231 protein-coding genes, 1 tRNA gene, 1 other RNA gene, 2 pseudogenes and 3 other annotated features (2 of these 238 running past the window's edge) are annotated in these 230,686 nt (G+C 44.2%); of the genes and pseudogenes, 37 read left to right on the plus strand and 198 right to left on the minus strand.

Annotated elements, in window-relative coordinates:
• Window positions 1-176, minus strand: the 5' portion of a protein-coding gene (locus tag AS034_RS05330; RefSeq protein WP_058297772.1) for a helix-turn-helix transcriptional regulator. Its footprint begins 55 nt before the window's first position; only the first 176 of its 231 coding nucleotides appear in the window; its start codon is at window positions 174-176; its stop codon lies off the left edge, out of view.
• A gap of 181 nt (window positions 177-357) precedes the next feature.
• Here AS034_RS05330 and AS034_RS05335 point away from each other — a divergent pair, with 181 nt between their 5' ends.
• A complete protein-coding gene (locus AS034_RS05335) occupies window positions 358-753 on the plus strand; it encodes a helix-turn-helix domain-containing protein (RefSeq protein ID WP_058297773.1) in 396 nt (131 codons plus the stop codon).
• Window positions 754-876: 123 nt separating this feature from the next.
• A complete protein-coding gene (locus tag AS034_RS05340; RefSeq protein ID WP_058297774.1) occupies window positions 877-1,299 on the plus strand; it encodes a DUF3888 domain-containing protein in 423 nt (140 codons plus the stop codon).
• Window positions 1,300-1,680: 381 nt separating this feature from the next.
• On the opposite strand, the gene AS034_RS05350 is transcribed toward AS034_RS05340, so the two are convergent.
• The 6 genes from AS034_RS05350 to AS034_RS05375 form a co-directional block, all read right to left on the minus strand.
• Window positions 1,681-2,253, minus strand: a complete 573-nt coding sequence (locus AS034_RS05350; protein ID WP_058297776.1) for a YcxB family protein — start codon at window positions 2,251-2,253, stop codon at window positions 1,681-1,683.
• A gap of 148 nt (window positions 2,254-2,401) precedes the next feature.
• Window positions 2,402-2,848: a chemotaxis protein CheX gene (locus AS034_RS05355; RefSeq protein WP_058297777.1), complete on the minus strand. Its 447-nt coding sequence runs from the start codon at window positions 2,846-2,848 to the stop codon at window positions 2,402-2,404.
• Window positions 2,849-3,128: 280 nt separating this feature from the next.
• Window positions 3,129-4,196: a hypothetical protein gene (locus AS034_RS05360; protein ID WP_058297778.1), complete on the minus strand. Its 1,068-nt coding sequence runs from the start codon at window positions 4,194-4,196 to the stop codon at window positions 3,129-3,131.
• 96 nt (window positions 4,197-4,292) lie between these two features.
• Window positions 4,293-5,000: an HNH endonuclease gene (locus AS034_RS05365; protein ID WP_058297779.1), complete on the minus strand. Its 708-nt coding sequence runs from the start codon at window positions 4,998-5,000 to the stop codon at window positions 4,293-4,295.
• Window positions 4,997-6,559, minus strand: coding sequence for an AAA family ATPase (locus AS034_RS05370; protein ID WP_058297780.1), 1,563 nt, complete (start codon window positions 6,557-6,559; stop codon window positions 4,997-4,999). Before AS034_RS05370 ends, AS034_RS05365 begins: the two co-directional genes overlap by 4 nt.
• Before the next feature lie 207 nt (window positions 6,560-6,766).
• On the minus strand, window positions 6,767-10,063 hold the full coding sequence (locus tag AS034_RS05375; protein ID WP_058297781.1) for an EAL domain-containing protein: 3,297 nt from the start codon (window positions 10,061-10,063) through the stop codon (window positions 6,767-6,769).
• Window positions 10,064-10,294: 231 nt separating this feature from the next.
• Here AS034_RS05375 and AS034_RS05380 point away from each other — a divergent pair, with 231 nt between their 5' ends.
• Both AS034_RS05380 and AS034_RS05385 read left to right on the plus strand, forming a co-directional pair.
• Window positions 10,295-10,786 carry an ImmA/IrrE family metallo-endopeptidase gene (locus tag AS034_RS05380; protein WP_244888126.1) on the plus strand — a complete coding sequence of 164 codons (492 nt, stop codon included), beginning with the start codon at window positions 10,295-10,297 and terminating at the stop codon, window positions 10,784-10,786.
• Between the two features lie 54 nt (window positions 10,787-10,840).
• Complete coding sequence (locus AS034_RS05385; RefSeq protein ID WP_058297782.1) at window positions 10,841-12,304, plus strand: recombinase family protein; 1,464 nt, start codon at window positions 10,841-10,843, stop codon at window positions 12,302-12,304.
• A 62-nt stretch (window positions 12,305-12,366) separates the two neighbouring features.
• Here the strand turns inward: AS034_RS05385 and comGA are convergent.
• Window positions 12,367-13,077, minus strand: a pseudogene (gene comGA, locus AS034_RS05390) (competence type IV pilus ATPase ComGA); the annotation flags it as partial.
• A gap of 537 nt (window positions 13,078-13,614) precedes the next feature.
• Between comGA and AS034_RS05395 the strand changes: the two are divergent.
• Window positions 13,615-13,686 (plus strand) — tRNA-Gln (locus AS034_RS05395).
• 234 nt (window positions 13,687-13,920) lie between these two features.
• Here AS034_RS05395 and AS034_RS05400 read toward each other — a convergent pair.
• Window positions 13,921-14,301 (minus strand): Spx/MgsR family RNA polymerase-binding regulatory protein, encoded by a 381-nt coding sequence (locus tag AS034_RS05400; protein WP_032087679.1) that lies wholly within the window; start codon window positions 14,299-14,301, stop codon window positions 13,921-13,923.
• A 294-nt stretch (window positions 14,302-14,595) separates the two neighbouring features.
• Here AS034_RS05400 and AS034_RS05405 point away from each other — a divergent pair, with 294 nt between their 5' ends.
• Complete coding sequence (locus tag AS034_RS05405) at window positions 14,596-14,841, plus strand: DUF2626 domain-containing protein (protein WP_032087678.1); 246 nt, start codon at window positions 14,596-14,598, stop codon at window positions 14,839-14,841.
• A gap of 47 nt (window positions 14,842-14,888) precedes the next feature.
• Here AS034_RS05405 and AS034_RS05410 read toward each other — a convergent pair whose 3' ends face one another.
• A complete protein-coding gene (locus tag AS034_RS05410) occupies window positions 14,889-15,521 on the minus strand; it encodes an MBL fold metallo-hydrolase (RefSeq protein WP_058297784.1) in 633 nt (210 codons plus the stop codon).
• Window positions 15,522-15,739: 218 nt separating this feature from the next.
• Between AS034_RS05410 and AS034_RS22250 the strand changes: the two genes are divergently transcribed.
• Entirely contained in the window at window positions 15,740-15,913 is a 174-nt protein-coding gene (locus tag AS034_RS22250; protein WP_032087676.1) for a DUF2759 domain-containing protein, read from the plus strand.
• Between the two features lie 67 nt (window positions 15,914-15,980).
• Here the strand turns inward: AS034_RS22250 and AS034_RS05415 are convergent, their stop codons facing one another.
• The 7 genes from AS034_RS05415 to AS034_RS05445 all read right to left on the minus strand — a co-directional run bounded on the left by AS034_RS05415 (window position 15,981) and on the right by AS034_RS05445 (window position 24,227).
• A complete protein-coding gene (locus tag AS034_RS05415) occupies window positions 15,981-16,292 on the minus strand; it encodes an MTH1187 family thiamine-binding protein (protein WP_058297785.1) in 312 nt (103 codons plus the stop codon).
• A gap of 5 nt (window positions 16,293-16,297) precedes the next feature.
• Window positions 16,298-17,398, minus strand: a complete 1,101-nt coding sequence (locus tag AS034_RS05420; protein ID WP_058297786.1) for a YqgU-like beta propeller domain-containing protein — start codon at window positions 17,396-17,398, stop codon at window positions 16,298-16,300.
• A gap of 314 nt (window positions 17,399-17,712) precedes the next feature.
• Window positions 17,713-18,906, minus strand: a complete 1,194-nt coding sequence (locus AS034_RS05425; protein WP_032087673.1) for a M14 family metallopeptidase — start codon at window positions 18,904-18,906, stop codon at window positions 17,713-17,715.
• 104 nt (window positions 18,907-19,010) lie between these two features.
• Window positions 19,011-20,885, minus strand: a complete 1,875-nt coding sequence (locus AS034_RS05430; RefSeq protein ID WP_032087672.1) for an LTA synthase family protein — start codon at window positions 20,883-20,885, stop codon at window positions 19,011-19,013.
• 377 nt (window positions 20,886-21,262) lie between these two features.
• On the minus strand, window positions 21,263-22,231 hold the full coding sequence (locus AS034_RS05435; protein ID WP_032087671.1) for an ROK family glucokinase: 969 nt from the start codon (window positions 22,229-22,231) through the stop codon (window positions 21,263-21,265).
• Window positions 22,232-22,241: 10 nt separating this feature from the next.
• Window positions 22,242-22,448 carry a YqgQ family protein gene (locus tag AS034_RS05440; RefSeq protein ID WP_032087922.1) on the minus strand — a complete coding sequence of 69 codons (207 nt, stop codon included), beginning with the start codon at window positions 22,446-22,448 and terminating at the stop codon, window positions 22,242-22,244.
• A gap of 327 nt (window positions 22,449-22,775) precedes the next feature.
• Window positions 22,776-24,227 (minus strand): spore germination protein, encoded by a 1,452-nt coding sequence (locus tag AS034_RS05445; protein ID WP_032087921.1) that lies wholly within the window; start codon window positions 24,225-24,227, stop codon window positions 22,776-22,778.
• Window positions 24,228-24,375: 148 nt separating this feature from the next.
• Between AS034_RS05445 and AS034_RS05450 the strand changes: the two genes are divergently transcribed.
• Window positions 24,376-25,260 (plus strand): hypothetical protein, encoded by an 885-nt coding sequence (locus AS034_RS05450; protein WP_058297787.1) that lies wholly within the window; start codon window positions 24,376-24,378, stop codon window positions 25,258-25,260.
• On the opposite strand, the gene AS034_RS05455 is transcribed toward AS034_RS05450, so the two are convergent.
• The 9 genes from AS034_RS05455 to AS034_RS05490 all read right to left on the minus strand — a co-directional run bounded on the left by AS034_RS05455 (window position 25,257) and on the right by AS034_RS05490 (window position 33,857).
• Window positions 25,257-26,780, minus strand: a complete 1,524-nt coding sequence (locus AS034_RS05455) for a rhomboid family protein (protein ID WP_074439977.1) — start codon at window positions 26,778-26,780, stop codon at window positions 25,257-25,259. The genes AS034_RS05450 and AS034_RS05455 overlap by 4 nt on opposite strands.
• A gap of 605 nt (window positions 26,781-27,385) precedes the next feature.
• Complete coding sequence (locus AS034_RS22935) at window positions 27,386-27,562, minus strand: hypothetical protein (RefSeq protein WP_169792801.1); 177 nt, start codon at window positions 27,560-27,562, stop codon at window positions 27,386-27,388.
• 42 nt (window positions 27,563-27,604) lie between these two features.
• The gene (locus AS034_RS05465; protein ID WP_058297790.1) at window positions 27,605-28,399 is read right to left on the minus strand and encodes a DUF92 domain-containing protein; all 795 of its coding nucleotides are present in this window, start codon (window positions 28,397-28,399) and stop codon (window positions 27,605-27,607) included.
• A complete protein-coding gene (locus AS034_RS05470; RefSeq protein ID WP_058297791.1) occupies window positions 28,392-28,955 on the minus strand; it encodes a 5-formyltetrahydrofolate cyclo-ligase in 564 nt (187 codons plus the stop codon). The genes AS034_RS05465 and AS034_RS05470 overlap by 8 nt, the downstream gene beginning before the upstream one ends.
• Before the next feature lie 92 nt (window positions 28,956-29,047).
• A complete protein-coding gene (gene rpmG / locus AS034_RS22255; protein WP_064091498.1) occupies window positions 29,048-29,197 on the minus strand; it encodes a 50S ribosomal protein L33 in 150 nt (49 codons plus the stop codon).
• Window positions 29,198-29,254: 57 nt separating this feature from the next.
• The gene (locus tag AS034_RS05475; RefSeq protein WP_032087649.1) at window positions 29,255-29,833 is read right to left on the minus strand and encodes a hypothetical protein; all 579 of its coding nucleotides are present in this window, start codon (window positions 29,831-29,833) and stop codon (window positions 29,255-29,257) included.
• A gap of 6 nt (window positions 29,834-29,839) precedes the next feature.
• Window positions 29,840-30,850 (minus strand): nucleotidyltransferase family protein, encoded by a 1,011-nt coding sequence (locus AS034_RS05480; protein ID WP_058297792.1) that lies wholly within the window; start codon window positions 30,848-30,850, stop codon window positions 29,840-29,842.
• Window positions 30,850-33,153, minus strand: a complete 2,304-nt coding sequence (locus AS034_RS05485; protein WP_058297793.1) for a glycosyltransferase family 4 protein — start codon at window positions 33,151-33,153, stop codon at window positions 30,850-30,852. Before AS034_RS05485 ends, AS034_RS05480 begins: the two co-directional genes overlap by 1 nt.
• Window positions 33,150-33,857, minus strand: coding sequence for a DUF4912 domain-containing protein (locus AS034_RS05490; RefSeq protein WP_032087647.1), 708 nt, complete (start codon window positions 33,855-33,857; stop codon window positions 33,150-33,152). The genes AS034_RS05485 and AS034_RS05490 overlap by 4 nt, the downstream gene beginning before the upstream one ends.
• Window positions 33,858-34,218: 361 nt before the next feature.
• Between AS034_RS05490 and AS034_RS05495 the strand changes: the two genes are divergently transcribed.
• Both AS034_RS05495 and AS034_RS05500 read left to right on the plus strand, forming a co-directional pair.
• Window positions 34,219-34,566, plus strand: coding sequence for a helix-turn-helix domain-containing protein (locus AS034_RS05495; RefSeq protein ID WP_032087646.1), 348 nt, complete (start codon window positions 34,219-34,221; stop codon window positions 34,564-34,566).
• Window positions 34,567-34,578: 12 nt separating this feature from the next.
• Window positions 34,579-35,028 carry a hypothetical protein gene (locus tag AS034_RS05500; RefSeq protein WP_058297794.1) on the plus strand — a complete coding sequence of 150 codons (450 nt, stop codon included), beginning with the start codon at window positions 34,579-34,581 and terminating at the stop codon, window positions 35,026-35,028.
• A gap of 59 nt (window positions 35,029-35,087) precedes the next feature.
• On the opposite strand, the gene AS034_RS05505 is transcribed toward AS034_RS05500, so the two are convergent.
• From AS034_RS05505 to AS034_RS05570, 14 genes and pseudogenes are all read right to left on the minus strand, one after another.
• Window positions 35,088-35,741, minus strand: coding sequence for a methyl-accepting chemotaxis protein (locus AS034_RS05505; protein ID WP_058297795.1), 654 nt, complete (start codon window positions 35,739-35,741; stop codon window positions 35,088-35,090).
• A gap of 239 nt (window positions 35,742-35,980) precedes the next feature.
• Window positions 35,981-36,838 carry a methyl-accepting chemotaxis protein gene (locus AS034_RS05510; protein ID WP_058297796.1) on the minus strand — a complete coding sequence of 286 codons (858 nt, stop codon included), beginning with the start codon at window positions 36,836-36,838 and terminating at the stop codon, window positions 35,981-35,983.
• Window positions 36,839-37,008: 170 nt separating this feature from the next.
• Window positions 37,009-37,668: a phosphate signaling complex protein PhoU gene (gene phoU / locus AS034_RS05515; RefSeq protein ID WP_032087644.1), complete on the minus strand. Its 660-nt coding sequence runs from the start codon at window positions 37,666-37,668 to the stop codon at window positions 37,009-37,011.
• A gap of 37 nt (window positions 37,669-37,705) precedes the next feature.
• Window positions 37,706-38,479, minus strand: coding sequence for a phosphate ABC transporter ATP-binding protein PstB (pstB, locus tag AS034_RS05520; RefSeq protein WP_032087643.1), 774 nt, complete (start codon window positions 38,477-38,479; stop codon window positions 37,706-37,708).
• A 25-nt stretch (window positions 38,480-38,504) separates the two neighbouring features.
• Window positions 38,505-39,314 (minus strand): phosphate ABC transporter ATP-binding protein PstB, encoded by an 810-nt coding sequence (gene pstB, locus AS034_RS05525; RefSeq protein WP_032087669.1) that lies wholly within the window; start codon window positions 39,312-39,314, stop codon window positions 38,505-38,507.
• A gap of 18 nt (window positions 39,315-39,332) precedes the next feature.
• Window positions 39,333-40,220: a phosphate ABC transporter permease PstA gene (gene pstA / locus AS034_RS05530; RefSeq protein WP_032087642.1), complete on the minus strand. Its 888-nt coding sequence runs from the start codon at window positions 40,218-40,220 to the stop codon at window positions 39,333-39,335.
• On the minus strand, window positions 40,220-41,125 hold the full coding sequence (pstC, locus tag AS034_RS05535) for a phosphate ABC transporter permease subunit PstC (protein ID WP_411159964.1): 906 nt from the start codon (window positions 41,123-41,125) through the stop codon (window positions 40,220-40,222). The genes pstA and pstC overlap by 1 nt, the downstream gene beginning before the upstream one ends.
• A 92-nt stretch (window positions 41,126-41,217) precedes the next feature.
• Entirely contained in the window at window positions 41,218-42,120 is a 903-nt protein-coding gene (locus AS034_RS05540; protein WP_032087640.1) for a phosphate ABC transporter substrate-binding protein, read from the minus strand.
• Between the two features lie 560 nt (window positions 42,121-42,680).
• Window positions 42,681-44,879: a peptidoglycan D,D-transpeptidase FtsI family protein gene (locus AS034_RS05545; protein ID WP_419184975.1), complete on the minus strand. Its 2,199-nt coding sequence runs from the start codon at window positions 44,877-44,879 to the stop codon at window positions 42,681-42,683.
• 132 nt (window positions 44,880-45,011) lie between these two features.
• Window positions 45,012-46,229 carry an MFS transporter gene (locus tag AS034_RS05550; RefSeq protein ID WP_032087667.1) on the minus strand — a complete coding sequence of 406 codons (1,218 nt, stop codon included), beginning with the start codon at window positions 46,227-46,229 and terminating at the stop codon, window positions 45,012-45,014.
• 107 nt (window positions 46,230-46,336) lie between these two features.
• Window positions 46,337-46,945 (minus strand): superoxide dismutase SodA, encoded by a 609-nt coding sequence (gene sodA / locus AS034_RS05555; RefSeq protein WP_032087639.1) that lies wholly within the window; start codon window positions 46,943-46,945, stop codon window positions 46,337-46,339.
• A 441-nt stretch (window positions 46,946-47,386) separates the two neighbouring features.
• A pseudogene (locus AS034_RS23470) lies at window positions 47,387-47,865 on the minus strand (DUF456 domain-containing protein).
• A gap of 74 nt (window positions 47,866-47,939) precedes the next feature.
• Window positions 47,940-49,568 (minus strand): Na/Pi cotransporter family protein, encoded by a 1,629-nt coding sequence (locus tag AS034_RS05565; protein WP_032087637.1) that lies wholly within the window; start codon window positions 49,566-49,568, stop codon window positions 47,940-47,942.
• Window positions 49,569-49,771: 203 nt separating this feature from the next.
• Window positions 49,772-50,977 (minus strand): MFS transporter, encoded by a 1,206-nt coding sequence (locus AS034_RS05570; RefSeq protein WP_058297798.1) that lies wholly within the window; start codon window positions 50,975-50,977, stop codon window positions 49,772-49,774.
• A gap of 44 nt (window positions 50,978-51,021) precedes the next feature.
• Here AS034_RS05570 and AS034_RS05575 point away from each other — a divergent pair, with 44 nt between their 5' ends.
• Both AS034_RS05575 and ispG read left to right on the plus strand, forming a co-directional pair.
• Window positions 51,022-51,390, plus strand: coding sequence for a hypothetical protein (locus AS034_RS05575; RefSeq protein ID WP_058297799.1), 369 nt, complete (start codon window positions 51,022-51,024; stop codon window positions 51,388-51,390).
• A gap of 123 nt (window positions 51,391-51,513) precedes the next feature.
• The gene (gene ispG / locus AS034_RS05580) at window positions 51,514-52,623 is read left to right on the plus strand and encodes a flavodoxin-dependent (E)-4-hydroxy-3-methylbut-2-enyl-diphosphate synthase (RefSeq protein ID WP_176716082.1); all 1,110 of its coding nucleotides are present in this window, start codon (window positions 51,514-51,516) and stop codon (window positions 52,621-52,623) included.
• A gap of 133 nt (window positions 52,624-52,756) precedes the next feature.
• Here ispG and AS034_RS05585 read toward each other — a convergent pair whose 3' ends face one another.
• On the minus strand, window positions 52,757-53,122 hold the full coding sequence (locus tag AS034_RS05585) for a DUF4190 domain-containing protein (RefSeq protein ID WP_032087633.1): 366 nt from the start codon (window positions 53,120-53,122) through the stop codon (window positions 52,757-52,759).
• Window positions 53,123-53,308: 186 nt separating this feature from the next.
• Here AS034_RS05585 and AS034_RS05590 point away from each other — a divergent pair, with 186 nt between their 5' ends.
• Entirely contained in the window at window positions 53,309-53,878 is a 570-nt protein-coding gene (locus AS034_RS05590) for a hypothetical protein (protein ID WP_058297800.1), read from the plus strand.
• A 53-nt stretch (window positions 53,879-53,931) separates the two neighbouring features.
• Here AS034_RS05590 and AS034_RS05595 read toward each other — a convergent pair whose 3' ends face one another.
• The 3 genes from AS034_RS05595 to AS034_RS05605 are packed head-to-tail and all read right to left on the minus strand — an operon-like array spanning window position 53,932 to window position 55,992.
• Window positions 53,932-54,348 carry a Fur family transcriptional regulator gene (locus AS034_RS05595; protein WP_032087631.1) on the minus strand — a complete coding sequence of 139 codons (417 nt, stop codon included), beginning with the start codon at window positions 54,346-54,348 and terminating at the stop codon, window positions 53,932-53,934.
• Window positions 54,349-54,351: 3 nt separating this feature from the next.
• Window positions 54,352-55,209 (minus strand): metal ABC transporter permease, encoded by an 858-nt coding sequence (locus tag AS034_RS05600; RefSeq protein WP_032087630.1) that lies wholly within the window; start codon window positions 55,207-55,209, stop codon window positions 54,352-54,354.
• A 15-nt stretch (window positions 55,210-55,224) separates the two neighbouring features.
• Window positions 55,225-55,992 (minus strand): metal ABC transporter ATP-binding protein, encoded by a 768-nt coding sequence (locus AS034_RS05605; protein WP_058297801.1) that lies wholly within the window; start codon window positions 55,990-55,992, stop codon window positions 55,225-55,227.
• 171 nt (window positions 55,993-56,163) lie between these two features.
• On the opposite strand from AS034_RS05605, the gene AS034_RS05610 reads away from it, so the two are divergent.
• Window positions 56,164-56,418 (plus strand): DUF2624 domain-containing protein, encoded by a 255-nt coding sequence (locus AS034_RS05610; protein ID WP_058297802.1) that lies wholly within the window; start codon window positions 56,164-56,166, stop codon window positions 56,416-56,418.
• A gap of 47 nt (window positions 56,419-56,465) precedes the next feature.
• Here the strand turns inward: AS034_RS05610 and AS034_RS05615 are convergent, their stop codons facing one another.
• Together AS034_RS05615 and AS034_RS05620 are read right to left on the minus strand one after the other, a co-directional pair.
• Window positions 56,466-57,359 carry a deoxyribonuclease IV gene (locus tag AS034_RS05615; RefSeq protein ID WP_058297803.1) on the minus strand — a complete coding sequence of 298 codons (894 nt, stop codon included), beginning with the start codon at window positions 57,357-57,359 and terminating at the stop codon, window positions 56,466-56,468.
• A 71-nt stretch (window positions 57,360-57,430) separates the two neighbouring features.
• Window positions 57,431-58,738, minus strand: coding sequence for a DEAD/DEAH box helicase (locus AS034_RS05620; protein ID WP_032087626.1), 1,308 nt, complete (start codon window positions 58,736-58,738; stop codon window positions 57,431-57,433).
• 211 nt (window positions 58,739-58,949) lie between these two features.
• Between AS034_RS05620 and vrrA the strand changes: the two genes are divergently transcribed.
• On the plus strand, window positions 58,950-59,747 hold the full coding sequence (vrrA, locus tag AS034_RS05625) for a VrrA/YqfQ family protein (RefSeq protein ID WP_082641632.1): 798 nt from the start codon (window positions 58,950-58,952) through the stop codon (window positions 59,745-59,747).
• Between the two features lie 140 nt (window positions 59,748-59,887).
• Complete coding sequence (locus AS034_RS05630; RefSeq protein ID WP_058297805.1) at window positions 59,888-60,838, plus strand: 4-hydroxy-3-methylbut-2-enyl diphosphate reductase; 951 nt, start codon at window positions 59,888-59,890, stop codon at window positions 60,836-60,838.
• Between the two features lie 49 nt (window positions 60,839-60,887).
• On the opposite strand, the gene AS034_RS05635 is transcribed toward AS034_RS05630, so the two are convergent.
• The 10 genes from AS034_RS05635 to AS034_RS05680 form a co-directional block, all read right to left on the minus strand.
• The gene (locus AS034_RS05635; RefSeq protein ID WP_058297806.1) at window positions 60,888-62,006 is read right to left on the minus strand and encodes a Nif3-like dinuclear metal center hexameric protein; all 1,119 of its coding nucleotides are present in this window, start codon (window positions 62,004-62,006) and stop codon (window positions 60,888-60,890) included.
• Window positions 62,003-62,716, minus strand: a complete 714-nt coding sequence (locus AS034_RS05640; protein ID WP_058297807.1) for a tRNA (adenine(22)-N(1))-methyltransferase — start codon at window positions 62,714-62,716, stop codon at window positions 62,003-62,005. Before AS034_RS05640 ends, AS034_RS05635 begins: the two co-directional genes overlap by 4 nt.
• A 118-nt stretch (window positions 62,717-62,834) precedes the next feature.
• On the minus strand, window positions 62,835-63,209 hold the full coding sequence (gene cccA / locus AS034_RS05645) for a cytochrome c550 (RefSeq protein WP_032087622.1): 375 nt from the start codon (window positions 63,207-63,209) through the stop codon (window positions 62,835-62,837).
• Window positions 63,210-63,681: 472 nt separating this feature from the next.
• The gene (locus tag AS034_RS05650; RefSeq protein WP_032087621.1) at window positions 63,682-64,827 is read right to left on the minus strand and encodes an acyl-CoA dehydrogenase family protein; all 1,146 of its coding nucleotides are present in this window, start codon (window positions 64,825-64,827) and stop codon (window positions 63,682-63,684) included.
• Between the two features lie 160 nt (window positions 64,828-64,987).
• The gene (locus AS034_RS05655; protein ID WP_058297808.1) at window positions 64,988-65,530 is read right to left on the minus strand and encodes a hypothetical protein; all 543 of its coding nucleotides are present in this window, start codon (window positions 65,528-65,530) and stop codon (window positions 64,988-64,990) included.
• 112 nt (window positions 65,531-65,642) lie between these two features.
• Window positions 65,643-66,773: an RNA polymerase sigma factor RpoD gene (rpoD, locus tag AS034_RS05660; RefSeq protein ID WP_032087619.1), complete on the minus strand. Its 1,131-nt coding sequence runs from the start codon at window positions 66,771-66,773 to the stop codon at window positions 65,643-65,645.
• A gap of 35 nt (window positions 66,774-66,808) precedes the next feature.
• Window positions 66,809-68,620, minus strand: a complete 1,812-nt coding sequence (gene dnaG / locus AS034_RS05665; RefSeq protein WP_032087618.1) for a DNA primase — start codon at window positions 68,618-68,620, stop codon at window positions 66,809-66,811.
• Between the two features lie 50 nt (window positions 68,621-68,670).
• Window positions 68,671-69,141 carry a YaiI/YqxD family protein gene (locus tag AS034_RS05670; RefSeq protein ID WP_074439956.1) on the minus strand — a complete coding sequence of 157 codons (471 nt, stop codon included), beginning with the start codon at window positions 69,139-69,141 and terminating at the stop codon, window positions 68,671-68,673.
• A gap of 278 nt (window positions 69,142-69,419) precedes the next feature.
• Window positions 69,420-70,232, minus strand: a complete 813-nt coding sequence (locus AS034_RS05675) for a pyruvate, water dikinase regulatory protein (protein WP_032087616.1) — start codon at window positions 70,230-70,232, stop codon at window positions 69,420-69,422.
• A 13-nt stretch (window positions 70,233-70,245) separates the two neighbouring features.
• Window positions 70,246-70,872, minus strand: coding sequence for a transcriptional regulator CcpN (locus AS034_RS05680; protein WP_032087615.1), 627 nt, complete (start codon window positions 70,870-70,872; stop codon window positions 70,246-70,248).
• Between the two features lie 470 nt (window positions 70,873-71,342).
• Between AS034_RS05680 and AS034_RS05685 the strand changes: the two genes are divergently transcribed.
• On the plus strand, window positions 71,343-72,716 hold the full coding sequence (locus AS034_RS05685) for a glycine--tRNA ligase (RefSeq protein ID WP_032087614.1): 1,374 nt from the start codon (window positions 71,343-71,345) through the stop codon (window positions 72,714-72,716).
• A gap of 322 nt (window positions 72,717-73,038) precedes the next feature.
• On the opposite strand, the gene recO is transcribed toward AS034_RS05685, so the two are convergent.
• From recO to rpsU, 15 genes are all read right to left on the minus strand, one after another.
• Window positions 73,039-73,791, minus strand: a complete 753-nt coding sequence (gene recO / locus AS034_RS05690; RefSeq protein WP_032087665.1) for a DNA repair protein RecO — start codon at window positions 73,789-73,791, stop codon at window positions 73,039-73,041.
• A gap of 42 nt (window positions 73,792-73,833) precedes the next feature.
• Window positions 73,834-73,977 carry a YqzL family protein gene (locus AS034_RS22260; RefSeq protein ID WP_064564275.1) on the minus strand — a complete coding sequence of 48 codons (144 nt, stop codon included), beginning with the start codon at window positions 73,975-73,977 and terminating at the stop codon, window positions 73,834-73,836.
• A gap of 135 nt (window positions 73,978-74,112) precedes the next feature.
• Window positions 74,113-75,030, minus strand: coding sequence for a GTPase Era (era, locus tag AS034_RS05695; protein WP_058297809.1), 918 nt, complete (start codon window positions 75,028-75,030; stop codon window positions 74,113-74,115).
• Window positions 75,023-75,457, minus strand: coding sequence for a cytidine deaminase (locus AS034_RS05700; RefSeq protein ID WP_074439957.1), 435 nt, complete (start codon window positions 75,455-75,457; stop codon window positions 75,023-75,025). The genes era and AS034_RS05700 overlap by 8 nt, the downstream gene beginning before the upstream one ends.
• A 200-nt stretch (window positions 75,458-75,657) precedes the next feature.
• A complete protein-coding gene (locus AS034_RS05705) occupies window positions 75,658-76,041 on the minus strand; it encodes a diacylglycerol kinase family protein (protein ID WP_032087611.1) in 384 nt (127 codons plus the stop codon).
• Window positions 76,016-76,489 (minus strand): rRNA maturation RNase YbeY, encoded by a 474-nt coding sequence (gene ybeY, locus AS034_RS05710; RefSeq protein WP_058297810.1) that lies wholly within the window; start codon window positions 76,487-76,489, stop codon window positions 76,016-76,018. The genes AS034_RS05705 and ybeY overlap by 26 nt, the downstream gene beginning before the upstream one ends.
• A 3-nt stretch (window positions 76,490-76,492) precedes the next feature.
• Window positions 76,493-78,652, minus strand: coding sequence for an HD family phosphohydrolase (locus tag AS034_RS05715; RefSeq protein ID WP_058297811.1), 2,160 nt, complete (start codon window positions 78,650-78,652; stop codon window positions 76,493-76,495).
• Between the two features lie 181 nt (window positions 78,653-78,833).
• Window positions 78,834-79,790, minus strand: a complete 957-nt coding sequence (locus AS034_RS05720; protein ID WP_058297812.1) for a PhoH family protein — start codon at window positions 79,788-79,790, stop codon at window positions 78,834-78,836.
• Window positions 79,791-79,793: 3 nt separating this feature from the next.
• Window positions 79,794-80,981: a sporulation protein YqfD gene (gene yqfD, locus AS034_RS05725; protein WP_058297813.1), complete on the minus strand. Its 1,188-nt coding sequence runs from the start codon at window positions 80,979-80,981 to the stop codon at window positions 79,794-79,796.
• Between the two features lie 11 nt (window positions 80,982-80,992).
• Window positions 80,993-81,277, minus strand: coding sequence for a sporulation protein YqfC (gene yqfC, locus AS034_RS05730; RefSeq protein WP_032087606.1), 285 nt, complete (start codon window positions 81,275-81,277; stop codon window positions 80,993-80,995).
• Window positions 81,278-81,334: 57 nt separating this feature from the next.
• Complete coding sequence (locus AS034_RS05735; RefSeq protein WP_058297814.1) at window positions 81,335-81,766, minus strand: hypothetical protein; 432 nt, start codon at window positions 81,764-81,766, stop codon at window positions 81,335-81,337.
• Window positions 81,767-81,795: 29 nt separating this feature from the next.
• Complete coding sequence (gene floA, locus AS034_RS05740) at window positions 81,796-82,803, minus strand: flotillin-like protein FloA (protein WP_232353888.1); 1,008 nt, start codon at window positions 82,801-82,803, stop codon at window positions 81,796-81,798.
• A 97-nt stretch (window positions 82,804-82,900) separates the two neighbouring features.
• Complete coding sequence (locus AS034_RS05745; protein ID WP_032087604.1) at window positions 82,901-84,211, minus strand: NfeD family protein; 1,311 nt, start codon at window positions 84,209-84,211, stop codon at window positions 82,901-82,903.
• Window positions 84,212-84,381: 170 nt separating this feature from the next.
• Window positions 84,382-84,828 (minus strand): GatB/YqeY domain-containing protein, encoded by a 447-nt coding sequence (locus tag AS034_RS05750; RefSeq protein ID WP_032087603.1) that lies wholly within the window; start codon window positions 84,826-84,828, stop codon window positions 84,382-84,384.
• A gap of 14 nt (window positions 84,829-84,842) precedes the next feature.
• On the minus strand, window positions 84,843-85,016 hold the full coding sequence (rpsU, locus tag AS034_RS05755) for a 30S ribosomal protein S21 (protein ID WP_032087602.1): 174 nt from the start codon (window positions 85,014-85,016) through the stop codon (window positions 84,843-84,845).
• Between the two features lie 330 nt (window positions 85,017-85,346).
• Here rpsU and AS034_RS05760 point away from each other — a divergent pair, with 330 nt between their 5' ends.
• Window positions 85,347-86,270 (plus strand): Na/Pi symporter, encoded by a 924-nt coding sequence (locus AS034_RS05760; protein WP_032087601.1) that lies wholly within the window; start codon window positions 85,347-85,349, stop codon window positions 86,268-86,270.
• An 84-nt stretch (window positions 86,271-86,354) separates the two neighbouring features.
• Here AS034_RS05760 and deoC read toward each other — a convergent pair whose 3' ends face one another.
• The 14 genes from deoC to gpr all read right to left on the minus strand — a co-directional run bounded on the left by deoC (window position 86,355) and on the right by gpr (window position 103,779).
• On the minus strand, window positions 86,355-87,026 hold the full coding sequence (gene deoC / locus AS034_RS05765; RefSeq protein WP_032087600.1) for a deoxyribose-phosphate aldolase: 672 nt from the start codon (window positions 87,024-87,026) through the stop codon (window positions 86,355-86,357).
• Window positions 87,027-87,216: 190 nt separating this feature from the next.
• Window positions 87,217-88,878 (minus strand): glycoside hydrolase family 13 protein, encoded by a 1,662-nt coding sequence (locus tag AS034_RS05770; RefSeq protein ID WP_058297815.1) that lies wholly within the window; start codon window positions 88,876-88,878, stop codon window positions 87,217-87,219.
• A 480-nt stretch (window positions 88,879-89,358) separates the two neighbouring features.
• On the minus strand, window positions 89,359-90,705 hold the full coding sequence (gene mtaB / locus AS034_RS05775) for a tRNA (N(6)-L-threonylcarbamoyladenosine(37)-C(2))-methylthiotransferase MtaB (RefSeq protein ID WP_058297816.1): 1,347 nt from the start codon (window positions 90,703-90,705) through the stop codon (window positions 89,359-89,361).
• Window positions 90,706-90,710: 5 nt separating this feature from the next.
• The gene (locus AS034_RS05780; RefSeq protein WP_058297817.1) at window positions 90,711-91,463 is read right to left on the minus strand and encodes a 16S rRNA (uracil(1498)-N(3))-methyltransferase; all 753 of its coding nucleotides are present in this window, start codon (window positions 91,461-91,463) and stop codon (window positions 90,711-90,713) included.
• Between the two features lie 6 nt (window positions 91,464-91,469).
• Window positions 91,470-92,417, minus strand: coding sequence for a 50S ribosomal protein L11 methyltransferase (gene prmA / locus AS034_RS05785; protein WP_058297818.1), 948 nt, complete (start codon window positions 92,415-92,417; stop codon window positions 91,470-91,472).
• 23 nt (window positions 92,418-92,440) lie between these two features.
• Entirely contained in the window at window positions 92,441-93,568 is a 1,128-nt protein-coding gene (gene dnaJ / locus AS034_RS05790; protein WP_032087595.1) for a molecular chaperone DnaJ, read from the minus strand.
• Window positions 93,569-93,725: 157 nt separating this feature from the next.
• Window positions 93,726-95,555 carry a molecular chaperone DnaK gene (gene dnaK / locus AS034_RS05795; protein ID WP_058297819.1) on the minus strand — a complete coding sequence of 610 codons (1,830 nt, stop codon included), beginning with the start codon at window positions 95,553-95,555 and terminating at the stop codon, window positions 93,726-93,728.
• 36 nt (window positions 95,556-95,591) lie between these two features.
• A complete protein-coding gene (gene grpE, locus AS034_RS05800; RefSeq protein WP_032087593.1) occupies window positions 95,592-96,152 on the minus strand; it encodes a nucleotide exchange factor GrpE in 561 nt (186 codons plus the stop codon).
• A gap of 98 nt (window positions 96,153-96,250) precedes the next feature.
• Window positions 96,251-97,285: a heat-inducible transcriptional repressor HrcA gene (hrcA, locus tag AS034_RS05805; protein ID WP_032087592.1), complete on the minus strand. Its 1,035-nt coding sequence runs from the start codon at window positions 97,283-97,285 to the stop codon at window positions 96,251-96,253.
• Between the two features lie 348 nt (window positions 97,286-97,633).
• Entirely contained in the window at window positions 97,634-98,764 is a 1,131-nt protein-coding gene (hemW, locus tag AS034_RS05815; RefSeq protein WP_032087590.1) for a radical SAM family heme chaperone HemW, read from the minus strand.
• Window positions 98,765-98,855: 91 nt separating this feature from the next.
• A complete protein-coding gene (gene lepA / locus AS034_RS05820) occupies window positions 98,856-100,688 on the minus strand; it encodes a translation elongation factor 4 (protein WP_032087589.1) in 1,833 nt (610 codons plus the stop codon).
• A gap of 178 nt (window positions 100,689-100,866) precedes the next feature.
• A complete protein-coding gene (locus AS034_RS05825) occupies window positions 100,867-101,202 on the minus strand; it encodes a DUF3679 domain-containing protein (RefSeq protein WP_058297820.1) in 336 nt (111 codons plus the stop codon).
• Window positions 101,203-101,220: 18 nt separating this feature from the next.
• On the minus strand, window positions 101,221-102,420 hold the full coding sequence (gene spoIIP, locus AS034_RS05830) for a stage II sporulation protein P (RefSeq protein ID WP_032087587.1): 1,200 nt from the start codon (window positions 102,418-102,420) through the stop codon (window positions 101,221-101,223).
• Window positions 102,421-102,627: 207 nt separating this feature from the next.
• Entirely contained in the window at window positions 102,628-103,779 is a 1,152-nt protein-coding gene (gene gpr / locus AS034_RS05835) for a GPR endopeptidase (RefSeq protein WP_058297821.1), read from the minus strand.
• 200 nt (window positions 103,780-103,979) lie between these two features.
• Here gpr and rpsT point away from each other — a divergent pair, with 200 nt between their 5' ends.
• Window positions 103,980-104,231, plus strand: a complete 252-nt coding sequence (gene rpsT / locus AS034_RS05840) for a 30S ribosomal protein S20 (RefSeq protein WP_032087585.1) — start codon at window positions 103,980-103,982, stop codon at window positions 104,229-104,231.
• A 414-nt stretch (window positions 104,232-104,645) separates the two neighbouring features.
• Here the strand turns inward: rpsT and holA are convergent, their stop codons facing one another.
• Window positions 104,646-105,665: a DNA polymerase III subunit delta gene (holA, locus tag AS034_RS05845; RefSeq protein WP_058297822.1), complete on the minus strand. Its 1,020-nt coding sequence runs from the start codon at window positions 105,663-105,665 to the stop codon at window positions 104,646-104,648.
• Between the two features lie 295 nt (window positions 105,666-105,960).
• Here holA and AS034_RS22265 point away from each other — a divergent pair, with 295 nt between their 5' ends.
• Window positions 105,961-106,095 (plus strand): YqzM family protein, encoded by a 135-nt coding sequence (locus tag AS034_RS22265; RefSeq protein ID WP_032087583.1) that lies wholly within the window; start codon window positions 105,961-105,963, stop codon window positions 106,093-106,095.
• 159 nt (window positions 106,096-106,254) lie between these two features.
• On the opposite strand, the gene AS034_RS05850 is transcribed toward AS034_RS22265, so the two are convergent.
• The 3 genes from AS034_RS05850 to AS034_RS05860 form a co-directional block, all read right to left on the minus strand.
• Window positions 106,255-108,555, minus strand: a complete 2,301-nt coding sequence (locus tag AS034_RS05850) for a DNA internalization-related competence protein ComEC/Rec2 (protein WP_058297823.1) — start codon at window positions 108,553-108,555, stop codon at window positions 106,255-106,257.
• Window positions 108,548-109,111: a ComE operon protein 2 gene (locus AS034_RS05855; protein ID WP_058297824.1), complete on the minus strand. Its 564-nt coding sequence runs from the start codon at window positions 109,109-109,111 to the stop codon at window positions 108,548-108,550. The genes AS034_RS05850 and AS034_RS05855 overlap by 8 nt, the downstream gene beginning before the upstream one ends.
• Window positions 109,112-109,179: 68 nt before the next feature.
• Window positions 109,180-109,815, minus strand: coding sequence for a helix-hairpin-helix domain-containing protein (locus tag AS034_RS05860; protein ID WP_058297825.1), 636 nt, complete (start codon window positions 109,813-109,815; stop codon window positions 109,180-109,182).
• A 137-nt stretch (window positions 109,816-109,952) separates the two neighbouring features.
• Here AS034_RS05860 and comER point away from each other — a divergent pair, with 137 nt between their 5' ends.
• Window positions 109,953-110,771 carry a late competence protein ComER gene (comER, locus tag AS034_RS05865; protein WP_058297826.1) on the plus strand — a complete coding sequence of 273 codons (819 nt, stop codon included), beginning with the start codon at window positions 109,953-109,955 and terminating at the stop codon, window positions 110,769-110,771.
• A gap of 89 nt (window positions 110,772-110,860) precedes the next feature.
• Here the strand turns inward: comER and AS034_RS05870 are convergent, their stop codons facing one another.
• Genes AS034_RS05870 through AS034_RS05905 form a run of 8 tightly spaced genes read right to left on the minus strand, consistent with a single transcriptional unit; the run spans window position 110,861 to window position 115,859 of the window.
• Window positions 110,861-111,607, minus strand: a complete 747-nt coding sequence (locus AS034_RS05870) for a class I SAM-dependent DNA methyltransferase (RefSeq protein WP_058297827.1) — start codon at window positions 111,605-111,607, stop codon at window positions 110,861-110,863.
• Window positions 111,607-111,957, minus strand: a complete 351-nt coding sequence (gene rsfS, locus AS034_RS05875) for a ribosome silencing factor (RefSeq protein WP_058297828.1) — start codon at window positions 111,955-111,957, stop codon at window positions 111,607-111,609. Before rsfS ends, AS034_RS05870 begins: the two co-directional genes overlap by 1 nt.
• A 1-nt stretch (window position 111,958) precedes the next feature.
• Window positions 111,959-112,525 carry a bis(5'-nucleosyl)-tetraphosphatase (symmetrical) YqeK gene (yqeK, locus tag AS034_RS05880; protein WP_058297829.1) on the minus strand — a complete coding sequence of 189 codons (567 nt, stop codon included), beginning with the start codon at window positions 112,523-112,525 and terminating at the stop codon, window positions 111,959-111,961.
• Window positions 112,518-113,087 carry a nicotinate-nucleotide adenylyltransferase gene (locus AS034_RS05885; protein WP_058297830.1) on the minus strand — a complete coding sequence of 190 codons (570 nt, stop codon included), beginning with the start codon at window positions 113,085-113,087 and terminating at the stop codon, window positions 112,518-112,520. The genes yqeK and AS034_RS05885 overlap by 8 nt, the downstream gene beginning before the upstream one ends.
• A 13-nt stretch (window positions 113,088-113,100) precedes the next feature.
• Entirely contained in the window at window positions 113,101-113,394 is a 294-nt protein-coding gene (gene yhbY, locus AS034_RS05890) for a ribosome assembly RNA-binding protein YhbY (protein ID WP_032087574.1), read from the minus strand.
• Window positions 113,388-114,230: a shikimate dehydrogenase gene (gene aroE / locus AS034_RS05895; protein WP_058297831.1), complete on the minus strand. Its 843-nt coding sequence runs from the start codon at window positions 114,228-114,230 to the stop codon at window positions 113,388-113,390. The genes yhbY and aroE overlap by 7 nt, the downstream gene beginning before the upstream one ends.
• 10 nt (window positions 114,231-114,240) lie before the next feature.
• The gene (gene yqeH / locus AS034_RS05900) at window positions 114,241-115,341 is read right to left on the minus strand and encodes a ribosome biogenesis GTPase YqeH (RefSeq protein ID WP_032087572.1); all 1,101 of its coding nucleotides are present in this window, start codon (window positions 115,339-115,341) and stop codon (window positions 114,241-114,243) included.
• A complete protein-coding gene (locus AS034_RS05905) occupies window positions 115,338-115,859 on the minus strand; it encodes a YqeG family HAD IIIA-type phosphatase (protein ID WP_032087571.1) in 522 nt (173 codons plus the stop codon). Before AS034_RS05905 ends, yqeH begins: the two co-directional genes overlap by 4 nt.
• Before the next feature lie 384 nt (window positions 115,860-116,243).
• Between AS034_RS05905 and AS034_RS22270 the strand changes: the two genes are divergently transcribed.
• On the plus strand, window positions 116,244-116,384 hold the full coding sequence (locus AS034_RS22270; protein ID WP_071618992.1) for a sporulation histidine kinase inhibitor Sda: 141 nt from the start codon (window positions 116,244-116,246) through the stop codon (window positions 116,382-116,384).
• A 62-nt stretch (window positions 116,385-116,446) separates the two neighbouring features.
• Here AS034_RS22270 and AS034_RS05910 read toward each other — a convergent pair whose 3' ends face one another.
• Window positions 116,447-117,229, minus strand: a complete 783-nt coding sequence (locus tag AS034_RS05910) for a phosphatidylserine decarboxylase (RefSeq protein ID WP_032087570.1) — start codon at window positions 117,227-117,229, stop codon at window positions 116,447-116,449.
• Window positions 117,230-117,396: 167 nt separating this feature from the next.
• Here AS034_RS05910 and pssA point away from each other — a divergent pair, with 167 nt between their 5' ends.
• Window positions 117,397-117,936, plus strand: a complete 540-nt coding sequence (gene pssA, locus AS034_RS05915) for a CDP-diacylglycerol--serine O-phosphatidyltransferase (RefSeq protein WP_058297832.1) — start codon at window positions 117,397-117,399, stop codon at window positions 117,934-117,936.
• Window positions 117,937-117,983: 47 nt separating this feature from the next.
• Here the strand turns inward: pssA and AS034_RS22940 are convergent, their stop codons facing one another.
• Complete coding sequence (locus AS034_RS22940) at window positions 117,984-118,121, minus strand: hypothetical protein (RefSeq protein ID WP_169792802.1); 138 nt, start codon at window positions 118,119-118,121, stop codon at window positions 117,984-117,986.
• 171 nt (window positions 118,122-118,292) lie between these two features.
• Between AS034_RS22940 and sigK the strand changes: the two genes are divergently transcribed.
• Complete coding sequence (gene sigK / locus AS034_RS05920; protein WP_032087568.1) at window positions 118,293-119,006, plus strand: RNA polymerase sporulation sigma factor SigK; 714 nt, start codon at window positions 118,293-118,295, stop codon at window positions 119,004-119,006.
• A gap of 115 nt (window positions 119,007-119,121) precedes the next feature.
• Here sigK and AS034_RS23310 read toward each other — a convergent pair whose 3' ends face one another.
• Complete coding sequence (locus tag AS034_RS23310) at window positions 119,122-119,256, minus strand: hypothetical protein (RefSeq protein ID WP_272867396.1); 135 nt, start codon at window positions 119,254-119,256, stop codon at window positions 119,122-119,124.
• Window positions 119,257-119,524: 268 nt separating this feature from the next.
• On the opposite strand from AS034_RS23310, the gene AS034_RS05925 reads away from it, so the two are divergent.
• Both AS034_RS05925 and AS034_RS05930 read left to right on the plus strand, forming a co-directional pair.
• Window positions 119,525-119,848, plus strand: a complete 324-nt coding sequence (locus tag AS034_RS05925) for an ArsR/SmtB family transcription factor (RefSeq protein WP_032087567.1) — start codon at window positions 119,525-119,527, stop codon at window positions 119,846-119,848.
• A 98-nt stretch (window positions 119,849-119,946) separates the two neighbouring features.
• Window positions 119,947-120,813, plus strand: coding sequence for a permease (locus AS034_RS05930; RefSeq protein WP_058297833.1), 867 nt, complete (start codon window positions 119,947-119,949; stop codon window positions 120,811-120,813).
• Between the two features lie 86 nt (window positions 120,814-120,899).
• On the opposite strand, the gene arsC is transcribed toward AS034_RS05930, so the two are convergent.
• From arsC to AS034_RS05945, 3 genes are read right to left on the minus strand one after another with little or no spacing between them, the layout of a single operon-like run.
• Window positions 120,900-121,319, minus strand: coding sequence for an arsenate reductase (thioredoxin) (gene arsC / locus AS034_RS05935; protein WP_058297834.1), 420 nt, complete (start codon window positions 121,317-121,319; stop codon window positions 120,900-120,902).
• 24 nt (window positions 121,320-121,343) lie between these two features.
• A complete protein-coding gene (locus tag AS034_RS05940; protein WP_058297835.1) occupies window positions 121,344-122,633 on the minus strand; it encodes an arsenical efflux pump membrane protein ArsB in 1,290 nt (429 codons plus the stop codon).
• A gap of 19 nt (window positions 122,634-122,652) precedes the next feature.
• Window positions 122,653-122,997: an ArsR/SmtB family transcription factor gene (locus AS034_RS05945; RefSeq protein ID WP_032087563.1), complete on the minus strand. Its 345-nt coding sequence runs from the start codon at window positions 122,995-122,997 to the stop codon at window positions 122,653-122,655.
• Window positions 122,998-123,176: 179 nt separating this feature from the next.
• On the opposite strand from AS034_RS05945, the gene AS034_RS05950 reads away from it, so the two are divergent.
• Complete coding sequence (locus AS034_RS05950) at window positions 123,177-123,653, plus strand: GNAT family N-acetyltransferase (protein WP_249922574.1); 477 nt, start codon at window positions 123,177-123,179, stop codon at window positions 123,651-123,653.
• Window positions 123,654-123,991: 338 nt separating this feature from the next.
• On the opposite strand, the gene AS034_RS22670 is transcribed toward AS034_RS05950, so the two are convergent.
• The 7 genes from AS034_RS22670 to AS034_RS05975 form a co-directional block, all read right to left on the minus strand.
• On the minus strand, window positions 123,992-124,147 hold the full coding sequence (locus AS034_RS22670) for a hypothetical protein (RefSeq protein WP_156416137.1): 156 nt from the start codon (window positions 124,145-124,147) through the stop codon (window positions 123,992-123,994).
• A 33-nt stretch (window positions 124,148-124,180) separates the two neighbouring features.
• Complete coding sequence (locus tag AS034_RS22275) at window positions 124,181-124,321, minus strand: YrzI family small protein (protein ID WP_081941084.1); 141 nt, start codon at window positions 124,319-124,321, stop codon at window positions 124,181-124,183.
• 540 nt (window positions 124,322-124,861) lie between these two features.
• A complete protein-coding gene (locus AS034_RS05955) occupies window positions 124,862-125,104 on the minus strand; it encodes a YrhC family protein (RefSeq protein ID WP_032087562.1) in 243 nt (80 codons plus the stop codon).
• 102 nt (window positions 125,105-125,206) lie between these two features.
• Complete coding sequence (locus AS034_RS05960) at window positions 125,207-126,343, minus strand: bifunctional cystathionine gamma-lyase/homocysteine desulfhydrase (RefSeq protein ID WP_032087561.1); 1,137 nt, start codon at window positions 126,341-126,343, stop codon at window positions 125,207-125,209.
• 2 nt (window positions 126,344-126,345) lie between these two features.
• Entirely contained in the window at window positions 126,346-127,269 is a 924-nt protein-coding gene (locus AS034_RS05965) for a PLP-dependent cysteine synthase family protein (RefSeq protein WP_058297837.1), read from the minus strand.
• Between the two features lie 145 nt (window positions 127,270-127,414).
• Window positions 127,415-128,107 (minus strand): 5'-methylthioadenosine/S-adenosylhomocysteine nucleosidase, encoded by a 693-nt coding sequence (mtnN, locus tag AS034_RS05970; RefSeq protein ID WP_032087559.1) that lies wholly within the window; start codon window positions 128,105-128,107, stop codon window positions 127,415-127,417.
• 14 nt (window positions 128,108-128,121) lie between these two features.
• Window positions 128,122-128,760: a class I SAM-dependent DNA methyltransferase gene (locus tag AS034_RS05975; RefSeq protein WP_032087558.1), complete on the minus strand. Its 639-nt coding sequence runs from the start codon at window positions 128,758-128,760 to the stop codon at window positions 128,122-128,124.
• Between the two features lie 187 nt (window positions 128,761-128,947).
• Between AS034_RS05975 and AS034_RS05980 the strand changes: the two genes are divergently transcribed.
• Window positions 128,948-129,154, plus strand: coding sequence for a DUF2536 family protein (locus AS034_RS05980; protein WP_058297838.1), 207 nt, complete (start codon window positions 128,948-128,950; stop codon window positions 129,152-129,154).
• A gap of 354 nt (window positions 129,155-129,508) precedes the next feature.
• On the opposite strand, the gene AS034_RS05985 is transcribed toward AS034_RS05980, so the two are convergent.
• From AS034_RS05985 to cymR, 22 genes are all read right to left on the minus strand, one after another.
• Complete coding sequence (locus AS034_RS05985; protein WP_058297839.1) at window positions 129,509-130,237, minus strand: YrrS family protein; 729 nt, start codon at window positions 130,235-130,237, stop codon at window positions 129,509-129,511.
• 131 nt (window positions 130,238-130,368) lie between these two features.
• Window positions 130,369-132,111, minus strand: a complete 1,743-nt coding sequence (locus AS034_RS05990; protein ID WP_058297840.1) for a peptidoglycan D,D-transpeptidase FtsI family protein — start codon at window positions 132,109-132,111, stop codon at window positions 130,369-130,371.
• A gap of 500 nt (window positions 132,112-132,611) precedes the next feature.
• Window positions 132,612-133,088, minus strand: a complete 477-nt coding sequence (greA, locus tag AS034_RS05995) for a transcription elongation factor GreA (RefSeq protein ID WP_032087554.1) — start codon at window positions 133,086-133,088, stop codon at window positions 132,612-132,614.
• Window positions 133,089-133,261: 173 nt separating this feature from the next.
• Window positions 133,262-133,897 (minus strand): uridine kinase, encoded by a 636-nt coding sequence (udk, locus tag AS034_RS06000; RefSeq protein WP_058297841.1) that lies wholly within the window; start codon window positions 133,895-133,897, stop codon window positions 133,262-133,264.
• A 5-nt stretch (window positions 133,898-133,902) separates the two neighbouring features.
• On the minus strand, window positions 133,903-135,174 hold the full coding sequence (locus AS034_RS06005) for a peptidase U32 family protein (protein ID WP_058297842.1): 1,272 nt from the start codon (window positions 135,172-135,174) through the stop codon (window positions 133,903-133,905).
• A gap of 44 nt (window positions 135,175-135,218) precedes the next feature.
• On the minus strand, window positions 135,219-136,148 hold the full coding sequence (locus tag AS034_RS06010; RefSeq protein WP_058297843.1) for a peptidase U32 family protein: 930 nt from the start codon (window positions 136,146-136,148) through the stop codon (window positions 135,219-135,221).
• Entirely contained in the window at window positions 136,145-136,795 is a 651-nt protein-coding gene (locus AS034_RS06015) for an O-methyltransferase (protein ID WP_058297844.1), read from the minus strand. The genes AS034_RS06010 and AS034_RS06015 overlap by 4 nt, the downstream gene beginning before the upstream one ends.
• 225 nt (window positions 136,796-137,020) lie before the next feature.
• The gene (mltG, locus tag AS034_RS06020) at window positions 137,021-138,154 is read right to left on the minus strand and encodes an endolytic transglycosylase MltG (RefSeq protein ID WP_058297845.1); all 1,134 of its coding nucleotides are present in this window, start codon (window positions 138,152-138,154) and stop codon (window positions 137,021-137,023) included.
• Between the two features lie 171 nt (window positions 138,155-138,325).
• Window positions 138,326-138,613: a DUF1292 domain-containing protein gene (locus AS034_RS06025; protein ID WP_032087548.1), complete on the minus strand. Its 288-nt coding sequence runs from the start codon at window positions 138,611-138,613 to the stop codon at window positions 138,326-138,328.
• A 15-nt stretch (window positions 138,614-138,628) separates the two neighbouring features.
• Window positions 138,629-139,045: a Holliday junction resolvase RuvX gene (ruvX, locus tag AS034_RS06030; RefSeq protein WP_058297846.1), complete on the minus strand. Its 417-nt coding sequence runs from the start codon at window positions 139,043-139,045 to the stop codon at window positions 138,629-138,631.
• 3 nt (window positions 139,046-139,048) lie between these two features.
• Window positions 139,049-139,315 carry an IreB family regulatory phosphoprotein gene (locus AS034_RS06035; protein WP_032087546.1) on the minus strand — a complete coding sequence of 89 codons (267 nt, stop codon included), beginning with the start codon at window positions 139,313-139,315 and terminating at the stop codon, window positions 139,049-139,051.
• A gap of 83 nt (window positions 139,316-139,398) precedes the next feature.
• Entirely contained in the window at window positions 139,399-142,032 is a 2,634-nt protein-coding gene (gene alaS / locus AS034_RS06040; protein WP_058297847.1) for an alanine--tRNA ligase, read from the minus strand.
• A gap of 352 nt (window positions 142,033-142,384) precedes the next feature.
• On the minus strand, window positions 142,385-143,455 hold the full coding sequence (locus AS034_RS06045; protein ID WP_058297848.1) for an AI-2E family transporter: 1,071 nt from the start codon (window positions 143,453-143,455) through the stop codon (window positions 142,385-142,387).
• Window positions 143,456-143,562: 107 nt separating this feature from the next.
• The gene (locus AS034_RS22280) at window positions 143,563-143,694 is read right to left on the minus strand and encodes a YrzQ family protein (RefSeq protein WP_071619021.1); all 132 of its coding nucleotides are present in this window, start codon (window positions 143,692-143,694) and stop codon (window positions 143,563-143,565) included.
• A 15-nt stretch (window positions 143,695-143,709) separates the two neighbouring features.
• Window positions 143,710-143,895, minus strand: a complete 186-nt coding sequence (locus tag AS034_RS06050) for a hypothetical protein (RefSeq protein WP_032087543.1) — start codon at window positions 143,893-143,895, stop codon at window positions 143,710-143,712.
• An 833-nt stretch (window positions 143,896-144,728) separates the two neighbouring features.
• Entirely contained in the window at window positions 144,729-145,733 is a 1,005-nt protein-coding gene (gene bioB / locus AS034_RS06055; RefSeq protein ID WP_058297849.1) for a biotin synthase BioB, read from the minus strand.
• A gap of 22 nt (window positions 145,734-145,755) precedes the next feature.
• Window positions 145,756-146,352: a biotin transporter BioY gene (locus AS034_RS06060; RefSeq protein WP_058297850.1), complete on the minus strand. Its 597-nt coding sequence runs from the start codon at window positions 146,350-146,352 to the stop codon at window positions 145,756-145,758.
• Between the two features lie 163 nt (window positions 146,353-146,515).
• Window positions 146,516-148,909, minus strand: a complete 2,394-nt coding sequence (recD2, locus tag AS034_RS06065) for an SF1B family DNA helicase RecD2 (protein WP_058297851.1) — start codon at window positions 148,907-148,909, stop codon at window positions 146,516-146,518.
• An 18-nt stretch (window positions 148,910-148,927) separates the two neighbouring features.
• Complete coding sequence (locus tag AS034_RS06070; RefSeq protein ID WP_058297852.1) at window positions 148,928-149,590, minus strand: tetratricopeptide repeat protein; 663 nt, start codon at window positions 149,588-149,590, stop codon at window positions 148,928-148,930.
• Window positions 149,591-149,762: 172 nt separating this feature from the next.
• Window positions 149,763-150,878 (minus strand): tRNA 2-thiouridine(34) synthase MnmA, encoded by a 1,116-nt coding sequence (mnmA, locus tag AS034_RS06075; protein WP_058297853.1) that lies wholly within the window; start codon window positions 150,876-150,878, stop codon window positions 149,763-149,765.
• Between the two features lie 47 nt (window positions 150,879-150,925).
• Window positions 150,926-152,068: a cysteine desulfurase family protein gene (locus AS034_RS06080; RefSeq protein WP_032087537.1), complete on the minus strand. Its 1,143-nt coding sequence runs from the start codon at window positions 152,066-152,068 to the stop codon at window positions 150,926-150,928.
• 13 nt (window positions 152,069-152,081) lie between these two features.
• Window positions 152,082-152,501, minus strand: a complete 420-nt coding sequence (gene cymR, locus AS034_RS06085) for a cysteine metabolism transcriptional regulator CymR (protein ID WP_032087536.1) — start codon at window positions 152,499-152,501, stop codon at window positions 152,082-152,084.
• Between the two features lie 211 nt (window positions 152,502-152,712).
• On the opposite strand from cymR, the gene AS034_RS06090 reads away from it, so the two are divergent.
• Both AS034_RS06090 and AS034_RS06095 read left to right on the plus strand, forming a co-directional pair.
• Window positions 152,713-153,987: a replication-associated recombination protein A gene (locus AS034_RS06090; protein WP_032087535.1), complete on the plus strand. Its 1,275-nt coding sequence runs from the start codon at window positions 152,713-152,715 to the stop codon at window positions 153,985-153,987.
• A 96-nt stretch (window positions 153,988-154,083) separates the two neighbouring features.
• Window positions 154,084-154,803, plus strand: a complete 720-nt coding sequence (locus tag AS034_RS06095; protein ID WP_058297854.1) for a hypothetical protein — start codon at window positions 154,084-154,086, stop codon at window positions 154,801-154,803.
• 83 nt (window positions 154,804-154,886) lie between these two features.
• Here AS034_RS06095 and AS034_RS06100 read toward each other — a convergent pair whose 3' ends face one another.
• The 5 genes from AS034_RS06100 to AS034_RS06120 are packed head-to-tail and all read right to left on the minus strand — an operon-like array spanning window position 154,887 to window position 158,608.
• The gene (locus AS034_RS06100; protein WP_032087534.1) at window positions 154,887-155,834 is read right to left on the minus strand and encodes an ABC transporter permease; all 948 of its coding nucleotides are present in this window, start codon (window positions 155,832-155,834) and stop codon (window positions 154,887-154,889) included.
• A complete protein-coding gene (locus AS034_RS06105) occupies window positions 155,827-156,753 on the minus strand; it encodes an ABC transporter ATP-binding protein (protein WP_058297855.1) in 927 nt (308 codons plus the stop codon). The genes AS034_RS06100 and AS034_RS06105 overlap by 8 nt, the downstream gene beginning before the upstream one ends.
• A complete protein-coding gene (locus AS034_RS06110; RefSeq protein WP_058297856.1) occupies window positions 156,750-157,457 on the minus strand; it encodes an ABC transporter ATP-binding protein in 708 nt (235 codons plus the stop codon). Before AS034_RS06110 ends, AS034_RS06105 begins: the two co-directional genes overlap by 4 nt.
• Window positions 157,458-157,459: 2 nt before the next feature.
• Entirely contained in the window at window positions 157,460-157,825 is a 366-nt protein-coding gene (locus AS034_RS06115; protein ID WP_032087531.1) for a GntR family transcriptional regulator, read from the minus strand.
• Window positions 157,826-157,828: 3 nt separating this feature from the next.
• Window positions 157,829-158,608, minus strand: coding sequence for a hypothetical protein (locus tag AS034_RS06120; RefSeq protein WP_058297857.1), 780 nt, complete (start codon window positions 158,606-158,608; stop codon window positions 157,829-157,831).
• A 146-nt stretch (window positions 158,609-158,754) separates the two neighbouring features.
• Between AS034_RS06120 and AS034_RS06125 the strand changes: the two genes are divergently transcribed.
• Entirely contained in the window at window positions 158,755-159,189 is a 435-nt protein-coding gene (locus AS034_RS06125; protein WP_058297858.1) for a hypothetical protein, read from the plus strand.
• Between the two features lie 428 nt (window positions 159,190-159,617).
• On the opposite strand, the gene AS034_RS06130 is transcribed toward AS034_RS06125, so the two are convergent.
• The 5 genes from AS034_RS06130 to AS034_RS06145 form a co-directional block, all read right to left on the minus strand.
• Complete coding sequence (locus AS034_RS06130; protein ID WP_058297859.1) at window positions 159,618-160,382, minus strand: tRNA threonylcarbamoyladenosine dehydratase; 765 nt, start codon at window positions 160,380-160,382, stop codon at window positions 159,618-159,620.
• Window positions 160,383-160,885: 503 nt separating this feature from the next.
• Window positions 160,886-161,073, minus strand: a non-coding RNA gene (gene ssrS, locus AS034_RS22285) — 6S RNA.
• A 62-nt stretch (window positions 161,074-161,135) separates the two neighbouring features.
• Window positions 161,136-162,908, minus strand: coding sequence for an aspartate--tRNA ligase (gene aspS / locus AS034_RS06135; RefSeq protein ID WP_058297860.1), 1,773 nt, complete (start codon window positions 162,906-162,908; stop codon window positions 161,136-161,138).
• 34 nt (window positions 162,909-162,942) lie between these two features.
• Window positions 162,943-164,214: a histidine--tRNA ligase gene (gene hisS / locus AS034_RS06140; RefSeq protein WP_058297861.1), complete on the minus strand. Its 1,272-nt coding sequence runs from the start codon at window positions 164,212-164,214 to the stop codon at window positions 162,943-162,945.
• Between the two features lie 69 nt (window positions 164,215-164,283).
• Window positions 164,284-164,513 (minus strand) — a binding site (T-box leader).
• A 72-nt stretch (window positions 164,514-164,585) separates the two neighbouring features.
• Window positions 164,586-164,762, minus strand: coding sequence for a hypothetical protein (locus AS034_RS06145; protein WP_032087525.1), 177 nt, complete (start codon window positions 164,760-164,762; stop codon window positions 164,586-164,588).
• 184 nt (window positions 164,763-164,946) lie between these two features.
• On the opposite strand from AS034_RS06145, the gene AS034_RS06150 reads away from it, so the two are divergent.
• The gene (locus AS034_RS06150) at window positions 164,947-166,482 is read left to right on the plus strand and encodes an N-acetylmuramoyl-L-alanine amidase family protein (RefSeq protein WP_074439980.1); all 1,536 of its coding nucleotides are present in this window, start codon (window positions 164,947-164,949) and stop codon (window positions 166,480-166,482) included.
• Window positions 166,483-166,826: 344 nt separating this feature from the next.
• Here the strand turns inward: AS034_RS06150 and dtd are convergent, their stop codons facing one another.
• The 8 genes from dtd to AS034_RS06195 form a co-directional block, all read right to left on the minus strand.
• Window positions 166,827-167,267 carry a D-aminoacyl-tRNA deacylase gene (gene dtd, locus AS034_RS06155; RefSeq protein ID WP_058297863.1) on the minus strand — a complete coding sequence of 147 codons (441 nt, stop codon included), beginning with the start codon at window positions 167,265-167,267 and terminating at the stop codon, window positions 166,827-166,829.
• A gap of 12 nt (window positions 167,268-167,279) precedes the next feature.
• Window positions 167,280-169,469, minus strand: a complete 2,190-nt coding sequence (locus AS034_RS06160; protein ID WP_058297864.1) for a RelA/SpoT family protein — start codon at window positions 169,467-169,469, stop codon at window positions 167,280-167,282.
• A gap of 701 nt (window positions 169,470-170,170) precedes the next feature.
• The gene (locus AS034_RS06170; RefSeq protein WP_032087521.1) at window positions 170,171-170,683 is read right to left on the minus strand and encodes an adenine phosphoribosyltransferase; all 513 of its coding nucleotides are present in this window, start codon (window positions 170,681-170,683) and stop codon (window positions 170,171-170,173) included.
• The gene (gene recJ, locus AS034_RS06175) at window positions 170,674-173,040 is read right to left on the minus strand and encodes a single-stranded-DNA-specific exonuclease RecJ (protein ID WP_058297866.1); all 2,367 of its coding nucleotides are present in this window, start codon (window positions 173,038-173,040) and stop codon (window positions 170,674-170,676) included. Before recJ ends, AS034_RS06170 begins: the two co-directional genes overlap by 10 nt.
• A 108-nt stretch (window positions 173,041-173,148) precedes the next feature.
• A complete protein-coding gene (locus AS034_RS06180) occupies window positions 173,149-173,484 on the minus strand; it encodes a LapA family protein (RefSeq protein WP_032087519.1) in 336 nt (111 codons plus the stop codon).
• A gap of 13 nt (window positions 173,485-173,497) precedes the next feature.
• Window positions 173,498-174,424 carry a cation diffusion facilitator family transporter gene (locus AS034_RS06185; RefSeq protein ID WP_032087518.1) on the minus strand — a complete coding sequence of 309 codons (927 nt, stop codon included), beginning with the start codon at window positions 174,422-174,424 and terminating at the stop codon, window positions 173,498-173,500.
• A 130-nt stretch (window positions 174,425-174,554) separates the two neighbouring features.
• The gene (gene secDF, locus AS034_RS06190) at window positions 174,555-176,819 is read right to left on the minus strand and encodes a protein translocase subunit SecDF (RefSeq protein WP_058297867.1); all 2,265 of its coding nucleotides are present in this window, start codon (window positions 176,817-176,819) and stop codon (window positions 174,555-174,557) included.
• Between the two features lie 116 nt (window positions 176,820-176,935).
• The gene (locus tag AS034_RS06195; protein ID WP_058297868.1) at window positions 176,936-177,253 is read right to left on the minus strand and encodes a post-transcriptional regulator; all 318 of its coding nucleotides are present in this window, start codon (window positions 177,251-177,253) and stop codon (window positions 176,936-176,938) included.
• A 131-nt stretch (window positions 177,254-177,384) separates the two neighbouring features.
• Here AS034_RS06195 and spoVB point away from each other — a divergent pair, with 131 nt between their 5' ends.
• A complete protein-coding gene (gene spoVB, locus AS034_RS06200; RefSeq protein WP_058297869.1) occupies window positions 177,385-178,932 on the plus strand; it encodes a stage V sporulation protein B in 1,548 nt (515 codons plus the stop codon).
• 45 nt (window positions 178,933-178,977) lie between these two features.
• On the opposite strand, the gene AS034_RS06205 is transcribed toward spoVB, so the two are convergent.
• A complete protein-coding gene (locus tag AS034_RS06205) occupies window positions 178,978-179,622 on the minus strand; it encodes a DUF421 domain-containing protein (protein ID WP_058297870.1) in 645 nt (214 codons plus the stop codon).
• 71 nt (window positions 179,623-179,693) lie between these two features.
• Complete coding sequence (locus tag AS034_RS06210; RefSeq protein ID WP_058297871.1) at window positions 179,694-180,989, minus strand: ArsB/NhaD family transporter; 1,296 nt, start codon at window positions 180,987-180,989, stop codon at window positions 179,694-179,696.
• A gap of 42 nt (window positions 180,990-181,031) precedes the next feature.
• On the opposite strand from AS034_RS06210, the gene AS034_RS06215 reads away from it, so the two are divergent.
• Window positions 181,032-181,529: a TIGR04086 family membrane protein gene (locus tag AS034_RS06215; protein ID WP_318293559.1), complete on the plus strand. Its 498-nt coding sequence runs from the start codon at window positions 181,032-181,034 to the stop codon at window positions 181,527-181,529.
• Window positions 181,530-181,591: 62 nt separating this feature from the next.
• On the opposite strand, the gene yajC is transcribed toward AS034_RS06215, so the two are convergent.
• From yajC to nadB, 13 genes are all read right to left on the minus strand, one after another.
• Window positions 181,592-181,852: a preprotein translocase subunit YajC gene (gene yajC, locus AS034_RS06220; RefSeq protein ID WP_032087512.1), complete on the minus strand. Its 261-nt coding sequence runs from the start codon at window positions 181,850-181,852 to the stop codon at window positions 181,592-181,594.
• 45 nt (window positions 181,853-181,897) lie between these two features.
• Window positions 181,898-183,037, minus strand: a complete 1,140-nt coding sequence (gene tgt, locus AS034_RS06225; RefSeq protein WP_032087511.1) for a tRNA guanosine(34) transglycosylase Tgt — start codon at window positions 183,035-183,037, stop codon at window positions 181,898-181,900.
• A 38-nt stretch (window positions 183,038-183,075) separates the two neighbouring features.
• Entirely contained in the window at window positions 183,076-184,101 is a 1,026-nt protein-coding gene (gene queA / locus AS034_RS06230; RefSeq protein ID WP_058297872.1) for a tRNA preQ1(34) S-adenosylmethionine ribosyltransferase-isomerase QueA, read from the minus strand.
• A gap of 37 nt (window positions 184,102-184,138) precedes the next feature.
• Window positions 184,139-184,345 (minus strand): DUF2905 domain-containing protein, encoded by a 207-nt coding sequence (locus AS034_RS06235; protein WP_058297873.1) that lies wholly within the window; start codon window positions 184,343-184,345, stop codon window positions 184,139-184,141.
• Complete coding sequence (gene ruvB / locus AS034_RS06240; protein ID WP_058297874.1) at window positions 184,342-185,343, minus strand: Holliday junction branch migration DNA helicase RuvB; 1,002 nt, start codon at window positions 185,341-185,343, stop codon at window positions 184,342-184,344. Before ruvB ends, AS034_RS06235 begins: the two co-directional genes overlap by 4 nt.
• A 27-nt stretch (window positions 185,344-185,370) precedes the next feature.
• Window positions 185,371-185,985 (minus strand): Holliday junction branch migration protein RuvA, encoded by a 615-nt coding sequence (ruvA, locus tag AS034_RS06245; RefSeq protein WP_032087507.1) that lies wholly within the window; start codon window positions 185,983-185,985, stop codon window positions 185,371-185,373.
• A 626-nt stretch (window positions 185,986-186,611) separates the two neighbouring features.
• Window positions 186,612-187,157: an intercompartmental signaling factor BofC gene (locus AS034_RS06250; RefSeq protein ID WP_098151194.1), complete on the minus strand. Its 546-nt coding sequence runs from the start codon at window positions 187,155-187,157 to the stop codon at window positions 186,612-186,614.
• Window positions 187,158-187,305: 148 nt separating this feature from the next.
• The gene (locus AS034_RS06255) at window positions 187,306-188,046 is read right to left on the minus strand and encodes a YhcN/YlaJ family sporulation lipoprotein (RefSeq protein WP_058297875.1); all 741 of its coding nucleotides are present in this window, start codon (window positions 188,044-188,046) and stop codon (window positions 187,306-187,308) included.
• A gap of 108 nt (window positions 188,047-188,154) precedes the next feature.
• Window positions 188,155-189,138: a phosphotransferase gene (locus AS034_RS06260; RefSeq protein ID WP_058297876.1), complete on the minus strand. Its 984-nt coding sequence runs from the start codon at window positions 189,136-189,138 to the stop codon at window positions 188,155-188,157.
• Window positions 189,128-190,954: a SafA/ExsA family spore coat assembly protein gene (gene safA / locus AS034_RS23045; RefSeq protein WP_058297877.1), complete on the minus strand. Its 1,827-nt coding sequence runs from the start codon at window positions 190,952-190,954 to the stop codon at window positions 189,128-189,130. Before safA ends, AS034_RS06260 begins: the two co-directional genes overlap by 11 nt.
• A gap of 216 nt (window positions 190,955-191,170) precedes the next feature.
• Window positions 191,171-192,277, minus strand: a complete 1,107-nt coding sequence (gene nadA / locus AS034_RS06270) for a quinolinate synthase NadA (protein ID WP_058297878.1) — start codon at window positions 192,275-192,277, stop codon at window positions 191,171-191,173.
• On the minus strand, window positions 192,277-193,125 hold the full coding sequence (nadC, locus tag AS034_RS06275; RefSeq protein ID WP_058297879.1) for a carboxylating nicotinate-nucleotide diphosphorylase: 849 nt from the start codon (window positions 193,123-193,125) through the stop codon (window positions 192,277-192,279). Before nadC ends, nadA begins: the two co-directional genes overlap by 1 nt.
• A complete protein-coding gene (gene nadB, locus AS034_RS06280; protein WP_058297880.1) occupies window positions 193,094-194,680 on the minus strand; it encodes an L-aspartate oxidase in 1,587 nt (528 codons plus the stop codon). Before nadB ends, nadC begins: the two co-directional genes overlap by 32 nt.
• Window positions 194,681-194,808: 128 nt before the next feature.
• On the opposite strand from nadB, the gene AS034_RS06285 reads away from it, so the two are divergent.
• Window positions 194,809-195,945 (plus strand): IscS subfamily cysteine desulfurase, encoded by a 1,137-nt coding sequence (locus AS034_RS06285; RefSeq protein WP_058297881.1) that lies wholly within the window; start codon window positions 194,809-194,811, stop codon window positions 195,943-195,945.
• A gap of 50 nt (window positions 195,946-195,995) precedes the next feature.
• A complete protein-coding gene (locus AS034_RS06290) occupies window positions 195,996-196,538 on the plus strand; it encodes a transcription repressor NadR (protein ID WP_058297882.1) in 543 nt (180 codons plus the stop codon).
• Between the two features lie 308 nt (window positions 196,539-196,846).
• Here the strand turns inward: AS034_RS06290 and pheA are convergent, their stop codons facing one another.
• From pheA to AS034_RS06445, 31 genes are all read right to left on the minus strand, one after another.
• Window positions 196,847-197,698, minus strand: coding sequence for a prephenate dehydratase (gene pheA, locus AS034_RS06295; RefSeq protein ID WP_058297883.1), 852 nt, complete (start codon window positions 197,696-197,698; stop codon window positions 196,847-196,849).
• 260 nt (window positions 197,699-197,958) lie between these two features.
• A complete protein-coding gene (locus AS034_RS06300) occupies window positions 197,959-198,414 on the minus strand; it encodes an ACT domain-containing protein (protein ID WP_058297884.1) in 456 nt (151 codons plus the stop codon).
• Between the two features lie 26 nt (window positions 198,415-198,440).
• Window positions 198,441-199,727 (minus strand): GTPase ObgE, encoded by a 1,287-nt coding sequence (gene obgE, locus AS034_RS06305; RefSeq protein WP_058297885.1) that lies wholly within the window; start codon window positions 199,725-199,727, stop codon window positions 198,441-198,443.
• A 50-nt stretch (window positions 199,728-199,777) separates the two neighbouring features.
• Window positions 199,778-200,311, minus strand: coding sequence for a Spo0B C-terminal domain-containing protein (locus AS034_RS06310; protein ID WP_058297886.1), 534 nt, complete (start codon window positions 200,309-200,311; stop codon window positions 199,778-199,780).
• 647 nt (window positions 200,312-200,958) lie between these two features.
• On the minus strand, window positions 200,959-201,249 hold the full coding sequence (gene rpmA, locus AS034_RS06315; protein ID WP_032087495.1) for a 50S ribosomal protein L27: 291 nt from the start codon (window positions 201,247-201,249) through the stop codon (window positions 200,959-200,961).
• A gap of 12 nt (window positions 201,250-201,261) precedes the next feature.
• A complete protein-coding gene (locus AS034_RS06320) occupies window positions 201,262-201,594 on the minus strand; it encodes a ribosomal-processing cysteine protease Prp (protein WP_032087494.1) in 333 nt (110 codons plus the stop codon).
• 11 nt (window positions 201,595-201,605) lie between these two features.
• Window positions 201,606-201,914, minus strand: a complete 309-nt coding sequence (rplU, locus tag AS034_RS06325; RefSeq protein WP_032087493.1) for a 50S ribosomal protein L21 — start codon at window positions 201,912-201,914, stop codon at window positions 201,606-201,608.
• A gap of 13 nt (window positions 201,915-201,927) precedes the next feature.
• Window positions 201,928-202,006: a sequence feature (ribosomal protein L21 leader region), on the minus strand.
• Between the two features lie 67 nt (window positions 202,007-202,073).
• The gene (locus AS034_RS06330; protein ID WP_162266021.1) at window positions 202,074-203,519 is read right to left on the minus strand and encodes an Rne/Rng family ribonuclease; all 1,446 of its coding nucleotides are present in this window, start codon (window positions 203,517-203,519) and stop codon (window positions 202,074-202,076) included.
• A 117-nt stretch (window positions 203,520-203,636) separates the two neighbouring features.
• The gene (locus AS034_RS06335; RefSeq protein ID WP_141687667.1) at window positions 203,637-204,503 is read right to left on the minus strand and encodes a M50 family metallopeptidase; all 867 of its coding nucleotides are present in this window, start codon (window positions 204,501-204,503) and stop codon (window positions 203,637-203,639) included.
• The gene (locus AS034_RS06340; RefSeq protein ID WP_032087491.1) at window positions 204,496-205,290 is read right to left on the minus strand and encodes a M23 family metallopeptidase; all 795 of its coding nucleotides are present in this window, start codon (window positions 205,288-205,290) and stop codon (window positions 204,496-204,498) included. The genes AS034_RS06335 and AS034_RS06340 overlap by 8 nt, the downstream gene beginning before the upstream one ends.
• A gap of 342 nt (window positions 205,291-205,632) precedes the next feature.
• A complete protein-coding gene (minD, locus tag AS034_RS06345) occupies window positions 205,633-206,436 on the minus strand; it encodes a septum site-determining protein MinD (protein WP_058297887.1) in 804 nt (267 codons plus the stop codon).
• Between the two features lies 1 nt (window position 206,437).
• Window positions 206,438-207,118, minus strand: coding sequence for a septum site-determining protein MinC (gene minC, locus AS034_RS06350; RefSeq protein WP_032087489.1), 681 nt, complete (start codon window positions 207,116-207,118; stop codon window positions 206,438-206,440).
• 114 nt (window positions 207,119-207,232) lie between these two features.
• Entirely contained in the window at window positions 207,233-207,754 is a 522-nt protein-coding gene (gene mreD / locus AS034_RS06355) for a rod shape-determining protein MreD (protein ID WP_058297888.1), read from the minus strand.
• Window positions 207,751-208,635, minus strand: a complete 885-nt coding sequence (gene mreC, locus AS034_RS06360; protein ID WP_058297889.1) for a rod shape-determining protein MreC — start codon at window positions 208,633-208,635, stop codon at window positions 207,751-207,753. Before mreC ends, mreD begins: the two co-directional genes overlap by 4 nt.
• Before the next feature lie 480 nt (window positions 208,636-209,115).
• Window positions 209,116-210,123 carry a rod shape-determining protein gene (locus tag AS034_RS06365; RefSeq protein WP_032087487.1) on the minus strand — a complete coding sequence of 336 codons (1,008 nt, stop codon included), beginning with the start codon at window positions 210,121-210,123 and terminating at the stop codon, window positions 209,116-209,118.
• A gap of 230 nt (window positions 210,124-210,353) precedes the next feature.
• Window positions 210,354-211,058 carry a RadC family protein gene (gene radC / locus AS034_RS06370; protein ID WP_032087486.1) on the minus strand — a complete coding sequence of 235 codons (705 nt, stop codon included), beginning with the start codon at window positions 211,056-211,058 and terminating at the stop codon, window positions 210,354-210,356.
• 32 nt (window positions 211,059-211,090) lie between these two features.
• Entirely contained in the window at window positions 211,091-211,657 is a 567-nt protein-coding gene (locus AS034_RS06375) for a Maf family protein (protein WP_032087485.1), read from the minus strand.
• Between the two features lie 146 nt (window positions 211,658-211,803).
• Complete coding sequence (locus AS034_RS06380) at window positions 211,804-212,787, minus strand: hypothetical protein (RefSeq protein ID WP_058297890.1); 984 nt, start codon at window positions 212,785-212,787, stop codon at window positions 211,804-211,806.
• A gap of 295 nt (window positions 212,788-213,082) precedes the next feature.
• Entirely contained in the window at window positions 213,083-213,802 is a 720-nt protein-coding gene (locus AS034_RS06385) for a hypothetical protein (RefSeq protein WP_058297891.1), read from the minus strand.
• Window positions 213,799-214,392: a PilN domain-containing protein gene (locus AS034_RS06390; protein WP_058297892.1), complete on the minus strand. Its 594-nt coding sequence runs from the start codon at window positions 214,390-214,392 to the stop codon at window positions 213,799-213,801. The genes AS034_RS06385 and AS034_RS06390 overlap by 4 nt, the downstream gene beginning before the upstream one ends.
• On the minus strand, window positions 214,379-215,350 hold the full coding sequence (gene pilM / locus AS034_RS06395) for a type IV pilus biogenesis protein PilM (protein WP_064564401.1): 972 nt from the start codon (window positions 215,348-215,350) through the stop codon (window positions 214,379-214,381). Before pilM ends, AS034_RS06390 begins: the two co-directional genes overlap by 14 nt.
• 25 nt (window positions 215,351-215,375) lie before the next feature.
• The gene (locus AS034_RS06400) at window positions 215,376-216,119 is read right to left on the minus strand and encodes a prepilin peptidase (protein WP_141687668.1); all 744 of its coding nucleotides are present in this window, start codon (window positions 216,117-216,119) and stop codon (window positions 215,376-215,378) included.
• Window positions 216,120-216,121: 2 nt separating this feature from the next.
• Window positions 216,122-216,580 carry a type II secretion system protein gene (locus tag AS034_RS06405; protein ID WP_058297895.1) on the minus strand — a complete coding sequence of 153 codons (459 nt, stop codon included), beginning with the start codon at window positions 216,578-216,580 and terminating at the stop codon, window positions 216,122-216,124.
• A 117-nt stretch (window positions 216,581-216,697) separates the two neighbouring features.
• A complete protein-coding gene (locus tag AS034_RS06410; protein WP_058297896.1) occupies window positions 216,698-217,909 on the minus strand; it encodes a type II secretion system F family protein in 1,212 nt (403 codons plus the stop codon).
• Window positions 217,906-218,949 carry a type IV pilus twitching motility protein PilT gene (locus AS034_RS06415; RefSeq protein WP_058297897.1) on the minus strand — a complete coding sequence of 348 codons (1,044 nt, stop codon included), beginning with the start codon at window positions 218,947-218,949 and terminating at the stop codon, window positions 217,906-217,908. The genes AS034_RS06410 and AS034_RS06415 overlap by 4 nt, the downstream gene beginning before the upstream one ends.
• Window positions 218,950-218,963: 14 nt before the next feature.
• Window positions 218,964-220,622, minus strand: a complete 1,659-nt coding sequence (locus tag AS034_RS06420) for a GspE/PulE family protein (RefSeq protein WP_032087477.1) — start codon at window positions 220,620-220,622, stop codon at window positions 218,964-218,966.
• Between the two features lie 27 nt (window positions 220,623-220,649).
• Window positions 220,650-221,762, minus strand: a complete 1,113-nt coding sequence (locus AS034_RS06425; protein WP_058297898.1) for a VanW family protein — start codon at window positions 221,760-221,762, stop codon at window positions 220,650-220,652.
• Between the two features lie 19 nt (window positions 221,763-221,781).
• On the minus strand, window positions 221,782-222,384 hold the full coding sequence (locus tag AS034_RS06430) for a hypothetical protein (RefSeq protein ID WP_058297899.1): 603 nt from the start codon (window positions 222,382-222,384) through the stop codon (window positions 221,782-221,784).
• A gap of 175 nt (window positions 222,385-222,559) precedes the next feature.
• Window positions 222,560-224,272, minus strand: a complete 1,713-nt coding sequence (locus AS034_RS06435; RefSeq protein WP_082641636.1) for a sensor domain-containing diguanylate cyclase — start codon at window positions 224,270-224,272, stop codon at window positions 222,560-222,562.
• 90 nt (window positions 224,273-224,362) lie between these two features.
• Window positions 224,363-225,679: a bifunctional folylpolyglutamate synthase/dihydrofolate synthase gene (locus AS034_RS06440; protein ID WP_058297900.1), complete on the minus strand. Its 1,317-nt coding sequence runs from the start codon at window positions 225,677-225,679 to the stop codon at window positions 224,363-224,365.
• Between the two features lie 102 nt (window positions 225,680-225,781).
• Window positions 225,782-228,433 (minus strand): valine--tRNA ligase, encoded by a 2,652-nt coding sequence (locus AS034_RS06445; RefSeq protein WP_058297901.1) that lies wholly within the window; start codon window positions 228,431-228,433, stop codon window positions 225,782-225,784.
• 70 nt (window positions 228,434-228,503) lie between these two features.
• Window positions 228,504-228,731: a binding site (T-box leader), on the minus strand.
• A gap of 162 nt (window positions 228,732-228,893) precedes the next feature.
• On the opposite strand from AS034_RS06445, the gene AS034_RS06450 reads away from it, so the two are divergent.
• A complete protein-coding gene (locus AS034_RS06450) occupies window positions 228,894-229,082 on the plus strand; it encodes a hypothetical protein (RefSeq protein WP_032087449.1) in 189 nt (62 codons plus the stop codon).
• Between the two features lie 36 nt (window positions 229,083-229,118).
• Here AS034_RS06450 and ysxE read toward each other — a convergent pair whose 3' ends face one another.
• A complete protein-coding gene (gene ysxE, locus AS034_RS06455; protein WP_058297902.1) occupies window positions 229,119-230,156 on the minus strand; it encodes a spore coat protein YsxE in 1,038 nt (345 codons plus the stop codon).
• Window positions 230,157-230,299: 143 nt separating this feature from the next.
• On the minus strand, window positions 230,300-230,686 hold the end of the coding sequence (spoVID, locus tag AS034_RS06460; RefSeq protein ID WP_058297903.1) for a stage VI sporulation protein D. 864 nt of this gene lie beyond the right edge of the window; 387 of the gene's 1,251 nt are visible here — the last part of the coding sequence; the start codon falls outside the window, past its right edge — the gene reads right to left on this strand; its stop codon occupies window positions 230,300-230,302.

A 230,686-nucleotide genomic window follows, 5' to 3' on the forward strand; every position in this document is an offset into this window, starting at 1 on the left:
TCGGTTAACTCATATTGATAAAACTGCTGAAATTTCACCATTGTTTCTCTACCAGGATTGGAATCTCCTTTTTCAATTTTTCTTACGTATACTTCAGAAATCCCTAATGACTCAGCCACTTGTCTTTGAGTTAGATTCCTTTGTTTTCGTAACTCAATTAGTTTTCTTCTTTTCATCTCTTCACCTCCTATATTGATACGTTTTGTATCAATAACTATATATTAATCGATATTTTTTGTATCGTCAACTATTTTTGATACATTTTTTATCATTTATTTATTCCGATAAAATTTGTATCTATAATAAAGTTAATACGTGAATTCACGTACATAGATCCGTACTAAGGAAGGGTTGCTTATGCTAACAAAAAGGCTGAAAAATTTAAGAGGTAAAACAACCCAGGAAGAAGTCGCAGGACGAATTGGTATCTCGAGAGCGCGCTACTCCCATTACGAAAATGGACGAAGTGAACCTGATACTGAAACCCTAAATAAATTAGCTGATTATTACGATGTGAGTGTTGACTACTTACTTGGAAGAACTGATGATCCAAATGAAACCCTTAATAATAAAGGTAGTAACTCCAGTTCTCTCGATGAAATAAACAACCTCGTTAAAGAATACGGCATAGAACAATTTGGTTTCTTTGATATTGAGAAGTGGAAAGATCTTTCCCAGGAGGATATTGAAGAAATTAAGAAGCATTTTGAATATGTGGTGTTCCAGGCGAAACAGAGGAATAAAGATAATTAAACACCAAAAAAGCTCAGAGAAGATTCTCCGAGCTTTTTTGATTCCATTATTGCCTTGTAAGAAGAATGAATAATGCATAAAGTAGGATATTCTACACAATCTAACCAAAAGGAGTGAACATAATTGAAAAGAATATTGGCTTTAGTTACAATCACCGTACTATTAACCAGTTTAGTTTACACATCCGTTAGTGCTGAAAAACTTAGCCAACACGATTCGGAGCAGGTTACTGACTATTTTATACTTTCAGCGTTTCAAAACCAGATTGGCAAAGCAGTGAGCGACTATTATAAAAATGATTCAGTTACAGTGACTTATTTGCATCCTTCTCAGAAAGATCTCGTTCAAGTGTTCCAAAGCGAAAAAGGAACCGACTTAGGATACCCCTATGTTGTAAAAGTCACTGTTAATTCATCTGATGGAACCAAGAGGCTGGGGACGGATACAATCACATTCGGTACATCTACACCACTTGAGAATAAGGATGTAAATGTAGCAGCTATTACGACTAAGGTGATTGATTTTAAACACAACGCACCAAAATGAAAAAGTAAATGGTTGACGGGTTCTCCTCACGAAGATTAATTTGTAACTTCTAACGAAATTGACAAAAAGCTCAGAGATGATTTCTCGGAGCTTTTTGAATTCCATTAAAACCACCTTAGCAGGAGATGGTACTAGAAGTTAACTAGAATAAACAAAAGAATAAAAAGGGATAGTCCCAAACAAACAATAGCTACTATTTTTGACTGTACAGCAACACGCTTATCACCTTCATGTAAGCTTTCAATAAAATTAAGAGTAAAGGAAAAACATAAAATGAATAGCGAAATTGAAATAAAACTTAACCCGCCTAAACTCATATACCTCATCCTCCATCTACTCCGTTAACCTGCCCGTTCGTATAAGTCCTATAATTAATTTACTTCAGCTATTCCCCGTTATTTTATTCTTTTCAGCAGTAACATTCTCGTTTATCATTTTTTTAAATAGCTTTATCTTTTCATCGGATTCGAAAAATCTTTTGGGGATTACCATGGCTTTATTTCTTGATACATATATAAGAAACATCGGAGCGAATTCTTTAATAGAAACAATTTCATTCCAATCAATTGCGCTTATCGATCTCCCTCTTTTTTGAATTATTCCAGTATCACTAAATGTATAGATTAGTTCATTCTTTATCAATTGGTCACTCTTATATTCTCGAGTTGCTTTCACTCGAATAATTACTTTTGCATAAAGAAAAATTAAAGCTGTTATACAAACTGAAACTGTTGAACTAATCAAAAGAATTGCTGCCATGTCTCCAAAATTAAAGATATCCCCTGGATTATATTGAATGTATATTAACCCTAGAAAGAGTACTATATAAGTAGATATCGTTATCCACAGTATCCATCTACTAGTATGAAAGGATGAAAACTTTTTATATTCTTTTGCTGTTAAAGTACCGCGAACAGACAGTTCTCTGCTGGTATCTATATCTTTGTTGCTCATTGACACTCCCCCTTTTATTCAAATTTAATATGTCTTCCCTAATCTAATACCAATTATTTCAATAAATTCTTAATTACTCAAGGGTAAATTCACTATTATGAGATACTTAATGTAAACAAAAACCCCCAAATCAAGGGGGGTTTTCTAATTAGTGGATAGTTAAAATGACATCCATCTCTCCAATATCCAAAATACTCGCAGATAATTTAAGAGCAACCTTATGACCGTTGGTTGTGACTTTCCCCTCCACTACAGTAGGCGGGGTAATATCAATTTCAACGTCTTCACTATAAATAATTCTACTGATGTTCCCTGAGATCATGTTTCCAAATTCTCCTTGGAAGGACGTGAGCATATCCCCTTCCACACTGACTCCATACATTTTTTCAGCTATGCTGCTGCTTGTATGCTTCTTCGTCATCAGGTACATGGTTCCCTTTATATCTCCTGTAATTCCAATTACAACACCTAATTCGGTCTTGATATCCTTATCTCTGAAGAGAGTTGGTTTTTCCATTTGTACCTCAAATGGAACTACTGACTTAATTGCTGTTGTTGTTGAATTTAGTAGATGCGTTACTAGTTGACTGGACATACCAACACTCCTTAGTTTTACTCACTTTTATATCGGTTGGCTTGTCCAAGGATTTTACTATTCTAATTTAATATTTTATTATGTTCTAGAGGCTTACTCCCCTACCATTCCGTCTCCAAATTTTTACTGTTACCTAGGATAATATCGGTATATGGCCAGAAGTATTTTACTATCAATCTTATCTTTCACTAAGTAAATTTCTATTTCATCAACCAGAACTAATAAATCTTAGTTTTATATTAACAAGTATTTCTTCCACTTACCTCTTTATATATTTCATTTAATTTGTTGGTTTTAATACTAATTGGGAAAGTTCAGGATACTTTTTCTTTATTTTTTCAGAATGAAATAAATCAGTAAGGTAATTGTTTAAAGTATTCACAGCATCAAGACATTTTTCAGTTTTTTCGAAGTCAGGTAAATACCCCTCGTGTACAACATTATTTCTTAATAAATATGTATTTTCCCACCAATTTCCTACTGGTGAATCAATATCATCTACATTGAAGTCCCCACCAAGCCTTTTGTGAAAATGATCTATAACCATGCTTTTGAATCTCATCTCATTACTTTTCTTATCAATTTCGCTTTTTGAGAACCCTTCTTTTTTTAGTAAATATTTATACAAGGCAGTTAAGAAAATTTCCACAGAAGTTTGAGAATCAATTACAGCTCTAGTGTAATCACCATTGCTAAGGCTTCTTTTTGATCCATAGAATAATTCAGCTGCACGAAAAAATGGATTATTAGGCAATAAATCAATACCTTCCATCACTCTTTTAGTATTTATATCAGTGAGATATCCTCCGCCCTGCTCAAGCTTATTGAAGTTTAATTGGAATAAACCTTCTGATTTTAAAGTATAATTCTTAGGGTCTATTATTGAATATAAAATTGTAGGATCTAATACTTCTCTAGTAATTTTAGAAACATAAGGGTCTTTAGTCAGTACGATAATGGAAGAAACCAATTGATTTAACCCACCCACCAACAAATCAAATTTTTCTGATAGAAATTCTTCTAACTTATCTAATGAAGGCTTATCCTTAGAAATATAGACCATTTCAACTCTTGTGCACTTTTTAGGAAGATTAAGAGGTTCTTCATTATAGGCACCAGTATAAACATTTACTTTGTTTTCTATAGTATGAAAACGATAATGGCATAACTCATTTTTGTTAACATGGTATGTTAAATGATTTTGATTCTTTAATGGGATAAAAAACGGGACAATAATACCAAATATCAACAACTGTTTAGCCTTAAAATATTTTTCGATTTCTGGTTTTAACTTCAGTATGTAATTTTCTTTATTGTAGTAAAAATTTCTACCATTCATATCAGTCAACTAACAACCTTTCTTAGATAGAATATTCAAAAACGGAAACTTTTTTCACTTTTTTCAAAGAATCAGGACCCTTATCTATGATAGGGTCCTTAATTTTCATATTGTTTTCGTATCACTTTCTTGTTCTAGGAACAAGGAGCCAAATTCTATGGTTAAAGATTCGTTTGCTTTTATTATCCATCTCTTAAAACCTGTATATGCAGAACTATTTCTTAAATGTCTGGAAATTTGCTTCTTTATATTATTAATTTCTTCTAAGTCATCTTCATGGTCATGTTCTAGCTCATCATACTCAAACAGGAGAGACTGGAAAGCCAAAATTTCTTTTAATAAATTTTTTTTGATAGTTTCTGCTTCTTCAGTTTTTAATATAGTAGTACCGTTATAAACTTTATTTAATAACTCGACAGTTTTTTCAACTCTTTCATCATTCTTTAATGCAGTCACTTCTACACTAGATTTTGGATAAGGATCTACTTTTAATTTGATACTATTTTCTATATCATCCTCTACCATAGTACAATTTAAAATATTATCATAATGATGTAATTTAATATTATTGCAGTGGGAACAAGACAAAAACAAGTTCTCCCAACTGAACTTTTTATCTATATCTTCTCTATGAGAAACTAGATGTTCAACATTAATAGAGATTAAAGCTTTATTTTCACAAATATAGCATTTATTCTTAAAATCTTGTTTTAACTGGCTAATTACATCTGCTTTTAGGTAAGTACCATTATTTTTGTGTTTTTCAATTTCCAAACTTGGAGGAGCCGGCAAAGATTTTTCAAAATAGATCAAGATCTCATCTTCTCCTTTCTTAGTTGTTCAAGCCTATAAAACTCTAATTTCACTTCTTGAGCGAACTTATCCGGGACACTCTTTAAATATTGTTTTAGTTGAAAAAGTTCATCAATATCTTCTTCAGTAATGTTTTCGATACCTACTATTAATTCTCTATATCTTTCTAACTTTTTCTTTACTGCTACTGAATACTTATCAATGCCAAAGTACGCTTCAACAATGCCTTCATAAGAATAGGGAGATAAGTCTTCGATACGTAATTTGTGTTCCAAGTCATAAACAACGGAATTCTCAGCAGAGCTAAGTACAAAAGGAGAATGAGTCGTCACTATAAACTGTATTCTCGGAAAAAGGGCACACAAAAAAGGAAAAATTTTCTTTTGTAGACTTACATGTAAATGAGTTTCTATTTCATCTATTAATACAATTCCTTCAAGATTATAAATACCACTTTCATTATTCTTATTTTCCATTCTCATTAAGATATCAGATACAATATTAATTACAGATGCGTAACCATCAGAGAGGTGCTGAAAAGAATACTTTGTTTTGTTTTTTTCTTTAATAAAAAAATTTAATTCTTTGAAATCAAACTCAAGTTTAAAATCTTCACTCTCGAATAACTCTCTAAATGCTATTTCTAAATTATTAAACCATTTATCAATTTTTTTCACTAAAGCCTTATCATTAGATTGATTTGCAAAAGCTTGTTCCGCTTTCATATTAACTAAATATTGTATGAAAATATTACTTGGACGATCATCTGCACGATATTTTAAGTGTAATTTAATTTTGCTTATAGAATCAGGCACTATCATATTTGTTGTTCTTTTAGAATCAAAGTATGCAATGATGAAGTTTCCATTATCATAAGAAGACTGTAATTCGTACACTTCTGAAAACGTTGGATTTATTTCTCCATATCTTCTCATGGATTCTTTAATGCTTTTAATATTACTTGTAATTCTCTCTCGTTCTGAATTCTCTACATTAGAGTTATTTATCCTTTCTTTTAAATTTACTATGGTTTCCTTCCATTCTTTAAGATGACGGAAGTTGCCATCCTCAAAAGACAATAAATAATTCTTCAACTCTAATAGAAAAGATGTTTTCCCACTTCCATTTTTCCCAGTTAATATTAAATGCTTTTTCTTTTTACTACCTAAATCTATTTGTAAATTTTTGAAATTTCGGAAGTTATTTATTTCTAACTTCTGGATGAAATATTTTGAGGAAGAAAGATCATTTTTTATTCTTTCCAAAAAATCTTTAAATAGGTGATTATGTACTTCTAGAAACACACCGTCATTAAATTTATAAACACTATTTATTTTCCCGGGTGAATATATATACCATTTCCAATAATCAGGAGGACCTATTTTATCAATATTCATATAGTTCAAAATTCTTTGTTGATTTTCATTTAAGTCAATGCCATTAATTAAGGAAGTCGTATTGGGATCCCATAAATCTAAAACATGAATTATTCTATTTATATAGTCTATTTCAACTTCCACCCTGAATGGATTATCATATCCCTCTAATTTTAATATCATGTATTAACCTCCAGTAAAACTAAAAATTGCATACTATTCATAAACTTTTTTATTAAACTAACCACATAATTAATATAGCATAAAATTACTATTAATCTAATATTACCCTGTTAAAATATAGGATATTTATTAAGACTCAATAAAAAACCTCCCAATAAGGGAGGCATTAAAGGTTGTTAATTAAATTCAAATTTTCGTATTTTTTAATCACCTTTTGGAAAAGTATTCTTTGGGACCAACCTTAAGAAACTTTCTATCAGTGATTACTTTCTTAGTCTTTAAATCTAGCTGCAGCTGATTAATCAACTTAGAAAGAGAACTCGTTTCTTGCTCTGATAAGATAAATTGCATTCCATATTGATTAACATTTTCAATATAGTCATTTTTCCATACCACATTCCCATGTAAGATTACTGGTTGGTTCAATAACTCCGCTTCAATAATAAGAATGATATCGTCTCTTACTGGCAAGTTAATTTGAGATAAGAATCTCACTCCTCCTAGCCCAATATCCTCTATTAATACTTCTGTTGTACCAAGTTTCACTTTTTTTCCCTTTATTTCAGAGATAGTCAAATCCGCTAAGAGTGGAAAAGTAAAATTGATTCTAAAGTATTTTCTTCTATTCTCAAAGTTACTTCTTTTTGACATTTGTATTGGTTTTATGAATTGCTTTTTCAGGAGCCTTTCCAATTCATTTGGTAGTACAGGCTTACTGAATAAATACCCTTGAATATAGTCGCATCCTTTTTGTCTTAAAAAGTTTAATTGGTCTTGATCCTCTACTCCCTCAGCTACAATTGTTAATCCTAACCCATGAGCCATTTGAATTAAGCTTGTAATTATAATCTGATCCTCTTCTTTATCCATAATGTTATCAATAAATGACTTATCAATTTTCAAAGTATTTAATTTAAAGTTTTTCAAATGTGTAATGGACGAATAACCTACACCGAAGTCATCCAGTGCAATTTTTATCCCCATTCCCCTAATTTGTTCTATGGTAGATAATACTATCTCAGATGGTTCAATGAGAGTTGATTCGGTTAATTCGAATTCAATTAACCCTGGATCGACTTGATATGTGTGTAATAACCCTCTAACTAGACCAGTTAAATTCTTTTTTAGTAATTGCTTCGGTGACAGATTGACAGAAATTGGTACTGGGGTGAGATTCTTAGAGTTCCATTCTTTGATCTGCTCAAATACTTTCTTAATTACCCATTCACCTATCTCACAAATTAAATCACTTTCCTCAGCAATTGGGATGAACTCACTTGGTGACACTTTGCCCCATTCAGGATGCTGCCATCTAATTAATGCTTCTGCACCAATAATCTCCCCGGTTTCAGTCTTAACTTTTGTTTGGTACTCAATGAAAAAATCATTATTTAGAAGAGCTTGTCTCATATCTCTCTCTAGATGGTAAATTTTATAGGACTCAATATCCATTGATGGAGTGTAGATTTTATATGTGTCCCTACCCAAGTGTTTTGCATTATACAATGCAGTATCTGCGGTTTTTAATATAGATTTAGCGGTCACATCTTCCCCATCTTCGAAAGGGTAAACACTAATACCAATGCTAGTAGTAATATGAAGGTCAAATTCTCCTATGGTATATACTTTTCTCACTTCAGAAGTGATAAGATTTGATATTCTAATTGCCTCTTCTACTTGTACATCATAAAGAATAACCGCAAACTCGTCTCCGCCCATTCGAGCAACTAGGTGCTTGTCAGCCACACATTCCTTTAATCTTTTAGAAACAGCAATTAATAACTCGTCGCCTATTTCATGACCCAACATATCATTAACATGTTTAAACCTATCAAGGTCCAACAGTAAAACAGAAAAATTATTCGCCATATTATCGTTTAGTAATTCTTGAACTGATTCATCAAACATCCTTCTATTTGGTAAGTCCGTCAAATAATCATGGTAAGCAGAATGCTGAATTTTTTCTTCAGCAACCTTTTCTTCGGTTATATCCCACATTATTCCATCAATTCTTATCAGTTCACCATTTTCATTTAATACTGGGAAGCACTTTGTGTCCGCCCATCTTGTATCGCCTGAGCTATGAATAAACCTATGTTTAATAAGTACTTTTTCACCCACAAATAAACCTTTTATAGATTTCATTATTTTTTCTTTATCTTTTGGATGAAGCACATTTTCCCAAAAGCTAGGAGAACTAATCACACTCTCTAAAGAATATCCGTAAATCTCCTCAAATCCATTTGAGCAAAACAGTACTTTTTTTGATTTTACATCTATTGACCATATAACCTCTTCAAGATTGTTATATATAGTTTCTATTTGCTTTTCTTTTTCTTCAAGTTTTTCTTTCACTTCCAAGAAATCGGTCATGTCATAGAATGTACCAATAATTTTCTCGACGCTATCTTCCACTCCATAAACAGGTCTTCCTGTTACCTGAACTATCCGTTGAGTCCCATCCTTCCGAATAATCCTTGAATAATGTGAAAACCTTTTTCCTTTCTGTATAGTTTCTGACATTACATTCACACATTCTTCTACATCTTCTGGATGCAACATGTTTAGATATCCTTGAAAAGTGGGCGGAGTATCAGTCTCCGGATCCATACCGAAAATACGAAATAACTGTTTGGACCAATATCCTTCATCTCTAGTGAAATCGTATTCCCAGCTTCCAATATTGGCTATTTCCTGGGCATCATTAAGATTTCTCTGTACATTATGAATATTTGCCTCGTATTCTTTTAACAGTGAAATATCCTTAACTATAACGGTTAAGCTTTCAACTTTATCTTCATGAAGGTTGGGGATTAGGGTGATGCAAGTTTTAAGTACTTCGTTTTGCTTAGTGGAGATGAATGCTTGGTATTGCACCAAATCTCCTGAGAAAGCAGCTTTGAGGTTTAAGTCAAACTCTCTTACATGTTCTTCTGGAAAAAAATCGAGGTACGAATCGATATCATTTTTATTAAATCCTGTTAATTTATACAGTGATTCATTAATTGCTTTTATCTCTCGATCAGGAGTTAGGCTAAATACTCCTTCCGGATACTGATTGAATAATTCCTTACTTAATTCAATTGATTGTTTAAGTTTTCTTTCATTTGTAACGTCTTTGGCAATCACCAATATGCCACAGACTTTTTTGTCTTTATAACAAGGTGATGCAGCCACATGTAGTTTAAAGTTTTGTGATTTTTTGTTTTTCAAATCAATTGTAGTTACTTGAGGCTTACCTTTTATGGTTTTATTAAATCTTTTCATCATTTCTTCTAAAAAAATCTTATCAATATATGGGATGAACGATTTACCCAATACTTCTTTTTCACTTACACATAATAACTTTTCTCCAGACTTATTGATTGCTAGAAAGTTTCCTTCTACATCGAGTAAAAATGTTGCATCTATATTGACTTTAAATGCTTCTATAAGATAGTCGTTAATATCTATGTTTATGTTTGAATCTTTACCTTTTTTCCATAATGATTTAAATGTGTTCAAGTGTTTCACCTTTCTCTTTAGATAATGAAAATTTTAAAAATCAATTCTTAATATACCATAATATTACTTTATACCTAATAAATCACTGGGAATATATGAAAGTTGAGTGTGATTCTATTTTATATTTGTTTGTACATTTTCAAATTCCATTTAGAAACCAAAATTTGTAACTAACTATAGAATCTTGAAAATACGAACATATGTTTGTATAATGTTTCCGAGGTGAGCAAATTGTACCAAGAATATTATCAAACCACTGAACTTGAAGACTGGGTCTCTAACATGTATAGAAAAATTGGGATCTCCACCCCCTCCCTCATTAACGAACAAAAAATTTCACGTTACTTTGGTATTTACCTAAAAAAGAAACCCATGCACAGCAGCTTTCATATTTTGGGCAGATATAGGGATATCGTTATTGACGATCGTGAGCCTAAAGAGAAGCACAGAGAAATATTCTTTCATGAACTATGTCATATCCTAAGGCACTCTGGAATTCAAAGTATGATGCCCACTGCATTTAGAGAACTCCAAGAATGGGATGCCCAGCATTTTACTCAATATGCAGCTATCCCCCATCACATGCTTAAGTATATTCCCTTTCATGAACATGACGTAGTTAATCAAATGTCCATCATGTTTCAAGTCTCACCCGAGCTCTGTGAAATGAGATTGGAACAGGTTAAAAGAAGATTGCAAATATCTAGTAATATTACCTATTAAGCTATTTTTTTGTTCTGAGTGAGTGTATATCGTTAAACAAAAGGAAGTGATCATATGAAGGCAGCAATATACGTACGAGTAAGTACAGCTGAACAAGCAGCTGAAGGTTATTCCATTCGGGCTCAAACTGACCGATTAAAAGCCTACTGTGTGTCCCAGGGATGGGAGATATTAGAATTCTATGTAGATGATGGCTACAGTGCTAAAGACACGAACAGGCCGAATCTGAAGCGAATGATGAAGCATATAGAGGAAGGTTTGATTGATTGTGTGTTGGTATATCGTTTAGATCGACTAACACGCTCTGTCAGAGACCTTTATACGATCTTAGAAACCTTTGATAAGTATGATTGCAAGTTCAAGTCCGCCACGGAAGTTTATGATACGACCACTGCAATGGGAAGAATGTTCATAACCATTGTGGCTGCACTTGCTCAGTGGGAACGTGAGAACACCGGTGAGCGTATTCGCATGGGGATGGAACAAAAAGCCCGGGAAGGAAATTGGGTTATTAACCAAGCTCCTTACGGATATGAGATTGATAAGGAGAATAAAACACTTATCATTAATGACCGAGAAGCAATGTTGGTAAAAAGAATTTATGATGATTATCTCAGTGGGAAGACCATGAGGAATATTGCTATCGATTTCAACAAATCTAACATAACCACTAAATCCGGTGCTATATGGAATGACTTTAAGATTAAGTACATACTTTCAAACCCTCTTTATATCGGTACAATGCGATATAACTATCGAACAAATAAAGAAAATTATTTTGAGGTTGAAGATGCACATCCAGCAATCATTTCAAAAGAGACATTTGAGAATGTACAAAAAATCAAAGAAAGTCGCAGAATCGTTCATCCCCGTTCAGCGACCAGCAAATTTATTTTCTCTGGTATTGCAAAATGTGCCCGCTGCGGATCTCCCCTGGCTGGAAAGTATGGTTATTATAAGAGTAAAACTAAAAAGGATCATATTTCTCGGCCCAGAAGTTATTACTGTACAAAAAGACGGTTAGGGAAATGCGATCTGCCTAACATTGGGGAAAATCATTTAGAAGTGCAATTTCTGAACTACTTGAACACCTTCAAAATAGATCCAGACATCATTGAAGATGTTAGCCATGAAAAAGAAGATAATGCAAATGAACAACAAAAGAAGGCTCTTCAAAAAGAATTAAAAGAAATTGATAACCGTCGGAAGAAATGGCAGTATGCTTGGGTAAATGAAATGATTAGCGATGAAGATTTCTCTAATAGGATTGAAGAGGAAAATAGCAAAGAGAATGATATCAAAAATCAACTAACATCATTGGAGCCTCGAGGTGAAAAAATGAATACAGAAGATTTGTATGGAATCCTTCTTGATATAAAATCTAACTGGAACCAGCTTGAGGCACTGGAGAAGAAAACGCTGCTTCAAATGTTCATGAAAAAGATAGTCGTTAACAGAGATAAAAAATCTTCAGGAGATCCAAATTCAATTAGTATTCTCGATGTTGAATTTTATTGATTTATACAAGACGATCAAGTTTAATTTTTGGTTGTCTTTATTTTATTGAGTCCTATTATATTTACTGGGTGGCCGGTAAGCGCTGCCCTTATTGCAGTCTCAGCAGTTTCCCTGTCCCTGATCTCGCCGACCATGATAATGTCGGGATCATGCCTCAATATGGCTTTTAATCCCGCAGAATAAGTGATTCCAGCTTTTTCATTCACTTGAATCTGCACCATATCTTCATGATCTTTCTCAATGGGATCTTCCAACGTGATGACATTTCGGTTGAGAGCGGACGAGCAATGATGGACGAGCGAATATAAGGTCGTGGTTTTCCCGCTGCCAGTAGGGCCTGTGAAAATGATGAGTCCATGGGAATACATGAGAAGGGCTAGAAGTTTTTTTGCTGAAGAAGGGTAAAGGGACATTTTTTCGAGCGGGACCTGAAACTCCTGCGGAAGGATCCGGATGACCAGGCTTTCTTTGAGATGATTGGTAGGCAGTGTGGAGATCCTGAGGGAAACCGGGGAGTCTTTGATCATCGTGTTGAAGGATCCGCTTTGAGGTTTCCGTTTTTCCCCGATATCCATCTGCGCCATGAATTTCAGATGGGCGATGAGTCTTTCACCTTGTTCGTGGGGGATCGATTGAAATGGGGACAGCACCCCCGTCTTGCGGAACTGGATGTGGTAATCATTGAGTCTGGGGATAAAGTGAATATCGGATGCATCATTGGTAATGGCATCCTTGAGCATGATCTCTGAAAGAGCTTCTACTGATTGATATATCGTTGTGGCACCACCTTTCTTTTTCCATAACTACTATATACGACAAAAGTTTACAAAATCCTTTATTTTTCTGAGTTGAGATGGAAAGTTTTTCAAAGGGGCGTTAACTATAGCTTTGCTTTTGTCTTTGCAGTGGTTCCAGCTTGGTTTTTGTTGAAGATGCGGACAATAGGATAAAAATATATCCATTTTCAAAGGATTTTTTTACCTTTTTTATAAATTTTTTAAGTTTTTGATGAATAATGACCGGAATGCATCGCTGAAATTCCGGAGCGATCATGATTTATGATCCATTTTCAGGTTTTATGATCCATTCGACAAAAAATACGCGCCAAATTAAGAATTTATGATCCTAAACTGAAAAATATGATCCTAATTTGAATTTTATGATCTTACAAGAATAATTCTAATCTAGACTCCTTTTCTAAGCTTCTGTATCAACCTTTGCCTCTTATTAAATAATCTATCTAAAAAAACTTTAAACACACTGTATATTTTCCACCCAACCTTCTCATACTATCTCTTGTAACATCCCATTGGGCTATAGCCAAGCGGTAAGGCATCGCACTTTGACTGCGACATGCGTTGGTTCGAATCCAGCTAGCCCAGTTAGAAAAGCGGAGGCGGCTCGTTTAGGAGCGACAAGCATAAGATGAACTTACCGGAAAGGCGTTCTTTGCCTTTTTGGTAAGTTCATCTTATGACCTCGAGTCTCTAGCCGCCGGAGCTGGAAAACCGAAAAACGGAGGCGGCCCAATCACGATCAACATTATAAACACAGCCTCCCTCAAAAACAGAAGAGGCAGCCATCCAAAAAAAGATGGCTGCCTCTTCTATTTCTCTCTAACTGCTCTTCTTCAAACTGCTCTTTTTACCGGAAAAGCTCTTAAGGCCGTCAGGATTGTATCCGACGACGAGCTTTTTTCCGTCGGTCAATAACGGGCGGCGAAGGAGTTTCGGTTCCTGGACGATCAGGTCGATCACTTTGGATAAAGGCAGGTCATTTACATCCGTCCCAAGCTGTTTGAATGTCTGGCTTCGGGTGGCCAGGATTTCATCGAGCCCTTCAGTAGTTAATGAGAGTAATTGGACGAGCTCATCATGGGTCGGTGTATCCCGGAAAAGATGGCGTTCATCAAAGGCAATTGAATTTGCATTGAGCCATTTTTTTGCTTTTCTACAAGAGGTGCAGCTTGGATAAGTAAAAAACGTTAAGTTTTCCATTTGAATTCCTCCTTTAATTGTATAAATAAGCAAGTTACCTTATTAGTTAAATACATTGTATACTTTTTGTATAACTTTTGTACAGTAATTACACTCGGTAATTTATGAATTTTTTTCAAACGCTTCAAAACCTTGCTAATAGCAGGGTGAAGGCGGTTTCGGAATACGTTTTCAGCTTCTGGGAGTAGAAATCACGTAATCGTCACAAACTATCATCAAACAGATATTTACTTTTGCAGTATGATTCATTTATAATATTGAATGATGGACTTAGGGTGCAAAGGAGGGTTACATATGGATCGTATGTACAGAGTTCTTGGATTCTGGACTGGAATTTTTGCTGTAATGTTTTATCTTGGCGATATGACAACGACATCATTAATCTTTTTAGGCCAAACAGGATTCTTCATTATGTTAAGCTACTTAAAACTTTCCGAACGTATGTATATTTATATTTTCGGTGCCTATCTGACTGTGTTCTTCGCTGGGTTTACTTACTGGACGACCTTTATGATGACTCCGGGTGCAGGAGGACACTAAAAAAATTCCCTTTAGCTTAAATGCTAAAGGGAATTTTTTTCTTTCTCTTAAAATCCATTCAAGAAAGGATTGCCGTCCATTTCATTTCCCACCGAAGTTGCCGGACCGTGGCCTGGAAGGACTTCTGTTTCTTCCGGAAGAGTGAGCAGATGATCATGGATGCTTGACAGGAGCTCTTGATGATCGCCTCCGGGCAGGTCACTCCGGCCGATGCTTCCCATAAAAAGTGTATCTCCTGCAAATACTATTCCTTCACTTTGCGCATAATAGGAAAGACTTCCCGGAGAGTGGCCGGGTGTCTTGAACACCTGAAGTGTAAAATCATCAATGGTAAGGGTATGTTCAGATGTGATGATTCTGTCGGCAGGTGCCGCTTGAATCTTACCCATTCCGAATAAACCGGAACCATTCAGGCCGGGATCAGTCAGCCATTCCGATTCTTTCTCATCGATATATACCGGAATATTATATGTATGCCTGACTGTATCGACTGCTCCAATATGATCAAAATGGGCATGCGTCAATAAAATGGCAAGGGGCTTAAGGTTATGTTCATTCAGCCAGCTTACAAGTTTCTCACCTTCTGCACCCGGATCTACGATTAGACAGTTTTTCTGATCGTTCCAAAGGATATAACAGTTTGTCTGCAGCGGTCCTAAGGGCATTTGTTTCCATTTCATTCATTTACCTCCTTTATGGTATCGGGATATAATTATTGTAGCAGATGCAGGGATCAGAAAAAAACAAATTCGGTGCCATAGAAGTGTCAAACTTTTAGACCTCGACAAATAGAGGAAAAAAATATAAAATGTTAATGAGTGCATTTATGTACATACGATTATATGTATTTTGTAAGCGTTGTTAGGAAAACGTATTTTCAATGAAAGGGGTCATATAAATGGGTCTTGTAATTATTACAGCATTGGTCACACTATTGGCTTTATTCGCAGTGGTAAGCACATTCAAAAACAAGAATGGTCTTGGAATCGTGTTTTCATTGGCAACTCTAGGTGTTTTTGGCTGGTTTACAATTATGACTGTCCTTCACTCCGGATACCCGGGTGGCCACTAGAATCAAAAAGAAAAAAACCCTCCGTCATGGAGGGTTTTTTCTTTTTGAGAGATACAGTCTATATTTCTTACTCCATATGGGCCTTAACGGAAGCAAGTTTGCCTTCCATTGTCCCCTTTTTATCTCTCCGATCATCGATTCTGATATTTGTGGCCACACGCTTGATCCCTTTTTGGAAAGGGGCCTCGTGAATTTCCTGTATCACTCCGAGCAAGGTGGAAAGTTCCCCTTCTATGATTGTATTCATCGGTGTAAGCTGATACCGGATATTCCCTTCATCTTCATGCTTCTGCAGGATTTTCTGAAGATCAGCAACATACGAACTCACACTTGGTGTTTCAGTCCCAATAGGAATAACAGTTACGTCTACGATTGCCATACTATCTACCCTTCCTCTTTTACTAATTCAATGATGGATGCATCATTGGTATCAATGATTTTTTCAAGTTGATTACCATACAAACAATGAGTCCCGGCTGGAGAGCATTGGAGTGGTTCAGCAGCAAGACCTGTCATCAGTGTCTCCTCACTCCCATCAGTCACATTCCATTTTTCCAAAGAAAACGTACCGGAATATGTATCATAAGAGCCTGCCTCATTTGCTTTAAAGGTAATCAGTTCATCATTATTATCTATCATATCATAGAAAGGAATGAACCAATCGGAATACCGGCTCAGTAATGTCGCCTGGAACTCAGAGAGGATTTCTCCATTTTCATTGATGAATTGGTACATGAAACGATCATCCTTATTTTCATTATCATGGACAGAAAGGAGGGAATGAGGGAAGCGTTCAAAATGGACACTTGCCGTATCAATCGTTTCTTTTTTTCCATCCAGAATATTTTGGGCCATCAAAGGGGCTGATATACTGATTTCCTCACTGTTCCAGTCCTGATAAAGGACCGATACTTCGGAATTCCATTTCAAGAAGGGCTCTTCCACATCCAATAATCGTAACTTAGAGGAATTCAGGTCCAGTTCAAATACTTCAAAGCTCCAATCTTCTGCAAAACTCGTAATCAGAAGTTTGTCTGTATTGAACGCATTCCAAACGTATGTTAGTTCTGAAGACGGAATTTCACTCCTGTATATCTCTTTTCCATCGAGGTCGATGATCGTGATCATCGCTGAGTAAGTAGCAGGTGCTGAATGGATGAGGATCTTGCTTTTATCGGGAGAAACCATGGAGCGGACATAGGAAGAAGGTATTTCAGCAAGCTTTTCCTTGTCCCCTTTAAAGACGTCTGTAATATATAAGGCCGCTGCCCCCTTTTCTTCGATTACAGTCAAGATTTCGCGATCGGATAGCCAATCGATGTTTTCGATAAATGTATCGGATGATATGCTTTTCCCTATTACTTTCAACGGTTCTTGTTTTTGCGGGTTCTGTTCACCGGTCTGGGGAGCATCAGTGATTTTAGATTGGCAGCCAGCCAACATTATCAAACTGCCCAATAATAATATAAAGACTAGTTTTTTCACTAAGACACTCCCCCTTTTTATTTTCACCGAAAAATTCGCCTATATGAATTAGTACGTATTACAGACCAAAATGTTTCAATAATATGATAAAAACATTACAAAAATTCAAAAAATGATGACCAATTGATTCTGCTCCATCCAGCATCGACAAAGGTCACCACTCTTTTATTCATTTCATGTTGGTTTCATTATAGGAACGATATCACAATAATAAAGCTGATGATTCATTTTACTCCTCTTTCACTTAAAAATCTACTATGATATTTTTAATTTCAACAGGTAAAAAAGACTATTTTTTTACTTGACCCATTAAATTAGTACCATCTATATATTGAAACAAGAAAGATCCCCAATGTATCTCTATATATCTCGTCAAATTGCGAGAGGGGAAGGGGGTTGATCCCTTTACCAAGTTCCAGAGTAAATGCCGGTTTTCTATATTCTTTTATATACCAGTCCTTATATCCCGCATAACTGTCAATGTACCTTACAGATCTGTAGCCGCTGACCCGTTCGAAATCTTCGGCAAGCCTTTCAGCTTCAGGAGGTTCCAGTCCCTCATATCCCCAGTAAAATTCCTTGCCCTGTGTGTGTAAAGCAAGCATCCGATCGAACAATTCTTCCTGTGCAAGCTCTGCCATTGCAATCGTCTCTGGCTCAGAAAGGGGCTTATCACCTGGGAAATCCCGGGGGGCCGGGGACTTTACTTCTTTCCTTTCTTTTTCAAGTTCCCATTTCGCAGGAAACTGATTATTAAGATCCACGCCGCGTATATTTGCCTTCCATCCCGTAAAATCAGAGCTCCCATTATTTATGTTCAACAATTGATCCTTCATCGCTGAAGGAGGCCCCTTCAGGACAAGATCCACCCCATCTGGATTCACCATGGGAACAATCGAGAGTGTCACCGCCTTATAGACGGACAATGTCTCTACTCCCCTTATAGGCATCATATTCGTCAACGAAAGTAAAAAATCATTCAGGAATGTCATTAAGACCGAAGTCGTGATCCATTCATTTGCATGAAAAGATGCGTTCATGTGGACTTTTTTGGAACCGTCCCCTATTTTTATTTCATAAAGCGGTTTCCCCAATACACTCTCGCCAATCGAACGCAATCTGATGAATGGATATATTTCTTTCAGTCTTGTTAAATCCCTTTGTAATATTTCAAAACTGTACCCCTGTCTTCCATTGACAATAGGTGTAGTGACCCTTGAAGGCAAAATGATGGCCGAACCGATCTTCAAGGCATCGGGATTTATATTACCATTCAAAAGCAGCAGACCGTCAACATGGATATTCCGCTGCTCCGCGAGCTTCCAGAATGTATCTCCTTGTTTAATTGTATAACTTTCTTTGATGAACCCCGGTATTTCCACTTCTGACCCGATTTTCAAGGCGTTCGGATCCAGAGATGGATTTGAATCGATGATCAGTCCTGCCGGTATAAAAAACAGCTGACTGTAGTACCAGAATGTATCCCCGCTCCTAACACTGATTTTCATCATGAGACCTCCCTGCTATACATCCATACTTACTCATATGATTCGCTCATTATTTCATGACAAAAAAAGAGCTTGCGAATCTTATTCGCAAGCTCTGCAATCAATTATTGTTCTTCATCCCGATACTCTGTTTCTTCATAGAAGCGGAGCAGGTCTCCATAGATGACCTTATCGGAATAGTCGAGTTCTTCTGTGACACGCTCTTGATATGGTTTACAGAATTTCATGTCGGTTTTTTCTTCTGTCTCCTTATCCCAGCATTTCTCACCTGCATACACATAATCCTTTGTAATGAAGCGTCCGTCTCTCAGGATGGTGAAATCTTCATGCTGGTCAGAGAAGATGTCCCCTCCGAATTGGATATCTTTTTTCGTATCGATTCCCAACAGGTTCAAGATTGTAGGTCTCAAATCGATTTGTCCTGCGACTTTGGAAATCGTCTTACCTTCTTGTCCGGGCACATGGATGATGAGCGGGACTCTCTGCAGTTGAGTACTCACAAACGGAGTGACTTCTTTCCCGAGATACTGACTCATTGCCGTATTATGATTTTCAGAGATGCCGTAGTGATCACCGTACATGACGATGACGGAATTCTCGTAAAGTCCTGATTCTTTCAGATCGTTGATGAAGTTCTTCAACGCCTCATCCATGTAACGGACTGTCTGGAAATAACGGTTTACAGTACCGTCCTTAGAAGTATACGGCTCGATTAACTTATCTTCTTCATCCAGTGTGAACGGGTAATGATTTGTCAGTGTGATCATTTTGGTACTGAATGGCTTTGGCATTTCTTTCATGTGCTGCACTGATTGTTCGAAGAACGGGATATCTTTCATTCCCCAGTTAACGGAATTATCTTCGGTCACTTCATAATCAGGTAAAGAATAGAAGCGCTCATACCCGAGGGAATCATACATGATATCACGATTCCAGAAGCTCTTATTATTGGCGTGCATTGCCGTTGTGTAATAGCCGTTTGCATCGAGCTTTTCTGTCATGGAGTCGAATTCGTTGCCTGAATGTGTGAAGAAAACGGCCCCTCGGTTCAACGGGTAAAGGGAATTATCCAAGATGAATTCGGAATCCGACGTTTTCCCCTGCTGCGTTTGATGATAGAAGTTATCAAAGTAATAGCTTTCTCCGATGAAATCATTTAAGAAAGGAGTAACTTCTTCGCCGTTCACTTTACTGTTGATGACAAAATTCTGGAGTGATTCCATGGAAACGATGATCAGATTCTTGTCTTTTGCGATGCCCGTCATCTCTTTATCGGGCTCAATGTAATTTGCTCTTACGTAATTATCAATATCCGCCAGCTCGCTGCCGTCCGCCAATGCTCTTTGGGCGGAAGATTTCGATTGCAGGAAAATATCATAAATATGGTAATTGTAAGTCCCGATGTTCTTTACGAGCATTTCACGGTCGAAGGTTCTCGTGAGAAGCTGCGGCCTTTCGGATTCAGCCAGTCCAAGATTGAAGAAGACAAGTGCTGTCGCAACGAGGAAATAAGCCCTCCTGCTTGCCCGGCTGTAATTTTTAAGAGAAAACCATGAAGGCAAGAATTTGATTAACGCAATCAGGACGAAGACATCCACGAAGTAAAACATATCTTTCCAACTCATGATGGCACTGGCGCTGCCCCCTAAATCGGAGAAGTTGCTTGTCTGGAATAATACAGGGAGCGTCAGGAAGTCATCGAAGAATCGATAGAAGACTACATTCCCATAAAGGATGAAAGACAACACGAAACTTGTGATGATCATATAGCGGGTGCGGGATTTATCTTTTTTCATTAAGAGCCCGATTCCAAATATGAACAGCAGGAACCCTAATGGATTCATGAAAAGGATGATTTCCTGGATCGTGTTTTCTATTTTTATATCAAAACTAGTTTTATAGACGATATATGTTTTTATCCAAAGGAGCAGCGCTGCAATGAGGACTAATGGTACCTTTGGAATCTTATTTATCTTCATTTTGTAACCTCCTTGCTACTTACGTGTTCGTTCGTATGTAACATAAAATGTAATTTTTTAACTGGTAAAATAAGTAAATTTTAAATTAGAACCATGTGTTATCTTAATACTTTTTTTACAAAACGTCAAACCCAATATCATACAACCCGTGTAAAATAGTATTTTACACCTTATTCTCCTACCCTTACTATTAGACGTTTAAAACAACTAAAAGTTTCATATTCTCCTTTTTTATTCAAAATGAACCCATAGACCCAGGAAACACTGTGTCTCCATAAGAGCCTTGCAGGTCATGAGTCCCTCGGCGGCTGGCGGAACAGTAGATTTTCCCCATCAAAAAAAAGCCCCCTTTATGGGAGCTCAGGTCTTTGCGAAAATCAGATCTTATTTTTCACAAGCCATGCCGCACCTATCACACCTGCGTCATTACCCAATGTCGCGATGCTCAGGCCGGTCGATGTCCTGACAGTCGGAAAAGAGAATTGTTCAAAGCAGCTTAGTACTGGTTTCAATAATATATCCCCTGCTTGTGACACGCCTCCTCCGATCACGATTTTTTCTGGATTCAAAACATTCCCTAAATTCGCCAATGCGAGACCAAGATAGAAAGCAAGTTGTCCGACAACGCTTACAGCCAATTCATCATTGCTCCTTGCCGCATCAAATACATCCTTGGCACTGACCTTCCCTTTTTCATTTCGGATATCCCTCAATGTTGAGTGATCGGAAGTCGAATCCAGCTTTTCATTTGCGAGGCGCACAACTCCAGTGGCGGAAGCAACCGTTTCAAGGCACCCTGTCTTCCCGCAATTGCATTGAAAACCACCTTCGGGAACGACTGTTATATGTCCAATTTCTCCGCCGGCGCCTTTTACCCCGTGTACGATGTCTCCGTTGGTGATGACTCCTCCGCCTACACCTGTTCCGAGTGTGACACAGACGAGATCCTTTGCACCGTCCCCTGCACCTTTCCACATTTCACCGAGTGCAGCACAGTTTGCATCGTTGTCAATGACAGCCGGAAGGCCGGTTTCCACTTCAAGCAGATCTTTCAAAGGGGTATTTGTATCCCATCCGAGATTGACTGCTTCATATATAATGCCTTTTGCCATATCCACCGGCCCTGGTGCACCCATGCCGATCCCGACCAGCTTTGCCTTGCTCTGTCCGAGTTCCTCGAGTTTCCGGTCGATCGCTTTTGCTATGTTGACGATGATGTTTTTTCCGTTTTCGGATTTATCCGTAGGGATTTCCCATTTATGTAGCAACTCTCCGTATTTACTTAGAAATGCTATTTTTGTCGTCGTGCCGCCTAAGTCGACTCCGACCAGCCATTGTTCTGTCATCTAATCACCCTTATTTTTCTTGTTTTTCTTTTTCCATTGCAATTTCCTGCCTTAATATCAAGAGAGCTGTCTGAAACTCCCTCATTTCAATCAGCTGGGATTTGTAAAGCTCCTTCAGTTCGTCTTCAATGAGCTGCAGGTCTGAAAGACGGTGTCCGGTATAAATGATGGTTCCATAGCTTTTCAAAAACTGCTGAATGTCATAGATCGTTCTCATTCTTACACCTGCTTTCTCTCTTCCCACTAAAGTATATGACAAATCCCGGGTGTTCTCAATTCTTTCTTCATAAAAGTGGTTTATCAACGCAGTTGATTTCTGTAAGCTCTTTTTGACTTCTCAACTTTTTTGATTCCACTCATCGCCGCTATTGATTTCCGTGCTAAACTTCGCTTTTCTTATCAGCTACTCTTCCCCCAGGAGTCTTCATCTTGCACTCCAATCCACTTCTGATGCCCTCTGGAACAGACCTTTAATCTTTAGCAAAGTTCAAAAAAGACTACCTTCCAGGTTTAACACCAAAGGTAGTCTTCAAACTATTTATTCCTAGCGGTCCGGGTCTTTTGGATGCAGGAAGCGCGGCCTTCTGTTTTTGAGGGGCATCGGCGAGCGCAGGAATACGTCTCTGAAAGCCCGGAAATTGAATGGTATGAACGGCCACATATAAGGGATGTCGAATGATTTCATTCTTGATAGTGCAATGATCCAGGCCATGACACCGATGACGAAACCGTAAACGCCGAATAGTGCAGTGGCAGCGAGCAGAAAGATCCGCACGAGCCGGTTTGCCAGGCTGAGTTCATAACTCGGGGTGGAAAATGTCCCGATTGCAGCGATTGCAAGGTACAGGATCACTTCGTTTACAAACAGGCCGACTTCAACGGCAACCTGACCGATCATCAACGCAGCTACAAGGCCCAGTGCTGTGGCGAGCGATGAAGGTGTGTGGATTGCGGCCATCCTCAATATATCGATCCCTATCTCGATCAGCAGGAACTGAAGGAATAAGGGAACTTCTCCCGTTTCATTCGGTCCGACATAGCTGAATTGTTCCGGCAGGAGGTCTGGCTGCACGGCAAATAAATAGTAGAGAGGAAGCAGGAAGATGGAACTCCACACTGCTATAAATCTTACAAAACGCAGATAAGCCCCAACCGATGGCTTGTTACGGTATTCTTCTGCATGCTGCAAATGATGCCAAAAGGTCGTAGGAGTGATCAATACACTCGGTGACCCGTCTACCATGATGATGACATGCCCTTCGTATAAATGGGCTGCGGCAGTATCCGGCCTCTCCGTATACCTCACCATCGGATATGGGTTCCAGTGCCTTCCCGATATGTACTCTTCCAGCGTTTTTTCTCCCATCGGCAGTCCATCTGTGTCAATTTTAGAAATGGAATCCTTTATTTTTTTAACTAAGTGGGGGTCGGCGATGTCCTCCAGATAGGACACGACAATATCCGTTTTCGACCTTCTGCCAACCTGCATATATTCCATGCGGAGGGATGGGTCGCGCACCCTCCTTCTGGTAAGGGCGGTATTGAATACGATTGTCTCCACATATCCGTCCCTTGAACCCCTTACAACTCTTTCGATATCCGGTTCCTGCGGTCCTCTGACCGGATAGGTTCTCGCATCGATGATGATGACTTTATCGATGCCGTCCACGACGAGAGCCGTCGGTCCTGCCAGCACCAGATCCACGACTTTATTCAGGTCGTCCACTTGTTCAATCTCGATATACGGGATATAAGTTTTTAATAATTTCTCCAGCGTGTTTTCTTCCAGCTGTTCCGGATTCAGTCCTGCCAGCAGCTTCATTAAGTAATGCATGATATCATCTTTTACGAACCCGTCCACCATAAACATCGCCATTTTACGTTCCGCATATTCTAAATCCAGCTTTATGACATCAAAACTCTTATCAACAGCCAGGACTTCTTTCAGAAAGCTTGTATTCTCCTCTATTTTCGCAGAGACAGGCTTTTTCTCCATCGTCATTTCAGCCTTCACCCCTCATAAGTTAACATGTTTTACCATCTTTACCATACTAGACAACCTGCACATAAATCATACCTTGGAACATATTAAAACCTCTTATGACATAGGAATTAAAAACGGACAAACCACTGAGGTGAACGATATGAAACAAATCTTACGGAACGCCCTTCCCTTCTTGATCCTTATGGTCATACTGGCGGTCGGCATCGAGTTTATATATCAGCCGCGGACAGAGGAAAGCATCATTTTTTTCCCGATCAATGAAAATGTTGCCTATGAATCGGCTTCGACCCTTCTCACGCTTGTTCCTGAAAAAAAAGATAATGTATATGAAGTGAAATGGAAGATTTCCTCCAAGCTGGATACACCGGCTTATCTGCGCCAGGATGTGGGTTTCTTATTTATCAACGGGAGACTGAAGGGGAAGATGAATGAATGGGAGCAGGATACCGATGGGATCGTCCAGGAAAAAACCATAGAATGGAAAGAAAGCAGCCTCTTGGAGGCAGTAGCTTTTCATTACTCTGAAATTCATGAAGATGAAGACGCGACTTATACCAGTGCACAAAAGATGACTGAGGATACGCTTTATGTCATCGATTCTAATTTCAGCCCGCTCAACTCTTTCAGACAGCCTGTAACAGACGCAGAAAAAGAATGGAAGACCATCCTCGACAGGGTGACATCTCAGCAGCTGGACTACTTATGGGAAAAAGCAGTCGAAACGTACGGTATCCCTCTCGAAGAATACACAGCTGTACCGCTCACTGAATTACCAAGGTTTGAGGAAGACCCCTTGGAAGGGTTTGAGAAGGCAGAATGGGATAGGCTCATCGGAAACCTTTGGGAAGGACTGTATAAAAACTATTATTTAGGAATAAAAAAGGAAGACGGTACAATCATCGATTCAATCGACAGTACCATCCCCCTAATTCTGATCAAGAAAGATAAAAAAGAAGTTCTTGTTGTTCTGGTAGACAAAGACGGAAATCCTTCCTTATTGAGGCAGAGGGTAACGCCATCCTAGGAATCCCCCTCTAACTCATCAACCAATTTTTTATATTTTTTCTCATTTTTATTGAGGCTGTAAGCTTTTCTGGCTTGTTTGAGTGCCTCTTCACGGTCACCGCTGTCAATCAGGATCAGAGCTAGATTATAATGCGCCTCGTGGAAATCATCCCTTTTCTCGATGGCACTCCTCAAATGATCCTTGGCGGTGTCTGTTTTCCCAAGTTTTATTTCAGCATATGAAAGATAGAAGTAAGTCTCTGCATTCGGCGTGCCCGTTTCAATGACTTCATTCAACAATTCTTCAGCTTCCGACCATTCTTCATCTGCAATTTTTTCCTGGGCCACGCCGTTCACTGTATTAATATCCCATTCAGAAGGAGCTGACTGCCGGTCGCCGGCATAAAATACTCCGATAAGAATTACGGTAGCCGACAAGATGAGAAACTGCCTGAAAATCCTGCGATTACCCGGGACACTGACAATCCCGGCAGCAAGGAAACCTCCTGCCAAACCGCCGAGATGACCGGCGTTATCTATGCCTGGGACCGTGAATCCGAAAGCCAGATTTAAAATGATGACCGCTATGATATTGAAGCCCATCGTGCGGAAAAAGATTTTCGGATACAGCACCCCGAAATAAAGGAGGGCACCAAAACATCCAAAGATGGCTCCGCTCGCTCCCGCCGAAAGGTTAGAAGTGAAAAGGTAGCTTGCAAATGAGCCTGCGATCCCTGACAGCATGTAGATGAAGACAAAACGTATACGTCCATATATCCTTTCTACAGCAATGCCCAGATAGTAGAGAGCAAGGGTATTCATGAGCAGATGCAGCAGCCCGATATGTAAGAATATCGGCGTGATGAGTCTCCACCATTCTCCTTCAATGATCAGCGGATTATATTTTGCCCCATATTTGATCAGCGTTTGAGGGTCCTGGCTTCCACCATTCATCTCAAGTATCGCAAACATGATGAGCTGCACCGCGATGAAGAGATAAGTGAAGAACGGTTTTCCCTTTTCAAACAACTCCCTATCTCTCTTCGCCTGCTTTGCTGACGCGTTCACCGCACTTCTTCTCATCCATTCGACGTTCGCTTCAAGCACCTCGGGAGGAAGCTCCCAGTCACCATCACTGAATAATGTGTCTTGTTTAAGCGTTTCTTTTCCGGTTGATTCGTCGATCAGAATGGATTCTACGGCAGCCTTCCCTACATGAGAATCATCAGTGATCATTCCTTCTGCACCATCAACAGGCGGATAGGTGGTTATGTATATATTTTTCATTTTCAAATTTCGTTTTCGGAGCTTTTTTCTTATCATATCTGCATTCCGGACAGTTTGTTCAATATCCCGTTCAAGCCATGAACCCCAATCGAGATCTTTCAGGCGCAGCCTAATGACATCAGGATCTTTTAAGACCGTGGATTCGAACCAGATTTCATCCTGCTCCTGTGACAGATTCAGGATCCGGTAATGCTTTTGTTCGATTAAGTAATGCGCCATCTTCCAAAAGAGGTAATGATATCGTAAATTCACTACATCCACTACTTTCTGTTTTTTTACAGGAACCCCTAAGGCTTCCTTGATTTACTGCTACTATACCCTTACCTTTTTTAGAATGTAAAGTTATAAGGGTCAGAGTCTATTATCACTTAAACACGCTAATGATTTCCGTGCAAGACTTCGCTTTCCGCGAGCGGTTGGTGAGCCTCCTCGGCTTCGCCTTCGGGTTAGAAAAGTGGAAGGGCTTTGGTCAGAGGCGGGTGGCATAAGGCGAATCGCCCACGAAGGCGTTCTTTGCCTTCTTGGGCGAGTTGACTTATGACCTGTGCCTCTAAGCCCTGGAGCTGGACAAACAGAAAAGCGCAGGCGGCTCGCCCAGAGGCGACAAGCATAAGGCGAGCAAGCCGGAAAGGCGCTTTTTGGCTTTCTTGACTTATGACCTCGAGCCTCTCCGCTGGAGCTGGACAAGTCTCACCCAACACGCTTCTCCCGCAGGAGTCTACGTCTTGCACTCCAATTATCCGCTGAAAATACTAAATTTTGATAAATGCATTGAACAAATTCAAAACCCGAACCAATTTGCTTCCTAGAATGCAAAATGGGTTCGGGTTTTACTTTAATAATACATAGCTAAATCTCTACCTGAATGTACTTTGAATGAATTTCGAGCGAATTGCGGGTATGCTCATTGCTCCTTGAACTGCAAAGCGGCGGATAAGAAAATTCCCCAGGAGCAGGTTGAGTATACGATAACGGTTAGGCAGCAAAAAGAGAATGAAGCTGCCGATTACGAGCCATTTGATCCATCCGTTCATCATGATCCCTCCTGAGAATAGTTTGGATTATAATACGGAAGTTTATCCAATTATTATCACAAACATCAAAAAAAGGATCACCCCTGCAAAAAGGCTGGACAAAAAGTTCACAGCTTCATTGTTCAGCCACGTATACCCTTTGTTTTTTACAGTGGCAGTACCACAATGAACGGGTGCTTCAGTGGAGGAATTACATACAGTACATCTGAATTCAGCCTGCCAGTATGCTCCTGCCACCGTATCGAATACATTTCCAAGAAAACCTGCAGCTGTAATCATGATAAATATCGTCCAGTCAAATGACTCCATGAAAACAAAGAACAAAAGAGAGATAAAGACAGCCCCTGCGAATGATGCAATTGTGCCGATCAGGGATACGGCTCCGGAAGTCCCTTTTTCCACTCTCCTGAAAGATCGGATCGAGAGCGGTGCTTTTTTACTCAATGGACCGATTTCGGAAGCCCATGTATCAGAGTTTGCTGCAGCGACAGCGGCTGCAAATGAGTAGAGCCACCAGTCATGGCCGGTAAAATGGAACAATAAGATGAAAAGAACCGAAGGCCCGCCATTCGCAGCAACTTGCTGCCAATCTCGGACGGAGGTCTTCGCGAGCCGCCTTTCTATTTCTTTTTTTGAAGAGGAAAACAGCTTTGACCATATGCTGGAACTCAGAAAGAATGCCCCGATCAACAACAGGCCCCTCCAATGATAAAACTGGGAGATGATCAAACCCATAAGAAAAGCGGATACGGCTCCAGAAGGACTCAGATTGTCCGTTTTCCATCCCCCTATTGCAACCAGCAGTATAGTCAGATAGACAATAATGATTTCAGTCACACTGTATACGTTCACTTTCCGTTAAGATTTCAGCTACCGGAATATCGAAAGGTTCAACAGGCAGACTTTTTACCAGCTGATCACTGAATGCCAATGATAAGGTCTTCCCTTTATACCCTGAAAGAAAGCGGTCATAATACCCCCCGCCGAATCCGAGCCGGTACCCTTTTTGTGTATAGGCGATACCCGGGACGATCACTGACTGGATGCTGTCCCTATGTATGGATGGAGTAATGGAAGGGATGGGTTCGTACAGTTCATAAAAGACTTTCTCAAGCTCTTGAAACGATGTCAGTTTATGAAAGATCAGTTCTTTTCCTGCCGGCTTGCATTTCGGGACACATATCGTCTTCCCTTCTTCCCAGCCCCTTTTAATGATGTTCCACGTATTTACTTCAGGCGGCTTTGAGACAGTTACCGCTATGACTTCACTGCTCTTCCAGAATTCGGACCGAAAGAGGCGCTGTTCGATTGAATAACATTTTTGTTCATATTCCAACGGAGAAATCGCTTTTAACACCTCAAGCTGACTTATTCTCATTTCTTTTTTGTCCATAATGTCCCTCCTTTTCACAGACTATTATATCAGCAGATCACCTGGCTGCTAAAAAGAAGTATAAAAAAAAGCAGCGGATAAAATCCGGCTGCTTATTTCGTTTCGCGGTGAAGAGTCACACGCTTTAATTTCGGGCAATATTTTTTTAGCTCTAGACGATCTGGATTATTACGCTTGTTTTTTGTAGTAATATAGTTACGCTCACCAGTTTCTGTGCAAGCTAATGTAATGTTTACACGCATTATTATTTCCCTCCAAACTTCACTATCTTCATCTATTCATACGACTTTTCTATAATATCACTTTTCCTGCTGAAATGCTAGTCCGTTTTTCATTCTGTCCGTTAAAATTAATCCATTGCCTTTTACCGCACCTTCAACGGCAAACAGCCTTCCTTGTTTAACTTCAAAAGGTTTGAATGTATATTCCAGCATGTAGGCCATCATATGAAGACCGTTCGTGATCGGATAGTAATGAAGACTTCCGGACTTTAAAGACTTCTTCCACATTTGCAATCCTTTCAGATTCAAAGGGAAAACGGATTTCTTTATACTGTCTGCACTTGTTACCACGTTGGACATCGCCATATCTCTTTTACTGTAGTTGTAGAATGCATTTTTTGAGAGGGAAAGTACTCCTATGGTCTCTTCACAACAGGAAAGCCATTCCACCAGAAAGAAGATTTTCAGTTTCTTTGTTTCCTTCGTGACATTTACCAATTCGAACGATAATGATTCTCCCCAATTTTCATCAGCTTCCGACAGGTTGACTGTTATACCGTCGAATCCGTCCATCATTTTCTCGAGAGGTATATATGAGCCGGCTTCCTTCCAGGCGATCCCTTGAATATGAAACTTTTTATTAGGTTTATTATTCATCAGCCTCTACACCTTTTGCCATGTTTTTATTTTTTTCCCATAGTACCTGGCAAGCTCCCTTGCCAGATTTTTTCTATCCGCTTTTGAATAAATGATAAAACCCCTGTCTGGATCACTGACAATCCTGGTCCATCCACCGTCACGGTGTTCAATCTTGAACTCCTGTTCATCCATGAAGGGAACGGACTCGGTTTCCAGCAGTTTGGCAACTACGATTGGCTTTTTCACTTTAGGACAGGCTACCTGAACCCTGGTAATGAAAGGATCAAGGACGGCCGTCTCGGTTTTTCCGGCAGCAGTTGCCGCATCTGTTGTAAACTGCCCCCTCATGAGATCCTCACGTGCTTTCTTGTATTCCTCCGGGTTTCCGATATCCCTCCAGTAGGCGTTCGTTTTGAAAACATATACTTCTTCATTGTTGTGGAGCAGAGCCGGAATAAGATCATGACTGAAGTCCAATGCCCCTTTTCGTGAATACTTCCGCAGAAGGAAAGGTTCGATGATATACACACCGGTGTTTACCTCGTTCCCCTCCCATGAAGAAGGTTTTTCTTTAAACCCGAGGAGCTTCCTGCTTTGGTCGGTGTAGCAGATACCATATTCCCTAGGGTCCGGTACATCTTTGGACACAAGCGTCATGGCAGCTTTCTTACTCTGGTGGAAACGGACTACCTGGTCGATCGGGATGTTCGTGAAAGCATCGCCGCTCAATACGAGAAAAGGCTCCACGAGTAGGTGCTTTGCCAAAAAGACTCCCCCGGCGGTTCCGAGCGGCTTTCTTTCTTCCAAATACGTGATATTCACGTTGAACCGGCTTCCGTTTCCGAAGTATTCTTTAATGGTACTGCTTTTGTAACAGGTGGTAATGAAGATATCCCTGATCCCGTAGGAACGAAGCAGGTTGATGCTGTACTCGAGTATCGGTTTATTAAGGATCGGCACCATTGGCTTGGCGACTGAAATCGTATACGGTCTCAGCCGCTTTCCTTCTCCTCCTGCTAAGATGACGGCTTTCATCACCGAAGCCCTTCTACTTTTGTCTGAAGGAGGACATCTTCATATACATGCAAGGTCTGATCAGCAATCCGTTCCCAGCTGAACATGGATTCGGCCATTTTCAAACCAAATTCCCCCAAACGTTCAGATTTTAAAGGATCATGGAGCAATGAAAGAAGAACTTCGTATAAATCCGAGTCATTATCCGGCTGGAATAATAAGCCCGTCTTTTCGTGCTTTACGATGCTTTTCAGTCCACCAGTCTCTGATGCAACAACTGCTTTCCTGAAAGCCATCGCCTCAAGGGCAACAATGCCGAACGGTTCGTAAAGACTTGGGAAGATGACGGCCAGACAGCTTTTCAAATAACCGTTTCTCTTCTCATCTGAAATGAACCCAGGGAAGAAAACCATATCATCAAGATTTTCATTCTTCACAAGCTGGCGGTAATGATCAAGCATCGGTCCTTTACCGGCAATGATGAACGAAACCATGTGACCGTCCCGTTTTAGCAGGGAAGCGGCCCTGATAAGCGTTTCAAAGCCTTTCTCATGCACCATCCTCCCGATGGAAAAGAAATACGGCCTGCCCTCCTCTATTGATTGATCAGTGGTCATTTGCCCGAGTCTTTCCAATTCAACTCCGTTTGGTATCACTTCTATCGGTGCATCAAAAGTAAACAATGAACGGACTTCTTCCTTCATATGCTCGCTGCACACGATCAGATGGTCGGAAGCAGCGACCAGCAACTGCTCTTCTCGGTGAATCTTCTGCTGAAGTTCTGTGTAGATTCCCTGATTTCTGCCGTGTTCAGTTGCGTGAATGGTCGTGATCAGCGGGAGGGAATAAAATTCCTTCAGCTTGATGGCAGAAGTTGAAACGATCCAGTCATGCGCGTGAATGTGTGTAATCTTTTCCTGAGAGATCAGCTCATGTGCATATTGCACAAAAGATTGGTTCAGGTCGAACACCCATTTAAAGAAATTCTCTTCATAGGGGTGCAGAGGGTGTACACGGTGAATCGTCACACCTTCCAATGTTTCATAAGCAACAGCATCCTTTGAGCGGGCAGTAAGGACGTGTACCTGCTTCCCCTTCTTGACCAGGTTATTCGCTAAATCGTAAACATGCCGCGAAAGCCCCCCAATGATATTCGGTGGATACTCCCAGCTGAGAATTAAGACCGCATCCTGCTTATCCGCAATCTGAGCCGATTTTTTTGACCCCGGGATCTCTAATAATTCATCTGACGGAAGTGGATTCACTTTTTTGCGGTGGTGAAAAAAGTGATCCTCCATATCTCCCCCCATCATGATAGATGCCGTCCTGTTAAAGGCAGAATCGTCCAAGAAACTCTCAGACATCCCTTGGATCGCTGCGATGAATTCTCTAGTTAACTGTTTGAAGCCGGCAGCATTTATATCCTTAGCAACACTCAATTCCTCAAGCTTTTCTTCCATTCCATGTATTTTGCGCAGATTTTTCATCTCTGCATCCTTCATTATCGGCAATTGTTCCTCCATCCCCATATAACCGAATCCGATCCGTGCAAGTGTTGACGGTGCAGTAAGCCAGTCTTTTACAGGTAAAGCTGCAACTCCCAGCAATTTCTGCCCGTCATCATCCAGGGCAATCGGTTCTATTGATCCCCCGGCATTCGATTGAAGAATTTTAGAAGATACCGGAATCAATTTCAATCCTCTTGGACTGTGAAGAATATCTGCTTCTTCATTCTCTTTCTCGCTGAACTTGCAAGAAAAGGAGGAAATGAACGAAGCTTTTATCCCTTCCTTGAGAAGATAAAGATCGATTCCCGGGAGGTAGGCTGCTTGTGGAAGCCAGAAAAACTCCGGTTCGTGTCCAAGATATTCCTTGAAAATCCCGATGCTGATCTTCACCTGTACCTCAACCCCGATTGTGGTCCGGTAATGGGTCAAAGGGATCGAATTCAGAGCGGTCGGTATGATGATGGCTTTTCCGTCGTCCATAAGAGTTTTATACGCTTCCGATAATTTCTTCTCCCAATTTAACCATTGAGAGTAAATCCTGACCCACTTTTCTTTTTCTTCCTTGTTCCCCATCAGCATCCCTTGAAGGTATTCGTCGGCGGCCTCAATGAATTCCTCTTTCGAAAAGAGGCACAGCGCCAATGGATTCAAGATCACCGGAATGGGTTCACCGTCATTTTCTTTAAGCGCTTGGATCAGGTTCAAATGTTCCTTAAACAGGGTCGAACATTTTACTATATACTCTTTCTTATCTTCCATTTCAATTGCAGGTTCATTGAAACGGGGTAAGATCATCACGTTCTGCCTATTGCTCATGCTTTATCCTCCTGCTCCATCACATAATATGAGTATGTGCTTACATGCTCCACCCATTTGGGTTCTTTCACTCTTCCCTGCTCGAATTCTTTTAGTTCTCTTAAACTATGATATTCGGCATCCTGAGCAGTCCGCGGCGTATGAATGACATTCGAACGCTTTATTGCAATGAATTCACCCGAAGGGATCCGCACCCCTAAATCCATGCAATAGCTTCTATTATCTTTAAGGCCATTTATGAACCAATCCGATTCGGTTGAAGGGACGTAAGAATCACGATAGGAGTGATGATTATGCCCATTAAAGATGATGGAGGTGATATCATATAACCTGAGAATGAAAGGCAATTCACCGTCCAGATTGAAACGATCTTTCAAATGATCCAGCCAGTCCTTCGAAATCGTCCAGTAACAATAGATCCTGGCCCCGGTTGAGTATGTAATCGTGAAGTCTTCCATAATGGGTTTGCGGCTTTGGCGGCCGGATTTTAAAGAAGCCTTTCTCTTTACTTTCCCGATCCGGATATCCTGGTTCTTTTTTTCTGTTATGGTTTCCGCTGGTTCGATTTGAACGCTGCCTGATTCAAGAACCTTTTGGTATTTTACCCATTGGTATTGAACCTTTCCTACGGTCGTACCCAGCTCTTTGGCAATTTTCCTGAACGAGATGCCCTTTTCTCTCATTTCTATTATTTCATCCAGCATTGAAGACCCTCCCAGCATAAACAAATAGTATATGAATTCATCTAAATATTATGACAATTATCCTTAAATCAATCGTAACACCCCGTTCAAAAACCTACAATAAACGCATTTTGTCGTATCTTGTTAAATGGGATGAAAACAACGTAAGGATAAAGCAAAAACCCTATATAATTTCTCCAACTTTTCTTAAATTGTGCATATAAAGCGATTTCATTTAGGTTACGACATAATTTTCACTGTTGAATCAAGAGCCGCCTGACAAATAAACTAGATTTTTTACAAATTATTCTTTCCTTCACTAGAGAACGCTTTGCCACTATGCTATAAATAAGGAAGAATAAATTAGCAAGAGGTGATTTTTTTGGAAACATTACTTATTGGATTATTGGGATTTTCCATTCTATTATTCTTTCTATCTTTTTTTCAAAAAGACAGGTATGCGGCAATCGAGAAAGAAGTGGAAGAGTTATCGATGACTGTTCTGCAGGAAAATTATCAATTAAAAAAACGGCTGAAAGTGCTGGAGGAAGAACTTATGATGGACGGAGAAGTGTTTCGGAAAGGTAATCCCTCCCTTAAGAAACCGATTCATGAAGTGGTAAGGAATCAAGTCATCGCCCTCCATCAGCAGGGGACCCCGCTGGACCAGATTGCAAAACAATCAGCACTTACAAAGTCGGAAGTCGCCCACATCATTTCCGCGCTTTAGAAAGGAGCCCATATGAATAAACAGACAACCAGAGCCTTTTCAGCGGGCATATTGTTCACAGCCGTAATCATATTTCTTTATAATCTTTATTTTCATGAGGCTCCTTTGCAGGATTCAACTTCTATCCCAGAAGGCAGTATCGTCGTAAATGAGTCAGAAGTACAGGAAAAAGAAAAAGAAATCTCCGTCTTGAAAGAACAACTTGAACGATATAAGTCTGAAAAAGGCAAGGAAGAAGATGCCCGCCAGACAGACAAATATCAATTGACCTTGACAATCAAACCTGGAATGACCCCAGGTGATATTGAAGAGAAATTGAAAGATGCTAACATTATCAGTGAAGATGAGGATTTCGTACAGTTTATCGTGGATAATGAGTATGCTGATAAAATACAAATCGGTGATTTTCTTGTTAACTCTGAGATGACGGTAGAGGAAGTCGCAAAACAAATCACAAACTAAAAAAGCCACAACCATAAAAAACGTGCGGACATCTGTTTTGTCCACACGTTTTTTTAAGGTTATTCCATTATGAATTTCTTCACCAGCCCCGATAATTCATCGGCTTCATACAAGAGAAAATCAGAATTGGAAAACATCGACTCCACCATTACATGCTGCTCTTGGACAGAAGAACTGATCATCATTGCTCCATCATTTAGTTCTTCCCCCACATCAGACACAGCATGAAATGCACCGCTCATTTGTTTTTTTCCTTCGTTCAGCATCTCTATACTCATGGAAATCTCGTTGATAAAGCCTGTCATGCCTTCAATCCGTGATTTTATATTACTGAAGTGCCGACCTGATAGATTGATTAACTCTCTCCCTTCATTTAACTCAGTATACCCTTTTTTCAAAGATGATGTGATCGAACCGGTGGATTCCTGCACGTTGTGAACTACAGAGTTGATTTCAGCCAGGGACCCTTGTACATCTCCTGCCAATTTACGTACTTCATCGGCCACCACCGCAAACCCTTTCCCTGCTTCTCCTGCTCTAGCGGCCTCAATCGACGCATTCAATGAAAGAAGATTCGTTTGTACAGCTATCTTTTTTATTGAATCGGTAAGCTTGATAATTTGCCTTACGCTTTCTTCCATATGGTCGATCATTGTATATGTATGCTTTATTGTATCGTATAGTTGATTGATCCCATTCATCGTATCATTCATCGATTTGTATCCTGAAACAGTGACTGCTTTCACCTCGTCGGATACATCTTTGAGCTGTTTACATTTCTTATCTACATTGGAAAGCTGATGATCAAATGTTTCATTGCTATGCGAAAGCTGGAGTGTGGATGCAGCCTGCTGCTCTGAACTCTGTGTCAGATGATCGATGTAGCTTGTGACTGTGTCGGAAGACTCTTTGACAGCTTGTGCAACATTCCTTAACCCTTTGCTTTGTTCATTTACAATATGTGCCCTCTGTTTATGCCGGTAACCAATTCTCTTAATTTTAATACCATACTTCCGATGGAATTGCTTAATTTCCCTAATTCATCTTCATAGGGTTCAGGCGGACGGAGGGCATGATTTAGTTCACCACGGGAGACTGCATCAGTAATATTCAGGATTGAATGGACCCTTTTCTTAATATACTCAGAAACAAAATGTACGAGAACGAAGCTGATGATGAGTGCTGCAGCAGCAGTTATGATTACCAAAACAAGGGATTTGAATACAGTATCCCGCATATCATTCATTATTCGGTTTTGGTCTTCTAATGTACCGGCCCTGAATTCAGTCAGTAATTTGTTATTTTGATTCCTTAACCGACTGATTTCCTTTCTGGATTCCGTATATATTTCTTCATCAAGCCGGATGACTGCAGGTGCTACCTCCTTGATGAATAATTCATCGATCAATTTATTGTTTTTCACTACGCTATGAAGCAAGTCTTTATTTTCTCTGTTTGAATAACTCATTAAATGGTTCAGTTCTTTATTTAATTCTTTTCTTAACGTTCGATATTCTCTTAAATCCTCCTCATTAAGAAACGTTATATAATCTGCAATCCTGATATCTTTTGCATTGATCAATCTCCCAATCTCAGTAACGGTAATAGACTTATCACCTGTTTTTTTCACCGAATTCATATTACTTAACATTCCATTTGCAGAATAGGCAGCGATTACACTGGCCGCCAAATAAAGACTTGAACTTAATAAAAAGGTATAGGCAAGCTTCTTTTTTATTGATGCCGACAGAAAAAAACGATTAAAAAATTTGGACATGGACGACAAGATGCCAGATAGTTTGTTTTTCACATGAGTCTCCCGGTTTTATATGACTTTTTACCTATATAAACTATGGACCAGATACCGTTTTTTTTCTATACGTACGGTTGATTGTTAACAAAGAATTTACATACCATTTACAAAGGGATGCATACAAAAAAACCACTAGTCCATCGATCTGGACTAGTGGTTTTTTCATTTTAGTCATTTAAATCAAAGCGCTCTCCGGTCACGAGGTAAATGACGTTCTCACAAATGTTCGTAACATGGTCGGCAACGCGCTCAATATATCTGCACGTAAACGCAAGCTGAGTGATCTGGCTGATCTCGTCCGGATATTGAGGGATGTATGTCATCAGTTCCTGGACTAGCTTTCCGTAAAGCTCATCGACTTCATCATCACGGTCGGCTATCTTTCTTGCAGCAGCAGCATCTTCTTCATAAAATGCTTTCAGGGCGTCTTCAAGCATTTCTTCTGCAATCGACAGCATCCTTGGGATTTCTTCAATCGGTTTAATCAATTTTTGATCGCCGATGTGCAGAGTGGCTTTACTGATATTGGTGGCCATATCACCGATCCGTTCAATCTCGGAACAAATTCTTAAAGCGGAGATGATTTTACGCAAATCAGTTGCTACTGGTGACTCTTTCGCAATCAGTACGATAGCCATATTGTTGATTTCGTTATCAAATTTGTTAATTAGACGGTCTTTGCTAATGATTTCCCTGGCTTTTTCTGTGTCTTGAGTTTTAAGTGTCTCAATCGATTCCCTAAGAGATACTTTTGCCAAATCAGCCATGTCGAATAATTTTTCTTTCAGTTCTTTCAATTTGTTATCAAAATGCGTTCTGTTCACCATGAATTCATTCCCCTTTATCGTCTTTTATGAGCTAAAATCAGCCAAATCTGCCGCTGATGTAGTCTTCTGTACGTTTGTCAGCTGGATTTGAGAAGATTTTATCAGTTTCGTCCAATTCAATTAAGTCCCCGAGAAGGAAAAATGCCGTTTTATCCGACACCCTTGCAGCCTGCTGCATATTATGGGTGACGATGACGATTGTATATTGTTTTTTCAGCTCTGCGATCAACTCTTCGATTTTCACCGTAGAGATAGGGTCAAGCGCGGACGTAGGTTCATCCATCAAAAGGACATCCGGCTTGGTGGCCATTGCTCGGGCAATGCACAAGCGCTGCTGCTGACCCCCGGAAAGTCCAAGCGCTGGAGCATCCAAACGGTCTTTTACTTCATCCCACAGTGCAACATTCTTAAGGCTGGTTTCTACGATTTCATCCAGTTCAGCCTTCTTTTTGGTACCGTGGATCTTTGGCCCGAAAGTGACATTGTCAAAAATGCTCTGAGGGAAGGGATTCCCCTTCTGGAAGACCATTCCGACGTTTTTCCTAAGCTCAACCAGGTCGATGCGGTCCGAAAGAATGTTTTTGCCTTTATAATTTATTTCACCTGACATTTTAATCCCGGGCACGGAACGATTCATCAGATTCAACGTTTTGACAAACGTTGATTTCCCGCAGCCAGAAGGACCGATGATGGCGGTCACTTCCTTCTCAAGGATTGGAAATGTAATATTTTTTAGCGCATAGTTATTTCCATACCATAAATTCAGGTCATCTACATTGAATATCGTTTTCTTTTCTACAGCTGTTGTCATTTTAGTACCCCTCCATCCTCTTCGATCAACTGAAACGCCCTGAGATATAGTCTTCCGTACGTTTCTCTGATGGGTTTGTGAATATCTTCTCCGTCTCGTCAAATTCAACCAGATCACCGTTATAGAAGAAAGCCGTTTTGTCGGAAACCCGGGAAGCCTGCCCCATATTGTGTGTAACAATGACGATTGTATAGTCTTTCTTCAATTCAGTGATCAATTCCTCTATTTTTGCATTTGAAATCGGATCAAGTGCAGATGCCGGCTCATCAAGCAGCATGACGGTTGGTTTCATCGCAATCGTCCTGGCAATGCAAAGACGCTGCTGCTGTCCGCCTGATAGAGAAAGGGCTGATGTATGAAGACGATCCTTTACTTCATCCCATAAGGCAGCCTTCCTTAAACTTTCTTCTACAGTGTCCATAAGAGTACTCTTCTTTTTGATACCGGAAAACTTAAGGGCATGAGTGATGTTCTCATAAATTGATTTATTGAATGGATTCGGCTTTTGGAAAACCATACCGATCTCTTTTCTCAGTGCCACGACGTCAATGTTTTTCCCGAGAAGGTTGACATCCTCATACATGATCTTCCCTTCAGCACGAGCAATCGGGACGAGGTCGTTCATTCGATTGACTGTCCTTAGGAATGTGGATTTCCCGCATCCTGACGGACCGATCAATGCCGTTACCGCGTTCTTCTCTATTTTCATATTAATATTCTTTACAGCATGATTATCGCCGTAATAAAAGTTGAGGTCCTGCACATCCAAGATGATTTCCCTGGATGATTTTTTATCGGCCGGTCTAATTGGTTTTTCCGTTAATTGTACAGACATCATTTATCACACCTTCTATTATTTTGTTGCTGTGATTTTCTTGTGAATATAGCTTCCAAGGAATCTGGCACCAAGATTAAAAATCAGTACAGAGATGATAAGGACCGCAGATGCGCCTGCAGCTTTCTCATCAACATCCGGGATTAACCCCTGTGTGTTTACTGACCAAATGTGTACCGCCAGTGTTTCAGCAGGTCTGAAAAGATTGAGCGGTGAAGTCGGTGAAAATGGATTCCAATCCATGTAATTCAGTCTCGGTGTAGATAAGCCGGCTGTGAATAATAATGCCGCCGCTTCTCCAAAAACCCTTCCCGAGGCCAGGATGGCTCCAGTAAGAATGGATGGGAATGCACCCGGGATCAAGACGGTTTTAACCGTATGCCAATTGGTGATGCCGAGAGCGAGACTTGCTTCTTTCAGCTCCCTCGGTACACTTCTGATTGCGTCTTCGCTGACACGTACCATGACGGGCAGGTTGAACACTGTCAAAGCAAGTGCTCCTCCGATGATTGTATAGCCCCAGCCAGTGATGTTAACAAATACTAATAAACCGAACATCCCAATGACAATCGATGGAAGGGATGCAAGTACTTCTATACAAGAACGGATGGTATCCGTCACTTTACCCGGCTTTGCATACTCAGCCATATAAATACCGCCGCCGACACCAAGAGGGACGGTAATGATCATCGTAATCACCAGGATGTAGAAAGAGTTAAATAACTGATCCCTGATCCCGCTTCCCGCACGAACGGCACTTGAAGGGGTGGTAAGGAAATCCCAGGTGATATACGGAACCCCTTTTACCAAAATATATGAAAATAATGCTACCAATATCGAAATGATGATGGCGGCGATCCCGATAAATATACCGGTCGCCACTTTATCGGCTGTTTTACTATTCATTAGATTTTCCTCCTAGCAGAGAGATAACGGATAATCAGAATAAATATGAATGACATAACTAATAAGATTAAGCCCATTGACCACAGTGTGTTATTTTCAACACTTCCATACGTTGTATGTCCCATATTCAGTGTGATGATTGTCGTTAATGTTGCAGAGGCATCCAATATACTGCCAGGAAGGTCCCTCGTATTCCCGATGACCATCTGAACTGCCAGTGCTTCGCCGAATGCCCTTGCCATACCAAGCACAACCGCTGTAAGCAAAGTAGGCAGTGCTGCTGGTATCAATACTTTTCTAATTGTCTGCCAGCGTGTTGCACCCAAAGCATAAGACCCGTCCCTTAAACTTTTCGGCAGTGAACTCATTGCATCCGTTGCAATGGTCGTAACAGTCGGCAGAATCATGACAGAAAGAACGATTGTTCCTGCCAACAGTGAAAATCCCATACCCGCAAAATTTTCGCGTATAAAAGGGACCAATACTGTAAGCCCTATAAATCCATAAACAACTGACGGAATCCCTACAAGCAGCTCGACGATCGGCTGCATGATTTTCCTTCCCCATGAAGGTGCGATTTCAGTCATGAAGATTGCTCCGCCGATACCAAGCGGGGCGGCAATCAATGCAGAAAGAATCGTAACGGCAAAGGATCCGAAGATGAACGGCAGTGCTCCATACACAGGGTTTTCTCCTGTGGGGCTCCAATCCGGGCTGGTTAAGAACTCAATGAGGCTTACACCATTTTTTATGAATGATTGCAATCCTTTCGTGCTAAGGAAAATCGTGATAGATATTGTAGCAACAATCATGATGACTGCAGATAACGTTACTAAGAACTTCCCTTTAACTTCCCCGTTCATCCAAGATCTATTATTTTTCACTAGCCTCTTTGAGGCAGGCATATGTTTTTCCATAATCGTCAAACACCCCTAATACGATATAATAGGGCAAATGCGGTGAGCGCATTTACCCTATTGATTTATTGAACTGTCGATTACTTCTTCTTTTGATTCCCTTCAGCGTCACGCTCTACTTCCATTTTCGTAGCTGCGATATAGCCTTGGTCTTTCAATAATCCAGTTTGAACATCTTCACTCATCATGTAATCAAGGAATTCTTTTGCAAGTCCGTCTGGTTCACCCTTTGTATAAGAGTGCTGATACGCCCAGATCGGGAATTCACCTTTTTGAACATTTTCATCTGTTGCTTCAACACCATCTACTGATAGTGGAGTTACACTGTCATCTGTGAAGTATGAGAAAGCAAGATAACCGATTGCCCCATCTGTTTCGCTGATGATTTTCTTAACAGTGTTTGAAGAATCTTCAGTGATTCCTTCAGCTGGAGTTTCTCCATCAAGACCGAATTTAACGAAAGTTGCGCGAGTACCAGAAGAGTCAGGACGGTTTACAAGAGTGATTTTTTGGTCTTTACCACCAAGCTCTTTCCAGTTCTTGATTTCACCAGTGAATACTTTTTTAAGATCTTCTTTTGAAATATCTTTTACACCAACATTAGGATTAACTGCAGCAGTCATACCTACAACCGCTACTTTATGGTCAACTAACTCATCCGCAGGAATTCCTTCCTTTTCTTCAGCGAACACGTCAGAGTTACCAATTTGAACTGATCCTTCAGAAACTTGGGATAACCCTGTACCAGATCCGCCAGCGTTAACCTGGATGTCTGCTTCCGGATTTTCCGCCATGAATTCTTCAGCTGCCGCTGCAACCAATGGCTGCATCGCAGAAGAACCTGAAACTACGATTGAACCTGAGGCACCTTCTCCGCCTCCACCTTCTTCGTTGTTACTTGCATTTCCATTCCCGCAGGCAGCTGCGAAAGCAACAAGCATTCCTACGATTAGAAGCAGTCCGTATTTCTTGAAGTTCTTCATTCTTTAATTCCCCCTAAGAATATTGGTTGTTTTGTCCTACGAGTACTAGATTAATAGACGAGTGTTAATTGTGTATTGACGGTTTGTAAAGGTTTTGTAAATTCGACAAATTTCTTTATCCGCGCGGGTGCTTTGACGATTTTTGGAACCTTTGTAACCTGTATTATGCTGATTATTCTTCCATTTTATTCAGTGGAATTCGTTACTTTTTTCCTGCAGGTTGGGACAAAACTAAAAAAATTTTATATAAAGACGAACAATATCAGTTTAGGGCCTTTACACCGCTAATGATTTCCGTGCAAGACTACGCTTTCCGCGGGTGGTTGGTGAGCCTCCTTTGACAAGTGGGTTAACTGTCTAGCTGCAGGGCTTAGAGGCACATGTCATAAGTCAAACCGGCAAAGAAGGCAAAGAACGCCTTCCAGGCCGATTCGCCAGCTAAAACCTAAATGTTTTTTGGACATAATAAAAACCCGAGATAATTTGCCTCATTGTGTGCAAATTATCTCGGGTTTTACTCAGACTAAAACACTTTTGTCCCAGCCTATTATTATCATTCGTCAGTTATTTTCTTGTCGGTCTTCTTCCTGTCTTTTTTCCGCCTCATCGGCATTTTCAATCTTTTTGTTGACGGAAGTCGGATCTCCCATTTCTTCTGCTCTTTCTTTTTTCAATTCGAAATACTTGTCCATAACACGCTGTGAAATATACTTATTCACATAAGGGTCGGCGACTCCGCTTGCCTGCACATGCGATGCAGGTACCAATGTGGCATATGCCACTTCGGGCTGATTGAATGGAGCGTAGCCGATCAAGGTCGTATTATAGCTCAGCTTTCCGTCAATATATGTCTCGGCGGTACCGGATTTACCCGCTGCGTTATAAGGGGCATCCTTGAATTGTGCATAGGCCGTTCCCTCAGGACTGTGATACACACGGTAAAATCCTTTTTGAACATGCTCAATCTGTGATTGAGTCGCTTCTACGCGATTCAATACATTTGTTTCTTTTTCATAAAGAATTGGACCAAGCCTGTCTTTCTCGTCTATCGGTTCCCTGATTTCTTTCATGATATGCGGCTGTACCCGATATCCGTCATTCGCAATTGTTGAAACATATTGTGCGAGCTGCATCGTAGAATACGTGTCAAATTGTCCGATGGCGAAATCCAAGAGCAATCCGGGATTTGTAAGGTTTCCTTCGATACCGCTCGCTTCACCTGGAAGATCGATTCCCGTTGATACCCCCAACCCAAATTGGGAGAAGTGGTTCCGGAACGTCTTGATTGCCTGCGGATTGACCGGCATATTTGCGTGCGGCACGTATTCCTGACCATTGATCCTCATGGCCACTTTGAACATATAGGAGTTAGAAGACTTCTCCAAGGCATACAGGTCAGACATCGGTATCCTTCCATATCGGTTGAACCAGGATGTCTTCGGGGTACCCTCTTTACCGATGATGATCGGTTCATCAATCTGCACTTCACCCGGAGTCAGTTTCCCTGTCATATATCCGGTCAGCACGGTTGCACCCTTTACCACAGAACCCACTTCATAAGTGGTCGTGAAGGTGCCGAGCGCTGCATCGCGCATTTCATACTTCCCTGTTTCCGGGTCCTTGACGTATTGCTTTCCGGCCATAGCGAGGATTTCACCTGTATTCGGGTCCATCATGACTACATAGGCACGGTCAAGATCCGGTGATTCACTGCGGTTGACCACTTGCTTCATCAATTCTTCTTCGATGATTTTTTCGACTTCGCGCTGCAGTTCCATATCGATTGTCAGTACGACGTCCTTGCCTCGCTGCCCTTCCTGGATCAGAAGGGATTCGAGTACACTTCCGCCTTTTGTGACGTTTTTAATCTGTTCTTTCTGGCCTTGCAGCACTTCTTCGTATTCCAATTCAACATAGCTTTTCCCCACCCGGTCATTGCGGTTGTAGTCTCTAGCTAAATAGGAATCTACCAGATCCTTTGGAAGCCCTTCACGTGCGGATGAAACATTTCCAAGGATTGTCCGGAGTGTATCATCGAACATATAGGACCGTTTCCAGTCAGTTGTGGTATTGACGCCCGGAAGTTCACTCAAGTGTTCACTGACGACCGCAAATTCCTGGGGTGTGACCCCTTCGTTTTTAACGATTTGAGGATTCAGTGCATAGCCGGTTGTAAACTCCCTATAAATCGCAATCACTTCCAGGTCTTTAGCCGTCAGTGATGAGAGCTCCTTCTCAGTGATCCGGTCAAGTCTCATTTTATAGACTTTTGCGTTCACCTCTTCTTCTGATAAATCTTCATTGTTCTGAAGCTTTTCAATTTCCTTTTCAGACACCTTTGCCTCTGCTTCTTCCTTGTTGTTGATGATCCAGTAATCTTTTTTATCCCGCTCGGTCACTTCTTTTGTATCTTTCTCGATAAAATCCGAAAGCTTAGAAGCTACATCAAGCATTTCTTCAATCGAAGTGTTATTTGTCCGTGTATAGGTAATCGCATTTAAAGGGATGTTATCGACAATCACATTCCCGTAGCGGTCAAAAATTTTGCCGCGGGGCACACTTGTTTTCACCACTACGTCTTCTGTTCGTTCGACTTCTTTTTTGTAGCTTTCACCGTTCACGATTTGAACGAGCCCAAGTCTCAGAACCAAAAGAGAAAACAACAAGAACACCGCAAAAAACAGCAAATTCATTCTTACGGGGACATGTGTCTTTTTCTTTCTCTTACTTTTTTTCAATCGTTCCAGTCCTTCCTCTATGTAAAAGTAGTGCACATCTTTCTGTCCATCCCTTATTTTATAGAAAATAACCCAGTTTTTCTACTATCATGAAGCGGAAATCACACAACAAAGAGAGGAAATGATTCCCTCTCTTTGTACGTATTTACATATTCAGGATACAGGTAACTCCACTTTTTTCACAAAAAAGTATATTAATGAGTGGCCGGCTCCCAATATTAAAAGCAGAATCGGTATGCTCTGATCCTGATTGAAGTAAGTCACCGCTATTATGAACGCTGCAACCGATACGATCCTCCCAAGATTGAGGAACAACTCCCTCACTACGATGTATTCGATCCTCATTTCCGCTGCCTGCCATCCGGTCCCTATCACATCATAGGTCATGGAAATATAAGGTACCAGCAGGATAGGATAAGCAATGGCGATCGTAGCTGCATAAATGAGCAGCTTTGTATAAGTTACATCAAACACAATCAGGAATATGGCCAGATAAAGAAGCATTCCGCCAAGAAGGATGGCGCGTTTCCGGAACTGTTTCTTAATGACCCTGGAGACGACATAATAGCCGACAAACGCAATTCCCGAATTGATCAGGCCGAATGTCCCGATGGCAAACTCACTTCCGGTGCTGATAAACACAAAGACGGAAATGATGAATACAAAGGTCCCTTCCCTCAGGCCCTGAAAGAAGTGGGCATTGGTGATCAGCCTCCAGTTATTGTTATGTTTTCTTTCCTCGAATATCCTTACAAACAGATACCGTCCCGAAGCAGGACGTCTCTTCAAGAAAAAGCTTAACAGAACAGCAACGGTAAATAGTGCAAGTGAGATGCCAAACACGATAGTATATCCTTTAAATGAAGCAAATCTTGAAATGATATAACCGGCAAGAATAGGGCCAAGCATTCCCCCTGCAGATGTCAGGGTCCCCAGGAATCCATTGAAAAAGTCCCTTGTCTCCGGTTCGGTTATTTCGAATGTCAGCACATTGAAGGCCAGCCAGTAAAAACCATATCCTATCCCCAATAGGGCACCCAGGACAATCAGGAAGTCCTCGGCCGATTCCCCGAAAGACAATACGGATATGTAGAATACAGCCAAAAAGATAACACCGAACCTCAAGACGATCACCCGGTCCACTTTTTTTGCCAGCCTTCCCGCCAGGATGAATGTCAACGGTTGAAAAATCACGACGGTCAAGTTGTAAATGCCGAGATCGATAAATTCACCGGACTGTTTCCATAAATAGATATTTACGAATGTATTCGATAACGCGATACTAAGTGAATATAAACCGCCAATAAGCAATAACAAGGTAAGGTCTCTTGTTAAATCTATGTCGCCTAAGATCTTTTTAAAGCTGCTCATCATTAAAACTCCCCTTTTGCGTACCCCTATCTTTTGAAAAAGGGCGGGAAGTTATGCAGAAAAAAGAGAGGTTCTAAAAAGAACCTCTCTGCTCAGTTAAATGATAATTATTTTGCAGCTGAATAACGCTTAGCCACTTCATCCCAGTTTACTACATTCCAGAATGCACTGATGTAGTCAGGACGACGGTTTTGATAATTCAAGTAGTAAGCGTGCTCCCAAACGTCAAGTCCAAGGACAGGTGTCTTACCTTCCATCAATGGGCTGTCCTGATTAAGAGTGCTTGTTACTTCCAACTCACCATTGTTAACGACTAGCCAAGCCCAGCCTGAACCGAAGCGGGTTGCAGCAGCGTTTGCAAATTCTTCTTTGAATTTGTCAAAGCTTCCGAATTTTGAAGTGATCGCGTCAGCCAGTTCACCGCTTGGAGCTCCTCCGCCGTTTGGAGAAAGGATCGTCCAGAATAATGAATGGTTAGCGTGTCCCCCGCCATTGTTGCGGACTGCTGTGCGTGCTCCTTCTGGAACTGCATCCAGGTTGGATACAAGATCTTCGATTGATTTGCTTAGAAGGTCGTCATGTCCTTGAAGGGCATCGTTTACTTTTGTTACATATGCGTTATGGTGCTTTGTGTGGTGGATGTTCATTGTTTCCTTGTCGATATGAGGCTCGAGGGCATCATAAGCGTAAGGAAGTTCAGGTAATTTGTAAGCCATAATAAAATTCCTCCCTATGTAAGTTTCCTGAAGATTTCTTCAGGACGTTTCAGTATAAGATTACCAAATCTCCTATATGTGTTCAAATATTTTGATTGGTTATTCTTACAAGGGTTAAAATGCCCTTTTTTTTAGTATTTAACCAACGATATATTCGGTTTTAAATGGCGCTTTTGATTTCCGTGCAAGACTTCGCTTTCCGCGGGCGGTTGGTGAGCCTCCTTTGACAAGTGGGTTAACTGTCTAGCTGCAGGTCTTAGAAGCACATGTCATAAGTCAAACCGGCCAAGAAGGCAAAGAACGCCTTCCAGGCCGATTCGTCTTATGCCACACGCCTCTCTTCAAAGCCCTTCCGCTTTTCGGATAGGAGTCTTCGTCTTGCACTCCAATCAACCACTGGAATGAACCAAAACCAATAACAATCTTTAATTCAGACCAAGATTAAAGTACCAAGAAAAAGTAAATCACCATCACAAGCTGTATCAATCCTTTTGTGAACACGCTTGAGATGAATCCCACCACCGAGCCGATTCCGACTTTAATGGTTTTTTTGAATGAGGATCGGTGGACGATCCATTCTCCGATTATGGCCCCGAGAAATGGCCCCAGGATGATACCGAAGACCGGTATGATGAATGGGCCGATCAGAAGACCGATTGTACTGCCCATATCCCTGCTTTTGTCCCTCCAAAACGTTTGACACCGAATAAATTCGCTAAGTAGTCTGCACCGAATAATAACAGCACAAATAGGACTTGTATAGTCCAAAACAGCCAGTTGAATGGGGAGAAGTCAAAGAAGACACCATAGAGCAAAAAGCTCGCCAACAGAAATAAAACACTCGGTATGATCGGATAGACAAGTCCGACGAACGCTAAAACCATGAGTACGATGATGATCGTCCAATATAACACATCCATTATTACTGCACCCTCCCTTTTAAAAAAAGACTGACTCAAGCTAATTGAGTCAGTCTTTACTATGCTTTCTTCTATTATTCTACACCGAGTACTGCTTCTGCAATATTTACGGCGTGGTCCCCTATACGTTCCAGGTTAGAGATGATATCGACAAATACGATTCCAGCCTGTCCTGAGCATTTTCCTTCATTCAGTCGAAGGATGTGCTGCTTGCGGAGCTTTCTTTCCATTTTATCGATTTGATCTTCTTTTTCTGCTACTTCACGTGCGATGTCTGTGTCATTCAGATCGAGTGACGTTAGAGATCTTTCAACAGTATCGATAGTCAAACTGAACATTGTTTCAAGATCCTGCATCGCATCATCCGTGATTTTCACTTTGTTGGACTGCTGATACTCGATCAGTTCAACGATGTTTTCGAAATGGTCGCCGATCCGCTCTATGTCACGGACAGTGTCCATCAAGATAGAGTGACGCTCTGATTCATTTTCAGATAATGAAGAAGAAGACAGATCCACTAAATAATTTGTGATTTTCTTATCCAGGTTATTGATGGCCCCTTCGATTTGATAAGCAGCCTCTGAATTTTTTGAGCTTTTCGTCTTCAGGAACTCATTTGTCTCCTGCAGACCTTTCACCGCAAATTGACCCATTCGAAGGACTTCTTCCTTGGCTTGTCCCAATGCGATCGATGGAGACTGCTCAATGAACACTGGATCCAAATGCTTTGAGTTTGAATCGACGAATGTGTCCTGTCCAGGGATCAGTTTCGTCACGATCACTGCGAGTAAAGCAATGAAAGGGAACTGAATGATTGTATTGGTCACATTGAACGTCCCGTGAGCAAAAGCGATGGTCATTGGATCATTCAGGTTAAGCTGTGATTGAAGGAACACAATGAATTTTTCAAAAAACGGCAATATGATCAGGAAGATCGTTGAACCGATCAAATTGAACATGACATGAACTGCCGCTGCCCTTCTGGCTGCAACAGAAGCACCAAGTGCCGCAAGAACGGCGGTGATGGTCGTTCCGATATTGTCACCGAATAAAACCGGCAGAGCTGCCTGTAAATCGATCAGGTCAGAACTATAAAGTTCCTGAAGGATACCGATTGTCGCAGATGAACTCTGTACGATCACCGTGAATAAAGTACCGATGACCACTCCAAGGATCGGACTTGAACTCATACTGACGGTCAGATCATGGAATGATTCCAATGAACGGAGCGGCTTCATGCCGTCCCCCATCAATTCGAGACCATAGAAGAGCGCCCCGAAACCGAAAACCAGTTGTCCGATATTCTGGATCTTTTTATTTTTAAAGAAGAACAATAAGATGGTTCCAACTGCAATGATCGGCAGCGCATACGCACCAATATCAAAGCCGATGATGAACGCAGTGACGGTTGTCCCGATGTTCGCACCCATGATGACCCCGATTGCCTGTCTGAGCGTCATGAAGCCCGCACTGACAAGTCCGACCACGATAACCGTGGTACCACTGCTTGATTGAATCAGGACAGTTACAAAAATACCTGCAAGTACACCCATGAACGGGTTGGTCGTGAACTTATCAAGAATATCCTTCAGACGTTCACCTGCAGACTTCTGCAGTCCGTCCCCCATGTATTTGATTCCAAAGAGGAAGATCCCCAGTCCACCAAAGAACTGAAACAGCATCTCTTGCCAATTTAATTCCATTTTTTCAACCCCTACTTAAATTTTCGACATTAACTAACAAAAACCCCATACCATTTTTAAACTATTTTTGAGTTTACGTAAATAGATTTCTGTGCAAATTTACAATAGGTTAATAAAAGGGGATTTTTATTACATTTACATTACAAATTATAATAATTATAAATTAATAAACACCCGTTTTTCATGGATATATTTATTACTGCCTATTCCTTGATGAGATTATTTATTTTTACTTTCCCCCGATGGCCAGCGAGCATGTACAAAAGAATATTCACCGCAGAGAATAGAAAGGTAATGATGTACATACCGGTATCATTTTTCATCCACGAAGAGTATGCAATCGGTCCAAGTGCAACTCCATGAAACCTTGCAGCTCCGTACATACTTACCACAAACCCTCTCTCTCCTTCCTCCACACTTCCGGTAATGAATGTGTTAAGTACGGGAAGGATCAACCCTAATCCTCCGAAACATGCGGTGAGGAGGAAAAGGAGCGCACTCAATGAGTGAAAGAATACCAATATACCCAGCGGGACACTCATCAATCCCAATCCCCATTTTATGTAGTACCATCCCCGTTCTTCATCCGTCTTAATCCTTTTTCCGCTCCAAAAGGAAGAAATCGTCATGGCTCCCAGCGGGAACATAAATGTAAATCCTTTAAAAAAGCCGTCGATGTGAAAAGTATTTTCAATATGGTAGGAAAGGAAGAACAGGATGCCGAATAATAGGAATAAGCCTATTCCGCCTATCGCATATAGAGGGAGAAACAATTTCCATTTCGTCATCATTACAGATGCAAGATCCCTTGCATACTTTTTCACTCCCTGTGTATGTTTTTTTTCATTGATAAGCTCCAAGCTGCTTTTCAGACCAAAGAGAATCGCTAGACAAAGAAGGGGAAAAACCCAAAATGCATGATTCCAGGTCAGGAAAATTGTCAGGCCCGCACCGATAATCGGGGCCAACACCTTTCCCATGCCGTTAAATACTTCCAGTGCCCCCAAAACTTTGGATCGCTCTTCACCATTGTAAAGATCACCTGCCAACGCGATCGCCAGCGGCGCAGTGCCGGCAGCCCCAACCCCCTGAAGCCCCCTTCCTCCCATGAATAGGAAAGCCGGGTCTTTCAGCCATACACTCACGGCACATAAAATACTTCCAGCCAAGATGGTCCATAACGAATATCTGATCAGGCGATTACGCCCGAACCTGTCTGATAAGAAACCTATGAACGGAATGCAGACTGCTGCAGGAATTGTAAATGAACTTAATATCCATCCAGACCACCTTTCATCGATATCAAGCCCCTTCTCAATGCTCGGCAGAATGGGGATCAGCATGGAGTTGCCGAGTACCATGAGAACCGGAAGCAATCCGATCACGGTAACCAGTTTTTTGTTCGTCATTGCCTTTGTCTCCTTTACCCAACTTCATTTACAGGAGGTTCATTATGAAACGGATGTTTATTTTCTTCGGTATTATCATTCTTCTTTACAGCGTCTATTATGATTTAAATAAGGGTACTTTAAATTTATTAACCGAAAAACATTCCACCGTTGTAACCGCCCGCCCGCAGAAAATGGAGAAAGAAGATGTTGAATCTGTGCCCCTGCCCTCCGGACCCGATGTATCCCAAAAGTATGTCGAAAAGGAAATCAAACCAGGCGACACTGTGTTAAGCCTCGTAGAAGAATCACTGCAGGGCAGGCTGCCCGTCTCCATCGAACAGGTCGTCTCGGACTTTGAAGAGCTGAATGACACCACGCCGGGTAAGATCCAGATAGGCAGGACGTATAAAATTCCTCTATATGCCGACTGACTTCTTCACTGCAGTACACCTAATTCTTGTCAATTGATGCAAAACACTGTTACAATGGCTTCGTATTATTTATAATGTATAGTTGAAGAACCTTTCTAAAGGAGCGAATTACACTTGAGTGAAATTATACATCGTTCAAAAACACGTCCAGTAAAAGTCGGGGACTTAACAATCGGCGGAAACAACGAATTAGTTATACAGAGCATGACGACCACCAAGACTCATGACGTTGAAGCGACAGTAAAGGAAATTCACCGTCTTGAGGAAGCAGGATGCCAGGTTGTCCGGGTTGCGTGCCCAGATGAGCGGGCGGCAAATGCCATCGCTGATATCAAGAAACAGATCAACATTCCGTTAGTCGTGGATATCCATTTTGATTACAAGCTTGCCTTGAAAGCGATCGAAGGCGGAGCGGATAAGATCCGGATCAATCCGGGGAATATCGGACGCCGCGAAAAAGTGGAAGCAGTCGTAAAGGCTGCGAAGGAAAAAGGCATCCCTATCCGTATCGGGGTGAATGCGGGAAGCCTGGAAAGAAAAATTCTTGAGAAATATGGCTATCCAACAGCCGACGGCATGGTTGAGAGTGCGCTTCATCATATCAAGATCCTTGAGGACCTTGATTTTCACGACATCATCGTTTCAATGAAGGCATCAGATGTCAATTTAGCCATTGAAGCTTATACGAAAGCCGCTCAGGCGTTTGACTACCCTCTTCACCTTGGGATCACGGAGTCCGGAACGTTATTTGCCGGAACCGTAAAAAGTGCGGCAGGTCTCGGAGCCATCCTCAGCCTCGGAATTGGTAACACGTTAAGGATCTCCCTGAGTGCCGATCCTGTGGAGGAAGTGAAGGTTGCCCGCGAGCTGTTGAAATCTTTCGGTCTCGCTTCAAATGCGGCAACATTGATTTCATGTCCTACATGCGGCCGTATCGAAATCGACCTGATTTCAATCGCCAATGAAGTCGAAGAATACATCCAGACCATTAAAGCACCAATCAAGGTCGCAGTGCTCGGCTGCGCGGTCAATGGACCTGGTGAAGCCCGCGAAGCGGATATCGGGATTGCCGGTGCACGCGGGGAAGGTCTCTTATTCCGTAAAGGAAAAACCGTCCGGAAAGTTCCTGAGGAAACAATGGTCGAAGAATTGAAAAAGGAAATCGACAAGATTGCACAGGAATACTACGATAAGCAAGAAGCAGAGAAGAAAGAAAAAGAAGGACAATTATAAAGAAAAGCTCCAGCGCCTTGTTCAGCCCCCATTTGTTTCACGGGCCCGGCGCTTCATTAAAGCAAAGAGGACTGATCACTCAGTCCTCTTTTTACTTTTTTAAAACGCTCCCCATTTTAAAAAAGTGATTTATTTAAAAGAAGGGCAGTACAAACAGTCCAACGATGATTGATACTGCGCCTATCCCTATTGCCCATGCCCCAAGAGTTTCTGCTCCCCGCCTTCTGGCAACGAATCCGAGTACAATCCCGGCCGCCCCCATGATGACTGGGAGAATGAAAAGGGAAAGAATAGATAGTGCAAGTGCCGAGTATCCGAGCACCCGCCCTGAAGTCGTGCTTTCCTCTGCTGCATCTTCCTCAAAATCGCGGCTTACGTTTACCGGCGCAGCGATTTCTGCAGCCGTTTCTTCATTGAATTCCTGGTCTCTGTCCAAAATTTCCGGATTGTCGTAATATACGTCGATCTCTTCACGATCTCGATGTCGTTCATCTGCCATACAGCAATCCCTCACTTTCGATGTTTGGGAGCCTTCTTATTGTTTGTCACGGACTGTATTTTACTATGCTAATGTTTGTCATTTATGTAAGATGTACTTTTCTGCATCGAGCAAAACTTAGCCTTATGGGATAAGCTGTTATGTGTTACACTTGAATAAGTTTGGATAAGAGGAGCATGATAACGCATGAAACGCTTTGGAATTGATATAGACGGCACTGTAACGTCTCCGGAATCTTTACTGCCTCATATAAATGATTTCTTCAATTTAAATCTTACTTTAAATGATATAACTCAATACGAACTGACTAAAGTACTTGATATTTCCCCGGAAGTCTTCGGCAATTGGTTCAAAGAAGCTGAACCGCTTATTTATAAGCAGTCACCGCTCGCTTCAGGGGCAAAGAAAATCCTTGATGACTGGAAAGAACATCACGAACTGTACTTCATAAGCGCCCGTCCATCAGAGCTTCTTCAATTGACCAAAGAATGGTTTGATGCAAAGGACTTGATGTATCATCATATTGAATTGATCGGTTCTCATAATAAAATTGCAACCGCACAGAAACACGATGTCGACATCTTTTTTGAAGACAAGCATGACAATGCAGTCATGATCAATGAGGAGTTGAACATCCCTGTCATCCTCTTCAATACCCCTTATAACCAAACGGCCATCCCTGAAGGGGTCATACGCGTGAATGACTGGATGGAAGCCAATCATTGGGTTCAAAATTGGCTCCGCAATAGTAAATAATAAAAAAGCCTTGGACACTACTAATTGTCCAAGGCTTTTTTTATGATTACAGATCACTGGCACTGGGGGCACTTTCCGTAAATTTCAAATTTATGGCCTGAAATATCATAACCTGTTTCTTCAATGCTCTCTTTAAGTGCATCCATCGGGCATGTGTGAATTTCCTTAGTTTTGCCGCAGTCCATGCAAATGAAATGGTGGTGGTGATGGCTGCTTTCACAGGTAAACCTGAAATGCCTTTCCCCTGATAACTCTGTTTCTTCAAGGATCCCGAGTTCGACAAATAAACTTAAATTTCTATAGATGGTGTCAAAACTCAAGGATGGATAGTCACTTTTCATATGTTCCAGGACATCCTTCGCCGTAAGATATTTATTGGAATCGGAAAACAGTTGAAGCAGTTCCTGTCTTTTGCCCGTATGTTTATATCCTTCAGATTTTAAAAGGTCCATTGCTTGAGTTACATTCATTTTTTACACCTCTGCTTTTTCAGAATGCCTGGATGAAATGATCTTCTTTACGGCTATGGTAATCAATAATATAAGAATTGCCGTGACGACAATCGTTCCACCCGGGGCAAGATCTAAATAAAACGCGCTGATCAATCCAACGACGACGGAGATTTCCCCGAACAGGACAGAAAAGCCGATTGTCTGCTTGAACCCCCTTGCGATCCGGATGCTCGCTGCAACCGGAAGCGTCATTAGTGATGACACCAGCAAGATTCCTACGATCCTCATCGAGGCAGCTATGACCAATGCCACCATCACCATGAAAATAAAATGAATTGCTTTAGCCGGAATCCCGGATGCCTTTGCATGGTCTTCATCAAAAGAAAGAAGGAACAATTCTTTATAAAGCAGGAAGATCACAAGTATGACCACAATGCTGATCCCTGTAATCAGATATAAATCACTCCTGCTCACTGCACTGACACTTCCGAATAGATAACTGAATAAATCTGTTGTAAATCCGTCAGCGAGTGATATGAAAATGACCCCGATTCCGATTCCGCCGGAAAGGATGATCGGGATGGCGAGTTCCTGATAATGCTTATACAATGTCCTCAGGCGCTCGATGAAGAGGGAACCCGTAACGGAAAAAAGCATTCCGAAATACAGCGGGTTAAGTCCCTGCAGCGATGGAACCGTCTTGCTGAAGTACAGACTTGCCGCAATCCCGGATAATGTTACGTGACTGAGAGCATCCGCTATCAGTGAAAGTCTCCTCACCACAATGAACGCCCCTAACATCGGAGCAATGATTCCAATCAGGATCCCTGTAAGAAAAGCATTTTGTAAAAATTCATATTGAAAAATTGCCTGAAGCACCCGCTTTTCCTCCAATCAATGGTGTTCGTGCTGCAAAAAGTGGACATCGTGCCCATAAAACGAAGACATCTCACCTTCTCTAAGCTGTTCGAATTCTTCCGTCCGCCCGTGAAAATGCAGATGTTTATTCAAACATGCGACATGGGTTACTTTATTGGAAATGGAGCCGATATCATGGGTCACCAGTAAGAGTGTGATTCCCAAATCCTTATTCAAATGATCGAGCATGTCATAAAAATGCTGGACATTTTTACTGTCCACCCCGACTGTCGGCTCATCCAGGATCAACATATCCGGCTTGCTGACAAGAGCCCGCGCAATAAATACCCTCTGCTGCTGGCCGCCGGATAATTCACCGATGTTCCTCTTTGCGAAAGGGGTCATCCCCACTGATTCGATTGCTTCCTCGATGTCTTTTCGATAGGTATAGGACACCCTCCTGAACAATCCGGCTTTTTTTGATAATCCGCTGGCCACAACTTCCTGTACCGTAGCAGGAAAGCCGGTATTGAAACTATTTGCTTTTTGAGAGACAAATCCGATGCGGTCCCACTGCCTGAATTTCTGCTGCGGGGTCCCGAACAATTCTATATCCCCCTGCTTCACTCTCAATAGACCGAGCATAAGCTTCAATAAGGTCGATTTACCGGAACCATTCGGACCGACAATGCCGAGGAACGCACCCTGCGGGATGGAAAGATTTATATCTTCGAGCACCCGTTCACGATCGTATCTATAGCTCAGGTTTTCTATTTTTATTATAGGAGTCTGTCTTTGTTCCATTGTATTCAACTCTCTTTTTAAGAATCATTACGATTTAAAGCACTTAAGAAAGTATACAATATGGGAAATTGATTGTAAACTGCAGTGCTTCCCGTTTTCTCTTTTTCTCCTTTAAAAAAATGTCACTTTCTTCACTGAAGTCACATATGTATTTTTTGAGGAGTGATTTGAATGAAACTATTACAAAATGTGATCAATCATAAGATCAATACGATCAACCGTGCAGAATTGCTTAAGTATGCCAATCAATACAATGTTTCGTTGACAACCAAGCAGGCAGATGCGATTGTTGACAAAGTAAAAGGGAAAAACATCAATATCTTTGATGACTCCGGCAGGAGCAAACTGGTAAAGGATCTTGCTAAAGTAATCGGCCCTTCCAAAGCAAAAGAAATCAATCAGCTTTTCATGCAGCTGATCAGATAAATACTTAAAAAGGAGGCTGCTTCAATACGAGAAGAGCCTCCTTAAAATTATTGATTTTCAATTTTGGTCAAAACGTCTTCATCAAATTGCTGATTACGGAGCATATCGATCTCAAATTTGTAAGGGGCCTTTTTGTTTTTCTTATCTTCCCCTACATAAGGCGTCTCGAGAATCTTTGGCACCTCTGACAGCTGAGGATGATGGACGATATAATTCAATGCCTTAAATCCGATTTGGCCGAAACCGATATTTTCATGACGGTCTTTCCTCGCACCTGTCGGATTCTTGCTGTCATTAATGTGAAGGACCTTAAGTCTGTCGATTCCGATGATCTTATCGAATTCTTCCAATACACCATCGAAATCTTCCACTATATTATACCCTGCATCATGGGTGTGGCATGTATCGAAACAGATCGACAGCCTGTCATTCAATTCCACTCCATCAATGATCTGAGCGAGTTCTTCGAAGGACCTTCCGCATTCAGACCCTTTGCCAGCCATGGTTTCAAGGGCAATTTGAACAGTGTGATCTTTCGTCAATACTTCATTCAACCCTTCAATGATTCTGGCGATCCCTTTATCTGCTCCGGCACCAACGTGGGCACCCGGATGAAGAACGATTTGACCAGCACCGAGCGCTTCTGTACGGTCGATTTCAGACCTGAGAAAATTAACACCCAATTCATAGGTCGCCGGATTGGTTGTATTCCCGATATTGATTATATAAGGGGCATGTACAACAATATCTTGAATATTGTTTTCCTTCATGTGCTGCAGGCCTGCTTCAATATTCAAATCCTCGATTTTCTTCCTTCTTGTGTTCTGAGGTGCACCGGTATAAATCATAAACGTATTGGCACCATAGGATACAGCTTCCTCACTGGAAGCAAGCAACATCTTCTTGCCGCTCATTGAAACGTGCGATCCAATCTTGACCATTCTCCTCAACTCCTAAGAAAATCTCTTCGTCCATTTTATCGAATGTGTGAAAATGAATCACGTCATATGACTTATTTGCTTCTGTTTTTCTTTCTTCTTTCTTTCTTTTTGATTTGTTCCATCTTGTATTTCATTTTCTTTTTGTAACCAGGCTTTACATTCTTGGGTTTACGCACAAGGGATTTTGCTTTTACATCAATTTCATCCGCCCCTGTCTTCTGGCGGCTTTTTCTCTTATTCAATGCCGGGAGCTCTATCCATTCACCCTTCTTCAGTTCCATGTTTTTGAATGAGATACCCATTTTTTCTAGACGGTTCAATGCATCTTCATCAGACGGTTCATAAATCGTGTATGCGATTCCTGAATTACCCGCTCTTGCTGTACGGCCAGATCTATGCACATAAAAATCCAGATCCTGAGGAAGTTCAAAATTGATGATGTGACTGACACCTTCAATATCGATCCCTCTGGCAGCAAGATCAGTCGCAACGATATATTGGTAATCAAGGTTGCGCACCTGCTTCATCATCTTTTTGCGCTCACGGGGAGAGAGATCGCCATGTATCCTGCCGACTTTCAGCCCTTTCATGATCAAGGCATTTGCCACTTCATCCGCATTTGACTTTGTATTGGTGAAAACGATCCCTAAATATGGGTTGATTTCCACTAAAAGATCGTACAGGACATTCACTTTGTCACGGCTTTTTTTCGGAATAATGATGTGTTCGATGTTCTTTGCCGAAATCCGTTCCGGCTCCACATGGGCATACTGTGGATTTTCCATGTACTTCTTCAAGAAAGGCTTCAGTTTTTCAGGAATAGTTGCAGAGAAAACCAGCATCTGCAGCTTTTCAGGCATTTTTGCGGCAATCTGATCGACATCTTCGATAAAGCCCATATCAAGCATAAGGTCTGCTTCATCAATCACGAGCATTGAAGCAGTATGAACAAACAGCGCCTGCTCCTTTACAAGGTCATTGATGCGCCCGGGAGTTCCGACCACGATGTGCGGCTGGGTCTTCAGCTTTTCAATCGTCCTTTGTTTATCCGTCCCGCCGATAAAGCAGCGGGAAGTGATTTCGCTGTTTTTCGTGAGTTTCAGGACTTCTGTATAAATCTGCTGAGCAAGCTCCCTTGTCGGTGCTGTGATGACAGCCTGTACCTGTTCAGCTGAAGCGTCTGCCTTTTCAATGATGGGCAGCAGATAGGAATGTGTCTTTCCTGTTCCTGTCTGTGACTGACCGATCGCACTCTGCCCCTTCAGGATCAAGGGAATCATTTTCTTCTGGATCTCAGTCGGTTCATAGAAACCCAGTTCTTCTATCGCCCCGATAATAAAGGGTTGAAAGTCATATTCCAGAAATAAGTTCTTTTTCATCTGTTTCATCTCCTTATTGATAATATTCTTCTATTTAAACGTAAGTAGTCGTCGTTATATTTTAAAGAACATCTAATCATTATAATAAACTTTTCCTAAAACATCTAGTTACACTTTCAGAGATTCGCTCAATTTGATTCTATCCCCTTTTCACGCAACTTGCATACTCTATAATGATATAAAGTATTTTCAGCGAAAGGAGGCAGGCAGCATGCCGCCTAGATTACGAATGAGAAGGCAGAACCAGCAGCAGGGCAGCCCTTTCGGAATGATGCCCCGGGGCATGGGAAGAAGACCGTTCGGCCAGCAGCGTGAAATGAGAAATCAGAACCCTTTCGGAATGGGAAACGCCCAGCCATCTCCCTTTCAGATGGGTCCGCCAATGAATGGATTCATGGGCCAGCAGGGACGGCCGCCAATGAACATGCAGGGTATAGGTGGTAGACCGAGAAATGGGGGCGGAGGTGGGCCGAGAAAAGGGCGCGGAGGTGGACTCCTGTCGAAGTTATTAAAAAAAGGTGATCGAAACAATGGCCAGGGCCAGGCACAGGGAAATATCCTTCAGCAATTCAGCAGGGGGGATTCAGCAGGAGCAGCTTCGGGATTTGAACGCAGTCCGGCAGCAGGGGCAGCTGGCGCATCAACAATCGGCAGCCTGCTTAATCCAGGGATTATCACCTCTTTTCTCACAAATACTCAGCAGGTCCTGAATGCAGCTCAGCAATTCGGCCCGATGATTTCACAGTACGGACCCATGGTGAAGAATATACCGGCACTTTGGAAGCTTTACCGGGGAATCAAGGACTTTTCGGCAGACGACGCTTCTTCAGGAGACGGCCCTAAAGAAGAAGCTGATGAGAAAGACGGTTTAAAGGAATCAGATGAAAAACCGTTAAAGAAGAAAAAGAAAAAAACGAAGAAAAAAACGGAATCAGCAGAAGGATCGGGTGATCATCTTCCAAAGGAAAAACATTCACAAGGAAGCTCGAAGCCCAAATTATATATATAATACCCAATCCCTCAGGCATGCCTGTTTGCAGGGATTTTTCTTTTGTCTTGAAAAACTGCCCCCCCTTCTCTTTGTCAGAATATCCATTCTCCTTTATAATAGAATCACAACCTTTTCTCAAAGTAGGAGGATTTTCATAGATGGATATTATTAAGATAACTCCGAGGGGCTATTGCTATGGTGTTGTTGATGCAATGGTCATTGCAAGAAACGCCGCTCTCGACAAATCGCTGCCTCGTCCGATTTATATACTGGGGATGATCGTCCACAATAAACACGTCACTGATGCATTTGAAGAAGAAGGCATCATTACGCTCGACGGAAAAAACCGAAAAGAAATCATCGAACAGGTAAATGAAGGGACGGTCATCTTCACCGCGCACGGAGTCTCACCTGAAGTGAAGGAAATCGCAAGGAAAAAAGGTCTTGTCACACTTGATGCCACCTGTCCGGACGTAACGAAGACACATGACCTCATCCGGGCCAAACAAGCTGAAGGATATGATGTCATCTACATCGGCAAGAAGGGGCACCCCGAACCCGAAGGTGCTGTAGGGGTCGCTCCCGATATCGTCCACTTAGTGGAGACAGTTGAAGATGTAGAAAAATTGACCATAGAGAATGACAAAATCATTGTGACGAATCAGACGACCATGAGCCAATGGGATGTTCTTGACACAATGGATAAAGTGAAAGAGATGTTCCCGCACGTTGAACTGCATAAGGAAATCTGCCTTGCAACCCAGGTGCGGCAGGAAGCGGTAGCGGAACAGGCAGGCGATGCAGATGTGCTGATCGTCGTCGGTGATCCCAAAAGCAATAACTCAAACCGTCTCGCTCAGGTATCCAAAGAAATTGCCGGAACGCCGGCCTACAGGATTTCAGATATCAGCGAGCTCGATATCGAATGGATCAAGCAGGCAAAAGTTGCAGCGGTCACAGCAGGGGCTTCAACTCCTACGCCAATCGTAAAAGAAGTCATCAAATTTCTTCAGGCGTTTGATCCGGAAGATGAAACGACCTGGACAAGGGAAAATAGTGTCCCGTTGAATAAAATTCTTCCAAAGGTAAAGAAATCAAAGCTAAGCTAAAATAGCAGAAATCCCCCCGGCAATTATGCCGGGGGGATTTCTATTGGAATTACATGAATGTAAATGGGTTCGTATTTGCCTTTGAGGCAAAAATATTTACGATATATCCTTTTTCTGCACATTTTTTCGCTAAATACTCCGCAACCCCATCCTTCATGACCTTCTCAATGTGATGGCCGGCATCCACGACATTCAGCCCCATCATCATGGCATCATGGGCAGTGTGATAGTAAATATCACCTGAAACAAATGCATCTGCGCCCTGCCGCTTGGCCGCAGAAATGAATTTATTCCCGTCACCACCCAGAACGGCGACTTTTCTCACTTTCGCTTCCATATCCCCGATGACCCTGATTCCGTCCATGCCGAAGGTTTCCTTAACGGCCGCGGCAAATTGTTTCAGTGGCACTTCCTCCTGGAGCTTTCCTATCCTTCCAAGCCCGGTGGCTTCTCCCTTATTTTCAAGGGAATAAATATCATAGGCCACTTCTTCGTACGGATGGTGGGTGAACATTGCTTTCAGAACCTTTTTTTCAAGTGAGCTGGGGTAGATCGTTTCGATCTTTTCTTCACGGACCTCTTCAAGTTTCCCCTTCTGGCCAATATGGGGATCTGTTTCTTCACCAGGCAAAAACCTGCCCGTTCCTTCCGTCGAAAAGCTGCAGTGTGAGTAATTCCCGATGTGACCGGCACCTGCTTTGCCCAATGCATTCCTCAGCTCTTCACTGTTCTCCTTCGGAACATACACAACAAGCTTTCTTAGTTGTTCAGAATGGGTTGGAAGCAAAACAGTCGTTTCTTGAAGGCCAAGGGCATCTGCCAGAAGATCGTTAACCCCTCCGGAAGCCACATCCAGGTTCGTGTGGGCTGCATAGACAGCAATATCATGTTTGATCAACTTTTCAATCCTTCTCCCTTGATAGGTGTCGGTATGGAGGGACTTAAGCGGCCTGAACAATGGCGGGTGATGGGCAATGATCAATTTGACATTATTTTTAATCGCTTCATCCACGACATTCTCAAGTACATCCAAGGTAATCATGACATTTTCCACTTTTTCATTCAGCTTCCCTATCTGCAGACCGATCGGGTCACCCTCTTCTGCCAGATGTTTCGGTGAGAACTCTTCAAAGAGTTGAATGATTTCGTGTCCGTTTACCGTTTTCATTTGGAAAGAGCCTCCTCAACCATTTGAATTTTGTGCATTAATTCAGCTTTTCTTTCATTCAATGCATGTGTTTGCTCTGCCTTTTCCATGTTGGCCAGTATATTTTTCCACTGTGCACTCTCCTGTGTCCATTTCTTACTGAACGCATCATTTCGTTCCTGCATTAAGAAAGGACCGAGCAGGAGTTCTTTTTGGCGTTCGTCCAATGAGTATGGACGTTCAGGTTCGCCCTTGTCGGCAGTCAGTATTTCATACACCTTGCCGTCTTCCTCGATTATTTCTTCGGCCGTCAGCTCCCAGCCGTTTTGGAGAAGCCACACCCGTATCGATTTGGCACTGACATTCGGCTGAAGGATCAACCTTTTCACAGAGGCAAGCTTCTCTTTTCCCTCTTCCAATATAGAAGCGATAAGAGCTCCGCCCATCCCTGCTATCGTGATGCAATCCACTTCCCCCGGTGCTACGACTTCAAGTCCATTGCCAAGCCTGACCTCGATTTTATCGTCGAGGCAGGCATCTTTCACCTGCTTCTCTGCTGACAAATACGGCCCTTTCACGACTTCGCCTGCTATGGCCGATTCGGCTATTCCTTTTCTCACTGCAAAACAGGGAAGATAAGCGTGATCCGATCCGATATCAGCAATTCTGGACCCTTCCGGTATATATGAAACGACCGTTTCTAAACGTTTGGATAATTGTTCGATATTCATGACTTCACCTTTTTATTTTGATTTGATACTTAGTATGTACGTTTTACATTCTATCTGACTTTCTTCCATAAAAAAAGTCCTTTGCCCCAAGAGACAAAGAACCTTTTAAGCGTATACATTATTTAAGTGATTTGACCCACTCAGCCATTGCATCGAGATTTTCGTCTGCAATCAGGCCAGCCGGCATCGGAGACTTACCGTTCTTGATGATTGTTTTAATCTCATCAACAGACTTGTCCGTTCCTTTAAGGGCAGGACCCATGCCGCCTTCATAGTTTCCACCGTGACAAGACAGACAGTTGTCCTTGTATGCTTGTTCCGGGTCGAATTCGCCGCTTGAAGCCTGTTCGCCTTCTCCGCCTGCTTTTTCGCCGTGTTCCGCTTCTTTCGCTTTTTCATCAGCATTGTTCAGGCCTTCAAGAGACATGAAGAATACAAGGCCGATCCCCATAGCCATGATCAGAATGAATGGAATGATTGGATTACGATTCATGATTTAACCTCCTTTATGTACAACATCCAAAATAGTGCTAGTAAACACCTTATATTTTACTTTAAAAAGGGACAAAGGAAAAGTCCTATAGATTAACTTTTCCATCTTTCTCACAAATTAGACACATTTGTTTGTTTTTCTTATCCTTACTATTTGAATTGCCGCTGTTGGTTTCCGTGCAGGACTTTACTTTCCGCGGGCGCTTGGTGAGCCTCCCTTTCTTATTCATGGTGGCACGCTGTCCAGCTACAGGACTTAGAGGCACATTTCATAAGCTTCTGGGCCAAGCCTGCTGCTTTTCTTATAGGAGCCTTCGTCCTGCACTCAAATCAGCAACTGGAAGCTATGAATAACAAAACTATCTCATTCATCTTACCGACAAACAGTCTTCTTGAAAATAAAATCAACTATTAAAACAAAGAGCTGCAGGTGCGGTTAGCCAGCCTACAGCTCTTTGTTATTGTTATGTTGGTTAGTTATTAACCCCGATCAGGCGGGAGATGACCATGCGCTGGACTTCGGATGTTCCTTCACCGATTTCGAGCAGCTTGGCATCACGCAAATACCTTTCAACGTGATATTCTTTCATGTAGCCGTATCCACCATGTATCTGGATTGCTTCATCCGCTACTTCCATGCTGATTTCTGAGGCATACAGTTTACACATGGAGGCTTCTTTAGAGAAAGGTCTTCCTTGATCCTTCAGCCATGCAGCTTTGTGGACCATATTGCGGGCAAGTTCGATTTTCATGGCCATATCTGCGAGTTTAAACTGAGTGACCTGAAACTCGGAAAGGGTCTTGCCGAACTGTTTTCTTTCCTTGGAATATTGCAATGCTTTCTCAAATGCGGCCTGGGCCACCCCTACAGCCATTGCACCTATACCGATGCGGCCGCCATCAAGTGTGACGAGGAATTGTTTGAATCCTTCCCCGCGCTTACCAAGAAGGTTTTCTTTTGGAACTTCTACATCCTCCAGGACCAATTCAGTCGTATTGGAAGAATGCAGCCCCATTTTCTCATAGTTGTCAATCACAGTGAAGCCCTTTGCCTTGGTAGGCGCGATGATCGCACTTATCTCTTTCCTGCCGTTTTCCCTGCCTGTGATTGCAGTCAGCGCCAGGTGGTCAGCATAGCTTGCATTGGTAATATAACATTTATTGCCGTTGATCACCCATTTATCCCCTTTATCCTCTGCAGTGGTTTGAGTCCCGCCTGCATCGGATCCAGCATTGGGTTCCGTCAATCCGAAGGCTCCGAATGATTCCCCTGTACATATCGGAGTAAGATATTTTTCCTTTTGTTCATGAGTCCCGAACAGATTGATCGGAGCGCCGCCTAATGAAATATGCGCGGAATATGTGATTCCGGTAGATGCACAAGCCCTGCTCAATTCTTCCGTCACAATCGCAAAGCTGACCGTGTCTGCACCGGCACCTCCATATTCCTCGGGAAACGGAAGGCCCATCATTCCCAAATCAGAAAGTTTTTTAAAGATTTCTTTTGGAAATTCTTTAGTCCTGTCCCTGTCCAGTGCACCTGGAGCGACTTCCTCCTCAGCGAATTCACGGATCGTTTTTTTAATCATTGCCTGTTCTTGCGTTAAGTCAAAATTCATCCTTATCCCCCTTGTATTTACTTGATGAATGAAAGCCTGTTTTGGCTCAGGCTGTTAATCGCGCAAGCCTATCAATATTTCTATGAATGCGCTCTCATTCCTATTATAAAAGGGAATGGTGAATTTTCTCAACTTTAAAAAACTTTTAAAAATTCAGAAGTTATTGTAATATAGAGATTAGCAAGATGAGCATGCCCAATGCGCCAGACAAAGTGAAATAATGCAGCTTTCTCTTCAATCCCCATCCCACCCACAAAAAACAGTTCAAAAACAATACTGCATAGGTCATGTATGGGGAATCACCAAACAAGGGTTCCGTAATGTCCAATGAAATAAGCAGGAGGAGGAACGCTGCTGCAATACGAATAAATGAAGACGAGATTTTTTTCTTAGTATAATAATTTCGTATTCCAAATAATAATACGACAAAACCTGTCAAAATCGCTGTTTGCAAAACGACTGACAATTCAGTAAAATAAATGACAAATAATGAAATTGATATGATGGACACTGAAATGATAATGGCTATGATGTGAAGATTCCTTGTCCCTTTGTTCTCAGTGGATCCTGGAATATGTTCGCTGCCATTTGTATAAAGTGCCAACAAATAGTCGCAGTATTGATCGGGAAGCATATTATTCTGCTTCCAAAACTTGATTTCATTGATAATCACAGCTTCTCTGCCGTTTTTAGATTTTGACATAGTGAACTCTCTTTCTGTAAATTGACCTTTTTGTTTTATTCGTCACATGTCAGGAAAATTCCTTTTAAATCTCAAAAAACCTCTACCATTTACATGGTAGAGGTTCAGGATTCTATTCCAGGAAGTCCTTCAATCGTTTACTGCGGCTTGGATGGCGCAATTTACGAAGTGCCTTCGCTTCGATTTGACGAATACGTTCCCGTGTGACACCGAATACCTTTCCAACTTCCTCGAGTGTGCGTGTTCTTCCGTCATCAAGGCCGAAACGTAAACGAAGAACGTTTTCTTCACGGTCGGTAAGGGTATCAAGAACATCTTCCAATTGTTCCTTAAGCAATTCGTAAGCTGCATGCTCAGAAGGTGACTGAGCTTCTGCATCTTCAATGAAATCTCCAAGGTGTGAGTCATCTTCTTCACCAATCGGAGTTTCAAGTGAAACAGGTTCTTGTGCAATCTTTAAAATTTCCCTGACTTTTTCAGGAGTCAGATCCATTTCTTCAGCAATTTCCTCTGGTGACGGTTCACGGCCGAGGTCCTGAAGCAATTGTCTTTGGACACGGATTAATTTATTGATCGTTTCAACCATATGAACCGGTATACGGATCGTCCTGGCTTGGTCTGCAATGGCACGGGTGATTGCCTGACGGATCCACCAAGTGGCATAAGTACTGAATTTATACCCTTTACGGTAATCAAATTTCTCTACTGCTTTAATCAGACCCATATTACCTTCTTGAATCAGGTCCAGGAAAAGCATACCGCGTCCTACATATCTCTTGGCGATGCTCACGACAAGACGGAGGTTCGCTTCTGCGAGACGCCGCTTGGCTTCTTCATCACCATCTTCGATTCTTTTCGCAAGATTGATTTCTTCTTCTGCCGACAGGAGATCGACTCTTCCGATTTCCTTCAGATACATTCTGACGGGATCATTTATCTTAACTCCCGGAGGAACACTTAAATCATTTAAGTTGAATTCTTCCTCTTCTTCTTTCTCAAGTTCATTGGCACCCGGATCGTCATCTTCTTCATTTTCATTGATGATTTCTACACCCTGCTCACCTAAGTGATCGTAGAATTCATCCATTTGATCTGAGTCTAATTCAAATCCGGACAGCTTATCAGCAATATCCTCGTAAGTAAGGACGCCTCTTTTCTTTCCTTGGTTTACTAAAAATTCTTTCACCTGATCAACAGATAATTCAGACGCTATTTGTTTGGAACGCGCGGACTTTTCAGCCATTTGTTCCCCTCCTTCCAACTTCCTTGAACAATACTTTATAAAGACTTACGCAGCTGTAAGATTTCCATTGCTATTTGAGCTTCTTTGCGGTAATCATTTTGTCTCTGTGCTTCTTTTCTTTCGGATTCCTTTTCTTTTATCTTCAACATCTTTTGATGTTTTAAGACGGACTGCACATAATCCAGCAGCTCTTGATCCGAGCATTCATCGCTGATGGACATCATTTCAATCTCTGTGACAATCCTCCTCAACCGTTCATCTGGCAGAAATCCTATGAAAGAACTGGTACCAGGAGGCATCCCTTCCTCATAATAACCGAATAAATAAGTAATAATGGCTTGATGCTCATCAATATTAAGGTGGGTGCCGTCAAGCCAGTCCTGAACCTTAAAGGCTATATTGGGATCTTTAAGCATATAGGCAATGAGACGTCTTTCTGCAGTCTGATATGCAGGCAGGAGTTTTGTCTGCACATGCGGACGATATGGCTTTGGTGCCGGAGCCTTTTTGACAGGCTTTGAATTCTCCTTCAACGCGCCGCCGATCTCAGCAAGCTGCTGCTGGAGGGCTTCTAAAGAAACATCGAATTCTTCTGCCAGGTACCTTAGGTAATAGTCCTTTTCGACTGCGTTCGTAAGATGGATGATCTCCTTAAGTATGTCTTCTATATACTGAAGGCGGTCTCCTTCATCATTCAAATTTTTATTCAGCTTATAATACCTAAGCTTAAATGCCATAAACGTCAAACTGGCCCCTATTACATCCTGTTGAAACTTTTCTTTGCCATACTTTGAAATGTAGTCATCAGGGTCCAGACGTTCAGGTATCATCGCCACCCGTATGGATAACTGGTGCTTCAGGAGCAGGTTACCTGCCCTGAATGCAGCTTCCACACCGGCTGAATCACCGTCGTAGCATATGACAACTGAGTCTGTCAGCCGCTTGATCAATCCAATCTGTCCTTCAGTCAGTGATGTCCCCATTGTGGCTACACCATTTTCGACAGAAGCACCATTGGCGGAGATCACGTCTGCAAATCCTTCGAAAAGGATGACTTGCTGCTTTCTTCTAATGATCGTCCTTGATTCATGAAAGTTATAAAGAATACGGCTCTTATTGAAAATCTTTGTTTCAGGGCTATTCAAGTATTTAGGCTCATCATCAGAATGAAGGCTCCTGCCTGAAAACCCTACGACTTTCCCTTTTGGATTGGTAATGGGGAACATGATCCTTCCCCTGAAGCGATCGAGGAATGATTGGTCTTTTTCCCTTCTGACCAATAATCCGGCCGCTTCCATCAAATCGAGCGAGTACCCTCTCTTTTGCAGGAATTTGACTGTGAAATCCCAGCTCGGCAAGGACCATCCAATCTGGAACTTGCTGATACTCTCGGTCGTAAACCCCCTTGAAAGTAAATATTCAAGAGCTTCCTGCCCCTCCTTTGTATTTAAGAGGAGATGATGGTAAAATTTACTTAACAGCTCATGAGCCTGAAGCATTTGCTTTTCATCTTCCCGAGGCGGCGCTTCCTGTTCACCTGAAGCCGTCGGGACAGAAATTTCTTCCCCGATCTTGCTTCCAAGCTTCCGTGCCGCTTCAACGAATGACAGGCCGTCGACGTCCATCAGGAATGTAAAGGCATTTCCTCCTGCCCCGCAGCCGAAACAATGAAATATTTGTTTGTCTGGCGCTACAGAGAAGGATGGTGTGTTTTCCCCGTGAAAAGGACACAGGCCGAAATAATTACGGCCCTGCTTCTTGAGCTGTACATAATCACTGACAACATCTACGATATCCGTAGAGGATAAAATCTTATTTATTGTTTCTTCAGGGATTCTCTCAGACACTATATATCACCTGGTTTTCATTTCCCTCTTTATGCATTCGGTAAGAATAATCATTCTCCTGCAACCTTCGACAAAATTTTCTCGAACTGCGCAGAAAATTCTTTCCGGTCATCATCCGTAAAAGGCTTTGGCCCTTTACCATAATTCCCTTTCCTTCTTTCCTTCGCTGCCACATAACGGTAATCAAGCGCAGTCACTATGCTCTCTTCTCTGTAAACCTTTCCCCTGGGGGATAGGACGTAAACTTTTTTCGGAAGCACCAAGCTTGCGAGTCCAATATCCTGTGTCACCAGGATATCATCTGTCCGGACATGGTTCATGATATAAAGATCTGCTGCTTCTTTTTCACTGTCCACGTAAACCCATGTCCCTTCATCAGGGCTATTCTTCCTATGGGCATGGGAAGCAACAAAAACCACTTCAAAACCAAAAATACCGGAAATCCGGATGACTTCCTGTTTAACCGGGCAAGCATCGGCGTCTACAAAAACTGTAGATTTTAGTTTGCTATTACTAACTATTCTACATCACTCCGCATTATCCTTCTCTCCTCAGGAACTTTTCCCGGGAATTCAGGTAGAATATCGAAAAAAATCGAGATGAGGCTTGACATATCACAATAATTAGTTTATTCCTTAAGAGTTTAGTCTAAACCTATTTTAAATATTTTTATCACAATTTTTTATTATAGTACAATCGGACAAGTTTGACCACTAATTTACCCGAAAGAATTTTATGGTTTTTTTTCACAAAAGTAAAGAACGATCCTCACCATAAATGGGCCAGGATCGTTCCATTATTAATTATTTATTCGCTGGTAGATGTTTGTGATGATATTGGCTGTTTCTTCCACTGCTTTGTTGGTCACATCGATTACATGACAGCCCATTCTTTCTGAAATCTTTTCGAAGTAAGTGAGCTCTTCTTCTATGCGCCTGATATTCGCATAACTCGCCTCATCATTGAGGCCGAGTGATTTAAGCCGTTCTCTCCTGATCGTATTGAGCTTCTGAGGAGAAATCTTCAAACCAAAACACTTCTTCGGTGAAACCTTGAAGAGTTCTTCAGGAGGATCCACTTCGGGGACCAGCGGGACATTCGCCACCTTGAACCGCTTATGCGCAAGATACTGGGAAAGAGGGGTCTTGCTTGTTCTTGATACCCCGACAAGGACGATATCCGCTTTAAGGATGCCTCTTGGATCTCTGCCATCATCATATTTCACAGCAAACTCGATCGCTTCCACTTTTTTGAAATAATCATCATCAAGCTTTCTTACTGTACCAGGTTCGAATAAGGGTTCTTTTTCATAAATGGTCTGGTACGTATCCATCAAGGGACCGATGATATCAAAAGCGTAAAGCTCTTCTTTTTCAGCCTGCTCTTTAATATAGGCCCTCATGTCCGGCTTTACAAGCGTATAGACAATCAGTCCCTGATTCAGTTTCGCAAGGGAAATGACTTCATCGATATTTTCAAAGTCCTCAATATACGGAAAGCGTTTGATGACCGTATTGGAACCATTAAATTGACTAATGGCCGCTTTAGTTACTAATTCAGCAGTCTCACCCACCGAGTCGGAAACAACATAAATAATCGGTTCTTTCACGATCGTTCACCACCTTCTACTCTTCTTCTGCAAGTGCAACAAATGCTTTTGTAATGTTGGTCTTCGTGACCCTTCCGGTGACTTCCATGTCCCCGTTTTCTGTTTTCTTCACTACCGGTACTGAATCAATCTGTTTATGAATGAGATCCTTTGCCACCGAAATCAACAAATCGTCTTTTTCACAAGTCGTGATATTGGGCATCCTCGTCATTATGATATTCACCGGCAATGTGCTGAGTTCTTGCTTCCCAATACTTGCACGCAGGAGATCCTTCCTGGATAATACACCAACAAGATATGTATTAGCATCCACCACAAATAAAGTCCCTACGTCCTCCAGGAACATTGTAACAATGGCATCATAAACCGACACATTCTCATTCACTACGACGGGAATGGATTGATAGTCTTTAACATAAATTTTATTCAGGTTTTCTGTCAAGAGCTGAGTACCCGTTTTACCTGTGTAAAAATAGCCGACACGCGGCCTGGCATCCAAATAACCCGCCATAGTCAGAATAGCGAGGTCGGGTCTGAGCGTTGCTCTGGTAAGGTTTAACTGGTCGGCGATCTGTTCCCCGGTAATCGGTCCATTGTCTTTAACGATCTGCAAAATATGTTCTTGCCTTTTATTTAGTTCGATTGTTACTCACCACCTAACGAACAAACGATTAATGTCATACTTTATAATAAATATTATATACTATTTACAGAAAATGAAAAGAGTATATTGTCTTCTCTTCGTGACAACACTATGCATATTATCAAAGAGTATCTTTTTTCAACAAAAACATCAAATGTTTTATCTTTGCAGCGGTAGGAGTTGTTATTTCAACGCCGTCATGATAAAATATCTTCATCTTACAACCTTATAGATGCTGAGACGGATACATAAGTACTTGCGATCTAAAGCGACCGGGGATGGTGAAAGCCCGGAAAGCAGGGAAACGGCAGTCCTGAGCTGATCTAATCTAAAGTGGGTATACGGAAGCAACGTATATCAACTAGGGTGGAACCGCGAGTTACAAGCTCGTCCCTAGGCTAAGCCTAGGGACGAGCTTTTTTTATTTTGCTCAACAATTTTTTCAAGAATGACAAAAAGGAGTGACTTATATGTCAATGGAACAAGTAGTAAATTTAGCAAAACACCGCGGATTTGTATTCCCGGGATCCGAAATCTACGGAGGCCTTGCAAATACATGGGATTACGGACCACTTGGTGTAGAACTTAAAAACAACATCAAAAAAGCATGGTGGAAAAAATTCGTACAGGAATCCCCATACAATGTCGGACTTGACGCAAGCATCCTGATGAACCCTCAAACTTGGGTAGCATCCGGACACGTCGGTAACTTCAACGATCCGATGATCGACTGTAAGGAATGCAAGACACGTCACCGGGCGGATAAAATCATTGAAAATGCACTTGAAGAGAAAGGCATCGAAATGATCGTTGACGGCCTTCCATTCGATAAAATGGAAGAAATCATTAAAGAACACAATATTAAGTGCCCGGATTGCGGAAGTGAAAATTTCACGGAAATCCGTCAATTCGATTTAATGTTCAAGACACACCAGGGTGTAACAGAGTCGTCTACAAATGAAATTTACCTGCGCCCCGAAACAGCTCAGGGTATCTTTGTAAACTTCAAAAATGTCCAGCGCTCCATGCGTAAAAAAATGCCATTCGGTATTGCACAAGTGGGAAAAAGCTTTAGAAATGAAATCACTCCAGGTAACTTTACATTCAGGACCCGTGAATTTGAACAAATGGAACTTGAATTCTTCTGTAAACCAGGCGAAGACTTGGAGTGGTTCTCTTACTGGCGTGAATTCTGTAAGAACTGGCTGCTCAACCTGGGAATGAATGAAGAAAACATGCGCCTGCGCGATCATGATAAAGAAGAGCTTTCCCATTACAGTAATGCGACAACGGATATCGAATACAAATTCCCGTTCGGCTGGGGGGAACTTTGGGGAGTTGCAGACAGAACGGACTTTGATCTTAAGCGTCATATGGAACATTCCAATGAAGATTTTCATTACATGGACCCTCAGACGAATGAAAAATATGTCCCATACTGCATCGAGCCATCCCTTGGAGCCGACCGTGTGACCCTTGCCTTTCTATGTGATGCATATGAAGAAGAGGAATTGGAAAATGATTCGAGAACAGTCCTTCGATTCCATCCGGCACTCGCCCCGTTCAAAGCGGCGGTACTGCCTTTATCGAAGAAGCTTTCCGACGAAGCGTTCAAAGTGTATGAAGAATTGTCAAATGACTTGATGATCGATTTTGACGAAACGGCATCCATCGGTAAACGCTACCGCCGCCAGGATGAAATCGGTACACCGTTCTGCATCACATTCGATTTTGACTCAGTCGAAGACGGTCAAGTCACAGTCCGCGACCGTGACACGATGGATCAGGTCAGAATGCCGATCAGTGAAGTAAAATCCTTCTTGATGGAGAAAATCAAGTTTTAATTTGGTTAAAAAGCGTCCAAGAGGCTATCCTTTTGGACGCTTTTTATGTTATGTCTGCTTTTGAGTGAAATGGAAGTATGACCGTTAGAAGATCGCCAATACCACAATAGGTTTCTTCAAGTCTTTATGGGCGAAATAATATTTTATGAGCCAAATTCCGGATATATGGGCGAAATCCAGAATTTATGAGCGAACTGCCGATTTTTCGAAAAATACTTCGAAGTACCCTCCTTACGAAACGAACATCCCCTCAATCAAAAAAACATAATAAAAAACCGGCCCTAATCAAAGAGCCGGCAAAAATCACAATATGCTTTAAAAACTAGAATAAGTCCTTAAGGTTATCCATTTGATCAAGGAATCTCCTGGATTTTAATGTAAGCCCTGAATTTTCGTCGTAATAAGTCCTGATTACCCGTTTGAGCTGAGCTTTTGTTTCATCTTTAACCGAGATATTTCCCAACCTGGTGATATCAAAATAATAAAACAGCCTCAGTAATTTTACGGTACTTTGTGATAAAGGCAGATGGTGCGGGTCCTTCCCGACACATCGGTGGCAGATAAAGCCATTTTCCTTGAATGAAAAACCGAATGTCCCTTCGGCTTCACCACAGACTGAACAACCATCCAAGTACGGATGCAGCCCCAGGACAGGGAGCATCTTCATTTCAAAAATATACATCAATATCTCGGGGTCGTAATCTTCATTTAGGTACTGAAGCACCTTATACAGCAATTCAAACAGAAAGGGGTTGGGCTTTCTGTCTTCTGTACTTTTATCGAGGAGATCCACGATATAAGTGGCATATGCCGTCTTGAACAAGTCCTCTCTCACATGCCTCAGTGATTCAGCAATTTCACCTTGCTGAAGGGTCCCCAGCCCACTGCCTTTAATGAATAAGAAATACCCATATGTAAACAATTGGGAAATAGCGGAAAGACGGCTGTTGGACTTTTTTGCGCCACGTGCCATCAATCCGATTTTCCCGAATTCCCTGGTGTATATGGTAACGATCTTATTTGACTCACCATAATGGTTCGTTCTGATTACAATTCCTTCACACTTCTGCAGAATGTTGGCCACCTCCCGGATTCACGCTTGGGTGATGACAACCTATTACGTTAGGGGAAAGTCGACCTCCGACACTTCTTCTTCCAGTTGAAATGGTTGGTCCACTCTTTCTTTTTCAAGCTCCTTAAAAAGTAAATATGTGTCGATATTGCCTGTTTGCGAAAACACTTTCCAAGTTAAGTCTAACATCAAAAACCCACCTTTCTGGATTTAAACTAGCAAGACTTCAAAGCTTTCTTGTGATTAGATTTAGCATCTTTTTAGCAAAGCATGTGCACTAAATATTGTTAATTCTGTTCGCTTGACATTCTTAGAACGGGAAGATCAATATTCATCATCATTGAAACCATAATCGCGTAGATTTGACGCACGGTTTCTCCAATCTTTTTGGACTTTCACCCATAATTCCAGATACACTTTGGAACCAAGCAGATTTTCGATATCCATGCGGGAGCGCTTCCCTACTTCCTTCAGCATCGACCCCTGCTTTCCTATGATGATCCCTTTCTGCGAATCCCTTTCCACTATGATCGTAGCGAGTACATCAATGAGATTCTTGTCGTCTTTTCTTTCCATTTTATCAATGACGACTGCTATACTGTGCGGGATTTCTTCCCTCGTTAAATGAAGTACTTTTTCCCGGATCAATTCCGAAACGATAAAGCGTTCAGGGTGGTCGGTAATCTGGTCTGCCGGGTAAAATTGCGGACCTTCGGGAAGGTTCTCCTGAATCAATTCAAGGAGATGTTCCACATTATTGCCTTCAAGCGCTGAAATCGGTACAGTTGCTGCAAAAGGATACAGTTCATTGTACTTCTGGATGATGGGCAGCAGCTCATCAGGATGGATCTGATCGATTTTATTGAGAATCAGGAATACCGGGGTTTTGACCCCTTTCAGCTTCTCAATAATGAATTGATCTCCTTTTCCCAGCCCTTCTTCCACATTCACCATAAAGAGGATGATGTCTACTTCTTTCAATGTGTTTTGGGCGATCTTCATCATGAAATCCCCCAGCTTATGTTTGGGCTTGTGGATCCCCGGGGTATCGATGAAAATCATTTGTGATTGATCAGTTGTCAGAACACCTTGAACTTTATTGCGTGTAGTCTGCGGTTTGTCACTCATGATGGCGATTTTCTGACCGATGACCCGATTCAGAAACGTTGATTTACCTACATTGGGACGTCCTATGATCGAAATGAACCCTGATTTATATGCTGCGTTATCTGTATTATTCATGTAAATCCTCCGGAGAAAATGCTCCCGGCAATAACTCTGCAACGGATAATTCTTCAACATCGCCCTTGAGATTCGTCAATACCACTCTCATATCCTTCGAACAAAGCTCGGAAATTACCTGACGGCATGCCCCGCACGGCGGTACCGGCCTTGCCGTATCAGCGACTACTGCAATCATGGAAAATTCTTTATCGCCTTCTGAGTAAGCTTTGAAGAGTGCCGTTCTTTCTGCACAATTACACATACTGTATGCTGCATTTTCAATGTTGCATCCGTGATATACTTTTCCATCTTTCGTAAGAAGAGCTGCACCGACCTGGAATTTGCTATATGGTACGTATGCTTTTTCGCGTGCGGCTTTTGCTTCTTGGATTAATTGTTCTTTATTCATTCGATTAACTCTCCTTTTGACCCTTACATATTTCATTTTACTATAATTTTCATAAAAGAAAATGGGCTGTTATCATTTTGTAATAAAATAGTTAGATAATTCAAACTATTTACGGGCACCTTGTGTATGCGCGCTTAACTTATTCTATACAACAATAAGAGCGTTTTCAAATTAAAAAGAGGCTTGTACGAAGAAAAACTCTCCGTGCAGCCTCTTTTCAATCGATAAAGCATTGATTACGATAAAATTTTCGGGATGAAAATGATGCATCCTATGATGAAGGCACCGATTGCGTACAAAAGAACAGCGGCCGCTGCGGCGTCTTTGGAAATTTTGGCGAGCGGGTGATACTCGGGAGTGACGAGGTCGACCGCTTTTTCGATTGCGGTATTCATCGTTTCAAGCGCCATCATTCCAGAAATGAGTAAAATGACGATGATCCACTCGGTTACTGAAATTGATAACATCACCCCCAGGGCGACTGCAACGGCTGCAGCTGCTGTATGGATCCTGAAATTCTGTTCCGATGACCATACAAATCTGATTCCCTGCCAGGCGTGGCCAAACGATTTCCGGAGACGTTTAAGCCCGAATTTACTCTCTTGGGAGCCCGTAGTCATTAAGGATGTCCTTTTGTCTTTGGAACATTACTTTTTCATCCTGCTCATCCATATGATCATACCCCAATAAATGAAGGAAACCATGGAGTGCCAGGAACCCAAGCTCCCGCGAAAAAGAATGATTGTATTCTTCTGCCTGCTCTTTCGCCCTTTCGACAGAAATGATGATATCACCGAGTACTCTCGGGATATCCGCTCCTACTATTTCAATTTCATCTTCACCCATTTCTTCCAGTGCAAAAGAAATTACATCTGTCGGCTGATCTTTATCGCGGTATTCGCGGTTGATTTCTTGGATCCTTTCATTCGAAACGAAGGTCACAGAAACCTCACTGCCCTCTTCCACTTCCTCTTTGCCGGCTGCAAAATTCAGTATCCCGTTGATCATTCCGGTCTCTTTATCTGATAATTGTCCGGTCTCATCTATAAAGTCGATTGATAATGTCATTCTTTATTCTTCTCCTTTATCCTTAAGTTCAGGGTATTCAATTCTTGGATGGTAAATGCCGTTCAACGTCTCACATAAGGACTTTTTAACCTTTTCAAGTTCTTTTAACGAAAGATCGCACTCATTGAATTGACCGTCATTCAAGCGGTCTTTAACGATTGCTGCCACAAGGTTCCTGATTTCCTCCTGGGTCGGGGATGTTTTGGAACGGACGGCAGCTTCGACACTGTCTGCGATATTGATGATTGCAGTCTCTTTTGTTTGAGGCTTGGGACCTGGGTATCTATATTCTTCTTCACTTACATCTTTCCCCTGTTCCTTCGCCTTATAATAAAAATATTTCAGCAGCGTGGTTCCGTGATGCTGTTCTGCAATATCGATGATTTCTTTCGGAAGCTTGTGTTTCCTCAGCATGTCTGCACCGTCTGTGGCATGATCGATGATAATTGTCCTGCTTGTCTCAGGTGTCATCCGATCATGCGGGTTCTCTATATTCATCTGATTTTCAATAAAGAAATGGGGACGCTTCGATTTACCGACGTCATGGTAATAACATCCGACCCTTGCAAGAAGTCCATTCGCCCCTATGGCTTCACAGGCAGATTCAGCCAGATTGGCAACCATTACACTATGATGATAGGTACCCGGGGCTTCTGTCAACAACTTCTTTAATAACGGCTGATTCGGACTCGAAAGCTCAACCAGCCGCATGGAAGACAAGATCCCGAATCCGGTTTCAAAAAACGGAAGGAATCCAATGGTCAGGATGGAGGAGCCGATTCCGGATACCAATGCGAACACAAGATAATAAATGTATTCGGTACTCGTATAAGACACATCACTCAAAAGGACCAGGAAGGCAATGATCAAAATATTTACGAATGCAACATAAATACCTGCGCGAAGCACATTGGTTCGCTGATTCCGGCTGATGAGCGTCATGATTCCTGCGACACCGCTGAACAACGTATAAATCGCAACCTGGATATCGATGGAACCGGAAAATTCCTCATTGAAAACGATACTCGCACATGCAGCAATGATAAATACCATCATCATCGCAATGCGCTCATTCAGGAGGATACGGAGAATCATCCCCGTAAATGCCGCCGGGAATAAGAATGCAATATCATTGATCTCAAGCTGCTTCAACAATCCGGTGATTTTCATGATTAGCAGGGATATGACAAACACGATACTCGTTAAAATCAAGTAGTTCTGTTTCTGTTCTTCCTTTACTTCGAGTGTGTAAAAGAAATAATATAACGAACTTATGATCACAACAATGAACAGAATAAGTCCGATGATCGGCTTTAAAGAAAAATCCTCTTCTACCATGCCAAAGTCATTCAATGTATCATAGATAGCCGGGGTGACCAAATCTCCCTCTTCTACAATGACTTCACCATCGATGACTTTCACTGGCTGGACTTCCTTTACCGCCTGTTTTTTCAGCTGTTCTGTTTTTTCCTCGTCGTAATACTCGGTCGGTTCTATTGCAACATTCCCGAGAGCAACAGCAGCATCGGATAAAGTCCCTGAAAACGTAAAATTCTTTATCCGCTGCTCCAAATTGACCCTTGCCTCTTTCAATTCTTCTTCCTTCACTTTATCCTGCATGATGACCTGCAGCTGTGTCGTAACGATGGATTCCACTCTTTCCAATTCTGTATCAGACGCAGACAACAGAGACTCCAATATCTTATCGGTCAATGATTTTGTTACAAGGTTATCATTGCGGTCGGGAAGACGCTTCTTCAACTCTTCGATCTGCTTGTTGATTTGAGAGTTTTTAGGATTGGCCGCCTCCTCTTCCGGAGAAACTTCTTTGAATTCACCTTTTACATCTAGCACACTGTCGATCAATGAACTCACCAGCGTGACTGCATTATCAACAGCCCCCTCCTTCGCGCTGTAGACTTTTTCAATCTGGGCGGCAGCGTCCTCTTTTTTCTTTTCAGTGGCTTCTTTATCTTCAAGGGTCTTAGGCGCCCTGATGGTGGACGGGGCTTCCTCGTAAAGACTGATATCGAGCGGCTTGGGCTTTACGTTGCCGTAGAGGATGCCAAACACGATGAGTCCGAGCAGAATGAACATTAAATTTGTGAATAAGCGGTAACTCAAAAACTTTCTTATTTTATGTAATAATGGGTGCGTCTGCATAAAGTACCCCCTGTAATCTAACGGATCAGGTTTGATCTACGATGTATAGCATTCTTCTAATATGTAAAATCATAACAGTTTTTAACTTATTTATCTATTCCAATCATGGAAAAGCTTGCAGCATGTGATAAAAAAAGATTGACCTCCCTTTAACCAGGTACGGTCAATCTTTACGAAAACATTATTCATTTTTTTCGAAAGCGTCAATGATTTTAGCGACCAGGGGATGCCTTACTACGTCTGCCTGTTCCAGATAGATGAATGAAACGCCTTTTACGTCTTTCAGTATCCTTTCAGAAGAGACAAGACCTGACTGTACGCCCCTAGGCAGATCTACCTGTGAGCGGTCTCCGGTGATGATCATTTTTGAATCGAACCCAAGACGCGTCAAGAACATTTTCATTTGTGCCTGCGTCGTGTTCTGGGCCTCATCCAGGATGACAAATGCATCGTCCAGGGTCCGCCCTCTCATATACGCAAGCGGAGCGATTTCGATTGTTCCTCTTTCGATGAGCCGCGCCGTATGCTCTGCGCCCAATACGTCATGCAAGGCATCATACAGCGGCCGCAGATACGGGTCAACCTTTTCTTTTAAGTCCCCTGGAAGGAAGCCCAGGCTTTCACCCGCTTCAACCGCCGGCCTTGTAAGGATGATTTTCTTTACCTGTCCGGTTTTCAGTGCATGGACTGCCATGACGACGGCAAGATACGTTTTTCCCGTACCCGCGGGTCCGATGCCGAAAACCATATCATGTTTGCGTATGGCATGTATATATTGTCTTTGGCCGAGGGTTTTCACTCGGATCGATTTCCCTTTGGCATTCTTCGTGATTTCTTCATTATACAAGTCGATGAAATACTCCAATGTGCCGTTCTTGCCCATTTGAACGGCGTGGAGGACATCGCGCTGGCTTATATTGATGCCTTTCTTGATGACACTCACTAAAACGTCGCAAATTTCAAGGGCCAGCCCGGCTTGTTCTTCTTTCCCTGAAACCAGCAACTCTTCGCCTCTTGTTACAATTGAAACGCCTAACTCTTGTTCGATTATTTTAAGGTGAGAATCTGAAACCCCAAATAAAGCGATTGCTTCGTTTGGATTTTCCAGCTGTAATTTCATTAAGATATCATCTGACATTCATTAGTCTCCTTGGATAATTGGTTGTCCTTCAGCAATATTTTCTACTACTTTAAAGTGAAGATTTACCTTAACTTTACCATTCTCCACCTGTTCTTGCAAAATTTTTTCACCGATTATTTCTGCTTCATCAGGCAGGTTTGATTCCAGATTGTTTCTGGCCAGTTCTTTTGCTTCCTTGACGGCCTGCTCCCTTGTATAAGATCTTTCAACTTGCTCCTTTTCTTTCATACTCTGATCGATGTAGGAAACCGGCAGCTCCCATTTCAGGAATTTGACTGGCTTCTCCATCTCTTCTGTTACTGCTTCTTTAAACTCAGGTTTCCCAAAACCCCAAATGGGGATTCTTAAAGAACCGATTTCGATATAATGCTTTCTTTTCTCGTTCCCGCTGAACACAACGAAATCCGTTTTCATTGGAAGTTCTACCGAGGTTTTATACCAGGTCTCCCCCATTATTTTTGCTTTTGCAGGAACGCCTTTTGACTTATCTTCATTTCCGATCACTCCAGAGACGAGGAGTTGTCCCTTCTGAACGTAATCATTCACCTTAACCTGCGGATCCCCTTCTTCCACAAACATATCGACGATGATCGCTTTTTTCTTTGCGACTATATGCTGCAGACCCGTGGATTCAACTTGTTCAGGTGCATTTTTTTCAACGACCTGGAAGTGAAAGGTTGTCCCTCTTAACTCGACACCCACCCATGTAATATTGTCCATTCTTGAGGATAGTTCCCGCTGAATATTTTCAACATCGGGAATTGAGAATTGGAGTTTACCGGTCTTGACCCCCATCGCTGTGAGTTCCTTTCGGATGTGATGTTCAGTTTCAGGAGTCGCACCCTTGATCTGGATACCCCAAACCATATTAGACAACAGCATGACAATGATGAGGAATGATAGGCCGCCGAGGAGAAAACCGGAATTTTTGAACGCCCGTTTCAAAAGGAACGGCCCTCCCTGCCCCCTGAGGAATGTCACTTTGCACCCTGATGACCTTACCGCTCTCCTGAAGTTATGTACATCCTCTAAGGCTATATAAAACGTAATCGTATCAGTCCCTGCCCTTTTTACATTCCAAATGGATATATCTGAACGCAGCAATTGATTGATTACGCTCTCGATCAGCCTGCCTTCCATTTTCACGAACACATTCCCCTTCAACGAGGTGATCCATTGGTTCTTCAAATTTGTCCCTCCTAGTTTTCTAAATAAGTGACTTCTATGATTTTACCCTGGAGAAGTATTTCTTCCGGCAGTATCATTTTTATGACAAACTGTTCCCCTCTGATCAAGAGTTGACCTTGTTTTAGCAGAAGCCTTACTTCACGGTCGGTGAACGTCAAAAGCCCCCGATGGTTCTCTATATAGATATGGATTTGTCCAATCATAGTGACGCGCGGAAGGTCCATCATGACATCTTCAGGCAGGTCCATGGTCTGCGTCATCCATTTCCGCATTTGCTGCACCCAATTTTTCGCCATAAAAAAAGAACCCCCTTTCATCTCATATTTATGAAATGAAAAGGGGATTCATCACTGTTATTTTCGATGATTCGCTTTTTTTGCACGCGGCGGGCCGAAGACTTCAGAGAAGATGAGTCCTTTTACGATGTCATCCTGGTTCCCGAAGTCAATGGAGTATTGTGAATCCTTCCTTTCTTTGATGGACTTCACCTTGCTGCGCTGCATTTTCACCTGTTCTTTGTAATCGTTTTCCTGCTTTTTCATCTGGGCGTACTTACTCTCGATATCTTTCTTTTTCTCTTCGAATTGTGACTGAAGAGTATAAACAGGCTCTTCACGCACGGGCTCACTTTTTGTACGGGGTTCCTCCCTGTACGTCTGTGCAGGGCTTCCTGTTGATATCGGTTTAGGCTTTGGCCTGCTTTCCTGAGAAGACGACGAGTCTTTCACCCGATTGAAAATTGCCGTCACTAGCCCTATGATGACGGCGACGATTAGTCCTTCCATGGAGAAGTCTCCTTTCTCACCCGGGGATATTATTCACCTTTAGGATTTTTCCCATCCTTTTTATCACCCGTCAGTTTTCCGATGGAGTCCCTCATATCCGTGTCGGCATCGATATTCTTTATGTTCATATAATCCATCACACCGATATTGCCTGAACGGAGCGCTTCAGCCATAGCAAGCGGAACTTCTGCCTCTGCTTCCACAACCTTGGCTCTCATTTCTTCTACTCTTGCTTTCATTTCCTGTTCGTTAGCTACAGCCATCGCTCTTCTTTCTTCTGCTTTGGCCTGTGCAATGTTCTTATCAGCTTCTGCCTGTTCAGTCTGAAGTTCGGCACCGATGTTCTTGCCGATATCAACATCCGCGATATCGATTGAAAGGATTTCAAATGCAGTACCTGCATCCAGACCTTTGGAGAGAACGGTCTGAGAAATCATATCCGGGTTTTCGAGTACCTTTTTGTGATTGTCGGAAGAACCGATCGTAGATACGATCCCTTCACCTACACGGGCAACGATTGTTTCTTCCCCTGCTCCCCCGACAAGACGGTCAATATTTGCGCGGACGGTTATACGTGCCTTCGCTTTCACTTCAATCCCGTCCATCGCCACACCGGCGATGAATGGTGTTTCGATCACTTTCGGATTAACGCTCATTTGAACAGCTTCAAGGACGTCGCGCCCAGCGAGGTCGATCGCTGCACAACGTTCAAAGGTCAGTTCGATGTTTGCACGATGTGCGGCAATCAATGCATTCACGACGCGATCGACGTTACCTCCCGCCAGATAATGACTCTCCAGCTGATTAATGGTGACATTGATCCCAGCTTTGTGCGCTTTAATGAGGGGATTTATGACCCTGCTCGGGATAACGCGGCGCAGCCTCATACCGATTAAGGTAAAGATGCTGATCCTCACTCCTGCCGCAATGGCTGAAATCCACAGCATCACAGGTACGAATGTAAATAGTACAGCCAGTAGAATAAAACCTACCACAATGGCTACAATCAATAAAATGGTACTAGGTCCGATTACCATGTAATCATCCTCCTGAAAAATTAAGATATAGAGTCCCCATCAGTTCCATTAAGTACTGATGAGGTTGAATCTGAAGCTAACCCATCCGGCAAAAACCTTAGGACAGGTCTCTCACCACAATCCGGGAGCCTTCGACTTTCACAACTTTCACTTGTTGATTTACGGCAATATAACCGCCTTCCGTCACGGCATCGATTCTTTCATCTTCAATGATGATTGTACCCGACGGCCTTAACGGCGTTTTGGTCAATCCCGTCTTCCCGATGAGTTCCAGCCTGTTCGCATTCGAGACATAGCCGCTTTCGGTATTGGTTGAATCCTTCAAAATAATTTTATTGAATAGTTTCATCTTTTTACCAAACACCTTTACAAAGATAATCATGGCAATCACAGCAATCAGTAACGCAATCAGAATGGAAATTCCCATTTGCATGATGTTCCCTCCCGCAAGCATGATACTGCCGATTACCGCAGCGGCCCCGAGGCCTCCCGCTATTCCGCCGGGAAGGAAGAATTCTGCGATGATCAGTATGATTCCTATCACGAATAGAATGATCGTTTCATACCCCGCTAGCCCTGCGACCAGATGGCCGTAAAAGAATAACAGCAGTGAAACCAGCCCGATTGAGCCTGCTACACCGAATCCTGGTGAATATAACTCCACCACAAGCCCCAGACTTGCCAATGATAATAGAATGGGAACAACGATTGGATTCGTGATGAACCTTGCCAGTTTCTCAGCAAAGGATTCTTCCACTACCTGAACAGAAGCCTTTTTGATACCAAGCTCACTATACAGTTCGTCAAGGTTTTTTACCGTTCCCTCTGAATAGCCGATTTTTTTGGCTTCCTTTGAACCAAGGGTCAACAGCTCACCCTTTTTCAGGCCAAGCTCAGGTATTTCTACATTTTCATCTGCCATCGCTTGTGCATAGATCGGATCTCTTCCGCTTGATTCCGCTGCACTCTTCATAGCCGACAGCCAGTAGCTTTGTGCTTTTTTATCAGCTGCGTTACCTGCTTGATCGATGACTGCCGCGGACCCGATATGACCATTGGGGACCATATAGATTTTATCTGCATGAAGGGCGATGAACGCACCCGCCGATAAAGCATTGTTATTTACAAATGCAACCGTATCGGCTTCCACCCCATCGAGCAGCTGACCGATATCCCCTGCAGCATCGACCAGACCTCCAGGTGTATCAATATCAAAAATGATCGTATCAGCCCCATTTTCCTCGGCTTCCTCCAGTGCTCGTTGAAGAAATGCATGAAGACCTTTTTCGACTTCTTTTTGGATGGGTATCACATATACATTTTTATCGCCATCTGCAGACCCGGACAAGGGAAGCAAAAAACTGAACCCAAGGATCATCATATAAAAGATCAGTATACTCCTTCTCACTTTAACCCCCTCGTTTCAATCATATTCCTTGCTAGTTTATGTACGAATGAACCATTTAAAAAGTTTCATTTTTATAAAATAAACATTTTAGAGTGAGGATGACAAATGAAAGGCCTTACAAGGACACCATTAAAAAAACCGAGAAACGCAGGGCTTCTCGGTTTTGGTTGTTATGATAGATGTTGAAGAACAAGTTTATTGACGAGAGCTCCATCTGCTTTCCCTTTAACTTTAGGCATGATAGCCCCCATCACTTTACCCATATCAGCCTTAGAAGAAGCACCAACCTCAGCCATCGTTTCCTGAACTATGGCTGAAATCTCTTCTTCAGAAAGCTGTTTAGGCATATATATTTCGACGTAAGTCAGTTCTGTTTGAATTTTCTCAGCCAGATCGTCACGACCGGCTTTCGTAAATTCATGGAGGGAGTCTTTCCGTTGCTTGACTTCTCGAGAAAGGACAGTCAACTCTTCGTCTTCAGAGAGCTCCTGTTTTCCAAACTTAATGGCTTCATTTTGAAGTGCAGCCTTAAGCATGCGGATCACGGAAAGTTTCTCTTTTTCTTTATTTTTCATCGCTTGTTTCATATCATCATTTAAACGATTGAGAAGACTCATGGTTACACCCTCTCTTAGAACTTACGCTTTCTTGCAGCTTCTGATTTCTTTTTGCGTTTTACGCTTGGCTTTTCATAAAATTCGCGCTTTCTAAACTCTTGTAAAGTTCCTGTTTTAGAAACTGAGCGTTTGAAGCGACGAAGAGCATCTTCAAGCGATTCGTTTTTACGAACAACTGTTTTTGACATCTCTCTTTCCCTCCCTCCGAACACACTACACTTACATGTTCAAGTCAGAAAATGGATAACACCATTTTTCCAAGGACGACTAATCGTCCTTTTACTTTACCAATAGGTTTGGCTTAGCCCTTGTATCTTTGTCACAAGGGGACAGAAAGTGTATGTCTTTCTTGAATGAATTCTTTAAAATATAAAGAAATCCATGTACTTTGCCATTATAATATATGTCTGCGTGCAGGTCAACAACTTCTGCATATTTGCTTGTAATATTAGGCATGTCTCCCTTCCGCCTCCCATACATTAGTGGTAAGCATGTACCGGAGCGGAGGGAGCAGTAGAATGTTGAACTTACTATTATTTATTTTGCTTATTTTGTGTTTCTTATTGGGTATGCTGTGGCTTCGGTCAGGATTATTTAATATCGCGAACATGAAAGTGAAGAAATGGCTTCATTTCCTCACAGACACACCTGTCAAAGGTGCCGCCACTGGTACCGTCGTGACCGCATTCATCCACAGCAGTTCGGCTGTGATGGTCCTCACCGTAGGCCTAGCTTCTTCTGGGATCATCCCGTTCAGGCAGACAATAGGAATCATGCTGGGTTCCAATATCGGTACTACATTTACACTTGAAATGTTCACTCTGAATATGAATTACCTCATTGTGCCTTCCATCATTATCGGATGCATACTGATCGCATTCAAAAAAGACACGTTAAGGAGTGCAGGGTTCATATTCACGGGGTTCGGCCTGATCTTCGCATCCATCAAGGGAATCCAGTGGGTTGCCGAACCTCTAACAACTCATCCCCTTCTCCATGAATACATAGATAAAGTGAACAATCATCTGCTGATTGCACTCCTCATCGGGTGTATCCTGACTGCCATCATTCAATCCAGCACTGTCGTCACCGGAGTCACGATGGGATTCCTGGCTGCACAATCAATCGATCTCCATGCCGGCATCGCCATCATGCTTGGCGCAAATGTCGGTACATGCATCACTGCATTCATCGCAAGCATAGGAGGCGGGGTGCAGGCAAGGCTGACGGCTTATGCTCATATCTGGCTCAATGTAATCGGTGTAATGGTATTCATCCCACTTATACCGCTGCTCGGTACAATCGTTCAGAAGCTTGCAGGTTCACCGGACCTTCAGCTTGCCCATGCAAGTGTGATCTTCAATCTGATTTGCTCGCTGCTGGTACTCCCTTTCGCCTTTAAGTTCGCGGGATTTATCGAGAAAGTGCATCTGCGGAAATAGGTCGCAGGACTCGCTGCAGCAGCATGCTGGTAAATGCAAAAAAGCCGGATGAATTATCATTCATCCGGCTTTTTTCATCACTGATTAATAATCAGAATCACTTGTCAATCCTTGTACAATTTTCACACCTGAACTGGCTCCAAGACGAGTCGCACCTGCGTCGATCATCGCCTGAGCATCTTCAGCAGAGCGTACTCCGCCTGAAGCTTTTACGCCGAGATCAGGTCCTACTGTCTTTCTCATCAAAGCGATGTCTTCTACAGTAGCACCGCCTGTGGAGAATCCAGTAGATGTTTTCACATAATCTGCACCTGCTTCAACAGATAACTCACAAGCTTTCACTTTTTCTTCATCAGTCAACAGGCACGTTTCAATGATCACTTTTGATAATGCTTTTCCTTTTGAAGCTGCAACAACAGCTTCAATGTCACGCTTCACAAGATCGTAGTCTCCGCTCTTCAAAGCACCGATATTGATGACCATGTCCACTTCGGTTGCACCTTTTTCAATGGCATCCTTTGTTTCGAAGGCCTTTGTTTCAGGAGTGGAGGCTCCTAATGGGAAACCGATTACAGTGCAAACTTTCACTTCTGTGCCTTTTAAAAGTTCGCTTGAATAGTTCACCCAAGTCGGATTCACGCATACAGATGCAAATTTGAATTCTTTGGCTTCCTGGCAAAGAACTTCAACTTGATCTTTCGTTGATTCTGGTTTAAGTAAAGTATGATCGATCATACTTGCAATATTCATAGTCATATCTCTCCTTTAACAGTTGTCCGTACCTCTTTTATAATACCAAAACAGACAATAAAAAACGAGTTTTTATTTTAGGATATCCCTTTTTTTTGCTGGGAATGTATCTTTTTTGTAAGTGGTTACATTAAGTGGCCGGTTTTTACAAAAAAAAGCTGCCGGTCATTATGCCCGACAGCTTCACAACATATTATTATTTTACCCGATAGACCCTTGCTTCGTATGGCTTCAAGCTCAATACGCTTTCAGGAGTATGGGCTTCGACCGCGTAATTTGAGAGCAGCAGGTTTTCGGATGATACCTTGAAGTCAAGTTCACAAACGGCATCTTCGGTTGAAAGGTTTGTCACCACAAGCATTTTGTCCTTTTCTCCGGTGCGTGTGTATGCATAAATCTGTTCGTCTTCCGGAAGGAGTAAATCATAAATCCCATATGTGAAGACGTCTTCTTCTTTCTTGAGTGAAATCATTCTCTTATAGAAAGAAAGGATTGAGTGCTCATCTTTCTCCTGAGCTTTTACATTGATTGTTTTATAATTCGGATTCACTTTCATCCAGGGCGTACCGGTTGTAAAACCGCTGTTTTCCTCATCCGACCATTGCATCGGTGTGCGGCTGTTGTCCCTGGATGAAGCCCAGATGATTTCCATGATATCCTGGTGCTTCACGCCTTCTTCGCGTTTTAGACGGTATAGATTTTTCACCGCAACATCATCGTAGTCTTCTATGGAAGGAAATTGGACATTGGTCATCCCTATTTCCTGCCCCTGATAGATGAACGGCGTACCCTGCATCAGGAAGTACATCGCTGCCATGGCAGTGGAGCTCTCTTTCCAATATTCCTTGTCGTTCCCCCACGTGGAAACGACGCGCGGCTTATCATGATTCTCAATGAAAAGGGCATTCCAGCCATTTCCCTCAAGCCCTTTTTGCCAGCGGGAAAGGACTTTCTTCAGTTCAACGATATCCAGATCCGGATTCGTTTCAGCATCCCATAATCCCAAATGTTCAAACTGGAAGATCATATCCATCTTTCCGTTTTCTTTTCCGACCCACAGCTCCGCTTCATCAGCTTTCACGCCATTTGCTTCCCCTACCGTCATAACATCATAGTTCGAGTACGTGCGGTCCTTGAATTCCTGCAAGAACGTATGAATGCCTTTTTGATTCATATGCATATCAAATGAAGACACATACTTTTTCTTTTTCGGGTTTGGCATATCAGGCAGGCCTGGACGTTTCTTAATGTGACTGATTGCATCGATCCTGAATCCGTCGATTCCTTTGTCCAGCCACCAGTTTACTGTGTCATACAAAGCATCGCGTACTTCTTCGTTTTCCCAATTCAGGTCAGGCTGTTTGGTTGAAAATACGTGGAGGAAGTACTGATCTGTTTTTTCATCATACTTCCAGGCAGAACCTCCGAATATACTTTCCCAGTTATTCGGTTCCTTTCCGCCTTTGCCGTCACGCCAAATATACCAGTCGCGCTTCGGATCATCCTTTGAACTTGCTGATTCAACGAACCATGGATGCTCGTCACTGGTATGATTGAGTACAAGATCGATGATCAGTTTCATATCACGGCTGTGTACCTCTTCCAATAATTGATCAAAATCTTCCATCGTCCCGAAATCTTCCATGATATCCTGATAATCAGAAATATCATATCCGTTGTCATCATTGGGTGACTTATACATCGGACAAATCCAAATGACATCTATACCCAGGTCTTTAATATAATCAAGCCGCTCTATGATTCCTTGCAAATCTCCAATACCGTCCCCATTGGAATCCTGAAAACTCCTTGGATAAATCTGATAGCCGACTGCTTCTCTTCGCCATGCCTTTTCCATCGTAACACCTCATCAAATTATAATAAGTACAAACGCTTACATTTTGTTTTTGCCAAATCATCATCCAGTTGAATTTCTTGGGTGAGGCAATTGGATTGTTTTAACTACTCCAGTTGTGGTTAAAATAAACTCAAAAAATGCGCAATCGTTTGCACGAAATAGCTAAAAAAAATAAAATACCTCTTTGATATGAACATTACTAGTTTACAACCTAAATCCGTTCTTAGCAATAGATAATTTTTAGAGATTGGTTGATGGATGGAGGAAGCAGGATAGATGGTCTCACAAGATTAGAATTATTCTCATTAGAGTATATTTCCGTGATTTCGAGCATATATTTTTAATTTAGAGCATAAAACTCCAGATTCGAGCATATATAACCAGTTCCCCTATATGTCCCCCGCAAACTTTACCCAGAATCATAAAAAAAGAATTCCTTCAAAAACTCACACTTTCAAAGGAATTCTGTATAGAAATTATTTAAATCGCAGCTTTTTCACTGCTGTTTGCGTTCTGATCTTCTAGCACCCGCACGAATTGGCCTTCATTCAGAGGATAACCCGCTTTGGTGATCTTCACTTTAACAAGCTGACCGACCATTTCTTCAGTGGCAGGGAAGACAACTTTCAGGTAATTGTCCGTATACCCTACATAGCGGCCGTCATCATATACTTCCTCTGGGATGACTTCAAGCACTTCATCCTCAAAGTTTGACGCATATTCTTTTGCCAGTTGATTCGATAGTTCAATCAGACGGTGGACCCGCTCATTTTTCACTTCTTCATCAATCTGGTCATCCATGCGCGCTGCAGGTGTGCCGGTGCGCTTGGAATATGGGAATACATGAAGCTCTGAAAATTTATGTTCTTTAATAAAATTATATGTTTCCATGAATTCTTCTTCCGTTTCGCCGGGGAATCCGACAATGACATCAGATGTTACAGCGAGACCAGGAAGTGCTTTTTTAAGCTTTTCAAGCCTCTCCGCAAAGAATTCCATTGTATACTTTCTGCGCATCCTCTTAAGGACCGTATTGGATCCCGATTGAAGGGGCACGTGCAGATGGCGAACAACGATATTCGATTGATCGATCACTTCGATGACTTCATCCGTCAATTGACTGGCTTCGATTGAAGAAATACGGATCCGTTTCAATCCTTTTACATTTTGCTCCAAGTCACGAAGAAGCATGGCAAGATTATAGTCTTTCATATCCTCGCCGTATCCGCCTGTGTGGATACCTGTGAGTACGATTTCCTTGTATCCTGCATCAACAAGCTGCTGAGCCTGTTTCACCACTTCTTCAGGATCACGGGATCTCATCAATCCGCGTGCCCATGGGATGATGCAGAAAGTGCAAAAATTATTACAGCCTTCCTGTATCTTAAGGGAAGCTCGTGTACGGTCAGTGAACGCAGGTACGTCGAGCTCTTCATACACACGGTTCTTCATGATATTGGTAACGCCATTAATCGGCTGACGTTCTTGTTTGTATTCTTCGATATACTCCAGCATCTTGCGGCGGTCCTGGGTCCCTACAACAACATCGACTCCGGGGATGGCCATGATTTCGCCTGGTGAGGTCTGGGCATAGCAGCCTGTTACACAGATGACGCCGTCAGGATTCTTCCTGATTGCACGGCGGATTACCTGCCTGCTTTTCTTGTCTCCGGTATTCGTTACCGTACATGTATTGATGACATAAACATCGGCTATTGAATCATAATCGACACGTTCATATCCTTCTTCTTTGAATAATTGCCAAATGGCTTCCGTCTCATAGTGGTTCACTTTACACCCTAATGTGTGAAACGCTACTGATGGCATTACAATCACCTCATTAATTCTAATTGATAGCTCATGGCGGAAAGGACATACAAAGGAGCCGTCTCTGTCCGTAATATCCTCGGACCAAGACCGCATATTAAAAAGCCTTCCTGCCTGCATCGTCCGACCTCATTCTCGGTCAATCCGCCTTCCGGTCCGAACACAACCAGGATGCTTTCGCCGTCTTTGATAGAACCAAGGGTTCTAGAAAGATTGCTCTTCTCCCCGGTTCTTGCTTCTTCTTCGTAAGCCACAAGGGTATGGTCAAAATGTTTACTCAGTGTCAGTAATTCTTTAAATGAAACAGGGGAAGAAACGGAAGGGACGACATTTCTGTGAGACTGCTCTGCAGCTTCCTTCACGATCTTTTCCCAGCGGTCGAGCTTTTTCTTCGCCTTCTTTTCATCCCATTTCACGATGGAGCGATCCGCGGTAAAAGGGATAAATTGATCTGCCCCAAGCTCCGTACCTTTTTGGAAGATTAATTCCAATTTATCCCCTTTCGGCAGCCCGCTCGCAATTGCCACCTTAACAGGCAGTTCTTTTGTATCTGTTTCCCATTCTACTACCACGGCTTCGACCGAGTCACTGGAAATCGTTTCAATACGGGCGGCAGCAGAGGATTGATCGGGGAACACCACATAAATATGGTCATCTTCTTTCATCCTCATGACACGTACAATATGATGATAATCTTCTCCGGTAATGATGACCGGAGAAGATTCACTGTATCGATTATCAATGAAATATCGCTGCATACTGCCTCACTCCACCGTAGGTTTTTGGGCAATGATGGCTACCCAGTCTTCCATCACCATTACTTCTTCTATCAGGAACCCTGCATGTTCAAGTGCTTCCTTTACCTCTTGTTTCTTGGGCTGGATGATTCCTGATGTGATGAAATAACCGCCCGGCTTCACAAGCTCGAATGCATCCTCTGTAAAGCGCAGGATGATTTCGGCCAGTATATTGGCCACAATGACATCTGCCTGCCCCGTAATACCGTTCAGAAGATTATTTTGATCAACCGATACCCTGTCCTGAACTTTATTCAGCTTAACATTTAGACGCGCTGATCTCACTGCCACCTCGTCAAGGTCATAAGCTTCCACTTCCGAAGCATCGAGCATCGCAGCAGCGATGGACAGCACACCAGAGCCCGTCCCTACATCAATCACGGAGTCCTCGGGCTTAACGATTCGTTCAAGAGCCTGGATGCACATCACAGTAGTCGGATGTGTGCCGGTTCCAAATGCCATACCAGGATCGAGTTCGATAATCAGTTCATCACTGTGCACCGGGGTATAATCCTCCCATGTAGGCACAATCGTAAATTTATCTGAAATCTTTACAGGGTGGTAGTATTTCTTCCATGCTGTGGCCCATTCCTCTTCATTCACTTCCGATATCTCCACCTTGTTTTCCCCGATGTCGATATCGTAGGTAACAAGATTCGTGATTCCCTGCTTTATTTCTTCCACCGTTTCCCCAAGGAAACTGTTGACGGGAAGATAAGCCTTCACCAAAACGCCTTCACTTGGATAATCATCAGGATTGAGTTGGTAGATCTCCCCAAACATATCCTCTCTTTCTTTAATCAAGTCAAACGGGTCTTCGATGACGACTCCGCTTGCCCCTGATTCATGCAGGATATGTGAGACCGGTTCAATTGCTTCGTTTGTTGTAAGGATGCTAATTTCTGACCATTTCATTGATCTACCAACTCCGTTCTGAGTTATTCGCCTTTAAAGGCTTTTTTTACTTTGTCAAAAAAGCTTTCGTGCTGTTCATCCGGCACCTGGCCGCTGATGTCAGCAAATTCTCTTAAAAGCTGTTTTTGTTTTTCCGTCAATTTAGTAGGTGTGACGGCCTTCACTTGGACATGCTGATCTCCAGTGCCATAACCACGGACGTTCGGCACTCCTTTGCCTTTCAGTCTGAACCTTGTTCCTGTCTGTGTTCCGGCAGGTACTTTCAGTTTGACCTTGCCGTGCAATGTAGGGACTTCGATTTCATCCCCCAGAGCCGCTTGTGCGAAAGTGACAGGCATTTCACAATAGATGTCGTCGCCGTTTCGCTCAAAGAAGTCGTGCGTACGCACATGGAAAACGACATAAAGATCTCCAGGAGGACCTCCGTTGACGCCCGGCTCACCTTGGCCCGTCACACGAAGCTGTTGTCCATCGTCGATGCCTGCAGGGATCTTCACATTGATTTTTCGGCGTTTCTGAACTTTTCCTGCACCGCCGCATGTAGAACATTTTTCTTTGATCTCTTTTCCAGTACCGTTACAGTAATGGCATACACGTCTGTTTACGATGCGCCCGAACGGGGTGTTCTGTTCAACATTCAATTGCCCGGATCCATTACAATGTGAACATGTATGGACTTTCGTACCTGGCTTTGCCCCTGTGCCGTGGCATGTATCGCATTCTTCTTCCTTAGGTATTTCAATTTCTGTATCTTTTCCAAACACAGCTTCTTCAAATTTCAGGGACATCGTATATTGAAGGTCCGCACCCTGTCTCGGTGCGTTGGGATCTCTCCTGCGTCCTCCGCCCCCGCCGAAGAATGTATTGAAAATATCTTCAAAGCCACCGAAACCGCCGCCGCCAAAGTCAGCTCCACCGCCGAATCCCTGGTTTGGATCAGTGTGGCCGAAACGGTCATATTGAGCACGTTTTTGATCATCGCTCAACACTTCATAGGCTTCTGATATTTCTTTGAACTTTTGGTCTGCATCCGCCTCTTTATTAATATCAGGATGATATTTTTTGGAGAGTTTGCGGTATGCTTTTTTTATTTCATCTTTAGAGGCGCCTTTTCCGACACCCAGAACTTCATAATAGTCCCGTTTACTCATAAAAACACCACTCCCGAATCGTTTGCATAAAGGTTATTTTAACATTGAGTTCCAATGATTATCAATAAAAACAATAGAAACGTTAAGAAATATACATACTCATAGAAAAAGCCAAAGCCAAGAACCGTCCTGACTTTGACTTTTTCATTCATTGCACTTATTTCTTGTCGTCGTTTACTTCTTCATATTCAGCATCTACGACATCATCGTCCTGCTTGGCTTGACCTTCTTCTCCTTGAGCTGCCTGTGCATCTGCCTGAGCTTGCTCATACAGCTTCATCGTCAATGCCTGAACGATTTCCTGAAGTGCATCTTTCTTTTCACGGATAAGATCAAGATCGTCTTTTTCGATTGCTTCTTTCAGTTCAGCTTTCGCATCTTCCGCTTTTTTCACTTCAGCTTCGTCCACTTTGCCTTCAAGATCTTTAAGCGTTTTTTCCGTTTGGAATACTAATTGATCCGCTTCGTTGCGAAGTTCAACTTCTTCCTTGCGCTTTTTATCCGCTTCGGCGTTTTCTTCCGCTTCTTTAACCATGCGTTCTACTTCATCTTCAGAAAGACCTGTAGAAGATTTGATCGTAATGTTTTGCTCTTTCCCAGTTCCAAGGTCTTTCGCGCTTACATTGACGATACCGTTTTTATCAATATCGAATTTAACTTCGATTTGCGGTACTCCGCGCGGTGCCGGCGGAATATCAGACAATTGGAAACGGCCGAGCGTTTTGTTGTCTGCTGCCATCGGGCGCTCACCTTGAAGTACATGAATATCAACAGCAGTCTGATTGTCAGCTGCAGTTGAGAATACTTGGGATTTGGAAGTAGGGATCGTCGTATTACGTTCGATCAGTTTCGTTGATACTCCGCCCATTGTTTCGATACCAAGAGAAAGTGGTGTAACGTCAAGAAGTACAACATCTTTAACGTCTCCAGTAAGGACTCCTCCTTGGATCGCTGCACCCATTGCTACTACTTCATCAGGGTTAACGCCTTTAGAAGGCTCTTTGCCAGTTTCTTTTCTGATCGCTTCTTGTACTGCAGGGATACGAGTCGAACCACCAACAAGGATGATTTTATCGATTTCGCTTGCAGAAAGACCTGCATCTTTCATCGCCTGGCGAGTTGGTCCCATTGTGCGTTCTACTAGATCAGAAGAAAGTTCTTCAAATTTCGCTCTTGTCAGGTTCACTTCTAAGTGAAGAGGGCCTGCTTCACCTGCTGTGATGAAAGGAAGAGAGATTTGTGTTGATGTAACACCTGAAAGGTCTTTCTTCGCTTTCTCAGCTGCATCTTTAAGACGCTGCAGAGCCATTTTATCTTTAGAAAGATCGATTCCGTTTTCTTTCTTGAATTCTGCTACTAAGTAATCGATGATCACTTGGTCGAAGTCATCTCCGCCCAGACGGTTGTCACCGGCTGTTGAGCGTACTTCGAATACGCCGTCGCCAAGTTCAAGGATGGATACGTCGAATGTACCTCCGCCAAGGTCATAAACAAGGATCGTCTGGTCTTCATCCATTTTATCTAGACCGTATGCAAGCGCCGCAGCAGTAGGTTCGTTGATGATACGTTCAACCTCAAGGCCTGCGATTTTACCGGCATCTTTTGTTGCCTGGCGTTCTGCATCATTGAAATAAGCAGGTACTGTGATGACCGCTTTTTCAACTTTTTCACCAAGATAGTCTTCTGCATATGACTTCAAGTGCTGAAGAATCATTGCTGAAATTTCCTGTGGTGTATATTCTTTACCTTCAGCTTCCACTTTGTGATCCGTTCCCATGTGACGCTTCACTGAGATGATTGTGTTCGGGTTCGTAATTGCTTGACGTTTTGCAACTTCCCCTACTTGTTTTTCACCATTTTTAAATGCAACGACTGAAGGTGTCGTACGGTTGCCTTCCGCGTTTGCAATTACTTTTGGTTCTCCGCCTTCAAGTACGGATACACAAGAGTTTGTTGTACCTAAGTCAATACCGATAATTTTACTCATCGTCATTTTACCTCCCTGTTTGATATGTAGTGTCTATTATTGATTTACTTTTACCATTGATGGACGAATTACCCTGTCCTTAAGCTTGTAACCTTTTTGGAACTCTTCCACGACGATATTGCTGCCGTAGTTCTCATCTTCTGTCTGCATGACAGCCTGGTGAAGATGCGGATCGAACTCCTGGCCGACCGCTTCGATCGGTTCTACACCTTCCTTCTTCAGGGCTTCAATAAGGCTGCGGTGAACCATTTCCATCCCTTGAAGGAGTGTTTTCGTTTGATCATTATCAACTTCTATATTCAAGGCACGTTCAAAATTATCCAGTGCCGGTAAAAGTTCAGAGATAAGAGATTGAGCACGATATTTTTCCTTCGCTTCATTTTCTGCATTGATGCGGCGGCGGAAATTATCAAAGTCTGCTCTTAATCGAAGATAACGATTTTCAGATTCATCAAGCTTTTCCTGAAGTTGAGAAAGCTCATCTGATTCCTGTTCCCCAGACTCCTGAGGCTCTTCGGCGAATACTTCTTCGACAACCTCTTCGTTGTCAGCCTTCGCTTGATCTTGTTCCTGCTGATTCTTTGTTTCTTCAGACATCACGTTCACCTCCTTACAAAAATGTTCGGTGTTTTCCCGTAATAAAGCCGCGGAATCCAGTGATTCCGGGCCCGATAATCCTTTATACAATATGTCCACTAATCCTTGCTTTGATACAGTTTCGTCAAGACCTGCGACATATCGTTCGAAAAGAAATTAAGTAAGCTTACAACCCTCGAATATTCCATTCGTGTCGGCCCGATGATTGCAATGGAACCTAATTGCTCTTTGCCTATTGAATAGGTTGCCGTTATGAGACTGCAATTCTCCATGGCAAGATGATCATTCTCTTTCCCGATTTTAATGTTCAATCCGGTTGCAGACGGCCGGATGAGATTATAAACACTCTCTTCCTGCTCAATCATCTCAAGCAGCATCCGGACTTTCTGAATATCATTGAACTCAGGCTGATTGAGAATGTTTGTCTTGCCCCCAAAGAACAACTTGTCGGTAACGGTAGAGTTAATGGAGTCCGTAATCGAATGCAGGATAAAATCATAGTTCTGGATGTGTTCTTTTAAAAGAATCGCCACCTCTTTGAAGATTTTATCGTTCAACTCGTTCAATGGCACCCCTGTCAAACGGTCATTCAGAATATGGACCAATTTTTCAAGCTCTGAAGCATCCATTGCCGGCGGGATATGGAACAATTTATTTTCCACATGTCCGTTGTCCGTCACGATGATGGCAATCGCGGTATCCTGATTGAGCGGAACGAGCTGGATTTTCTTCAACTTGTTTTCCTTTAACTCAGGTCCCAATACGATTGTCGTATAATTCGTCAGCTCTGATAGGATCTTTGCCGACTTTTGCACGACTTTCTCGAGTTCATATATCCTTTCCGAAAAAATCGAGCGCAGCGCATGCACATCCTGCTTCTGCAGTTTTTGCGGAGCAAGCAGGTGATCCACATAATAACGGTATCCTTTCTCAGACGGAACCCTGCCTGAAGAGGTATGGGTCTTTTCAATGAAGCCCAGTTCCTCGAGATCAGCCATCTCATTGCGGATGGTGGCAGAGCTGAATGAAATCTCATCCTTTTTGGATAAACTCCGTGAGCCGACCGGCTGGGCCGAAAGGATAAAATCGTCAATGATAACTTGAAGAATTAGAAGTTGTCGATCTGTTAACAACATTCATCACCTCTGTTAGCACTCTGTTGTGATGAGTGCTAAATCTAATTAATAAATTATCAAATCAGATTGTGGATGTCAATATATTAGATTGGGTGTTTTGTTAAACTCATTACAGTTCTTACTTGATACTAGAATATCTATTAACACCACTGAACACCGCTTTTGATTTCCGTGCCAGACTTCGCTTTCCGCGGGTGACCCGTGAGCCTCCTCGGTCGTTCCTCCCTGCGGGGTCTCACATTGGTCACTTCTCCCGCAGGAGTCTTCGTCTGGCACTCCAATCAAAAGCTGGAGCCGGTAAAAACAAAAAAGCTTCAACAAAACTTCAGGTTGCATTTACATCAATTAGATTACTCCTAGGAAAGCTTGGAAGACTTCGTTCCCCAGGAATCGTCCCTGCTTGGTCAAGGCAACGCGTTCATCATCTACAAGGAGCAGTTTGCGGTTCTGCATTTCTTCTAGTGATGATTGGAAGACTGATTCGATTGGGCAGCCGAATTTTTCTATGAAAACGGATTTGCTTACGCCTTCTGTTTTTCGGAGGCCGAGGAACATTTCTTCTTCCATCATTTCTTCCCGGGTGACGCTGTGTTCCTGAATAGTCGGTACTTTGCCGGCTGCTATGGGTTCCATATACTTTTTCAGCGGGCCGAAGTTTGAATATCGTACTCCGTTTATATATCCGTGTGCACCGGCGCCTAAACCATAATATTCATTGTTGTCCCAATAAACCAGATTGTGTTTGCTTTCGTAGCCTGCTTTCGCGAAGTTGCTGATTTCATATTGATTGATCCCGTATTTCTCCATCGTTTCAATCAACACTTCATACATAGCTGCTTCCTGTTCCTGTGATGGGAGCGATAGTTTGCCTTTGCGCATCAGGTTATAAAAGACGGTCTTCGGCTCTACGATGAGCGAGTATGCTGAATAATGAGGGAGTTCAAGTTCAAGGGCCTTTTTAAGTGTGTCCCTGAAATCTTCCTCTGTCTGCTTCGGCAGGCTGTAGATCAAATCAATGCTGATGTTTGTAAAACCGACTTTCTGGGCGGATTCCACAGAGGAATACACGTCCTTACTCTTATGGCTTCTGCCGATTCCCTTCAGCAGTTCATCATTGAATGACTGGACCCCGAAGCTTAACCGGTTAACCCCATGTTCTTTTAAGACCCTGAGTTTGTCTTCCGTTAAATCTCCAGGGTTTGCCTCAAAGGTGAACTCCCCTTGTGAAAACGGAAGATTTTCGTTGATTTCCCTGCACAGCTTTTCCAATTGTTTGGCACTCAGTGCAGTAGGGGTACCCCCGCCAACGAAAATCGTGTCTAGTTCATTATTTTTATTTACCCGCTGCCTCATTTCCTGTCCAAGCATTTCAAGATATTCATCAACCGGCTGTCCCTGCATGAATACTTTATTGAAATCGCAATAGTGGCAAATATGTTCGCAGAACGGTATATGGATGTAAGCTGATTTCGCCAACTTCAATCCCTCCTTTTCCAACACTCATAGAGAAAAGGGGGTAAGCAGAACTTGTAAAACAAGCCTCTTCCCCCCTTTATCCATAAAAAATCTATTTCTTTTCAGAATCGTCCATCTTCAGGACCGCCATGAATGCTTCCTGAGGAACTTCAACGGATCCTACTGATTTCATACGTTTTTTACCTTCTTTTTGTTTCTCAAGAAGTTTACGTTTTCGTGAGATGTCACCGCCGTAACACTTAGCAAGTACGTTCTTACGCATGGCTTTAATCGTAGATCTCGCTACAATCTTTTGACCGATTGCTGCTTGAATAGGTACTTCGAAATGTTGTCTCGGAATGAGATCCTTCAGTTTTTCAACAATTAGCTTCCCGCGTTCATAAGCAAAATCTCTGTGAACGATAAAGCTCAATGCATCTACATTTTCAGCGTTCAGCAATATGTCCATCTTCACAAGCTTCGATTCCTTATAGCCGATCAGTTCGTAATCAAAAGAGGCATACCCTTTTGTGCTTGACTTAAGTTGATCGAAGAAATCGTACACGATCTCCGCGAGCGGAAGTTCATACACAATATTAACACGGGTATCATCCATGTATTGCATGTCAATGAAGTTGCCCCGCTTGCCTTGGCAAAGCTCCATTACGGCTCCTACATAGTCGTTCGGAACCATCACCGTTGCTTTAACGTAAGGTTCTTCTACAAAATCGACTTTTTGCGGATCGGGCATCATGGATGGATTATCAACCTTCACTTCTTCACCGTCTGTAAGCTGAACATGATAGATTACGCTCGGTGCAGTCGTGATTAGATCGATTTTGAATTCACGTTCGATACGCTCCTGGATGATCTCCATATGAAGCAGCCCCAGGAATCCGCAGCGGAATCCAAAGCCCAGCGCTTGGGAAGTTTCCGGCTCATATTGAAGAGCAGAGTCGTTCAATTCAAGTTTCTCCAGTGCTTCCCTAAGATCGTTGTAACGGTTTGAATCGATCGGATAGAGACCGCAATAAACCATTGGATTTAAGCGGCGGTAACCCGGCAGCGCTTCCTGTGCAGGATTTTTAGCAAGTGTGATTGTATCCCCCACCCGGGTATCTCCTACATTTTTGATCGCTGCAGTCAAGTATCCTACATCACCGACAGTCAGTTCTTGAAGACCTGTTGCTTTGGGTGTGAATACACCGACTTCCGTCACTTCAAACTCTTTGCCAGTCGCCATCATGCGGACCTTGTCTCCGACTTTGACGCTGCCTTCCATGACACGGATATAAGCAACGACCCCTCTATATGCGTCATACAGGGAATCAAAGATCAACGCTTTTAACGGGGCATCGGGATCTCCCTGTGGTGCTGGCACCTTTTCTACGACCTGTTCAAGAATTTCCTCGATTCCAATCCCTGCTTTGGCTGAAGCAAGGACTGCTTCCGACGCATCCAGTCCGATTACATCTTCCACTTCCTGACGCACCCGCTCAGGATCTGCTGCAGGAAGGTCGATTTTATTGATGACCGGAAGTATTTCCAGATCATTATCAAGTGCCAGATATACATTGGCAAGCGTCTGGGCTTCTATGCCCTGGGCAGCATCCACTACGAGCACCGCACCTTCACATGCGGCAAGGCTCCGGGATACTTCGTATGTAAAATCGACATGCCCCGGTGTATCAATCAGATGAAAGATATACTCTTCGCCATCTTTTGCTTGATATTTTAATTGTACGGAATTCAATTTGATGGTGATTCCGCGCTCTCTTTCCAAATCCATTGAATCCAGTAATTGCTCTTTCATCTCACGCGCCGTCAATGCTTTTGTTTTCTCCAGAATACGGTCGGCAAGCGTTGATTTACCATGATCTATATGGGCAATGATAGAGAAGTTTCTAATTTTCGATTGTCTTTTCAATTTTTCTTCACGGTTCATTATTCGTTCAACTCCTGTAATATCCACACATGTACACTATGTTGAATTATAGCAGTACGGTATATATTATTCAATCTAAACCGGAAGGGCAGGGCTAAAAAGGAATCAACATATAAAAATAGGCACACCACAAAGGGAACACCTCCCTGTGATGCGCCAATAATTAAACCCTGAGTATTCATATCAATGAGGCAATGAATTCTACTATTTTTGTGGTTATGCCTTCTATGAAGCCGGCCAGGGCTTTCCCTATAGATGAAAAGGCGTTGAAGGCTTTCATTTCTTCCAGCTTCTCTTTTTTCTCGGTCAGGGTCTGGCTTTCGACCTCTTTACCGAGAAACGTCGCTTCTACATTGCCTTCTCCATCCTGGGTCATTCCTACAGGTGAGGAAAATGATTCTTTTTCATGGCCCTTCATTTCGACAATCCCTTTATTTGCATGCTGCATGCCGATGAGAACTCCTACAAACAAACAACATATCAGAACGATGCACTTCATGATAAATTTACTCATTCCAGTTTCACCCTTTGTTTACTGCTTTACCGGTTCAGGGGAAAGATGGTGATCCACCTTTTCAGCCTGCCAATAATAGTCAGAGAATATTTCAGCAAATGCTCCGGCTGTCCGTTGCAGCTCTTCGAATGTATTATCAACACCGCCAAATTCGAGAAGCAGTGCATTACCCGAAAGGTCCTGATTGAATTTACCGTTCGTGCCGCTTCCTTTTTTTGCTATGACTCCTCTTGAAAGACCCTTGAATTTCGAATCCAGGAGTTCGTGCAGTTCCTTTGCCACCTTTAGGTTCTGCTCGTAATTCGGATGCTCTTCTCCGACCACAAAAGCAAGTTTCGCGTATTTTTTCCCGCCTATCTCGGCAGTGGTCACTTTTTTCCTTTGAGAATCCCGGTGAATATCAATCAAATATAGTAGATTTTCATTTTTCGCCATCGCCGTCTGTACCAAAGGACGTGATTCCTGGTAGGCATTGAAGTAAGCGAGGTCTTTGTCGTTCAGCTTTTGGATGATATCCGTCTTATCTATACTGGTCCCGATACCCGTCTGTTCAAGCTCCGCCTTCAGCATTTCGCCGACTTTTGTTACATTGATTTTCGAATGCATCGCAGAGTCCGGATCTGATACTCCGTCCAGATATGGCAGGTACGATTCACGTGTATGAGTAAAGTAAAGCAGTACGGTTTTCTTATCCTCCGCGGTCACTGCCGATGTACCCGCATCCCTGCCGTCTTTATGAATATCATCCATATTTTTAAGTTCAGCTTCTTTTTCAAGATCCAGTGCTTCCTCGGGCGGGACTGATTCAATGGGCATATTCGTAAAATCAGTACCTTCCCCGGCCACCAGGATATTCCCATCAAAGATTGAGAAGCCCGGGAGTTCCCTCCCCAGTAAACTCCGCAGGTCATTGAAACGGATATTGGTCGCTGTCTTGAATAGTAGAGATGATAGATTCGGAAGACCTTCTTCCCCGTCCAGGATCGAATTAAATGACCTGTTCTCCAGCGCAAGCAATTTATAGAGTACTTCACCATTCAAACCGGAAGCCGCTTCATTAATTGAGTCGGATGTGATTCTGGATCCCGGCTTCATTGAAGTCAGGAGGCCTGTCAAGGAAAAAATTGAAAGCAGCACGATGAGAAGGATGATGACTCCTTTGAAAATATCCTTCATATTAACCGCAGCTGCATAAGGAGTGGCTTTGTATGATTTCATAACCTCACCCTTCCTAAAAGTTATTCTCTAGTACAAGCTATGCATTTGATAGATGTAGTAGAACTGCTTTTACTAGTCATTATGAGGATTTTACTTGCGGTATAAACAGTGATATCGAAAGTTTTCATCAGATCCAAAACTTCTTAATATCACGAAATGGAAGAAAGCTGCGGCATATATCCCTCCGCAGCTTTCTTGTGTTCATCTTTATCTTGTCTTAAACCCGGTATTTTCCTGATTAACTGCATCATGCAATGCTGCATTCAAGCCGTTCGCAACCAGGTTTGCCATGTCTTCAATAAAGACATCCACCTCTTTAGGGGTAACCATGAGATTGTGTCCGATCGGTGCCAGCACCTCATGTATAAGCTTCCTCTTTTCCTGATCTTCAAGCGTCCCGACGATCCCCATGAAAGTCTGACGATGTTTTTCTCCAGGCATATCCTCCTCGGTGAGCTTCTTCTTCTCTCCGAACGTAAGGCCTGCAGGTGCAAGCGAGCGGGACGGACGTCCGCCCTCTTTCAATTCTTTTCCGAAATGCTTTAAAAGAAAGTCGACTGTATCACTTACGATCGTCACTGCATCAAGCACCGTTGGGACCCCGATGGCAATGACCGGGACACCAAGTGTTTCCTGGTCGAGTCCTTTCCTCTTATTCCCCACCCCGGAACCGGGATGAATCCCGGTATCGGATATCTGGATGGTAGAGTTGACACGTTCAATGGAGCGGGAAGCAAGGGCATCGATTGCGATGATAAAGTCAGGTTTTGATTTTTCAACTACCCCGAAAATGATGTCACTGGTCTCTATGCCTGTCAGCCCCATTACACCCGGCACAAGGGCACTGACCGGACGGTAACCTTTCTCGACTGATTCCGGCTGAAGTTCGAACAGATGCCTTGTCACGAGGACATTTTCGCAAACCTGCGGACCCAGAGCATCGGGGGTGACATTCCAGTTTCCAAGCCCGACAATTAAACAGCTTGCATTTTTTCCAATCTTGTTGTTTTCAAGGAACTGACTGAATTCCCTCGCAAAAACCGACTCTACGCGCTGCTGCAGTTCAGTATTCTGCTCCCTTATTCCGTGCGCCTCGATCGTGAGGTAGTTTCCCGCTTTTTTCCCGATGTTCTCTTCACCCTCCGGTGTAATGGTGACGAGGGAAATTTTCACCCCCTCTTCCTCTCTTTCTTTTATGACCACTCCTTTTATTTCAGAATTGACATCACTCTTATCAACGGAATCTTTCTGATCTTTTTGGGAGATCACCATCTCCCTTGCTTCAACGGCGAGATCTGTGCGTACTGAATAAACACTCAAATCTATTTCATCTTGTTTCGTTTTCTTTTCTTTACTCATTTACCCGTTACCTCCAATCAAAGAATCTCATGATTATTTTTTATGTTTGCCTTTTATTGATGGCTTCATTCACTTGTTTATTTTCACTCCTTAGTATTGCAATCTCGCCATTCGTTTGATAAAATATCATTTGTTCTAATAGATTAGGAATTAAAATCGAGTCACATAGAATCTCGATCCTTTTTTAGGAGGTGACAGGAATGCCAAACATTAAATCTGCTATCAAGCGTGTTAAAACTAGCAACGAGCGCAACGCTCAAAATGCTACTGTAAAATCTTCTATGCGTACTGCTGTGAAGAAAGCAGAAGCTGCTGCATCTAACGGTGCTGAAAACGCTAAAGAATTAACAAACGACGCTATTCGTCAATTAGACAAAGCAGCTCAAAAAGGTCTTATCCACAAAAACGCTGCAAGTCGTCAAAAATCACGTCTAATGAAAAAAGCAAACTAATTCGAAAAGCGCAAGTGCCTTGATCAGCCCCGAAAAGCGTTGGAGGCCCGAGGGGTGAAGTCGTTCTTTGACTTCATTCGTCGGGGTGAAACGTCTCGAGGGGCTAGGCGCTGGAGCTAGACAATTAAGAAAACCACTGGAGCTCCCTCCAGTGGTTTTTTTAATTAGTTTGCATTCGGACTGTATCAGTTTCTGAAGATTTTTCGACATCAAAGGCGCAATTGTTGGTTTGAAGGGTACAATGATTCCAAACAAAGGTGCAATTATGTAAGTGAAAGGTAGAATTCATTTAAGGTAAGGTACAATTCGTTAAAGTAAAGGCTCAATCCTTCCATTCCACTTCTGAATAGGTTCCAAGTTCCTAAAAATAGCTGCCTTATGACCCGGAAAATCCGCGTTTATCCTGTAAATGCCTTATAAATCATTCAATTTCAATAAAAACATCTCGATCATGAGTTCTTTTTTGACTCTACCTGTTTTGATTTCGTAATCCCCTTCCGAGAGCATTTCGATGATCGCAGCCAATTGACTGTCATTGAAATGCTTCGCCTGGCCGGCTGCAAGCTTCACCCTGAAAGGATGCACTTTCAGATAAGAAGCAATCTTTTGCTGTCCGTATCCTTTTCTAGATAACTCTTTAGCCCCGTAGATCAGCCTGAATTGTCCGGCCAGTATCGAGAGTATTTTCAACGGCTCTTCATTCTGCTTAAGGAGATCATAATAGATGCGGAGGGCTTCATCGATCCTCCTCTGTACTACTTTATCTACAAGCGCAAAAATATTCTGTTCAAGTGAGCGGGCGGTCAATTTTTCCACCGCAGCTGAATCGATGTGATTGGTATCACCTGCATAGAGGGCCAGCTTGTCCAGCTCCTGGGTGAGCATCATCAGGTTCGTTCCTGCCAGTGTCAAAAGAAGCTCTATTGCATCCTCATCAATCTGGACGGCATTGGCAGCAGCCCTTTCCCGGACCCATACTTTCAGCTCATTTTCGTTGAGTTTTTTGGCCTCGACCACTTCAGCTTCTTTCTTGAGGGCTTTCGTGATTTTTTTCCTTTCATCCAGCTTTTCATACCGTGCCGTCAGAACAAGGATAGTGTACGGAGCAGGGGACTGTATGTATTGTTCAAGCTTTTTGATATTGTGCTCTACCTTTTCCTTCGTCTTTTCGGCTGTCAGAAAAACAGGGTTGTCCAGGATGACGACCCTTCTTTCCCCCATGAAAGGAAATGTTTCGGCATCTTCTATAGCCACCTCTACAGGCGTCTCTTCCAAATCATACCGTGAAAAGTTGAAATCCATTTCTTCTTCCGTTAAAGCAGCAGATATGATTCGCTGCTTTGTTTCGTTGATTAAAAAGGATTCATTTCCATATACTAAATATATTGACGCAAACTGAGATCTCTCAATTTTCTTCCAAGTATCTATAACCAAGTCAGCACTCTCCAATATCTCTTTTATCTACTCTATGTTAAAAAAGGTTTGGGGATTTGACAAGTGGTAAGGGGACGCCCAGACTGAGAGGGACACCCCCTATATCTATATTAACGTCATGCATGAAAGACCTAGGACACTTTCATGCCGACGGTATTCCTTTGTTGTGATTAGTGTCACCCCTCTGAGGGCAACTTATAGGTGACAACTCTTGTCAGTAAAGGAAAATGTCAAGTGAAGTATAGATTTTTTAAATCCGATGTTCTATACTAGAATAGAAATAGGAGGGGTAGTTGTGAACCAATTCGAAAAAAATGTTCAATCAAAGAGAAATGATGCTGTAGATTCTGGCGTCGGCTTTATCGTTTCTTTTGGATTCTTTGCAACAATGTTTATTATTGGGACTGTCATTAAGCTGATTGGATCTTAATGAAAAGAAAGAAGATAAGGGGAAGACCCAAAAAGAACCGGTTTCTTCAATTTCCATATATGGTACTGAACATAAGTATCATAAATTGGGTTGAAGGCCCGACACTTTCTGAGGTCTGCCCCTTTTTCTTTAGCGCTTAATGTGTGTTGGTACTACATACTATGGGAGCTGGGCAGAAAATGTTCCTCGTTTTCCCAAAAAACGATAAGTCAATGCCCCATGCTCTGCTGTGGAGTGAATCACCACTCCCTGATCCTTCAGCCGGGTTACCACATCCGGATGAGGATGACCGAAACGATTATCCCTCCCTGCGGAGATCACCCCTATCTGCGGTTTCAGCTCTTCCAGAAAGATCCCGCTAGATGAAGTTCCGCTGCCATGATGACCGATTTTCAACACATCTGTCTTAACCTCATATGTATCCACCAACTCTTTTTCTCCCTCCTTCTCTAAATCCCCGGTGAACAGCCATTTCAGGCCTCCCATTTCAGAATATACAACAAGTGAGTCATTGTTTCCTTCATATATATCATCCATCGGCATGAGAATATGAAAGATGTTATCCTTTGCTTTCCAGGTGTACGGTGCGAGCACTTGTTTGACCGGAACATCCTTTTTTTCTGCAAGTGAGAGGATTTCCCTCATCTCATTTTTATTACCACTCCCAGGGGTGATAAGAATTTCCTTTATTTTTATTTTATCTACCAGACCTGCCGCTCCCCCGACATGATCCAAATCACCATGTGTAAGCAGAAGTTTATCAATCGTTGTGATTCCTTTACTTTTCAGGAACGGCAGGATCACATCTTCATCAATGGAAAATGGTTTTGTTTTTCTTTCCCAGTCTTCCTTTGGAAACTGAACCGTGCCTCCGGTATCAATTAGGTACGTCCCCAGATTATATGGCAGATCGATCAGAGTGGCATCACCCTGGCCCACGTCAATGAAAACCACATCACCAAAGGGACTGAATTGAGTCCAGACGATGTGCAAAAGAATAAAGGCGGACAGAAATAATGACGGAAGTCCCCATTCCCCTTTTTCCATGCCTTTAAAAACAGCCAGCACTAAACAAATGTAACAAATCATGATGTAATCCTGTGGTTTCCCGAGGATCAATGTAGTAAATGGAAAAGCTGCCAATAATGATGAAAGCGCCTCTATCCCACTGACAATAAGACCATATATCATATTGAGCCACTCCATGCCTGAGGGCAAAAAAAGCTCTTTAAGAAACGTGATCAAAGCCATGGGAAGAACAATCAGCGAAAAAAGAGGGACAAATAGTAAGTTGGATGCAAATCCAATAATGGAAAACTCATAAAAGTTGAAAATCATGATGGGCAGCGAAGATAATTGTGCGACAGCTGTGACTTTGAATAGTTGAAGTAAGTATGGGGATTCAGCGGTTAAAATGGATGAAGAAGATAGTAAGAGGCTGTAACTGACAGTGAAAGAGAGCTGAAAACCGATGTCGAAGATTGAATAAGGATCCATAAAGAGAAGGCTCATGAAAACAATCGATAAACTATCCAATGTGCTTATAGTAAAAGGTGACTTTCTGAAGATGAGCAGTATGATGAGCATGCTGGAAGCCCTCACCACCGGCGGGGCACCGCCTGTAATCACCATATAAAAAATCAAAAACACTATTGACAGCCAAAGTGTTGATTCCCTCGTGACACCTGCCCTGATAAGGATGAAGTATAACATACCGAAAACAAGCCCGACGTGCAGCCCCGAAATCGCCAGTAAATGGACGATGCCCAGGGACCGGTAGTCGTCCATCATCTCAGGCGATATCTTGCCCGTCTCCCCAAAAACCAGTGCTTGAGTCATTCCAACGGTCCCGGGAGGAAACTTGTCTTCGATATAATTTAAGCCTGACGCCCTCCAGCGGATCAGTGAAAATTCCCATCCATCCTCGGACTCCCTGCATTCTTCAAAAGAATCCACCTTTAAGATCCAATGGATATCACGCTCGTATAAATATCTTCTATAATTGAACATATTTGGGTTTGTGTTTTGAGAAGGCACAGTAAGTTCCCCTTTTACACGGCAGGTGTGGCCCGGTTTGAGTGCTTTTGTACGCTTGAGCTCCTCCTCGGAAGGGATTTTATAACGGAATACAATCCGCTCACCATCAAGCTTGCCAAAACCGCGCAGGGAGCTGCCATCAATCTCAGGGAGGGAGTCGATCGTCAGAAATGGAAGGGGATTTTTTATTGATAAACGGGTGTGCTGAGTACTTTCATGGAAATTAGACATGAATGCTGCAGAAATGAATACGAAGAAGCTGATAAGCCACACATATAAAGGAGATTTCCTTAGATAAAGCACGGCAAAGAGTGCGAAAAAGAAGAAGGCACCCCAATAATAGGATTGAAGTGCCAGGAGGGTTCCGGATAATGTTGCTGCCGCCGCAAAAAAAAGCAGGAAGGCTGGCAGGGATTTATTCATTGAAAAGATCTATGTACTGCTTTTCATATTTCTCAATGGCTTCAGGGTCTCCGCCTTTATGACGAAGTTCTTCAATCAGCTGCAATACAAAGCCGGACTTTTCTTTATTTTTGGGATCAAGGCTTTTTTCGTGAAAAGGTACTTTCTCCACCCGCACCTCTGCCTGTTGAAACAACTCGGCAGCATATGGATGATTTTTATAATCCTCTGCATAATAGACCGTTTTGATACCCGCTTGAACAATGGCTTTGCAGCACTGCAGACAAGGAAAATGGGTTACATAGATTTCCGCTCCGTCGGTACCGACTCCGAATTTCGCACACTGAAGGAGTGCATTCATTTCCGCGTGGATGGTCCTGACGCAATGATTATCAATGACATAGCAGCCTTCATCGATACAGTGGTCACCGCCTGCGATTGAACCGTTATATCCGCCGGCGATGATCCGTTTATCACGTACGATGGTCGCCCCGACAGTCAGCCGGGTGCAGGTGCTTCTAAGGGCAAGCAGATGGCTTTGAGCCATGAAATATTGATGCCAAGCAATTCTTTTCATTCTCTTTCTCCCTTCGTGATGAATGCATCTTTCTTTAAGTGTATAGATTGTCTGGATGATTCGTCAATTCATTGTACAAAAATTAATTCTTGTAATTTTTCAAAGGTTTTATCCCCGATCCCTGAGATGTTTTTGATGTCTTCGATACTGGCGAATGGTCCGTTTTCCTCCCGGTACTGCACGAAAGCGGCGGCTTTCGCCGGACCGATTCCCGGCAATGTCTCGAAATCTTCTTGAGAAGCTTCGTTAAGATCGATTTTACCGTCTCCCCCCGATGAAGCCGAAGTTTCTTGAATGAGCGGAAATTGTGTGGCTGCCTCCCCTTCCCCCGGCACATAAATCAGCATTTCATCCGTTACCCTGATGGCAAGATTGATGAGCTTGCTGTCTGCCTTCGCGGTGAACCCCCCGGCTCTGTCGATGACAAATTTCAACCGTTCCCCCTTCTTGACTTCGTATAGACCCGGTTTATTCACCTCGCCCTTCACATCAACATATACACTTTCCTCTACTGGTGGTGCAGCTATTTCAGAGGGTGCTTCCCCGCCCTCTCCTTCAGGCTCCTTTGTCTCTATAGTCATGGAAGCAAGTTCGTTTTCGTCGGGCTGCCCGTCAGAAGTATTAAGAAAATAAAACAATACTATCGCCGTACCCAGTGCGGCTATCATTAAAAGTGCCTTGTGTTTTTCAATGAGGGGGTGCATGATTCTAAATCACCTCGTTTGGAATATTCGCTTGGAGCAATTCATAAGTTGTAGGAGAACAGTATCCTATAGTAGATTGTGTAAAGCTTCAGGAAAAAGCACCTGAGAGAAAAAATGCGGAAGAAGGAGGGCTGCACATGAAAGTAGGCATCATCGGAACGGGGAATATGGGGAAAGTGATCATTGAAGCCTTTATCGAGTCTAAGGCAATTTTCCCTTCAAGACTATACATGACGAACAGGACATTGAAGAAAGCGAAGCTACTTCAAGAGACTACCGGCGGCCATGTTTTGAATTCCAGTGAAGAAGTCATCAAATCTTCTGATATAGTATTCATTTGTGTCAAACCTCATGATGTTTATCGTGTGATAGAGGAAAATAAAGACTGCTTCACCGAGGACAAATGTGCAGTGTCCATTACCAGTCCCGTCAGTGTAGACCAGCTGCAATCGATCCTCCCATGTTCCTGCGCACGTTTCATACCGAGTATCACGAACAGGGCGCTCAGCGGGGTTTCCCTGCTGACATTCGGAAGTGATTGTACTGAACATTGGAAGGGGACTCTGACCACACTCGCTGAACATATATCGACTCCGGTATTGATAAGGGAAGAAGTGACAAGGGTTGCGTCCGACATTGTCAGCTGCGGGCCTGCATTCTTCAGTTATCTGACACAGCGTTTTATCAATGCGGCAGTCGAAGTTACAGAAATCGATGCTGAAACGGCTACGGTACTGGCATCTGAGATGCTGGTCGGGTTGGGGGATCTGTTGAAAAAAGAAATCTACACATTACCTGCACTGCAGGAGAAGGTCTGTGTGAAAGGCGGCGTCACAGGCAAGGGCATCGATGTAATGGAAAGAGAACTGGGAGAGGTGTTCGAGAAGTTATTTCAAGCGACTCAGGAGAAATTTACAGATGACATTGCGGAGACAAAATCTCAATTCGGAGTCTGAATGGACTCTTTATTTTTATTTCGACACAAATCGTCGAATTCCTGCTTCAACTTCAAAAAACCGGGGAGATCTATAAATCTCACCCGGTTTTATTTTTTTCTGCATGTGAAAAATAACCGCTCACTATCGTCGGAAGGCGGCTGTTCCGTGAAATCCGCAGAAATATCAAGGACCTCAAATCCCTCTTTAGCGAGCCATTCCGTAAGCTGCAAAACAGGATATGTTCGTTGCTTGTGAAGTTCCTCCACCCTTTCATACAGCCCGGTCTTTTCGTCGGCAACAAAGAAAGTAAGTTCATGTTCGACACTGTTTGGAACTTCTCCCGGGAAGCAATCCCATATATAGGATACAGCATCATCTGTATGGGTAAATGTTTGATTCATGAAGATTTGCGACACTTTATAAAGGGAATGGACATCAAACATAAAAAGTCCGTCCTTTTTTAAATGGTTATAAACTCCTCTGAATGTATGGATTACATCTTCCTCTTTTCCAAGGTAGTTGAGTGAATCGCAAAATATTGTGATCAGCCCATATTCCCGTTGCAGTTCCAAACGGGACATATCCTGTTGGAAAAGAGAAAGCATGATATTTCTTTCCTGTGCTTTCTGCTGAGCCATGACCAGCATATCTTCAGACAAGTCGATGCCGGTGACAGAATAACCGTTCCCTGCAAGGCGCAGGGATAATTCCCCCGTGCCGCAGGCAATATCCAGGATGTCTTTCCCTTCTGCAGCATATGTTTCCGACTGTCGGTTTACAAAATCAAGCCATCCGTCATAATCCACATCCTGCATGAGATGATCATAGATATAGGCAAATCGTTCGTAACTCATTAAAGACTTTCGCTGACCTCGACATGCGAGGCATCTCCCCATAGACGTTCCAGGTTGTAATAACCTCTCTCATCTCTATGGAACACATGCGCCACGACATCCCCGAGGTCCACCAGGATCCATCGTGCCTGGTCGAAACCTTCAAGGCGTTTCACAGAATATCCGTTTTCTTCGGCCTTGTCCTTCAATTCACGGGCGATTGCCTGAACCTGCTTATCTGAGTTTCCGTGGCAGATCAGGAAGTAATCCGCAATCATAGAAATGCCTTTCATATCAAGGACAACGATATCCTCTGCACGCTTGTCATCCGCTGCTTTATATGCTAATTCCACTAAAGGTTGTTCCATCATTTCATCTCCTCTGTTCAAATACCAGTTTATTATAAAATCGGAATGTATCCGGATAGACGGCCTGGTTTTTCTTCATCAAAAACATGATTGTATTCTGCAAGGCTTTTATCAATGCTTTATCCAGGGATTCCTCAGCCAAATCCCGGACTTCTTCCACTCCTGGGAACTGGCGGCCGGGTTCTATATAGTCCGCTAGATAGATCACTTTATCCAAGATGGACATATGATCGCATCCCGAAGTGTGCCAGCGTATCGCATTCAGCACTTCTTCATCCGTTATGCCAGTCTCTTTCTTTACAAGTATGGCGCCTGCAGGAGCATGCCAAAGTTCGCTGTTATATTCCAATAGATCGGCAGGCAGCCCTTCCGACTCAATCAGCTGCCTCATTTCAGTTTTATCGCGGAATTTTGCATAATCATGAAAGATGGCGGCTGTTTCGGCTTTTTTTATATCAGCCCCGTATTGACGGGCAAGTGTGACCGCCGTTTCCATCACACCGCAAGTATGGATATAGCGGTGCTCCGTCAATTGCCCCTTCACTATATCCAGCCCTTTCTGTCTATCCATACAGGTTCTCCTCCTCTATGATTCGATACACCTCATCGGTCACAAGATACCGGATCGATTGTTTTTTTCTCACGGAATCCCGGATGAAGGAGGAAGAAACGGCCATGTCCGGCACTTCCACATAGTGCAGTTTATATGGGGTTTCATGACGATAAGAAGGCCTGTTCACGCCGATGAATTCCACCATCTCAATCAATTCTTCCACCTTGTGCCACTTAGGGAGATATTCAATCATATCCCCGCCGATGATGAAAGAATAATCGATTTCGGGATCTCTCTCGGTCAGAGCTTTGATTGTATCATATGTGTAGGATGTGCCTTCCCTTTCAAGTTCGATTTGTTCGACCCCGAACTTCGGGTTTCCTTTAATCGCACCCTCGAGCATCCTCAGCCGCTGATCAGCCGATACCGTTTCATCCTTCTCTTTATGCGGAGGAACACGGTTCGGCAGGAAACGGATTTCATCCAGCCCAACTTTTTCAAGGACCTGCTCGGCAATGATAAGATGGCCAATATGGGGAGGATTGAATGTACCTCCCAAGAGCCCTATTTTTTTCTTCATAGTCCTTCCACCTTTATCTTGGAAGAGTGATTTGCTTATTTTCCTTTGATTCTTTGTAAAGAACGATGGTGTTCCCGATGACCTGGACAAGTTCTGCACCTGTGCCTTCGACCAGCGCTTCCGCAACTTCAGTTTTATCCCAATCACAGTTTTGAAGGATGCTGATTTTCATCAACTCTCGTTTTTCCAGTGCTTCCTCAATCTGTTTGATCATATTCTCATTGACGCCGCCTTTTCCGACTTGGAAAATCGGCGATAAATGATGTGCTTCCGAACGTAAATATCTCTTTTGTTTCCCTTTTAACATTGTGTACCTCCCAGTTGTTTTAACACTACTTTTTTCATTAGATCCGTATCCGGGGTGACCCCCGTCCATTTATTGAATGCAAGCGCCCCCTGATGGACAAACATGTCGATGCCGTTTTGTATGATGGCTCCTTTTTCTTCAGCCTGCTTCAAAAAAGTTGTCTTGAGGGGATTATAAATGATATCGCTGAACACCGCTCCGGCCTTGACCCTCTCAATGCTGACGGGGGATTCACCGACTCGGGGATACATCCCGATTGAAGTCGTCTGAATGACAATATCATAGAGGTGCAATACCCGTTCGGCTTGATTCAGCCCGTGGTAATGTGATTCCACCCCCGCCGGGCAGGTGCCGATCATGGCAGCGGCTTTTTCTTCCGAGCGGTTGGCCAGGTCGATCTTCTTTACCCCCAAAGCGGCCAGGGTATGATAGATCGCCTTGGAAGCACCGCCGGCTCCGATGATCAATACTGACTTATTTGATAAACCGCCGCTGATTTCCTTCTTCAGACCTTCCACAAACCCCAAACCATCGGTATTGAAGCCGATCAGCTTTCCTTCACGGTTCACGATAGTATTTACGGCCCCGATGGACTGTGCCAGGGGATCCACCTCATCCAATAATGATATGACGGCTGTCTTATGGGGAACCGTTACGTTGATCCCCCGCAGGCCCAGCGCCCTGATTCCATTAATGGCTTGAGGCAATGCATCCGTTGTCACATGAAATTTGCCGTATGAAGCATCTATTGCAGCCTTCTTGAACGCTGCATTATGCATGACAGGGGACATGGAGTGGACAATCGGATCTCCAATCACACCGTATAGTTCTTCCACTTTACCACTCCTATATCAAAGATTTTCTCAGGAACACACTGACACCCTTCGGTACGTGTGCGGCGATCGAAGCTCCCGGCTCATTGACCGTGATCCATCCCAATCCTGAGAAAACGATATCCGTCTTCGCTTCTTTTACTTTGAATTCATGCTTTACGAGCTCAGGGAATGTATCCATGTCATCTTTACGAGGCGGTTGGAGCAGTTCCCCGGCATGATTCTCATACAAATCATCGGCCTTCTCCAATTTCGTACGGTGGATCGTCAACTCATTGGAGAAATATGCAGTGAACGGCTGGCGCTCCCCCCTCAAAAAGTCAAACCTTGACAACCCTCCGAAGAACAAGGTCTGCTCCGGATTCAGCTGGAACGTCCTCGGCTTTATCTCTTTTTTGGGTGTGATGATCTTCAGATCCTGTTTATCAACATAGTGGGCCATTTGATGATGATTGATGATCCCCGGTGTGTCGATGAGGGATTCCCCTTCATCAAGTGGAATCTGGATCATATCCAATGTAGTCCCCGGGAAATGGGAAGTGGTGATGACATCCTGTTCACCTGAAACATGCTTGATGATCCGATTGATGAATGTGGATTTCCCAACATTTGTACAACCTACGACATACACATCTTTCCCGTCCCGGTACTTTTCGATTGCCGTGATTGCTTCTTCGATACCGATACCTTTAGCCGCACTAACCAACTGAACATCGACCGGTTTCAATCCCAGTTGGCTCGCTTCATGCTTCATCCAGTGGATCATCTTGGAAGGCTTCACTGACTTAGGCAGTAAATCCACTTTGTTACCAATCAGCAGTATCGGATTTGACCCGACAAAACGGTGAAGACCAGGAAGCCAGCTTCCGTTAAAGTCGAAAATGTCGACTATTTTAACGATCAGCCCTTCTGAATTCCCTATTTCATTCAGGATCTTTAAGAAATCGTCATCCGTCAAAGGCACGTCCTGAACTTCATTATAGTGCTTCAATCTGAAACATCTCTGGCAGATGATCTCCTCTTTCTGCAACGCGGAAGGAGGGGCGTACCCGATGCCTTCTTTATCTTCTGTCTGAATCGCCACTCCACAACCTACACAAACTACTTCGCTCACTTCTTTTCCTCCCACTCAAGCAACCCTTTCCGCTTGAAAAACTTCATGATCCTTCTTTCGACTCTTCTGTTGAATTTCGTAAAGAAACCGTCAGACTGTGCCACCGGTACAACAAGAATGGTATGGAATCCGTTCCTGTTCCCGCCAAGAACGTCCGTCAACAGCTGGTCACCGATTACAACCGTTTCTTCCTTTTTTACTTCCATTTGCTTAATGGCGCGTCTGAAAGCACGCCCCATCGGTTTTCTTGCCTGGAAAATGAAAGGTACCCCAAGGGGATCTGAGAATGCGCCAACTCGTTTTTCATTATTATTCGAAACGATCGTCACAAGAATTCCATTTTCCTGCATTTCTTTAAACCACTGGATCAACTTTGGCGTGGCATTGGGCCTGTCCCATTCCACAAGGGTATTATCCAAATCCGTAATAATGGCTTTGATACCTTTTTCCTTTAAATAGCCGGGACGTATGCTGAATATGTCCTGAACCTGTTCATCAGGTAGAAAATGCTTTAACACCGTCTATACACCTCATATTTCTATGTCATTTAGTACGTACTTTATCCTTAATTAAATTAATGATAACCAATTTTACTTGCAGATTCAAAATAAACCATATTATATGGGCATGGTCAATGAATATGACAACTATTCATAAATATTTTTCGACAAATTTCAAGGCGCCTCGATGCTGTGGATAACCTTATTCACACTATTCACTCAATCCAGGCAGGCGCAGTTTCCAGTTGTATACAGTTTAACCACAACTTATCCACCGGAAACTGTGGATAACGGAACGCTTGTTCTAAAAAAAGTTATTTGGTAAAGTTTAATTACTACTTCAAAACATACAAACAATATGTATCTGATTAAAAATAAATGCCGCTCCCGGAGGTGAAATTAATGAGGAAATTATCGGACGAACTACTGTTGGACTCTTATTACAAAGCACGCCAATTAAAACTGAGCTCTGAATTTATCCGCCTCATCGAAATGGAAATTCACCGTCGATCACTATCACATCGCATAAAAGCAACTTCATAATAAACGGCTTTACTGAGCCGGCTACAAGAAAACGGGACGGATTATCATATCCGTCCTTTTTCTTATTCAATAAAGTTACCAATCTTTTCCCCCATCTTCACTTCACGGGGGACGGATTTGCTGCCCAAAAATTGAAACTTGTCTTTTTCAAATAATAGAATGACTGTGGATCCGAAGGTGAAATAAGCGACCTCTTCCCCCTGTCTCCATATGTCACTTTCGTTTACATACTCGACGCTGTTTACAAACATGGCACCTACCTTGACGACGGCTACTTTGCCCTGCCTGTGCTGCAGCTCGGTGATTTCACGGTAATTTTTAGCGAGAACGGCTTTTCCGTATAGAAGCCCCGAATCATTGACCGGATAGGAATGTCTCCCGAGTGACCATCTGTTCAGCACAGTTCCGTCAACCGGACTGTGAATGCGGTGATAATTCGAGGGGCTTAAATAAAAGACGCCGAACCGTCCCCCTATATAGGATGAAGCTTTATCGTCCGCACCTAACATCTCAAGAACAGAATAGGCCTTGCCTTTTACCATGATCTCAAGCTCATCAGATATCGGACCGGTTTCTGCCAGGAGTCCGTCAACCGGGCTGACAGCATCATTTTCACCAAATTGGATGATCCTTGCATCCCCTTTAAGCTGTCGGATAAAGAAATCATGAAGTGTTGGATACTCCCCGATTTCATCCTGAAGTTCGTCAGTATCGATTTTGTATGTACGTATGAACCCGGGAATAAAAGGCTTGCTCAGACGTGACTGCACGAACTTTCTCAAGACAAAAGACGACCACTTTTTATTAGTCAATTCAATACATAATCGATAGATTGATTGTTTCACGATGGCTCCTTTCAGTTTACAAAACGATACGTATAGCAATTTACTAAGTATATAATAAATTATCATTATATACTATATGGTGAGGAATATTCTTTAATGGATATCATTTTCTTACATGCAAGTGCATATGGATTTTTAATAACATAATAAAAAGGGGTGACTGCCTGTTGCTGCTCTCCGATGTCGTTGACCAGACCGTAAGAAAACTGAAATCACAAACTGCAAATCTAGTAACATTAACCAACCTGTCCCTCGGAGGATTCAGTATCATCGCGACTATTCACCACCAACTGAATTTAAGTCTGATGCTCATTTTCATTGCTGCGTTAACCGACCGTCTTGACGGGATGACCGCAAGAAGACTGAATATCGAATCCGAGCTTGGGAAGCAGCTTGATTCGATGAGTGACATCATTTCATTTGGCGCTGCTCCTGCATTGCTGATTTATACTGCTGTATTGAATGAATTTTCGTTTCCAGGCATGTTTTTCACGATCTTTTATATCGGATGCGGCGCTTTCCGGCTTGCCCGTTTCAATATCACGGAAAATACCGGATATTTCACCGGACTGCCGATCACTGCTGCAGGATGCCTGTTAACACTCAGTTATTTAGCCATACCAGTCATACCTGATGTATTGGTCTTATTCATTACGATTATTCTATCTTTGCTGATGATCAGTTCGTTTACGCTTAAAAAAGTGTAAAAAAAGGCCCAGCGAATCGCGGGGCCTTCTTTATTGTTTAGATTCTACTAACATTGTGTGTAGTACCACCAGCCGCCAAAGAGGAAGAGCAGTACGAGCAGGATGACTGCGAGTGCCAGGAAGAACCCCCCACCGCCGTAATACGGAGGGCAATAATAAGGATAACCGGGATAACCATATGGCATGAGATTACCTCCTTACATACTTACTGTGATTATTATATGAGTCCAAGACCACTCCGGTATGGGCAAATACCCTCATAATTTGGCCGACAGCCTGTATACTTTTCAGGGACGTGCAAGGTGGCGCTTTCTGTTTCATATGCTTCTATATAAGTCCTTCATGGAGGTGTAAATATGTCTGGCGTTCTAACAGCACTGGGGTATTTTTTCAAGGAACTGATATTTCTCGTTTCTTATGTAAAAAACAATGCATTTCCTCAGCCCTTATCTTCAGCGGATGAAAAGAAGTATTTGCGCAAGATGGCTGAAGGAGATGACCACGCACGAAACATGCTGATCGAGCATAATTTACGTTTGGTCGCACATATCGTCAAAAAATTCGAAAATACAGGCGAAGACCCAGAAGATTTAATTTCCATTGGGACCATTGGTTTGATTAAGGCAATCGAAAGTTACTCTGAAGGGAAAGGTACTAAGCTCGCAACCTATGCAGCGAGGTGTATCGAAAATGAAATCCTCATGCATCTTCGGGCGCTTAAGAAAACAAAAAAAGACGTTTCCTTGCATGATCCGATAGGACAGGATAAAGAAGGAAACGAAATAAGCCTGATCGATATTTTAAAATCAGAGACAGATGATGTGATTGATACCATTCAATTAAGCATGGAACTTGAGAAAGTGCGTAAATATATCTGTGTGCTGGATGAACGGGAGAAGGAAGTCATCGTCGGCCGCTTCGGTTTGGACTTGAAAGAAGAAAAGACCCAAAGGGAAATTGCAAAGGAATTGGGCATTTCGAGAAGCTATGTTTCACGGATTGAGAAGCGTGCACTAATGAAGATGTTCCACGAATTTTACAGGGAAGAGAAAGAAAAGAGGGGAAAATGAAAAATCGCACGGAGGTATCCGTGCGATTTTTCTATTCAGATTTTCAGATTTACCGACTGATCTACTTATGGACCAGCCGGAATTCCATTTAATTTTGTTTATGGCTTAATGTTCACTAGCAGCATGGATTATTTTCTGTTGGACAGCAGCTTTCTTCGTTGTGGTCAGTTTCCACTTCTTTGATTTCTATGCTGCAGCAGTGCTTGGATTCTTTACCTTTTTTCCCCAAAAAGATTTTCACAAAATTCATTTTCACCCAACTCCTTTATTCGATTTAAATCAAATATTTTTGATTTATTGTTTATATCAAATTTATTTGATTTATAACAATAGTATATTAGCGATTTTTTAAATGCAACTATTAAATCAAAAAAAATTGTTTTAGTCACTTTTGTAATTCGTCCAACATAAAGTAATGTGAATACATCAAAAAATATTGATTAATTCCTTGACACATGAAAATATTGGATATAAGATGAGGATATCAAGAAGAATTGATTAGAAATGAGGTTCCAGCAATGAAGAAGGAAATACCATTACAAGACATATCCAAACTAAAGATGTTTGAAACGTACGAAGCAAAATTTAAAGCGATCGCGGATCAAAAAAGACTTCAGATCATGAACATCTTGACCGAAAAAGGAGAAATGTGTGTTTGTGACCTGGCTCCGCTTATGGACATGGCCCAGTCGAAACTTTCCTATCATCTTAAAATTCTACTCGATGCAAATATCCTCACCAAAGAAACCAGAGGTACATGGAGTTACTACTCTTTGAACCAAAGCGAGATTAATCATCTCTTATCCGCTGAGCTATGTTGTCTGTTCAGGCCGACATGCTAATTTTTCTGATTTATATCAATTTTTTCTGATTTATATCAATTTTTTTGATTAATACATCAACTTATTTTGATTAATTTAATTGAAAGGGGAAAATTAAGATGTGGGGAGAAACACTAAGAAGCTTTTTTGAGATTGCGCTTGAATTAACGGTTTTGTTTGTATTCATTTCATTTGCCATCAGTGCATTGCAAGGATTCATCCCTTATGAAAAAATCGAGAAGCTGATATCTGGCAGGAATAAAGCATGGGGCGCAGCTGCTGCCATCGTCTTTGCTTTCATTACTCCATTTTGCTCCTGTTCCACCATTCCTGTGGTTGTGAATATGCTGAAAAAGAAAATGCCTTTTGGAATTGTCATGATCTTTTTATTCGCTTCCCCCGTATTGGATCCAACCATCCTCACCATCATGGGAGTGGTTCTCGGATGGAAAGTGACACTGATTTATACAGTGGTCACTGTCTTCCTCTCTATCACCGTTGGAATTATTTTAGAAGCATTAGGATTTGAGAAATACGTCAAAAATGTCATGATGTCAGGCTACAGTGAGGAGGAAAAGAAATTTTCCTTGAAGGGAGCAATGAAAGAAACCCTTCAATTAATGAGAAGTGTATATCCTTATCTTATCCTCGGGGCTGCAGTAGGTGCACTCATCCATGGCCTGGTCCCTACAGAATGGATATCTGGTTTCTTTGGAAGAGATCATTGGTGGTTGATCCCGATCGCAGCCATTATCGGAGTTCCATTGTATATACGGCTATCCAGCATGATTCCCATATCACAGATTTTGATCTTGAAAGGAATGGCCCTGGGGCCGGTGATGGCAATGATGATCAGTTCAGCAGGAGCAAGCCTTCCTGAAGTGGTCCTGCTCAAATCCATATTTAAGAAGGAGCTGGTTTTCATCTTTGTGCTATCGGTAATCTCGATGTCAACCGTCTCCGGATTCATCTTTTATTTAGTCTAATGAACAGTAAAGGCAGCTGCGCAAAAAAGCAGCTGCCTTTTAATTTATTTAGATTATTGTTTCGCAGTGTTGATAACGCAAGGCTTTTATACGCCCGTTTCAGCAAAACGGCTGATTCTTTCACCGATTTCATCACGTACACGCTGGAAGAATGCCCATTTCTCTTCTTCGGTTCCTTCTGCTTTCGCCGGATCATCAAATCCCCAGTGTTCCCTTTTAACATGCGGCGGTGTCATTGGACACTTGTCTGCTGCGTCCCCGCATAGAGTAACAACTAAATCTGCATTATTTAAAATTTCCGGGTCGATGATATCGGATGTTTGATCTGTGATATCGATATCCGCCTCTTTCATCGCCTTTACTGCGTTAGGATTCAAGCCGTGCGCCTCGATGCCGGCACTGTATACGTTCCACTCTTCACCTAAATGCTTTTTTGCCCAGCCTTCAGCCATTTGGCTTCTGCATGAATTGCCTGTACATAGGAAATAGATGGTTTTCTTTGACATGTTGAATCTCTCCTTCGATATTTATTAGATGATTAATAACCATATATAAAGCCCGACCAATGTAATGAACAGGGTTGGGATGGTCAAGATGATTCCGGTTTTAAAATACGTCCCCCAGGAGATCTTTACTCCTTTTAATGAAAGAACGTGGAGCCATAATAATGTAGCGAGTGAACCGATTGGCGTTATCTTCGGTCCGAGATCGGATCCGATGACATTCGCATAGATGAGCGCTTCGCGGACAACCCCGGCAGTATCGGTATCCGCAATTGCAAGGGCATCAATCATGACGGTCGGCATATTGTTCATAACGGACGAAAGAATTGCCGCGATGAACCCCATTCCGACTGTAGCACCGAATAAACCTTGGTCAGCCGTCATCTGGATGACATCCGCCAGCACATTGGTAAGCCCTACATTACGAAGCCCATACACGACGACGTACATTCCAATCGAGAAGAACACGATAGCCCACGGAGCCCCTTTAATGACGGTTTTCGTATTGACAGCAGCACTCCTTCTCGCCATTGCCAAGAAGAAAATAGCGACAATCCCTGCAATGATGGACACCGGAAGACCGATGAATTCACTTGCAAAGTAGCCAATCAATAAAACGCCCAGAACAACCCAGGAAAGGCGGAACATTTTCTTGTCACGGATCGCTTCAACCGGTTTTTTCAGCTGGGAAACATCGTAGTTTTTTGGAATGCTTTTTCGGAAAAATAGATAAAGAACCAGGATACTTGCCCCTAAGGAAAAGAAGTTCGGAACAATCATCCGGGAAGCAAACTCTACAAAACCGATGCCGAAAAAGTCAGCGGAAACGATGTTCACCAGATTACTGACGACCAGCGGAAGGGATGTCGTATCAGCAATGAAGCCGCTGGCAATGATGAACGGAAATACGAGTTTCTCACTGAAGTTCAGGTTACGTACCATGGCTAATACGATTGGTGTCAGGATAAGAGCTGCTCCATCGTTTGCAAAGAGAGCTGCCACAACCGCTCCCAACAGTGAAACGTAGACGAACATTCGCACGCCGTTCCCTTTCGCTGCCTTTGCCATATGCAGGGCAGCCCATTCAAAAAATCCAATTTCATCAAGTATGAGTGAAATGATAATGATTGCAATAAATGCCAGTGTCGCATTCCAAACGATTGATGTGACGTCCACCACATCATTGAAATCGACGACCCCTGCAATCAGCGCCAATACGGCTCCGCCGCAAGCGGACCATCCGATGGAAAGCCCTTTTGGCTGCCAGATGACGAGGACGAGGGTGATGAGAGAAATCACTGATGCTAAAATGATCATAATTGTATTTTACCTCCTATTATTCACAAGAAATGCGTAAGCCCTGCTCTTCCAATTCCTTCAATTTGAAGTCTTGGTTTGGAAGGTGATTGAGAAGGCTTTGGATCAAGGGGAAGAATTCGCTCTCCCGATTCAGGGAGTAGATAATCCACTGACCCCTGCGTTTTTCTTTTACAATCCCCACGTCCTTTAGTTTCCGTACGTGTTGACTTATGGCAGGTTGACTGGCCTTAAATATCTCCACGAATTCACATACGCAGCAGTCATTGGTATCGAGTATCTTCACCATCGTCAATCGGGTTTTATCTCCTAATAATTTTAGTACTCCTGCGGTTTTATCGATTTCAACAGAGGATTCTTTCATCAGCTTACCTCCAGACTATCTTAAGTATCAGTATATTATTATATGCTTATATAATATTTCACTTATATATGGATTACAAGTATTTTTTAGTTGAATTTTCATTTTAAATTTTAGTAAAATTTATGAAAACTTCTAATAGAGAGTGTGGATATCTATTGAAAAGATTATTCATTGAGGAAATGAAACCTGAAGACTGGGCAGTCGTAAGAGAGATTTATTTAGAAGGTATAGCTACTGGGAATGCAACATTTCAAAAAGAAGCCCCCTCTTGGGAACAATGGCACAAGGGTCACGCCAATGAGGGCAGGATTGTGGCACGTACAGCCGATTGTTTACTGGGCTGGGCTGCATTGAGCCCGGTTTCCAGCAGATGTGTTTATAACGGGGTGGCTGAAGTAAGTGTCTATGTTTCGACTCAACATCAGGGTAAAGGAACAGGCAGCCTCCTACTTGATGCTCTGATAAAAGTCAGTGAATCTAATGGGTATTGGACCCTGCAAGCTGGAATATTCCCTGAAAATGTATCAAGTATCAAATTGCATGAAAAGCATGGATTCCGCGTTGTAGGCCGACGTGAAAAAATTGGTAAGATGGGCGGTATTTGGAGGGATACTCTTTTGTTAGAAAGGAGAAGCAAAACGGTAGGTGTCAGTTAGCTATGAGTTTAAAAAAGCGATCCGTGTAAGAATCGCTTTTTTAACTATCTATTCAATGCTGTCATCTAATCTACGCTTACCTCAGCAGCAATGATCATCCCGATCACAGACGTCAAGACAAGACCCATTATCATGGAAAACATTATAATCACTCCTTTTTTGAGTCAGGAATCAACGTTCCTTCTTACTATTAATGTATCACTTTCAACCACCGATTCACCGGTCAAACGTGAACAACTTTTAACTAATGCATGACAGAATTGTGACCGGCTCCAGTCGCCTTGAAGGAGTTGCGATGCAAAAAGGGATGCCCGTTTAAAGTGGCATCCCTTTTTTGATCATCTGTCGTTTCTTTTCATTTTTTTATGAAAGACAGCTGTCCAGACTAAAATATTCAGAAACAATTCTTCCACCCTCTTTCGTATATCTAGGCAGAATCCTTCTCTACCCATAGCGCATTTCTTCTCTTCTCCTGAATGTTCATCATATTTCATTCTCCTCTCCTTATTTGCTTTCAATCCCGAGCATTAATAGATGTGTGTTGTAAATTGCTGCTTTGTTTTTGTTTGTTCGTAATGCTTCATCACGTTGCAGTTATGTTCTGCTTCCTCGAACGATTCTTGTTTCTTTTTAAACGTAACCGTCATGAATAAAAGATTCAGTGTCATACTTATCACCCCTTTCAAAGCCTTTTTCAGGCAGTAAAAAACCGCACAGAGCTTCCTTTCCCCGCACGGCACAAAAAAGCCGCAGGAAAGTGCATTCTCCCCGCGGCTTCATTTAAATTATAATCAGAATTAAATGAAATTCATCCCACAAGCGGTCGAATGGTTTAAACGATATTCTGTTGTTTTAAATTTCTTTACAGCAATGATCATTTCCTTCGACCTCCTTTAGTGTTTTTTTCTTACATTGGTTAGTATATCCAATTCTCCATGAATTGTAAACATTTTCTTTTCAACAAATTTCGATTGATGCAGCATGCTCTATCATACTATTCCCTTACTTCATATGCGAGGCGGCAGATGCTCTATTTTTAATAAGAATGGGTGATACAAAAAAATGAACCCTTAGAAGGGTCCATTTTTATGTCCAGCACCATCGCTTTACCAATCGAGACGTTCAGTCCGCCCAATGAAGTCAAAGAACGACTTCACAAGACGGCCCTCCAACGCTTGTCGGTGCTAAACAAAGCGCTTCCGCTTTTCTTATTCATCCACAGACTGCAGATCTTTTTTATATTTTATCGCTTTGGCAAAGAAGATAAGTGACAGTCCAAGTAATACGATGGTGCCTGACATCAGGGTCATCGTTTTGATTTCCGTCACGGTTTCTGAGGGAATCACCACACCGAGATACATGAATACACTCAGTGCGAGCAGTGTGAATCCATACCGCTTGAAGTCATTCATTTTATCTTGCAGTTTCTTCTTATTTAGTGTGTGCTTCATTTCGCAATCACCTACTTTTGAACTAGTAATCTCTCATTCTATGGTAACATATGCAGACAGACAGCCTGCCATGTAATTGATACCAGTTCTTCCAATGGGGATTTAGCGCGATAAAGCTCTTTCAAGATCTTCAATCAGGTCTTCTGCATCCTCTAAGCCAACCGAGATTCTTACAAGCCCGTCGGTAATTCCCAGCTCGTTGCGGCGCTCCTTAGGGATGGAGGCATGTGTCATGCGGGCCGGAACGGAAATCAAGCTTTCCACCGCTCCCAGGCTTTCAGCCAAGGTGAAATATTTAGTATTGGTCAATAGACGGTCGGCATTTTCTTCACTTCCCACATCGAAAGATACCATTCCGCCAAAGCCTGAAGCCTGCTTTTTCGCGATATCATGATGCGGATGGGTTTCAAGACCAGGATAATAAACCTTTGAAACCTTCGGATGCTGTGTAAGGTACTCAACGATTTTCTTCGTATTTTCTTCATGTTCTTCCATTCTGAGTCCGAGCGTTTTGATCCCTCTGATGAGGAGCCATGAATCCTGCGGCCCCAATACGCCGCCTGTGGAGTTCTGGACAAAGAACAGGTCTTCTGCGAGTTCTTCAGAATTTACGACGACAAGCCCTGCGACTACATCACTGTGACCTCCGATGTATTTGGTCGCACTGTGGAGTACAATATCAGCTCCGAGGCTTAACGGGTTCTGCCAATATGGTGTACTGAACGTATTATCAACAATCGTCAATAGGTTATGTTCCTTCGCAAGGTTGGCAGCCGCTTCAATGTCGGTTATTTTCAATAGAGGGTTTGTAGGAGTTTCAATATAAACCGCCTTTGTATTGTGCTGGATTGCCTTCTCGATATTTTTGAGATCACTTGAATCGACGAATGTTGACTCGATGCCAAGGCGGTTCAGCACTTTCGTCATGACCCTATATGTTCCGCCGTACACATCATCTGTCAGCACGACATGATCTCCGCTGTCAAACATCATCATCACGGCCGTTATGGCAGCCATACCAGAACCGAATGCAAACCCTCTCTTCCCGCCTTCGAGATCCTTGATGAGTTCTTCGAGGGCATGCCTTGTCGGGTTGCCGGAACGGGAGTATTCAAAACCTTTATGTTTACCCACTTCATCCTGCTTGTAGGTGCTTACTTGATAAATCGGTGTGGAAACGGCCCCTGTCTGCGGATCGAGTCCAACTCCACCATGAATCAGCTGTGTTTTCTTTTTCATGATCAGATTCCTCCTTCATATATTTTCTTGCTTAAGTAGCGTTCACTTGAGTCCGGGAAGATCGTTAAGATATGGCTTCCTGGCTTTGCACTTTCTGCTTCAATCAGAGCCGCGTGAAGTGCTGCACCCGAGGAACTTCCTGCCAGAAGGCCTTCCCGTTCTGCCAATTCCTTCACCCTTCTGAATGCGTCCTCATCTGTGACTGTATGGATCCCGTCAAAGTATGAAGCATCCATATAAGCCGGAAGGAATTCCATTCCGATCCCTTCGGTTTTATGCGGTCCGGAGGTTCCACCATTCAGAATCGATCCTTCGGGTTCCACAATGACCGTCCTGATTTCCGGGTTCATTTCCTTTAAGTACCGTGAAGTCCCCATGAATGTCCCGCCCGTGCCGGCACCGGCAACAAAATGATCGATCTTGCCGTCCATCTGTTTCCAGACTTCCGGCCCCAATGTTTTATAATAGGTGGCAGGGTTGGCTTCATTTTCAAATTGACCTGGATAGTAGGAGTTCTCGATTTCTTTCGTAAGTTCCTTCGCTTTATGAATGGCACCTTTCATACCCAGTTCAGTCGGTGTATGGATGATTTTCGCTCCCAGTGCTTTCATCAGCTCCTGCTTTTCGATGCTAAATTTTTCAGGGATGCAAAAAACCACTTTGTATCCGGAATTCACAGCCGCAAGCGCCAGCCCGATTCCTGTATTCCCTGCTGTCGGCTCAATGAAGGTGCCTCCAGGCTTGATTTTCCCTGATTGCTCCGCTTCCCTTAGTAATTCCAGCCCCAGACGGTCCTTGATACTGCCGCCCGGATTGAAGAATTCCAATTTGGCAAATAGACGGACACCGTCCTTTAAAGAAAAATGTGTAAGCTCCATAATAGGGGTATTTCCTATCAGCTCGTGAACACCATTGTACACATCCATTCCTATCCCCCCTTTATTCGAAATGAAAAAAGCCGACCTGTGCAGCCGATGCTTCCAATTCTTCCATAACACACAGCAGTATTACGGCTGCTGTCTGAAGAAGAAAGAGAAAGTGGGGTGCCCGGGTCAGCTTTTTTCTCTATGTTTATATGGATTCCACTATGTTCATTACCATCTTGGCAGAGTGCAGGGCTGCTTTCTCCAGGTACTGCTCGAAGGAGACGTCTGATTCCTTCCCTGCAATGTCTGATAAAGACCTGATGATCACGAACGGGACCCCGAATTGATGGGCTACCTGCGCGATCGCAGCTGCTTCCATTTCAACGGCCTGAAGGCCTGTGAATTTATCACGGATCGCTTCAACGCGTGCAGGATCATTCATGAATGAGTCACCTGTTGCGATCAAGCCCGATACGACCTGGGCATCGCCCAGTTCACGCACACTTTCCACTGCGGCTTTCTTCAGCTTTTCATCAGCAGTGAATGCAGCCGGCAGCTGTGGAACCTGCCCGTATTCGTATCCGAACGCAGTAACATCTACATCGTGATGGCGAACTTCTGTGGAAATGACGACATCACCCACATTCAGTGAAGGATCGAATCCTCCAGCTGACCCGGTATTGATGATGGCGTCCGGTTTAAAGTGTTGCAGCAATACAGCCGTGGACATTGCGGCGTTTACCTTTCCGATTCCTGAACGGAGAAGGATTACTTCTTTCCCTTTCATGGTTCCGCTTGTATATTCACACCCGGCAATCGTTTCGGTTTGCGGATTTGTAATGTTTTCTCTAAGTAAAGCTACTTCTTCTTCCATTGCTCCAATGATGGCGATTCTCACATTAAAACCTCTTTCTATTGTTTAGTCGCCTCCATGATCCAGACAAAGTTGTTAATCTGCCGGAAATGAACGGAAAACCCCTCTGAAGTCAATAAACTTTCCAGGACATCGAGCGTTGTATAATATTCCCGTTTCAAATCTTCTGCAAGATTCAGAAAGCCTTTATCCAAAGCTTGATCTATGGCGGCCTGATAGTGCTGCTTCGTTTCAAACATCGTATCAGCAAATACTATTTTACCACCTTGTGCAAGCAAGTTTCCATAAATGCTAAAGGCTTTTCCTTTTTCTTCGTCGGTCAAATGATGAAAAGCATATGTGCTGACAATCGTGTCCGCCCCTTCATCCAGTTTGAATTCCAGGAAATCCCCGTCTAAAAACGGGACTCTCTCCCCGAGCTTCTGCTGCCCGATCAGTCTCATCTCCGGGGAAGGTTCAAACGGAATCACGTTCAAGCCCGCTTCAGCCAGCTTTTCTGTCAGATTTCCTGTACCTGGCCCGAATTCGACTACCGTGCCTTGTGATAGAGATACGACTTCCTCGAGAATTTCCTCATATTTTTCAAAGACTGCCTTGTACTCGGCATCTTTCCCTGCGACCGCATCATCGTATGAATCCGCCCAGTCTCCGAACAGATCCAAGAATTCTCTTCCCATCCTAAGCACCCCAGTTTTAAATAAAGTTTATAATTCCTATCAATATACTATGAATTATTTTTAAAACTGTTATTAAATTATCATATACCTATGACAATTTCAACAATTATAAATTGTAAAAATAGCGATTGCACTCTAAAATGGGAGTGGAACAGTTTGAAAATGACGTGATACAGGAGGAATACCCATGAATATTTCATTCGATTTAATTCAAGATAAAGTGGAGTTCTTCGAAGCCGATCGATTACAGATCCTCGAGAAAAAAATAGAAGAACAAATCGAACACAACAAAGCGATCATGCTCGGCGTACATTCCGTTCAGCATCAAGTCGCGATTGATGATAATGGAAGAAGATACTACACAGCCGCCGTCCATTTCAAGGTGAATAAATAAAAAAAGCGGAGGGGCTTTGCTCAGAGGCTTATGACATGTGCCTCTAAGCCCGCAACTGGACAATCGAAAAGCGGAGGCGGCTTGATCAGGAGCGACAAGCATAAGATGAACTTACCGGAAAGGCGCACTTTGCGTTTTTGGTAAGTTTATCTTATGACCTCGAGCTCCTAGCCTCCTCAGCTGGACAATAAGAAAAGCGAAGGCGGCTCGCTTAGAGACGACAAGCATATGACGAGAGCCCCGGAAAGGCGTTTTTTGCCTTTTGGGGGCTCTTGGCTTATGACCTCGAGTCTCTAGCCGCCGCAGCTGGACAGAAAAAAGCTCCGGGCATTACTCCCCGGAGCTTTCTTCTGCTTAATCTTTATCGTTTTCTTTCAGTTCTTCAACTTTTGTCGGCTGCCATCCTTGTCCGTCTACCCACTGCAGGTATACGCGATAAGCCGTGGCACCGCCCTTTTCAGTCACGGTACCGATGGATTTTTGCGGTCCGCCGTTACCTTCGATGAACCATACCGTCATGTTGTCCTGAGGAATGCCGGTTGCATAGGATAGAGCTTTCTCTTTTTCCTGCCAATCGACACTGCCCGTCTCGTATGAAGACACATGATCCCCTGACTGCTCAGTTCCGACAGGCTCCCAATCAGGATGCACAATCGTTTTTGACACATTTGGTTCGGTGCCTTCTTCTACCTGAGCATTACTGTCGTCAAGGGCAACAGATTTCTTCTCCCCTGATGCCTCTTCTTTCTCTTCTTCTTCTTTGTCTTTATCTTCTTCTTTATTTTTATCTTTTTCTTTATCATCTTCTGTTTCGGTTGATTCCTCATTCATGGAAACTGAGTCGTCATCATTTTTTTGACCCGTTTTTTTCTCTTTATTATCTTTGTCTGCACTGTTTTCAGTGGTGTTTTCGCCGCTGTTTTCAACACTTGTCGATGCCTTATCTTTATCTGAATCGTTACCTGTCAGAATCGTCGCGCCTACAACGACGATCAAGAGGACAACAACAGCGATTGCTATGTTTAAGACTGTATTGGTTTTATTTTTAGAGCGTCGGTCTAACCGAGAATTATATTTCGCCATAAGACTCCCTCCTATTATCCTAAACATTTTAACATGATAGAGTCTGAAGAATAAAGCGAAACATATACCATCTTAAGTACCATTTTCTAAGTTCCGGCGATAAATGACCTCTTAGGAACGGGAAGTTTTACTCATTCTCGGAGTTTATGGACAGCATCCACACTGTCTTTGAAAATCGGGTAGATGCCGCCTTCATCGATGTGAACATCCATATTGACAGCGACGAGCGCATATTTTGGATTTTCAAATGGAAAGTAACCTGCAAACCATTTATTATACAATTCCCTGCCTTCACTCTCTTTCCCTGTCTGGGCCGTTCCGGTTTTGCCGGCAATCGGGTAAAGGGCGGTGTCCAGGTAAGGGGCGGTGCCTTCCGGCGAATTGACGACCCCACGCAAATACTGCTGAAGCTTCATGGCCGTAAATGGAGTGATCTTCTCTCCTTCCATCTTCTTTCGTGGAAAAGAAAACATGCTTGTCCCGTTTTGATAATCGATGGACGTCGCTGCATTGACCATATACTTTTCTCCTCCCCTTGCGATGGTTGCCATCATATTGGCGAGTCCGAGCGGAGTCACCCTTACTTCCCGCTGCCCGATTCCGGTTTGAGCGATGTAATTCAGATCTTTGCGCTCATCATCTGAGACAAAGACCCTTCCTTTGCTTACCGGCAGCTGTGAGAATTCCTCATAATGGAACACATTCCCTTTCCAAGCGATGTCCCCCAATAGACCGAGCTTTCCTGCGTATTCTTCAAGGGAGTACGGGTCTTTTACCACAAGTTCTTTGGCAAGGTCGGCGAAAGTCCTGTTGCAGCTGACAGCGATGCTCGACTTAATATTAATCATGCCGTGCGGCTTTTCAGCAGGGGCTCCATAGATACCTTCATCACAGTTGAACATCCTGGATTCATCGACAATCCCTTCATCCATCGCAGCCGCAGCCACGACAGTCTTAAAAACGGAACCCGGCGCCAGTGCTTTCAGCATGTAATTATCCGCTCCCCCGCTGAAGGGGTCACTGCTTTTCATAGTCGGACGTGAAACATCCGCAAGTATCTGACTATTTTCTATATCCAGCAGGAGCAGGCCGCCTTTTTCAATTTTGTACCGATCTGCCACCTCTTCCAATGCTTGCTGAATGTCCATGTCGATGGTCGTTTTGACATTGAGGGGATAAAACGGATTGGCAGGAGCCAGATACTTCACATCTGCCCCGAATAAAGGTCCCCCGTTTGCATCAACGTGATAGATCAATTTTGACTGTTCTTCTGAAATCAGCCATTCATCAAAGATTTCCTGCATGCCTGTCACACCTATCTTCTGGTGTATCCCTTTCACTCTATCAGGATAACGTTCATGAAACTCCTCAGTGTTTTCACCCGTTATGCCAATCAGCTGAGATGCAGGGATCGTTCCGCTCTTGAATTTCCTCGTAACGGCAAATACACCTTGTATCTTCAGCCCGTTGATTTCATTCATCTGTTCTTCAGAAAGCTGAAACGCCTCTTTCCCACCGAATACAATCGGTCCTTTAGCTTGTTCAATTTTGGTTTCAATGATTTCAGGAGTCACGTGGATGATACGCGCCACTTCCTCAACCGGCCAATCCATCCTTTTCAAAAATGGAAATAAGACCAGCACGTTTTTCTCCTGGAACGTAAGCGGCTTCCCATTGCGGTCAAGAAACTGCCCTCTGCCTTCATCTATGACGAGCTGCTGCGTGCGCTGGGCCACACTCTCTTCAATCAGATTGATTTTGTGCTTGGAGAACGACTCTGTCTGGAATAACTGGAGCTGCATCAATCTGGCAGACAGCAGTATAATCCCTAGAAGCAGCATGATGCTGAGCCATCTGATCCGTTTTCGTATCATCCGTCTTCACCTCGTCTACATTGTTGACGAGATTTTAAAGTTCTAACCGTTGCGTGTAAGTATGGGACCTACTAGAATCCGGGAGTCCGATAGGAAGGATTTGGGATGGTGTGGGGACCTAAGTGTAGGAACCTAAATTAGAATAATTATTATAAGATCATAAATCAGGATTTGGGATCGTATTTTCTGATTTAGGATTGTATTTTTTGATGTAGGACTGTATTTTGTGAATCAGGATCGTATTCTCCGAATTAGGATCATATTTGCTCTTCCTAATAGATTTATCACCTTGCAAAGGATGGATAAAGAGACGAAAAACTTACAAACCGTGAAAATATGCACCAACTTGTATAGATTCCTTTAATATTGCTTCTATTTCCAGCATTTTTCGAATGATGCAGCTGATTTATCCACTAAGAGTTTCATTACAACAAACATTAGATAACTCTGCAAAAAAAAGAAAGAAACCCTGTAAGAGTTTCTTCCTCATTCAAAATCAATCAGCTTACTTCCACAATCTTGACGCTCATTTCCCCGCCAGGAGTCTGAACGGAAACTTTTTCGCCTACTTTGTGGCCAAGAAGGCTTTTCGCGATAGGGGAATCATTGGAGATTTTCCCTTCGAATGGATCTGCTTCCGCACTTCCGACGATTGTGTATGTTTCTTCGTCACCGTCAGGCAATTCAACGAACGTGACTTTCTTACCCAACTGGACTGTATCTGAATTCATGTCATCTTCCTGGATGATCTTGGCGTTCCTGATCATGTTTTCGAGCGTTGAGATACGGCCTTCCACGAATGCCTGCTCGTCTTTCGCTGCATCATACTCTGAGTTCTCGGAAAGGTCTCCGAAACTTCTGGCGATTTTGATGCGCTCCACTACTTCCTTACGTTTTACCGTTTTAAGATTTTCTAATTCTTTCTCTAATTTTTCTTTACCCTCTAATGTCATCGGGTATACTTTTTCTGTACTCATGACCCTCTTCACTCCTTAACTGTCTTAAAGCTTCCCAGGCTTTAGTATGTAGTGCTTCATGATGTCTTGAAAATGTAAAGGCAGGGAATGAAGGGACTGGTACTTCACCTTCATTCCCCGGCACCTTTACATTTTGGGAATTAAACCTATATATGTTTATCTATGTTATCGTATTACAAAAATGACTTTTGTTCAAGAATTGTTTGAATTTTTGTTACCATTAAATCGATTGCCACGTGATTATGACCGCCCTCAGGGATGATGACATCTGCATAACGTTTAGTCGGTTCGATGAATTGGTTATGCATCGGGCGCACCACCGTGATGTATTGATCGATCACTGAATCGATTGAACGGCCTCTTTCTTTAATGTCTCGCAGCATCCTTCTGATGATGCGGAGATCGGCATCCGTATCGACATAAAGCTTGATATCCATTAAGTTGCGCAATCTTTCATCTTCTAATACTAAAATTCCTTCTAAAATGATGACATCCTTCGATACAACCGTTATGGTCTCATCTGACCTGGTGTGCATTTTATAGTCATACACCGGCTTCTCGACGGTCTGGTGGTTGAGAAGTTCATTTAAATGCTCAATAAGAAGATCATTATCGAATGCAAGGGGATGATCATAATTGGTCTTCAACCGCTCTTCGAAAGGCAGGTGGGATTGATCTTTATAATAATAATCCTGTTGCAGCATTAAAATCGAGTGTCCCTGGAACTGCTCATAAATGGCTTTTGTCACACTTGTCTTTCCAGACCCCGAACCTCCTGCCACACCAATAACAACGGGTTTATGTTTCATAATAATTATTTGTTCTCCTTTCGCATCATGTTGTCAGCGTAAACTCTCTGATCAACTTTGAACTTCACAATTTGAAGCGGATGGCGTGCAACGTCCATCTCATTTCCTTTTTCATCCCACATCTGTCCGATCACTTGAGTGAAATTGGAAATCTCAGGCCCGAAAAACTCCACTTCCTGTCCGGATTTAAAATGATTCCTCTGCTGCAGAGTGACGATTCCTGTATCCTCATCGTAATCAAGCACCAGTCCGACGAATTCAAAATTCGTATTCTTTTTATCATGAACTCCGAACATCTGCTCTTTGAACCCAGGGACGCCCTCGAAGAAAGCAGGGGCTGCTTCCCGGTTGGCGCATTTTTCGAGTTCTTCAAGCCATTCTTTCCTGATTTTGAAGTTGTCCGGATCTTTACAGTATTCATCGATGACCTTGCGATAGACGCTCACCACTGTTGCAACATAATGGATCGATTTCATGCGCCCCTCGATTTTAAGACTGTCGATTCCGAGTTCTATCATTCTTGGAATGGATTCAACGAGCTTCAGATCTTTTGGACTCATGGCGAAAGGAGCATCGTTTTCACTGAATAAAGCTTGTTCATCACTGCCTTCAAGCTGATAGAGATCATAATCCCACCGGCAGGATTGACAGCATCCACCCCTGTTTGAATCACGCGCTGTCATATGATTGCTCAATGTACAGCGGCCTGAATAGGCAATGCACATGGCTCCATGGATGAAAGTCTCGATTTCGATATCCACTTTTTCCTTCATCTCACGGATTTCTTCACCACTTGTTTCACGCGCCAATACAACGCGGTCAAGTCCTTCTTCTTTCCAGAACTGCACTGCTTTCCAGTTCGACAAACTTTGCTGGGTGCTTAAATGGACTTCGACTTTCGGGGCCACACGCCTGCAGGTCTCGATGATAAGTGGATCTGCGACGATAATACCTGCAACCCCTGCTTCCTGGAGGCCCATCAAATATTCTTCAAGGCCATCCATATTTTCATTATGAGCGAAGATATTTGTCGTTACATAGATCTTTGCATCATACTTTTTGGCAAACTCCACGCCCTCTTTCATTTCTTCCAATGTGAAATTTCCTGCATTCGAGCGGAGACCGAACTCCTGACCGCCGATATAAACTGCATCCGCGCCATAATGCACGGCAATTTTCAATTTTTCAAGATTACCTGCAGGAGCCAATAACTCCGGTTTCTTCACGATAACACGTTTACCGTCAACAACGTTAGAGATTGGTTCTTTTACAACCATGGTCAACGTAACTCCTCCGTTCTTTCCATCTTTCAAATGTCTGATTAATAGACCGTTTCTTTAAAGAAAAATCCTGTATCCAAGGGACGGTTTTCTGGCTGAAGCTGTTTTGCTTCCTCTAACAGCCCGTCCTTCTGCTCCTCGTAGAGATCTTCATCCTGTACAAACAGATCAATCGCTTTTCTGTACAGTTTTGTGATTTGCACAAGATATTGAGAGGATTTCAATACACCGTCAATCTTGAAAGAATCGACACCCGCTTCTATCATCTCCCCGAGCTCATCTATGATGCACATGTCATTTGGGCTCATGATATGAGTGCCGTTCTCATCTTCGAATATAGGATATTTATTGTGACGTTCCTGATCATGAAGAAACATATTCTTCTGCTGCCTGCGGTTCTCCACTTCCATCACTTTACCTTGATATTCAAAATAGTTGCCGAGGAGGGACCGTTTAGACTGAAACATGCATGTCATGCCATGGACCTGGACCTCGATTTCCACTTCCGCATTTTCCTTGATTTCCACAATGGAATCCATGCTGAGTTCACGGGCAAGCACCGCACGCGCAGCACCTTTTCTCCCCCAGTAATTGCATGTATACCAGTTTGTTGCTGTTGTTTCCGTGTTCCAGTGAAGCTTCATATCGGGTGCCGCAGTTCGTGCTGCCATCAAAACGGCAGGGTCTCCGAAAAGGACTGCATCTGCCCCCGCATCCTTCAAGAATGAAATGTACTCTTCAAGGTCAGCGACCTTATCATTATGGAAAATCGCATTCATCGCGACGTATACCTTCTTGCCCAGGCCGTGGGCGGTATCTAAGGCCGCCTTTACTTCTTCTTGTGTAAATTCCCCTGCAAGGCGCAGCCCATATTTTTGTTCTCCGATAACGAATGCATCAGCCCCTGCATGAGCTAAAGGTTCGATATCTGAAAGGGATGTCGGTGTAACCAACAACTCCGGCTTCTTCACTTTCGTTCACCTCTTTTTTTACTGATGGCAATCCCATCCCCCACCGGCAGGATGGATGTTTCATACTCGTCGTGGCTCATCAGCCACGCATTATATTTCTGAAGTTTCTTCACCATATTCCTGATTCTTTTCTGTTCGACTTCATCTTCCGCTACAAGTCCCTTGAATAAGACATTATCGGAATAAACGATCCCGTTTTCTGAAAGCATCTCTGCATAAAGGTCGAAGAATTTCTGATACTGGCCTTTTGCCGCATCAATGAAAATGGCGTCAAAAGGACCGTTTTTCTCTACTTCAGCCTGCAGTTCAAGAGCATCGCCCAAAAGGGTATGAATGCGGCCTTTATGGCTCGAACGTGCCAGGAAGTCCTGTGCGGTATTGTACCTTTCTTCGTCCCGTTCAATTGTCGTTATTTCCGTTTCCGGAAGGGCTTCGGCCATCCTTAATGCCGAGTATCCGATGGCCGTACCGATTTCCAGGATCCGGGCCGGTTTCTGAATGGACAGTATACCAAGGAGCGCTGCAATACCAACGAGTTCCATGATAGGTACATGGTGTTCTTCAGCATATTGTTCCATTTCCTCCAGGAGGGGAGAACGTTTCGGGGTAATAGATTCTATATAGTTAATAACCTTTTCGTCCATCATATGATTTCACGATCCTCGCCTATTAAACTGCTGTACCTCTCCTGCACAACATGAAAAGAAGAAAGCTTCTCTGAGCTTTCTACTTCAATCATTATCCACAGGAGATAACGCATCTTTATGAAAAATAACTTGTACTATTTTAACACAGGAAGAAGAGGAAAGCGAATGTTTCTTTCCTCTTCTCCCTAAGCCGAACGTTATTCACACCATGCATTGCAGGGAGTGTCACTCGGATTTATTCGTGATATATTTTGCTTTCTTTTCATTGTGTTCTTCAAGTGTTTCTGAATAGTATACAGATCCGTTTGCAGAAGCGAGGAAATAATAATAATTGGTATCCTCAGGCTGCAGGGCAGCTTCAATTGAGGAAAGACCGGCATTCGCAATCGGTCCTGGCGGAAGTCCTTTCACTTTATAGGTGTTATAAGGAGAATCCACTTTCAAATCATCGTAATTTGTACGTGGTTTATGCTCACCAAGTGCATAAAGGACGGTTGGATCGGTTTGCAGCGGCATTTCTTCCTCTATACGGTTATAGAAGACACTTGAAATTTTTCCTCTGTCTGCTTTCTCGGTCGCCTCTTCTTCAATCAGGGAGGCCATTGTTAATAATTGATGCGCCGTATACTCCCTTTCGGTAATGGAGTCCCGATACTGCGCCAGCACTTCATCCGCTTGATCGAGCATTTCCTTTAGTATGTCTTCCAGAGGAGGCTTCTTTTCATAGAAGGAATACGTAGCGGGATAAAGATACCCTTCGAGCGGCCTCTTGATCTCTTTATTATCTATTTCGTCTGTAACCAGGTTCGGATATTCCTTTTTTAGTTGCTCGAGCCATTTCTTATCATTCAATTTCTTCTCGACTTCTTCTTTTTTATACGGAGAATGATCTGCTATGATTTCTGCGATCTGATCCAGTTGAAGTCCTTCAGGTATGGTTATTTTAAATTCAGCTTTCCTCATGACCTTTCCGGTCTTTAAGCTGTTGACGATTTCATTAAGTGTCATCGATGGTGTCAAATCATAGGAACCTGCCTGAAATCCAGACTCATTGTTGAATTTCACATAGTATTTAAAGACTGTCGAATTCTTAACAATGCCTTTTTCTTCAAGGATCTTTCCTATCGAAGTGACTCCCGATCCGATCGGGATCTCCACATTCACTGGTTTTGTATCATCCGGATCTACCGGTTTCAGGGCAGAATTCACGTAAAGGTATCCGCCGACAGCCGTGCCCCCGATTATGATGATCAGCGAAATAAAGATAAGTCCGACGATTTTCCGGATGACTTTAGCCTCTTCCTGTCTTTCCAATAGTTTTTTGGTAAGCGTTTCTATTATTTTATTTTTATCTTTCATTTTTCAATTCCCCCTTTCGAGCAAAAAAGCGGGATATCCGTGATAGTGTTTTCGACATCATCTCCCCTATTATACAATATTTTGCACAAAGTGAAACAGGGACCGGCAAAAAGGATAAAAATTATCCTTTCACCGGTCCCTGTCCACTATAACCTGTCAACAAAGCAGGGGCTATTCGCCTTCTTCTTCATCCAGGAAGGTATTCAGCATTTCTTCGATCATGTCCCACTCTTCTTCAGTTTCGATCGGCTTCAATTCGCCTTCTTCACCTTCATCGCCTGGTACGAAAGCTGAAGCATGAATTTCGATTTCTTCTTCGTCATTTTCGTCTGCTCCAAGCGGGTAATACAGAACATATGACTTGTTGAATTTGTCTGACTCAAATGTGAATAGGACCTCACAAAGCTGTTCATTTCCTTGTTCGTCCACTACTGTAATTTGTTTTTCTCCGTGTTCCATCGAGCATTCACCTCATTATTTTTGACTGTCCAGATATCCTTGCAGGATCATCACTGCAGCCATTTTATCGATTACTTTTTTGCGCTTCTTTCTGCTGACGTCAGCTTCAAGGAGGACTCTCTCAGCAGCCATCGTACTTAAGCGTTCATCCCAGTACTTAACCGGGATGGAAAGTTCGCTTTGTACAAGTTCACCGTAAGCCTGTGATGCCTCGCCGCGCGGTCCGATCGTATTGTTCATGTTTTTAGGCATGCCGACAATGATCGTATCCACTTCGTACTCATCGGCTAATTCCTTGATCCGGTCAATTCGAAAGTTGCCTTCTTCTTCGTTGATCTTCACTGTTTCGATTCCCTGCGCCGTCCAGCCGAGGGCGTCGCTGATCGCAACGCCGACAGTTCTCGAACCAACGTCCAGTCCCATTACACGCATGTATTATCCCTCTTTATGCTGTCTCAAATACGATTTGACTAATTCTTCGATGATTTCATCACGTTCCAGGCGGCGGATGATATTTCTGGCGTCTTGATGTCTAGGGATATACGCAGGATCCCCGGATAATAAGTACCCAACAATTTGATTGATCGGGTTATACCCTTTTTCCTGAAGCGCATCATGAACTTGAAGCAGGACTTCCTTGACATCATGTTCAAATGGCTCGTCGGAAAAATCAAATCGCATCGTTTTGTCAAAAGAACTCATTCTTTGCACCTCTCTTCAGGCTTGTCTTTCAAACAAACGAATTGTTCATCGTTACCTTCATTGTACACCACTTTAATGCAGAGTTAAACGGATTTCACCCATTCTTCTGCAAATTGCAGTGCTTCCTCAAGTTTTTCAGGGTTTTTACCGCCGGCCTGTGCCATATCAGGACGGCCGCCTCCGCCGCCTCCGCATCGGGATGCCACTTCTTTGACCAGCTTGCCGGCGTGGTAACCTTTGTCGACGAGATCTTTCGTCACGCCTGCAATGACATTAACTTTTCCATCCCCTGAAGTACCAAGGACAATGACAGCAGATCCAAGCTTCTGCTTGAGATCATCCATCATCGTACGCAATGTATTGCTGTCCGCGGCGCCGACTTTAGCCGAAAGCACGTTGATGCCATCGATTACTTTCACTTTATCAGTTAAACTTCCTGCTTCTATGTTAGACAACTTCGCAGCCAATGATTCATTTTCTCTTTGAAGATCTTTCATTTCAGCCATCATGCTGTCCACTCGGCTCACGATATCTTTAGGGTTCGCCTTCAGTTTATTTGATGCTTCTTTGAGGAGAGCTACTTGATCGTTCAACAGCCTGTAAGCATTTTCGCCCGTGACGGCTTCAATCCTGCGTGTTCCTGCCCCAATGCCGCTTTCAGACACGATTTTGAACAATCCGATTTCAGATGTGTTAGAAACGTGGCATCCTCCGCATAGTTCAAGGCTGAACTCCCCGATGGATACAACGCGTACAACTTCACCGTATTTTTCACCGAATAAAGCCATCGCACCCATTTCTTTTGCCTCTGCCAGAGATTTAAGATCTGTATTCACAGTCAAGGCTTTCCATACCTGCTCATTCACGATGCTCTCGATTTTTTCCATTTCTTCAACAGTTACTGATCCGAAATGAGAGAAATCAAAGCGAAGGCGGTCAGGTTCCACAAGTGAACCGGCCTGGTTTACGTGCTCACCAAGAACTTCCTTCAATGCCTGGTGCAGAAGATGTGTAGCAGTATGATTCTTCTCCACGTTCTTCCTGGAATTCCGTGAAACTTTTGCTGTTACTTTTTGATCCTTTTTCAAGGTTCCTTCTTCGACGACTGCAGAGTGAAGGTTTTGCCCATTTGGTGCTTTCTTAACGTCGGTTACATATACACGCACACCATCGCCTTCAAGATATCCTTTATCCCCGATCTGTCCGCCGCTTTCAGCGTAGAAAGGAGTCTGATCGAGGATGAACTGGAACTCCTGGCCTTTATCGACTTTCGGCTGGCGTTCTTTATCGACCAGTACCTCAAGGACGACAGCAGTTGCTTCCAGGCTGTCATAACCGACAAATTTGCTTTCTGCCGTGATATCACTGAGGATGCCTCCCTGCACCTGCATGCTCCCGACATCCTGGCGAGCTGCACGCGCTCTTTCACGCTGGCCTTCCATTTCCCGCTCAAAGCCTGCATGATCGACTGAAAGTCCTTCCTCTTCAGCATATTCCTCCGTTAACTCGACAGGGAACCCGTATGTATCATAAAGTCTGAATACATCTTCCCCCGGGATCGTATCGCTTCCAGCTTTCTTCTCTCTTTCCACAATGGAAGAAAGAATCGCAAGACCTTCATTCAATGTTTCGTGGAAGCGTTCTTCCTCGTTTTTCACCACTTTTTGGATGAATTCCGCTTTTTCTTTTACCTCTGGATAGAAATCGACCATGATTTCTGAAACGACAGGTACCAATTCATACATGAACGGACGATTGATTTCAATCTGTTTTGCAAAGCGGACGGCACGGCGGAGTAAACGTCTTAACACATAGCCGCGGCCTTCATTTGAAGGAAGAGCCCCGTCACCGATTGCAAACGAAACAGTACGGATATGATCGGCAATCACTTTGAAAGCTACATCGATTTCTTCTTTTTGACCGTATGTGCTTCCTGAAATTTTTTCGACCGCCTTCATGATCGGCATGAATAAGTCTGTATCGAAGTTAGTCGGAACTTCCTGAACGACGCATGCCATCCGTTCGAGCCCCATTCCGGTATCGATGTTTTTCTTCGGAAGCGGTGTATATGTTCCATCAGGATTATGATTGAACTGGGAGAACACAAGATTCCATACTTCAAGATAACGATCGTTTTCCCCGCCGGGATACAGCTCGGGATCTTTAGGGTCATCGCCGTATTCCGGACCGCGGTCGTAGAATATCTCTGTATTCGGTCCGCTCGGGCCTTCCCCGATGTCCCAGTAGTTCCCTTCGATGCGAATGATGCGTTCGGCAGAAACACCGACTTTCTTGTTCCAGATTTCAAATGCTTCTTCATCCTCCGGGTGGATGGTGACCGATAATTTTTCAGGATCAAACCCGATCCATTTTTTATCCGTCAGGAACTCCCATGCCCATTCAATCGATTCTACTTTGAAATAGTCGCCTATCGAGAAGTTTCCGAGCATTTCAAAGAATGTATGGTGGCGTGCAGTTTTACCGACATTTTCAATATCATTTGTACGTATTGACTTCTGGGCATTGACAATTCTTGGATTCTGGGGAATGACACGCCCGTCAAAGTATTTCTTTAATGTCGCCACACCGCTGTTGATCCAAAGAAGCGAAGGATCCTCATGCGGAACGAGTGAAGCACTTGGTTCTACACCATGGCCTTTTTCTTTAAAGAAATCTAAAAACATTTGGCGGATTTGTGCGCCGGTTAACTTGTTCATTTTAACTCCTCCTTTAGTTATGCAGGTAAAAAAGAATACAAAAAAGCCCTCATCCCCAAAAACAGGGACGAGAGCTGACTCGCGGTACCACCCTGGTTGTGAATATCATAAAAACGATATTCACCCCTCAAACACCTTAACGCGGTTCAACGGCAGGTTTTTCCTGCACTCCGGATTAGCTTTCAGTCATCCTTCATCTGGAACTTCTTTCAGCCTGGGAAGTTCCTCTCTTATGTGCCTTTGCACTCAGATGGGCTATGACTTACTGGATCCATCGACATTTTCGTCATGTAAACTTTATTGTATATGTTGGATTATAGAAATATTGAAACCTTTTGTCAATGATATCCCTCTAGTTTTTTGCATGGAGGAAATGAGTCCTTCCATGTATGAAGGCCACCTTCAGTACAGCAAGGACCGGGACGGCCACGATCATCCCAAGGATTCCACCCACTTCGCCGCCGATGATCAGGGCACCCATGATGAACAAAGGATGCATATGGAGGCTTTTCCCGACAATCAAAGGTGACAGTATATTCCCCTCAAGGAATTGCAGGACGAGGACCAATATGACCACATAAAGGATCATTTTCAGTGAAATCGTGCTCGCAACGAGTATCGCCGGAACCGCTCCGATGATGGGCCCGAAATAAGGGATGACATTGGTGATACCCATGATGACCCCCAGTATCAAAGGATACTTCATCCCCAAGAACCAAAGAACGGCTGCAGACAGGCCTCCGATGACCAGACAGACAAACAGCTGGCCCCGTATATACCCACCCAGTGACTCATCAACATCCCTTGAAAACCTGAGCGCACTCTCCCTCCATCTGACAGGCGTAAGTTCCCAAAAGAATTTCTTTACTTTTGTTATATCCTTTAAGAGATAAAATGATACAAACGGTACGATCGCAACGATGAGCAGGCTGTTCATCAGTTTCAGAAGAATCGCGATCAGAGCGGCCACAAGCCCGGTAAGCCACGCTTCCATCCCTTCGATCCTGTCATCCAGTTGAGACTGGATGCCGTCCGGCCATGTCGAAGTTTTACTTTGGATATAGTGAAGCCACTTTTGGTATTGAGAAGTAAACATCGGTGCATTTTCCGAAAGATCCTTTAATTGATGGATGATGATGGGGGTTCCTTTATAAAGCGCGTACCCAAGCCCACCGAAAAAAAAGATATAAATGAGCATGATGGCAATGCCTCTGTGGATACCCGCTTTATGAAGTTTTTCCACAAGGGGGTGAAGCAGATAGGCGATGAAGCCCCCGATCGCAAATGGAAGAAGGGAAAGGATCACTATTTCAAGGACCGGATGCCACACGGGTTTGAGTAAAAAAAGAATGTAAAGGAACACGGCACAGACGAGTGCAATGGACAACCTGTAAAGCCATTTCGCATATGTTCTTGTTTCCACTGCCACCCCTCCTTCTTTCCCTTATTGTTAGAATCACGGGGAGGTTTTTATACCACAAAATAAAAAACTGACTCACCTGTAAAGGAGAGTCAGTCAATAAATTTACTTTAAAACATCTTTTTCATTTGTTTGCGAAGCCTTTTCACTTGCTTTCTGTTCATCATATTTGATCGCTGGGAATAAATTGATGCAGCGATTCCAGCTCCAAAACCAACAATTGATGCGAATGTACGGTTCAAGAAAGACACCTCTTCCTAGATGAATTGGCGGTCTTCCTCATCGAACAAGTCGTCTAAAGAGCTTAATGATCCATCTTCTTCCACCTGATGAGTGTGGATGACTCCTTTTGACAAGGAAAGTTCTATGAAGCATCCCCAACAATAATATTGGTTGATCCCGATCTTCCCTATATCTTTGCTCTGACAGTTTGGACATTTCATCGTAAGGTCACCTCTATTTGCACCAGCAAAACTGGAGATTATTCCCTACCATCGTGTCCAAAAGAAGTGAAAGATATACATGTCCCCGGGAAAACACGCCCAAACGGAACACTTCTCAGTACACCGTTCTTATATAGTGTGAGGCATTTCCTCCAATTCATGAGGACAATCTTTTACCATTGCAGCCAACTAATTTTCACTATTTGATATAATGAATACTTAGTACGTTACATTGCGCTGCAGGCACTTGCTTTCCGCGGGGAGGAAGTTGAGCCTCCTCGGCGTTCCGCCTGCGGGGTCTCAACTTTTCCTCTATCTCCCGTCGGAGTCAAGTGCCTTCCGCTCCATTCCACTCTCGGTTTTAAAAGGAGAATATTGTATGGGAGTAAAATTAAGGCTGCACTAAATGCCGGGACAAGTGTGTTAATAAAAAAAAACCGAACTGTGTTGCCATTAGCAGGCAATACAGTTCGGGTACTATGTTTGATGGCACAGCTAGATGATAGCTCTGTTTAGCGGTTGATTGGAGTGCAAGACGAAGACTCCTGCGGGAAAAGTAGCTTATAAGAAAAGCGGAGGGGCTTTGCTCAGAGGCGTGTGGCATAAGACGAAGCGACCACGAAGGCGTTCTTTGCCTTTCTTGGTCGGTTTGACTTATGACATGTGCCTCTAAGCCCTGCAGCTGGACAGGTGAGACCCCGCAGGCTTGCCGAGGAGGCTCACGGGCTACCCGCGGAAAGCGTAGTCTTGCACGGAAATCATGAGCGGTAATCAAAGCCTGTACTATATGTTAGTCTTTTTTCAATTATGCCCAACCTTCATTTAGACATATGCTAAACAAGTTCTTCTGCGGTGATTTCGTTGGTGTAGTCGATTTCGAAGCCGAGATCTTTCAGCATTTGGTGATCGGCCGTTTCCTGCTGGCCAGCCGTTGTCAGATAGTCGCCTACGAAGATGGAGTTTGCTGCATACAGTCCCAGAGGCTGAAGACTGCGGAGATTCACTTCTCGTCCGCCGGAGATCCTGATTTCCTTTGTCGGATTGATGAATCTCATCAGGCATAATACCTTCAAGCAATATCTTGGATCCAATTCATCTGTACCCTCAAGCGGCGTTCCATCGATGGCATGCAGGAAATTGACCGGAATCGAATCTGCATCCAGTACTTTGAGACTGCGTGCCATGTCCACTACATCCTGAAGACTTTCCTTCATCCCGACAATGACTCCGGAGCACGGGGAAATCCCCTGCTTTTTTGCTATCTCAACCGTATTGACGCGGTCTTCATATGTATGGGAGGTCGTGATTTGCTCATGATGGTTTTCAGATGTATTGATATTGTGATTATATCGATCCACCCCGGCTTCCTTCAGTCTCTCTGCCTGGTCTTCTTTCAACAGGCCAAGGCAGGCACATACCTTCATGTCATAGTTTTCTTTGATTTCTTTTACTGCCGAAACCACTTTATCAACGTCCCGATTGGTCGGACCGCGTCCGCTTGCCACGATGCAGTAGGTGCCTACATTCAATTTGTGTGCTTTCTCAGCACCTTTAATGATCGTATCTTTGTCCACCATTGCGTATTTCTCAATCGGAGCCTTTGAAACAATCGATTGAGAACAATATCCGCAGTTTTCCGGGCAAAGGCCGGACTTGGTGTTGATGATCATATTCAATTTAACTTTATTGCCATAATAATGTTTCCTGATTTGATAAGCACCGTTCAGGAGCTCAAGCAGCTCCCCGTCCGGGCATTGCAGAATCGATAACGCTTCGTCGTCGCTGAGCTCTTTTCCCTGAATTACTTCAAGAGCAAGGTCCTTCCATGAATGATCCATAACATATTCCCCCCAAATATTATTATGCTGCGCGATTCACATTTCTGAATGTACTTTTTGACAACACTGTTTTTTCCAGGCGGTGTGCCATGATCCCTGCACAGACAGCAAGGATGATATCCTTTGGAAGCGGGACAAGCATCCACGACCAAACGAGTCCGTAAGACAAGCCATCTGGAGCTTGCGCCCACAGCTTGTATGCTGCATACATCCAGTTGGTCCCTGCCACATAGTTGAACACCATTCCTGCCAGGGCTGCGACCACATAGGCCTTGATTCCTTTATGCTTTTGAATGATTTTCCCTGTTATATAGGCCGTTAAGATATAGGACAGGATAAAACCGAATGTCGGGCTGAAAATCGATGAAAATCCTGCACCAAATCGCGCGAATACCGGTACCCCCACCAAACCGACCAACGCATAAACAATCATGGAAATCGCCCCGATCCGGCTTCCTAATATGGCACCGGCCAAAATGGCAAAGAACGTCTGGAGCGTGATGGGGACTCCTCCGATGACGAGGAATGGTACGAAGGATGTAATATTGGCACCAACAGCCATAAGTGCCACAAACATACCTGCCAATGTTAAGTCAATGGTTCTAAGTTTTCTGTTCATTTCTCTCTTCCCCCAACGTTAAAGTTAATTACTATTTAAGAATATCGTTCTCCCCGAGTTAATGTCAACCTAAATTAAATAAAGGTTTACTTAAAAACTAAAAAAAGGTTAACAAACAAGGATGGCCGGCACCCTCGATTGTTAACCTTTGTAAAACCAGTATTTATTCAGCTTCCATGAAATCATAAGGGGTAATCCCTTCCATCCCGACCATCGGATCTTCATTCATTATGATCTCTTCCGCAGACAGACCTTCTTTATCTTCATCAACTTTCCCATCTCCGTCATTGATGAGGGAAAGTTTTTCAGACAGTGTCGTCTTACGCATAAAATCGTCTTCTCTCTCCACACCGAGTTTAAAGGCATCGAGTTCACCGCACAGGATCAAAAATTGCTTGCTCCTTGTTATCGCGGTGTACAGAAGATTTCTGCGAAGCATGCGGAAATAACTTTTTACGACCGGTAAAATGACGATGGGGAATTCGCTTCCCTGTGATTTATGGATCGAACAGCAGTAGGCATGGGTAATCTGGGTCAGGTCCTGCCTTGTATACGTGACTTCAGTACCCTCATAGGAAACGATGATCATGTCCTGTTTTTCGGTGTTTTCTTTTGCATAGAAAATCGAGACGATCTCCCCGATATCCCCGTTGAAAACATTGTTCTCAGGCTGATTCACCAGCTGCAGGACTTTATCACCGATCCGGTAGTGGACATCCCCGAAGGTTATTTCCTTCCGGGTCCCATCATTGGGGTTGAAAATTTCCTGAAGCAGCTTGTTCAGGCTGTCAATACCCGCAGCCCCTCTGTACATGGGAGCAAGCACCTGTATATCCTTTGGTGTGTAGCCCTTTTTCTTGGCGTTTTCGACTACCTTACGGACAACTTCCGGAATCTGATTCGTCCGGCACGGGAAGAAAGACCGGTCCTTCTGCTGTTTTGTCAGGTCGGCAGGAACCTGCCCTTTTTTCATACTATGGGCAAGCTCAATGATCGATGAACCCTCCTCCTGACGGTAAATATCCGTCAGTCTGACAGTGGGGATCACCCCCGACCCCAGCATGTCCTTAAGGACCTGCCCGGGCCCAACCGAAGGGAGCTGATCTTCATCACCGACAAAAATGACCTGAATATCATCGGGAAGTGCTTTCAGGAGCTGGTGGGCGAGCCAGGTGTCCACCATCGACACTTCATCGACAATCAACAGTTTTCCTTCTATGGCACGTTCCTCGTCACTCTGAAAGCCTTCCTGCCCATTCCAGCCGAGCAGCCTGTGGATGGTCATTGCCGGCAGACCGGTCGATTCAGTCATGCGCTTGGCCGCCCTCCCTGTTGGGGCCGTCAACAATACAGGAAAAGGTTCATCTTTATAGTCCTTTGGATCCAGGGAACATCCGTGAAGATCGGCGAAAAGTTCCACGATCCCGTTGATGACCGTGGTCTTCCCCGTACCCGGGCCCCCTGTCAAGAGGAGCATCGGGGACATCAATGCCGTTTCGATCGCTTCCCTTTGGGACGGGGCATACTGGACTCCAAGCCTGTCCTCAAGTGCCCCCAGAGCCAGCAGGAACTCCGATTGCGGGAATTGATCTTCATATTGCTTTTGGGATAGAATTTTCTCGATGCTCGTGACGATCCCTTTCTCGGAGAAGTACAGAGAAGGGACATATACCTTTGAACCTTCTCCGGCCACCTTGCTTTCTTCTTCGAGCGATACGAGTTGAGTGGATATCTCGGTATATTCGATTTTTCCCGGCTGGCTCTTCTCAAGAAGTTCCTTTACCGTCGTGATAAGCTCTTCTGCTTCAAGGAATACATGCCCCTGCTTCACGCAGACTTGTTCGAGGGTATAAAGGCATCCGGCCTTTATCCTGTCCGGATGACTTCCGGAAATCCCGATTTTCGAACCCAGTTCGTCAGCCCTCGTGAAACCGATCCCTTCAATGTCTTCCACCAATTTATATGGATTTTTCTGGATGATTTCCAGTGTCTGTTCTTTGTAAGCCTGATAGATCTTCATGGAAATCTGCGGACCGAATCCAAGATCATTCAAGGCGATCATCACACGTTCGAGTCCCTGATGCTCCGTCAGCGTGTCATAAATGTTTTTTGCTTTCTCAGGGGGAAGTTTAGGTACTTCATCGAGCACCCCGGGGTTTTCAAGAATTTTTGAAATGGCATTTTCTCCGATATGCTCTACAATCTTCTCCGCTGTTTTTTTACCGATACCTTTAAACAGATCGCTCGATAGATAATGGACGACCCCCTGGATTGTCTGCGGGATCTCTTTTTTGAAATGATTCGCATGAAATTGCATACCGAATTTCGGGTGTTCCTGGAAGCGTCCGTAAAACACATATGTCTCTTCCTCATGTATGCGCGGGAAGTGGCCTGTGATGACTGCTTCCTTCTCTTCATAAGAATGGTTCGTCTCATCCACCCGGATCCTTACAACGGTATACAGATTTTCCTCATTATGAAATATCGTCACAAGATGCCTGCCCTTGATATACGTTTCTTCATCTCCAAACAGCTTCATTGAATCCTGCTGGCTCAAGGTTTAGAAACCCCCTAACTATTCGCTCTTCAATTTCTCGATCATCTTGATGCCGTATCCTGCCAGCATATGATCGGGCTGAATCTCGACCGCTTTATTAAAATACTCAAGCGCCTTGTCTGCATCATCCTTATACCCTGCATATGCCACTCCCAGATTATAGTAAGCATCTGCATGTCCCGGGTCCTGTTCAATGACCTTTGAAAGCTGACCGATTGACTCCTCATACGCTTCAGCCTGCGCAAGGCATAATCCAAGCTGGAAGCGTGCTTCGATGTCTTCTTCATTGAGCTCCACACTTCTTTGCAGGTAGGGGATGGCAAATTTAGGCTGCTCCAGATTAACAAGGCTTAAACCAAGCATGAAGTAGACGTCTGCATTTTCCATCCCTTTATGGACAGCTTTCTCGAATTGATCCTTTGCAGAATCATAATCCTCTTCATTAAAGTATAGATTACCAAGTGAATAGTACGCAGCAGCTGCATCTTCGTCGACCGAAACCGCCCTTTCGAAGAAAGACTTTGCTTTTTCATTGTCACCGACGGTCAACAGGACATTTCCGAAGTTGATATATCCCACTGGATCTTTCGGGTTTTCTTCTATTGCTTCAGTAAAGAGTTTCACCGCTTCCTCGAGTTTTCCTTCCTGCAATAACTCGACTCCTTTTAAGTTCTTATCCATTTTCAGCACCTCTATCATATTATTATGTATTTTAACCAGTTGATTTTCAGGTTCGAATTGCTCTCAGTATACCATATTTGCACATGTGAAAAGAGCGTAAAGAAAGGACTGGGACGAAGGAATAATAACTCCCTTCTTCACAGTCCTTATCATTCTTACCCCGCCGGCATCATCAGCCTACATAGGTCAGTTGCTTTTCGTCTTTATAGATGGTATCGATCGTTCCGCCGCCGAGACATTCGTCTCCATGGTAAAATACAACGGCCTGTCCCGGTGTTACGGCACGGATCGGTTCATCGAAGATCACTTTTGCCTGCCCATTATCGAGTGGGACCACCGTTACAGAATTGTCAGCCTGACGGTAGCGGAATTTAGCCGTACATTTAAATTCAGACGGTTTATCTTTGTCGGACGTCCAGTGCACATCCGCAGCAAGGATGGAGTCGGAATACAATGCAGGATGTTCAAATCCCTGTCCAACATACAGTACATTACGTTCCAGGTCTTTTCCGATGGCGAACCATGGATCACCGGCACCGCCGATCCCAAGGCCGTGACGCTGTCCGATAGTATAATACATCAATCCGTCATGTCTGCCCATCACTTTGCCGTCCATCGTTTCCATATTGCCCGGCTGCGCAGGAAGGTAATTGCTTAAGAAATCCTTGAAATTCCTTTCACCGATAAAGCAGATTCCCGTACTGTCTTTTTTGGCAGCGGTCGCCAGTCCTGCTTCTTTCGCAATTTCCCGTACCTTTTTCTTATCGATCCCGCCAAGCGGGAACATGACTTTCTCAAGCTGATCCTGCCCAAGTTGATTGAGGAAGTAAGTTTGATCTTTATTGTTATCGACTCCGCGGAGCATCTTATATTCCCCATCGCGGTATTCGACCTGGGCATAGTGCCCGGTTGCAAGATAATCTGCGCCTAGTTTCATCGCGTGCTCAAGAAATGCCTTGAATTTGATTTCTTTGTTGCACATCACATCGGGGTTCGGCGTTCTGCCGGCTTTGTATTCATCAAGGAAATAGGTGAATACCTTATCCCAATATTGTTTTTCAAAATTGACAGCGTAGTAAGGGATTCCGATTTGATTGCATACGCGAATGACATCATTATAATCCTCGGTCGCTGTGCATACTCCATTTTCGTCCGTGTCATCCCAGTTCTTCATGAAAATCCCGATGACTTCGTATCCTTGCTCTTTCAAAAGAAGAGCAGCAACTGAAGAGTCCACACCGCCGGACATCCCGACGACCACTCTTGTATCCTTAGGGTCCTTATTCATTATACGCCACCTCCTTATTCCTTTTGCTTTCTATATCTTCAAGGGAATCAGGACACCAATCGTCCAACCACCTTGGCAACTTCAGTTGCAGCCTGCTCGATCTGTGCTTCTGTATTCCCGAGCCCAAAACTGAAACGGATTGAATCCCTCGTCCTTCCGGATTCATTTCCGAACATGGCAACCAATACGTGGGAAGGTTCAATCGAACCTGCTGTACACGCTGAACCGCTCGATACGGCAATGCCGGCCATATCCAGATTCATCAGCATCGATTCAACATCCGTTCCGGGAAAGCTTAAGTTTAGCACATGCGGTAATCCATGCTCAAGAGAACTGTTCTCATCGAATTCAACATTTTTTTCCATCAATGTCTTACGGAACAATTCCTTGAAACCTTCATACATAGCACTCTTCTCGTCCAAGCTCTGCTGGGCGAGTTCCACGGCTTTTCCCAGTCCTGCTATCGCCGGTACGTTTTCCGTACCTGCACGCCTCTTACGTTCCTGCTCGCCACCGAATGTACCGGGTTGAAGATTCACGTTTTGACCGCAGTAAAGGAAACCGACTCCTTTAGGTCCGTTGATCTTATGCCCTGAAACCGACAGCATATCGACGCCAAGTTCGTTCACATCGATATCCATCAAGCCGAATGCCTGCACTGCATCTGTATGGAAGTAAGCATCATGATCTTTCAGGAGCTGCCCGATTTCCCTGATGGGCTGAATGGTTCCAACCTCGTTATTTCCATACATGACCGTCACCAGGATCGTATCCTGCCGGAGGGCATGTTCCAGATCTCCCAATGAAATCCTGCCTGATTCATCAACCGGGAGATACGTAACCTCGAATCCTTGTTCTTCTAAATGCCTGCATGTATGAAGGACCGCATGATGTTCAATTTGAGTGGTGATAATATGCTTCCCTCTGGATGCGTTGGCATGTACCGTACCTGTGATGGCTAAATTATCAGCCTCGGTTCCGCCGCTTGTAAAAATGATTTCATTATAATCCGCCTTCAGGCTCCTTGCGATTTTCGTCCGTGCCTGATCCACAAGATGACGGGCCGAACGGCCAAAAGAATGGATGCTTGACGGGTTACCGAATGTCTCTTTCATGACAGCCGTCATTTCTTCTATGACTTCTGCATGCATCGGGGACGTAGCGGCATGGTCCATGTATATTCTTTCCATCTTCAGGCACCTCCTAGATATAAAACATGTATGCGTCGGATTCGCCGTCATCCGAGTGACTGGCTAAATCTTCGATTGTCGTATTGTCCAATACATCTTTAACTGCATCACGGATACGGATCCATAATTCACGTTTAGCAGGCTCTTCGTCTTCTATTCCTTCAACAGGGCTGATCGGCCCTTCGAGGATACGGATGATATCCCCTGCCGTGATTTCGGATGGTTCATGTCCGAGGACATACCCGCCATAAGCCCCGCGGATGCTTCGCACAAGTCCGCTGTTCCTGAGCGGTGCCACCAGCTGCTCAAGATAATGTTCCGAAAGCTCATGCTGCTGGGCAATTGTTTTCAGGGAAGTCGGCCCCTCCCCGTGACGCTTCGCCAACTCAATCATAATCGTCAAGCCATACCGGCCCTTAGTAGATATCTTCATTATTCCTGCACCTCTTAAATTCTTATAATCACTAGTCTAAATTCTATTAGATATATCTTATTATTTTTATCAGTAACCTTTGTTATTATAGCATATCCGTTCATTCACTGTGAAAAGTATCAATCATAAATGCTTCCGGGCGGTATCATTTCCTAATGGGGGTGCGCTGTGATAAAGTGATGGAAAGAACACTAGTTTGGAGAGATTTGTTATGGCTATTAAACCCCTCGCCTTCAGGATGAGGCCGCGGACAATCGAAGAGATCATCGGGCAGCAGCACCTGGTGGGAGAAGGAAAGATCATCGACCGGATGGTAAAAGCAAAGCAGCTTTCCTCCATGATATTATACGGCCCCCCCGGTATCGGTAAGACTTCGATTGCAAGCGCCATTGCCGGAAGCACTAAATATAGATTCAAAACATTGAACGCAGTCACAAACAATAAAAAAGATATACAGATCGTCGCGGAAGAAGCCAAGATGTCAGGGAAAGTCATTTTGCTTCTTGATGAGGTACACCGTCTGGATAAAGGAAAACAGGATTTCCTGCTTCCATACCTGGAAAATGGGATGATTACATTGATCGGTGCCACAACGAGCAATCCATACCACGCGATCAACCCTGCCATCAGAAGCAGATGCCAGATTTTCGAATTGAAGCCGCTCTCGGTAGACGAAATGAAAACAGCTATATACAGGGCGGTTGAGGATAAGGAGCGGGGCCTTGGGGATTACTCCCTGGAAATATCAGACGAAGCCGTCCATCATTTCGCAAGCAGCAGCAACGGAGATGTAAGAAGTTCGCTGAACGCACTTGAACTTTCGGTCTTATCCACTTCTCCCGACACGGACGGTGTGATTCACATCGACGTCGGCATCGCAGAGGAATGCCTTCAGAAGAAAAGCTTTTCCCATGATAAAGACGGCGATGCGCATTATGACGTATTAAGCGCTTTTCAGAAATCGATACGGGGAAGCGATGTGAATGCCGCACTCCATTATTTAGGAAGACTCGTCGAAGCCGGCGATCTGCCGAGCATCGCCCGCCGGCTGCTCGTCATTGCCTATGAGGATATCGGCCTTGCCAATCCATCAGCAGGGACCAGGACGCTTGCGGCTGTCGAAACGGCTGAAAAAATCGGATTTCCGGAAGCACGGATCCCGCTTGCCAATGCCATCATCGAACTCTGCCTGTCGCCGAAATCGAATTCCGCCATTCTTGCAATCGACGGGGCTCTTTCTGATATCCGTAAAGGGAAAAGCGGGGAAGTCCCGGATCATCTGAAAGACGCCCACTATAAAGGGGCCAGTGAACTGGGAAGAGGAATCGAATATAAATATCCTCATGACTATGATTCAGGATGGGTCCCGCAAACCTACCTGCCGGACCGGTTGAAAAACGCACGCTACTATACCCCTAAATCGACCGGAAAATTCGAGCAGGCCATCGCAGGAGTTTACGAGAAAATCAATAAACAGATGAAATAGTGAATGTGAGCCAGACCTTTTTATGGGGTCTGGCTCTTTTGACACCATCGGGCTGATGTCACATACACTGATAAAAAGTCCGCGGAGGTCATGCCGATGATCATTCTGAAAGACGGCTCTTCCACAACCAATCTGAAAGGGCTGCCCGCTTCAGCACCACTGATTCTGAATGCCCTTGAAAAAAGCAAAATACGCTATGAATACAATGACCTTAAAGAACTCTCTTTCGAAGTGAAGATGAGGGACCGAATCATAGAAAACAGCAGATGGCTGAACAACAGTGCTGCGACGTTTTCTGCCTTTGCGTCATCATCCTTCAATCCTTACTACTGGATCAAAACCATGAGCGGGTACCGCCTGCGGCCGGGCAAGCGGCCATCAGCTGCAATCAGGGACGTATTCGAAAATCCGTATTTGTACAGTTTCGAATGTGTGACTACAGTTGTCCTGCTTTACTATAAATCCATCCTTGATACGATACGGCCTGAATATTTCGACCGTCTTTATTCCCCCATGCTCATTTGGGGACATAATTACAATGATGCCATGCACATGGAGACATATGAAGGAGTAGACAACATACCTGGAGATGTACATTACTTTTATAATCCGGATTACGGAGATCCCATCTGGATGGGTGAAAACGCCGTTTACCTGGGGCCTGACCAATATTTCGGGCACGGCATCGGGATCGTCACACATGATAAGATGATTGAAGCACTCAATACCCTGAGAAAGGTAAACGCGACTAAATCTGCATATCTGCTTAATCAGACAACAAGACTGAATTTCTCTGAACTTTATAAGTACTCATAATAAAAGACGGTCCTCATGGAGACCGTCTTTTTGCAGTAAAATTGTTGAGAAAGCTGTCGGGCTGCCTTCAGAGATATTCCTTACTAGGCTGCCACATCCCGCTTCCTGAACACAAGGAATGCAAGGAGCTGGAAGATGGCAAAATAGATCAGCAGCATAGTGATCGAGAAGCCCATCGTCATCCCCTTTACCATCGGCTGACTGAAACCGGTGTATTGGGTCAAATCGGTGTTGGCGAACAGGCTGTATTTCGCCCAGTCGAATTTCATTGCCAATAACCCTGTCGCATTAGATCCCATGAATAACAGGAATAGTGATAGACCGATGGCAAGGGAAGAACTTCTGAATACTGTCGAAATCATGAAAGCCATCGTTGCCATCATTGTTACATCAATTGATTTTAGAAGATATGTCTTAATTAAGTAACCAACCATATTCTGCTCGACTACTTCCCCGTCGATATACGCCAGATGAACCGATTGGCCCGTGCCTCCGAACAGGATCAAACCGATCAGGAAGGAGACGGCGAAAAGAATAGCCAGCATCGTCACTCCGTACAGGATGACCGTAATATATTTTGAGAGTAATATCTTTGTCCGTGAGATAGGGCGGATCAACAACAGCTTGATTGTTCCCCAGGAGAATTCACTTGCCACAATGCCCGCGGCAACGATGATTGCAAACAGTCCGACGAGCGTCACTGCGAATCCATTTGTTTCAACAAATGTCCAAACCGTTTCTTTTGTATTGGGTTCAATATCGTTTTTGATTCTATACTCGTTGATAGCAATATTTTTTTCGAACATACCTTTGCTGTAATTATCCATGCCGTTTTCGGATAGAACCTGCTTATCACCTTCCACCTGGGCGGTGAGCTCCTGCTTCCAGTTATCCGTTTCTTTCACTTTTGAATCTTCATATTTCGTGAATGCTCCGACCACCCCGATTATCAAAATCAATATACCGAGCATGACCCAGGTGCCGACCCGCTTGAAGATTTTCATCCATTCGTTCTTGATCAAATTAAGCATGCAAGACTTCTCCCTTCTCATTCGTGATTTCAAGGAATCTGTCCTCTAGTGACTTCGCTACCTGCATGACGCTGTATATTTCTACGCCGTGTTCAACGAATGCCTTGACCAGCTGAGGCACCTGTTCCTTTGTGATCCCCGTTTGCAGTTTCTTGTTTTTCATTTCGAACACAAGTGAAGGATTAAAGGTCTTCATGACCGATCGTGCCTTTTCTTCATCATTCACTTCAAACTGATAGACAAGTTCCTTCCCGTCCACAAAATCCCGCACTGTCTGCACGTCCACAAGCTTTCCTTTTTGAATGATCCCGATGCGGTCACACATCATCTCCATTTCGGAGAGGAGATGACTGGATACGATGACAGCCATGCCTTCTTCCTGTGCCAGCTTCCGGATATAGGCCCGGATTTCACGGATACCGGCAGGATCCAATCCATTCGTCGGTTCATCCAGTATCAGGATTTTTGGTCTGTGAAGCAGGCACTGCGCGAGGCCGAGCCGCTGTCTCATCCCAAGGGAATATGTCTTGACTTTATCTTGGATCCGATCGGTCAAGCCGACCAGTTCAACCACTTCCTTGATTCTTTCTTCCGTTATCCCTTTCTGCATCCGCGCGAAATGCTGCAGATTTTTGTATCCTGACATGAACTTATAAAGTTCCGGATTCTCTACGATGGCCCCTACAGATGAAATTGCCCCTTCGAAGTCCTTCTTGATGCTTTTACCGGAGATCAGAACATCCCCCTGCGATATGCTCATGAGTCCTACAATCATTCTGATTGTGGTTGTTTTCCCGGCTCCATTCGGTCCCAGGAATCCAAAAACTTCTCCCTCATACACATCAAAAGAAAGGTCATCTATGATACTTTTTCCCTTAATGACTTTTGAAACGTTTTGTAACTTCACAATCGTATTCATTCTTCTCTACTCCCTTCAGCAGTCGTTTTTTTCAACCATTGCAGCACTGATAATCCTTCTTCTTCCCTCAGCTTCTCCACGTCGCAATGACCTTCGATCCTGCCATTGTGGATGATATAGGCTTCATCGAGGATCGCTTCGATTTCATCGATCTCATGCGTGGCGATGATGACCGTCTGATTGCCAAAGTCGATGTATGAGATGAGACTCTTCACGATCGAATCCCTGACCATCGGATCAAGGCCCGAAAACGGTTCATCCAGTAGAAGCACCTCTGTATTACGGGACAGGGTCAGGATAAGTTTCAATCTTCCACGATTTCCCTTTGATAAATGTTTAATTTTTTTATTTTTATCTAGATCCATGAATTCTGACAGCTCATATGCTTTCTTCCTATCAAAATCTTTGAACTGAGAAGCATAGAAGGAGATCATTCCATCAACGGTGAACGCTTCGTAGAACATATCAAGCTCTGTCAAATAAGCGACTTTATCCGCAATCTTCCTGGTTACTGCCCCTCCGCTCACGGTTACGATTCCGCTGGTCGGAATCACAAGACCCGCTATCATCTTCAGAGTGGTTGATTTACCACTGCCGTTAGGACCCAGCAATCCGTATATTTTCCCTTTCTCAAACTGAAGGGTGGTGTTTTCAAGTGCCGTCCCATGACCATATTTTTTTGTCACCTCTTGAAACCGGATCACGTCTATTCCCCCTCCCCATACTTTTCAAGGCTTTCGATCATTTGCTTCTGTGATAGACCGAGTTCTTTCATATTGCGGATGAATTGCTCCACCACTTCTTTTTGAACTTTCTCGTTCAGCACCGATAGAATCTCCTCGTTTTCCGTCACAAACGTCCCCTGTCCTCTCCTTGTCTCCACAATGTCCATCCTTTCTAATTCACTGTACGTTCTTTGAATGGTATTCGGATTTACCCCGGACTGAATCGCCATCTCCCTGACGGAGGGAAGCTTATCTCCCGGATGCAACTCTTTTCTGACGATTTCCCGGATGATGCGGTCTGCTATTTGCACGTATATCGGCTTTGATGCTGTATATTCTTCTGTCATACCTTACACCTCGACTTTACGGTCTAATAACCAGCAGGAAATGATGAACAAAGTGACCATGACAAGCCCTTCAAACGCGAAGGGAAGGATGGGAAACGGGATGATTTCACTGTAAAACCCGGCATCGGCATTTTTCTGCCCTACTGAAAAAGCAAAGCCTGCAGGTACATCGATTGTCCACGCTTCAAAAAGCTTTTGCACCCACCCGAAGCTCATCAGCATCGCTGTTATGCTTTGATAGATAATGATAAACCCCAATATGAACAGCCATCTTATGTTTTTGATGGCCGGGAATTTACCGAGTGCGTAATAAAATGTCCAAAAGAAGAATATCCAGATGGAAAAATTAATAGCTGCAGCTGTGATCCCAAGATTGAATAAGATCCCTTCTTTAAATGGCCAATAGGAAAAGAAGTTCACTGTATCCGGCAGGCCTGCAAGGCTGATGACCCCCAGAATATCAACCAGTAAAAAAGAAGCGATTGAATAAATGAAAGCAATGATCAATTTGGGAAGGATCAGTTTAAAACCGCTTTGCGGACTGTGCAGCCAAAGCTGAGTCTTTCCTTCCACTCTAAGCATCGAGAATAAAATGACCGGCATGACGGCAAGATGGAAAATCCCGAGCATAATGACAAACACAACCACAACAGTCGGTTCGCCTGTCACCCTGCCAAGTATCAGCCCCAATGCATAAATGAATAAGATAATGGCGATCCAGCCGTAAAACCATATTTTCGATGTTTTAAAATCCTTCCAAAGAAGTCCTTTAAATGCGCTCATATCCGACTCTCCCTAAAGTGTTTTAGTGTTCTAGTTAGATAGTACACTATGACACATTTGAAAGTCAATCCTTTTTACATAAAATGGGTTCATTAATTTTATGGGTTGTGTAAAGCTATAAAAAAGCATATACGGGGAGGAATATCATGAATTCTTCAAGGAGAGGCTGGACAGATTCCGAGGAAAAACTGTTAATTGAAACAGTGGATTCTTTTTTAGGAAAGGGACTTGCAAAGAAAGCGGCGTTCCAGGAAGTCGCTGCAAAAATAAACCGCACCACGGCGACATGTTCGCATCACTATTATTCAATCAGGAAAAAGAAAGCACCGGCAACAGACGATTCTCCCCTTACCCTGCAGGATTGTATCCAATGCCTGAAAAACATACAGCAGCCTGATTCGCTAGCCGGGGAAAATGATAGGCTGCAGAAAGAAAAGAAGGAGCTCCTTCATGCTCAGAAAGAGTTGAAGGTCAGATATGAGAGTCTCCTGAAAAAACAAAAGAAGCTGCAGCAGCTGCTCTCAATCCTTAAAGAAGTGGAGCATTACAATGAGGCTTCATCCAAACCCGTCATCCATTGAAGCTCCTACATGGACAAAAGTGATTTAGACAAAGTAAAACCCGAACTAATTTGAATGCGATGAGGCAAATTAGTTCGGGTTATTAATTTGTTCATTGTACTTTTATGGCTTAGCTCATTCAGCGGTTGATTGGAGTGCAAGACGATGACTCCTATCAGAAAAGCGGAAGGGCTTTGAAGAGAGACGTGTGGCATAAGACGAATCGGCCACAAAGGCGGTTTTTTGCCTTCTTGGACGGTTTGGCTCATGACATGTGTCTCTAAGCCCTGTAGCTGGACAGTTAATCACTCGGGAATATGTCTGGAGGCTCACGGGTCACCCGCGGAAAGCGTAGTCTTGCACGGAAATCATTAGCGTTGTTTATAGTTCACTCTAAAATGTTCGTCTTAATACATTGGATTTTTAGTTTTGTCCAAACTTCTTTTCTCTTATTTATCTTTCACTCGTTTAATTTCGATATCTTTCAATAGCTGATTCACAACGTAACTTGCCTGGATCAATCCTGCCACAGATGGAACAAAAGCATTTGAAGAAGGCGGCATCTGTGCCTTCCTGATCTTGGCATCGTCCTTCCCGACTTCCTTACGTACATCTTCACGGATGACAATCGGACTTTCATCCGAAAATACGACAGGCACACCCTTTTTGATTCCTTCTTTCTTCAAACGAGTACGGACGACTTTCGCAATCGGATCCGTATGCGTTTTACTGATATCGGCAATCTGGAAGCGGGTCGGATCTGTTTTATTTGCCGCACCCATACTTGAAATTAACGGAATATCCCTTTTCAAGCATTCTTTCATAAGATGGATTTTGTATACGATCGTATCGGAAGAATCAATCACAAAGTCCAAGCCATGGCTGAAGAACTCTTCATATGTTTCTTCTGTATAGAACATCTTCAATGAGATGACTTCACATTCGGGGTTAATATCTTTGATTCGGTCGCGCATCAGATCCGCTTTGGGTTTTCCTACAGTGGAAAGGAGTGCATGAATCTGGCGGTTTACATTTGTGATATCAACATCGTCTTTATCCACGAGCACGAGGCGGCCGACACCGGAACGCGCCAATGCCTCTGCTGCAAAAGAGCCCACTCCGCCGATTCCAAGAACGGCAACGGTGCTGTTCTTGAGGATATCGAGTCCTTCCTTTCCGATCGCTAGTTCATTTCTGGAAAACTGGTGTAGCATTCGATCAACTCCATTATAAGTATTCAACTGGGTTTATACTGAATTAGAATAAAGGATAGCAGGGGGAAAATCAACTTGAAAACTTTTCTGAGCTTTGTCTTCTATCTCCGCTTTTGATTTCCGTGCAAGACTTCGCTTTCCGCGGGCAGCCCGTGAGCCTCTAAACTAATTCCAAGGTAACTGTCCAGCTACAGGGCTTAGAGGCACATGTCATAAGCCAAACCGACCAAGAAGGCAAAGAACGCCTTCACGGCCGATTCGTCTTATGCCACACGCCTCTCTTCAAAGCCCTTCCGCTTTTCTGATAGGAGTCTTCGTCTTGCACTCCAATCAACCGCTGGAGTCAACTTAAAAAGTCGAATGTACTATAAATCCCCATCTATCCTTACTATACCGCCATCATTCTCATTATTACCTTTCTCTTTCAATTGGGCACATAAAAAAACCAGGCAATGCTTCAGCCTGGTTTTATATCAAATAATGTTTCATTTCAATTGAAGTAAACGAGTCCCAATTGTGCCGTCGCTGCGATTCCTTCGTTTTGAACCCGCTCTCGGCAGGTGGGTGCTTTGCTCTGTTAGTTGTAAGTCCACTGAAAGAGGCATGAACGCGTAACAGAAACGACAAGCTCCCAAAGTTTTAATTGTTCGGTCAAAACTATCAGGGTTAACGTCGTACACATCAGGACTCGTTTGATTGTTTAAATCATATCATAAGAAGTTTGAATTTTCAATGAATGGCCCTTAGGAACTTTTACTCATTCTTCAAATCAAGTGATAATGATAGTTCCTTCAATTGAGCTTCACTGACTCCGCCCGGCGCTTCCGTCAGCATGCAGCTTGCGCTTGCCGTCTTAGGGAAGGCGATGGTATCACGCAAGTTGGTGCGTCCTGCAAGTAGCATGACCAGACGATCGAGGCCGAGTGCGATCCCGCCGTGAGGAGGCGTCCCGTATTCAAATGCTTCCAACAAGAATCCGAACTGCTCCTGGGCTTCTTCTTTTGAGAATCCAAGTACTTTGAACATCTTCTCCTGGATGTCGCGTTCGTAGATACGGAGGGATCCTCCTCCGAGTTCATATCCATTCAACACAAGGTCATATGCTTCTGCACGGACATCGGCAGGGTTTGAATCGAATTTTTCAAGGTCTTCGCGCACAGGCATCGTAAACGGGTGATGCGCTGCATAGTAACGATTTTCTTCCTCATCGAATTCAAGAAGCGGCCAGTCTGTCACCCAAAGGAAATTGAATTTACTCTCATCAATCAATTCAAGTTCTTTTCCTAATTTCAAGCGAAGGGCTCCCAATGCATCTGCTACAACAGATTTTTTATCTGCCACGAATAGAAGCAGGTCACCCGTTTCAGCCTCTGAAGCAGCAGAGATTTGGGAAGCATCTTCTTCTGAAACGAATTTTGAAATTGGCCCTTTCAAACCTTCCTCCTCAACTTTCAGCCAGGCAAGTCCCTTCGCTCCATAACGTGAAACGAATTCAGTCAATCCGTCAATATCTTTACGGGAATACTTTGAAGCAGCTCCTTTGACATTAATCAGTTTCACCTGACCGCCTGAACCGACTGCTCCAGAGAAGACTTTGAATCCTGAATCCTTCACGATTTCAGACACGTCGACAAGCTCCATCGCGAAGCGGGTATCAGGTTTATCCGAACCATAACGATTCATGGCATCATCGTATGTCATGCGCGGGAACGGTGTTTCGACCGTCAAGCCCTTAGCATCATTCATGAGCTTTTTCATCATCTCTTCGACAAGCGCCATGATTTCCTCTTTGTCCATGAAGCTCATTTCCATATCGATCTGGGTGAATTCCGGCTGGCGGTCTGCGCGGAGATCCTCATCACGGAAACAGCGTGCAATCTGATAATAACGGTCAAAGCCTGAAACCATCAGCAGCTGCTTGAAAATCTGAGGGGATTGCGGCAGCGCGTAGAATTCACCGGGATGCACGCGGCTCGGCACCAAATAATCACGTGCCCCTTCTGGAGTGCTCTTTGTCAAGATCGGCGTTTCGACATCCAGGAATCCATTGTCGTTCAAGAATGAGCGGAAAGAAGACGTCACATTGTGTCGCATTTTAAATGTATCAGCCATGACAGAACGGCGAAGGTCGATATAACGGTATTTCAGACGGACATCTTCGGACACTTCCATTTGGTCGTCAATCATAAATGGAGGCGTCTTTGCTTCATTGATGATGTCCACTTTATCAACCTGGATTTCTACTTTCCCTGTCTTCAGGTTGGGGTTGACCGTACCTTCCCCTCTTTCGACAACCGTACCGGTAATGCTCAGCACATATTCATTCCGGATCTTCTCGGCAAGATTCAGCGCTTCTGCCGAGTGATCTGGATTGAATACAGCCTGTACGATTCCTTCCCTGTCCCTGAGGTCGATGAAAATCAATCCGCCGAGGTCCCTTCTTTTCTGGACCCATCCCTTGATTGTCACTTTTTTGCCAATGAATTCTTCTGTTATTTCACCGCAGTATGCTGTTCTTTTTGACATTTTGTTCTCCTCCTTGATGAATTCCTGCATTTATTTAGGATAATTTTCCTTTAACCGTTTCAACAAATTGTTCTAGGGCGATTTCTTCCTGCTCCCCAGTTGTCATGTCTTTCAGATTGATTTTATTTTCTTTCAGCTCATCGTCGCCGATCACTGCCACATATTTGGCCTGGCTTCTGTCCGCTGCTTTGAACTGGGCTTTCAGCTTCCGGTCAAGATAATCCTTCTCGGAAGAAATACCTTCTTTTCTTACAGTGTGAAGAAGCTTTACAGCATAATCCTTGGCTTCTTCGCCAAGCGCAACGATGAACAGATCGATCCCCTCATTGATCGGCAGGCCGACTCCTTCAGCCTCCAGTGCCGCAAGCAGTCTTTCAATACTGAATGCAAATCCGATTCCAGGCGTTTCAGGGCCGCCGATTTCTTCGACAAGACCGTTATAGCGTCCGCCTCCGCAAAGCGTCGTGATCGCTCCGAAGCCCTCCGCATTACTCATGATTTCAAATGCTGTGTGATTATAGTAGTCGAGTCCCCTTACGAGCGTTGGATCCACTTCGAATTCTACATCCATATCTTTAAGGTAACGCTGGACTTTTTCAAAATAGTCCCTTGACTCATCATTCAAGTATTCGAGGATGGACGGAGCCGTTGCCATCAATTCATGGTCACGGTCTTTTTTGCAATCCAATATCCTCAATGGATTTTTCTCCAAACGGTTTTGACAATCGCCGCAGAATTCATCGATCCTTGGCTTAAAGTGGTTGATGAGAGCTTCCCTGTGTGCATTCCTGCTTCCGGCATCCCCTAGACTGTTGATGACCAGCTTCAACTGTTTCAATCCCAATTCCTTATAGATGCTCATTGCAAGCGAGAGCACCTCCGCATCGATTGCCGGATCTTCACTCCCGAGTGCTTCGACACCGAATTGAACGAACTGGCGGTAGCGGCCTGCCTGCGGACGCTCATACCTGAACATCGGGCCGGAATAGTACAGTTTCACAGGCTGACCCGGATTCCCGTACATCTTATTGCCCACAAACGACCTTACTACTGATGCCGTTCCTTCAGGACGGAGTGCAAGGCTTCTTCCTCCCCTGTCTTCAAACATATACATTTCCTTCTGGACGATATCCGTTGTATCACCGACACCCCTTGTAAATAATTCGCTTGATTCAAAGATCGGTGTGCGGATTTCTTTATATTGATAGGCATGGCATAGTTTTTTTGCCGTTTCCTCTACATACTGCCACTTCTCCACATCCCCGGGCAATATATCCTGGGTACCTCTAGGTATTTGAATGGACACGTTGAATTCCTCCTTAGAACAAACTAATTTATGTAAATAAAAAAAGCCCTCGATCCCTTGTCATAAATAACAAGGGACGAGAGCTGTTATCCCGTGGTGCCACCCTAATTGAGGCCTGAAAAGACCTCCACTTGAGCCAGTTAACGCCTGGTACGTTCATCTCCTACTAGTAGTCGTTCAGAGCGAAACCTTCCCGAGTGTTCATTCACTAAGGCACTTTGCAGAATGCTTTCAGCCGCGGCATTTCCTCTCTTATCCAAGTGGTTCTCTCAGTTACTATTCTCGATCATCGGTTTTATAAAATGTTATTTTATTTCTATAATGATACGTATGGCATAAGTTCATGTCAAGAGGATGAACAAAAATATTTATCAGGATCTTTCCATTTTCTTTTTCAATAACTTAACTTCCCTCAATGAAAGCCCGAATTCAGATGCAAGTTCGACATTGACCGCATCTTTCTCCCGTTCTACAAAATGATGAAAATCCAAACCGAATAACTGGTTCTCACCGTTTGAACTCATAAAATGTTTATCACTCGACCTCATGCAGACCATCCTTTCACCTATTCATATCTACTATCATTTCCAAATACCCAATTTTCTTTCGTTTTGAAGGAATTTTAATTTTTTTATCGTATTAAAACGGTAATGGCATTTTTTTATCGGGGTGCAATAAAAGTTCCTTTGCAGACTCCGATAAAAAGTGAGTAAGGAAAATCAACAGAAGGCGGTGAAAAAAATTAAAAGAATTACAGCAATCATCCTTGTTTTATTATTGACAATCCCCATCCAGCTGCCAGCAGAAGTACAAGCAGTTGGAGGAGAGGTCTCAATCGGTACTGCGACGCTTAATGTCCGTACAGGGCCCGGCCTCAGTTATCCAGTCTTGACTCAAGTACATAGGGATCAAGAGTTCAGCATTGTCGAGACGAAAGGCGACTGGTACAAGATTACGACCGGAAGCGGGGATGGATGGGTCGCCAACTGGCTTGTCATCCGTGAAACTGGAGAGTCGTTGGATGAACCCGGACAGCAGGGGACCGTTAATACGAATGGTCTTCGGTTACGCAAAGGGCCGAGCACTTCCGATTCTGTCGTCACAGTCCTGAATAAAGGCGACGAAGTGACAGTATCGAAAGCAGACGGCAGATGGCTGTCTGTGCAGTCCGGCAATGCAGAGGGGTGGGTCCATGAGGATTATGTCACCCTTACAGGAGAATCAGATGAAACAGAGGAGTCCGTTTCCCCTTCTTCTGCCAACTCCTTTGCCACAATCAGCGCAAACTCCCTGAACGTAAGAAGTGAACCTTCCTTGAACGGGGAAATCGAAGGCAAGGTAAATGAAGGTGAGCAATATGCCATCCTGAATGAAAAAAATAATTGGTATGAGATCCAGTTTGCTGACGGCAGTTCAGGCTGGATAGCCAGCTGGTTTGCAGAAGCAACCGGTGAAAGTGTAAAGAAGGAATCCACTTCCCCTGCTCAGGGAAACTTTGAAAAATTGACCATCCTTCATGACGGAACAAATATCAGGAGCAGTGCCGATGTTCAGTCCCGGGTAGTCAAACGGGCAGACAGTGGAGAAACGTTCACTGTAACAGGCAAGTCAGGTGACTGGTATGAAATCCGATTAGATGATGGCAGCGCTGCTTTTGTGGCAGGATGGATCGTTTCATTACGCACAGCCAGCGGAGAAGAGACCTCCCCACCCAGAAAATCAAGTGGAGGGATCAGCGGGAAGCTCATCGTGATCGACCCTGGTCACGGCGGGCGTGACAGCGGGACAATCGGTACCAGGGGGACACTTGAAAAACTGATAACGATGAAGACAGGCAAGCTTCTTGCCGATAAGCTGGATCAAGCGGGTGCAGAAGTCGTCATTACAAGGAAAAGTGATGAATATGTGTCACTTCCTTCCCGAGTCTCTCTGTCCCATTATTATAATGCTGATGCGTTCATCTCTATCCATTTTGACAGTATCAATGATGGCAGCATTGCCGGTCATACGACTTATTATAATAAGGGCTATCAAGAAGAACTTGCTTATGATGTGCATGAAAGCCTGGCAAGCCGTCTGCCTTCCAGGGACCGCGGCGTCCGAATCGGCGATTACCATGTCATACGCGAAAACAAACAAGCCGCTGTATTATTGGAATTAGGGTTCCTAAGCAATCCAGCCGAAGAAGCCAATATGACTTCCGGATCTTTTCAGGACCTGGCTGCGACAGCGATCTACCATGGTTTGAATGACTATTTTTCTGATTAACAGGCGATTTACAGTAAAATAGAGGCAGGGACAAAACCTTAATAACACTGTCTGAAGAAGAATTTATTGTTTGCCTTATACACCGCTATTGATTTCCGTGCAAGACTTCGCTTTCCGCGGGTAGCCCGTGAGCCTCCTCGGCAAGCCTGCGGGGTCTCACATAAGCTACTCTTCCCGCAGGAGTCTTCGTCTTGCACTCCAATCAACCGCTGGAAAGAACTAACTTAATAAATATCTGTTGAACATTTAAACTGAAAACCCGGATGAATTTGCCAAATAAACCGCAAATGCATCCGGGTTTTACTAATGCTAAGCCCCTTTTATACCAGCCTCTATTTACAACATTATTTACTTTCCAGGATCAGCGTGACGGGGCCGTCGTTCGTCAGCTTTACACCCATCATTTCACCGAAAACCCCGGTTTCGACCTTTACATCGTTTTCTTTCAGCACTTTGTTGAAATATTCATAAAGCGGGAGGGCATGATCGGGTTTTGCCGCTTCCATGAAGTTCGGCCTTCTGCCTTTACGGCAGTCCCCGTATAATGTGAATTGTGAAATGGAAAGGATCTCCCCCTCAACATCCAGCAAGGAGTGATTCATCTTTCCGGATTCATCCTCGAACACCCTCAGATTCACTATTTTATCTGCTAAATAGCGGGCGTCTTCTTCCGTATCACCGTGGGTGATTCCTACCAGGAGGACAAATCCCTTTTCGATCTGCCCGGCCACTTCTCCGCCGACAGTCACAGAGGCTTCTTTGCTTCTCTGCAGGACGACTTTCATGCTCGAAACCTCCTAGTTCATGATTCTGCGTACAGCATACACATCCGAAATTTGTTTGATCCTCTCCACTACCCTGTGAAGATGGGAAATATTCTGTATTGAAATGGACATATTGATAGTTGCCATTTTATTTCTGTCAGACCTGCCGCTGACGGCAGTGATATTCGTCTTCGTTTCATTGACCACCTGAAGTACTTCGTTCAGGAGACCCCTTCTGTCATAACCTGAAATCTCGATATCGACATTGTACTCCTTACGGTCCTGACCGTCGCCTTCCCATGATACCGGAATGAGGCGCTGTTCAACTTCCTCGGTCTGGACATTTGTACAATCCGCCCTGTGTACGGAAACACCGCGGCCTTTTGTAATGAAGCCGACGATCTCATCCCCCGGTACCGGGCTGCAGCATCTGGATAATCTGATGAGCAGGTTATCGATTCCTTTGACCTGGACCCCTGCATCCTTTTTCTTTTTAGGGGGCTGGGCGCTCAATTCCTTCATTGTTTCTTCGAGTATATCTTCCTGTTCGCGTTTCCTGCGGTCCTTCTCTGTCAGACGATTGGCAATCTGAGCGGCAGTGATACCGTTGTAGCCGACTGCTGCATACATATCATCTTCATTCGAGAAATTAAACTTCTCGAAAACTCGCTTGATATTCTCGGAGGTCAATATTTCTTTTACATCGAAATCCTGATTCTTGATTTCTTTTTCTACAAGGTCCCGGCCTTTTTCAATGTTTTCTTCTCTCCGCTGCTTCTTGAAGAATTGCTTGATCTTATTTTTGGCCTGGGATGTCTGTGCAAGCTTCAGCCAGTCCTGACTCGGGCCATAGGAGTGTTTGGAGGTAAGGATTTCAACGATGTCACCCGTCTTCAGCTTGTAGTCGAGGGTGACCATCTTCCCGTTCACCTTGGCACCGATCGTCTTGTTGCCGATTTCTGAATGAATGCGGTAGGAAAAATCGATTGGAACTGATCCGGACGGTAATTCAAGTACATCTCCTTTAGGAGTGAAGACGAACACCATATCAGAAAAAAGGTCGATTTTAAGAGACTCCATGAATTCTTCAGCATTGGCTGATTCATTCTGGAATTCAAGGATTTCCCTGAACCACGAAAGTTTCTTTTCAAAGGAAACTTTATCGTCCACATTTTTACCTTCTTTATAAGCCCAGTGGGCAGCTACACCGTATTCAGCGATCTGATGCATTTCAAGCGTTCTGATCTGCACTTCGAGAGGGTCGCCCTTTGGCCCTATTACAGTCGTATGAAGGGATTGGTACATATTCGGTTTCGGCATGGCGATATAATCTTTGAATCTGCCGGGCATCGGCTTCCAGCATGTATGGATGATGCCGAGCACAGCGTAACAATCCTTTATGCTGTCAACTACGATCCTGACGGCAAGCAGATCGTAAATTTCATTGAACTGTTTATTCTGAAGGGCCATCTTCCGATAAATGCTGTATATATGCTTGGGACGTCCGGAAATTTCCGCTTCGATCTGCACATCCCCCATGCGGTCTTTGACTTCATTAACAACGTCATCCAAGTATTCTTCACGCTCGGCACGCTTTTTCTTCATCAGATTGACGATCCGGTAGTATTGCTGCGGGTTAAGATATCTCAGCGACGTATCCTCGAGCTCCCATTTTATTTTCGAGATCCCGAGCCGGTGGGCAAGGGGTGCGAAGATTTCCAGGGTCTCATTTGCGATCCTTCTCTGCTTTTCCTGAGGCAGATGCTTCAGCGTTCTCATATTATGCAGGCGGTCTGCAAGCTTGATCAGGATGACTCTGATATCCTGGGCCATCGCCACAAACATTTTCCGGTGATTTTCAGCCTGCTGTTCTTCTTTTGACTTGTATTTGATCTTACCCAGCTTGGTAACCCCGTCCACGAGCATGGCGACTTCTCCATTGAATGCTTCTTCGATTTCTTCCAGGGAGATGTCGGTATCCTCAACCACATCATGAAGAAACCCGGCTGCGACAGTCGATGGATCCATCTCAAGGTCTGCAAGGATGCCTGCGACTTGAATGGGATGGATGATATAGGGTTCGCCGGATTTGCGGTATTGTTCCTTATGAGCTTCTTTGGCAAATTCGTATGCTTTCTGTACCATTAGCACGTGCTCATCATTCAGATATTCTTTTGTTCTATCGATAACCTGTTCAGGGGTTAGTACTTGATCTTTGGACATGATCAAAATCACCTTTGTATTTAAAGATTTTCAGTGCTGTTTCAAATTTAATGATTGTTACTATTATCAAAAAAAAACATGGTTCTGTAAAGGGTTTAGGGTTAAATTCTCAGATTCCCTCTAATTTTGTCGAATTATGTCGAATGTTAATTAACAATATAATTATATAAAGTTCTTCTAATACCGCTTTTGATTTCCGTGCAAAACTCCGCTTTCCGCGGGCGGTTGGTGAGCCTCCTCGTCGCGATGCTCCTGCGGGGTCTCACCTAACACGCTTTTCCCGCAGGAGTCTACGTTTTGCACTCCAATCAACCGCTGGAATCGGTTTTGAATATGGATAAGTTTACACACTTCCATCCTGAAAAAATGGATTGTAACTTATATTCTTTTGTCTTTATCCTCCTTTTTTATTTGATGGAACAGAAGGTAAGAACACGGCACGAAGGCAAAAATCCTACTGCGGTTAAAACTCTGATATTCGTGGGTTTTCACATTTTATCTTTCCGTATAAAGGCCTGATCCACTAACTCGGAACGTGAGTTAATCTATTTAGATATATCACACAGGAGGCACGTGGATTTTCCTTTCCGGTTTAAAATTTTGAAACTATCTTTTACTTATATAAAAAAGAACTGACATTTGTGATGCCAGTCCCTTTGATTATGTGTATAGTATTGACGGTGACGGTAGTTTTTAGATAATTAGTATTGCATTAATGTAAGGACTTCGTATCCTTCTAGTTTGTCACGGCCATCCAGGTATGTGAGTTCAATGAGGAATGCACAGCCTGCGACGATTCCGCCCAGTTCTTCTACAAGCTTGATGGTGGCTTCGATTGTGCCGCCGGTTGCAAGCAGGTCATCTGTGATGAGAACGCGCTGTCCGGGTTTGATTGCATCTTTATGGATTGTGAGTGCATCTTTGCCGTATTCCAACCCGTACTCTTTCTTGATCGTTTCACGAGGCAGTTTCCCCGGTTTACGCACCGGTGCAAAACCTACGCCGAGTGCGTAAGCTACAGGGCAGCCGATGATGAAGCCCCTTGCTTCCGGTCCGACGATCAGGTCGATTCCTTTTTCTTTTGCATATTCTACAATTTGATCTGTAGCATATCTATAAGCATCACCATTGTCCATCAGGGTGGTGATGTCTTTGAATTTGATTCCTTCTTTCGGCCAGTTTTCAACAATTGTAACATATTGTTTTAAGTCCATGCTTCTACTTCCTCCTCAAATGTAACGGACTCTTTTATCCTTTCATTAAACCAAGCCTTCAGCTCACTGTAAGAAGAATATAACAACTCATTTTCAAGTTCATATTGCTGCTGTTTCTTCTGATATGCCGGGGACTCTGATAAGTCTTTCTTGGTTTTTACAGGATTAAGAGAAATAAATCCATTGTCTATTGTAACAAACTTCAATTCAAAAAACACCTGCGACATGAAATCTATTGTTTCTTTGGACCATCCTTTATACTTGGCAAGATCATCTCCATGCTTCTTCAGATCGAAAGAGCCGCGCTTGGATAGAAATGCATAATACCATTTGAAATGCTCACGTGTCGGCATCGTACTGAAGAAATGGTCTTCATCCTGAAAGAAATGGGCGTAAATGCGGTGTGGACGGCCTTTTCCCACTATTGTCTTCACGAAGTCCTGAGATGATGGCATATCGAGAAACACGATACTGGCACCCGCTGTCGAGATATCGCTGAGTGCGTCCTTATCTTCGATCAGAAGGACATCCTCTCGCTCTTTCATATTCAGCTTCTCAAGTGTGGAAGAATGGAAACAGAATATTTTTTTATTTTCAGCCGGCACCTGTTTCTCCCATTTTTCAACCTGCCTGATTCCGCGTACGTCAAAAAGCTGCCACTCTTCTATCTTAATATCATGAAGGAAAATCTGCGGTTTTTTTCGATTATTCCACTCATTGATCGACAGCTCGCCGACGATGGAAGCTTCAGAAAACGGAGTGATATGGTCAGCCAGTTCGCCAAGCCCGAAGCCGACACCATCCAATTTAGCAGAATCATTTCCGAGCAATACTTTTAGATGATTTTGATTAGAACCGATTTTCTTATAGTGTTCAATGGAAACATTTTCGATGACCCATTTAGGTTTTGGATTCTGCATCCCAAACGGAGCCAGAAGACCGAGTTTTTCAATCGATTCAATCGAAATTTCCTCCATTTTCACAGCAGCATCCATGACAGTGACAGGAATGAAGTCTTCTTCAGTCAGTTCATTTCGTGCAATTTCATTCAGTCTGCTGCGAAGGTCGTGTACATCATCAAGTTTAAGCGTCATACCCGCGGCCATCGGATGTCCCCCGAAATGAGGGAGGATGTCACGGCACTTCGATAAACTGTTAAATAAATCAAATCCTGCGATGCTGCGGGCCGAGCCCTTTGCCTGCCCTTTCTCTGAATCATAGCTCAATACGATGACAGGGCGATAGAATTTATCCACCAACCTTGACGCCACGATCCCGACAACCCCGGGATTCCACCCTTCCTTACCGATTACAAGTACAGAGTTGTCTTCGAGGGGGTAATCGTATTCCACCATTTCGATTGCTTCCTGAGTCATTGTATTGACAATGGATTGTCTTTCCTTGTTCAACGCATCGATCTCTTCTGCGAGCGCCTTTGCTTCTTCCTCATCTTCTGTGAGCATAAGATCCACTGCAGGATCTGCGTCACCCAAACGGCCGACTGCATTGATCCGGGGGGCAATGGTGAAACCGATCGATTCTTCGGTCATTTCATGCTGATGTGCATTCGCGGCTTTGCACAAAGCCTTGATCCCTTTACGTTCCGTTATGCGGAGTTTTGAAATCCCCCGCTTAGCAAGCACCCTGTTTTCCCCTCTCAGCGGCACTAAGTCAGCGATCGTGCCGATCGCAGCAAGGTCCAGCAGATGGTGGGGCAGTTCCCCATAGAGTGCATGCGCCAGTTTAAAGGCGACGCCAACCCCTGCCAGTTCTTGGAAAGGATATTCCGAACCCTCGATTTTAGGATGGATGATGGAATATGCTTCCGGCAGTGCAGGTCCTGGTTCATGGTGATCCGTAATGATCAGATCAATGCCGATTTCTTTAGCTATTTGCGCTTCATGTACAGCTGAAATCCCTGTATCGACCGTGATGATCAAAGTGAATCCTTCATCACCGGCCCAGCGGAAAGCTGCTTCATTCGGTCCGTATCCTTCACTGAAGCGGTTCGGGATATAGAATTCCACCTCGGCCCCGATATCACGCAGAACCGTCATCATGACAGATGTACTGCTTACGCCATCGGCATCATAATCCCCGTAAACAAGGATTCTTTCGCCATCATTTACTGCCCGTTGAATCCGGTCGACCGTTTTTTTCATATCATTGAATAAAAACGGGTCATGGAACCCGTCACCTGAATCAAATAAAAAATCCCGAGCTTCTTCCACTGTCGTCAAGTCCCGGTTAAGTAATAATTTCGCAACAAGCGATGGTATTTTTAATTCTCTTTGAAATTCCTCTATCTTGTCCTGGTCAGATTCTGCAATCTTCCAGCGTGTTTTAGAATTTAACATACGTTCACTCCTCAGCCTTACTAATTATACAAAATTGAAGGAGGTTGTTCAATCACCCGCCCTTTGGAAAGCAAAACAAAAACCAGCGGCGGCTGCCGCTGGCTTTTGTCATTCCCCTGTTTCCCCGATTGAATCAGGAGCCTGTTTCTTCAAGGAAGTTTCTTTCTTCTTTTTTGTATTTCCATTTTCTGCTTGTTCTTTTAAGATAAGGTTCTCTTTTTCCAATGTTTTGACTTTACGCTGCACGACATACAACCGAAATAGACCGACGGAACCTATGATGATGCCTCCCATCAGCACAGAGCCCAGTATGACCAGGATAAGCGGCCATTCAGCCTGGCCGAATAAATAATTGACCGTCACCGGATCGACATTGATGACTGCAAAAACCGCCACGATCAGCGCAAATATGATGCCCAAAAGTAATGTCCATTGAAACTTCATCCTGATTCCTCCCCTACATTAAATCAACCGAATCCACTGAATCCCCTTCTGTTGGATTATATGGATTGATGTGAACAAATACGTCATTTACATTCGATTCTTCCAGAAGCTTTTTCTTTACGGCTTTCCCTACACGATGTCCCTCTTCCACTGTCATGAAAGGATCGACGCTGATTTTCAGATCGATGATGACATAGTGGCCGTGTTCCCTTGCATGGAGCTCGTTAATTTCCTTGACTTCCGGCACAGTTTCCACAATCTTTCTGAACGGAACGATATCTTCTTCATGAAGGACATGATCCAGTGTATTATGTATGGATTCCTTTCCAAGATGCCAAGCCATTTTCAGCACAAGAAGTGCTACAAACAACCCTGCCACCGGATCGGCGTAAACCAGCCACGGGATACCGAGTTTTCCTCCAAGAATGGAAGCTGCGATCCCTATAAGTGCAGCAATGGACGAGAATACATCTGAACGGTGCTCGTGTGCATTCACGATCAAAGCATCACTCTTTAACCTTTTACCCAATCGATATTTATATTGAAACATTGCTTCTTTCACAATGATGGAAAAGATGACGGCATATATCGCAATCATCCCCGGAGGTGATAACGGGTGAAAAAAAGATTCAATCGACGACTTTCCGATTTCGATGCCGACCAGAAATAATAAAACAGCCACAATGATTGCTGCAATCGATTCCGCTTTCCCGTGCCCATAAGGATGGTCCCTGTCCGGAGGCTGCTTGGCAGCGCGCAGACCGATATAAACCGCCAGTGATCCCGCTACATCTGAAGCAGAATGAACGGCATCCGCGATCAGGGCCCGGCTGTTGCCTGCCACTCCCGCCCACCATTTGATGATGGCAAGAAGTATATTCCCCACAATACCGATCATGGCTGCAAATTCGGCTTTTTTAAAACGATCTTCAGGATTCATGAAGTTCCCTCCTCCTTCCTCTTTCGTTTCTATTGTAACCCAACACCAATGAAAAAACGCGACAGTTCACCAGAGCCCCCAAAAGTAAAAGATCCGGGATACTGTTATCCCCGGATCTTTTTAGGTGATATTAAACTTGCGGTTCATCCGACCACTTCTTCTTTTCTTTCACCGTTTTGATCGTGCCTTTTTTCTTAAGTTCCTTTTTCTTCATGACCAGCCACAACTGAGCAGCGATGAATACAGAAGAATAAGTACCTGCGATCAATCCGACGAGCAATGCGATCGAGAAGTTCAGGATCGATTCGCTTCCAAAGATAAGAAGGGCAATGACTGCGATGACCACTGTCAGGACGGTGTTCACAGAACGGCCCATTGTTTGACGGAGACTCTGATTCACGACGTCTTCAATGTCTTCAGCCGTTTTAAGGCGGCGTTTTTTATGAAGATTTTCCCTTATACGGTCGAAGGTGACGATCGTATCATTGATTGAGTACCCGACAATCGTCAGTACTGCCGCAATGAATGTGATATCCACTTCAAGTCTTGTCAGACTGAAGAAAGCGATGATAAAGAATGCATCATGCACCAATGCAAGTACGGAAGCAAGTCCCATCCTCCACTCAAATCGGAACGTCACGTAGATGATGATTCCTATTGAGGCGATGGCCACGGCAATCATTGCATTTTTTGCAAGCTCTTTACCGATTACCGGTGATACGGTACTGATGCTTGGTTCAGCTCCATACAGTTTATTGAAGTGATCTTTCAATTTCGCAATCTGATTTTTATTCAAGTCGTCTGTATACCGGACGACTGCCACGTTTTGTTCGTCCCCGGAAATGACGATATTATCAGAAGGGAGATTCACTTCTTCCAGCTCTTTTTTCACTTGTTCTGTTTTCAGGCTTTTATCGGCAAGGATCTGCATCCTCGATCCACTTTCAAAATCAATTCCCAGATTCAAGCGGAAAATAGCCAGTACGATGATACCTGCTGCCAGTAATATCCCGGATAAAGCAAAGAATTTCTTCCGGTTCTTCGCGAAATCAAACTTATCGAATTTCGTCGGCAGATCAAGCGTATCATAATTTTCGGCAAGATCCTTGATTTCACTTTGTTTGACCCCGAACCAGCCCGGCTTCTTGTTGAATACCCTGCTGTTGACCCACAGGCTGAGCAGCAGGCGTGAGCCCCAAACCGCCGTGATGAAGCTAGTCAGGATACTGACGATCAGCATGGTGGCAAAGCCTTTTACAGAGCTTGTGCCGTACACAAACAGCACAGTTGCTGCAAGGATCGTCGTCACATTGGCATCCAGGATCGTCAGGAATGATGATTTGTTACCAGCCTGGAATGCAGAGCGGATCGGTTTCCCGACTCTCATTTCTTCCTTGATCCGTTCGTAGGTGATGATATTGGCATCCACCGCCATACCGACCCCAAGGATTATCGCTGCGATTCCCGGAAGCGTCAATACCCCGTTCATCAGATCAAAGATCAACAATACGAGATAAAGATAAACGGACAATGTGATTGTGGCGATCAATCCAGGGAAGCGGTAGTACGCAATCATGAATAAGAAAATGATCGCGATGCCCACGATTCCTGCAAGGACCGTCTTATCAAGTGCCTGCTGTCCGAATTGCGCACCTACGGAAGTTGAATACACTTCATCCAGTTTCACCGGAAGGGCACCTGCGTTCAATAATGAAGCGAGGTTTTGCGCTTCTTCCACCGTGAAGCTTCCCTCGATGATGACTTCATCCGAGTTGATCGGTTTGCTTACTGCTGGGGCGGAAAGGAATTTAGGGTCCTGTTTGCCCGCCTCTTCTTTATAAGAATCTTTTCCCTCTTCATAGTCCAGCCAGATGACCAGCTGATTTTGAGGGGCCATTCCCAAAATGTCCTTCGTCAATTGATAGAATTTTTCACGATCTTTCAATTTCAATGAAACGATCGGGTTATTCTGCTCATCGAATGTTTGTTTAGCCGCACCTGATACAAGGTCCGACCCATCCAGACGAAGCTTATCATTTACGTCCCGGAATGAAAGATTCGCCTCAGTCGAAAGGATTTCCCTCGCCTGATTCTGATCCTCGACACCGGCTAGTTGAACACGGATCCGGTTTCCGTCCTCGATTTGTATATTCGGTTCACTGACACCCAGGACATTGATACGCTTGTCCAAAGCATCTGCTGTATTGGATACTGTCTCCTTCGTGATTTCCTGTCCATCTTTCAGAGGCTTTACTTCATAGAGTACTTCGAACCCGCCTTGAAGGTCCAACCCCAATTTAATATTGTCCAGGATGTTCTTTGCTGTCCCCCCCATTGTACCTGCAAGTAAAAATACAAGTAAAAAGAAGGCGATTATTCGGCCGCGCTTTACCATTATGTATGAATCCTCCTTGCCGTTTTTCACCCAAAATTATTTCTGCTTAAATACTCGATAAATCCAACCTTATTATCTATTACAATGATTAGCGTGTCAATTAAATTTCAGACAATTCACCTGTTCTTTCCCGGACGAAGCAGTTCATTTAATTCTTCCTCATTGACCTCCTCGAACCAGTTCGGGGAGCGGTATGCCTCCACCGTTTCAAAGCTCATGTATTCCCCCGGCTTGACGGTCAGGACATCGCTGACCAGCTGGTACGTTTTCACATTCACTTCAGGCTTCTTCCACTTCTTTTTAGTCAAGTAAGCCCATAGCCTTTCAACGTCGGCCCTTCCGTACCCCAAAAGCTCAAACTCTTCCACTTTACTTGAAAGTGCTGGTTCCAATGAATCATAAAAACGATCGTAAGGATGCTGATTCGCCTTCATTCTTTGTCACCGCCTAGGGCTGAATGTTCACAATCAGCCAGAATTATGTACAACTTGTCATGCTTTGTCCACATGTCTGCATATACATTATTGTATACGATTATACCATTTTTGAGAAGGCAGGGAATATTATGTCAAAGTTTCTTAAAGGCACAATCATCTTGATGGCTGCCGCCTTTATTACGAGGATATTGGGTTTTGTCAATCGGATCGTCGTCGCCAGATTCATCGGCGAAGAAGGCGTGGGACTGTTCATGATGGCATTTCCAACCCTGATCCTTGTCATCACCATGACCCAGATCGGGCTCCCGGTAGCCATTTCAAAAAACGTCGCAGAAGCAGAAGCGAAAGGGGATATCCGGAAGGTCAAAAGAATATTGGTCGTTTCCCTGTCCACTACTTTACTCCTATCCGTCATCTTCACCCCTGCCCTTATATTGCTCGCCCCATTTTTAACCGAAACACTGTTTACGGATGAACGTATTTATTATCCGCTGGTGGCAATAGCACCGATCATTCCGATCGTGGCCATTTCCTCAGTGATCAGGGGTTATTTCCAGGGGCGTCAGAACATGAAACCGTCCGCTATTTCACAAGTCATCGAGCAGGTCGTCCGCATCACATTCATTGCCGTATTGACCAAGACATTCCTCCCGTACGGCATCGAATATGCAGCCGCTGCCGCGATGGCAGCTTCGGTACTTGGTGAACTGGCATCCCTTCTTTATTTGTTTGCAAGCTTCAAGATCAGGAAAAAATTCAAAATAAGAAAGAACTTTTTCAAATCCATCAAGGATGGCCGACATACGTTCAGCGAATTAATGAGTGTTGCCCTGCCTGCCACGGGAAGCAGGATGATTGGATCGATCGCCTGGTTTTTCGAACCGATCGTTGTCGCTCACAGCCTTGCAATAGCCGGGGTTGCAGCATCTGTTGCCACCAAACAGTACGGTTCGCTTACCGGTTACGCCCTGCCGCTCTTGTTTCTGCCGTCGTTCGTTACATTGTCCCTGTCTCAATCACTGGTCCCGGCAATCAGTGAAGCGAATTCTAATAAAAACTATTTGCTGATTGAACACCGCCTTCAGCAGGCATTGCGATTTTGCCTGATTACCGGCGGCATCTCAGTCGTCATTCTTTATATTTACGCAAAACCTCTTATGCAAATCATGTACGGCAGTGAAAGCGGGGCTGCATTCCTAATGATCATGGCCCCGTTCTTCCTGTTTTATTATTATCAGGGGCCGCTGCAGGCGGTACTGCAGGCTTTGAATCTTGCCAGGGCCGCCATGATCAACAGCCTCATCGGGGCTGTTGTGAAAACAGCGGTCATTTTCATTCTTGCCTCACAGCCGGCTTTCGGCATCCACGGTGCAGCCCTTGGGATCGTAACAGGTTTCATGCTTGTCACCCTGCTTCATTTCATGACGATCCTAAAATATATCCCGATGACGATCTATCTCAGGGATTATGCAAAAATCATCCTGGTGCTGGCAGCTTCAGGGCTTTGGGGGCATTATTCATTCCTGGCTCTCTTTACAGACGAAGGTCTCATTTGGAGGCTCTTGTTCGGGGTCGTTTCCACAACGGTCATTTACACCGGATTGTCCATCGCCTTGAAGCTCATCATCATGGAAGATTTGGCAAGGATCCCTTTTATCCGCAAATTAATTGTTTAACAAACAAATCCCCATTCTGACTCTGATGTTCAGAAAGGGGATTTGTCAATTATCGATCATATCAATGTGAAACTGCCCGTTATGGAAGCTGCAAAAGGATATTTTTGTGAGGTCTCTGTACCCTCTTTCCCGCAGCTCCTTCCGCAGCCAGAATGCTGTTTTGCCCATCATGTCGAGATGGGTCGTCTGTACCTGGCCATCGAGGATGAGCGGGAGTGTCAGCGAGCCTGAAGACTTTTTTTCTTTTTTTAATACCGACAGGCTGCCGGAGGGTTCAAGAACCGCAAACTCTACGTCTGCCAGATTGAATACATCCTTCTCCCGCAATTGGAGCAATAAATCGTCAAAATTATACCGTTGTTTTTTCATTGCTTTTTCATCTATCTTCCCATTATGGATCAGTACGGTCGGTTTTCCATCGACCATTTCCCTGAATGATTTCGAGCGCAGGGAAAACCACGCAGAAATAAATTGGACCAATACCATCACGCCCATGGGAAGTATGGTATGGATGATTGGATCCGCGGGTTCTTCAATGGCGAGAACAGCCATCTCCGCAATCATGATAAATACTACGAGGTCCAGGATGCTCAATTCCCCGATTTCCCGTTTGCCCATCATCCGAAAAATGAATGTTATCAATAAATAAAGAAAAAGCGTGCGTATGATGATGACTCCATATTCCTCCACAACTTTTCCCCCCTAAAAAAACATTTCACCTGTTAGTATGGGCATTGGGAAAAAAATAATAGGAGGAATTTTTATCCTCCCATGAATGGCCGCAAATATTTAAAATAAACGTAAACGGAAGAAACAGCGAGTGATATGAACGTTATAGGCACCCCGATCAGAAGATATTGATAAAATTTGATATGTACATTTTCTTTGGCTGCAAGTCCTGCGATGACCAGGTTTGAAGAAGAGCCCAGCAGGGTTCCGTTCCCGCCGAGACACGCCCCTAATGCAAGCGACCACCAGACGGGATCCATATTCACCATTCCGAATTCACCGAATTCCTGTATGACCGGGATCATGGCTGCGACAAAGGGAATATTATCGACCACTGCAGAAAGGATGCCGGTCCCCCACAGGATCGCAAATGACGTTTTCTGCATGTCCCCGTCAGTCGCCCTGATGATCTCCCGTGCAGCTTCATCGATGAAGCCCGCTTCCTCAATTCCACCAACGAGCAGAAACAATCCAATAAAAAAGAATAACGTCCCCCACTCCACTTCTTTCAGGATACTTTCAGGAGGATAGATCTTTTCAAGCAGCAGCATCAACAGTACTGCACCTGCAATCGCCACCGTTGTCACATCGAGATGGAACATCGGGTACAGTGAAAAACCGGCAAGGACCATCAGAAGAACGGAAATCGATTGAAATAAACCATTATTCTTTTTCAAGAAATCTTTTGCTTGGACCCCTTTCAGAAGAAGCTTGCGATCTTCTTTGACGTGAATATGTTCCCTGTATACCGCTCCCATGATCAATAACGTGACGACGTAGACGATCGACACCACGGGCAGCAGGTTTTCCAAAAAGGCATTAAACGTAAAATGCTTCACTGCCTGGCCGATCATCATATTAGGTGGATCCCCGATAAGCGTGGCCGTCCCCCCAATGTTGCAGGCGAGAATGGTCATGATCAAATAAGGGATCGGCGGCAGATCCAGTAATTTGGTCAGTTTAAATAGAATCGGGACGAGCAGCATCGCAATCGTTACATTTGCCAGAAAGGCAGAACCTGCTGCTGCAAGCAGTGAGAAGAAAACGAGCAGAGCGAGGCCGTTCCCGTTCACAAGCTGTGCCATCCGAATCGCAAGATACTCAAAAAAGCCTGTTTTACTTGTCATCGTAACGATAATCATCATGGCAAACAACAGGGCGATCGTTTTCCAGTCTATATACGTGAAGAGTGCTTTTTCGATAGGGAAAGCACCGATTAAAAGCATGACGGCGCCGCCTGCCATCGCAGCGAGGACACGGTTCCATTTTTCGGTTATCAATAAAAAGTAGACAAGTATGAAGACGATAAGAACGAGAGTTGGTGACATAATCAAGCTCCTTCTGCCGAAGTGGGAGTTATTCATAAGTCTATGAGGCTTGACCATAAAAAATTTCTAGTCTTTTTTCGTTTTCCTGAGAATATGCTTGTACTAGTAGAAAAATTAACTAAGAGAGAAGAAAGGGGAGGAAAGATCATCGAAGCGAAAAAAATCGGAGGTGCCGTACTTTACGGGACTTTGACCATTTTTCTAATAGCGGTTGTGGCAAGTGTAGTATTTTCGTTGATGCTTCGTTTTACCGAGCTGACCGAAGGTTCCATATCGTTGTTTGTCACGATCATCTCATTTTTAGCATTATTCATCGGCGGATTCATGTCCGGGGGAAAAGGGAAGATGAAAGGGTGGATGCTCGGCGGTTCCACCGGGCTGATTTACACTCTGGTCGTATTCTTGTTCCAGTATTTGGGGTACGACAGCCTTTTTTCTATGGAACAGTTGGTTTATCATGGCTGTTATATCGTGACGGCGATGATGGGCGGCATCCTCGGGGTCAATTTGAGCGGGGGGCCATCAAGTAAATCTTCATGACTTAACGAAAAAAAGGCAGGTCCACTGTGCATACAGATGCGGACCTGCTTTTTCATTTACCATTATACATTGACCACTTCTCTGATCGCATTGCGATCATATGTAAGTCTGCTTCCGTCACCGCACAGGATGACAACCTTGCCTTCCTCGATGGCATCGATTGTTCCATGCAATCCTCCAATCGTGACGATTCTGTCACCTTTGGCAAGTTCACTCTGCATTTTCGTCACTGCTTTTTGACGCTTTTGCTGCGGACGAATAAGCAGGAAGTAGAAAAGCACGAACATCAGGATCAACGGTAATATCGTTCCTAAACTTTCCATTCCATTTCCCTCCTTTCAAAATAAGGGTTTGACGTTACTATTAGCTTAGAAGTTTTTCGCATCCGGGCGGTTAAACCCGTATTGTTCGAAAAATTCTTCTCTGAAGTCCCCCAGTCGATCTTCACGAATCGCTTGTCTGACCTGCTCCATTAAGTTTAACAGAAAATGAAGATTATGATAAGTCGTAAGACGTATCCCGAAGGTTTCATCACATTTGATAAGATGGCGGATATAAGCCCTGCTGTAATTTTTACATGTATAGCAATCACAGTTCTCATCAATCGGCCTGAAGTCCCTTGCGTATTTGGCATTCTTTACGACCAGGCGCCCTTCACTTGTCATCAATGTTCCGTTACGGGCGATCCGGGTAGGCAGTACGCAGTCAAACATGTCGATTCCCCTGATTGCACCGTCGATCAAAGAATCAGGCGACCCTACGCCCATTAAATAACGCGGTTTATCATCAGGAAGGTGAGGAGTCGTAAACTCGAGCACACGGTTCATGACATCTTTAGGTTCACCGACGGAAAGGCCCCCGACAGCGTATCCAGGGAAATCCAGAGAAACCAGGTCACGGGCACTCTGCTTTCGGAGCTCTTCATACTCTCCGCCCTGAACAATTCCAAACAGTCCCTGATCCTGCGGCCTTTGATGAGCCTGCAGGCATCTCTCTGCCCATCTTGAAGTCCGTTCCACCGAACTTTTCATATACTCATATTCCGCTGGATAAGGAGGGCATTCATCGAACGCCATCATAATGTCTGAACCAAGTGCATTTTGGATTTCCATCGCTTTTTCCGGGCTGAGGAATAATTTATCCCCATTCAAATGATGACGGAAGTGGACTCCTTCTTCTTCGATCTTACGGAGCTTGCTCAGACTGAATACCTGGAAGCCCCCTGAGTCAGTGAGGATGGCACGGTCCCAGTTCATGAATTTATGAAGGCCGCCAGCCTCCCTGATAATTTCATGTCCGGGGCGCAGCCATAAATGATATGTGTTGCTGAGTATGATCCCTGCATCCATTGACTTAAGATCTTCCGGTGACATCGTTTTTACTGTGGCAAGCGTACCGACCGGCATGAAGACAGGTGTTTCAAATGACCCATGCGGTGTATGGACGCGGCCGAGCCTGGCCCCGGTTTGTTTACAGGTTTTGATATGTTCATATTTTATTGCAGTCAAAGTGGTGATTCTCCTTCCAAATTGGGTAAAGCTTACGATTACTTTATAAACATGGCATCGCCGAAACTAAAGAACCTGTACTTCTCCCTCACGGCTGTTTCATATGCGTTGAGAACATTCTCCCTGCCGGCTAACGCGCTCACGAGCATGATCAGGGTGGATTTCGGAAGATGGAAATTGGTGATCAGCCCGTCTATCCCTTTGAATTCATAACCGGGGTAGATGAAGATATTGGTCCATCCGTTTTCCTCCACGAACTCGCCGTGCTTCGAAGCTATGGTTTCCAGCGTCCTTGTTGACGTCGTTCCGACAGTGATGATCCTTCCGCCCCGCTCTTTCACTTCGTTCAATAAGCGAGCAGTGCCTTCGGAAACCTGATAAAACTCGGCATGCATGTCATGCTCTTCAATATTATCCACTGAAACGGGCCTGAATGTACCAAGCCCGACATGAAGCGTGATAAAGGCGATATGTATTCCTTTTGCTCTCAGGTCCTCCAGTAGTTCTTCCGTAAAATGCAGGCCCGCAGTCGGTGCGGCTGCAGATCCCCGTTCCCTGGCAAACACGGTCTGATAGCGGTCCTGTTCATCCAGGCGTTCACGGATGTAAGGCGGCAGCGGCATTTCCCCGAGCTCGTCGAGGACTTCATAGAAAATCCCTTCATAGTGGAACTCCAGTATTCTTCCCCCATGGTCTTTCAAACCGACACACACCGCTTTCAGCTTTCCATCGCCGAACACGATTTCAGTGCCGACCCTTACCCGCTTTGCTGGCTTAACGAGGGTTTCCCATTGATCGCCGTCTTCCTGTTTCAACAGAAGGACTTCGATATTTGCGCCGGTGTCTCCCTTTTGACCGAAAAGCCGTGCCGGAAGCACTTTTGTATCATTCAATACCAGGCAGTCTCCTTCCTCGAGGAAATCGACGATGTTTTTAAAACGATAATGTTCAATAGATCCATTTTCTTTATCCAAAACCATCAATCTGCTTTCGGACCGATGCTCGAGCGGTGTCTGAGCAATTAATTCCTCAGGCAGATGAAAATCAAAATCTTCTACATTCACTTCATGTCACCCAGCTTCTTAATCTCACCTATGAGGTCTATTTGAATCGTCCTATGATATAAAAGACAAGAGAAAGTATAACACTTAACAAAATAGATGTCATAAGTGGAAAATAAAATGTTGTATTTTCTTTTTTGATCACGATGTCACCAGGGAGTTTCCCTATTTTGATAAACTGCATCAGGAAGCCGATGATCAAGATGATTCCGCCTATGATCATCAAAAGCTTCGGAAGACCTGTCACTTGGCCGGCACCTCCAGTTGAAAATGTTCATACACAAGATGCGTTACGATCCTTCCCCTCGGCGTTCTCTGAAGGAAACCGATCTGCAAAAGATAAGGTTCATATACATCCTCGATTGTATGTGATTCTTCCCCTATGCTTGCGGCGATGGTGTCAAGTCCGACCGGACCTCCCCTGAAGCGTTCGATGATGCCGCGGAGCAGCTTATGATCAATATGATCAAGACCCAGTCTGTCGACTTGGAGCAGCTCAAGTGCTTCTCTCGAAAGCTCTGTGGTTATGTCTCCGTTTCCTTTGACCTGTGCAAAGTCCCTTACCCGCCGAAGCAGCCTGTTCGCGATCCGCGGGGTCCCCCTTGAGCGTCTTGCCAGTTCTTCAGAGGCCCGCGCTTCGATCTTTGTATTCAGGATCGCCGCCGTTCTCTGGACAATTTCATTTAACTGCTCTTCATTATAGTATTCCAAACGGCACAAAACTCCAAACCTGTCCCTGAGCGGTGCTGAAAGAGCCCCTGCCCTCGTCGTGGCTCCCACAAGCGTGAAAGGCGGAAGATCCAGGCGGACTGACCGTGCACTCGGGCCGTTTCCGATGACGATATCGAGGCAGAAATCCTCCATGGCAGGATATAATACTTCTTCGATTGCCCGGGGGAGCCGGTGAATCTCATCGATGAACAATACATCGCCAGGCTCAAGGGCCGTCAGGACTGCTGCCAGGTCACCGGGCCTTTCGATGGCCGGGCCCGAAGTCGTACGGAGATTCACGCCCATCTCGTTGGCTATGACGGCAGCGAGGGTCGTTTTCCCAAGTCCCGGCGGACCATAGAGAAGAACATGATCTAATGTTTCCTGACGCATTTTTGCCGCTTCAATGAACACTTCCAGATTATGTTTCACTTTGTCCTGGCCGATGTATTGTTTAATCGTCTGCGGCCGAAGTGAATATTCAAATGAGTCCTCATTCAATTCAGATTCACCTGATACAATTCTCTCTTCCATTCAGTCTTCCTCCTTTCGCGTTTTAACTTACTTAAGCAGTAGCTGCAGGGCTTTCCGGATGATTTCATCGGCTGACAGACCCTGATCCTTCAATTTTGGCGTCACTTTCTTTATTTCCCTGTCAGAGTAGCCAAGGGCTTTCAGGGCAAGAAGTCCCTCTTCAAAGGATTCATCTTTCTCACCTGAAGAAGATGCTGCCCCTTCATGATCATTAAAGAGATTCGGGAAGTAATCCGGTACGACATCCTGAAGCTTCCCTTTCAAGTCGAGGATCATCTGGCGGGCTGTTTTCTTTCCCACCCCCGGAAACTTCGTAAGAAAACTTTCATTTTCCTCCTCGATCGCGGTGATTACCTGCTGAGGTGCACCCGATGCCAAAATGGCCAAAGCCCCTTTGGGTCCAATTCCAGAAACATTCAACAATTTCATGAACAATAATTTTTCTTCTAAGGCAAGAAATCCATAAAGAGCGATGAGATCTTCCCGCACATGCTGATATGTAAAAATCTGCAGTTCCTGATTCTGATACTTTGAATAAACGAACGGATTCGCCGTATACAGTTGATAACCGATTCCGTTATTCTCCACCACTACATACTCGGGCCCCACCTGTGCGACGGTCCCTTTTATATATTCATACATAACGTTCTCTCCCTATCTTAAAAGCGGAGGGGCTTTGCTAAGAGGGTGTGGCATAAGACGAACCTTCCTAAAAGGCGCTCTTTGCCTTCTTGGATGGTTTGACTTATGACATGTGCCTCTAAGCCCCGCAGCTGGATAATTTAAAAGCGGAGGCGGCTCGTTCAGGCCCGACAAGCATAAGATGGATGGGCCATGAAGGCGCTCTTTGCCTTCCTGGTCCATTTAGCTTATGACCTCGAGGGGCTAGCCGCCGCAGCTGGATAATTTAAAAGCGGAGGGGCTTTGCTAAGAGGCGTGTGGCATAAGACGAACCGGCCTGGAAGGCGCTTTTTGCCTTCTTGGACGGTTTGACTTATGACATGTGCCTCTAAGCCCCGCAGCTGGATACATACTTAAATACTCATTCTATCATATCTTTCCGATTAAAGACGTAAAATCCCCAGCACAAAGAAACATCTGTTCTTATTTTATCAAAAAATGATGGATTGTGAACTCAAATAGGGAGAGAAGTTTCTTTTCTTATATAATCAAAGCCTGCACAAGAAAAAATCCTAATAGAATCCAAAAAACAGCCAGAATCTCTTTCATTCTGGCTGCTGTATTCAATGTATGAAGTTTATTTGGGGTCATTCCGGAACCGAATATTGTTTAAAGCTTTCCAGTACTTCTTCAAATTTCTGTTTGGATTTCACGGGTATCCCTTTTATTAATGTCTCATGACTATTGCTCTCAAGCTTTTCGACATCGATTTGAAAGAAAGACTGTATAATCTCAGCCTGGCCCGGTTTTCCATTAAAGATGGACAGTACGCCATTTTCCGAAATCCCGAAGTATCCGTTCGTTTTCAACAATGGGGAGATATCATCCACCTGCTTTTGGAAAATCACTTCCTCCTCGGTCATATCAATGAGCTGCCAGTCAGCGTATGCAGCCCAGAAGTCTTCCATACTCCAAATGGTCTCCTGGACGATTTCTTCACTGATTTCCCCGTCAAGATACACTCTTTCAAGCTTCACCGTCACCGTATGGGCGGAAGCAACATCAGCCTGGTCTTTTATCTGCTGTATTTCTCCCCGGTCGGCAGCCTGCTTTTCTTCTGTATAAAAGAAAGTAAAATAGAATGCGCCCAGCAAAAGCATTACCATAAACACGATTCGAATCTTCATCGTCATCGTGATCACCTCGTACTCGTTTTATGTCTTTCCTTCAATGACTAGTGTGGCCCAATCCTGTTAAGAATATCCAACATCCTCACAACTTTTATCTTAATCGCAAAAAAAGATCACCAAAAGAGACCTGCTCTTTTAGTGACCTTTATGTTCATTGATTGTTCTTCAATGATTTTATCATATTGTGGATATCCAGGTTTATTGCTTCGAACGGCCCGCCGTCACGGAGGTCATTATCAATGTTCCTCACCCGGCTGAATGTCCCTTCATCAACCACCACAGAAACAGATCTTCCGTTCAGATACGGCTTCACGGCTTTCTTAATGTTGGATTTGGTTGCTTCTTCTGCCTTTTTACTGTGATCTTGAAGCTCTACAGCAATCAGAACATCAGAACCGTATGCCACTGCACGCACATCACTTACATTATCAACCTTCCCGGTGACGTCACCGATTTTTTCGGCAAGGTCGCCTTCATAAGCTGTGTAGTACGATCTGTTGGCTTTTCGGGTATTGTCATCCAAGTGGCCGTGATAATTTGCGTCCCCGTGACTGGCGCGTGCATCCTGTTCAAGGAAGCTCTTATCATAATCAGCCAATGGTGCAGAAGGATTCCTCGGATTGCCGTTCTCATCCTTGACTTGAAGATATTCACGTTTTTTCTGGCGAATATCCTTTCCTTCCCTGCCGACCGCTGAATGATCATACATTTCCGTCAAAGGACCATCCCGGTCGTCCTTTTCATCCCCGCCATGGCCTTCATTGGAATAGAATCCCATTGGTTCATAGGAATCCGTATATTTATTCTGAGCTTCTTCTTCGCCTGTATTACAAGCTGTCAGCCCCAACGTCATTACGGCTGTCAATGGTACCATGAATAATCTTTTATTCAATGGTGCTTCCCCCTTCAACCCGCTGATTGAGCATATTACATGCTCATCATTAGGTTGTGAAAGAGCGGCTTAGTTCATTCCTTCTAACAGTTGGTGAGTTCTCCTACATTATGGGTGCATAAGGCGGTTGATTTCTTGATTCACTTCTTGGGAAAACTGCATCCTTTGTGGAAATTGCCCGATTGTCAGCTGGACGAGATAATCCCACGCCCGCTGTTTATAAGCATAATCTTCCCTGAGGAAACGATTCCACTCCCTGAAGATATCTGTCGGGTATAATAATCCAAGGTAAAAAAGGGGTTGTTCCAAATAAAGATGATAGGCGCCCATTTGTTTTATTTCATTCAGAGACCAGTCTATATATGGAAGGATCCGATTACAAAATTGCAGATCATCCATCAAAGGTGAGGATAGGGCCATCAAATCAAAATCGATTAAATAGATCCTTCCGTCTGTCCCCCTTAAAAAATTGTGATGTGCCACATCTCCGTGTGTAATGCAGGACGGCTTCTCTTTTATTTTCAGTGCCTCAATATGTGTGACGGCATGTTTTCCCCAGTCCAGATAAGTATAAAGATAATATGGCTGGATGAAGGTTTGAAGGAAGGGGATATTACGTTCAAATTGATTCAGGCGCTTCTTCCACTTTTTCAGCCATTTATATCTCGGGAGATTTTCCAGCCACTTACCCTGGAAGTTCCCGGTGATAGCGTGAAATTTTTTAAGTACGTACAGGACATCCATCCTGTCCCGTGCATTCCCATAGCTGATTACGTCACTTGTTTCAAGCCACATCGCCAAACCGATGGGTTCACCTTCGAAAATGAGTATTTCCGTTTGATGAATGGGGTGAAAAGGCAGTACATGGGGAAAATTCTGCTGCACCAGCCTTCTGACCAGTGTTTCCTGCATGATGAATCTGCTCTGATTCGGGTATTTTTTTACAAACCATTTTCCGCTGTTACCGTGCAGCACCCACTTACCTTCTTTTAATTTTTTCAGGGATGCGGAATTGTCATTTAATTTATATCTTAAAAAAGAAAGGAGACGATAAGTATAATCGTCTCCTCTCGGATGGATATCAGCTGTCAAGATCATCATCTTGGAAGTTTGGCATGGAGAAGGCTCTTGGTCCAAACATCCCTTGACCCATCGGCATACCCTGCCCCGGCATTCCAGGACCATACCCGTACGGGGCCTGCATCCCTTGAGGCTGCATTCCATATCCTTTAGGCCCTCCGCATCCGCAGTCACCTTTATCCCAGGCTCCCATCACGCCGGATGGCTGACCCATCGGGGATTGCGCTCCCATCACTCCGGACGGCTGACCCATCGGGGATTGTGCTCCCATTACGCCGGACGGCTGACCCATCGGCCATTGTGCTCCCATTACGCCGGACGGCTGACCCATAGGAGATTGTGCTCCCATCACTCCGGATGGCTGACCCATCGGGGATTGTGCTCCCATCACTCCGGATGGCTGACCCATCGGGGATTGTGCTCCCATCACTCCGGACGGCTGACCCATCGGCCATTGTCCCGAAGAAGGTGATTCCTCCATCGCTCCCTGTACCTGTCCCGGCCACATCGGCTGGCCATGCATACCTCCAGGGAATCCCGATCCAGGCATTACAGGAGATACCGGGTAGCAATTGTCGTAAGGCATCCCTTGCCACGGCCCCTGTGAAGGCATTTGAACAGATGGATAGCCATCGCCCTCATCTGAAGCCCCCATCACTCCGTATGGCTGACCCATTGGGCTTTGCGCTCCCATCACTCCGGACGGCTGACCCATCGGGCTTTGTGCACCCATCACTCCGGACGGCTGACCCATCGGCCATTGTGCACCCATCACTCCGGACGGCTGACCCATCGGGGATTGTGCTCCCATTACTCCGGACGGCTGACCCATCGGGGATTGTGCTCCCATCACACCGTATGGCTGACCCATCGGGCTTTGTGCTCCCATAACACCGGACGGCTGACCCATCGGGCTTTGGTGCTGCGGCATGTAAGGCATCATTGAAGATTCATCATCATCGTAGCCCATTCCTTGCACCATTGGCATTTGCTGCATTCCCGGCATCATAGCACCCTGGACCTGACCACCTGGTCCCATCGGCATCCCGTATCCTGGCTGCATTCCATATCCTGGCTGCATTCCCCCATGAGGTCCTCCGAAACCGGATCCAGGCATGACGGGTGAAACTGGTACGCAATTACTTGGGTTGAAATACATAGGCTGATTGTACCCTCCTTGTGGTTGTGCAGATTGTGCCGGTTGAGCCGGCATTTGCAGACTTTCTTCTTCATCATGGATTCCTTTAACTTGATTTTGCTTTGGCATTTCTTTTTTTGGAGATTCTTCTTTGGCTTGTGGAAGAATATTGGAAGGTTTAGGCGGCATTTTCGGCTGGGCTTTTGGCTGTGGTTTTGGTTTTGCCTGCTGTATCGGTTTCTGCATTGGTTTTTGCATCGGCTTCTGCATCGGCTGCTGAACCTGCATATTCGCCATATTCATCATGTAATAGTTATTGATATCGATTTCTGGGATGACTGGCTTAGGCATTTTCGGCGTAAACGGCTTCTGTGCCTCCTTCGGCTTTTCTTTCTTCGGTTCTTCGGCAACTGGCTGGGTGATCGGCTTCTGTTCTTTAAAAGGATGCTCGGCTTTAGGCATCTCTTTTATCGGCATTTCCTTCTTAGGCGCTTCCTTGGATCCGAACTTTATCTGTGCTTCTTTTTTCACGGATCCGCCTGATGCCGGAACTTTGATTTTCATGCCCGGCATGATCATATCAGGGTTCGAAAGCTGGGCATTCATTTGCTTTAACTCTTCGAAATTCACACCGTACTTCTTGGCGATTTTCCAAAGAGTGTCCCCTTTTTGTACAATATGGATTTTCACTCTTATTTCCCTCCTCAGGCATAAGTCTATATATCCTATGACAAGATAGGCAAATTGCTAATCATCTACATAAAAACTTATGAGCGGGCGAAAAAAAATATACCTGCAGGCAGCCGTAAACGTTTAAATCAATAGGAATCCGCATAAAAAAAGCAGAACAAATTTTTTGCTCTGCTTTTTTAAATCTTGATTAAACGATTATTGTAAATATCCCTTCTACACGCGTGCCAGCATTCGATCCAAAGCCAATATGGCACCGTCCGAGACATCTTTGCCTACCTTGATTATATTCTGAGGTGTTTTCTCCATGATATTCTCCAATGACCAGAGTAAGTGGGGCAAATCGATTCTATTCATCGTCAGGCAGGGGCACATATACGGATTGAGAGAAATGATTTTCTTGTCGGGATGCTCCTTTATCAATCTCTTAACAAGGTTCATTTCTGTACCGATTGCCCACTGAGAGCCCCCCGGTGCATTCTTGATCGTTTCGATGATGAACTTCGTGCTTCCGTTCATATCCGATTTTTCAACAACTTCCCGCCGGCATTCCGGATGAACGATGATTTTCATGTCGGGGTGCGTATTCCGCACCTGTTCAATGTTTTTTTCGGTAAAATTCTCATGAACGGAGCAGTGCCCTTTCCAGAGGATCACTTTAATCCCGGCCATCTCACCTTCATGGATCAGACTATTTAGAGCCGGGTCCCAGACTGCCATCTCACTTTCTTGCACTCCGAGATCCGCCGCCGTGTTCCTTCCCAGGTGCTGATCGGGCAGGAACAAGATGCGTTCTTTCTCGCCAAGAGCCCATTTCACCATTTTATGCGCGTTTGACGATGTGACTGTAGCTCCGCCGTTCTTTCCGACGAAACTTTTGATGGCTGCAGTTGAATTGACATAAGTAAGCGGGATGATCGTATCCCCGAAATAATCCTGAAGCTTTGCCCATGCTCTTTCTGTCTGATGGATGTCGGCCATATCCGCCATTGAACACCCCGCCCTCATATCGGGGAGGATGACCTGCTGATGATCCCCGGTTAAAATATCGGCTGTTTCCGCCATAAAATGAACGCCGCAGAATACGATGAATTCCGCTTCAGAGTTTTGTGAAGAGATTTGAGCCAGCTGCAGGGAATCCCCCACTGCATCGGCAAATTGAATGACTTCATCCTTCTGATAATGGTGACCGGGAATGAACAGTCGTTCACCAAGCACCCTTTTGATTTCGCGCACTCTCATTTCCATTTCCTGCTCTGTAAGGCTTGTAATGTATTCAGGAAGTGTACCTGCTTCTGCCGTCAGTTCTTCAAGCAATCCCATCAACATTCAACCTCCTGCCTTAAAACTCTCGCGCTTATATCCAAAGACTTTACTGAATGAGTCAAATATCCGAGAGATATGTATCCGACCCCGGTGGAAGCATAATCGCTCAGATTTTCTTCCGTGATCCCGCCTGAAGCCTCCGTGATTACAGCGGCAGGTACACGCGGCAGCCACTCCCTGATCTGATGCGGGCTGCAGTTATCAAACATGATGATGTCAGCGCCGCTATCGACAGCCTCGATCAATCCCTCTTCACTTTCGATTTCCACTTCAATTTTCACTGTATGACCGCAGTGCTGTTTTGCTTTTTCCACTGCGGCAGCAATCGAGCCTGCGAATGAAATGTGGTTATCCTTCAACATGACGGCATCATACAGACCCATCCTGTGATTGAAGCCCCCTCCGGCCCGGACGGCATACTTCTCCAGCATCCTGAGTCCCGGTGTCGTTTTCCTTGTATCACAGATCCTGACTCCGCTTCCTTCCACTTTCCGGACCGCTTTTCTGACAGATGTCGCTATACCGCTCATTCGCTGGATGAGATTCAACACGACTCTCTCTCCCTGCAGAAGCGTCCTCATGCTGCCGCTTACCTTGGCGATCAGCTGTCCTTCTTTCACCTCATCGCCATCTTCGACATGAACCTCTGCAGATGCTGCGGGACTCAATAACCTAAAGACCGTTTCAATGACCGATCTGCCGCAAAAGACACCATCTTCTTTGACCATTAAGTAAAAACTGCCCTGATCGCTCTCCTCAAAAACACTCTCGGATGACAGATCACCGTCACCCAGATCTTCTTTCAAAAATTCTTCAAGCATAGATTTTAGTTTGATGTTGTTCATCCTGTACCACCTTCAACTGATGATTTTCCTTGCGTAAAAAAAGGGACCGCTTAAACCAATCTTCATTATTTTCAATGGGATAATCAGAACGGATATGCCCTCCCCTGCTTTCCGTCCTTAACAAGGCGGATTGGGTAATCAGCATGCTGACCACCCACATGAGATAAAGCTGGATTCCTTCTCTGGACATGTTGTCGAGTTCTTCCCCGAACGTGAATGCCTGAGCTTTCAGCCATTCTAAATGACGGGAAAGACCTTTCTGATCCCTTATAATCCCGGCATCCCTTGTCATCCGCTCTTTAAGTTCCTGCCGGGTAAAAGTGATGCCGGGACGATGATCTCCCTGCTCTGGAGCTTTAAAAATCGTCGACCATGTTTCTGGGTGTCGTGGAGCAGAGACCAGGTGCCATGCCAGCCTTTCTCCGAAGACAAGACCTTCGAGGAGCGAGTTCGACGCCAGACGGTTTGCCCCATGCAGACCGGTGCAGGCAGCCTCCCCGATTGCATAAAGACCCTCTATCGTTGTTTTTCCGTGTTCATCCGTCACAATCCCGCCCATTGTAAAATGACATCCGGGGGAGACGGGGATTTTACCTTGTGACAAGGAGATTCCATGGTGTTTACAGATCTTGGTAATCGATGGGAACTTCGATTCGAAATCTTTTATGGAAGTGATATCAAGAAACACCTTTCTCCCTTCCAATATTTCCTGGTTGATCCTTTCAGCCACGATATGCCGCGGGGCAAGCTCCATCTGCGGGTGGGCCCCTTCCATGATCCGCTCGCCGGCATCATTGATAAGAAAGGCCCCTTCACCCCTCACGGCTTCTGAAATGAGTCCGCCTGTTTTTCCGCCAAGCGACAGCAGTGTCGGATGAAACTGAATGAATTCCATGTCAGTCAGTTCCGCCCCGGCCAGAAAAGCCAGCGCCATCCCGTCCCCCGTTACTTCCGGTGCATTGCTGCTTACCGAATAAAGTGAGCCTGCTCCTCCGGTGGCCAGTACGACATGATGGGCGGCATAACTTGCTGTGGATCCGTCCTCTCTCTTTGTTTTGACCCCGCAGCAGCGGCCCCTGTCATTCATGATCAGTTCGTAAACCATTTCACCATGTACAAGCCTGACTTTTTCCGTCAGTGCAGCCAATAAATATTCAATGATATACTTACCCGTCTGATCGCCGCCGCTATGAAGGATCCTGGGATGACTGTGGGCCCCTTCCATTCCAAGGGCAAGCTCTCCTCCATTCCTTCTGTCAAACGGAGCGCCCTCATCAATCAAGTATTCTATTATTCTCTTCCCATCCCTGATGACGTTTTCCACTGTCTCCGGAGACTGTTGAAAGCAGCCTGCAGTCAATGTGTCCTTTACATGAAGATCAACCGTGTCCATTTTCCCCACCGGTGCCGCTACCCCGCCCTGTGCAAGATAGGAATTGCTGTCGGTCACGTGATTCTTTGTGATAATCATCACATTTAAATGGTCCTGAAGCCGGCGGGCAAGCTGCAGCGCCGCAATTCCGCTTCCCGCTATGATTACATCGTATTTGAGCATATGAAAATCCTCCTGTTTATTTACAGGTGTCTTGACACATATATTTACACATTATTAAACTATTTACAAGAGTTTTTTATTCATGATGAAAAGATCGCTGACTTTGGTTCTTTAAAGGAGAATGAGAAATGCTGTATTTCGATTATGCTTCAACGACTCCGGTCGATCCGGAAAGTTTACAGGTATATGTTAAGGTCAGCGAAGACTATTGGGGGAACCCGAGCAGCCTCCATGATGCAGGCGGAAAAGCCCAGCTGCTCCTGGAAAATTGCCGGAAGAGGCTGGGTGACCTTCTCGGTGTCCCGGCGGAAGGAATTTCATTCACATCAGGCGGTACAGAGGGAAATCACCTAGCCCTCCTCTCACTCGCTTTCAGTTATCAAAAAAAAGGGAAACATATCATTGTCAGCGGTGCCGAACACTCTTCCATCCATAGTGCTGCTTCCTTCTTGGACAAAGAGGGATTCAGAGTGACAAAGATTCCTTTTACCTCGGAGGGAATAATTGACCTCAAAGCACTGGAGGAAGCAATCACAGATGAAACAACCGTCCTTTCCGTTTGTCATGTAAATGGAGAAATAGGAACCATCCAGCCGCTCCTGGAAATAAAGAAAATGCTGAATGGCAAAGACATCTTATTCCACAGCGATATGGTGCAATCCTTCGGCAAGCTCGACCTGAAGGAAGCCGCTTCGATCGTGGACAGCTTGACGATCTCTTCCCATAAAATCTATGGGCCCAAAGGTGCCGGAGCTGTCTATTTTCATCCTGCATCCGATATCCGCCCCTTTTTGCCGCATCAGACCCACGAACACGGATTCAGAGGAGGCACTGTCAATCTTCCTGCAATTGCCGGGTTTGTATCTGCCGCAGTAAAGGCGGCTCCCTTTGAGGATTACCGCCGCATTACAGAGATGCGCAGTTTTTTCCTCAATAAGCTGGACAGGTCGATGGACGGGGATTACACCATCTACGGCGGACAGTCCGGCCATCAGCTCCCGCATGTAATCGGATTGGGCATCAACGGCGTGGAAGGTCAATGGCTCATGCTTGAGTGCAACCGGAAAGGCATCCATATTTCAACGGGAAGCGCCTGTCAGACAGGCAAACAGGGGATTCCCAAGACTCTTGCCGCCATGGGGATCGGGGCAAGGGCAGGTAAAGAGTTCATCCGTATTTCCTTTGGCCGCGGCACCACTCATGGCCAGATAGAAGAACTCGCTGCTGTCCTTTCAGAGATTCGACGCGAAGCTTACATTTCATAAAGCAGGTATGGTATGATTTCCTATATAAAAATAGTACGGAGGAGATAGCAGTGGCAGGTAAAAAGATTCATGGAGATGAGAGACGTCAAGTCATCCTCGACCACCTCATAACAAAACAGGCCCCGATCACAGGAGGTGAACTGGCCAAGACCGCCAATGTAAGCCGGCAGGTCATCGTCAGTGACATCACCCTTCTTAAAGCAAAAGGGGAGCCGATCATCGCAACGAGTCAAGGGTACCTCTACATGCCGAGCTCCAATCGCGACTCGATGATTGAGCGGATCGTTGCTTGTCAGCATCCCCCTGAAAGGGCCGAAGAGGAGTTATTCCTGCTGGTCGACCACGGTGTCACCGTGAAGGACGTAAAAATCGAGCACGGCGTATACGGTGACCTGACAGCCTCCATCATGGTGTCGAACCGGAAGGAAGTGGAGCAGTTCTTAACGAAGATCCAAGAGACACAGGCCGCTTACCTTTCTGAATTGACGGACGGCGTGCATCTGCACACCCTTATGGCTCAAGACGAGGCAACATTGAAGAAAGCCGAACATGCACTTGAGGAAGCAGGCTTTTTGATGAAGTCTTATAGTTGATATGAGCACCCGGCTGAAATTCGGCCGGGTGCTTTTTTGGAGTCTTGCAAACGGTATAGGGTATAACGATAGTCTGGAGTCTGTATCCGAGCATTTATCTGGGATTTCGAGCATAATCGGATCGCTTCCGAGCATATATTCAATTTTTCGAGCGTAAATAACGAAATTTCGAGCATAAAACTTTGCAGGCCACCCTGCGCACGTTCAAAATACCCTGCATACACCAGATAACAGAAAATCCAATCCTTGAATGAAAGGCATTCATGAAAAAGACAGCCACTTTTTTTAAAAAGAAGCTGCCTTTCCGTTTATTGATCAAGCATATAGGATGAATATGTCCCAATCATCTTGACCTCACATCCAAGGGCCTCCATCTCGCTGATCGCACCCGGAAGCAATACCTCGTCCATTCCGTGGGCTACGTCGATGAGGAAGAAATAATCCCCTAGCCCGGTTTTCAGCGGCCTCGACTCGATCTTGCTCAAATTGAGCTGTCTCCATGCAAAGGTGGACAGGACCTGATGAAGTGCACCCGACCGGTCTTTAGGAAGTGTCACCATCAGAGTCGTCTTGTCTTCGGATTTGTTTTGCTCGATCGCAAGCGGATGACTTTTTTTATGCAGCACAATGAAACGGGTGTGGTTATACGCAAAGTCATGGATATTCTCATGACTGATCGAGAGTCCATACTCTTTTGCTGCCAGTTCATTCCCGATGGCCGCATTCTTTTCCCCCGGGTGCTCACTGACATATTTGGCTGCCGCCGCAGTGGAGGTTGTCTGTTCGAGGGGAGTCCCCCGGTAAGCTTTGTGCAGGAATTTATGGCACTGGGCGAGTGCATGGGAATGAGACATGATCTTCTCTATTCTCCGTTCACCCCCGCTGTTCTCCGGGTGTACCATCAGATGCTGCTGGATCGGTGAAGTCAGCTCGGCCACGATGGATAAATCCGCTTCATGAAATAAATAATCGACCGTAATATGTACTGATCCCTCCAGGGCGTTCTCCAGCGGGACCACCGCATAATCAACTTCATCTTCAATGACTGCCTCGATGCAGTCCGGTATCGTCACGCATGGAACTTGATGTTCATCAGGGAATGCCTTCCTCACGGCCAGGTCCGTGAATGAAGCCTGAGGTCCTAGGTAAGCAATTTTCAATGGGTCTCTTCCTCTCGAGAAATTTATTGAACATTCTAACACGCGGATGATGGTTTTGTATATACATCTTTTTAAAAAGATAGTTGTATTAAACGCCGCTGTTGATTTCCGTGCAAGAGTTCGCTTTCCGCGGGTGACCCGTGAGCCTCCGGGAAGAAAAGTGGAAGGGCTTTGTTCAGAGGCGATTAATCGGACACGAAGGCGTTCTTTGCCTTCTTGGGCAAGTTGGCTTATGAAGATCAACCTCAAAAAAAGAAGTGTCAGGCCCCTGAGCCCAACACTTCTACTTTTTCGACAAATTCCAGTCGTCTTAACCCTGCCAATAGTTCTTCCAACCCGACGGTTAGGTCCGTTACGTTCAAGGAGAGCGTCACATTCGCTCTTCCCTGCAGCGGGATCGTCTGGTGTATGGTCAATATATTGCATCCATGCTTCGCCGTTTCACTGAGAAGATGCGATAATGTACCCGACCTGTCTTCAAGATGGAAAAAGAGGGTGATGATCCTCTCTTTTACCACCGTATGGAAAGGGAAGACGGTGTCGCGGTATTTATAAAATGCACTCCTGCTCAGATCGACACGGTTGACGGCTTCCCAAACTGATTCAGCCTTCCCTCGTTCGATCAGTTCTTTGGCATCGAGCGTTTTTTTCATCGCTTCCGGCAGGACATCTTCACGGACCAGATAAAATTTACCGTCCTGAAATTTTTTTCCCAATGATTACTCCCCCAATATGACCAGGCTTAATCAACGAATTCAAATTCATATTTCAATAATCGGATCGTGTCGCCGTTTTCGGCACCGCGCTCGCGGAGTGCATCATCCACACCGTAAGAACGGAGCTGTCTTGCGAAACGTCTGACAGAATCCTCGCGGGAGAAGTCCGTCATCTTGAATAGACGTTCGATCTTCGCTCCGCTGACAACAAATGTACCATCAGGAGCACGCGTGATTTCGAAATCCCTCTGGTCTTCTTCATGCCTGTAAACGACACGATGAACCCCTGTTTCCACTTCTTCCTGGATAGGGAATTCTTCTGCCGTCTCAAGCTTGTCTGCAACAGCAAACAACAGCTCCTTCAATCCTTGCTGGGTAAATGCTGAAATCGGGAAGACCGGATAATCATCCTGGAGTTTTTCCTTGAAGATTTTCAGGTTTTCTTCCGCTTCCGGCATATCCATCTTGTTCGCCACGATGATCTGCGGGCGTTCTGTAAGGCGGAGATTATACTGCTTCAACTCTTCGTTGATCGTCAGATAATCTTCGTAAGGGTCGCGCCCCTCCATTCCGCTCATATCGATCACATGTACGATGACGCGGGTCCTTTCGATGTGGCGGAGGAATTGGTGGCCGAGCCCCACTCCTTCATGTGCCCCTTCGATCAGCCCAGGCAGGTCCGCCATGACAAAGCTTCTTCCGTCTGCTGTTTCGACCATTCCAAGGTTCGGGACGATCGTCGTGAAGTGATAGGAAGCAATCTTCGGTTTCGCTGCAGATACGACGGATAACAATGTGGATTTCCCGACACTCGGAAAACCGACAAGACCGACATCGGCAAGCAGTTTCAATTCCATGATGATATAGCGTTCCTGACCCGGTTCACCTTTTTCGGAAAGCTCAGGTGCAGGGTTTGCTGGAGTAGCAAAACGCGAGTTGCCGCGTCCTCCGCGTCCGCCTCTTGTAATGACCGCACGCTGTCCGTGCTGTGTTAAGTCAGCAATCGTTTCGCCGGTATCATCGTCTTTCACAACCGTACCAGGCGGCACCTTGACGACCATATCCTCGGCATTCCTTCCATGCTGGTTCTTGCTCATGCCGTGTTCCCCGCGCGGCGCCTTGAAATGACGCTGATAACGGAAATCCATCAGCGTTCTGAGACCTTCGTCCACTTCAAACACGACATCTGCCCCATGACCGCCGTCCCCGCCTGCAGGGCCGCCTTTCGGTACATATTTTTCGCGGCGGAAGGCAACCATTCCGTTACCGCCGTCTCCGCCTTTTGTATAGATCTTGACCTGATCGACAAACATACTTTCACTCCTAACTTATCCATCCTTCAGCTGATATCATGGTGAACATGCTATTCAACAGGAAAATGAATCACAAACGCTTCTTTTTGAAACAGTTCTATTTCTATATTTTTTCCGCTTAGCTTGAATTTCTCAATCCATTCTTCCAAAACATCCGTTTCTTCTAGTATACCTGTGAAATCAAATATAAAACGGGGATGTTCCTCAGAAAGATTGATGATCAAAGAAAGCTGGTTTTCAGCACTGGGCTTCACACCGGATTCAAGAAGTTCCATCAATTCTTTGCAAATGAGAACGAGCTTTTGGTCATCCAGCGTGCCTGCATACCCTGCAGCCCCCACTTCGAACTCCAGTTTCACCAGATGTGTGGACCAGTTATATGTTAAAATCCATTCTGCCAATAATGGAAGTTTTAGATTCGATAGTTTCGATTCGTTCTGCGCTGTAATCACCATGGTGTCTATGACTTGCTTCGCACGCTCGATCCTGTTCAATTCAAGATTGCCTTTGATCAATTGCAAATCGTTCATCCAATCATGACGAGCATGTCTAAGTGCGTCCAGAATATCCCTATTTTCGCTCATATAATAACTCCTATACTTTAAGTGCTACTAGTTAGTATATCAAACATGAGCCTTGTGCGTATATTGTTTATGAAAAAAGTGTCGAAAGGACGGGAGCATCATGTTGATTGGGTGAATGACAGGATAGATGATGCGTGGCTGACAGTGATGATTTGAGCTGGATGGCGTTTGGGAATATGCGGGTTGTGGTTGAAGATAAATCGTCTGAGTTGAAAATAAACCTTCTGGACTTGAAAACAAACCCTCTGGCCTTAAAAATAAACCGATGAAAGTTGAAAATAAATGGTCCGATTAAGGACAAAACCGATGATGTTAGCAGTAAAACTGACAATATCCGAGAAAAAACAGCTCGAGCCGCTATCCATGAACCCCCGTTATGAATGAATCATCAGTGCCGGGACCGTTATATTATCAAAAATGGGTCATTTATTATCAAAAAATCGATTATATTATCAAAAACCAAGGTTTTATTATCAAAAATCCAATTATATTATCAAATCCGTTATTCGACACCCAAATCGGTTATGACCGTTCAACCACCAAACCGGCTCAACCGATACCATCCACTACGCGTATCCCACAAACTCTTCTTCAAAAAATAAAACTCTAACCGAAAGTCGGTTAGAGTTTTCGTTAAAGATATGCGATTAAGCTTCATTCGCAACAGGGTATACGCTCACTTTTTTCTTGTCACGTCCCATGCGTTCGAAACGAACAACACCGTCTGTTTTAGCAAAAAGTGTATCGTCACCACCACGGCCAACGTTCAATCCTGGATAGATCTTTGTACCGCGTTGACGGTAAAGGATAGATCCGCCTGTAACCATTTGACCGTCTGCACGCTTAGCGCCAAGACGCTTAGCAATAGAGTCACGTCCGTTTTTAGTCGAACCTACTCCTTTTTTAGACGCGAAAAACTGAAGGTCTAATCTTAACATCTGTTCCACCTCCTACTTTTTGAAGGTTATTTTAATGAAATCACGATAGTCTCTTTCAATTGTCTGCAGGCTGATTACCATACCATTCAGCAGGAGCTGGACCTTCGAATCCGTTTCTTCAGGCAAGCCGTCTGGAAAGACGCAGCTGAAATATCCCCCATCGGCGGATTGCTCGATATCGGGTTCTATTCCGGTCAATGACATGATGGCATTGACGCTTCCGAATGAAACAGCAGAGGCACCGGCACATACGATATCCTGCCCATGTTCGGCAAAATCTGCATGACCGTCCATTGAGAAAGAACGAATCCTTCCGCCGGACTTCTCAACGTAAACGTTAATCATTCAATCACGCCTTACGCGTTGATTTCGTCAATTACAACTTTTGTGTAAGGTTGACGGTGACCTTGCTTACGACGGTAGTTCTTCTTAGCTTTGTATTTGAATACTACAAGCTTTTTCGCGCGGCCTTGTTTTTCAACTTTCGCTGTTACAGTAGCTCCATCCACTAATGGACTTCCTACTTTCACATCGTCGCCTCCAACGAAAAGAACCTTGTCGAATGTAACCGTATCACCTTCACCTGCGTTTAGCTTTTCGATGTAGATTGCTTGACCAGCTTCTACACGGATTTGCTTACCACCTGTTTCGATAATTGCGTACATAATCGCACCTCCTTAATAAACTCAGACTCGCCAATCACAGGTGCTGGATCACTCCACACTTTAAGACCTGTTCTGAGCGGTTGTAGCACGGGTGCTACAATCAATAACATTAGAATCCTATCACATTTCGTCAGGGGGTGTCAATATAATTCCCGAAATTCATATGATCTTCGCAATATGATAATGCGGATGTGAATGGGTGATCGTGTGAAGATCCAGTTTCAGCTTCAATACTTTTTCCAGCCTTTTCCGATGGCGCTGATCACTGCCGGCAAAAACACGCAGCACATCTTCCGTCCCTTCAATGGATATTTCCGATGCATCCGCCCCCTGATATTCCCACAGATCCCTCTCGAGCTGAAAGGCTTTGCTTTCAGGGCTTACGATCCGGCCGGTCCCGCTGCAGACAGGACATGGAACCGTCAAATAGTCGTTCAGGGACGGACGGGTCCTCTTTCTTGTCAATTCCAGGACACCGAGTTCGGTGAATCCCAATACGGTAGTGCGCTGGGAATCCCCTTCAAGGGCTTCCTTGAATGCGGATATGACTTCCTCCTGGTGACCCTTCTTTTTCATATCGATGAAATCAATCAGGATGATGCCGCTGATATTGCGGAGTACAAGCTGCTTCGCCATCTCGGCAGCAGCAAGTGTATTTGTTTTCAGCACGGTTTGTTCAAGGTCATCCTTGCCTGTGAATTTGCCTGAATTGACATCGACAACGGTAAGGGCTTCGGTCGATTCAATCAGCAGGAACGCCCCGTTATCAAGCCAGACCACTTTTTTGAGGGCGTTCTTCCAGACAGAGGCTACACCGTAATGCTGAAAGATATTTTCCCTCTGCTGATAGTGTCCGACCGACCATTTCTCTTTAAAATTGGCCTCCGTCCAGTTTCTGATCTGTTCAAAGCAGCCAAAATCATCCACATACACGTGCCCGCCTTCCCCTTTATCCAATTGGTTGAAGAGATCCTTATAGAAGGCATCCTCTTTTAGGAGCAGGGAAGGGGCCTTCCCTCTCCGGCTCAACCGCTCAAAAGCTTCAAACTGAAGGCGCAGTGCATCGAGTTCTTCCATCAGTACTTCCCTATCCGCACCACATGCCTTTGTACGGAATACGACTCCTTCTTCTTCCTTCTTCCACTCATTGCCGAGCCGTTTCAATTCCCGTCTGTCCTTGTCTTCCAACTTTTTTGATACGGCGATATAATGACCCTCCGGCATATAGACAAGATGCTCTCCCTTGAGCTCGATGACGGCGGTTAGTTTCGGTCCCTTTGTGCCGGCGGCATCCTTCGTTACCTGTACGATGATTTTCTGGCCTTCATGCACACATTTCGAGATCGGCACAACCGCCGTCCCGCTGTTATATGCCGCAACGTTTTGCGGGAAGTCCTTCTCATGGAGATATCCGTTCTTATTCTGCCCGATATCCACGAATGCAGCTCCGAGTCCCTTTTGCACCTTGACGACTTTTCCGTAATAGATATTCCCGGCCAGCGTTTCTTCCTGAGGCTGATACGTATACAGTCCGCCTACCTTTTGATCCCTACGCAGAACCCATCGTTTTTCCCTGCCTTTTCCATGCACAATGATTTCTTCCAACAGAGGCTCCCTCTTTTCTATGTAAAACAAGTCATTTTTAAAAAAGAAAAGGATTGACTTGGCGTCAAACCTTTGTGTAATATCCACTATTCACTTTAAACAGTCTGCGTGCATTCGTCAATAAAGGTAGAGAAGATCCTTCGTTTTGGCATGGGTCATCTTTTCGGCAAAGAATGCATGAAGCAGTTCATATTCATCAAGCTTTCCGACTTCCGTTCCCTTGTCCAGAACGACAAGCGGATGCTTCACACCCCGTTGAAACCGTTCCACTACCGTTAAAAGAGTATCTTCCCCTTCAATCGGCAGGGGGCGCAGATCAGCGAACTGATGGCTGTTCCCGTAATATCGCTCGAGCAGGAACTTCATGAAGTTATACCTTCTCTGCTTCCAGTCCATCCACAAGGAAAAATACAGGAATGAGAGCACGATCCACAGATTTAAATGAAGCGGCGCAATCACCAGTATGGATAAATGAAACAAGATCAGGAGCGCAAAGGAACTAATCAGCGTCATTTCGTATGCTTTCAAATAATTAAATTTCAGGGAAAGCAATAAGGAAATCAGCTTTCCGCCGTCCAGTGGCCAGATCGGCAGTAAATTAAAAAGAAGCACCATAAGATTCAATTGAAAGAACAGGATGAAAAGATCCCAGCTGATGAAGCTTCCTTTCATCAATAACCATCCAGCACCCACAAGCCAGACATGCTGAAGAGGGCCTGCCGCAATCACCCAGAACTCCTCGTGAAGGGAACGGTTTCCGTGCTCATCCATCTCAGCCACTCCGCCGAAAGGGAGGAGCGCGATCCGCTTCACCCTCCAGGAAAAATAGTGAGCTGTCACCCCGTGACCAAGCTCATGAATGGTGATGATCAAAAGAAGCATGATCAGCTCAAGAAAATGAGCCGTCGCTATGCCGATCGCCATCACAAGCCAGAGCAGCGGGTGAATATAAAGTTTCTTTACTGCCGAAGTTATATTAGTCAAATGATATCACCTGTATCGGGTCGATGAATTCATCACCCATTTTGATGGCAAAATAAAATTCCCCGGAGACATCGCTTTCGCCGCTCGTTGAGACTTTCCCGACTGCGGCGCCTTTATCCACATATTCATATTGATTGACATCAATCGATTCAAGATGGCCGTACCATGATTCGGACTTATCTTTATGCTGGATGACGACGGTATTCCCCAGCTCATCCTTTTTTCCTGCAAAAATGATCAAGCCCCCCTTCATCGCGGCTACATCCTCGCCAAATTCTGTTTCCAGCATGATCCCCTGGCCATTCGTCTTAAAATTCTCAACGACTTTCCCTGCCACGGGACGTGCATATTCCTCTGTGCTCACTTCTTCAGAAGATGCGTTCTTTTCCTCCGTGCCGCCGGGCAGCAATGCCAGCGGTTTACCGAACTGCTCTTCATACCATGAGGAAATGGCGGCGAACTGGAACTCGGTTTCCAGCGTGCGATTGACTACAGTCTTCGCTTCATCAAAAACAGGAGAAGGGCTCTTAAACATGATTGCCGTGATCAGCACCATGATGCCTGCGCCGAGGATTTTCATCATGAATGTCTCTTTTTTGAATAATGGATGAAACCCTTCCGGCGGCGGCCCCCCTTCAAAGCTCGAATATCGCTCTGCCCCATATCGTTCCTCATCACTCGGCAGAAAATAAGAGCTGTTTGAATATCCCCGTTGAGTCGTTGTTTTATTCGTCGTCCTCTTTCGTTTCGCTATCCGCTTTCTGATTTCATCCGCTCGATTCCCCATGAACACCATTCCTTTTTATAAGGTATTAACCGGCCCCGCGCAAAACGAGCCTGTACTAATCTCATGCTACAATGTATGACTTGTCCGAAGGGAATATTCGTGAAATAAGACAAAACAGCGGGGGAATTTGGATCGGGACTGAAGAGTGGTGCCTGGCTCAGATTGTCCGGTTTGAGCCAGGCTCGGAACCGGGGTATTGAGCCTGGCTCAAATCAGGGCGTTTGTGCCTGGCTCAAACCATGCCGTTTGTGCCAGGCACAACAGCATCCCGCTGCAGGAAAAATAAAAAAACCCGTCAGTGTCCATTTGGACACTGACGGATTTGGAAAGTCTATTTATCTATTAAGCTTTAACACCGAATAGTCTCTTGATTTTAGAGAACATTCCCGGTTTGCTGTCTTCAAGCGATTGAAGAGGGACGGATTCCCCGAGGATGCGCCTCGCGATATTCCGGTAGGCAATCGACGCTTTGCTTGTGGAATCGAGCGCAATCGGTTCACCCTTATTGGATGATTTGATGACATTATCGTCATCCGCTACAATCCCCAGAAGATCGATGGATAAGTGCGCAGTGATTTCGTCTACGTCCAGTGCTTCACCGTTTTTCATCATATGGCTGCGGATGCGGTTGATGATCAATTTAGGTGGTTCGATTTCCTCTTTTTCAAGAAGCCCGATGATCCGGTCGGCATCACGTACTGCTGAAATCTCAGGGGTTGTGACCACGATGGCACGATCTGCGCCCGCCACTGCATTTTTGTAGCCCTGTTCGATCCCCGCCGGGCAGTCGATGATGATATAGTCATAATCCTGTTTCAGGTCCGTCACCAGTTTTTTCATCTGATCGGGATTCACCGCCGATTTATCGCTGGTCTGTGCGGCAGGGAGAAGGAATAATTTATCCTCGAACCGTTTATCCTTCACAAGCGCCTGGTGGATTTTGCAGCGGCCTTCCACGACATCGACAAGATCGTAGATGATCCTGTTCTCAAGCCCCATGACAACATCCAGGTTCCTGAGACCGATATCCGTATCGATCAGGCAGACTTTCTTGCCTTGTAGAGCTAATGCTGTACCAACATTGGCAGAAGTGGTGGTCTTGCCCACTCCACCTTTACCTGAAGTAACAACTATGGCTTCACCCACATTAGCTTCCTCCTTTAAAACTCGTAATATTTGGTCTGAGATGCTTCAGTACCTGCAGGCGGTCGACGATGATCTGACCCTGCTCATCGATATAGGCACATTCCATATCATGCTGGTCTTCGTCTAGCGGCCGGTCAGGTGCGCGATTCAGGCATTCAGCGATGCGCAGCTGGGAGGGAAGCATTTTGGAAGCGACGATGACCGCTTCCGTGTTCCCGTTGCAGCCTGCATGGGCAATGCCTTTCAAAGCACCCATTATGTAGATGTTCCCTCCCGCAAGGATCCTTCCGCCCGGGTTGACATCGCCGACGATCAGCATGTCCCCCGGTGTTTCGATCACCTGCCCGGAGCGGATGACACCCGTTATGGTTTCTATGTTTCGTTCGTTCATTAATTTTTCTGCTTCATTTTTTGTGACGACATTACTCCATACTTCATTCACTACCAGATTACGTTTCTGTCTGACGATTTCCTTCAGCTCTTCCACTTGATCTTCTGTCAGATAGCGGTTGCCCGTTTGTATATTAACCGTGAGCAGCGGGGTTCCTTCCGTTTCACGATAATGTGCCGACAGCTTTTCGTCCAACTCTTTCTTCAGTTCATCGAACGAGCATTGATCATTGAGATGAAGGGTCAGTCCTTCCTTGGTACCCTTGATCATTACATTTGGTTTCTTTTTCATGGCGCGATTTTTCACCTCAGTCGTCTATGAATTCGACATTAGCTTATTTATTTCCTTTTTTCATAGGACAATTTTCGCGATTTTTATACGAAAATATAACATTACTTTCCATCATCAATCTTCAAGCAGCTGCTTCTGCTTCCGCTGCATGAACACTTTGAGTGGATAGGCAAAGATGATATAAAAGACGGCATTCAGTGCCAATGTAGGCCACAGGCGCAAGTCGGCAAATTGAATGAGCGTCATATCCGTGTGCTTGATGATGACATTGATCTGATAGACCAAAAACTCAAGGACAGAAAGGTTCACCAGCACAATCACCGCGAATACAAACAGATTATTGTGCAGCACCTTCATCATCGCATGCGTCAGGAAAACAACAAATGGAAAGAACACAAGGTAAATCCCATTGATTTCAGTATAGAAGATATCAAACAGGAACCCAAAGATGAATCCGTATAAGAGGGCCGTTTTATATTGAAAGAAACCGCATATAAAAAGAATGAAGATGATCAGGAAATGAGGGACCAGGATACGCTGATCGAATAATTCCGCGCTTGGAAAAAGGAGGACAAACAGACTCTCACTGTAGAAAATCAGCAGAGTCACCAAAGGAAGGATGAGCCGGTTGATCATTGCTCTTCCTCCCCGGTTTCCTCTTCAGCCTGTGAATCAGAAACGCCCTTCATCTCGCGGTCGATCACCATCACGTGTTCCAAGTGGTAAAAGTCGGCTGCCGGTTTGACATAAGCAGTCTGAGTCAGGCCGTATTGATCCGGCTTGACCTCTTTTACTTCACCTACAACCAGACCTTTTGGAAATACTCCTCCGAGCCCTGAGGTGATGACTTTCGAACCTTTCTCCACTTTCAGGTCGTTCGGTATTCTCTTGACCAATATCTCTTTTTTATCGCTGTCGTAGCCTTCAATCCAGCCGTTGATATCCTGTTTACCCTGAATGACGGTCGAAATGCGGTTCTTCGTATTGTTCGTGGAGATGAGCTCCACGGTCGAAGAAAATTCATTCACGCTTTTGACTTTACCGATCAAGCCAGCTGCAGAAATGACAGCCATATCGGATTTGATCCCATTGACTTCACCCTTGTCGATCGTGATCAATTCCTGCCAATGGTCAGGGTTTCTCGCAATGACCGTGGCCTGGATCGTGTCATAACTTCGAAGGTCTTCTTTTTTCTTAAGGACATCTCTCAGTTCTTCATTATCCTGTTTAAGGTCCCTTACCTGCGTTTCGAGCTTCACAAGTTCATCAAGGCGGGATTTCAGTTTTTCATTTTCCGTGTATGTATTTTGGAGATCTTTCACGTTATCAATGATATCGCCTGTGTAATTTACTGGCTTTGAAACTATTGATTGTCCGAATCCTACCATATCTTTCACAAACTGCTCCGGCCAGCTGATGCTGTCTCTTTCCCGCAGTGAAAATCCGATCAAGGCTACGAGAACGATAATACTGACGAGCAGAATGATCAATCGTTTATTCAGGAAGAATTGTGGCATGCTGTACACCTCAACCTTTATTCATTCTTGGCCTGTTAAAAACCGCTGTTGATTTCCGTGCAAGACTCCGCTTTCCGCGGGCGGCCGGTGAGCCTCCTCGTCGCTAAAGCTCCTGCGGGTTAGAAAAGCGGAGGGGCTTTGTTCAGAGGCTTGTGGCATAAGGTAAATCGGCCACGAAGGCGCTTTCTGCCTTCTTGGTCGGTTTACCTTATGCCGTGTGCCTCTAAGCCCCGCAGCTGGACAAGTCTCACCTGTCTCGCTTTTCCCGCAGGAGTCTGCGCCTTGCACTCCAATCAACAGCTAGATACAGTTTAAAAACTGTATGCTTTAACATAGCCTAATTCTATTAAATACTATATCAAAATCTTTTCGATATTGATATCATTCCAAATTATTTACTATTTCGACATTCAGGAAGCGAAAAAAGATGGGGACGCCCTAATGTACTTTAAGGAACAGTCCCCACTTCATTAACATAAATTATTTACCGCGGTTTTTGAATAAGTGAATGTGATCGAGTGCTTTTCCGGTACCGATGGCCACACAGTCGAGCGGTTCTTCGGCGATAAGGACTGGCATCTTTGTTTCCTCACTGATGACCTTGTCCATATTGCGGAGCAGCGCCCCTCCCCCGGTAAGGACGATTCCGCGGTCCATGATATCGGCTGCCAGTTCAGGAGGTGTCTTCTCCAGGGTGGTCTTGACGGCATCGACAATCGCATAAACTGTATCGTGAAGTGCAGATGCAATTTCAGCAGCTGTCACTTCAATCGTTTTCGGAAGCCCTGTCAAAAGGTCGCGTCCGCGGATTTCCATTGATTCAATGCCCTCGGAATCCCCGGCTGAACCTACTTCCATCTTGATCGTTTCCGCCGTGCGGTCACCAATCATCAAGTTATACGTTTTACGGATATAGTTGATGATGCTGTCATCCATTTCATCACCGGCCACACGGATGGACTGGCTTGTCACGATCCCGCCGAGCGAGATGATCGCCACCTCCGTCGTTCCGCCCCCGATATCGACGACCATGCTCCCAGTAGGTTCCCAGACTGGAAGATTGGCTCCAATGGCAGCGGCAAACGGCTCTTCGATGGTATAGGCATCCCTTGCACCGGCCTGTCTGGTCGCATCCATGACGGCACGCTCTTCCACACTTGTGATTCCTGAAGGGACACATACCATTACATAAGGCTTTCTGGAAAAAACGCTTTTACTCATTGTCGCCTGCTTTATGTAATATTTCATCATGGTGGCAGTCGTTTCGTAATCAGCAATGACCCCGTCTTTCATCGGGCGCAGCGCCACGACATTCCCCGGTGTCCTTCCGATCATATTTTTAGCGTCGTTCCCGACCGCGACGATCTGTTTATTATCCGTTTGGAGTGCAACAACGGAAGGCTCGCGTACGACGATTCCTTTTCCTTTTACGTACACTAGAGTATTGGCAGTACCTAAATCGATTCCTAAATCTTTCGTTCCAAACATTACTGGTATCTCCCTTTCTGATACAAATTGACTGGTCTCTATTTAACTAAGGAGAGTTGTCCAAACTCTTCTTCCCCGAATTTTTTACAATAGTTGATACTTCATGACATAACGAAAAGACTCGTCCTTTAGGGGACGACTCTTTTTTAATGAGCTACGCTTGGAATCAGCATATTGTCAGTAAAAATCATAAAGATAATTATATCGTAACCATTAAAAAAATCCTAGTGTCATAAATACCCTTTTTCTTTTAAACTGATAAATTTTTTCTCGCCGATGATCAGGTGATCGAGTATGTCGATTCCGATGATGCGCCCGCATTCTACCAATCTCTTCGTCACCTCGATATCTTCCCTGCTCGGGGTGGGGTCGCCTGATGGATGATTATGCACACAGATGATCGACGCAGCCGAGCGGCGGAACGCTTCCTTGAACACCTCCCGCGGGTGGACGATCGAAGCATTCAGGCTGCCGATGAATATGGTCTGTTTGTGGAGAACTTGATTTTTAGTGTTGAGGTAAAGGCAAACGAAGTGTTCCTGGGCTAAGAACCGCATATCATTCATTACATAGTTGGCTCCATCTTCCGGGGACCGTATGCTGTACCGGTCATCGAAAGCAAGGTTGCCGATCCTTCTCCCGAGCTCGACTGCCGCCATGATCTGAACCGCTTTGGCAAGTCCGATGCCTTTCGTTTTGGTTATTTCTTCAAGGGACGCATCTTTTAATAGATTCAAACCGTCGAAGCTTGTCAGCAGCCTGTTTGAAAGCTGCAGGACAGATTCTGATTTCGTACCCGTACGGAGAAGGATCGCAAGTAATTCCTGATTTGACAGGCTGGCTGCCCCGCTTTGGATAAGGCGTTCCCTCGGCCGTTCATCCTGGGGGAAATCGCGGATCATCAAATTGTTCGGTTTTTCCAATGTTTTTTCCATAGGTCCTCCTTTGCCGGTCAGAGGAGCCTTTCTTATTGAAGATATCCCATTTCGCGGAGAGCTCTGTAGACTTTGGAAATCGGCAGGCCGACCACCGCGTAATAGTCCCCTTTTATTTCTTTGACGAGCTTTGCACCAAGACCTTGGATTCCGTAGGCTCCCGCTTTGTCAAATGGTTCTTCGGATGCGATATATTCTTCGATCTCTGCAGGTGTAAGCTCCCAAAACGCAACATCTGTTTTTTCATAAAATAGAGATTGTTCTTCACCTTTCAAGATTGCTACACCCGTATAGACCGAGTGTATTTTGCCGGACAGCATGTTCAGCATGCTTCTGGCTTCTTCGTCCGTTTGTGGTTTGCCAAGGATGGCATCACCCAATGCAACTACTGTGTCCGATCCCAAAACGTAGGAATCACTGTGTTTCATTGCTATGACCTTTGCCTTTCTAAGTGCGAGTTCCGTGACTACTTCATGGGGTTTCAAATGTGGTTCAACGGTTTCATCAACGTCGCTGCTGATGGTGGTGAAGGAAAGTTGAAGCTGCTGAAGAAGATCTTTTCGGCGGGGAGATTGTGAAGCAAGTATGAGGTTGGACATTTCCTGTCAGTCCTTTCGGCGTATAGAATGAGAGATACAAAGTAATAGTACCAAATTCTGCCTCCTTAAACAAGCAGAAGGCGACAAGCATCGGTAAGCTTGTCGCCTCAGTGGTTATTTCCCGGAAAATAGTCGTAATACAGAAGTTATTGTAAACTGCTGTAAGATTCAAGGTAGCCCAGCAGGTCTCCCTGGACCTTTTCGGCATCCTCTTTCGTTTTCATGGTGACGGTCTGTTTGGCAGCATTTTGAATTGATTCTTTCATTTTGACAATCGGCTCCTGTGTTACTTCGATTGCTTCTATCTCTTTCAGCACGGGCTCAATGGATCCTGCCGCCGACTCATTCCCCTTCCCGCTCACTACTCCATTACTGCTTTCTTCAGCAAGGATGGCATAGAGGCCGTTCGCTTTCTCCAGAAATGCTTTTTCGTTATTGCTTGCCTTGATTTCCTTTGCACCAAGCTGAAAGTCCTTGGCGTATACGTCTACTCCGTCACCTTTCAGGTCTTCGCCTAGAAGCTTCGCTGTCTCGACATCGGCGGAAACGCCCAAAAGGAGGAACCACTGTCCGTCTTTTTCAACGGACGCACTGGAAATCCCTTTGGATGTCAAGGTGTCCTGCATCGCAGCGAGTGATTCTTTCGTCGAAAAGACCCCTCCCTGCAGGATAGCCGTAGACAGTTCCTTCAGCTTAACGGAACCGGCCGATTCGTTTCCTTCCGTCATACCTGCCGAGGTTTCGTCCTGCAAGGTGGCAGCGGGAGCCGCTTCCCCGTCAGTATTCGTGATGACCTTCAACGTACCGAATCCCAGTACGGCACCGACAACAACCGCACCGATAATGGACATGATCAGATTGATAGAATCTTGGAATGGATTTTTGAATGATTTCTTATTCTTTTTTTTCTTGCCGCTCACATAATTGATTTTTTTGTATTCCTTTGGCGGTTGAGGAGTTTCATCCGCCAGGTTCCAGTCAAAGCCCGTATCCTCAAGTTTTTCTTCGCCTGCCGCCGCTTCGGCATTCCCCAGCTTCCAGTCGTGGACGCGGATGTCCTCTTCATACTCCGTTTTTTCGCCATTTATTTTGATGGAGATTTTTTTCTTGCCGTCAGGTTTGTCCACCATCGCCACCCTCCCCTTATCTATTTTTTTCCATGCTATCACATCGCATAAAAAAAAGAACAAGACTTTTGTCGTCTTGCCCTAAGAGGTTTTCGTCAAATTTTTTAATAGTTTGGTATTTTCATCGCCGCTTTTGATTTCCGTGCAAGACTACGCTTTCCGCGGGTGTCCCGTGAGCCTCCTCGGCTTCGCCTCCGGGGTCTCACGTTAGCCACTTCTCCCGCAGGAGTCTACGTCTTGCACTCCAATCAAAAGCTGGAACCGACTAGAATCCGCGAATACCTATACCACTATAAAACTACTCCTCGTCCTCTTCCTCCTCTGGAAATTGAGGAAAAGGGTTCTTTTTTAGCGATGGTGGAGGGCTTTGGATTTTCGGGAGCCCGTCTTTTAGGTCTTCTAGTCCTGGGATGTAGAAGGCTGATGCTGTTAGTTCGAAGGAGAGAGTCTCTTCACTGTAGCCTTCCATGTTTTCTTTTAGCTCCTGCCCGCCCTGGAAGTAGATTCCATTGATTTCGACGATCCGTTCTAGATTTTCGATTTCTTCGAGGAACGCTTCCATCTCGAAGTAACCCGGTGATTCTATCGTCATGGTCATCTGCACCCTTTTTAATAGAGAAGGCAGTTGATCTCCGGTCTCGGGTGCAGCAGCTGATTCTTCGCCTTCTGCTGTGGCAAGGGCCCCGTCCGTTTTTTCAAAGTTGATGGACTGGATGGTGCTTCCCGAAATCATTTCTGCTTTTTCCAGATCCAAGATGATTCCTTCCGTTGATGGTTCGACAGGGATTTTCTGCTGAAGTGAGGAGGAATCCAGTGTTTCGTTATCCTCGATGCTGTCCACTTTCGCCTCTACCGCTTGCTGCAGTTTCACTTGGATCCCTAGCTCTTCTTTTTTGTATTGCAGTCTTTTCTCTGCAGGCTGCAGGACAAAATAGTTCACTCCGGCTAGAATGAGCATTCCGATGACTGCCGCACTTATCAAAATCGACCACTGCTTTTTTGTAAGATTTATATTCATTCTTCTTCCTCCCCTTGGGAAAGAAGTTCTTCCAGCTTGCCCTGGTCAATATGAATTTCATATGCAGCCAGATATCTCGGGAGGATGTTTTCGTCTTCTGACTCTCCGGCTTCCACCGTTGTGATTTCGATAATGTCCGCTTCCTCGATCCATTCAACGGTCTTCAGGCGGGAAAGATAGAAGGCCGCTTCCCTTGAGGAATCAAACTGTACGATTGTGTTGAAGACCGTTCTGTCTGCGTACTCGAATTCACTGAAAAATCCTCTGTCGGGCAGAAGTGAGATCAGTTCGTTCAAAAGAGGTACGGTCTTCACAGGATAGTCGATCATTTCCTGTACCGCTTTGTTAAGCTGATTGACGCTGCCCGATGATTCCGCACCGAGGACTTTCGTCTGCTGAACCTCGATGATCTTTTTGGTTGTATCGATCTCCGCTTCCGTCCTTTTCGTTTCAGTGAGTGTACTTTTCCAAGTCAGCAGCATAAATAATGCAATGAGCACGACAAGCCCTGCCGTACCGGCGACACTGTATGTAAAAGCTTTCTGTTTCTTTTCCTTTTGAGGCAATAAGTTGATATCAATAAGTTTCACTGAGCTGCACCTCTTTTAAAGCAAGACCGAACGCGATGGCATATCCCGCCTGGATCTTTTCATCATTGAATGTCGTGACATTCCTCAAGGAAAGCAATTCGACAGGGATTGATATCCGTTCCTGCAATTGCTGACGGAGTTCGATCAGCCGGGGATGGTCACCGCTGACTATCGTTTTACTTACGGATTGTTCGCCTTTATTCAGAGAGTAACGGTAGAAATTCATCACTTTCTCGATTTCATTCAAGGTATCTCCTAATAAGTCGACAGGAAGGGATTCCACCACTTCATCATCTTTCTCGGGGCCTTCCAATGGAATCGGTCTTGTGAAAATGGGTTCATGTTTATGGAAAATGGAAATCGTCAGCAGCTGTTCATCCATATGAAGCAGCATGGTATGTTCATTCGGTGATGCCTCTTTTTCATGAAGCACCGCACGGTACAAAGCCAGGGGTGCAATATCTGCTGCAACCGGTTTAAGCTTCACTTCCTCAAGCAGACGCTTATAACCGTCGACGATTTCTTCCTGAGATGCTACGAGTAGAACTTCTTGTTTTTCATGGTCGGATTCCAGCAGGGAATAATCAAATACCGGATCTTCAAACGGCAGGTGGATGCTTGATCCTATTTCAAGGAAAAGATAGCCTTCCACTTCGTCTTCCCTGATATCTGAAGGGATTGATACTTTTCTAAGGATGACAAAAGGATCCGGCACCACATATCGGACCGGTTTCCGTTTGATTTTCCATTCATCGATGCATTCTTCCAGAATGAATAGGAGTGTTTCCTCATCGACGATCCTTCCCCCTTTGATTACACCATCGGGAAGCCTGCGTTCAGCCATTGAAGACACCAGCAGCGGGGAAGTCTGTTTCAACTCGAGATATCGGATGCAATGATCGGTGAATACTATATTTGCTGTTTTTTGAGAACTAGAGAGAAACGATAGAAAATCCATGAACCGGATCCTTTCTTTGCACTAATTAATAGAATAGCGACACATAACCAGAGATGATGTTGTCACCATATAAATATGCCAATATTGTCCCTGCAGCGATGAAGGGGCCGAATGGGATCGGCTTTCCTTTTTCAATCAGCTTGAATGCCAGGGCCGTGAGTCCAATGACCGCCCCAAGGAATGTCGCAATCATGAACGAAAGTAGCGTGATCTTAACTCCGACTGCAAGACCGATGACGCCGTAGAGCTTGATATCCCCGCCGCCCATTCCTCCCCTGCTGATGATCGCGATCAAGAGAAGTAGTCCGAAACCGAGTGCCCCTCCCGCAAGGCTGTCCCACCATGGTGAAAGGGGGATGAAGATGCGTTCGATGATGATCAGAGGAAGGAAGAACAATAGGACTTTATCGGGGATGACCAAGTATTTAAGGTCAGAGACCGTGATGATGATCAGCATGGAGATAAGGGTCCATGCAGCCAATAGTTCCATCTGCATACCGATTTGCAGGTAAGCCAGTACAAAAAGCCCAGCGTTCAATGCCTCCATAAATGGATATAAAGGAGAAATGCGCCCTTTACAGCGGCGGCATTTCCCCTTTTGGATGAGATATGAAAAAACCGGGATGAGCTCAAACGCCGCCAGTTGATGACGGCAGTATGGACAGCTCGACCTTGGTTTTACGATTGATTTCTTAAGCGGCACCCTCAGGCCTACTACGTTATAGAAGGAGCCTAGGAGGAGTGCGTAGAGGGTGATGATTAGGGTCATTATTATTGACCTTCTCCTCCACCGCCACTAGGTGGTGCAGGAATAGTACCTGATGCTGAATCTGCTGCATTTATGTCTTGTACTGTTGCAGAACTAAAAGTTATAGTAACATTTCCCTTAGTAGCTTCACCATTTAAATTTAACGTCTTTCCATCTGAAGAAGTAACCGAATATTCTTTATTGTCCGTCCATTCAACCCCTCCATTGTCAGTCATGTATTCTGCTAATTGTGTTGAATTTAAAGTAGTACTATTATCAATTGGTCCCTCTGAGGCAACATACAGTTTTGCAGCATTCAAAACTTGAATCCCTTCAGCTTTCACAGCATCTGCCCGCGACTTCTCAATAATATTCCCAATACTCGGCACCGCAATCGCCGCAATAATCCCCAAAATGACAATAACAGCAAGCAGCTCGACAAGGGTCAGACCCTTATCATTTTTCAAAATCTTTCTCAACATCTTTTTTCCTCCTGTTTTGGTTAGTATGTAGTACTTTAGTACTCTATAAATCTACTATCATTATACAATACGTTTCGCAAAAAAATAGTAAGAATGTGTAAAATATTATCAGAAATGCTAGAAATTTTGAACATTGTTAAACATTTCAAACATCGGCACCATGATGGCCGTGACGATGGTCCCGACAAGACCTGCAAGAACCACGATCATCAGCGGTTCAATCAGTGATTTAAGCTGGTCGGTGGTGTGCTCGACTTCTTTTTCATAGAAGTCGGCGATCTTCGAAAGCATAGCGTCGAGAGAACCCGTTTCTTCCCCGATCGAGATCATATGCGAAACGAGAGGCGGGATTGCCCAGTGGTCTTTCATCGGTTCGGTCAGCGATCCCCCGCTTTCAAGGGAATCCCTTGATTCCTTGATCACCCGTGCGATCACTTCATTTTCAACGACCCTTTCCAGGATCACCATCGACTGGAGGATGGGCACGGAGCTCGAAAATAAGGAACTGAACGTCCTGGTCATCCTTGCAAGCGCTGCTTTTTGGATCAGGCTACCGAAGACCGGGATCCTCAGGATAAAATAATCCAGATAATACTTCGTCTCCTTCTTACGCCTGATCAGGGTGATACCAGCAGCGCCAAGGATGACAAGCAATACGAGTACATACCAATATTTTTGAACGATCTCACTCGCTCCGAGCACTATCCTTGTGATCAGCGGAAGTTCACTTCCCATATCAGCAAACATATCGACGAAGGTCGGGACGACTGCAAGCAGGAGGAAAATGACGACGCCGATCGCGATGATGCCGACAACCGCCGGATAGGAAAGGGCTGCAATGACTTTCTGCCGGGTCGTATGCTGCTTTTCATAATGATCGCCCAGCCGCTCGAGTGTTTCATCCAGGCTCCCGGTCGCTTCCCCCGCTTTCAGCATATTGATGAAAAGCGGCTCAAAGATTTTCCGGTGCTTGGCGAACGCCTCCGAAAGGGGGATTCCTTCTTTCAATTCCATTTCCACTTCTGATAGTACCTTCGACAACGCCTTGCTGCTCGTTTGGGCAGAAAGGATGCGGGTGGCATCGACGACGGTAACCCCGGCTTTCAGCAGCGTAGAAAACTGCCTCAGGAATACGACCATCTGCTGGAGCTTTACAGGGTTCCCGAGAGTGATTTCCTTTGTAAGCAGCGTTTCGGGTACTTCTTCCGCGGAGATGACGCGGATTCCCTGATTCTTCAGTCTCATCATCGCTTCTTTTTTCGAAGGTGCGGAAATCACGCCCCGCTTCCGGCCGCTCCTGTCCCTTCCCTCATATTTGAACCGCGTCATACAGTGACAGGCTCCTGCATATAAGGCTGGGCGGCTTCACGTGATACAAGCCCCGTTTCCACGTATCGCTTGACCGATGAATGAAGGAGCTCCATCCCCATCGCCCTTGAGGTCTGCATGACACTCGGGATCTGATGGATTTTTTCGGAGCGTATCAGGTTCGCCACCGCAGAATTATTGAGCAGCACTTCTATGGCAGCCACCCTTCCCTGGCGGTCGGTCGTCGGCAGGAGGCGCTGGGCGATGATCCCCTGAAGGACCGAGGCAAGCTGAACTCTTACCTGGGCTTGCTGGACCGAAGGAAAGACATCGATGATCCGTTCAATGGTCGATACGGCACTGGATGTGTGCAGGGTTCCCAGCACAAGATGTCCGGTTTCGGCGGCCGTTATCGCTGTATGGATCGTCTCCAGGTCACGCATCTCACCCACCAGGATGACATCCGGATCCTGCCTCAGTGCGCTCCGGAGTCCATAGGCAAATGTTTTCGTATCGAAGCCGACTTCACGCTGATCGATGATAGAAGACCCGTGCTTATGTAAATACTCGATCGGATCTTCGAGGGTGATGATGTGCTTCCTCATCGTTTGATTCATATAGTGGATCATCGATGCGAGGGTAGTCGATTTTCCGCTTCCCGTCGGTCCGGTCACGAGCACCAGACCCTGGGGCTTTTCAGCGATCCTCTTCAGTACGTCGGGCAGGTTCAATTCATCAAGCGTCGGTATTTTCGTTGGTACGACACGCAGTGCGATACTGATGCATGAACGCTGGTGATAGGCGTTCACTCTGAATCGCGACACGCCGGGTATCGCATATGAAAAATCAAGCTCACCATTTTCCTTGAATTCATCCCACAGCTCTTCAGGTATGACCGCTTTCGCCATTTGTTCCGTATCATGAGGCTTCAGGATTTCCTGTCCGTACCGTTTCAAGTCTCCGTGAATGCGGAATACGGATGAAGATCCTACGGTGAGATGGATGTCGGAAGCCTTTAATTCGAATGCTGCCCTTAATAATTGATCTATGCGTTCTTTCATAATGACCACCTTCTTTATTCGATTGCTACCCGCAGGATTTCCTCAGTCGTGGTGATCCCCTGCTTCACTTTCAACAAACCATCGTCCAAAAGGAAAATCGTCTTGGACCTGTGTGCAGCTTCCCTCAGAGTGGACAGCGGTTCGTTGTTCATAATGATTTTCTTCATTTCCTCATTGATGACAAGGACTTCGTGGATGGCAAGCCTGCCTTTGTATCCGGTCATATTACAGGCTGCACATCCTTTTCCGCGGTTGATTTTCTCTACGGTGAGCCCCCTGCGCTTGAAAATATCATATTCCCTTCTCGTCGGGATCTCTTCGACCGCACAGTCGCGGCATACCTTCCGGACGAGGCGCTGGGCCACGATTCCACTGAGGGAGGTCGCCACCAGGAACGGTTCGACGCCCATGTCAATGAGACGGGTCACCGTTGTCAGAGAGTCGTTCGTATGGATCGTGCTCAATACTAGATGACCTGTAAGGGATGCACGGATGGCGACTTCCACGGTTTCTTTATCCCGGATTTCACCGACCATGATGATATTCGGATCCTGGCGGAGAATCGACCGCAGTCCCGTTGCGAACGTCAACCCTACATTTGAATTCACCTGGATTTGATTGATCCCTTCAAGCTGATACTCAACGGGGTCTTCAACGGTGATGATGTTCACTTCTTCACTGTTCAGCTTGTTCAGAGCCGCATACAGTGTGGACGACTTCCCCGACCCCGTCGGCCCTGTAATGAGTACGATGCCCGTCGGCCGGTCGATCAGGGACTGGAACCGTTTCATATTAAGCGAATTGAAGCCGAGCTGCGTCAGGTCGTTCAGCGAGGAGCTCAAATCAAGGATACGCAATACCATCTTTTCCCCGTAAATCGTTGGAAGAGTCGAGACACGGAGATCGATCGGACGGAAATCGATGTTCGTCTTGATGCGTCCATCCTGCGGTACTCTGTGCTCCGTTATATCAAGCTGGGCCATGATCTTGATCCTTGCCGATAGCATGCTCTGCATATGTTTCGGGATCGCCCGCTCTGTCCGGAGGATGCCGTCCACCCGGTATCTGATCAACACCCTCGTCTCCTGCGGATCGATATGGATATCGCTCGCTTTTTGAGTCATCGCGTTCGAAAGGATCTGATTCACCAGCCTGGCAATCGGGGAATCCTGATCCATGATGGTTTCATCCTGTCCGTCCTCGTGATCATTGCCCAACCCTTTCAACTCTTCGAAACTTTCATCCATGTCATAAAATTTATTGATCGACCTCAGGATATCATCTTTGGTCGCAATTGCCGTTTCTATGAAAAATCCGGTGGACAGCCGGAGGTCTTCGATGACATAAAAATCCATCGGGTCCGCCATCGCTACAAACAGCTTGTCCCCTTCTTTTTTCAACGGGATGATCAAGTTCCTCTTTGCCGTGTCCTTCGGTATCAAGTGAAAAAGGTTCTGATCAAACGGATACCGGAACAGGCTGACGTGAGGGATGCCCAATTGAAATTCAAGCACCTCGATCAGCTGCTGCTCTGTGATATATCCTCTTTGGAGAATGGCATCACCGAGTTTTTGATCTTTGCTTTTTTCTTTCAGTGCCTGCTGAAGCTTATCTTCTGTCAGCAGACCTGCTTCGACTAATAAATCACCTAATCGTTTCCGTTCCTGAGCCATTTTCAACCACCTTCTCTTATACCGCTGTTACTTCATATTGGAATCCGGTATGTCCTCCGCGCGCGAAGGCCTGCTTTCGACACTGTCACGTTCCCCTGTATCTGTTTGAGCACCTTGCGACTCTTCGGCTCCGTCAGATTGTGATCTGTCCTGTTGACTTGCATCAGGAGCTTCAGTACCGGTATCCGTCTCCAGGCTGGTATCCTGTGTTTCATTTCCGTCACTGACAGAAGGACTGACTGCGCTTCCTTCCTGAGTGCCGTCAGCCACCCTGCTGTCCATATATTCTTCAAGGCTGACAAGCTCTTCACGGTGTACAGGCGGATAATAATCACTTGAAATCAATTCTTCCTTCAATACGAATCCCTTTGAATCCAGTGTAGTCTTCCACACATCAACCTTGATTCCTTTTTCACCTTCCACTTTCACTTTAGTCTGTCCCCGCTTCACATAGGGAGTGTATTGCCTGATCACCCGCGGTTCGACGGTTTGTTTGTCCTGCAGAGTGATTTCCACCTCGTTTGGAAGCTGCGGTCCTTCTAAGACGAAACGGAGCGAATTCCCTTCCATTTTAAAACTGATTATGTATGAAGAGGAGTCAGAATTCGCAAACTTAAAATCCTGATGAAGTTCTTTGTCTACTCTGGCTTCAAATCCGAGCTCTGCATAGTCAGGAAGTGAAAGCCCCTGATGGCGCTGGACGATTTCAAGGCCGGAATACAGCAGGACTTCGTACAACCCTGTTGAAACCACACTCATTTCTTCATCCGTCATACTGTCCAGATGCTCGTCTTCCCCAAACTTCAGAAGAGAGAAAGATGAGACTGGTTCAATCTCAATTTCTGAAAAAGATGAAAGGAATTCTTCCAGCCCCGGGGTCACTTTGATGTTCTCTATCGTACTTTCCGCAAGGACCACCCTTGGGTAAGTTTCTTTCCCGGACATTGCAGCGTCTTCGGAATCACCGGTACCCTCACGTTCACCTGACACAGACTTTCCGGCAATTTCCGGTGTGCTGGCTGTCACGTTTTTAGAATCGGCAGCAAGGTCATACAAGAATGAACCTAAATGTGCCGTTCCAAAAAGATAGACTGTGCACAACACTAAGAAAAAAGATGCGGCATACGTTGTTTTTTTCAATGAGGTACCTCCTCCCTGATTATCTGCGTTTTGTTCCTGAAAATAACCGATTATATTCCTCTTCCTCTTCATCCACTACTAAAGGAGCTTCAACAGCCTCGGGCAATCTATCATCAATAAACGGAAGCTCTTCCTCATAAACGGGTGCATCTTCCGCTTCTGGTTCAAAGCGCTTACCTTCCGTCTCTTCCCATTTCAGTTCTTTTATGTAGTCCTGGTGATCTTCTTCAATGAAATCGTCAGAAGATCCTTCTTGTAAGTTGGATTCTGAAACTGTTTCATTGCGAGATCCATAGGCATTATTGACAGTTTCATAGTTTTCAGGTTCATGATGAATGGCGGCGGGGAAAGGAGGCTCTGGGTGAAGTTCAGGATGATGTGCAGTGCTTTCGCTGTGAATTCTCGTCTGTGCTATATAGGCTGAAAGGCCTGTAAGTAAAATCAATATTGCTACTACACTTATAAAAGGCAGAAATTCTTTTCCGATAAGGGCCAGGACGGTTATACAAAAGGAGAGTGATGAGAGCATCACCTTTTGCTTGAGTGTCAGCTTCACAGGAATGAATCTTAGGAAAGGTAGCAGCAGGGCAAATGCTCCTGCAGCAAACAGCAATGTTTTCATCACGATCCTCCTTTAGTCTTTCGTGGGAATCCTACATTTTTCGACTATTACTATTTTATTACACAAACTTTAAAATTGAAACAATTTGATTGCATACGAACAGGGAAAAGTGTCATCCACTAACAATAAATACCAAAGTCCGTCAAAAAAACACCTCCCAGAAAAGGAAGGTGCCTTACTTCACATATTCCGCCACACGATTCCGCCCCGCCTGCTTGGCCCCGGTATAGAGCGCCCGGTCGGCGTGCCGGATCAAGGTCATTGTATCGTCGGCATCATCGGGTGCAGTCGCCACCCCTATGCTTGCGGTGATCCTGACCAATAATTTTCTGTTCGAAGCCTGGAGTGAATCATGGAGGACGAATGGCCTGTTTGCAATTGTCTTCCGCACCCGTTCTGCCAGCCTGAGTGCTTCTGCCCTTTCAGTATCCGGAAGGAGGATGACAAATTCTTCTCCGCCGTACCGGGCTACGGTGCCTTTCTTGCCGATCAGCTTGCATAAGCGGGAGGCAAGTTCGATCAGGATTTCGTTACCACTCTGATGACCGTAGTTATCATTGATGACTTTAAAGTGGTCCAGATCGAGCATGATTAGGGATAAGGAAGTCCTGCCGCCTGCTTCCAGTTGATTGAACTCGACTGAAAGCATATCTTCAAAGTAACGATAATTATATAAATTGGTAAGCGCACATCTTTCACTGTTCTGTTTCGTTTGTTCATGATTTCTTGCATTTTGTATGGCGACACCAAAATAGGAGCACAGGATTTCTACAATCATCAATTGGAATTTCTCATATGCGCGTTTTTTCGAAGACCCCAGGAGCAGGATTCCTTCTACTTTATGGCTTCTTACAATCGGTACGCACAAGACGCTTTCCACATCCGGGGGCATATAGCCGTCCACCATATTGTTCCATTCGGATTTTGAATCATAGATGACCGACCTGCCGGATTCCCACACCATGCCGCTGATGCCTGATCCCTTTTTCAGGACCGGGAACCTGTGGGCATTTCTCCCTTGCGTTTCAACCCTTTTTAAAAGGATGAGCTCATCATCTTTACAATCCAGGATGTAAGCATATTCCACAGGCAGTGTTTCGATGATTTTTTTCAAAAAGATATCGAGAACTTCATCCGCTTTGAGGCTTTCGGTCAGCTGGTGGCCGATTTCCCCGGCTTTTTGAAGATATTCATTAATTTTTTCCGAGGAATTATACATTTTCAGGATCATTGATAAACTGATGAATGGAATACCGATCAGAAGCGAAGCGAATGGACCGATTTGGAACGTGAGGAAATACAGGGACAGGGACATAGGAAACATGATCATATTCGCTATGAAATCCCATACGAAATCTTTGCTGTAGAATCTGATATCACTTCCAACAATATAATGCTGATACGCCAGGAGGACAAACTGGTTGATCATGATTGATGCAATCTGGTAGGACAATGCCGCAGGCAATATATCAGCGATCGTTCCCGCCCCGACTTCTCCCCCAAGGAGGAAGTAGATCATGCCGCTTGAAACGGACACGATGAAAAACATCAGGGAATTCAAAGGGATCCTGTGCCAATCATTCTTGGCCATCCTGATGCGGAAAAGCAAAGGGATGATAGAGAACTGCATCAGTATGATCTCCACGAATAATCCATACTTCAAAAAACCAACGAGAGTGACCCATTGAATGAAGAAGATGGTCGAACCATTGATGACGATCGGCATGAGCGGAATGAATGTGGCGAACAGCACCAGCGTGAACAGTTCCCAGCCGTTTCCGTCAACATTTTGAGGAGGATAGAATTGATATGTATAATACAATCCTGCAGGCACGATTGCCAGCCATGCAAAAAGCAGCACAAGTTTCTTTTTTAGTGACAACTGCATTCCTATCCTCCTCCATTTTCTTATATCATGTCATTTTATAGTCAAATAGTCACAAGTTTAAGAATATTTTATCAGAGTAAAAGAATAAAGTCACTTGTTTTTTCTAGAATTTTCTAACTTTTGAAGAAGTACAGGTTTTACTTCTGATAAAAAGTAGAGTGAGCCCGTAATGAACAGTACTTCCCCATCATCCATGACGGGCAGCTTTTCATCTAAATATTGCTGCCAGTCCCCCGCTTTCTTCTTTCGGGGATGATCCGATATATCGAAAAGTTCATCCGCACCGGCCACACGCGGAAACGAAAAAGTGGTGAAACATATTTCCGAAGCTGCTTCTTCAAGCAGACTGATCATGTGGTTTAATTCTTTATCCTTCAGAGCTGAAAAGAGGATGGTCACATTCTTCTGGGAATAGCGCTCTGAAATCGTTGCGGCAAGCGCCTTTATCCCTTCAGGATTATGCGCCCCGTCCAGGATCACAGCCGGCTTGTCACTTACGACTTCCATCCTGCCCGGCCAGTATGCTTTCTTCAGACCATTACGAAGAGCGGCATCTGGCACGGTGATTTCACCCTGTGACTGCAATATTGCGGCCGTCTTTACAGCGATTGCAGCATTTTGCACCTGATGGGCCCCCATCATCGAAATTTCTAAATCACTGCTTTCCCCGGATGAAATAAAATGAAATCTTTCTCCCCTGCCTGCAGCAAGTGCCCTCTCTGTGTGAAAGTCTTCTCCCAATTGATAGATACCGCTCCCTTTTTCCTTTGCAGCGTCTGCAATGACCTTTCTTGCAGCATCCTGCGTTACTCCGGAAACGACGGGAACTCCGTCTTTGATGATGCCTGCTTTTTCGGATGATATTTCTTCGATCGTATCGCCTAGGAAGTTCATATGATCCATTCCGATACTCGTGATCACTGAAACGAGCGGTGTGATCACGTTCGTTGAATCGAGCCTGCCTCCAAGCCCTACCTCAAATAAAACGATATCGGGTTTGATCGTTTCCGCAAAATAAACCATACTCATCGCCGTGATGACTTCAAATTCGGATGGTTCACCCCACTCACTGTCAGCCATTCCTTCTGCAATCGGTTTGACGAGGGACACAAGCGTTACGAGCTCTTCGTCAGGAATGGGAATCCCGTTTACAGAGATACGCTCATTGAACCGTTCAAAATAAGGGGATGTGAACGTTCCGACTGTATAACCTGCATCCTGAAGAATATTCCGAAGATAGGTGACTGTCGATCCCTTCCCGTTCGTCCCTCCGATATGGACGCTCTTTAATTTCTCATGAGGATTCCCAAGTTCTTTTAATAAGTGGTGCATTCGTTGAAGACCGGGCTTTATCCCGAGTCTCAATCTTGCATGAATCCACCCGACCGCTTCCTCATATGTATACATATGTGATTTCACTCCCATCAAAAAAAGGCCGGGGGAAGCCTAGCTGCTTTAGGGGTGCTTCCCTGTACAATTAGACTTCTGCTCCCAAGCCATTTTCAAAATTTATACGGTTTTCAATTCCTCGATTCTTGCTTTGACTGTTGCCTGTTTTTCGAGGTAATCTTTTTCTTTGGCTTTCTCTTCGTCAACTACTTTTTGAGGGGCTTTGCTGACAAATTTTTCGTTATTCAGCTTGCCTTGGACACGTGACACTTCTTTTGTCCATTTCTCAAGTTCTTTTTCAAGGCGGGCGATTTCTTCATCGATGTTGATGAGACCTTGAAGCGGAAGGAATAATTCCACTCCGGTCGCAACCGCGGTCATCGCTTTTTCCGGCGGAGTGATATCCGTGCCCATATCCAATTGCTCAGGGTTACAGAAACGCTCGATGTATCCTTTATTCTTATCCAGGATGTTCAGGATCTTCTCATCCTTCGCTTTCAGGATCAGCTTGATCTGCTTGCTCATCGGCGTGTTCACTTCGGCACGTACATTCCGGACGGCACGGATGATTTCCACAAGGAGCTTCATCTCTTCTGCTGCACCGGCATCCGTCAGGTCCTTGTTTACTTCCGGCCAGGCTGCAACTGTGATCGATTCGCCTTTATGCGGCAGGTTCTGCCATATTTCCTCGGTAATAAACGGCATGAACGGATGCAGAAGTCGCATTGTGTTGTCGAGAACGTACGCCAGGATGGAGCGTGTTGTTTTCTTCGCCGCTTCGTCTTCCCCGTATAAAGGAAGCTTTGCCATTTCGATATACCAGTCACAGAAATCATCCCAGATGAAGTTGTAAAGGATTCTTCCGACTTCGCCGAATTCATAGCGGTCGGCAAGGCGGGTTACACTCTCGATCGTTTCGTTCAGGCGTGTAAGGATCCATTTGTCGGCAACGGATTTTTCACCGCTGAGATCGATTTCTTCATAGGTCATGCCATCCATATTCATCAGTGCAAAACGGGATGCATTCCAGATTTTATTGGCAAAATTCCAAACGGATTCCACTTTCTCGAATGAGAAACGCAGATCTTGACCAGGTGAACTGCCTGTGGATAAGAAGTAACGAAGTGAATCAGCACCATATTTCTCGATGACATCCATCGGATCGACTCCATTGCCGAGCGATTTACTCATCTTTCGTCCGTCCTCTGCACGGACAAGACCGTGGATGAGGACATCTTTGAATGGACGTTCACCGGTGAACTCAAGTCCTTGGAAAATCATGCGCGATACCCAGAACCCGATGATATCGTAGCCTGTTACGAGCGTGTTCGTCGGATAATATCTTTTGAAGTCTTCCGCTTCCGTATCCGGCCAGCCCATTGTTGAGAACGGCCACAGTGCTGAACTGAACCAGGTATCGAGGACGTCGTCTTCCTGGGTCCAGTTTTCACTGTCTGCCGGTGCTTCGTTTCCTACATATACTTCACCGGTTTCCTTGTGATACCATGCCGGGATTCTGTGCCCCCACCATAATTGACGGGAAATACACCAATCGCGGGTATTTTCCATCCAGCGCATATATGAAGTCTCGAAACGGTCGGGTACAAAATTCACTTTTTCCCCTTCTTTATCCTGCAGCTTGACTGCTTCCTGAGCGAGTGGATCCATCTTGACGAACCATTGAGTCGATAGATACGGCTCAACTACCGCTCCGCTTCGCTCGGAGTGTCCTACTGAGTGCATATGCTCTTCAATTTTGAACAGTACGCCAGATTCCTGAAGGTCTTTGACGATCTGTTTGCGGCAATCAAAACGGTCCATGCCGTTGTATTTGTCTGCCTTTTCATTCATGCTGCCGTCTTCATTCATCACAAGGATGCGTTCAAGATTGTGGCGGTTTCCGATTTCGAAGTCATTTGGATCGTGGGCAGGCGTGATTTTAACCGCCCCTGAACCGAATTCCATATCCACATAATCGTCCCCGACAATCGGGATTTCGCGTCCGACGATTGGGAGGATGACCGTTTTACCAATCAGATGCTTGTAGCGGTCGTCTTCCGGATGGACGGCAACAGCCGTATCACCGAGCATCGTTTCAGGACGTGTTGTCGCGATTTCAATATGTCCGCTTCCATCCGATAATGGATACTTCATATGATAGAACGCACCCTGTACATCCTGGTGGATAACCTCGATATCGGATAAAGCGGTCTTCGTCGCGGGATCCCAGTTAATGATGTATTCACCGCGGTAAATCAAACCTTTGTTATAAAGGTCGATGAATACCTTTTGAACGGCATCAGATAAGCCTTCATCCAGCGTAAAACGTTCGCGGCTGTAATCAAGCCCCAGGCCGATTTTCGACCATTGCTTTCGGATGTGCTCCGCGTACTCTTCTTTCCAACTCCATGTTTCTTCAACGAACTTCTCACGGCCAAGGTCATGACGTGAAATACCCTGGCTGCGAAGCTTTTCATCCACCTTTGCCTGTGTAGCGATCCCTGCATGGTCCATTCCCGGAAGCCATAGGACATCGTAGCCCTGCATGCGCTTCATTCTTGTCAGGATATCTTGAAGTGTCGTGTCCCAGGCATGGCCGAGATGGAGCTTCCCTGTTACGTTCGGCGGAGGGATGACGATTGAGTACGGTTCCTTTTCCTTTTCACTTTTCGCTTCAAAAAACTTCCCATCCAGCCACCACTTGTATCTTCCCTGCTCAATGGCGTTGGGATCATATTTCGTCGACATCGACAATTGATCTTGATTTTCCATTGTATATCCTCCTTTTAGCTTGTAGGTCATTTAAAAGCATTTTTTTGAACACAAAAAATCCTTCGCCCTGTAAAAGGACGAAGGATTCGTTTCGCGGTACCACCTTTTTTCTCAGAAGTCATACTGTCTCCTGAACTCTCAATGAACGATAACGGCTTTTAACCGGTTTCCACTACTGTTTTCATGGAAACAGCTCTGCAGGCGACCTTCCATCGTCTTCGCTTGGAAAATCTCTCAGCAAACGATTTTCCTCTCTGAAAGCGGGGGTCAATGTACTCTTCCTGTTCAACGCTTTTAAAAATATTTATGTAATCATTATAGTATAGGATTCATTGAACTTTCGTCAATCATTATCGCCCATTTTCACAAAAAATATTCTCCTTAAAATGCTTTTCGCACCCTTCCAGACAAAAATCATAAGATAAAGTAGTGAATACACCCAGGAGAGTGAGTGACAACCATGAAGAAATTCAATCAATATACCCTGCAGAAGTGGATGGGCAACGCGCGGCTGATCTGTAAGCAGTTCATCGTTCCTTTTACCATCTTTCAAGCAATCCGCACGATTCTGCTTCCGACCACTTTCGATGTCCTTTTATTGACCCTGTTTATCGGAATCGGCCTTGCCATTTACTATGATTGGATTTAAGGACTGACGAAACATGGCGTTCGCCAGTCCTTTTTTTTATGTCTCGGCCTCTGCCGCGGCTTCCGCTTCTTCTTTTTTCTTGCGTTCGATTTCGTCGAGTCGCATGACCACATATTCGGTATTTTTCAACAGCCAGTAGTGACGCTGCAATTTCCTCACCGCTTTACGCTCGTTCCTTTTTGCTTTTGGCGTGTGAAAATATTTTTCAGCCATCGCGATCAATGAGCTGGGATAGGCTAAGTAACACATGAACAGCAGCTTTTCTTCTGTACGGGCAGTAAAATGCTGAAAATACGTTTCCAGCCACTCCACACACTCATCAAAATACTTAGGGTAGGTCTTCAAGGTTCTTGACAGGAATGGAAGCAGATCATGAAAAGGAGAGGCCACCTTTGACCCTTCGAAGTTATTGAAATACCCAAGACCCCTGTCATCATAGAGGAAATGCTCCGTAGATAGTTTGCCATGGATGATGACTGTCCTCACTTTTTCAAGATCTTTTGTGCTTTCATACCATTCGTCGAGTTTATTCCGTGAAAATTTCAATGCTTGTGATGCATCCTTATAATACATACAAAAATGGTATTGAAACGGCGACATATACGTTGTTTTTTCACATTCTTCCACGTATTCATCGAGGAACTGCTGCTCCTTTTCCCACCTGGCAGTAAGCTGTTCGTAGTGAGTTTCCCTTTCTTCTTTATTGATTTTGACATCTTGTGAAGAAATCGTATGGAGCCTGGCAAGTTCGCGGAAGAGCTTTTGATGCCTTTCAAACCGGTCTTCCTTATCCTGATTATTCAGCCAGGGCATTACATAGTACAGTTCACCGTCGTGCCAGACTGCATAACGTCCATCCATGGTCGGATAGATGGGAACAATCCGGTTATACCCCCGCTGGAAAAGGGTTTGGACGTTCCGGACGAAGTCCACCCCCGTCTGGGCGGAGATATGCTTTACAGCGAGCGTTCCCTTATTTGAGTACACTTTGCTGACTTTCCCCGTGTCTTCAACGAAAAAAGGTTCTACCCCGTAAGGCTGAAGAACAGGTTTTAAATGGTCGATCGTCTGCATGATTTTTTGCACCTCCTTTATATGGACCCCTTTAATTTTGTATGTCCATTCCACCCGCAATGCCTAAAGAAAAAAACGGACTGCCCCCAGTAAATTGGTGTCAGTCCTGATACAACGCCGTATTTTATCGTTCTGCTCTTCTGTTATGCCTTGAACACCGGATCTTCATTCGGGATGTAAAGAACCTGGCCGCTGTAAACATCCTGGTTCGCTTCCAGATGATTGACCCGCAGCAGCTGGGCAATGGTCAAATCATATTTTTCTGCGATCTGGTCGAGCGTTTCCCCTTCTTGTACTATGCACACCCTAAGCATCGCGGCACGTTCCTCTTCTTTGCGGGCGAAGAAATCAGTCAATGAAATCGATTCATATTTCTTTCCTTTGACTTTTTTCTTCTTCGCAGTCGGCTCTTCCTCCACTTCTTCTTCCATCGAAGAGGATTCTTCTTCCTCTTCCACTTTTTGAACAGGCTCCTGCTTCTGCATATTCATTTGTTCACTGGCAGGCTGTGGCTGAGGGACTTCCTGCTC

The organism is [Bacillus] enclensis, from assembly GCF_001456935.1.
Lineage (GTDB): Bacteria > Bacillota > Bacilli > Bacillales > Bacillaceae_B > Rossellomorea > Rossellomorea enclensis.

What these genes read in the sequence shown, in the direction of transcription:
- AS034_RS05335 (WP_058297773.1), top strand. Translation starts at nt 358, where the DNA reads ATGCTAACAAAAAGGCTGAAAAATTTAAGAGGTAAAACAACCCAGGAA.
- AS034_RS05350 (WP_058297776.1), bottom strand. Translation starts at nt 2,253, where the DNA reads ATGAGCAACAAAGATATAGATACCAGCAGAGAACTGTCTGTTCGCGGT.
- AS034_RS05355 (WP_058297777.1), bottom strand. Translation starts at nt 2,848, where the DNA reads ATGTCCAGTCAACTAGTAACGCATCTACTAAATTCAACAACAACAGCA.
- AS034_RS05370 (WP_058297780.1), bottom strand. Translation starts at nt 6,559, where the DNA reads ATGATATTAAAATTAGAGGGATATGATAATCCATTCAGGGTGGAAGTT.
- AS034_RS05385 (WP_058297782.1), top strand. Translation starts at nt 10,841, where the DNA reads ATGAAGGCAGCAATATACGTACGAGTAAGTACAGCTGAACAAGCAGCT.
- AS034_RS05400 (WP_032087679.1), bottom strand. Translation starts at nt 14,301, where the DNA reads ATGGAAAACTTAACGTTTTTTACTTATCCAAGCTGCACCTCTTGTAGA.
- AS034_RS05405 (WP_032087678.1), top strand. Translation starts at nt 14,596, where the DNA reads ATGGATCGTATGTACAGAGTTCTTGGATTCTGGACTGGAATTTTTGCT.
- AS034_RS05410 (WP_058297784.1), bottom strand. Translation starts at nt 15,521, where the DNA reads ATGAAATGGAAACAAATGCCCTTAGGACCGCTGCAGACAAACTGTTAT.
- AS034_RS22250 (WP_032087676.1), top strand. Translation starts at nt 15,740, where the DNA reads ATGGGTCTTGTAATTATTACAGCATTGGTCACACTATTGGCTTTATTC.
- AS034_RS05415 (WP_058297785.1), bottom strand. Translation starts at nt 16,292, where the DNA reads ATGGCAATCGTAGACGTAACTGTTATTCCTATTGGGACTGAAACACCA.
- AS034_RS05425 (WP_032087673.1), bottom strand. Translation starts at nt 18,906, where the DNA reads ATGAAAATCAGTGTTAGGAGCGGGGATACATTCTGGTACTACAGTCAG.
- AS034_RS05430 (WP_032087672.1), bottom strand. Translation starts at nt 20,885, where the DNA reads ATGAAGATAAATAAGATTCCAAAGGTACCATTAGTCCTCATTGCAGCG.
- AS034_RS05435 (WP_032087671.1), bottom strand. Translation starts at nt 22,231, where the DNA reads ATGACAGAACAATGGCTGGTCGGAGTCGACTTAGGCGGCACGACGACA.
- AS034_RS05440 (WP_032087922.1), bottom strand. Translation starts at nt 22,448, where the DNA reads ATGAGAACGATCTATGACATTCAGCAGTTTTTGAAAAGCTATGGAACC.
- AS034_RS05445 (WP_032087921.1), bottom strand. Translation starts at nt 24,227, where the DNA reads ATGGAGAAAAAGCCTGTCTCTGCGAAAATAGAGGAGAATACAAGCTTT.
- AS034_RS05450 (WP_058297787.1), top strand. Translation starts at nt 24,376, where the DNA reads ATGAAACAAATCTTACGGAACGCCCTTCCCTTCTTGATCCTTATGGTC.
- AS034_RS22935 (WP_169792801.1), bottom strand. Translation starts at nt 27,562, where the DNA reads ATGAACGGATGGATCAAATGGCTCGTAATCGGCAGCTTCATTCTCTTT.
- AS034_RS05470 (WP_058297791.1), bottom strand. Translation starts at nt 28,955, where the DNA reads ATGGACAAAAAAGAAATGAGAATAAGTCAGCTTGAGGTGTTAAAAGCG.
- rpmG (WP_064091498.1), bottom strand. Translation starts at nt 29,197, where the DNA reads ATGCGTGTAAACATTACATTAGCTTGCACAGAAACTGGTGAGCGTAAC.
- AS034_RS05475 (WP_032087649.1), bottom strand. Translation starts at nt 29,833, where the DNA reads ATGAATAATAAACCTAATAAAAAGTTTCATATTCAAGGGATCGCCTGG.
- AS034_RS05480 (WP_058297792.1), bottom strand. Translation starts at nt 30,850, where the DNA reads ATGAAAGCCGTCATCTTAGCAGGAGGAGAAGGAAAGCGGCTGAGACCG.
- AS034_RS05485 (WP_058297793.1), bottom strand. Translation starts at nt 33,153, where the DNA reads ATGAGCAATAGGCAGAACGTGATGATCTTACCCCGTTTCAATGAACCT.
- AS034_RS05490 (WP_032087647.1), bottom strand. Translation starts at nt 33,857, where the DNA reads ATGCTGGATGAAATAATAGAAATGAGAGAAAAGGGCATCTCGTTCAGG.
- AS034_RS05500 (WP_058297794.1), top strand. Translation starts at nt 34,579, where the DNA reads ATGAATAAACAGACAACCAGAGCCTTTTCAGCGGGCATATTGTTCACA.
- AS034_RS05505 (WP_058297795.1), bottom strand. Translation starts at nt 35,741, where the DNA reads ATGAATGATACGATGAATGGGATCAATCAACTATACGATACAATAAAG.
- phoU (WP_032087644.1), bottom strand. Translation starts at nt 37,668, where the DNA reads ATGGTGAACAGAACGCATTTTGATAACAAATTGAAAGAACTGAAAGAA.
- pstB (WP_032087643.1), bottom strand. Translation starts at nt 38,479, where the DNA reads ATGACAACAGCTGTAGAAAAGAAAACGATATTCAATGTAGATGACCTG.
- pstB (WP_032087669.1), bottom strand. Translation starts at nt 39,314, where the DNA reads ATGTCTGTACAATTAACGGAAAAACCAATTAGACCGGCCGATAAAAAA.
- pstA (WP_032087642.1), bottom strand. Translation starts at nt 40,220, where the DNA reads ATGAATAGTAAAACAGCCGATAAAGTGGCGACCGGTATATTTATCGGG.
- pstC (WP_411159964.1), bottom strand. Translation starts at nt 41,125, where the DNA reads ATGCCTGCCTCAAAGAGGCTAGTGAAAAATAATAGATCTTGGATGAAC.
- AS034_RS05540 (WP_032087640.1), bottom strand. Translation starts at nt 42,120, where the DNA reads ATGAAGAACTTCAAGAAATACGGACTGCTTCTAATCGTAGGAATGCTT.
- AS034_RS05550 (WP_032087667.1), bottom strand. Translation starts at nt 46,229, where the DNA reads ATGAGCAGCTTTAAAAAGATCTTAGGCGACATAGATTTAACAAGAGAC.
- sodA (WP_032087639.1), bottom strand. Translation starts at nt 46,945, where the DNA reads ATGGCTTACAAATTACCTGAACTTCCTTACGCTTATGATGCCCTCGAG.
- AS034_RS05565 (WP_032087637.1), bottom strand. Translation starts at nt 49,568, where the DNA reads ATGGAATTAAATTGGCAAGAGATGCTGTTTCAGTTCTTTGGTGGACTG.
- AS034_RS05570 (WP_058297798.1), bottom strand. Translation starts at nt 50,977, where the DNA reads ATGACGAACAAAAAACTGGTTACCGTGATCGGATTGCTTCCGGTTCTC.
- AS034_RS05575 (WP_058297799.1), top strand. Translation starts at nt 51,022, where the DNA reads ATGAAACGGATGTTTATTTTCTTCGGTATTATCATTCTTCTTTACAGC.
- AS034_RS05585 (WP_032087633.1), bottom strand. Translation starts at nt 53,122, where the DNA reads ATGGCAGATGAACGACATCGAGATCGTGAAGAGATCGACGTATATTAC.
- AS034_RS05590 (WP_058297800.1), top strand. Translation starts at nt 53,309, where the DNA reads ATGAAACGCTTTGGAATTGATATAGACGGCACTGTAACGTCTCCGGAA.
- AS034_RS05595 (WP_032087631.1), bottom strand. Translation starts at nt 54,348, where the DNA reads ATGAATGTAACTCAAGCAATGGACCTTTTAAAATCTGAAGGATATAAA.
- AS034_RS05605 (WP_058297801.1), bottom strand. Translation starts at nt 55,992, where the DNA reads ATGGAACAAAGACAGACTCCTATAATAAAAATAGAAAACCTGAGCTAT.
- AS034_RS05610 (WP_058297802.1), top strand. Translation starts at nt 56,164, where the DNA reads ATGAAACTATTACAAAATGTGATCAATCATAAGATCAATACGATCAAC.
- AS034_RS05615 (WP_058297803.1), bottom strand. Translation starts at nt 57,359, where the DNA reads ATGGTCAAGATTGGATCGCACGTTTCAATGAGCGGCAAGAAGATGTTG.
- AS034_RS05620 (WP_032087626.1), bottom strand. Translation starts at nt 58,738, where the DNA reads ATGAAAAAGAACTTATTTCTGGAATATGACTTTCAACCCTTTATTATC.
- vrrA (WP_082641632.1), top strand. Translation starts at nt 58,950, where the DNA reads ATGCCGCCTAGATTACGAATGAGAAGGCAGAACCAGCAGCAGGGCAGC.
- AS034_RS05630 (WP_058297805.1), top strand. Translation starts at nt 59,888, where the DNA reads ATGGATATTATTAAGATAACTCCGAGGGGCTATTGCTATGGTGTTGTT.
- AS034_RS05635 (WP_058297806.1), bottom strand. Translation starts at nt 62,006, where the DNA reads ATGAAAACGGTAAACGGACACGAAATCATTCAACTCTTTGAAGAGTTC.
- AS034_RS05640 (WP_058297807.1), bottom strand. Translation starts at nt 62,716, where the DNA reads ATGAATATCGAACAATTATCCAAACGTTTAGAAACGGTCGTTTCATAT.
- cccA (WP_032087622.1), bottom strand. Translation starts at nt 63,209, where the DNA reads ATGAATCGTAATCCAATCATTCCATTCATTCTGATCATGGCTATGGGG.
- AS034_RS05650 (WP_032087621.1), bottom strand. Translation starts at nt 64,827, where the DNA reads ATGAATTTTGACTTAACGCAAGAACAGGCAATGATTAAAAAAACGATC.
- AS034_RS05655 (WP_058297808.1), bottom strand. Translation starts at nt 65,530, where the DNA reads ATGTCAAAATCTAAAAACGGCAGAGAAGCTGTGATTATCAATGAAATC.
- rpoD (WP_032087619.1), bottom strand. Translation starts at nt 66,773, where the DNA reads ATGGCTGAAAAGTCCGCGCGTTCCAAACAAATAGCGTCTGAATTATCT.
- AS034_RS05685 (WP_032087614.1), top strand. Translation starts at nt 71,343, where the DNA reads ATGTCAATGGAACAAGTAGTAAATTTAGCAAAACACCGCGGATTTGTA.
- AS034_RS22260 (WP_064564275.1), bottom strand. Translation starts at nt 73,977, where the DNA reads ATGTTAGACTTAACTTGGAAAGTGTTTTCGCAAACAGGCAATATCGAC.
- era (WP_058297809.1), bottom strand. Translation starts at nt 75,030, where the DNA reads ATGAATAATACAGATAACGCAGCATATAAATCAGGGTTCATTTCGATC.
- AS034_RS05700 (WP_074439957.1), bottom strand. Translation starts at nt 75,457, where the DNA reads ATGAAATATGTAAGGGTCAAAAGGAGAGTTAATCGAATGAATAAAGAA.
- AS034_RS05705 (WP_032087611.1), bottom strand. Translation starts at nt 76,041, where the DNA reads ATGACTACGGGCTCCCAAGAGAGTAAATTCGGGCTTAAACGTCTCCGG.
- ybeY (WP_058297810.1), bottom strand. Translation starts at nt 76,489, where the DNA reads ATGACATTATCAATCGACTTTATAGATGAGACCGGACAATTATCAGAT.
- AS034_RS05715 (WP_058297811.1), bottom strand. Translation starts at nt 78,652, where the DNA reads ATGCAGACGCACCCATTATTACATAAAATAAGAAAGTTTTTGAGTTAC.
- AS034_RS05720 (WP_058297812.1), bottom strand. Translation starts at nt 79,790, where the DNA reads ATGTCAGATGATATCTTAATGAAATTACAGCTGGAAAATCCAAACGAA.
- yqfC (WP_032087606.1), bottom strand. Translation starts at nt 81,277, where the DNA reads ATGGCGAAAAATTGGGTGCAGCAAATGCGGAAATGGATGACGCAGACC.
- AS034_RS05735 (WP_058297814.1), bottom strand. Translation starts at nt 81,766, where the DNA reads ATGGAAGGACTAATCGTCGCCGTCATCATAGGGCTAGTGACGGCAATT.
- floA (WP_232353888.1), bottom strand. Translation starts at nt 82,803, where the DNA reads ATGGTAATCGGACCTAGTACCATTTTATTGATTGTAGCCATTGTGGTA.
- AS034_RS05750 (WP_032087603.1), bottom strand. Translation starts at nt 84,828, where the DNA reads ATGAGTCTTCTCAATCGTTTAAATGATGATATGAAACAAGCGATGAAA.
- rpsU (WP_032087602.1), bottom strand. Translation starts at nt 85,016, where the DNA reads ATGTCAAAAACAGTTGTTCGTAAAAACGAATCGCTTGAAGATGCTCTT.
- AS034_RS05760 (WP_032087601.1), top strand. Translation starts at nt 85,347, where the DNA reads ATGTTGAACTTACTATTATTTATTTTGCTTATTTTGTGTTTCTTATTG.
- deoC (WP_032087600.1), bottom strand. Translation starts at nt 87,026, where the DNA reads ATGACTATGAATATTGCAAGTATGATCGATCATACTTTACTTAAACCA.
- AS034_RS05770 (WP_058297815.1), bottom strand. Translation starts at nt 88,878, where the DNA reads ATGGAAAAGGCATGGCGAAGAGAAGCAGTCGGCTATCAGATTTATCCA.
- mtaB (WP_058297816.1), bottom strand. Translation starts at nt 90,705, where the DNA reads ATGCCATCAGTAGCGTTTCACACATTAGGGTGTAAAGTGAACCACTAT.
- AS034_RS05780 (WP_058297817.1), bottom strand. Translation starts at nt 91,463, where the DNA reads ATGCAGCGATATTTCATTGATAATCGATACAGTGAATCTTCTCCGGTC.
- prmA (WP_058297818.1), bottom strand. Translation starts at nt 92,417, where the DNA reads ATGAAATGGTCAGAAATTAGCATCCTTACAACAAACGAAGCAATTGAA.
- dnaJ (WP_032087595.1), bottom strand. Translation starts at nt 93,568, where the DNA reads ATGAGTAAACGGGACTATTATGAAGTTCTGGGTGTCGGAAAAGGCGCC.
- dnaK (WP_058297819.1), bottom strand. Translation starts at nt 95,555, where the DNA reads ATGAGTAAAATTATCGGTATTGACTTAGGTACAACAAACTCTTGTGTA.
- grpE (WP_032087593.1), bottom strand. Translation starts at nt 96,152, where the DNA reads ATGTCTGAAGAAACAAAGAATCAGCAGGAACAAGATCAAGCGAAGGCT.
- lepA (WP_032087589.1), bottom strand. Translation starts at nt 100,688, where the DNA reads ATGAACCGTGAAGAAAAATTGAAAAGACAATCGAAAATTAGAAACTTC.
- AS034_RS05825 (WP_058297820.1), bottom strand. Translation starts at nt 101,202, where the DNA reads ATGAGTAAATTTATCATGAAGTGCATCGTTCTGATATGTTGTTTGTTT.
- spoIIP (WP_032087587.1), bottom strand. Translation starts at nt 102,420, where the DNA reads ATGAAATCATACAAAGCCACTCCTTATGCAGCTGCGGTTAATATGAAG.
- gpr (WP_058297821.1), bottom strand. Translation starts at nt 103,779, where the DNA reads ATGAGTAAAGAAAAGAAAACGAAACAAGATGAAATAGATTTGAGTGTT.
- rpsT (WP_032087585.1), top strand. Translation starts at nt 103,980, where the DNA reads ATGCCAAACATTAAATCTGCTATCAAGCGTGTTAAAACTAGCAACGAG.
- AS034_RS05850 (WP_058297823.1), bottom strand. Translation starts at nt 108,555, where the DNA reads ATGAATAAATCCCTGCCAGCCTTCCTGCTTTTTTTTGCGGCGGCAGCA.
- AS034_RS05855 (WP_058297824.1), bottom strand. Translation starts at nt 109,111, where the DNA reads ATGAAAAGAATTGCTTGGCATCAATATTTCATGGCTCAAAGCCATCTG.
- AS034_RS05860 (WP_058297825.1), bottom strand. Translation starts at nt 109,815, where the DNA reads ATGCACCCCCTCATTGAAAAACACAAGGCACTTTTAATGATAGCCGCA.
- comER (WP_058297826.1), top strand. Translation starts at nt 109,953, where the DNA reads ATGAAAGTAGGCATCATCGGAACGGGGAATATGGGGAAAGTGATCATT.
- AS034_RS05870 (WP_058297827.1), bottom strand. Translation starts at nt 111,607, where the DNA reads ATGAGTTACGAACGATTTGCCTATATCTATGATCATCTCATGCAGGAT.
- rsfS (WP_058297828.1), bottom strand. Translation starts at nt 111,957, where the DNA reads ATGATGGAACAACCTTTAGTGGAATTAGCATATAAAGCAGCGGATGAC.
- yqeK (WP_058297829.1), bottom strand. Translation starts at nt 112,525, where the DNA reads ATGGATAGACAGAAAGGGCTGGATATAGTGAAGGGGCAATTGACGGAG.
- AS034_RS05885 (WP_058297830.1), bottom strand. Translation starts at nt 113,087, where the DNA reads ATGAAGAAAAAAATAGGGCTCTTGGGAGGTACATTCAATCCTCCCCAT.
- yhbY (WP_032087574.1), bottom strand. Translation starts at nt 113,394, where the DNA reads ATGTTAAAAGGGAAACAAAAGAGATATTTACGTTCGGAAGCACATCAT.
- AS034_RS22270 (WP_071618992.1), top strand. Translation starts at nt 116,244, where the DNA reads ATGAGGAAATTATCGGACGAACTACTGTTGGACTCTTATTACAAAGCA.
- AS034_RS22940 (WP_169792802.1), bottom strand. Translation starts at nt 118,121, where the DNA reads ATGCCATATGGTTATCCCGGTTATCCTTATTATTGCCCTCCGTATTAC.
- sigK (WP_032087568.1), top strand. Translation starts at nt 118,293, where the DNA reads ATGTCTGGCGTTCTAACAGCACTGGGGTATTTTTTCAAGGAACTGATA.
- AS034_RS23310 (WP_272867396.1), bottom strand. Translation starts at nt 119,256, where the DNA reads ATGAATTTTGTGAAAATCTTTTTGGGGAAAAAAGGTAAAGAATCCAAG.
- AS034_RS05925 (WP_032087567.1), top strand. Translation starts at nt 119,525, where the DNA reads ATGAAGAAGGAAATACCATTACAAGACATATCCAAACTAAAGATGTTT.
- AS034_RS05930 (WP_058297833.1), top strand. Translation starts at nt 119,947, where the DNA reads ATGTGGGGAGAAACACTAAGAAGCTTTTTTGAGATTGCGCTTGAATTA.
- arsC (WP_058297834.1), bottom strand. Translation starts at nt 121,319, where the DNA reads ATGTCAAAGAAAACCATCTATTTCCTATGTACAGGCAATTCATGCAGA.
- AS034_RS05940 (WP_058297835.1), bottom strand. Translation starts at nt 122,633, where the DNA reads ATGATCATTTTAGCATCAGTGATTTCTCTCATCACCCTCGTCCTCGTC.
- AS034_RS05945 (WP_032087563.1), bottom strand. Translation starts at nt 122,997, where the DNA reads ATGAAAGAATCCTCTGTTGAAATCGATAAAACCGCAGGAGTACTAAAA.
- AS034_RS05950 (WP_249922574.1), top strand. Translation starts at nt 123,177, where the DNA reads ATGAAACCTGAAGACTGGGCAGTCGTAAGAGAGATTTATTTAGAAGGT.
- AS034_RS22670 (WP_156416137.1), bottom strand. Translation starts at nt 124,147, where the DNA reads ATGAAATATGATGAACATTCAGGAGAAGAGAAGAAATGCGCTATGGGT.
- AS034_RS22275 (WP_081941084.1), bottom strand. Translation starts at nt 124,321, where the DNA reads ATGACACTGAATCTTTTATTCATGACGGTTACGTTTAAAAAGAAACAA.
- AS034_RS05955 (WP_032087562.1), bottom strand. Translation starts at nt 125,104, where the DNA reads ATGAAGCACACACTAAATAAGAAGAAACTGCAAGATAAAATGAATGAC.
- AS034_RS05960 (WP_032087561.1), bottom strand. Translation starts at nt 126,343, where the DNA reads ATGAAAAAGAAAACACAGCTGATTCATGGTGGAGTTGGACTCGATCCG.
- AS034_RS05965 (WP_058297837.1), bottom strand. Translation starts at nt 127,269, where the DNA reads ATGGATGTGTACAATGGTGTTCACGAGCTGATAGGAAATACCCCTATT.
- AS034_RS05975 (WP_032087558.1), bottom strand. Translation starts at nt 128,760, where the DNA reads ATGGGAAGAGAATTCTTGGATCTGTTCGGAGACTGGGCGGATTCATAC.
- AS034_RS05980 (WP_058297838.1), top strand. Translation starts at nt 128,948, where the DNA reads ATGAATATTTCATTCGATTTAATTCAAGATAAAGTGGAGTTCTTCGAA.
- AS034_RS05985 (WP_058297839.1), bottom strand. Translation starts at nt 130,237, where the DNA reads ATGGCGAAATATAATTCTCGGTTAGACCGACGCTCTAAAAATAAAACC.
- AS034_RS05990 (WP_058297840.1), bottom strand. Translation starts at nt 132,111, where the DNA reads ATGATACGAAAACGGATCAGATGGCTCAGCATCATGCTGCTTCTAGGG.
- greA (WP_032087554.1), bottom strand. Translation starts at nt 133,088, where the DNA reads ATGAGTACAGAAAAAGTATACCCGATGACATTAGAGGGTAAAGAAAAA.
- udk (WP_058297841.1), bottom strand. Translation starts at nt 133,897, where the DNA reads ATGAAACATAAACCCGTTGTTATTGGTGTGGCAGGAGGTTCGGGGTCT.
- AS034_RS06005 (WP_058297842.1), bottom strand. Translation starts at nt 135,174, where the DNA reads ATGGTTGTAAAAGAACCAATCTCTAACGTTGTTGACGGTAAACGTGTT.
- AS034_RS06015 (WP_058297844.1), bottom strand. Translation starts at nt 136,795, where the DNA reads ATGATGGACGAAAAGGTTATTAACTATATAGAATCTATTACCCCGAAA.
- mltG (WP_058297845.1), bottom strand. Translation starts at nt 138,154, where the DNA reads ATGAAAGATAAAAATAAAATAATAGAAACGCTTACCAAAAAACTATTG.
- AS034_RS06025 (WP_032087548.1), bottom strand. Translation starts at nt 138,613, where the DNA reads ATGGAACACGGAGAAAAACAAATTACAGTAGTGGACGAACAAGGAAAT.
- ruvX (WP_058297846.1), bottom strand. Translation starts at nt 139,045, where the DNA reads ATGCGTGTAATGGGACTGGACGTTGGTTCGAGAACTGTCGGCGTTGCG.
- AS034_RS06035 (WP_032087546.1), bottom strand. Translation starts at nt 139,315, where the DNA reads ATGAGTTCTTTTGACAAAACGATGCGATTTGATTTTTCCGACGAGCCA.
- alaS (WP_058297847.1), bottom strand. Translation starts at nt 142,032, where the DNA reads ATGAACAAGTTAACCGGCGCACAAATCCGCCAAATGTTTTTAGATTTC.
- AS034_RS06050 (WP_032087543.1), bottom strand. Translation starts at nt 143,895, where the DNA reads ATGAAATGTCCAAACTGTCAGAGCAAAGATATAGGGAAGATCGGGATC.
- bioB (WP_058297849.1), bottom strand. Translation starts at nt 145,733, where the DNA reads ATGGATCATTCATGGAAGGACCTTGCTCTTGAAGTAATTCAGGGAAAA.
- AS034_RS06060 (WP_058297850.1), bottom strand. Translation starts at nt 146,352, where the DNA reads ATGAACAGAAAACTTAGAACCATTGACTTAACATTGGCAGGTATGTTT.
- AS034_RS06070 (WP_058297852.1), bottom strand. Translation starts at nt 149,590, where the DNA reads ATGGATAAGAACTTAAAAGGAGTCGAGTTATTGCAGGAAGGAAAACTC.
- mnmA (WP_058297853.1), bottom strand. Translation starts at nt 150,878, where the DNA reads ATGAATAAGGACCCTAAGGATACAAGAGTGGTCGTCGGGATGTCCGGC.
- AS034_RS06080 (WP_032087537.1), bottom strand. Translation starts at nt 152,068, where the DNA reads ATGGAAAGAATATACATGGACCATGCCGCTACGTCCCCGATGCATGCA.
- cymR (WP_032087536.1), bottom strand. Translation starts at nt 152,501, where the DNA reads ATGAAGATATCTACTAAGGGCCGGTATGGCTTGACGATTATGATTGAG.
- AS034_RS06090 (WP_032087535.1), top strand. Translation starts at nt 152,713, where the DNA reads ATGGCTATTAAACCCCTCGCCTTCAGGATGAGGCCGCGGACAATCGAA.
- AS034_RS06095 (WP_058297854.1), top strand. Translation starts at nt 154,084, where the DNA reads ATGATCATTCTGAAAGACGGCTCTTCCACAACCAATCTGAAAGGGCTG.
- AS034_RS06100 (WP_032087534.1), bottom strand. Translation starts at nt 155,834, where the DNA reads ATGCTTAATTTGATCAAGAACGAATGGATGAAAATCTTCAAGCGGGTC.
- AS034_RS06105 (WP_058297855.1), bottom strand. Translation starts at nt 156,753, where the DNA reads ATGAATACGATTGTGAAGTTACAAAACGTTTCAAAAGTCATTAAGGGA.
- AS034_RS06115 (WP_032087531.1), bottom strand. Translation starts at nt 157,825, where the DNA reads ATGACAGAAGAATATACAGCATCAAAGCCGATATACGTGCAAATAGCA.
- AS034_RS06120 (WP_058297857.1), bottom strand. Translation starts at nt 158,608, where the DNA reads ATGAGCGCATTTAAAGGACTTCTTTGGAAGGATTTTAAAACATCGAAA.
- AS034_RS06125 (WP_058297858.1), top strand. Translation starts at nt 158,755, where the DNA reads ATGAATTCTTCAAGGAGAGGCTGGACAGATTCCGAGGAAAAACTGTTA.
- AS034_RS06130 (WP_058297859.1), bottom strand. Translation starts at nt 160,382, where the DNA reads ATGCTACACCAGTTTTCCAGAAATGAACTAGCGATCGGAAAGGAAGGA.
- aspS (WP_058297860.1), bottom strand. Translation starts at nt 162,908, where the DNA reads ATGTCAAAAAGAACAGCATACTGCGGTGAAATAACAGAAGAATTCATT.
- AS034_RS06145 (WP_032087525.1), bottom strand. Translation starts at nt 164,762, where the DNA reads ATGAGGTCGAGTGATAAACATTTTATGAGTTCAAACGGTGAGAACCAG.
- dtd (WP_058297863.1), bottom strand. Translation starts at nt 167,267, where the DNA reads ATGAAAGTCGTCCTGCAGAGAAGCAAAGAAGCCTCTGTGACTGTCGGC.
- AS034_RS06160 (WP_058297864.1), bottom strand. Translation starts at nt 169,469, where the DNA reads ATGTCCAAAGATCAAGTACTAACCCCTGAACAGGTTATCGATAGAACA.
- AS034_RS06170 (WP_032087521.1), bottom strand. Translation starts at nt 170,683, where the DNA reads ATGGACTTAAAACAATATGTTACAATTGTTGAAAACTGGCCGAAAGAA.
- recJ (WP_058297866.1), bottom strand. Translation starts at nt 173,040, where the DNA reads ATGTTAAATTCTAAAACACGCTGGAAGATTGCAGAATCTGACCAGGAC.
- AS034_RS06180 (WP_032087519.1), bottom strand. Translation starts at nt 173,484, where the DNA reads ATGAAGTTTCAATGGACATTACTTTTGGGCATCATATTTGCGCTGATC.
- AS034_RS06185 (WP_032087518.1), bottom strand. Translation starts at nt 174,424, where the DNA reads ATGAATCCTGAAGATCGTTTTAAAAAAGCCGAATTTGCAGCCATGATC.
- secDF (WP_058297867.1), bottom strand. Translation starts at nt 176,819, where the DNA reads ATGGTAAAGCGCGGCCGAATAATCGCCTTCTTTTTACTTGTATTTTTA.
- AS034_RS06195 (WP_058297868.1), bottom strand. Translation starts at nt 177,253, where the DNA reads ATGAAGGCGAATCAGCATCCTTACGATCGTTTTTATGATTCATTGGAA.
- spoVB (WP_058297869.1), top strand. Translation starts at nt 177,385, where the DNA reads ATGTCAAAGTTTCTTAAAGGCACAATCATCTTGATGGCTGCCGCCTTT.
- AS034_RS06210 (WP_058297871.1), bottom strand. Translation starts at nt 180,989, where the DNA reads ATGTCACCAACTCTCGTTCTTATCGTCTTCATACTTGTCTACTTTTTA.
- AS034_RS06215 (WP_318293559.1), top strand. Translation starts at nt 181,032, where the DNA reads ATGAGGCTTGACCATAAAAAATTTCTAGTCTTTTTTCGTTTTCCTGAG.
- yajC (WP_032087512.1), bottom strand. Translation starts at nt 181,852, where the DNA reads ATGGAAAGTTTAGGAACGATATTACCGTTGATCCTGATGTTCGTGCTT.
- ruvB (WP_058297874.1), bottom strand. Translation starts at nt 185,343, where the DNA reads ATGGAAGAGAGAATTGTATCAGGTGAATCTGAATTGAATGAGGACTCA.
- ruvA (WP_032087507.1), bottom strand. Translation starts at nt 185,985, where the DNA reads ATGTATGAATATATAAAAGGGACCGTCGCACAGGTGGGGCCCGAGTAT.
- AS034_RS06250 (WP_098151194.1), bottom strand. Translation starts at nt 187,157, where the DNA reads ATGACGATGAAGATTCGAATCGTGTTTATGGTAATGCTTTTGCTGGGC.
- nadA (WP_058297878.1), bottom strand. Translation starts at nt 192,277, where the DNA reads ATGGGATTGCTTGAAGAACTGACGGCAGAAGCAGGTACACTTCCTGAA.
- nadC (WP_058297879.1), bottom strand. Translation starts at nt 193,125, where the DNA reads ATGAACAACATCAAACTAAAATCTATGCTTGAAGAATTTTTGAAAGAA.
- nadB (WP_058297880.1), bottom strand. Translation starts at nt 194,680, where the DNA reads ATGCTCAAATACGATGTAATCATAGCGGGAAGCGGAATTGCGGCGCTG.
- AS034_RS06285 (WP_058297881.1), top strand. Translation starts at nt 194,809, where the DNA reads ATGCTGTATTTCGATTATGCTTCAACGACTCCGGTCGATCCGGAAAGT.
- obgE (WP_058297885.1), bottom strand. Translation starts at nt 199,727, where the DNA reads ATGTTTGTCGATCAGGTCAAGATCTATACAAAAGGCGGAGACGGCGGT.
- AS034_RS06310 (WP_058297886.1), bottom strand. Translation starts at nt 200,311, where the DNA reads ATGAGCGAAAATAGGGATATTCTGGACGCACTTAGACATGCTCGTCAT.
- rpmA (WP_032087495.1), bottom strand. Translation starts at nt 201,249, where the DNA reads ATGTTAAGATTAGACCTTCAGTTTTTCGCGTCTAAAAAAGGAGTAGGT.
- AS034_RS06320 (WP_032087494.1), bottom strand. Translation starts at nt 201,594, where the DNA reads ATGATTAACGTTTACGTTGAGAAGTCCGGCGGAAGGATTCGTTCTTTC.
- rplU (WP_032087493.1), bottom strand. Translation starts at nt 201,914, where the DNA reads ATGTACGCAATTATCGAAACAGGTGGTAAGCAAATCCGTGTAGAAGCT.
- AS034_RS06340 (WP_032087491.1), bottom strand. Translation starts at nt 205,290, where the DNA reads ATGGGGAATCGAGCGGATGAAATCAGAAAGCGGATAGCGAAACGAAAG.
- minC (WP_032087489.1), bottom strand. Translation starts at nt 207,118, where the DNA reads ATGAAAAAGAAACCAAATGTAATGATCAAGGGTACCAAGGAAGGACTG.
- mreD (WP_058297888.1), bottom strand. Translation starts at nt 207,754, where the DNA reads ATGATCAACCGGCTCATCCTTCCTTTGGTGACTCTGCTGATTTTCTAC.
- mreC (WP_058297889.1), bottom strand. Translation starts at nt 208,635, where the DNA reads ATGCCACAATTCTTCCTGAATAAACGATTGATCATTCTGCTCGTCAGT.
- AS034_RS06365 (WP_032087487.1), bottom strand. Translation starts at nt 210,123, where the DNA reads ATGTTTGGAACGAAAGATTTAGGAATCGATTTAGGTACTGCCAATACT.
- radC (WP_032087486.1), bottom strand. Translation starts at nt 211,058, where the DNA reads ATGGAAAAAACATTGGAAAAACCGAACAATTTGATGATCCGCGATTTC.
- AS034_RS06375 (WP_032087485.1), bottom strand. Translation starts at nt 211,657, where the DNA reads ATGTCCAACCTCATACTTGCTTCACAATCTCCCCGCCGAAAAGATCTT.
- AS034_RS06380 (WP_058297890.1), bottom strand. Translation starts at nt 212,787, where the DNA reads ATGGTGGACAAACCTGACGGCAAGAAAAAAATCTCCATCAAAATAAAT.
- AS034_RS06385 (WP_058297891.1), bottom strand. Translation starts at nt 213,802, where the DNA reads ATGAATATAAATCTTACAAAAAAGCAGTGGTCGATTTTGATAAGTGCG.
- pilM (WP_064564401.1), bottom strand. Translation starts at nt 215,350, where the DNA reads ATGGATTTTCTATCGTTTCTCTCTAGTTCTCAAAAAACAGCAAATATA.
- AS034_RS06400 (WP_141687668.1), bottom strand. Translation starts at nt 216,119, where the DNA reads ATGACCCTAATCATCACCCTCTACGCACTCCTCCTAGGCTCCTTCTAT.
- AS034_RS06405 (WP_058297895.1), bottom strand. Translation starts at nt 216,580, where the DNA reads ATGTTGAGAAAGATTTTGAAAAATGATAAGGGTCTGACCCTTGTCGAG.
- AS034_RS06410 (WP_058297896.1), bottom strand. Translation starts at nt 217,909, where the DNA reads ATGACGCGGTTCAAATATGAGGGAAGGGACAGGAGCGGCCGGAAGCGG.
- AS034_RS06415 (WP_058297897.1), bottom strand. Translation starts at nt 218,949, where the DNA reads ATGAAAGAACGCATAGATCAATTATTAAGGGCAGCATTCGAATTAAAG.
- AS034_RS06420 (WP_032087477.1), bottom strand. Translation starts at nt 220,622, where the DNA reads ATGGCTCAGGAACGGAAACGATTAGGTGATTTATTAGTCGAAGCAGGT.
- AS034_RS06430 (WP_058297899.1), bottom strand. Translation starts at nt 222,384, where the DNA reads ATGAAAACATTGCTGTTTGCTGCAGGAGCATTTGCCCTGCTGCTACCT.
- AS034_RS06435 (WP_082641636.1), bottom strand. Translation starts at nt 224,272, where the DNA reads ATGCAGTTGTCACTAAAAAAGAAACTTGTGCTGCTTTTTGCATGGCTG.
- AS034_RS06440 (WP_058297900.1), bottom strand. Translation starts at nt 225,679, where the DNA reads ATGTATACATATGAGGAAGCGGTCGGGTGGATTCATGCAAGATTGAGA.
- AS034_RS06445 (WP_058297901.1), bottom strand. Translation starts at nt 228,433, where the DNA reads ATGGAAAATCAAGATCAATTGTCGATGTCGACGAAATATGATCCCAAC.
- AS034_RS06450 (WP_032087449.1), top strand. Translation starts at nt 228,894, where the DNA reads ATGAAGAAATTCAATCAATATACCCTGCAGAAGTGGATGGGCAACGCG.
- ysxE (WP_058297902.1), bottom strand. Translation starts at nt 230,156, where the DNA reads ATGCAGACGATCGACCATTTAAAACCTGTTCTTCAGCCTTACGGGGTA.